This is a genomic window from Paenibacillus sp. FSL K6-1318 (genome assembly GCF_037976905.1).
In the GTDB taxonomy this organism is placed as follows: domain Bacteria; phylum Bacillota; class Bacilli; order Paenibacillales; family Paenibacillaceae; genus Paenibacillus; species Paenibacillus amylolyticus_A.
Map to the genome: position 1 here is coordinate 6,140,257 of NZ_CP150270.1, position 230,686 is coordinate 6,370,942.

Here is a 230,686-nt window from a genome sequence, read left to right on the forward strand (position 1 = left end):
AGGATGGTGGTTGTGTGGGGGAGACAATGCTTCATATTCAGATCAGAGACATGCTAAAACGTCCCGTATTTCGCAAGGCGGAAGTTCTGGCTAGTGATCGCGCGCTGGAGCGGTATGTTCGCTGGGTTCATATCATGGAGGTTCCTGAGGTAGGGGACTTGCTCAATGGCGGGGAATTGGTACTTACGACAGGCATTGGCTGGCAGGAAGGTGAGCAGCACGGCCTGTCTTTTTTGCGTCAGTTAATTGCACGTGGGGCTGCCGGACTCTGTATGGAACTGGGGGATCACACCAAATCGCAGCTCGGTGCGATGAAAGAAATTGCAGTCGCCGCGGATTTCCCGCTGATCTGGTTCCACGAACAAGTCCGTTATATCGATATTACGCAAGACTTGCACTTCACCTTGATTCGCAGTCATCAGCGGATGATTGCCGAACTCGATAGTCTCACCACCTCCTTTAACCAACTTCTTCTGAATGGAGATGGCGTACAACCTCTGCTTCGATTATTGTCACGTACAACCGGATGTGCCGTGGCGTTATATCCACTTGAAGGGGAAGCAAGCACCGTTCCCTACTGCCCTCCAGAGGAGCTGGAGACTCGACGGCAGGATTGGTTTTTACAGCGAGGACAGCCGGCGGAGGAGCATATTACAGCGTTAAAAGCATACACGGAGAGCGCATTGGATGTGATCAGCATGCCTGTTCAGGCGTTGGACTACACCTTTGCCGACCTTGTGCTGATGCATCAAAAGCTGCGAGATCACGATTCAAGCATACCGATCAAACCTTCGGATGAATTCATCATTCAGGCACTGGAACGTTGCGCGGCGGCGATTGCCCAGGACTGGATGCGAACCAAGTACATGGAAGAGAAACGTCGCTACAAAGAAGATATGTGGGTCATTGACTGGCTTAACGGACACCACTCCACGAAGGAAATTCATGAATATGTATCTGCCGTTAATCCCCTTCTCGCAACGAGCAAAGCCACCATTATCTTATTTGACAGCAACCCCGCATACACAGACAGCCTCAGACTTCAGAAATTATTGATCCAACGCAACATCGTCGCCCGTTCCGTGTTCGCTCGGGAGAACTTCACCCTCTACAGTACAGTTCTGAACCACCAGATCATTCTTATCATACTCGACCCACTGCCTGGATCTCAGCGCAAAAGCAGTCTATGGCGCTGCATCGAACAGCTGCAGCAGCACGAGCAGGAACAGACCCATCGCCTCTTCTCAGGCCTGTTCGGTATCGGTCCTAGCTGCGCGGACCTCTCCCGTCTTAAGGATAGCCTGGATTCCGCGAAGGAGACACTGCGAATTCAGAAGGACATCGGCGAGATGCAGCAGCCCTTTTACAGTAACCTTCATTGTTATCGCATCATTGCCAGCATGAAACAAAGCGGTAATCTGGATGATTTTATCGAAGAATATCTGGGGCCACTCATTCGTTACGATGTGGAGAAAGGAGGTCAGCTGCTGCGTACCCTCAAGCAATATTTGGTCCTGTGCTGCTCCAAGCAAGAGACGGCCACCGCTCTATACATCGTTAGACAGACGCTTTATCACCGTTTGGACAAAATCGAAGCCCTTCTGGGAGAAGACTACATCCTCCCCGAGAAAAGGGTTGCGATCGAACTTGCCATCTACGCCTATGAATATGTTCATGGTCCAATCGCGTGAAGAGCTGGGCATGGTCTAAGCGCCCCGCTGCTCCTGAAGCTGACGAATCAGAATATGACTGAACCACTTCCGTCCAGACGCCGTGCCCACGTATTGCTCTTGTTTCTCTTCGGGAAGATCCGGGTGCCCCCATATGACGTGAGCACCCTCCAGATGTTCCCGTACCGCATAGATCCGATACCCCTGTGCAACCATTCGCTCTATGGCGTTCCTCTCCGCTTCGAACACATCATGATCCGACATCAGCTTCTCCCTCCATTCACTGCGGTCACGGGCTGCCTCAACGGTATAGTTATACCCTCATCGTATTTGTCACGCTTCACATACTGCCCCGCCCCTGCCAATCCGGCAAATTGCCGATCACGAATAACATACTCCCCTCGGCACAACACCGTCACTGGACATCCCTGTACCTGCATACCTTCAAATGCGCTGTAATCCACGTTCATATGATGCGTTTCTGCTGAAATCACCCTGTTTACAGATGGATCAAAAATAACAATATCCGCATCTGTCCCGACAGCCAGAGTACCTTTCTGCGGAAATAATCCAAATAACTTGCTCGCTCTTGTCGAACAAAGATCGACCCACTGATTGAGTGTGATCCTTCCTTTGACTACACCTTCCGAATATAGAATGCTGAGGCGATCTTCGATGACAGGCCCCCCGTTCGGAATTTTGCTGAAATCATCCTTGCCCAGGTCCTTCTGCCCTTTGAAATTAAATGAGCAATGATCGGAGCCAATTGTCTGCAACTGACCACTTTTCAATGCGTTCCAGAGCACTTCCTGATGGGCTGATTCCCGCAGCGGTGGTGACCAGACATACTTTGCACCCTCGAAGTTTGGCTGATCCATGATCGATTGATCCAACGTCAAATACTGAGGACAGGTCTCCCCCCAGATCCGATAGCCCATTTCACGCATGCGCGCAATCTGCTCCACCGCTTCCGCACAGGTCACATGTACGACATACAGCTGTGAATCCGCAAGCGCAGCCAACCGGGCCGCCCTGCCTGTTGCTTCTCCCTCCAGCATGGATGGACGAGTCAATGCATGATGAATTGGCTCCGTGCGCCCTTCGGCGAGCGCCTGTCGAACCAGCAGGTCAATGACATCCCCGTTCTCGGCATGAACCATAACGAGTGCGCCGTACTCTTTTGCCTTTTGCAACGTCTGGAAGAGAATCCCGTCATCGGCCTGAAACTGGTTTTTATACGCCATGAACACCTTGAAGGATGACACACCCTCTTCTTCAATGATCTGCGGCAGCTCTTCCAGCACCTGATCATTCATCTCGCCGATCATGAGATGGAAACCATAGTCGATGGCGGCTTTCCCCTCCGCTTTGGCATGCCACTCCTGGAGGGATTCGATCAATGGACGGCCTTTTTGTGTCAGGCAGAAATCAATGATCGTCGTTGTACCGCCAAAGGCTGCTGCTGTCGTTCCCGTCGCAAAATCATCCGCCGTTACGGTTCCACCGAATGGCATATCCAGATGGGTATGTGGATCGATCCCGCCCGGAATGACATAACAGCCGGAAGCGTCCACAATCTCCGTTCGTTCATCAGGCACCAGTCCGATGCCAATCTGTGTGATTTTACCCTTTTCGATCAAAATATCTGCTTCAAAGGTATCTGACGCTGTGACCAAAACACCGTTACGAATCAATTTGCGGGTACTCATGATATCGCCTCCTTGGTTGATTGATCTCTAACCGATTGCAGCATCGCAATTGCAGACTGACGTTCATTCCAGGTTACAGGTTCCTGCTCTGGTACAAGTTCAACCATCTCAATTGCCCCATCCACCGGGCAAACGATCGAACACAGATTGCAGCCAACACAGTCTTCTTCCACCACTTCCAGATAGGAGCCGGACGGGTCGGTCAACATATCAATACATTGATGCGAGGTGTCCTCACAAGCAATATGGCATTTGTTGCAATTGATGCAGACATCGCGGTTGATGCGGGCGACGACTTTGTAGTTCAGATCGAGATTGCCCCAATCCGAATAACGCGGAACGGTCTGACCTACCAGTTCTGCAACGCTGCTAAGACCCTTTTCATCCAGATAATCATTCAGCCCATCAATCATGTCCTCCACAATGCGAAATCCATGATGCATGGCTGCGGTACATACTTGGACCCCTGTAGCGCCCATGAGCAGAAACTCTGCGGTATCCCGCCAGTCGGATATGCCACCAATCCCTGAGATCGGTACACCAACTTCAGGATTACGGGCACACTCGGCAACCATGTTCAGTGCAATGGGCTTCACTGCTGGGCCACAGTATCCACCGTGTGCTCCTTTGCCGCCCACATGCGGCACGGTATTCCACGAATCCAGATCCACACCCGCGAGAGAGTTAATGGTATTGATCAAGGAGATCGCATCCGCGCCACCTCGTACAGCTGCCCGGGCTGTCGCCGTAATATCCGTGATATTCGGCGTGAGCTTCACAATCACCGGTGTGGTCGCCACTTCCTTCACCCACATCGTCTGTAGTTCGACCAGGTCCGGCTGCTGACCAGAGGCAGCTCCCATACCACGTTCGGCCATGCCATGCGGGCAGCCAAAGTTCAGCTCCAGGCCATCGACGCCGACGGCCTCCACCTTTTTGACAATCTCATGCCACTTCTCTCGCGTAGGTTCCACCATGAGTGAAGCGACAACCGCACGATCCGGGAAGCGTTTCTTGGTCTCGGCAATCTCCCGCAGGTTCACTTCCAACGGACGATCGGATATCAATTCAATATTGTTAAAACCCGCCACCCGTTGCCCACCAAAATGGACCGCCGCGAAACGGGAGGATGTATTGATAATGGGCTCACCCAGCGTCTTCCATACCGCCCCACCCCAGCCCGCCTCGAACGCACGCTGAACCTGATATCCCGTATTGGTCGGTGGTGCAGAAGCCAGCCAGAATGGATTGGGTGATCGAATACCTGCCAGATTAATGGATAAGTCAGCCATAACGATCCCTCCTTGGTGTTGTTTGAACTTACTATATAAGTTGAACTAAAGATTATTTACACTGACACTACGATGACAGAATAACCTTCCAATCGCTGTTATCCCCAGATTTTTTTGATTCCCTTTTCCGAAAGGGAAAATCCGGGGATAAAGGCTAGCCTATGCTTCCGATGCAGCTTTCCTTCAGAAAGCTTTTAGCTCCGTTTCTTCAGGTTCCTTCTGTCCTCTCCGTTATCGTGTAAATGATTAGTTCAACTTATATAGTTACACTGGAATATTTGGTCATGCTCAGGATCTCTGCGTAGTAATGGTGTTTTTGGATAACACCTAAATTCTCACGAACCGTAGACCTCTTATTCCGTCCCTATGCGGTGAATTCAAAATCTTACGAATCGTAGCAGCCTTATTTAGCTGTATCAGCTCATTTCGGCTTCATTTCAACGATTTTTATCAAAATAAGACGTGTGAGATTCGTTAGATTTTCTAATCCTCCATAATTGCCACGATAAGGTGTGTAGGGTTCGTTAGCGTGTCAGGGACACCACACCAGACCTCTCGCTCGGATCTACACCTTCAACACTCTAGCAGTCCCTTGCGCCCTCCCACCCGCGCCTCTCCTTCCACGCTTTCCGTGCACTCTCCACTTTTCTTTGTCTCCCTCACAACTCACGCCGTCTCTTCCACCTGTCCAGGCAACGCCTTCATGACTGCCGCAGCAGCAAGCTTACCCTGCTGTGCAGCCGAGACAACCATCGCCTCACCCTGGCCCTGACCAAAAATAACATCTCCTGCCGCATAGATCTGAGGATGCGAGGTACGATACGTATGAGGTTCAATCTCAACGACACCCCAGTGGTGACGCAGCCCAAACGCTTCGATTAATGGTAATAGCCGATGCTGCCCAATCGCCCGGATGACCGTATCACATTCAATCATGAACTCCGATCCCTCCACAGGCACGGGCAACGCACGCCCACCACCAGGCGGAGTAATCAGCTCCATTTTCACGCATTCCACAGCTTGAACCCGACCGTTCTCGTCTCCAATAATACGCTGCGGCATCGTAAACCAGCGGAACTCCACACCCTCCTGCTTGGCAAACGTATATTCAAACGCATACGCCGTCATCTGGCTTTCCCCACGCCGATATAACATCTGCACCCGCTCGGCACCAAGACGTACTGAACAGGTTGCTGCATCTACCGCCGTATTACCCGCGCCAATAACGGCGACCTTCAGACCATTTAACGCAGGCGGAACACCCTGCTTGGTAGACTCCACCAGTTCAATGGCATCATAGACACCTTCGAGTGTCTCCCCTTCAATGCCCAGCATAGGTACTGAACCCATGCCACAGGCCAGAATGACCGCTTCATGTTGCTCCAGCAACTGCGTAGCAGGAATATCCACACCGATGCGCACTCCATAACGGATCTGTACACCAAGCGCCTCCACCTGCTCCACTTCCCATAGCGCAACCGATTCGGGCAAACGGAAAGCTACGATGCCATACGTATTCAGCCCGCCGCCTTTGGGTTTGGCTTCATAGATCGTCACCTCATACCCTGCACGCCCCAGTTCACGTGCCGCCGACAATCCCGCAGGCCCGGCTCCCACAACAGCGACGGTTCTCCCATTGGCAGGCGCTGCCTGGAATAACGGCTCATTCTTCGCCCGTGCCCAATCGGTGGCGTAACGCTGCAAGTCACCGATGCGAATCGGCTTCGACGATTCGTTCAGCACACATGCGCCTTCACACAATTCCTCTGTGGGACAGACACGTGCACAGCTGGCTCCAACCGGGTTCGCATCCATGATGGTGCGGGCCGAACCTTTCAGGTGCCCTGTGGATATTTTGCTAATAAAAGAAGGGATGTTGATGTCGGTTGGACAGGCCTTGATACAAGGTGCATCGTAACAGTACAGACAGCGGTTTGATTCCTCCATCGCTTCCTTGCCTGTCATGGCGGGTTTCATCTCGGCAAAACGACTCTCCCACCCATAATCGGATAACGTTGTTCCTGAGCTGTTCATCAATGTCATGCACCTCCTGAAGTTTGATCGGGCTAGTTTCCAGCTATTTTCACAGACTAACCAGATGTTCGTACGTTTCCGGCCTGCGATCGCGGTAGAACTGCCACACATTACGCACCTCACGAATCATCTCCGTATCCATCTCGCCAATAACGACCTCATCCTGATCCCTGCTGCCTATCGCTACCATCCTGCCTCGCGGGTCGACCAGGTACGACTGTCCATAAAACTCACCCATATTCCACGGCGCTTCTACACCGACCCGGTTGATGGCTGCAACATAATAGCCGTTAGCTACCGCATGAGCAGGCTGTTCCAGTTTCCACAGATATTCCGACGTACCCGCAACCGTAGCGGACGGATTGAATACAATCTCTGCCCCCGCGAGCCCGAGCAATCGAGCCCCTTCCGGAAAATGACGATCATAACAGATGTACACGCCGACTCTGGCGTAGGCCGTATCAAATACCGGGAACCCAAGGTTACCTGGTTTGAAATAGTACTTTTCCCAAAACCCATTCGTACCCTCACCTGCTTCCACATGCGGGATATGATGTTTGCGATATTTGCCCAGATACGTACCATCTGCATCAATGACAGCTGCCGTATTGTAATACGAAGCAATCCCCTCCACCTCGTACACAGGTAAAATAATCACCACCGCAAGCTCCTTCGCCAGCTCCTGAAACCGTCTGGTCGTCGGTCCTTCCGGTACCGATTCAGCGGATGCATACCATTTGGGGCTTTGCTCTGTACAAAAGTACGGCCCATAGAATACTTCCTGTAACCCAATGATTTTGGCCCCTCTTGCAGCAGCTTCACGAACCAGCGCAATGTGCTTCTGAACCGCAGCCTCTTTGTGCACCTCAACGGGAGCCGAACCTTCAATCTCATGAGAAGCCTGGATTAATCCGATGCTGATTTTGCCCATAACGTCACAACGCCTCCTCTGGTAAAATGGTTACTGGGTTCATTCCACTGCACATCCTCCGAATGGTGCGATACAACACTTCCGTGCCGAGTCCAATATCCTCCGGGGAGGAATATTCGCTGGGATGATGACTGATACCGTCCTTGCTACGGACAAAGATCATGCCATAATCACACACAAGCGAAAGGGCCAACGCATCATGGAATGGACCACTCATCAGTTCTGGCAAAGTAACCCCGATCTCTTCCGCGGATGAACGAATCACCGACATGATTGGCTCTGCACAATACCGCGGCTCACTATTCGTATCCTCTGTCAGCGAGTAAGTTAGACCATATCGGAAACTCACGTCATCCAACATGTTCATCAATCGGGCTTCAAGTCGGTTCCTACGCTCCATCTCCATGTCTCGCAAGTCCACCGTGAAGCTGACTTCCTCCGGGATGATGTTACGCGAGTCTGGAAACACCCTCAGACTTCCCACCGTACCTACGGTTGGAGCTTCCGGATCTTCTCTCACCATATCATCAAAAGCCGCAATGACTTTGGCGCTACCTACCAAAGCATCATGCCGCATCCCCATCGGAACGGAGCCCGCATGACCGGCCATGCCTTTCATCGTCACCGTAAGCCACAGCGGGCCCGAGATGCCCGTCACCAGACCTACAGGTGCATTCAACGCTTCCAGCACCGGCCCCTGTTCAATGTGCAACTCCAGATAACTGCCTATGGAACCTGGCGGGTAGGTCGCCTCTTCAAAATCCGAAGGAGAACAGCCGAAGGCTTCCAGCGCCTCCCGACGAGTCACTCCGTTTTTATCCTGCCGCTCCAGTTCGCCCTCTTCCAACTGACCGGTTATGCCACGCGAGCCGAACAGGCCTTTGTTAAAACGGGAACCCTCTTCATCGCAAAAGGCAACTACCTCAATCGGCATAAGAGGCTGAATGCCATTTTCGATCAGGCATTGCACCGCTTCGAGCGCGCCTAGCACACCAATTGCTCCATCATAGCGACCGCCATACGGCTGAGAGTCGATGTGGGAACCAATCATGAGGATCGGCAGGGCCTGATCCGCCCCTTCCAGACGACCAATCAGATTGCCGAAGGCATCAAGTCGTGTCGTCAGACCGGCACTTTCCATCCAGAGACGAACCTGTATGATGCCGTCCATATCTTCCGGGGTCAGGGCAAGTCGGCATACACCCGTCTCTGCGATTCGTCCAATGCGTGACAACTGCTCAATTCGCTCATTCAGCCGAAGCTGATTAATGAGTTTGCCTGTTGTGGTCTGCATCCTGCCTCGCCTCCTTTTGTGTTATCTATCCATGGCAACTACCCTGCGTCCAGACTACGTAGCGCAATGAGCAGACTTCCAGCGATCAGATCCAACTCCTCCTCGGTGGTGACAAACGGTGGGGAGATCGTCAAAATGTTTGCAAACCCCGGCACGGTATCGCCGTTCTTGCCAATCAGAATGCCGTCCCTTTTACAACTAGCGAGTACCTTCATTACTTTATCCGCCTCTGCAGGAGACCCGTCTGCTTCAATCAACTCCACCCCACAGGCGAATCCGAATGAACGGATATCCCCCACAATGGACAGCTCCAGCAAAGGTTCTAGCTTCTCACGAAGCAGGTATCCCAGTTCCTCCGCCCGGCTGACCAGATTCTCTCGTTCCAGAATCTCCAGATTCGCCAGTGCCACCCGGCAGGATACGGGATTGCCGCCAAAGGTATTCACATGGCGAAAATGGGCATCCGGGCCGGGTTCCCGGAACGTCTCATACAGATCGGCTCGCACCGCCGTTGCCGATAATGGCGAATAGGCACTGGTCATGCCTTTTGCCATCGTCACAATATCAGGCTGTACGCCATAGTTCTGATGACCAAACTTCTGCCCAGAGCGGCCAAAACCACAGATGACCTCATCGACAATGAGCAACACCCCATAGCGCTGACAGATCTCTTGCACGGTACGCATGTAATCTGGCGGGGGCACAATCATGCCGCCTCCTGTGATCACTGGCTCCATAATTACTGCGGCAACCGTCTCAGGACCTTCCCAGCGAATCACCTCTTCATAGATGGTTGCACATTCGAGTCCGCATCCATCCTTGTTTCGTCCAAACGGACAGCGGTAGCAATACGGTGGTGGAACATGAGAGAAACCTACGCCGAGCGGCTCGTATTTGATCTTGCGGGCCGCTTGCCCGGTGGCGCCCAGCGCGCCCATGGAGTTGCCGTGATAGGCACGGTGACGGGAGATGAATTTGTGCCGAGTAGGCTCACCATTCTGATGGTGGTATTGACGGGCTATTTTGAAAGCCACCTCATTCGCATCTGAACCTGAGTTGGAGAAGAATATTCGATACTCCCCCTCCAGCCAGTCATTCAGCTTCTCCGCCAGCAAAATCGCCGGTTCGTGACTCTGCGTCATCGGTACATAAGCGAGTGCTTTCATCTGTTCATAGGCACTTCTCGCAATCTCCTCACGGCCATGCCCCACATTCACACACCAGAGCCCCGACATCGCATCCAGATAACGCGTACCATCCTGATCGGTGATCCAACTGCCCTCCCCGCTCACTGCAATCATCGGATGATCGTTATGAGGCGAGATGTGATGCCACACGTATTTGCGATCTTTCTCCAGCCATTCTTCCTTCGTACCGCCAAGCGGCTGCGGCTGCTGATCCACAGAACTCATTCGTCATCCTCCTCTCTTTAAGCTGGACCTACAGACTTTACACTCACCCACTCCGATTGCAGTACCATCTTCCGATCGCTGTTATCCCCAGATTTTCTAGATTCATTTTTTCCTTAAGGAAAAATCCGGGGATAAAGGCGCACGCTTCGCTTCTTCAGATTGGTCCTGCACTCTTCGTTCTCGTGTAAATGCTTGTTCCACGCTTATTTCACCGCGTCTTCAAAAATGCTTTTCTCCAGCGCTTCATCCAAGTTGGCGGCTTTTTTGATTAGGCCATAGTTCAGTGCAATATCTGCAGTTCGGGCAAATGACTCATCCACAAAGCTACCGACTTGCTGCTCCGTAAACCCTTCCGGGCGAATCAGCTTCGCAATCTCTTCCAGCATCGTTACCTGATGCTCACGAGTGGTACTGCCATCCGTCACATTACTCATCACGATATCCACCGTCTCATCCTGTTGATCAATGGCGTAATTCCAGCCTTTCAGAATGGCACGAGTCACTTTGACCGCAAGCTCACGGTTGCTGTCCACCCAATCCTTCTTGGCAATCAACGTATCCTCCAGCATGCCAACACCGGCATCTTCAATGTTGAACACATCCAGATCGGACTCTTTCGTTCCACTTTCCAGTACAACGTGATATTCGTTATAGATCGTCGCCGTAGCTACATCCACCTGATCATTGAAAAACTGATCCATCGTGAACCCCTGCTTCACCAGTTCAATGTCCTTCTTCGGATCCAGGCCATTCTTCTCCATGAAAGCGAGCACCTGAAACTGCTGACTGCCGAACCAGGTACTAACCTTCTTGCCTTTCATCTGAGCCGGATCAGTAATACCCAGGGACTTCTTGGCGATCAAGCGATAGCTACTTTTCTGTGAGATCTGGGCGAGCGAGACGAGTGGCAGACCGTTATCCCGGCTGACCAGCAGACTATCTACTCCTGTGATTCCCACATCGGCCGCGCCATTGACCACCTGCTGCTCAATCACGATATCCGGACCACCCGGAATAATCTCGGCATCAATGCCTTCATCTGCAAAAAAACCTTTTTCCTTCGCTGCATAAATCCCGGCAAACTGTGCCTGCGGCACCCATTTCAGCTGAATTTTCACTTTGGTTAACGGTTGATCCGCCTCTCCTGACCCTCCACTCGTAGCGACAGGCTCAGCCGCCGGCTCGGACTTCGTAGAACATGCGCTCAGCATCGTAACAACCAACAGGACCAACACCAGCAAACCCGGCTTCAACGTTTTGTACATGTACAGAACAACCCCCTGTTTATATACGATTTTTCAATCAGGTATTACGATCTATGGATGGTTGATACCCGGATGTACGTTATTGATCTGTACGTGCACGATTCCACGGAATGAGTCGCTTTTCTGCCAAGACAACTGCTTCATACAACACAATACCGAGCGCAGCGGCGATGACAATACAGGACCAGGCCAAGGGCATGTTCGCCAATCGAATCTGATCCGAGAGCAAGTACCCCAGCCCCTGGGAGGCGATGAAAAATTCACCCACAATGGCCCCAATAATACTGGTCGACATGTTGATCTTCAGACCGGCGAAGAGGGAAGGCAGGGCATGAGGCAGTCTCAGCTTCCAAAAAAACTGCATCCTGCTCGCGGCAAGGCCACTCAGCAGATCACTGTATTGCGGCTGAATGGAAGTCAGCCCTTTGAACAGGCTGACAGCCATCGCTGCCATCGTAATCACCGTGACGACAGCAATACGGGACCAGATCCCGTCACCGAACCAATTGTTCATAATCGGGGCAAGGGCCACAATCGGAACGGCGTTCAGTGCCGACAAAACCGTAACTGCCGCCCTGCCGCTTGTTGGGAAGAATGATGCGCCCGCTGCCGCCAGAGCACCCAACAGGGAGCCGAGCAAGAAACCACCCAGCATTTCGGTCCCGCTGTACATCGCGTATCGAAAGAGCATATTGGCATTTTCCTGAATGGATGCCGCAATCGCGGAAGGCACAGGGAGTTGGTAGCTTTCCAGCGAGAATATCCAATGAAACAACCTGAGCTGCCAGAGGGCGAGAAACACCACACCCGCCCCCCAAGGAAGCATGCTCAGTGCAATCGAGCGCCCGCGAAAGCCGGTGCCCGGTTTGGCCTTTCCGGCTTGTCCCCGTTGTCCATGGATTTCCGATCCGGGAGCAGCTGCCATCTGTGAACCCGTGAGGGTCGTAGCTGTACCAGTTACAGCAGCAATCGTCACACCTTCATCACTTTTCCGGCTCAACACTCTACCGTCACTCATGTGGCACGGCCTCCTTTGGCCCTGAATTCAGGCTGCCAGGGGGTCAGCCAACGTTCAGCCAGGCTGATGACCAGATATGAGATCAGGCCAATGCCAATGCTAAGCATGATGGTGGCCCAGAACATGCCAACTTGGGCATGACCGTAATATAACGAACTGACCATCAGGACGCCGAGTCCATCGGGGGCCCCCATCAATTCCACAACGATGGAAGAAGTCACCGCCAGCGGAGCAGCTATTTTCATACCGGAAAATAGTCCCGGTAGTGCTGAAGGCAGTAGACATTTGATATAACGCGCAGTCAGTGAAGCTCCACAGGAACGCATAAGCTCCAGATGCTCTGGTGCTGCACTTTTCAATCCTTTCAACGTATGGATGATGATCGGGAAGAAGGTGACATAAGCGGCCATAACAATTCGGGCCCACTCTGCATTGTGAATAATGCCGTACACAATTGGTGCGAGACCAATGACCGGAACCATCTGTGAAGACACTACATATGGCGATAACGTGCGCTCCAGCCAGACGGCACCGCTCATGAGTAGAGCCAGACCCAGACCCAGCATCGTTCCCCCCGCAAAACCAATGGCTGCATTGCCAAACGTGACAGCCCCCTGCTCTGCCAGCGTACCCGAGTACCGAAAGAGCGCTCCAAGGACATCGTGCAGATAAGGAAGGCGGGATGCCGCCTGTTGAGGTGACAGGAACAATTGGAGCATCCAGGCGGCTGCTTCCCACAGTACCAATACCGCTATAATCCAGATGACAACCCAGGAACGATAACCCGGTTTAAAGAATCGCAGGGACATGAGATTCATCACGCTCCTCGTAGAAGCAATTGCGGATGGTCGTAATCATGTGGTAGAAAGCTTCCGTTTCTCTCAGTTCACTATGACGTTCGGAAGGCAGGTTGACGGAATGAATGGAATGCACCTGTCCCGGATGCGCCGAGAGCACAATGATTCGGTCGGACAGAAATACAGCTTCGGGGATGCTATGTGTGACAAAGAGGAAGGTCTTGCCTGTCGAGCGCTTGATCTCAAGCAGCTCCAATTGAAGCTTTTCTTTGGTGAATTCGTCTAGAGCCGAAAAGGGTTCATCCATGGGCAGCAATGGCGGATCCAGCGCAAGGGCACGTGCAATGGATACCCGTTGCTGCATCCCTCCACTGAGCTGCCATGGATAATGGTTGGCGAAGCGGGTTAGCCCTACCATTTCAAGCAGTTCCCCGCTAATGCGTCTGCACTCCTTCCGGCGGGTACCGAGTAGCTCCAAGGGCAATTCCACATTGTGACGCACGGTGCGCCAATCGAACAAGGCGGGTGTCTGGAAGACGATGCCGAACTGCCGCTGTAGCCGAGCACGCTCAGGCTCTTGGCCTGCAATACGAACGGTGCCTGAGGTGGGCTGAAGCAGATCACCTACCAGCCGGAGCAAGGTCGACTTGCCACAGCCGGAAGGGCCCAGCAGAGAGACAAACTCATTAGACTGGATCTGGAATGTAACATCCGACAAGGCAGTGACTTGTTGTGACCCTGTGCCAAAGGCAACGGACACATGATCAACATCAATATGGCAGGCTTCGGGGACTGTAGCTGAGGATATGGAGGACATGGGCATTCTCCTTTGTGGGAAGTTGTTTTCATTGCACACCAAGGCTGAATGGGAGGTTTATATACACGAACGTAACAGGTTTTGCTTGTTAGATAATACTATATCGCTTTGAGCGAGGATTACATTATACAGTTTGTTTTGAGTATGGGCCTGTTCATGTTACATAATGTAAAATGAGATGGATTCTCAGAGACATACATGTGAGTTATATTGATATATATCTAACATTAAGCTCACCTAACAACAAACGCACGATCATTTGTATTTATTGAATAAATATTCGGAAAATATGACATATGCCCTCGTATTCTTGTTCGTTTTCTTGTATAAAGATTGAATAGATAGGCTGGAATCCTCTGTCCTATATCGCTTTGAAAACCACATAAATAGGTCTATCCAAAGATCAGTAGAACAAAGCTTTCTAATCCAGAAATCGGGGTGGTCATGATGTTTGATTGGCTGGGATGGAGAAAAGGATTGCCGCTGTGGCGATCGTATCGGTTGAACGCACATATAAAGGAAGATGTGGAACAGATTTTTGAGGGGATTGCCGAAACGAGACGGCAGCTCATGATGGACTGGGCAGATGAACAATGGAATCACCTGGATCGCTTGCTTCATCAAATACAGTCCGTCCGACCACAAGATGTACTGCCAGGTTCATCTCATATAAGTAAACTAGAAACATGGTTTCAATCCAGTTATATTCGAGCCGTTGATAGTACGGAGCTATTTATGCTGAACGAACAGAATCAGGTGGTATTCTCTACATATAAGAAACATATTGGACAGATCTATGCAGATTACGAAGCTTTGATTGGACCAGGATTGAATTACTCCCGCGCAGATATTCATGGGAAAAAGTGTTTGTATGGCCCTTATTCCGATCCACTGACGTTGGATATTGGACCACGCTCGTCCGCTTTTCACGATGATGTCACCTTGCTGTTTATCAACCCCATTCTACAGGAAGGTCGATATGTTGGTTCATTATGCAGCCGTGTTCCCGGGGATGTCCTGGGTGACCTGATTCAACGTGAATCAGGCCATATCTATCCCGATTCCGGTGACAACTATCTCTTTATGGCTGAGTCGAAATTACGGCCCCATCTGCAGCCCGGCACCGCATTGTCCCGAAGCCGCTTCGAGGACCGTACTTTTACACATGGGGAAAATTTGAAAGATGGTGTCACCACCGAATGGGGTATCGTTTCCGTTAAGGAGCATACTGAGCTGGAGCTCATATTCACCGATCCATCGACCGGCCAGCTACACCCCGGAGTAGCGAACACCATTCAGAATGGCTCTAATCTGTTCGTTGCCTTTCCCGGCTACTCGGATTACCGCCATATCTCTGTCATTGGCAAAGGCATCACCTTTCAGTTGCCACACTGTCCTGATCGTTGGGGCATGATGTGTGAGGGGGATCTGGAGGAAGTATACCGGATACGGAGCATCGGCTGGCGTCAGTTCAAGCAGCACAGTCTCTTCACGCTCTTGTCAGGCGTTGCAGGAGCGGCCCTTGTCTATGCCCTTACTGGCAGTGGATGGAGTGCGGCAGCAATGGCGGCTTTTAATGTGCTGTTTGGATTCTTCACTGCATTGCAGCTGCATCGCAGCCACTATCGACGGGTTCATGATGACTTGCGCCGCATCAGCCGATTTATTCGAATCAACGCTGAAGGCAAAGGTGATCTGACTCAGCGCCTGAACACGTCTGATTTTGCCCAAGACGAATCAGGTGAACTGGCGAAGTGGATCAATAACATGATTGATTCTCTGGAAGGCATTATGCTGAAGGTACAACTTGCCACGGTAGACGTTATGGACAACCAGTACCAGATGCGAACCTCTACAGAGACAACCCAGGGTACGACTGAGCGTGTGAACTACAAGCTTGGTTCGATGATTCAGGCCATTCGCACCCAACTGGAAGATCTCGATCAGGCCAAGATCGCTGCCGATCACATGCGCATAACATTGCAACAACTGGAGACCTCTGCTACCGAACAGATCAGCGTGGCTCAGCAGGAAGTGGAACGAATCGGCGACAAAATGACCCAAATCTCAGGAGCGGTGTCCGATACCAACCGTACCATCCTGTCCTTCATGGACACGATGAAAGAGATTTACCGTGCACTGGCTGTCATTGATGAAATTTCAGCTCAGACCAACCTGCTCGCTCTGAATGCTACCATTGAAGCTGCACGCGTGGGCGAACATGGCCAAGGGTTCTCGGTCGTGGCGGGTGAAATCCGTAAGCTGGCCGACTTATCCCGCTCTTCCACTGAAAATATCCATCAGATTCTGGACCGAATCTCAACTGCAGCAGGAGCAGCGTCCCAATTAATCACAGAGGGAGATCAGGTGCTGGCTGAAGGAACGACACTGGTTCAGGCCGCTTCGCAACTTCTGCAAAATGCTACCGCTGAAGAACCTGAGCGCACGCAAGTCGTGGATCAGGTGGTCATGCTGATGGAGAATATTGCTGCAATCAGCCATCAAAATCGGGCGACTTCCGCTGAGGTAGAAGCAGAGATGATGGAGCTGATCCGTGATATGTTGCAGGTTCAGCATTCTTCGCATAACGTAGAAGCCATTACGGTCTTCCTGCAACAACTCGTGGGACAATTCCATCTGAATCACCCTGCCAAAAATGCTGTCATCTGACGTCATCGTTGACGCGGATTGGAGAAATAGCTAAAATTTGATGCAACTGTTCCTTTTGAAATTGTCGTATCATTTATAATAGAAGATTTCCAATCTGAACCGATGAAAGGGTGGTCTGCATGGAACTGCTTCAGGATTCATTTGGCCGGATACATGACTACATCCGTATTTCTGTTACGGACCGCTGTAATTTACGCTGTGTGTACTGCATGCCTGCAGAGGGTATGGAGTTTGCTCCACATGATGAGATTATGAGCTACGAAGAAATAGCACAGGTGCTGAAGGTACTTGCCCCGATGGGCATGCGCAAAGTCCGACTCACCGGGGGTGAACCGTTGGTACGCAAGGATCTTCACAAGCTCGTCAGCATGATCTCGGCAATTGACGGGATTGACGATATTGCCCTGACTACCAACGCTCTTCTGCTGGACAAACAAGCTCAGGCGTTGAAAGATGCTGGGTTGAACCGGATTAACATCAGTCTGGATTCCCTGCGTGCTGATCGCTTCTCCATGATTACCCGCGGCGGAGATGTGAACAAAGTTCTGAGAGGTATTGAAGCTGCAACTGCCGCTGGCCTTGCTCCGATCAAACTGAATGTTGTGCTGATGAAGGGTATCAATGATGATGAGATCAAGGATTTTATTGCAATGACGATAGATCAACCTCTTCATGTGCGTTTCATTGAATATATGCCGATTGGACAGGCTTCGGATTCATGGCGCAAATCTTATTTGCCGCTGGAAGCCGTGACAGATGTATGTGCTGAAGCGGGCTGGGCGGTTGAGAATACAACAGGTCCTGCGGGGAATGGCCCCTCACGCAATATGAAAATTGTAGGCTCCGAAGGCACTTTCGGATTGATTCATCCCGTGAGCGATCACTTCTGTGACAATTGCAATCGACTTCGGCTGACCGCTGACGGACATATCAAAGCCTGCCTGTACTGGTCGGATGAGTATAATGTTCGCCGCTTCGTGGATGATCCTAATGCCATGGCTGGGCTTTTCCTCAAAGCGCTGGGTACGAAACCAAAGAACCATGAGATGGCTCTGGCTCTGGAACAAAAAATGCAATCCCACACGCCGACGGTACGGCGCATGTCCCAGATTGGCGGATAGCAACAGCACGCAATATAACTCAACAGCGTATTTCTGGGTACGGATATATGTCTGTACTGTCAGGATCATCCCTGCACACAACGGATGAGGTAATACTGGCGCGATGAACCCTTACGTAAATCAGCATTCATAACGTGAAGTGGAGCGCGTCACAAGGAATAGGTGAATACCAAAAGCAGACAAGAACACCATGTTCTCGTCTGCTTTTTCGTTATTTTTTCATATTTTTCTGAAAATTATCAATTCTGCTGTTTCATTTGTTAAAAATGAAAGTAATATACGTTATGCCCTTGTTGGGTCTTCAAGATTCTCATAATTCTGACGATGTATATACAATACATCTAGATGATATGCACACATAGGAGATGACCATATTGAACATTGTTGAAGCACTCGTTGCAGCAAGCCCGTATTTTAAAATTATGCTGAAAGAACACGATATCATGATTGCAGTAACCGATACCGAGAAGTTCTGGTATTATGTTCCGAGCAACGAGCTTGATCTGGGCATCAAAGCAGGAGATATCATCTCGCCTGATGACCCTACACTCCGCCGAGCCCTGATACATGGCGAGACTTCAGCCAATCGCATTGATGCCAAATTCTATGGTACATCCATTGTTTCGGCAGCTACTCCACTTCGGGATGAGCAAGGAAATATCGCGGGCGCACTTGCCATCGGCTTCTCCCTTCAGAATGAGGAAAAACTGGAGCACTTCACCGAGCTGATCGGCGGAATCAGCGGCAGACTGACCGATATGGTACAGACGGTAGCTGCTCAATCTGAGCAATTGACGGCCTCCTCCACGCAGATTTTGGACAATACGCGCATGGCTGTGCAGAACTCAGGCGAGGTGAACAAGGTCGCCGCATTCATTCGCGAAATCTCAGAACAAACCAATCTGCTCGGCCTGAATGCGGCCATCGAAGCAGCACGAGCGGGTGAAGCAGGCGCAGGGTTCAGCGTCGTTGCATCCGAAGTGCGTAAACTTTCTACAGGTACCAAAGAAGCTACGGTGAATATCGAACGTTCCTTAAAGGATGTCCAGCATTCCATCCAACAGATGGAGCAGGAAATCACATCGATCTCACAGTCGAGCAACCAACAGGCTGTAATGGTAACCGAGTTCAGCGAGGTTATTGATCAGTTGAACAGCGTAAGCCGTGATCTGAAAGTGTTTATTGAATCCATGCTGCTGAAGGCAGAATAGATCCGATTACGATGACCTTAACTCAAATGACCAACCATATATAAGTGATGCAATACCGATACAATATCGAGCACTACATGTTCCCAACTCAATAACCAGATCAGCAAGCTATGCTGATCACCAAATTCAGCACTCATATTGAACTCCCCGCGCGATTACGTCACGGGGAGTTTTTTTATTTTGAGATGAGCCATATCACGGTCCTTCTAGGAATAAATGAGCTTCCACAGCATCATACATGCCAGCCCGACCATGACCACAGCGGACAACCGATTAAACACCAGACTAATGCGTCCAGTACGATCCGTTCTGCCAATTAACCTGCCCGCACCTGCAAGTCCCATGAACCATATCCACGATACAGCTGCGGCTGTCAGGGCAAAATACGTGCGCTCCACCCCTTCATACTGAAGTGAACTGGTGCCAATCACGGCAACCGTGTCCAGCAGAGCATGGGGATTGAGTAAAGATACCGATGCGGCGAACGCAATCTGTCGCCCTGCTGACATTACCGTCTGCGAACCTTCCACGGATTCGGACGACCTCCAAATACTCCATGCCATATAGAGCAGAAACAGGCTTCCCACTGCATACAACACATTCGCCAGAACTGGCCATTGCAGCAAAATGAGCGACACCCCTCCGACGGCTGCCCCGATCAACAACGTATCACTGACCCCTGCCGTTATTACAGCAGGTAGGGCATCAATATAACGCCTTTGTCTCATGCCTTGGTTAAAAATAAATACATTCTGCACACCCAGTGGCAAGATCAGGCCAAACGCCAGAACCACTGCGTGAATAACAACCTCCATCATTCTTCCCCCTCATCTCTGTATTCCATATTAGGGGAGATCATCCCTGACGTAACCAACCACTTGGATGGCATCAGACCCAACCAAATGATATAGTGTTCGTTACAAAGACAAACGGAGGTGATTCTGCCAGTTATGGAACGTTCTGATTCTCGGCTAAACATGGGGTGGAAGCCGAATCCTTCTCTCGACTTGCCCTTGTATCGCCAGATTGAAGCCTATGTTCGGCAGAAAATCACAACGGGCGAATGGTCAGCAGGCTACCGTCTCCCCTCACAGCGAATATGGGCTGAGTCCATGGGGGTGAACCGCAGTACATTGGTCACTGCCCTGGATAACCTGGCTGCCGCGGGTCTGATTGAGGGCAGACATGGCGGGGGAACATTTATCTCCGGCTCTGGTTGGCATGGCATGGCCCACGGAGCCATGCCCAACTGGAACGAAGCCATCGAGGAGGGCTGGTATTATCCCAACCTGCCCGAGATCCAGCAGATTAATCAGGCTGAATTCCGGCCTGGCATCATACGTCTTGGTACAGGGGAGCTTGCCCCGGAGCTGATGCCTCAGGATGCTTTTAACGACATTCTGTATGCCCTGTCCCATCGTTCTCGTACGCTCAACTACCTGGAACCTCAAGGAAGCATGGAGCTTCGTGAGGCTTTATCCGTCCATTTGCAGACGACTGGCATTCAGGCCTCTCCAGATTCCATACTGATCGTATCCGGCTCTCTTCAGGCACTGCACTTGATTTCGGTCGGACTGCTCCCTCGCGGATCAGCGGTTCTGCTGGAAAAACCATCGTATCTCTATTCGATTCACGCCTTTCAATCGGTAGGGTTGAAAATGAGTGGCATCCCGATGGATGACGAAGGATTGCATATTGCACGTCTGGAGGACGCGGCACAGCATGTAAAAGATCAGGATCACATCTCGCTTCTCTATACGATCCCGAGCTTTCACAATCCCACTGGCTCTGTCATGAGTGATCACCGCCGGGAAGAACTGATGAGCACCGCTCGGACATTAGGCACCTCCATACTGGAGGATGCTGCCTACAGTGATCTGTGGCTGGATAATCCTCCTCCGTCATCGCTGAAGGTGCGTGATCAGGAAGGACGGGTGCTGCATATGGGCACCCTGTCAAAGGCAGTCAGTCCCGGTCTGCGCCTCGGATGGCTGGTTGGGCCAGAACCGGTTATACGCCGACTTGCAGATATCAAGATGCAGACCGATTATGGTACCAGTTCGCTCGCCCAAGAAGCTGCTGCCCTATGGTTCGCCGAAGGACATCACGCAGGACACATGGATCGCCTTCGCCCTGAACTTCGCAAACGAAGAGACTTCATGCTGGATCTGTTACAACAGCACTTTCATGACATTGCGGAGTGGGAAATACCCGCTGGCGGGTTTTACATCTGGCTGCAATTCACTGTCTCTCCGCTCTCTATCCGCCAATTGTTCCATACCTGTCTGGAGCAAAATGTACTTATCCACCCGGGCTATCTGTATGACCGGCTGGATGCGAGTCACATTCGCCTCTCATACGCGTATGCTTCACCTGATGAGATGGAGCGTGGACTACAATGCTTGGCAGAGGCTGTCCACAGGCTCATGGATTCTGGCTCCTGACTTCGAATGTTGGTTCCTGAGTTCATAACGCTAATAGCCTTGACCTGAAAGGACCATGTCCTTCAGATCAAGGCTATTAGCTTAATTTTCGTAAGTGTATTCGAATACCAAAAGCGAATAGCTACCGGTGATGTTACGGGATTCCCTCGAATGTTCTACCCCTTTACAGCACCCTCCGCAATACCTTCCATAATGAACTTCTGGAAGAAAGCATAGATCAAGATAACCGGAATCGCAGTCAGTACCAGGGATGACAGAATCAACGGCCATTCCTTGTTGTATTCCCCAAACAGCATGTTCGTGGACAGAATCAGCGTATAACGATTCACATCGGTCAGCATGAGCAGTGGCAACAAGAAGTCATTCCAGATCCACAGGAAGTCCAGAATCGCGATGGTGACTGTGATCGGAAGCAAGAGCGGGAAAATAATCTGAAAGAACGTCTGGAACTCATTACATCCGTCAATCTGGGCTGACTCCTCCAACTCACGCGGAATGGACTTCACAAACCCGTGATAGAGGAAGATTGCCATGTTCACACCAAGCCCGATATAGATCAGGGCCAATCCGTACGTGCTTCCTTGTACACCCATGCCTTTGGCAACCCGTGTCAGCGGAATCATGATCGAGTGGAACGGCACCAGCATGGATGCGACAAACAGGAAGAAGATCAGATTGCTCAACCGGCCGGAGGTACGTGACAGCTTGTACCCCGCAAGTGAGGCACAGAAGACAATTCCCCCGATCCCCAGAAAGGATACAATTGCCGAGTTCATCGAACTGCCCAACAGATTGATTTTGTTAAACGCGTCCGAATAATTCTCCCAGTGCAACGTTGTTGGCAGCGCGATAAAGGATTGGAACATCTCACCTTGTGTTTTGAAAGAGTTCACCACCGCCATGTAGATCGGCAGCATGGCCACGAGAGAGCCCAGAATCAGCAGCAGTCGAATCAGATAGCTGTTCAGTCGTTGCATCCTCATGCTTCCACCTCTTTCTTCTTCATGACGGTGATCTGGATGAGTGTAAAGATGAGTACGATGATGAACAACACAACCGATTTGGCACTGGCATAGCCGTATCTGAAGTTGTTGGAGAACGCTTCTTCATAGATATTCATCGTGATCACCTGCGTGGCCCGGCCCGGTCCACCACCAGTCAGTCCATACACCACTTCGAACACTTTGAATGCTCCGTTCAGCGTCAGGAAGAAACAGATGGTCACGGCATGAGTAATCATCGGCAACACCACATTGCGCAGCACCTGGAATGCGTTGGCCCCATCAATGACAGCCGCTTCCTTGAGACTTTTCGGCACACCCTGGAGAGCAGCCAGATAGATGATCATCATATACCCCACACCGTTCCAGAGCGATACGATCAGAATGGAGTAAAATGAAAACTTCGGATCACCCAGCCATTGCTGGTCGAGGAACGAAAAAGCCAGTTTCTCTGCGAGCTGTGGCAGCACCTGAGAGAAGATGAAGGTCCACATGAAAGCACTGATGATCGTACTAATCATGTTAGGCATGAAGAACAGGGTCCGGAAGAGCCCTTTGCTGCGCGTCCGTGACTCAATTAATACGGCGAGCAGCAAGGCAATTCCATTTTGCAGAATCAGCATAAATATTACATATTTCATCGTGAACCACAGAGAGTTCAGAAAGTCGGGATCTTCTTTGAACAATTCCACGAAGTTGCCCAGACCGATAAAGCTGTAATCCCGATTGAGTCCGTTCCAATCCGTCAGGCTATAGAACATGCCACTAAACGTAGGGTACAGCAGGAAAATCGCATAGATGACAAAGGCAGGTGCAGTGAACGCGAGCAGTGACAGATACTTCTTGAACACATTCGTAGCCATTGGTTCTCCCCCTTTTCACTCGAAGCGGATGATCGTAAACGAGGGAACGAAGAACGTTCTGCCTGCTGTATCATCTGCTTGGAGACTGGGACGAAATAAAGTACCACTTAATTTGTTGACAACACTCTCAAACCCTTGAGAGTTGCCAACAAAAGCGGATACTCTATTCCTCACAGCTCCTTACTTGTTGACTTTGTTGTAGGATTTCCACGCCTTGTCGAGCGCATCGATAACCTGTTGTTGATTTAATTGCCCAGAGTAGTAGCCTTGCAACGCTTTTCCTGACTCGTCTTTCACCGCTTGAGGGATGGATGGGTCCTGATAGGCTTTACCTTCACTCACATATTTCTGGGCGTCATCTACCCATGGGAAGCTCTTGAAGTCATGGATCTTGGCAACCGGATTGAACTTGAGTGCTTCATAGAATGCACTTGAATCCTTGTCATCGAGAATGTAGTTCACGAAATCGAGTGCCACTTCTTTGTTCTTGCTAGATGACGATACTGCCAGTGAAGTAGAGGTACTCAGATTGATTTTGGTATCATCCGGATTGTCATTGATCGGCATTGGTGCTACACCGAAGTTCAAGTCCGGGTTGGACTTCAGAATGGTTTCGGCAAACCATGGTCCCTGAATCCACATTGCGGCGCTTCCTGAAGCAAAGGCTGCTGAACCATCATCTCCGCCCACTTCCAGTGCTTTATCCGTTCCATTCGCATTGACCAGATCGAAGATATCAAACAATGCTTTCATATCCGAGAAGGAACCCTGATCCTGATTCATCTTGTCGACAAAGTCTTTGTGCTCCGACTGAGTCAATGCACCCACAGTGAGTGGCAGGAATAATTGCGGAATCCAGGATTCTTTGTAGGACAGTTCAAACGGTGTGATGTTGGCTGCTTTGAGTTTCTCCACGACCGCTTTCATTTCCGTTAAAGTCGTCGGTATTTCAAGCCCCTGCTCTTCGAAAATATCTTTATTGTACAGATAGCCCCAAGATAACGTTTCCAATGGAACAGCCACGACTTTGCCCTCCGCATCCGTTACGGAAGGTTTGACTGAATCCAGCAACTTATCTACAAAAGGTTGGCCCGACAGATCTTCCAGATAACCAGCTTTGCTGAATGGTGGAATCTCGTTGACCGCATGCAGAGCGAACACATCCGGTGCATCATTGGAGGCGAGTCGTGTCTTCAGAATCTGAGGTGCATTGTCCGCTGGCGGCATCTCCAGTTGCACGTTCACCTCAATGTTTTTCTCTGCTTTCTCCTTGGCTTTGAACTGTTCTATATATTTATCGTAATGTTCTTTCAGCCGAGGTTGTGCAACGAATACTTTGAGTGATACCGTGCTGCCTGACGCCGATTCCTCCTGCCCATTGTCCGTTCCTGCATTGGAGCCGCAACCTGCGAGCAGAACACTGGCCAGTACCGCACTTGCTACGCTTTTCCATACTTTCATCTCTTATGACCTCCCGGTGTGTAACTGGTTTGTCTTTCATAGGCTCATTATATATCAGAAAATGAAAGCGCTTCATTGGACAAAATTAGACTCGTGTATTGGATTATTTTAAACCTTAATCCTGCCGCAAATGCTCTCTCGAACGACTCATTCCGTGCTACTGCTTGATATACGAGGTTGTCCCTTCCGCATCTCCCCCGGTGAAACTCCGAAATGCTTCTTGAATACCCGATAGAAGTAGGACACATCCTCATAACCCGCCATCTCGGCAATATGCTTGAACGGAATCTGTTCATCCATCACCCATTCCTTCGCTCGCGTCATACGTAACTGGACAACATAGTCGGTCACATTCACCTCATACTCTTTCTTGAATACCTTGCTGAGATATTCCTTACTGACAAAAAAGATCTGGGCGAGCTGCTCCAGCGTAATCATCTCCATGCAGTGTTGCTCAATGTATTGCTTCACCTCGTCTAGGTTCAGCTTGTTCTTGAATTTACGCTGTGCAATCAGCTGCTCCAAAGCCTGGTAGTACGGCGCAGATATCCAATCGATTGTGGATTCGATGGAAGCCAGCGCTGTCGAAGGAGGTAGCGCCGTTGCCACTGGGCGCTCGTACAAGCCATTGGATACGCACAGTTCATCCAACAACGCCTGTAGTTCATAGGCTACACGCCCAAGTTGCCGGGGCCTATGAATCTCGCATCGTTCCAGCTTCTGCTGCAATTGCAGGAACCATTCCCTCAGACTCTGAACGTTCAGGTCATTAAACCGCAAGCGAGCCTGCTGCTGAAACAAAGAGAAATCACCAGCGAACGCAGAGGGGTATGATTCCCATGATTCAGGTGCTGATTCAACCTTTTCCAACTCTTTTGCACATTTGGCCAATACACCATTCAGTTCATCCGGATTCACCGGTTTGAGCAGATAATCAGCAGCCCGATGCCGGATCGCATGTTTCGCATAATTGAAGTCGTCATATCCGCTCACCACGATCACCCTGATCTGTGGGTATTGTCCGCTCAGCGTCTGTAGCAGCTCCACACCGTCTGTGCCTGGCATGCGCATGTCCGTAATGATAATGTGAGGCTGATGCTGCTTGACCAGCTGTATGGCCTGCTCGCCATCCTCTGCCTCACCTGCAACAGTCATGCCGAGTTCATCCCAATCCCCGAGGTTGCGTAAAATATCCCGGTTCCACGGTTCGTCATCCACCAACAGCACTCTGTACAGCTCCTTATTCACAAGGCTTCGCCTCCTGTATTGCAGGGAATACGTACTGTAACGCTCGTCCCCTGTCCGTATTCACTTTCCATGCTCATCCCGTATTCAGGTCCAAAATGCATCACCATTCGTGAGGCCGCATTAACTAGCCCAATACTTGTACCCGAACTCCACACCCGATCTGCCTCCCAGGTAAGCCGCTCCAGTCTGGACTGCATCTCCGCTAGTTTCTCAGCATCCATACCCACGCCGTTATCATGAATTCGAATGGTTACATCTGTAGGTTCACAGACGACCTCAATGCCCAGTTTCCACTCGCCCTGCTTCTTCTCCAATCCATGTAAAAATGCATTCTCCACAATCGGTTGCAGAGACAACTTGGGAATATAACACGCCCGAAGTTCCCCGGTAATCTCGAGGGTATATTCGAGCCTGCCTCCAAAACGCTGCTTCTGAATCAGCATATAATGCTCCAGTTGGTCCAGCTCAGACTGTAGGGGCACAAGTCCATCCGGTGCTCGCACAATATAACGAAACATCTCGCTCAAGGCACGAATGACGTTGTAACTGTCTGCCGGTTTTTGCGAGTAGACCATGCCACCAATCATCTGCAACGTGTTTTGCAGGAAATGCGGATGGATCTGGGATTGCAGTGCTTTGAGCTCAGCCGTCTGCTTCTCCAGATTCATGAGGTAGTTGTCCCGAATATGTTCCCGAATACGACTAGCCATGCCGTGCAAGTTTTTCTCCAGCAGACCAATCTCATCTACCCGGCCGCTTCGTACCACTTCCCTGTCCTTGATCAGCTGGATACCCTTCATGGAATTCGCCAGTCTGACAATGGGCTTCGATGTACGCCAGGCCACGAACCCAGCTATTCCCACAGAGATGACGGTTGACAGGCCACCCACAACTAATCCATATTTCATCGTTTCCAAGGCACTTTCGTTAATGACATGGGCAGGTACAATCTTGATCACACGTAGTCCTGACGGCTCAATGGAATGAAAGAATACATATTCCTTGGCTGTACGGATAAACCCCGAACTGTCTTTCGTGCCTGCCAATTTCTCCAGTGCTTCAGCAGACGGCTGAATCTCTTGATTTGGCTGATAGACCGGACTTCCTGTGTTGTCCGCAATGTATACCGCATAGTCTCCCCGGCTATCCAGCAGCTCCAGGGTCTGGTTGAACTCAGCCCACTTGACCTCCAGACTGATAGCCCCAATCTGTGCCTGATCCTCGAAGCGGTTCATGCTGCGGGTCATATGAAACTTTTGTGGATCGTCCGGATCATTGATAATCGTAAAATCTTTATGTTGTGCAAAAAGTTCATGATATCCTTCCGGTATTTCCGATACCGCCTTGATGCGAGAATCCATGGAGTTGAAGGTGAACAGGGTGTCCAATTCCTTCAGGTAAAGCTCAACGCCAAATACATAATTGCCAGCGGAATAGTATACACTGTTGAGCATATTGAAAACGGCCTTCTGCTCATCGAATCGACTGGCTGCCGGCGCTTCCTGATTCAACGCCAGATATTGATGCAATTCGTCACTGATCTGAATGGAATAGATAATATTGTTCATACGGGCGAACTGTTCACCCAGATAGATGGAGGCCCAGTTCATATTGGCTCGGTTGGTCTCCATAATCTCTTCTTCCATGGAAGAGCGGGTATTCTCGGCTGCCATGGCGGTCATGGCAATGACGGGCAGCACGGCCAATAGCGTCATGGTCAGAATTAATTTATTGCGAATGCTGCGTTTGAAAGGATCTGTCAGCTTCCGATAACATTCGGTAAACACAGCGCATCCACTCCTGAGCTAAAATAGACAAACGCCCCAGCATGGAAGCCGAGGGCGCTTTGGTCTTTATATTCGTTTGGAAATGTTACAACTAATACTATTTACACGGACACTTCGATGGCAGAACAACCTTCGATCGCTGTTATCCCCAGATTTTTTCTGATTCCCTTTTTGAAAAGGGAAAATCTGGGGATAAAGGCGCACGCTTCGCTTCGTTAGGTTATTTCTGTCATCTCCGTTTTTTGTAAATTTATAGTTCAACATCCATTGCCTACTCTATTATTTCCTATTATTGTTCAATAATCCGTATGCCCCATGGCTCCAGTTCGATCTTCTCTCCCGCAGCAATCGGGGTTCCTGCCAGAAGTTCAGTTCCTTCCCCATAAGCATTCACGAAGGATGTGGCCTCATCTGCATAATTGAAATAGTAGCGAATCGTGTTCCCTTGGTCGTTCACACCTGTCTTCACAATGATAGGAAAAGCCAGCTCCTGATCAGCTCCCCATACGCCCGCTTCCTTCATGACACGTTCCAATACCTTACGGATCACCGTAGAACTGGTATAACAGCCGACATAGGTTGCTTTGCCTTTTCCATAGGCATTCTGGGTAATTGCCGCATATTCACCCCAATGTGCATGATCATACCAAGCGAGTACCTCAGCCGTTGTCGGTGTAATTAGTTCCATCCAGGTGTGAACCTGGTTTTGCTCCTCACCAACCTCGAATGGATCATCGCGCAGCGAGACATGTTTTGGCTCTACAAAAAGGTTATAGCTGATCCCGCATGCCTCACTGATCAGGCCGGGCTGGCGAGTAGAGCGTACCTTGATATGCTCATTCGCAAATCCGCTTTTGAACGAGTAGACGATATGTCCGCCATCCTGTACGAATTGATTTAATTTTTCCAGCAATGCATCCGAAGCAGCATACAGAGCAGGTACAACGAGCACATCATATTCCGCATAACTCTCAACCGATGGGTCGATGAGGTCACAGCCAATGTTCATCTTGTACAATTCATCGTACATCCAGCGCACCACGTCATTGTAGTTCTTGTCACTTGTGAAGTTAAAACCAAACCACTTAATTGATGTCAGGGCCTCATTGCTGAACAGCACCGCCACCCGATTCGTTTTCTTCAGATTCACAAGCTTTGGACTGAGGCGGGCAAAATCCCTGCCAATCGTCTTCGCTTCGTTGTACACCGGATTCGGTTCAAAGTCATGACTGAGCAATCCTTTCCAGTACGTCTCAAACGAATTGTGCAACGAATGCCAGTGCCAGTAGGCAACCATATTCGCTCCTGATGCCAGATGACTGAATGCCTGCAAACGCAGCTGTCCCGGATAGGGAACCCAATGCCAGAACGCCTGCGCTTCGGTCTCCAGTACAAGATAATTCGATTGTTTGGTGGAACGCGCCACATCCCCGCCGAATGAAATCTCAATGCCGGTCAGATCATCCTGGGAAGGATGGTAGATGTCCACACTGGTGATGTCAAAAGGTTTCGATGCGGCAAAATGGTCCACATCCCCTTGAATACCGTACGAATATCCACGCCAGTCGAAGTCGAAATTCTGGGTAACAAACTGTCCTTCCTGTTTGTATTCATTCACGATTCCCACTTGCCAAGCCAAAAAGTGGGTTACCAGCTGGCGCTGGAACTTGGCAAATTCAGCACCCAGACTGCCGTTGATCGTTCCTACAACAGACGGGAAGTCCTCCCAGCTATTGATCCGATTGCTCCAGTAGTCGAGGCCAAATTCCTTGTTAAGCTCATCCAGGGAGCTGAATTTGTTACGCATGTATTTGACGAATTGCAGTTGTACATTATCTCCTGCGGTGTTGTAATGCTTCGTCTCGTTATCTGTCTGATAACCGATTACTGCTGGATGTGTGCTCACTCGAGAGATCAGCTTGCGGATGATCCGCTCGGCATAGAATAGATAGGTTGGGTGTGTAATATCCATGATCTGTCTTGCGCCGTATTTGCCAGGTCCCTGTGAGGTGGTAGCCAGCACGTCCGGATGTTCCTTCACCATCCATGTAGGAACAGCATACGTTGGTGTCCCTACGATGACCTGAATCCCTGCCTCATGCATGGCATCCAGCACACGATCCACGGAAGAGAAGTCAAATACGCCATTTTGCGGTTCATGGGTACTCCAGGTTGATTCTGCAATGCGGACCACGTTGATCCCTGCATCCTTCATCATCTGAATGTCCTTGTCCAATCTTTCGTAAGGCATATATTCATCATAGTAGGCTACGCCATATAATAATTTGTCCATGATTTAATCTCCTTTTTAGGTGGAAAATATAATGATCCTGACGTGTGCACGAGTTGACATATTCCAATCCACAATGGTAGCGTTTACATTATTATCGGTTAAAGAACTTGGATTGTTCAGTAACCCCTTCAAACGCTGATACGCGCCATGGATTATCCATGCTCGCGTTAAACTGATTATAATGAAGTATACTAAGGGTGCCGATTGTACAAGGCGAGTTGTTTTTACCCTTTTCCGAGGTGAATGTTATGGATATCCGATCACAGCTCCGAGAAATGCCTCACCATACGCTGGCTCACTGGCTGCCTATTATCGACTGTAACATCAAATTCTATGGCGCGCACAGCCAACAAGTTCCATATGGATGGGCGATGCCGGAGGAATCACATCCGGGCTTTGAGATTATGTTGATTATCGAAGGCACACAAGAAAGCGTGATTCATGGTTATACCTATACCGTAGAGGAAGGTTCCATTCTTCTCATTCCTCCCGGGTTCAAGCATACGAATCAATGTGTATCCACGGAAGGCATGACTTATTTTAGCGCTCATTTTAATGTGGATGATCCGGTCTTCACTCTGAAGCTGATGTCACAGCATAGCCAAATCTACGCAGCAGGTACGATAGATAACAGGAAGATGCGCGTTGTGCTGGAGAGCTGGATGGGCATGATTAACGTATCTGAGGCCTATACATCCACCGACAAAATGATCATGCAGGCACGCATGTTTGAACTGTTCGCCCTGTTGTCCCAAGCCGCTGATAACCAACCGGAGGCCACTTCTTCCGTTGCTGCTTCACACACGCCAGCCCCTACAGCCATGCATTATGCAGGAGCCATAGCCGAGGCGATCAAGCAGGCCTTCTATGCCCAGCTTCGAACCAAGGAAGACAGTGTATCCACGGTCAAAGTAGAGCATATTATCTCCTCGTTTGGCATAAGCCCGGGATATGGTTTGCAGGTTTTTCGCAAAGTGTATGGGCGATCGCCCAGGGCTTACCTGTCCAGTTTGAAGTTGCAGGAGGCCAAAGTGCTGATTGAACAGCCAGAGCTGTCGCTTGGTGAAATTGCGTGGAAGCTCGGTTACACCCACCTGTCTCATTTCAGCAGACAATTCAAACGTTGGACGGGCCAAAGCCCGCTTCAATATCGCAATCATCATGCAGATGCATCTGGCGATCCTGTATCTTACAGATCTGAATCGAGTCCAGAATCTTGATTGCGGATACGTTCGTAGTCTTCTGGCGTGTTCATATTACTCAATTGCATCGCAACTTGATGAACGCCCGCTCTCTCAAGCTCTTCGGCTTCGACATAGCGGCAACCGATCTCTTCAAGCCATCGCATGACTCGAAGATGATCCTGCATCAGGCGCTGCTCCAGATCAGGGAGCACTTGCCTGTGATACACACCTGCAAGCGGATGGACACGCCCATCCACGCGTGGAACGATAGCAGAATAAGAATCATGTGACTCCGCCAGCTTTTTTATCCCATCAAAGAAGGACGTTTGCAGGAGCGGCATATCGCAGGCGCAGACCAGATTCCATTCCGTACCGGAAGCCTCCAAGGCCGCGTGAAGACCCGCGAGCGGTCCCTTCCCCGGATAGTGATCCTGGACGCAGTCGTAGCCCATTTCGCCGTAGGTTGTCACGTTGGGTCCAGCAGCCACGATGATACGGGATACTGCGGGTCTCATGGCTTTTGTGACATGTTGCAGTATAACGGAACCGTTCAGTTCCAGCATGGCCTTGTTGGTTCCCATGCGACTGGATAAACCTCCTGCCAATATGATGCCTGTCCATTCCCTCACGCTCATGATGTATTGCTCCCTTCTGGTAACGATGTAGGCTTGTTATATCAATCGATCAACATTTTCTATAGATTGAATCCCCTTTCAACAAATGATACATTGAACAATATGCATTTGAAAGGAATGGCTTAATTGGACAGACCTGTACCTTCAAGAGGCAATCCCTCATTGGTTTCTCTGAAACTATATAACTTTTTCATATATGGCGCCATTTCTATCTTCGCCGGATTCCTGCAGCTCTACCTGCAGGAGATCGGTATGACCAAACTGGAGATTGGCAGTCTGATGGCGATTGGACCCTTCGTATCCTTGTTCGCCAATCCGTTCTGGGGCTTCTGGAGCGATAAATCTCGCAATATTCGTATCATCCTGATGATTATGATGGGAGGCACATTTGTGCTCGCCCAGGGTGTGTTCTATGCGCCCAGTTATACGTGGATCTATGTAGCCATGATATTCTTTTATTTTTTTCAAAGTCCATTATTCGCCCAAACGAACAGTCTGATTCTCGGATATATCGATGGTACAAGCCAGAAATTTGGGGCATTCCGGCTCTGGGGTTCTCTCGGTTGGGCGCTGACTGCTGTCGCTGCCGGACCGCTCATTGACCGTTTTGGCATCGGCAGTGTATCCATTATATTTGCGTGCATGATTGCCGCAGCCTTTGTATTGTCCGTATTTCTGCCCAGACAGCCCATCGCTTCGGATACACCCGTGGTTACTTTCCGCCGGTTTGGCAAAGTCATGTTCAATCCGTATTTTATGACATTTATCGGCCTGGGTGTACTCGTCTCGGTGCCCAATGCGATGAACAGTACATTTATGTCGCTATATATTGTAGAAATGGGTGGCGACAAACAGATGGTCGGCTGGGCCATCTTCACCTCATCCATTCTCGAAGTCGGTGTATTCCTGCTGCTCGACCGCTTGCTCAAACGCAAAATGAGCATGCTCCTGGCATCGCTCATCCTGATCAGCCTGCTGTTTGCACTGCGCTGGCAGCTCATGGCACTAGCTACCAATCCGATGGAGATTGTATTCATTCAGCTGATGCACTCCATTACGTTCGGTGGGTACTTCTATGTAGGCACACAGCTGACCATGCTGTTCATCCCAAGACCTTATCGTTCCTCCGGTCAAGCGGTCTACACGATGGCCTGGGGCGGTCTCTCCGGGGTGATTGCCGGTCTGTTTGGGGGCTGGTTGTTCCAGAGCTTCGGTGCGGAGATCATGTATAGCATCGGCGTATTCTTCTCGCTCATCGGCGCTGTTGGATTCGGTATCATGTGGTTATCGAATCGCCGCAACGGCTATCAGCCGGTTGTGTTGACGGAGATGGGTAATATGGATGAGGACAGATAGTCTTTTGTTAGAAAAATTGAAAGATTGATTTACACAAGAGCACTACGATGACAGAAGAATCTTTCGATCGCTGTTATCCCCGGATTTTTTGATTCCCTTTTCAAAGGGTAAAATCCAGGGATAAGCGTATGCTTCCGATGTAGCTTTCTTTCAGAAAGCTTTTAGGCGAACGCTCCGCTTCTTCAGGTTATTTCTGTCCTCTCCGTTATCGTGTGAATTAACGTTCAAACATGCAAACAAAAGATTATGGATAGTAGTAAAGAAGAACAGAGAAAGGGGCGCTCTCGACTTAATGCCCCTCACCTTGCACAGTTCCAGACCGAACTGTACCCACTAAAACTTAATAGTGGCAAGATACATTAGTAGCTCCTAGTTCGTACTCCGATCCAGTCCTCCCTGTATCTCAAACTAACTTTACAACAGGCAATATAACTTATCCCGAGCTTTCGGTTCTTATAACTCTCCTCACTTTCATTTATAATCCCTTTTCTCTCAACACAGCACTGCTTTTAATTCTAACGAACCTTAGACGCCTTATTTGCAGCAATTTCACGATATGCTAAAGCTAAGGAACCTCAGCCACCTTATTTTGCATAAAAGAAGTTAAAAACCCCAAAAAGACAGGCCAAGCGAGGAAATAAGGTGTCTACGACTCGTTACGTTGCTGGAATGCCGAAATACACTTAAATAGCGTGCCCTCGGTTCGTTAGATTTTTACTACATGCGCACATGTATGCTTCAGCTCATGTTCATGTTCATGTTCATGTTCATGTTCATGTTCATGTTCATGTTCATGCAAAATTGTATTACTACGTCTAAAACTGGACCTGGCTAGATCCAGAAAAACAAAAGGGCATCCTTCGTCATGATCATGACGAAGGATGCCCTTCATTTAACTTTTAACTTGGCTGCTTACCACTGGTGAACAGACCTTAACTTTTTCCTGCGGCCTTATGCCTTCGGCAGTTGGAATGAGCTTTTTAGGGATACGACCCGGTTAAATACTGGGCGTCCTGGCTCGGAGTGTTTCGGATCTACACTAAAGTAACCGTGACGGAAGAATTGGAATTTATCCTGAGCATTCGCTTCTTTCATCTCTTGTTCCACAAACCCGTTAACAATCTCAAGGGAGTTCGGGTTCAATTGATCCAGGAACGTTTTCTCCGGTTGCTCTTCCACAACCTCAGATTCAGCCCCAGCTACTGCCACTTCCACCTCTGCTTCCGGTGCTTCATCCAAGATCAAAGGCTCATACAGACGGAATTCAGCAGGTACTGCTTGAGTCGCTTCTACCCAGTGGATCGTTCCTTTTACTTTACGGCCAGTGAAGCCACTGCCGCTCTTTGTTTCTACATCGTAGGTACAATGAATCTCGGTCACATTACCTTCTGCATCCTTGATTACATCGTTACATTTGATGAAGTATGCATGTTTCAGACGAACTTCGTTGCCAGGGAACAAACGGAAGTATTTGTTCGGTGGATTTTCCATGAAATCGTCTTGTTCAATATAAATCTCACGGGAGAACGGAATTTGGCGATTGCCCATCTCTGGGTTCTCCACATTATTCTCTGCTTCAAGCCATTCCACTTCCCCTTCAGGGTAGTTGGTAATGACCACTTTGAGCGGGTGCAGGACAGCCATCGTGCGCGGAGCTTTCAGTTTCAAGTCTTCACGTACAAAGTGCTCCAGCGTTTGCAGGTCGATAACCCCTTGGCTCTTCGAAATGCCTGTCTCAAATACGAAATCACGAATGGCTTCCGGTGTATATCCCCGGCGGCGCAGACCCGAAATTGTCGGCATACGTGGATCATCCCATCCATCCACATGGCCTTCGTCCACGAGCAGTTTCAGTTTCCGCTTACTTGTCACCATCTGGGACAGGTTCAGGCGGCCGAATTCGTATTGACGTGGTTGGCTCTCCATCTCACATTCCGCAATAACCCAATCATAGAACGGGCGTTGATCCTCGAACTCCAGGGAGCAGAGGGAATGCGTTACACCTTCAATTGCATCTTCAAGCGGGTGAGCAAAGGCGTACATCGGATAGATACACCATTTGTCGCCGGTGTTATGATGGTGTGCATGTGAAATCCGGTAAATAACCGGATCGCGCAGGTTGATATTCGGTGCAGACATATCGATTTTGGCGCGCAGCACTTTCTCCCCGTTCTTGAATTCGCCTGCACGCATGCGTGTGAACAGGTCGAGATTCTCTTCCACCGAACGATCACGGTACGGGCTGTTCTTGCCCGGCTCCGTCAGCGTTCCGCGCATTTCACGGATTTCGTCGGCGCTTTGGTCGTCGATGTAGGCTTTTCCTTTTTCAATCAACAAGACAGCACGCTTGTACATCTCATCAAAATAATCCGAGGCAAAACGTTTCTCGTTCCACTCGTATCCGAGCCATTTCACGTCTTCCTGGATGGATTGAACGTACTCTACATCTTCCTTGACCGGGTTCGTGTCATCAAAGCGCAGATTCGTTTTGCCGCCAAATTCGCCGCCCAGCGTAAAGTTAATCCAGATCGCCTTGGCATGGCCGATATGCAGATAACCGTTCGGTTCCGGAGGAAAACGGGTAATAACTTCCTGGACTTTCCCTGACCGGAGATCTTCGGTAATAATATTTTTGATAAAGTTAGGTGGGGTTGTACGATTGTCCACAGGTATCAAACCTTTCATGAATTGATTGGAGCTTTCGGGAATTGCAGCAATTCCGGCTATAATTCCTTTATAACGAAGTCATTTCCTGAAAAAAACTGTTTTCTTGGAAAGTTTCGTACGCGTTTCATTTAAATATACCTTTAACGGGGGAGGAGTTCAATAAAGAACGGCACCAAAGTCAGGATCAGCCGTGCATAAATAGGCCCAAAACCATTTTGACGGGTTCGCTCGAATCATGTAGCATGATAGTAAAAGTACGTGTTCAAAAAGTCTGGTTTTCAGTACCAAGAAGATGGAATGAAGCTAGAAATGGAGTAGCGGAGCGTAGGAAAACTACGTGAGCAACGGACATTTCGGCTGAATTTCAACTTCGATGCTGATGATGCCGTAAGGCATTATTCGTAATCAAAAGCGGACTTTTTGAACAACCCCTAAAAACAAATTAAAGGGAGGGTTTCCCATTCCAATGAACTCGCTTAAACTGACCAAAGAACAGCAGGATGAAGCCATTCGCACCATCCAGTCGTATTTTGAAGAGGAACGTGGCGAAGAACTGGGTGATCTGGCCGCTTGGGGTGTCCTCGACCTGTTCATGACACAGCTCGCTCCCTACATATATAATCAGGCACTCCGTGATGCACGCACAACGGTTAATCAACGCATGGCCTCGATGGAAGAAGACCTGTTTGCACTGGAGCAAAAGTTGCCCAAGACTTCCCGTTAATCCACTACAAATAAACCTACACTATACAAAGAAAGAAGGTTGCATTCATGTTTACCTATTCATTGGATGAATATACCGAACTCCGGCCACTGGCCATGGAACACACCAAACCGCTGTTCGAACTGACGGATCGTTCGCGGGATCAACTGAGACATTGGTTGCCGTGGGTGGATCATGTGACAGAAGTGGAACACACCTCGAACTTCATTACCAACGCGTTAAAACAAGGTGCTGAGAATGGCGGCTTCACCGCCGGAGTATGGTTAAAAGGGGATCTTGCCGGCGTCATCGGATTCCACGAGATTAACTGGACCAACCGCTCGGTGAGCATCGGATACTGGCTTGGAAAAGGCTTTGAGGGTCAAGGCTTGATGACAAGCGCTTGTCGCGTTCTGGTAGACTATGCATTGGTGACCCTGGATCTGAATCGCGTCGAGATTCGCTCGGCAACGAACAATAAACGGAGTCGCGCTATCCCTGAAAGACTCGGATTTGTTCTCGAAGGTGTCATTCGTCAGGCAGAGAAGCTACCTAAAGGATACGTGAACCATGCAGTATACGGCATGCTTCAGCATGAATGGGAACTTTTGCGCTAATTCGCTTACATAATGAATCGGGAGTGATCTCTCCCAACATAATGGATCAACACGAATACCCTCGATCTCCACGTAATGTGGTGACAGAGGGTATTTATGTTATTGTATCCATAACTTTTAGAGGGCTCGGACCATGCCACCATCCACGATCAGCGAGGTTCCCGTAATGTACGTATTGGCCCCGGATAACAGGAATACCACAGCTTTGGCGAACTCCTCCGGTTGACCATAACGTCCGAGTGGAATCTCTTTACGGAATTGGTCAGAGACCTCTTCCTCACTGATTCCATTCTGCGCTGCCCGTGCTGCATCCAGCTCACGAATGCGGTCAGTTGCAATACGTCCTGGTGCCACCGTGTTGATCAAAATTCCGTATGGAGCGAGCTCCTGGGATAACGTCTTCGCCAATCCAAACACGCCGGTACGGAACGTGTTGGACAGCACCAGACCTGGAATGGGCTGCTTCACCGAAGTTGAAGCGATATTCACAATGTGGCCTCCGCTTTCTTTCATATAAGGAAGAGCACCACGAATCAGCCTTACGTAACTGAGTACATTTAATTCAAATGCCCGTTCCCAATCTTCATCCGTCAGTGACTCAAATGAACCCGATGGCGGGCCACCCGAATTGTTCACGAGAATATCAATCTGTCCGAACAACTCCACTGTCTTGTGAATCAGAGCCTCAATATCTTCCTTGCGTGTCACATCAGTTGCACAATATTCCACACGTCCGCCACCACCAAGCGCCAGAAGCTCCTGCTTCACTGCTGCGAGCTTTTCTTCACTCCGGCTAGCGAGCATGACGTCAGCGCCTTCTGCTGCCAATTGAGCGGCTACCGCCTTGCCCAGCCCTCGACTGGAAGCCAGCACCAGTGCTTTTTTACCCCGAAGTCCCATGTCCATCGTTGTTCCTCCTCCTCAGCTACGTTTCTATTTGGTCTGGATAAAATAACCCATAAGAATATCGTCCACATACTTGCCTCCGATATAAAACTCGGACACCAGCCTGCCTTCCGTCACAAATCCACACTGTGTATAAAACGTTATGGCTCCCGGATTGCTGGAGAGCACGCGCAGCCTGAGCTTGCGAACGCCTTGTTCGATCGCATGCTGCTTGATGGCATCCATCAACGCTGTGGCAATGCCACAACGCCGATCATGAGGGTGAACTGCAATATGAATCTCGTAGACATGACGATTGACCGGCATACCTGTGGCTGGCTGAAAGCCCACATAACCACATACCCGCTCTCCCTGCACCGCAATCAATTGGCTGCCTGGCGGACAATGCTGCAGATATTGCTGTCTGGAGCGCCATTGCATCGGTGCAGGAGAGGTGTATTTGTCCCATACCAAGGTGTCCAACTCCATTAGCTGAGCTGCATCTTTAATCTCGGATGGACGAATCGTAAATGTATGGCTGGTAAGCATAATGATTCAACCTTTCGTGCTATAGTCGACAACGCTGTACGTTACAACGTCGAGAGAGTTTAGAAAATTAAGATTGTTAAGAAACTTAGAATATATCGTTCGTTCGCTTCACTGATAAAAATCCTTTGATCTATATATTGTAGCATAGCCTCAGCTTTGACTAAAATTCCACTCGATCTTGAACCTTTTCGCAAAATGAGATAAACACTTAACCTTGCCGTAACGTCATGGTTTATACTGGTTCGATAAGGAGGGGATGCATGATGAATATCAAAGAGGCAGCAAGCAGGCTTGGGATATCGGCGAGAGCCATTCGTTTTTATGAGGAAAAAGGATTAATTCTACCCGCCAAACAGTCCAATAACGGGTATCGTACCTATACCGAGAATGATATCTGGCGGCTTCAGACCATTGCTGCGCTGCGTGAGATTGGCATGTCCCTGCAAGATATTACACACGCGCTCGGAGAGATTGATCAGGGGAACCAGCAGCGGCTGGAAGAATATCTGGAGCTGCAACAGGCCGTCATGTATGCCCAGTGGATTGAGTTAAAACGTATGATGGATACAACCCAGCGCATGATTGACCTGAATCGTCAGGACGGTCCGCTGGATGTCAGCCATCTGCACGACCTTGCAGACAGTGCGCGTCGCCTGCGTGAAGCACGTCAGAACTGGCATGATCGGTGGAACTATGACACACAGGCAGCTATCCATGATCAGCGAGTGCAGGCGGCAGACAGCGTCAGTACTGGACAATTCGTTTCAGAGGAAAGGCTTCCTTCGGATGGAGCCTTTCACATAAGCGATGAGCATGAAGTTTCACATCCACACCATAATGCAGGTCATTCCACGCCGAGCAAATCCAAGGATACGGTACAGTCTTCCTTTTATCTGTATCACAACTATGACGAAGCGCTCGAACAGACAGCTCATTGGATCTCTCCCGCCCTTGGCGAGAAAGGACTCGATATTGGTACAGGCACAGGTAATCTGGCTGGGAAACTGCTACAGCATGGCGCAGACATGACTGCAATCGACCAATCCCGGGAGATGCTGCGTAGATGTCGCACCAAATATCCCGAGATGCATGTGAAGCTTGGTAATTTTCTGGCGCTGCCTTTTACCGATCATTCTTTCGACTTTGTTGTGTCTAGCTTTGCTTTCCATCATCTGAGTCCAGATCAGCAACTATTGGCATTACAGGAGATGCAGCGGGTTTTAACCTTACGCGGACGTATCGGTTTAACCGATCTGATGTTTGTCGATGCTGCTCACCGCGAGGCGTATGTCCGTGAAGCTGAGCTATCAGGAAACGAAGAACAGCTGCGCGCCTTGCGCGACCGTCACTTCCCTCTGCTGGGTGAGCTATGCGGCTGGCTAGAGCAACAGGGCTACGTAACCAAGCATGTGCGGCATAATGAGCTGTTGCATACGTTGCTGGCGGTTCCACTGCGGTAATCGATCGTGAGCATATGCCAAAAAGGCCATCCCGCCTTTAATTAAAGGAGGATGACCTTGGTATACATCATGCTATCAAATTACATATAAATATCAACAACCGTGCGCTCAGTCGCACTGCGTGCTTGTCTGAACTCATCCAGTGAGATGCAAACCCCGCCCTGACGGTAACGGTTCGCTGTACGCTCGGTACGAATATCCTTACCATTCACCGCTACACGGCTCACAGCACCTTCGTTCAAGTGATAGATGAACGTTACCGGCTCACCCGCATACTCGAATTCGAATTGCATGCCATTCAACTCAGCTGGCAATACCGGGTCAATGACCAGATCACCGCCCTCTTGACGAATGCCAAGCGCGTTGGAGATCAGCTGGTTCATGTAGATTCCAGGGCCGCTGGAGTAGATTCTCCATCCGCCTTTCACCTGTACGGTCCCTTTACGAAGCTGGTCAAAATGCTCCTGTGCCTCGTAACGTGTATTGAACTTACCGTCCGAACTACTGAAGTACGAGTTCGCTTGGCGAATCTCCGCGTTAGGCACAACTTCGCCGATACCAACCGGGTTGATCATCGCGAGACCATTCCACACCTGATCTGTCTTGCCGAGCTTCGCCATCGCTTCCACGTAACGAATATGGGCGTGTACATATTGCAAACCAATCTCACGTCCGAAGTTGGATGCCTGCTCTGCACGTTTGAAGTGTGTGCTTACACCGCCAGCATATTGAGCCGGGCGATTCATCAGACGCACACCATCCGGGCACAGGAACTGCTCACGGATCAGGGCATAATGCGATTCTGCTTGCTCCGCATTCAGCAACTCACCGATCATACTGCGCGTCATTGGCAACAGGCGATATTGAATGCCTGTCTCTGTGTCCGTTGGATGAAGCATCAGCTTCGCTTGGTCGGCTTCTTCCATGTATACAAAGCCTGGAATCACATCTGTGCCCAGCATATAACGGTTGAAGTCCTCACGGATGCCTTGAGCCAGCACGTCCAGCTCTTTTGCAAAGTCTGCATCCTTGTATTTCAGCGCTTGCGAGAGCACGTTTACGGACTGATACGTCAATGCCACCGTCCAACTGCTCACCATGTATTGCTTGAGCTGTGCATTGGCTGGTTGGAGCGTATCATCCCAGTCACCATCGCCGTAAGAAGACAGGAACGTATCGTGCAGGAAGTGCGAACGGATATATTCGATCTCTTTTTTCGCATGATCCAGTACAGTTGCCGTCTCTTCCGTGAACCCGAAGCTATGCTTGACGGTGTAAGGTACTTTCTCATCCAGGATCGCATAGTCGCGAGTCGCTGTCAGGTAGTCCGCCAATACTTTCAGCGGCCATACGATGATATCGCCATGACTTTCTTCCTGTTGAATCGCAAAGTATTTATCAAACATGAACCATTGCGGCCAGTTGCCATCATCTTCGTATTGGTGAGTGTACACCATTTTGATAATGTCGCGAACTTGCTCATATTTTTGCGTTGCCATAAAGTACTCTACCGGACCTTGGCATACATCCCGTGTACCCCAAGCTGCGCCGCCGTACTGCTCCAAACCGTGAGGCACGGAGTAGTGAACCAGCATGTTGTGGGTGTACCACCAAGCCAGCGCATTTACTTTGAACAGATCCTCCGCACTTTGACCTTCTCCACGGGACAAACGGAACCCGTTCATCACACCTGCGAAGAACTCGCGGTATGCCTGCACTTCCTCTTCAAACGTAAGGCTTGAGCCTGCTACCACTCCGCTATCCGCTTGACCTTCCAATACTCCTTGTACCTTCAGCGTCCATTCAGCACTCGCTTCAAGACTAAGCGTTACCAGAGATGCGGAACCACTACGGATACCACTTGCCAGCAACGTTTCGTCCCCTACATTCACAGCTGCACCATCCACCGACATTCGGTATTGCAGATCTGGGTACGTTCCTGCACTAATCGCTTGTGGATCAGCCTTGAAGATCAAAGTATCGCCATCCTGCGTCATATGCAGCGGATACTCGTATTCATTCACATTCATCGTAATCTGGTTCGTTACCAGGTAACGGTATGCTGTGCCACTTGTGGAGCGTACGTTCATACTTACTTCTGTAGTATGTGCCCCTGTATAGTTGGTCACGATGATCGTATCGGATTCGGTTTTGTAGATCCAACGAACATAGTTGAAGCCAATCTCGAACAGGGAAGGCATCGTCAGCAGACGATATTGTCCGTCCATTTCCACATAAATGCGTTGTCCCGCCGTCTTCGGTACGTTCAATGCATTGCGGGCATTACTGATCATTTTATTAAAATTGGTGTTACCAATAACGAGCTGTGAGTTGAAAATACCGTACATATACGATGTCGTCGTAATAACCTGTGCTCCAAGTTGCACGTTGCCGCCACTCATCAGAATGTGACCGTGCGGACGCTCCACGAGCATTTCTTTCGCTTTTAGAACGATATGCTCATAGCTGCCTGTGAAGAAGGATAACAGCTCCTCACCGCTATGCTCTTCCTGATGACGATCAGGGAACAGATCCTGAATCTCATCTTGTGTCAGATCAAGCGTAACCAGTGGCTCACCCAGGAAGGAGGACAGTTTCACCTGTTCCAACGTGTCGCCGTTTTCCACAGTCAGAGCCTGTACTTCATTCCATGCTGCGATAACTTCATCTCCGTATTCCAGTGCAGAGATTCCTTCGGCATGATTAGGCTTCGCCAGGCCATAAAAGACCACCTGAGCTTCTCCGTTCAGATTCAGCAGTTCGGATTGCAATGCCGTGTAGGCAAATTCATACTGATACGTCTCATTCGCCAACGTTGGGCGATTCAAGCTCTCTGGGTGATTGGTTTCCTTGTACGACAGACCGAAGAATTGGAATCCGTCTGTGGAGTAACCGATTGCTTTCGTCAGGGAACCTTGTTGCATATATGGAAATGCACCGCCCTGAGGCTGGTTTTGACGAGAACAAACGACATAACCTTTAGCATCATCTTCAAATACCGTGTGGTCAATATATTGTGACAGATAAGCTTCATTGCTCCGTACCGCACCTGGATCAGCCAAACCTACATCCTGTCCGTATACTACATCTACGTTATGTTGTTGTCCTGTAAGTTTCACATCCCAGAACCAGACACCTTGCGGTGTAGCCGTAAATACGACCTGATAACCAATGCCTTGTTCACTGCCTTCGAGCTGGACTGTGCCTTCCCAGATCAATTGGTTGCTGGACTGCGCTTTGCTTGTAATCACCTTGCTATTCGAACGTACACCGAGCAGCGGGAACGAGCTGATGTTCTCTCCCTCATGTACACGCAGGTACAGGTTATTTAGAGATCCATCAATCTGGTTACTTAGCAACTGGTTCAACATCGTTGTACCGGATGTAGCCTGGTACAGGTCTCCACTGTTCAAAAAGGTAAAGGATAACTCCCCGGCACTCAACCGGATCGGTTCATTAATCATCGTTGTCATTAGGTTCACTCCTTGATTTAGTATACAATCGAAACGTTTCGATAAATCTGAAAAAGAATAGGGGCCTCTTCAAACCGGCCTTTTACAGCCCGTCCGGACGATAACCCCATCATTGAACTTTTACTTCAGCATGCAGGCAGTTCTTTGTTGTTCAGACTCGGTCTAAACCGAACGTACAGAGCTGCGCTCGATCATATTAATCGTTAACGTATACGATGGATCTACCGCTTCGCCATTGAGCATCTGGAATAACAGATGTCCTGCAAGCGACCCGGCTTCATGCTTCGGTTGGCGTATCGTTGTCAGCGGTGGACGAACATATTCGGACAACTGAATATCATCAAATCCGATTACGGAAATGTCATTCGGCACCGATATGCCACGCTCTTCCAATGCTTTCAGGCCGCCAATCGCCATCTCATCATTACCGTAAAATACAGCTGAGGGGAGCTCACCCTGCATGATCATCATCTTGGTTGCACTGTATCCGCCCTCACGTACAAAGTTACCGTTCAGACGCCATTTGGACTTTTCTTCAAGTCCCGCTTCCCGCATCGCTCGCAGATACCCTTGGTAACGCAGCGCATTATCATACGAGTTGGCTGGACCGCTGATATAAGCAATCTTCTGATGTCCTGCCTGAATCAGGTGGCTGGTAGCGAGGTAACCACCTTGCTCTCCATCCACCAGCACGTTGACCAGATGGTCACTCGATAACTGACGATCCATCACGATGATCGGAAAGCGATGACCAGCAGATTCCACCAGAATATCATCTTGGATGTTATGTGCCAGCACGATGGCTCCGTCTACTCTTTTTTCTCGCAAGAATCGCACTGCCGTTGAATCCCGTCCACCCATGGAGCTGCACGCAATCAGGTCATATCCGTTCGCGAGAGCTACATCCTGTACACTACGGATCAACTCCGAGTAATACGGGCCCGACAAGTCCGTCAGGATCAAAGCGATCGTGTTCGTCCGGCTCCGCTTCAGGTCCATGGCAAAGCCGTTCTTGCGGTAATTCAATTCTCGTGCTGCCTCAAGCACTTTAGCCTTGGTCTTGGCACTAACCTTGCTATCCCCGCTCAGCGCATAGGAAGCAGTCGAGAGTGCTACACCTGCCAGCTTTGCCACATCCTTGATCGTTGCCATTCCACGTTCGCTCCTTCTAAACTAAAACAAATTCTAAGGTTATCTACATTTTATACGGTACATGGTTAGAACAACCACTAAATCCTGCACAATTGTTTATTAATTTTGTACATATCAATGCGATAGATATCAATCGAAACGTTTCGAGGTGTTCTCAAAAAAAATCCTTGTCTCCATCCTTATGGCACCACGGTTGAATGCATCCCGTTCACTGCATACATAAATGATAGTTATGACGCGTCTTCCAATCTGGCACCTAGTGAGCAGTTCATACCCTAACACAATGAAACTGGCTGTAAACGTCAGATTGAAACGTTTCGACATTATCATTATAGTCGGTGTTGATAGCGATTTCAACCACTTTATCCATTTTCCACAGAAAAAGTTGAATTGTTCAATCTGTCCATCCACGTTACTTCGTTTATAGTATATACTGCATAATAATCGAGATTTGAGAATTACGCCAGTACACCAAGGGCATGAGATGAAAGATGCCCCTGCTGACTTATGTAAGGAGACAGTTATCCAATGAATATATCCAAGCCCATTTGTCATAAAAAATCGCTGTCCCGCCCCGTTTCCTTGCAGAAGATTCAGTCATTCCCTGATGCCATGTTCAAGCTGCGCCATCTGGTGCAACTTCACGACCGTGAGGCGTTCTCCCGCACAAATGAGATGTGGAGTACTCTTCATGTACTATACGTCATTACTGCTGGCCAGGCCAGGCTGATCAGTGCAGAGGGTAAACTGACATTAAATGCGGGATCCGCAGTGGTTCGGCAAGCCGGAAGCCTGCTTCAGCACGAGAACAAGCGAGGCTCCCTGTCGCCAATACAGGGCATTGCTATTGCTTTCGATTACATTGAAAATGAACAGCTGTTCTGGCCGTTCGGCATACCAACTCCCATTGCGAGTCGTACCCTCACGGATAGGGCAGTAGAGCTGGTTCAAGCCAGTTCGAAGGGCCATGATTCCAGTCCATTCAGGCCACATATGCTCTTCTATGAATTACTGGATATTTTGCGCGATCATGTGGCCCACTCTGCCCATGAAGATCACTCCTGGCTCGATGCCGTGCTTAGACATATCCATCAGATGTATACCCATCCGCTGACCCGCGAGCAATTGGCACGCGATGCGAATGTGAGTCCTGAACATTTTTCACGGGAGTTCAAGAAACATACAGGTCTTACGTTTGTTGAATATGTGACCCGTCTCAGAATCAGGATGGCTCAGGAACATCTGTTGTTCTCGAACCCTACCCTACAGGAAATTGCACAACTGACAGGCTACAGGGACACCTTCTATCTGAGCCGCAAATTCAAACAAATGGTTGGATCGGCACCAACGTACTACCGGAAAATGCCCAAGAAGATTGTATCTTTGACTTACAATTATACGGCCTCACTACTGGCACTGGGCCACACTCCCCACATGGGCGCGGTAGCCAGCTGGATGGAAGAACAACGTGGTGAACATAGTCATGAACAATTTGAGCAGCATTCCGAATATGAGCTGGTTAAACAGATAGATCTGATTGCAAACGCTCAGCCCGATGTCATTGTCGGCTATGCACCGCATCCCGCTTCCGATGAGCTACGTCTGATCGCACCGACCATTCTGATGCCATTTGAGGAACTCGATTGGCAGGAGCAGCTTCTTCATTTGGGCCGAATCACAGGGCTTGAGTCCAATGCACAGACGTTGTTAAATCGATATCATCAACTTGAGCAAGAGGCCAATCATACATTGGATCAATGGATGGAAGGGACTCGAGGGTCCGCCGTTTGCATGTTTATGATTGGAGAGGACGGCGCATATATCTATGGTCACGGCTGGGGCAGAGCTTCTCATGTGCTATATCAATCGCTGGGCTTCACCCCACCGTCACGGATGGAGCAGGATGGGCAGTTACTCACGGGGTACGTTCATGTTCCATTGTCTGAGATTCACTTGTATGCCGCAGATCACATGTTTGTCGCCTACCCTGAGGAACCTGCCGAACGAGAAATGCTGGATGACTTGCTGAATCAGGAATCTTGGGGCACCCTCTCTGCCGTTCGTGAAGGACGCGTATACGAGATTGATGCCGACATGTTCTATGGATTCGATCCCTTGTCCGTTATGGAGCAGTTACAGCATATCATGCGCCACCTCACATCATAATTGTCCATGCAGTAGTGATCATAGTTGTCCATGTACAAATATCACATCTTCCTCTATGTTATTAATGAGAATAATAATCATTATTGATTATACACAGGGGGAACAAGAATATGTTTGCTGCAAAAAAACGCTTTTCCGGCTTGCTGCTTATGCTCGCCATCATTATGATTCTGGCTGCTTGTAGCAGCGGAACAGGCTCGACTGCCACTGAACAGACATCGGCAGCGGGAACCGAAACGACGACAGCCTCTTCCGAGACGAACACAGACACGTCATCCGGTTCAGACAATTCGAATGCTACACGAATCTACAAGTCATTAAGCGGGGATGTTGAAATTCCGGCTGAACCGAAACGGATCGTTACAGATATGTACGTAAGTGATCTCCTTGCACTGGGTGTGAAACCCGTTGGTGCTGTTCAATACTATTTGGAAAACCCGTTCTATGCAGATCAGGTGGAGGGCATCGAAAGTATCGGTGATCGGGCGGCAGTATCCATGGAGAAGGTCATTGCCATGAACCCGGATCTGATCATTACCTACTCCGACCAGGCCAGCGAGATTGAGAGTTATCAAAAAATCGCGCCTACCGTAGTCATCCCTTATGGTACATTCACCAATGTATATGACGAAATCCGGGGATTCGGAGAGCTGATGAACAAATCCGAAGAGGCCGAAGCTTGGCTGAAAACATACGATGAACGGATTGAAGCCGCTCGTGCTAAGGTGCAAACCGTCATCAAACCGGAGGAAACCTTCTCCATCCTTGAAGTATCCGACAAGAGTTATTATGGATATGGAGACAACTTTGGTCGAGGAGGACAGGCGGTATACCGCGCTTTGGGACTTGCTCCACTCGAAATTACCAAAAAAGAACTGATGGGTGATACCCAATGGAAAGAGATTTCGCGTGAAGTCGTTGGTGATTATGCAGGGGATCATATCTTCTTGACCGTTGGGGAGAACACTAAAAATTACCAAGGTGATTCCATCTGGCAATCCCTGCCGGCTGTGAAAAACAATCAGGTGTACGAATTGCTGGAAGACCGTTACTGGTACTTCGACCCGATTGCAATTCAAGGTCAGGCTGAAGAATTCGCCGATATGATCGTAGAACGTGCAGAGCAAAACCGCAAGTAACATAAGCATGAATACAGGTGTCCGGATAGGCTGATCTGCCTGCTCGGGCATTTGTGTCATATCAAGGAGGACTTACATATGCTTCGCCGTTTTATGTCTTATTATCGTCCTTACAAAAGGCTCTTTATATTGGACTTTTCCTGTGCCATCGCCGCCGCGCTGCTGGAGCTGGCCTTTCCACTCGCAGTTAACCGCGTAGTCGATCAACTGCTTCCGGCTGGCAATTGGTCCATGATCTTGGCAGCATGTGTGGGATTGCTCGGCATCTACCTGCTCAGTTCCTTTTTCCATTATGCCGTCACCTATTGGGGCCACAAGCTCGGCATTAACATTGAATCCGATATGCGGCGTGAACTGTTCCAGCGTGTACAGAAGCAGTCCTTCCGCTTCTTCGATAACAATAAGACCGGGCATCTGGTCTCCCGCATGACCAACGACCTGATGGATATCGGTGAGATTGCGCATCACGGACCCGAAGACCTGTTCATTGCCCTCATGACACTCGCCGGAGCTTTCGGTATCATGCTGGGGATCAACTGGCAACTCGCTGTGATGACGTTTATCATTGTGCCGCTGATGATCTACCTGTCGCTATATTTCAGCCGCAAAATGTCCAAGGCGTTCAAGCGCATGTTTGCGGATATCGCCGATTATAATGCACGGGTCGAGAACAATGTGAGCGGCATCCGTGTGGTACAGGCTTTTGCCAACGAGAAACATGAAGTAGGACGTTTCGTTGAGAACAACGAACGTTTCCGGCTTACGAAACTAATCACCTACCGTATTATGGCCTGGAACTCTTCACTCAGTTTTATCCTGATGAAATTTGTATCGCTGTTTGTGTTGGTGTGCGGAACCTGGTTTGTTATTCAAGGCAGTATGACTTACGGGGAGTTCATCGCTTTTGTAATGCTGTCCAATGTATTCCTTGGACCAATTGAGAAGATTAACTCTGTCATCGAGACATATCCCAAAGGCATCGCCGGATTCAGACGTTACCTGGAGTTGCTTGAGGCTGTACCTGATGTAGAAGATACACCACAGGCGAAACCCATTCCGGATGTGAAAGGCGATATTGCCTTCCATAACGTTACCTTTTCTTATGGAGAACACAAACCTACGCTGTCTCAGGTCAATCTGGATATCCAGGCAGGCCAGACGGTTGCTCTGGTTGGACCTTCGGGCGGAGGTAAAACGACGTTATGTAGCCTGATCCCACGTTTCTACGATGTGGATGCGGGACATATCTCCATCGATGGCATTCCGGTGAAGAACATGACGCTGGAATCACTGCGCTCCCATATCGGGATTGTGCAGCAAGATATTTTCCTGTTTGACGGAACGATTCGTGAAAATATTGCATACGGCAAACTGAATGCTTCCGATGAAGAAATCTGGCAAGCCATTCGCCGGGCCCAACTGGAAGAGCTGGTACAATCCCAGCCGGATGGACTCGATACCATGATTGGTGAACGTGGCGTGAAATTGTCTGGCGGACAGAAGCAACGTCTATCCATCGCAAGAATGATCCTGAAAAACCCGCCAATCCTTATTCTGGATGAAGCCACCTCCGCACTCGATACAGAGACAGAAGCTGCTATTCAACTGGCCTTGTCCGAGCTGGCGCAGGGACGTACGACATTGGTCATTGCCCATCGACTGGCGACCATCAGACACGCCGATCGTATCGTGGTGGTGGAGAACGGCAGTGTCGCTGAGCAAGGAAGTCACGAAGAACTGCTAGCACGCAAAGGCTCGTACAGCCGACTGCATCAAGCCCAGTTTGGGTAAATACAACGACAAAACAACCTTCCCTCAGAACTAGAGGTGAAGGTTGTTTTATTCATTTCAGGTATCCTTTTGATTTCCAGAATCGCTTCGCAAATGATTCAGCAGCGTACGGCAGCTCCCCATTCAGTAAATCCTCATTTGCTTGAATGAGCACTTGGCGTCCACGTTCGAGCAATTGAACGGCATGTAGTAATTGAGAGCCGCCTATATAATGAAGTTCAAGCAACACCGGTTCTTCTTCCTCACCCTCGTCCTTCTGAGCCGAGTATTCGATCAACACACTTTCCGTGCCGTCCTCATGTTGGTGCAGGGTATAATAGTATTTCTCCACCTGCGTCTCCCCTTGAGTATCCTTATACTCTCTTCCAATACGTAGCATAGCTGGCTGGGGAACACCATCACTCAGCTGACCTGCTTGTCGAAATGCATAATACAAGTCTCCAATCCACAGCCCATGCCGGTCGTCATCATAATAATCGTCATATGGCTCCACGATCGGCAAAGCTAATAAATCACGGATCAGTTGATGCGAAATTAAGGAACGGGCATACTGATAATTCGATACAGACTGCAACAAGGTGCTCCATCCTTGCTCGCTTAACTGCTGAATATCAGCAGGTGAGTTCTCCGAAAATACGTTCCATTCCGAATTCTCATTGTGCAGATAACGATATGCACCTGAGATCATCCAGACAGGTTTACCCGGTTGTAGGATATGTTTATCAGGAGAGTTGGAACCTTGATTTGATGGCTCCATCTTAAGCAACAATGCACAGTCATGATCATCCTGAAAATAAAGACTGCGGAAATACCCCTCCGTGTGCTCATCTCCATAGACCGATACTCGGCAAAATTGCTCGTTCAACCAAAATTCATAGCTGTTGAGTAACTCATCCTCCTCTCTTACAGGCAACAAAGATGGATGAGTAAGACGCTCTATGTTCTCAGCGGTAATACGATGATCTTCGAACCAATCCGGCACATCTGGCTCTGATTCATCAGCGTGAATGTAATTTTGGTTGATTACAGGTCGTCCTTGCTGCAGCCTCTTTAACATTTCTTCTCGCCAAGGAAACGGCTCTGTATCTTCATCAATCACACATTCAGGAACCAATAACGCCAACATGTCAAAGCCCCGCCATGGTCCGAGATCCTCCCATTCTTCAAGCTGACGCTTCACATTACGCTGTCCTTGAACCTGAATCATATATTGCTCGGTACTTACCAGCAATCCACCTTCTACATTCCCTCTCACCGTCAATTCTCCATGGTTATAATCCCCCCAGAACATATCCTCCACATAGAGATTACCTGTAATATATATTTCCTGCCCACCCACGATCATATAGGGCGTTATGAGATTCCCAAGTACAACCAGATTTGAACTGGCCGCGTCGGAACTTGTATTTCCAATATAACGATCCACTGTCAGATTTCCTTCAACCAAGATCAAAAAAGGTCCTTCATCCAACAACAGTTCACTGATACGAAGGTCACCAGAATGTAACCATACTTCCTCGGCTTCAAATTCACCGTTGTGCGCTTCATTCTGTGTGTACATCCAACTTTCCTGAGGCAACTTCGTTTTGATATCAGCAAAAGACACCTTGTGACCTATCTGATGTATGGACATGTCCTGACACTCCTCATCCATTAATATATGGATAGAATCTATCTAATCTACAGATAGGACGACTACCCATTTTCATTATACTAGAGGAAATATACACCATTCCATAACAAAAACCCTCACCCGAGTAGAATGAAGGTTGAGCTTGTGAACGACAACAGCCCCAAGCCCATTATATACATATATGATCTAGTCCATTCTTATAACTGCCCACCCAGAATGGCATTCGCCCGCTCACGGAATTCCTTAGCCGCCTGCTCAGGCGTAATTTTGCCAAACAACAGGAGATCATACAACTCACGTAGCACCGCAGTGGCCTCAGGTGCACCTACAGGATCAGGCGGGTCCATCTGGCTGCTGTTATCGGCAACCCAATCAATATAGTCAAACACCTGCGCCAGTTCCGGCTCAACCATCAGCTTCATACGCTCTTTGACACTGGATGAGACGGGCACACCCCGCTCCCCTTTGAGCAGCAGATTGGCATCCAAATCATTCACGAAAAAGCTGATGAACTTGGCAGCCTCCTCCTTATGTCTGGAATTGCCCGCCATGGAGAAAAACATACCTGGCTTCAAGAACAATCCATCCTGGCTGTTTGGCCCAGGCATCGGTGAGATGGTTAAGGGTTTGCCATAACGCTGAGCGGTGCTGATAAATTGGTTGGAATACCCCCAGCTAAACAAAGCCTCTCCCAGATAAAACGGGTCGTTATCAGGCTGGCCAATATCTGAGGTCCAAATATCCGGTGCAAAAATAAGCTTCTTCTCTGCGAGCTGCTGCATCCTACCAAAGTATTCAATAAACAGCCCATCATCCTCATACCCCAACCTCTTGCCATCCTCCGCGTACAGCTTGGAACCATACTGTCTCAAGTAATACGCAAAAAACTGTTCGGGCGTAAAATAGGTTCCCAGATAAATGCCTTTCCCCAGCAATTGCTCGCCCATCCGGTCAAAATCCGCCCATGTCCACGTATCCGTTGGCAATTCAATATCATTAGCCTTCAACACTTCCGGATCATAGATGCTGAGCATGGCGTTTACCCCCAAACTGAGGCCATAGGTTTTTCCATTCAGGCTTCCACTTTCCAGCTGTTCCTTCTCAATATCCGTCGTGTCGATGAGCCCACTCTGCATGTACGGCGTCATGTCCTCCAACAGTTGTAACGAACTGTATTGGGACAGATAGGAGATGTCCATCTGAATAATGTCGGGCAACGCATTGCCTGCCGCATGTGGGGCAAGTTTTCTCCAATACTCGTTGAAACTGCTATATTCGTATTCAATGTTCACATGTGGATTCAACTTCTCATACAGGTCGATAACGGCTATCGTTGCATTGTTGCGGAACTCCCCACCCCACCAAGCGATGCGCAGCGTAATCGGCTCTTCGTCCACAATCATACCTGGTCTTTGATTCAGCTGGTTCACGCAGCCAGGAAGAGTCAGCATAAGGCAGATCATGCCTATGGTTCGCAATAATCTTCTCACAGCCTCTCCTCCTTACCTGGTGATGGGGGTGGCAGCAATACCGTTACTCTCGTTCCAAGCCCTGGCTTGCTCTCCAGCAGTACATCATATTCTTCGCCAAAAGCCAGACGCACCCGCTCCCTGATATTCAGCAGGCCAATGCCTGTTCCTCTGGTTTTCACTTCTCCGCGAAGCACTTGCTCCACATATTCGGGCTCCATACCGGGACCGTGATCCTCCACGATAAGGGCCAGCTTGCCACCTGATATCTCGGCAGACACTCGAATGAGACATGATCCAACCTGTGGTTCCAATCCGTATTGAATGGCATTTTCCAGCAGGGGCTGTAGGGTCAATTTGGGAATGGCACACCCCAGATAGTCAGCGGTCACATGCAAGCGGAAATCCAGTCGCTGCCGGAACCTGTAGGTTTGAATGGTGATGTAATGATTGACGATCTCCAGCTCTTCGGCAATGGTAATGATATTTTGCTTGAAGCTGATGGAGGAACGTAGCAAATATCCGAGTGATAGCACCATACTGGAGATTTGCTCCTGCCTGTTCTTTTTGGCGAGCCAATGGATTGAATCCAGCGCATTATACAGAAAGTGAGGATTGATCTGCGCCTGAAGTGCCTTGAACTCGGTTTCCTTAATGACCAGCTGGCTTGCATAATTTTCTTTGATCAATGTATTAATATGTGTAATCATCAGTCGATACGTACGCTGTAGTAACCCCAGTTCATCCATGTGCTGGTGTGTGGGAATGGTCAGATTGGCATCTATGTTCTCCAGATCTCCATACTGCACTTCTTTCATCTGACTGATGAGCTGCCTGATCGGCCTCGTCAGACTGCGTGCGAACACCATACCAAGCGCGAGAACAACCAGAATGGCGATAAGATAAACGACGATCAGTATATTTTTCAACCATATAATACGTTCAAAAATTTCATCATAAGAGGCCATATTGTAATAAACCCAGCCGGTATAAGAGGATTTCTTCTGGGAAAGAAATATCTCCCTGCCATCCAGATTTTTGATCTCATATCCCCCACTGCCTGGAAGTGGATTCAGTCCGACGGACACCGCTTCCGGAAGCTGGCGATAAGGATAGACCACATCACTGCCTGCTTTTAAAATAATGTCACTGTCCTGGCTATCAATGCCCGCATACTCCTCAACGAGTCGCTCGATATTAATACGCAGAAACAGTATGCCTACCGGTTCCAGAGTCATCGGTTCGTAGGCTCGCACTTGACGCACCATAACCAGCATCGGGTCATCATCATCCGGGTATAACCAGCGCACTGCACCATTGGCCTGCTCCGCAGCCTCAATCATCCGATCATATTTTTCCGGGGATACGGTTAGTGTTTCGCCGTACTTATTCACTCTTCCCCTCGAATCAATCAGATGAACGGACTGCACATATCGTGCAGCCCCACTAATATGCTCCCATAGCCGGTCTGTGATCTTCTTCCGTTCAATAAAGCTTGAATATGCGCTATCGTCATCCAGCAAGGACTTCAAGGCCCTTTGAATTTGAGTATCGGAGATCATGTTTAATGATAACGCTTCCAACTTCTGAAGTTCAACATCCACTGTAGACGAGGAAAGGTTCAGCAGTCGGGACGACTTATCAAACAGCTGTTTGTCATACACCGAGTACGTATAGTACAAGGACCCAAACGCGAGGATGATGATAAACGCCATCATGAACATAATCATCAGAAACATTTTCATTTTGATGCTCAGTTTGCGGTAGGCTGTCATGACCAAAGCGCTCCTTTGAACCACGTGATACTACTAGGTATATCACATGCAGGAAGGTTTTCCCAAAGTTTTAGCGCTCGATTTCTCACGTATTATTTGGACTGATATCGATCATAGGCCGCCTGATGAACCTCAATCGCCCGGTCAATGCCCATGCTCTTGATCGTTTCGGCCATGGTGTCAAATTCGGTGATTGGCTTCTGTCCGCTAATGATCGCAGTCATTGTCTCATTCAAGTACGTATTCACCTGGCTCATAATGGATGTACTTGTGCTTACCTCATCTGTTGACAAACGAATTGGCGGGAGTGTTAATGCCGAGCTTGCTTTCATCCATTCCGCATTCGCCGCACGCTGTCCATCGTCAAATAATAATGCATCCAGATAACGGCTATCCTGATTGATCGGACCGTCCATAATGGATAAGGCATAGGAAGCCAGTGCCTGGTCATACGTCAGACCGTTCGGATTATCAATGATGGTATCTGTGAATTTGACACCTTCCCCGTCACGAACATAACTGTCATTTTCGATACCAAAGTTGAACAGATCACTACCCTCTTCGCTATAGTTGTAGTCCATCCACTGAACAATATATTTCAGTTTGTCTTCGTCTGCAGAAGCCGTAATGGCCTCACCATAAGTCAACACTTTGGCATCCAGATTAAATGTCGCATACGAAGTTCCATCCTGAGATACAGGCCATGGTACGCCGGTTACATTAAAGTTCGGGTCCGTATCTCTCATCAGATTGAAGTATTTCCCCATGCCACTGAATACACCACCCTGATATGCGCCTGCGAGATTGCTGGTGACCTTATAGTCGAATGCTTTTCCGTCATTCGTCATGATCTCGGGATCAATCAGCCCTTCCTTGTACCACTTGGCCATGGTCTCCAAGAAATCACGGTAGCCCGGCTGAATCGGTCCGAATTCCACCTTGTCCCCATTCATCTGGAAGCCACCAATTACGCCAAAAGCCGCTGCAAAATCATGGAGCTTGGTCAGGTTACCCGGACCCCAGTTTCCGGTGAAAGGAAGCTCATCAGCCTTACCGTTGCCGTTCGGGTCCTGTTCCTTGAATGCCTTAAGCACCGTATACCACTCATCAATGTTGGTCGGTACTTTGAGATTTAATTTATCTAGCCAATCCTGGCGCATAATTAAACCGGAAGTGGCATTCAGCTTCAGTGCATCCAGCTTCAGCAGCGGGAACATATAGATCGTTCCATCATCGAGTGCAATCTGCTTCTTCACATCCGGATCGGATTCAATAATCCGCTTCAAGTTCGGTGCATAACTGTCGATCAATTCATTTAACCGGATGATCCGGCCGTCCTTGATCATTTTTTCCGGTCCGCCAACGGCATCCGCCCAGTTATAATAAATGACATCCGGCAGCTCCTTCGTGGAGATCAGCAGATTGAACTGGTCCCGCTGTTGTCCAAGCGGAGGATGCGTGAACTTCACTTTGATACCTGTCAGCTTCTCCTTTTCCTTATAAGCCGCCATATCGCCAAAATTGTTCAAGGAAGCTGTCAGTTTGGCATCATTGGCGCGCCAGTAATCAATGGTAAATGGCTCACTTGTAATCGGTAGCGGTATCTCGGTCAATGCCTGAACCGCAGGTTCTGTCCCCTCTGCTGGTTCTGCATTTCCTGGCTCCTTATCACCCGTACAGCCTGCCAGTAAAGAAATGGTTAGTAACGATGACAACAGGATGGACCCCATTCTTTTTTTCACGCAATTCGCCTCCATAGGATACATTTTTTATTGTTTCACAGCACCGATTAGAGCGCCCTGAACAAAATAACGTTGGATGAACGGATATACCAGCATAATCGGCAGCGTGGAGATAATGATGGTTGCATATTTGATGTTCTCCCCAATGGCAAAGCCGGTATCGGCGCCCGCGCCCATGGCCTCTGTACTGCTGCTGATCAGAATATCACGCATAATAATCTGGATCGGATATAGTTCCTGACTGCGCAGGTAGAGCATCGGTCCGACATAATCATTCCAATGGTCAACCGCATAATACAGCATCATGACCGCCAGGATCGGTTTCGACAAAGGCAGTACAATCCGGAAAAGAATCAGAAAGTCATTGGCACCATCAAGCTTCGCCGATTCGATCAGACTGATCGGAATGCCTTCAAAGTTTGTTTTCATAATGAGGAAATAGAATGTACTGATGGCACCCGGAATAATAAGCGCGAAACGGGTATCCACCATGCCCAGATTCTGAATCAGCAGAAAAGTCGGAATCATACCCCCGCCGAAGAACATCGTGAACGTAATTAATTTCATCAGCGTTTTTCTGCCCATCAGATCACTACGTGATAACCCATAGGCAGCCAGCGAAGTCATGAGCAGATTGATGGCGGTACCCACCACAACATAGAACAAGGTGTTCATATATCCCGTGTAGATGCGAGTATCCTGAAATACTGACTTGTACGCTCCCAGCTGGAAGCCTTCAGGAATGAGCATGAGTGACCGGGAACGCAGCATCTGATCCGGATCACTGATTGAAGAATTGAACACGTACAGCATCGGGTAAAAACATAAAATCATGATCACCACGAGCAGCAGTGTATTGAATACATCAAAAAGTCGTTCCCCTATAGACTGTTTCATCGCTTCACCTTCCAATTACCAGAGACTGGTTGAGTTAAGCTTTCTGCTGATCGCGTTCGCGATAATGAGCAGCGCGAAATTAATGACGCCGTTAAATAGTCCGATGGCGGTTGAATACGTATAGTTCCCCTCCAAAATACCCGATCGATAGACAAAGGTGGATATGACATCGGATGTCTCATAGGTCGGTGCCGTTTGCATTAGCAATATTTTCTGAAAATCAGCGTTCATCACTGCCCCCATGCGCAGAATTAACATGATCACAATGGTTGGCATGATGCCCGGCAATGTAATGTGAAGCAGCTGTCTCCAGCGGCCTGCGCCGTCAATTTTGGAAGCCTCATACAACTGCGGATCAATTCCACTAAGCGCTGCCAAAAAGATAATGGAGGCCCACCCTGCCCCCTGCCATATGTTGGACAGAATATACATCGGACGGAACATATCCTTTTCCGCCAAGAACATAATCGGCTGCAGATCGAAAAAGTCACGAATGACATTAAACAACCCACCGTCCAAAGATGAGAACGTTTTCAACATTCCGACCACGACAACAACCGAGATGAAATGGGGCATGTAACTGATCGTCTGCACCGTGCTTCTGAACCACTTTTTCCGTACTTCATTCAGTAACAGGGCCAGAATAATTGGAGCCGGGAAACCAAACACAATACTGTAAAAACTCAAAATTAGTGTGTTTTTAATCAGTCGCCAGAAATAATAACTTTCAAAAAACATGGTGAAATTGTCAAACCCGACCCATTCGCCTGCCAATATTCCTTTGACCGGGCTGTAGGATTCCTGAAATGCCATCAGCAGCCCGTACATCGGCCCATAGCTGAAGATCAGATAATAGGCTACAACAGGAACGAGCATCAGATACACGTATCCGTTGCGGACAAGCTCCTTTTTCACCGAACTCCATTTGCCAGCTGGCTTCAAACGCCCAGGTTCGATCCCCCGGCTTCGATTCAGCTCCATCCACTCAACCTCCACTCGATGTTCATTACTTAACATGACACTTCTAATGATAGAATCGAGCGCCTTTTCTTCCCATGCTCATTTCCGATAAATGGATGTTCAAAACCGAGTTCCGTCCGACAAAAAAAGACCCTGCTGCCGATGAATGGCATACAGGGCACGATCACAGATTAGATGTAGATCGGATATACAGGTTGCTATCTATATAAATCGAGCTAAAGAATATTTACACTTGCCACTCCGATGACAGAACAACCCTCTGATCGCTGTTATCCCCAGATTTTTATGAATCCCTTTTATAAAGGGAAAATCCGGGGATAACATATGCTTACGATGTAGCTTTCTTTTAGAAAGCTTTTAGGCGAACGCTCCGCTTCTTCGTGTTATTTCTGTCCTCTCCGTTTTCGTGTAAATGTTTAGTTCAATGCTGTATAAGAGACAGCAACGCTGTCCTAGGGAACTTTTTTATACTCGGAAGGAGAGAATCCGGTGTATTTCTTGAACATTTTGCTGAAATACGGCCAGTTGGCACCAAAGCCTGTCTGTTCTGCAAGCGAGGATACGGTGCAGTTCCCGTCCTGCTCCAGAAGCTCCAATGCTTTACGGATGCGGTAACTTAACACATAGTTCGTAAATTTCTCACCGGTTTCTTTTTTGAACATTTTGCCGATGTAGTCTGGATTCATGTATATTTCCCCGGCGATGGACTGGAGTGTCAGTGTCTCGTCCCTGTAGCGCTTCTCCACGATCTGCTTCACACTGCCCACCATCTGCGATTGTCTGGAGCGGTGTTGTTCGTAGCGGCGTAGCGTGATTTCCTTGGCGACGGCAAGCAGAAACTGTTGAAAAGAATGTAAGGTGCTGGATTCAATCATGCCTGGCAACTGGTCCATATACCTTTTCATCTCGGTAGAGCCGCTGAGCCGAATGATTTCCATAAACATCTGAATGAGATAGGACTTCGTTTGGGATATATCGTATCGTAAGTCAGCGAGCTGCTGAAACATCCGGTTCAGTTCTGTTCCGACTTCCTGCCAGTGTCCAGCCTTAATTGCAGTAGCCATCCGCTCTGGATCATATTCGAATTCGGGAAGAGTGCGCTCCCCGGGAGAGTACACATCTCGCTCCATAATGAGACTGCCCTCACCGAGGTAAAAGCGGTAATTGAGATACACCAGCGTCTGCATGTACAATTGTCGTGCCTGTGGAAGATCCCCTGGTTCGCTCAGCGCAATCGTGAGATCATCATGATAATATCGGGTAAATGTGGCGCGAATCTCATCGATATTATGGAACAACTGTGTTTCAGACAACTTGTCCTCCATCATCAATAACACATGCCCACCAACCGTGGTACTTAAGATCGGATTATGAAAAATATCCTCGGCAATGTTCTTCACCGCGAACAAGTGCAAATACTCATGATCCCCCTCAATCTCTACCAACAGCAATCGCACACGTTGATCCTGAAATTGTACATCGAACAATTCCTCGAAATATTTCCATTCCTTGAGGCCGTAAGTTCTGTTGGTGACCAGCTCTTTCAGAAAATATTCCTTGGCATGCGGCAGTACACGCTCCAGATTATATTGGATCGACTGCACAAAACACTCCTGATCGGTCAACTCCCGCTTCTCACTGACCAATTCACTAATAGCCTGTACAAGATGCTCTTCACTACAGGGCTTGAGCAAATAGTGCTTTACCCCATAATGCATAGCCGTCTTCGCATATTCAAACTCCGTAAAACCCGTGAGCATGATAAACGAGATATCCTGATACTTCTCCGCCACAGCTTCAACCAGCTGTAATCCATCCATGCCCGGCATGCGAATGTCCGAGATAATGATATCCGGACGTTGCCGCTCGATCGAAGCAAGCGCTTCCAATCCATCTTGAGCGATGCCGATCAGTTCTGTTCCTAATCGAGACCAGTTCACGACGCTGGAGATCCCGTCCGAGATCATAAATTCATCATCGACCAACAAAACCTTGTACATCGTATGCACCCTCCTGCCTTTAACCAGTTCATTCTATTATATGAGCATTATGCACAAATAGAGGGAAGAACGTTGAATGACATGGAATTGAAGCATAACAAGTCTGATTTCTGAACAATCCTGTCTCATCTCATCGGGAAAATCATTCGTATGTCACCGGCTATTGGAGCGGGTCCTTGCAAAGATAAAAAAACTCCCCCACTACAGGGGGAAGGATAAGGTTGCTTCATATCAATTATCATCAGGGTACGGGAAGATTATTATGTCATTACAACATTACGTATCCAATCCATACTCCTTCAATTCACGATTGCGGTTCAACACTGCGTGCAGCACAAAACCAAGTACCGCAATAGCCGCTGTGCCTGTTGCCAGCCATGCTACAGGAATAAGTCCCTGTTTGTCATACATGACCCCCATCGCATAGGGCCCGATAACCCGTCCAACCGCACCGATTCCACCCGATATCCCGATGTAAAAAGGTGCCGCCCTGCCCGCATGCTCAGAAATAAATGCAGGCGTTGCAGGGGAGATCAACATCTCCCCAAACGTGGCAAGTACCATTGCAAGCACCATGCCTGGATAGCTGTACATGGTAATCATGACAATGTAGGCCATGCCATAGAATACCGCACTCGCGGTCATCTGGGCAGTGGAGGTACGGGCCATGGTCCGTTTCACCCAGCTGGTAAAGGGTTGGCCCACAAAGATCAGCACCCCGTTCAGGGTCCAGAGCAGACCGTACATTCTTTTTTCCATACCCTCAGAAATGATATACGGGGACACACCTGTGTTCCAGATGGAGTTGCCGAATAACAGGAAGAGCACACCCAAGCTCATAAACAGATATAATCGGGTATTACCCAGCAATGCCCAGACGCCCGGCCCATCGGGGACGGTTTTGCGTTTCGTCAGATGTACTTCCCCCTGATCCGGTTCAACCCGTGATAGATAATACCAGAAGAAAATCGCAAATCCGGCCGAGGTCACCCCGTTCAGAACAAAGCTGAGGTGATAGGAAAAGTCAGCCAGAAAACCACTCAGCGCCGTACCAATCGCCACCCCGATATTGTTCGCTACATAGATAATATTGAACAATTCCCCGCGTCGCTCCGCAAACCGGAAGCCAATAAAAGCCTGAATCGCTGGCAGCGACAATGAACTGAACAGGCCGATCCAACCCATGGCACATATAAATACGACCCAATACGCACTAATCCAAGGCAACGCGAACAAACCTAATGCGTTAAGCGCCAATGAACCAATGATCAGCTTCTTCACGCCCACCCGATGATACAACGAACCGCCAAGCAATTGTCCGAAGATGCCGCCCAGGGACTGAATGAGGATCACAAAACCTGCGTTTGCCATCGTTCGTCCAAGCTCATCAAACACATACATGGTGGTCAGCGGCCACATCAAGGCACTGCCGGTTGCGTTAACCAGACTTGCTAATAAAAATATTCTGACTTCTTTTGGATAGTTATCCAGCCATCTCATCATCGTTAATTCATTCTCCTTAATACGCTACAGAACGTGTTACCATGCCAAAAAAAGCCTTTGCCCTGACGGCATAACCAGCCAGAGCGAAGGCCTTTGGAAGTGTTACTTTTTATTGCTCTTTAGATCCTGATACATTTTGTTCTTTGTTTATCTTACCTCAAAAAAATCACGCTGCAAGCACACTCATTGACGCTTCACTTCAACAGTGGCCGAGAAGAAGGTCGCCCCGTTACCCATGTCCGACAATCGATTGGAAGTGAGTGAATTCGCCCGCTGCTTCTTCCCGTCACCATCCCACCATAAGCCTTGGCTGATGACGGTTCCCGGCAACATAGCCTCACTTACCTTGGCGGTAAGTTCGATACGTCCACGATCATTCCATACCACTACTGCATCTCCATCCTCCACGTTTCTGCGGGCAGCATCCTCCGGGTGCATCTGCAATAGAGGCATCTTTTCCAAACGTTGATGTTTGGCTGAATTACCAAAGGTGGAGTTCAGGAAATTATGGTTTGGCGGTGACAGGAACATCAACGGATACGTATCGGCAGGTCCAGCCGGATTCTCCCCATCATATCCTTCAACCAAAGCACTATAAGTAGGGAGCGGTGGAAGACCTCTCTGTTCCATTGTCTCTGAGTACAATTCAATTTTGCCTGAAGGCGTGGGCAGCTGATCCAGAAATGCAGCATGTGGCGTCATATCCAGCTTCACGAATCGGTGCTGCTTCAGTCCCTCCAACGTGACTCCATTCATGTAGGGGTTGCCTGTGTCCTGGAGAGCGTACTCAATCATCTGTTCCGGCGTTTCTCCGAAGATTGCAGGATCGTACCCCATAGCCTGCCCAAGCAGTGAGAACAGTTCCACATTGCTCTTGCTCTCCCCAATCGGTGCAATTACCGGCTCTTGCAGATGAACGTACTGATGCCAATAAGAGGTGTACAGGTCCGTCGCTTCAAAGGAAGATGTGGCTGGCAATACGATATCTGCATATTTCGCCGTATCCGTGATGAACAGATCATGCACAACCGTGAACAGATCCTCCCGTGCAAAACCTCGCTCCACCCGCTCGGTATCCGGTGCCACCACCAGTGGATTGCTGCAGTAGACCATCATGGCCCGGATCGGCTGCTCTGCTTCCAGCAACGCTTCACCAATCCGGTTCATATTCACCACTCGCGGCTCCCGATTCTGCCGCAGCTCCGGACGTTCCAGCGCGTCGCTATTCGTGCTCGCATAGCCGTTAGTACGAACGGCACCGCCGCCTTGCTTCAGCCATTGCCCTGTGATGGCAGGCAGACATGCAACGCTGCGCACGTTCATGCCCCCATTATCATGATGCTGGAGGCCATTGCCGATGTGAATATGAGCTGCCTGTGCGTTGCCGTATAGTTCGGCCAGCTCCACAATGGTTTCCTCCGGCACGCCAGTAATGCGTGCAACACGTTCAGGGGTGTAACTGCGGACATGATCACGCAGTGCCTCATGTCCCACCGTATATTTTTGCATAAACGCTTCATCCGTCAGTCCCCGTTCGAACAGCACATGCATCAATCCTAGCGCCAGTGCGCTGTCCGTGCCCGGATACAAAGGAATAAACCAGTCGCCCCACTGGGCGGTACGATTACGATGAACGTCGATTACGACGATCTTGGCGCCTTTCTTGCGGGCTTTCTCCGCCAAAACAACCTGGTGCATATTCGTACTAACGATATTCCCGCCCCATACCAGGATGAGATCCGCATGCTCCGTATCTTCCGGCACCGTTCCATGGTTGGCGCCCATCGTATATTTCCAGCCGGTATTCCCGGCCGCATTACAGATCGTCTGCTCCAGTACACTCGCACCAAGCGCATTGAAGAAACGTCGGTCCATGCCGTCTACGCCGAGAATGCCCATGTTACCGTAAAAGCTGTAGGGCAGGATGCTCTCCGGGCCGTAAGTCTCGGACAATGCAGTGAATTTGGTCGTAATCTCGCGAATTGCTTCATCCCAACTGATTCGTTCGAACTTACCTTGCCCTTTGGCTCCTACACGTTTCATCGGATATTGTAGACGCTCAGGGTGATACACCCGCTCGGTCATATTTCTGACTTTATTACAAATGGCACCCTTGGTGATCGGATGATCCGGATTGCCTGCCACCTTCACAATTTTACCGTTCTCTTTATGTAACAACAGACCACAAGTGTCCGGACAATCGAGCGGGCATACCGCTGCAAATACCCCATTCTCCTGATCGATCATCGTATGGCTCCCCCTCTTTAAAAAAACTATCCCTATATCATATCTTCTTCGAGGTTATCACGTAAAGAGAACAGTATATTTTCGCCTAATAATAACCGCTATAGCAGCTTTAAATTATTTTCAAAAAATGTTTTATCGTTTGATTCAACTTCAGAATTCAGGGGTAAATTAAAAACAAGGCATTAGGCTAGTGTTTCCCCACTTCCTCCTCATGCCATATCATGGACCACTCCCGAAATTCGCCATGAACAGGTTTCGTTCCCCCGAACCTTGTCATGGCGAATTTATTTTGCATTAAACTCCAATAAGGTTCCCATACAAAAAACGATCCCGCCCTGCTACATCACAGCATATTCGCCATGAACCGAGCAAGATCAGAATCGTCTTCACTTCTACTATAAGGTGTATATACCGCGCTGTACCCGCTACGCCTGTTTGCTCCACATTCCTCTGGCCTCCGTCTCCACAGGTTCGATCGATGTTGCTACCTCTGGTTTCACTTTCGGCTCAGCTTGACGCAGGTACACCACCCAATAGGCTGCAGCTACAAACAGAGCACCACCTGTCAGATTCCCGAGCCATACTGGAATGAAATTCATCACGTATTGTCCCCACGAATAATACCCTTCGAAGATTGCTGCAGGGATGAGAAACATATTGGCTACAACGTGCTGGAATCCAATGGCCACAAATGCCATCGTTGGAAACCAAATGCCCAGTACCTTGCCACTCATCGTATCTGATGCATAAGATAACCACACCGCCAGCGCAACCAGCCAGTTACAGCCGATACCGGAGATAAAAGCCTGCAGGAAGCCGTCATGCAGCTTATGCCCAGCCATATCCACCACTTTCGCCAGATATACACCCTCTCCGGTCAGACCAAGCACATGTCCAAACGCGTACGCAACAAATAAAGCTCCAACAAAGTTGCCAATCGTCACTAAGGTTAGATTTTTCAACATGCTACCTGCGGATAATTTCCGTGCAATCGTCGCGAGTGGAACAGCCATCATATTTCCCGTCAGCAACTCGCCACCACCGATGAGTACCATGATCAATCCCACTGGGAACACCGCTGCTCCAATCAGATTAACCAGACTCCCCCACTCTGCCGGAGCAGACGCAATCACCCGAATATCCAGTAGAAAACCCAGCGCGATAAAAGCCCCTGCCAGAAAACTGAGCACCAGTACAGAAGACACCGGATATTGAGCCTTTTTCATACCTGTTTGCGTCGTATATTGTGCAACCTCAAGAGGTGTTTTTGCTGCCATATCATTCATCCTCTCCTTCATTGTTCATCGTTTGGGAAAACAACCTAAAACACTTAACTTTGCGCTTAAACCCTATCACAATTGTATCTCGGTACCACGTAAAACTTTGTGCAAATTATCACAATCTCATTTATAAAAATCGTTATTAAATTTGTCATTCAATGACTATGACAGCAAGAGATATGCGCATGTTACTATGTACCTCCATACAAATATCAAAAAGACTGACGATATGTTCGCCAGTCTTTTTGCATCTTATGAGTCAGATGTTTATATATTTATCTACTTTGATTCCTAGCCGTGCTATTGAGTCACCTATCCTGTTTGGTTATACTCTCTGTTTAAGCATATTCTGCTTCCTTACACCATTGCTGGTGCTTTTACTTCTATTGGAGGCAGTGCTTGCAGACCCGCCGTGTTCAGGAAGTTCCACGGTTTGTTGTAATGTGGCTGGAAGAAGAAGTCGATGAAGGCCAGCTCATCTACGGTCATGTTGTTTTGGATGCATACCGAGATCGTATTAATCGATTGGGTCAGATCCACCTGAGACATCACCTGTGCTCCGACGATCCGACGAGTTGCCTGCTCATATACCACTTTAAGCAACAGTTTTTCAGCCGTTGGCATGAATTCCGGACGGTAGCTGTCTTCCAGTACGACAGATTCCACAATCAGACCTTCTTCAGCAGCAGACATTTCCGTCATGCCTGTACCCGCGATATTTTGCTCATAAATTTTGATACCCGATGTTCCTTGCGTACCCATATACGGTGTCGTAGGACGTACCAGGTTGCGAGCTACCAGTGTACCCATCCGCACAGCGTTGGTCGCCAGTGGAATGTACGCTGCTTTACCTGTCGGGTTGTAATGAATAGCACAGCTGTCACCCGCAGCGAAGACGTCTTTTTGACTGGTTTGCATATATTTATCCACGACGATTGCACCGTTCGGCAGCATATCCACTTGGCCTTTGAGCAGCTCTGTATTTGGACGGAAACCAATGCACAGAATAACCAGATCGGTTTCAAACTCCCCTTTGGACGTGATTACCTTGGTCACTTTGCCATTCTCTCCAGTAAATTTCTGTACCGTTTGACCGAGAGCCAGCTTGATACCACGTCCAGTCAGCGTATCTTCGATTGCATCGGTGAATTCAGGGTCCAGGTATTTGTTCAAAATCCGGTCCACACTGTCGATCAGGGTAACTTCCTTGCCGTTCATCTGGAACGCCTCAACCAGTTCAACGCCGATATATCCTGCACCCACAACGGTAACGCGTTTGGCATCTTTGGCTTTTTCAATAATCGTGTTGGAGTGATTGTAGTTTTTGCAAAGTAAAATATTGTCCATCTCAATGCCTTCAAGCTTCGGAACGACAGGCCATGAACCCGTTGTCACGATCAGTTTATCAAACGTATCTTCAAATTCTTCCCCGGTTTGCAGGTTTTTAGCCCGAAGGGTATGACCCTTGGCATCAACTGCTGTAACTTCATGAAGCATCTTGGTTACAACGCCGAGATCTGCCAATTGATTAGGCGAAGAATAGAACAAACCGTCAGCGTCTTTCACAACTCCACCTACGTAGAGCGCAATGCCACAAGATAGGAAGGAGATATTGTCATTGCGCTCATACACCGTGATGGTAGCATCCGGGTACAATTTGGCGGTGTTTACGATGGCTGCGGTCCCTGCGTGTGTACATCCGATAACTGCGATTTTCATTAAAAGTTCCTCCTCGAAATATATAAATGAGTTTTGAATATAAGGTTGTTTTAGTTGTGAAATATTTCACTTCTTAATCGATACTGTATATGTGATTTATTTCACTTTATACACTCATTATAATGTGATCTTTTTCACATTGCAATAGGTTGAGCAAAAAAAGTTTGTTGAAAGAGGGGATTCCCATGTATTCAAGCCTTTCTTCCCTTCATTTTATTGATTTCATTTTCCCCGGATTCGAGTCAATTTATGCTATGCAAAGGCTTCCGCGTTCCCTGTATGGACGCATAAAGTTAGAAGCGTGCCCTGCATTCATGTTTTACTTGTACAAAAAATAAATGGCTTCAATTTTAATTACAGGGTTGATTTTTAAAATGGTAAGCGCTTACAATAATATCAATCCTTTAAATGGATTTTATGTAAATTAAACACCAAATCTCATTTCATTCAGGAGGCGTTCATTTGAAGAAACGTTCAATGCCTGTCGTATTCCGCATGGTTCCCGTTACGCTTGCCATCACTATGATGACAACTGGATTATCCATCCCCTCTGCTGCTGCATCTGTCGATTCTCCACCCGTTACGATTAAAACGGAGGTTCTGTCCTCCAAACTCCCAGCAGGTGCCGATGTGTCTTCACTGCTTCAAAAGTTCAGGGATGTCAGTCATTTTGCAACTGGCGATCTGGTCAAAGATACGGCCTATGCCCTAAATATCGTTTCGTGGCAAATGCCGCACGGTGGATTTTACAAAGACATGGAAGAGCAATATGCAGCCCCTTGGGATGGTGTAACAGCACGATCAGGCTGGAAAGATCCAAATGGCATTGAACTTGGTACGTTTGATAATGATGCGACAACTTCCGAAATCCGCTTCCTGGCAGACATGTATGAGAAAACAGGCAATCTGGCCTTTAAGAACAGTGTTCGTAAAGCCGTAGACTTTATCTTGGTCTCCCAATATTCATCCGGGGGATGGCCTCAGGTCTATCCCAAACGCAGTAATTACTCCGACGCGGTGACTTACAACGACAATGCCATGGTGCAAACAATGGTTTTGCTAGATGATATGGTTGAGCGAAGAAGTGGGTTTAACAACGATATATTGACCACCAATGACCGCAGCAAGCTCAAGAAAGCTCTGGACAAAGGAATTGATTATACACTGAAAGCACAAATTATCAATGATGGTTTGCCCACCGTTTGGGGTGCACAGCATGATCCTGCGACCTACGCTCCTGTGCCGGGCAGAGCGTATGAACTAGCCTCCAAGTCGGGATCAGAGTCGGTGGCGATTACTGCTTTTCTCATGTCCAGGCCCCAGACTCCCGAGATTGAACGAGCTGCGATAGGGGCTCTGCGTTGGTTCGATACGGTGCGAGAGAATGGCACCAAGTATAACCGGCAAGGACCCGTGTATTTTGAACCGGATGCGGGGAGTGTGATCTGGTACCGTTTCTATAACGTGGAAGAAGATGTGCCTTTCTACGCGGATCGGGATGGAATGAAGTATATGAACATTCTGGACATCAGTGAGGAACGCAGACACGGCTACTCTTGGGCCGGAAGCTATGCTCGTAACCTGCTTAAGCTGGCCTCTGATCAAGGCTATTACACGCTAAGCAAGCCCTTGCCTTGATCTTGGAACCTCTACCTACTGATAGCTAAAGCCACGTCGTATACGAAGTCACTTAAAAAAAGCCTATCCTCGTTTATGCAAGGATAGGCTTCTCAACGTTCATGTATTAACCGAGCAATTTCTCGATATCTGCAATCATGGTCTCCGGGGATTCTTTCGGTTCAACACGACCTACCACTTCACCTTCACGGTTAACAAGGAACTTGGTAAAGTTCCATTGGATGTCGCTTGTTTCGCCTACGCCAGGTTGTTGCTCCTTCAGGTATTGGAATAGAGGATGTGTTTCCTCACCATTCACATCTACCTTGGCGAACACCGGAAAATTCACACCATAGTTAATCTGGCAAAATGATTCGGCTTCCTCACTTGTACCTGGCTCCTGCCCTCCAAACTGGTTACAAGGGAAACCCAGTACAACCAAGCCTTGATCGCGATAACGATCGTAGAGCTTTTGCAATTCACCGTATTGCGGGGTCAGTCCACACTTGCTGGCTGTATTGGCAATGACCAATACCTTACCTTGATACAGATCCAGTGAGACTTCCTGGTTCGCGGTAGTTACCGCCTGATATGAATATACGGACATGACTGATTCCTCCCATGACATATGTTGGTTTGGACTGTTGCGAGCACGTTGGCATAACCAATGAACCTACAGCCTGTCTTATTATTATAAACCTGATCGGATGCGATTACCAAATTTCGGATCTACCCATATCCCTTTGCTCCCGACTCACTTCAACCTGACTTGGCAGCCACAATCGCATCGTACCGCTCTTGCCGCTCGGCCTTGGTCAGTTTGGGACAGCTGTAACAGTAGTTCTGACCACCGTACACCTGATAGTGCAGGCAGCATGTCGGCTTCATTAGCATGGTCTCTCCCGGTTGATGGGGATTAGCAATCTCGACCGGTTTGAAGGACAGCATATTCTTGCGCAACCCAAGAATCTCCGGTGGCAAGGAGATGACATGCTCATATCCCTGAATTACAGCTTCTCGTTCCGATTCCGTAATGTCCATCTTTACCACCGTCGTCTTGAACCATCTCAGGATGGATGCAAGCTGTGCCCACATCTGTCCCGTGTTTGCTTCTCCGGCAAGGGCCACCCCTTCAATTAATGGGCGCAGTTGTTCACCGTAATATGCTGTAAGCAACTCATTCCGCCAGTGGGATGCATCTTCAACACCGTTGATGACTGATCCAGGATGGGCATGCTCGGTTGCATCTACAAGTTGAAAATGGGGTACAGGACGCCCTTCCTGAACCTCCAACTGCAATTGGATATTCTCCAGCGAAATATTCAGCGACGCATCACACATAGACGTCATGTAATGAATACCGAGCACCAAACCGCGAACAGAGTGCATGAAATATACAGCAGCAGAGCGAAGAGAATCTGCACGCAGGTGCTTATTATAGGCTTCGAGCATAAGCTTTGCGTTCTCCGGATGTCTTAACAATATCAAAGGCATGCCAAAAACCGGTTCGTTAACCGGACCGGTCGTTATACGTCCATATTGCTCTAACCACGTGTAGTTGATTGCTCCCATTGGTTGCAAACCTCCCATGAATGCGAATGAGCCGCGTGCATTATGCACAGCGGCTTCATTCTATAATGTAAGGACCACGTATGGCCCATTTGGTTAACTTCCTGTCGCTTGACGAGCACGTTGCTCTGTCCGTCCGCCCGCATGAACCATCGCGCTGTTCATGACCATCTGATCTGGCGTTTTCGATTGCTGACGCTCACCTGCAAGAGCGTATGGCAAGCAAAGCGGCACACCAGAGCGCGGATCAGTTACGATATCTGCTTCGATGTTAAATACTTCACGAAGTACATCCGTGTTCATAACTTCCACGGGTGAACCATGTGCAATGGCTTTACCTTTTTTGATACCAATCATGTGATGAGCATAACGGGAAGCATGATTCAGGTCATGCACAACCATAACAATGGTACGGTTGGCTGTGGCATTCAGCTGCTCCAGCAATTGCAGTACTTCCAGCTGGTGAGCCATATCCAGGAACGTTGTCGGCTCGTCCAGGAAAAGGATGTCCGTTTCTTGAGCAAGTGCCATGGCAATCCAGGCACGTTGACGCTGTCCACCGGACAGTTGATCGATCGGACGATCATGGAATTCCGTCATGGCTGTTACTTCAATAGCCCATTCAATCATGCGTTTATCTTCAGGACGCATGGAACCAAATCCTTTTTGATAAGGAAAACGTCCGTAGGATACCAGTTCAGTAACGGTAAGTCCTTCAGGGGCTGTCGGGTTCTGTGGCAAAATCGCAAGCTGCTTGGCAACTTCACGCGTAGACTGCTTATGGATGGACTTCCCGTCGAGCAATACACTACCTGCTTTTGGAGCCATAATACGTGCCATCGTTTTCAGGATGGTTGACTTCCCTGAACCATTGGCTCCAACAAGTGCTGTAATTTTTCCTTGGGGGATCTGAATATTCAGATCCTCTACAATTAGTCTTTCCTCATAAGCGATATCCAGCTTGGTCGTCTCCAGACGAAACATGCGATCATCCCTCTCTCATTTATCCCGGTTATGTAATCCGGCTATCGACAACGAAAACGAAATTGTAATTCTGAGTATTTCCGGCGCAAAAATCTTATACACTAAAGATACTGATAATCATTATCATTTGTCAACATAAAAAACCAAATCTTCTGCTTTTTTCGAGCTTTATTCGGTCTTTTTGAAGCAGAGATCTTGCTCTTTTTCCGATTACATATGAGAGCTTTTCTCATTCATTCCGCGCACTTCACCACTTCTGACATTCTTTCGAGCTCTTGAATCGCAAATTTTGTGTCCGAATTGTGAATGACTGATTTATTTTCATGTCATGGCTGTATCCGCCATTTGAAATAAAAAAGATGACCTTGAAATTCAAGTTCAAGGTCATCTCACATACGCTCGTTTAATAAAGTATGAAGTCAGCATATTTCAACATTTGGTCAAAGGGCACTCAATGAATCTATGCATCACGCTCACATAATATGATTTACAGCTTAATCAGGCTGCGGCATCAATTGGATTACCGTCATCCCGCCCTGAGTGCTCTGCACACTGGCAATGCTCTCGGCATCAATATCCGCTGGAAGAACAATCTGCAATCCATACGGATAGAGGCGATCCACCTCTCCAATAGACATCTGTGAAGAAGTCGTCGCATCCGCATCCTGTTCATTGGATACAGATGTATCAGGCGATGCCGTACCTGTAGCTTGGTCTGCAGCGGTGCCTTGATCCGTGTCTCCACTCGCAGCATTGGATGATGCATTCGTCCCTGTATCCGTTGTTGCATCGGTGGCAGGATCTGAAGTGGCATCACCCGATGTGGCTGGATCTGCCTGCTGATCGCCATCCTCCGTCTGCTCTGTGTTCCCCGCGTTTCCCGCTGAGGAACCATCCGTGCTTCCTTCGGAAGTACTTCCTGAACCATTATCGGAGGGTTCTTGGAAATCAGGCTCTTCATTCCGATTAAAGCTCTCCCACTTACCTGTAGCATCCAACTCCTGCGTGCTGCCATCTTTCATCGTCAGTTGCAGCGAGCCTTGCTCAAACTCAGTGCTTCCCGTTTCATTCCTGAAACGGATCACCAGTTGAGCAGCGGATTCCGTACCCTCCTGTTCAGTCGCAGGAATCATATAAGCAATCTGCTCCGCGAGCTGTACCTCAGGTTCAGCCGGAATGCCAGGCTCCTCGGTAGATGGTGGGGACGCCGCTGGCGGCTCCTCGGAATTATTCATCCATGCATATGTACCGCCAGCAATACCAAGAACCAGGATCAAGAGAATTAAACCAAACAGGTTTTTCCTTTTACCCGTTAACATCCGCACCAGTGGGGATGACAATTCTGTCTTGGCACGGTCATAGACCGGCTTCATTGTCTTGCTCGTTCTCGCATAATACGGTTTGAAAGCCGACTTCGACTTGAAAGCTTCACGGTCATGGGCTTTGAAGTACGCCACGATCGCATCCGCATATCCTTTATGCGCATTGGAACCCCGGACAAACATTCGATGATCTCCTGACCATTCGAAGAATGGATACAGCCCTTCCGCACGACTTGCATTGGTGCGGATGAATTCAATCAGGCCAGGATAATCCAACCGATTGCTGCCGCTTCCTCCCCGATAGAAGGCCATCGGCAAAGCTTCATATGCCGCGATCCCCGGATGAGCCTGCAGCTCTCCGGCAAGCCAGCGACGCGTCCAGCGTTGAAGTTCATTGCGTTCTGCCAGGGAAAGTGCTTCCAATGCCTCTTCTTCATTCCCCTCGCCACTAAGCCATGCTCTCGCAGCCAGCATCATGTTCGTTCGAGCAGATACATCAGAGCCCTGACGTGCTGCCCAATCCCGAACTTCATTGCCATGCTGCAAAATATCAATGCTTAACAGCTGTTCACGGTTAACCCGTTCCAGATCCAGATCCTGAATCATAAACAGGTTAATGACATAAGCGAGCTTGTCTGCAAGGCGGGTTAACTCCTCCTGATATGCCGGATCTTGACTGGCAGACGGAGATCCCCCTTTTCGATTAGGGCGGACTGTAGCTTCAGATTGCCCAATTCGTGCCGTAATGCCTGTATCATAAGTATCTTCCACAGACACCACCCTATCGAGCACACTAACCCGCTGGAGCGCTTCATTCGCAGACTGTACCGGATTAGGTGCAGAACATAACCGTTCACGCAGCTCATTGGCTGTCCGCTCCTGCAAGAAGCTGTAGTGGATCGCAGATGGATGGGACGTAACCCATCTTCGGATCACTTCCACGACGCCAGCTGCCGATTCGGTGCGTTTCAGCTGATTGTCCAGATAAGGCTCGAACAACAGCTTGGTGAGCGATTCATTGGCCAGCACTTTATCAAAGAAAGCTCGATTCAGTTGTGGATCTCGATCCAGCACAGCATACAATTCCTGTACAGCACGCATCCGCTTCTGAGCACGGGCATTATTTACACCGTAGATGAAATAGTCAACAATCCAGGATTGCACCACGGGCGCGGCAACACTGAAATATTCTCCAATACGAGCAGCGACGTCTTCTTCGGGTACGTTCTCGCGTTTCACACTGTCCAGTTCTCGGCTGAGTAAGGTCAGGAACAATTCGTTCAGACGTGAACGTTGCCGCGATCCACCTTCCGGCTTCAGATAGGTCAACAAACCACTCAGGACATGGCTTTTGTTATCCAGATACAGGTCTTCCATGCCTTGTTCAAGACCATAGAACACCGCAAGTTCGCCGTAAGCTTCAATGGAAAGATCCCTTCCAGGCTCCATGCCAGATAGCATTTCATCGGCAAACGTATAGAACGCATCCGCCGCAGCAGGTTCCTGCAATAAGGCCCAAGCGAATTCCGCATAAGGTAACTTCGCCACAGATGCATCCGCATGCGTCACTCTGCCGGATACCAGATCAAAGGTGAAATCCTTCTCCGTATTCCGATCTTTCGGACGCAACGTACCCCGCTCTACAAACTGAACGTGAATGCCTTTCTTGGCCTGCGGCTCCTTGGCAAACGTCATGAATCCCAGCTGCCGCCGGAATGCGTATGGTAAAGCCGTGTACAGCAAACGTAGCAATCCTTTGGCCCCTGCGGTGACTTCCTCTGCGGGAAGGTCCAGCGCAATATATACTTTTCTGCGTGTCGCTACAGACTGCATTACGGCGTAGAGCAAACGCTTGAAAAGCACTTCGTTCATTTTCAAGGCGCTTAGCACTTGGGTTGGTGATGAATCAGGACCACTTCCCGGTGAGATGGGCAATTCAGCAAGCGCCGGCAGGACTGTACCTTGTTCGATGTCATAGGACGTGGCGAACACAGCATCCAGCCAGCCGCCTTGCTTCATTTGATCTTCCGAGCGTTCGGGAGACAAGACGTAATTATGAGCGAAAAAGGCGCTGCGCAGCCCGGTGAAATCCGCCGACTGGTACACATTTTGCCCAAGGATCGTCTCTCCACTCTCCAGATGAAGCAGGTGAATGGAAGCCGGAAACTTCGTCTCGTCCTTCTCGCTACGGCCTATTAGCTCCGCTGGAGCGTCATAGACACAGTAGGGGTGAAGCACTTTTTTGATAAAAGAAGGGTCCAGTCCCGGCGATGCCGCAACCGTATCGAACCCCTCTGTTGTGCGAAACACCCCGCGCCGCTCTCGGGTATACAACTGTTGTTCAATGGGCGGGGTTACGGAAGAACGCATCATCCCACTCTCCCCTCAATGTACTTCAACTTGTACAACAGCCATAGGAAGGGTTCATCCACGCGAATCGGGCTAACCACACCCTGCAATTTCATATCCACTGGATTGCTGCCCAGCGCAGATACTGCGAAATAGGCTGTATCCTTGAAGTACACATCCATCGTGCCCTTGAACGGACGGTCCACCTTCTCGATAAAACGCCGGATCTCCCCGTCGATATTCTCGAACTCGGTTAAGTCAAACCAATCGCGGTGTACCATGTTGCGGAACACGTTACTATTCGATTTGATATAATCCCCCTCTTCATCCTTGAGGGAATGCAGCATGTCGCTTTTCGTGAGCACAACAGCTGTTGGAATATTGGTCTTGGCTTTGTCCTGGTACGCGATAAAATCTCCGAACATCGTCAGCACCACATCGCGCGGCTCATCGTATCGTGGTGTCCACTCTCCCGGCTCGTTGCCGAGGTTAATGCGGATTTTGTCCCGAATCGAACGAATCTGAAGCGGGTCCACCATGAACAGGATACCTGCCGAGTTCTTGATGTGCTGCCCGTGAAGTCCGAGATAATCCTGCTCCACCATACCTTCACCCGCAACGTCAAAGAACACCAAGGTCAACGGCGCTTTATCTTCGTCCTTGAACACAAACTGGAAGATAAACGGTTCTTGCAACTTCTCCTTCTGCGTCGAATCCAGCAGATCGCCCCGTTCAAACAATGGTTCTTCATAATCCGCACGGAACCGTCGGCTAATCTCCGCATTCAGTGGCATGCAAGCCGCGTCAAAATGATCCGCTGTATAATGCTGCAATGTATGAATTAATGAAGTCATGTAGACGGATTTACCCACCTGGGACGCACCAATAATGGAAATGATGTTGCTCGGTGCTTTACCTGCCGTAACAGGCAGCTCGTTATGACATTGCGGACACAACCGGCGGCGTGTAACGACACCGTACCGATCGTTCAGACCCATCACGATGTTATCAGAATAAATCCGATGTTCCTCTGGTACATCATGCGGAGCCAATACGGCCTCCATATCAAATACCGTGTCGAGTCCGAACCTTTCACGATACCGATTCAGCTTCGCATCTTCCCCGAGTGCATAGTCCTCATCATCATCACGATGATGGGCAGCGCGGAACACGACCTCTTCCGGTGAAAACTTACTGAAACAATAAGGGCATACAATATCGTAAAACAGCGGACGTTCCTCCGGCTGTTGTCTCTTCAAAAACCGACTAAAAAAGCTCATAGCCACTCCCCTCCCCTGATCAGTTAGACTAAGGTGATTACACTTGCACTACGATGACAGAGTAACCTTCCAATCGCTAGTGCAACTATCTAGTCTGATATAAGCCGATAGGCGGCTCCATATTTCGGTCCGTCTGTGAAGAATAACCGCACATAATCATCCTTGGCGACTTCCACGGGCGGCATCTCATTTCTTCCGGGAGCAAAATCACTCACAAAAGGATACACCGTACCATCTTCCTTATTCAGCGGAACCCCTCCCTGCTTGCGAACATAACAGAGTGCTTCCTTCGGAACAGGCACTTCCGCTGTGACGGTGATCAATACACTTTTCCGTTTCTGAAAAAAACCGCTCTTGTAGCGAATGGAAAAGCGGATGTCCGCCTTCCCTGCGCTTGCAATCACCATGTTGTCCTCGTCTCGTTGACGGATCAGCACAGGTCCATCTTCCTGCATCTGACACACATAAACCGTGTACTTGATGGCACCAAAACCCGTGATCCGATCCGTGTATCCATTGCTCGCCTTATATTCCTCTCTCGTGTACAGCTTCAGCTTGCCCTGTGCAGGCTGTTCTCCGGTACGATCATCGCTCATCATATCCAGCTCCAGGCGTTCCACATACACAGCTTCTACCCGTTCTGGCCAGAGCCAGCGAAGTGTACAACGTCCTTCGTCCACCGCAAGTGTCAGTTTTCGAATCAAGGGTGTCGAAGGGTCTGCATCCGTAAACCGCATTTCCATTGACCTCCCGACGTTAGAATCCTTTGCTGCGTGTATCTCTTGGTCTCTGACCGAACCCTTCAGCTGAAGAAGTTCCGCCCCCAGCTTCACGACGACCTCGGCTCTTCCGCGGCGTGTTCTCCTTAATCGGAACAATCCAGGAGAACAGGGTCAGTACGCCAGACAAAATGAGCATCGCACCAAGTCGTACGAATGTATCACCCACGTTCGAACCGTCGAGTCCCCACTCAAGCAGAAGCCCTGCCAGTAGACCCGATACGGCACCACCAATACCAAAGCTGAGGGCGAGATGACGGTTATCAAACACGAGTCCGAGTGATACACCCAGCGCCACGCCAATCAGTAACACGGCTGCTACACGGAAAATCGCCAGATAAACGCTATGCTCCATCATGCCTGTACGCTCCGTTACCAGCGTCCGTTCATCAATCGTATCGTAGATCTGCTGGAATGCCAGATTCAGACCACCGGAATCCGGTACATCATAGTACATGCCACCCGTTTGCTGAGCAATATTACGCAGCAGATCCGTACCTGATGGGTCCACCAGGCTTAGGCCGACCGTATTGATCGATATCTGTTCATTGGTATATTGGGACAAAATATCGGCCGTATCCGCTTCACTGAAGCCATCGGATAACAAGATGACAACTGTACCGCGTTTCGGGTCCTGTTTGCCCTGAATCTGTTCCATGCCTTCCCGCAGCACGGCATCAAAATTGGTGCCGCCTGAAGTCGTGACAATGCCATCGATTTTGCCATAAACCTCATTCTTGGTCGCGTCACTATCCAGCGCAATAAACGGCTGCAACAACTGCGGTTGGTCATCAAATGTAATGACAGCTACCTGTTTGTCACTCTCCATTTGACTGATCAGTGTCTTGGCTGCTTCAAAGCGTCCGTTATCCGGATCTGTCTCGCTCATGCTGCCCGAGTTGTCGATCATTAGTACGATGTCCTTGACTTGCTTCACACCGCCTGGATTGATCTGATACAACAATTGCAGGGCGAGTCCAACAACAAACAACAGAGCGAGTGTTGCCGGAACAAGCAGTTTCCACGACAGTCCCAGATACCGGAGCTTCCATGAAGCGCCATTCAGCTTGGGTGAGATCATCTCTGCGATCAAACAGAACAATCCAACGCTCAGCGCCAGTACGCCAAAGTATAATCCCATCAGCAACAGACGCGGCATTTCCCCAAGCCATTGTCGCAGCATGATTTCTCCTGCCGCAAAGCCCACTGCCCCGCCAATCAGGCTGAACAGGACCAGGAGAAGATTGATTTTTCGCTGCATGTCTACATGCATCCTTTCCATACCAGCCGTAAACAGGCTGAGTTAATACAAGATTGGTGCTGGGTGTAGGACACCGCCAGACGTCTTAACGGATGGGTGACAACTTCTCCACCAGACCTGCGGGGTGAAATTCATAGCCATTTTCCGTATATGAGTCGTAATATACCTTACCGTTCCGATACACCATGAGATCCTCCAGATGGAAACCTCCCATCAGATTGAGCTTCTCTACACCACTACTGCGTTCTTCGTACACCACACCCAACTTGTAGATGCGAGACGTCTCTTCGGCATGTGCCGCGTAGTCCATGAAAGCACTATGATGGTCACCAAAGAAATACTTCTCTTCATACCGATGTTCCTGCGTATAATCGAATACCCGTATCCGAACGACCGCCTGATCCTCCAGCGTGTGGTATAACCTGCGGAACAGATCATCCCGGGTCAAAACGTCCTTGTCTCCGTAGGCAATCGTTACATTGGCCCGCTGCAACAGCTCTTCTTCAAATGGCAATCGCAATGGCTCGGCCGTAAGCAGCAACGAGTGACATACCTCCATCAGACGTTTCAGCAGACGGTCATCGCCTTCCGTTGCGAGCCGGTTCATGTCGCCCATGTAACGGTCCTCAAACCATACATCACGTCCGCGCTTGGCTTCCAAGTCAGTGATGAGCTCTTCCGTCACTTTGCCGTAGTACTCCATCACGTTCTGCCCGATGTATTCATCCGCAGCGGCGATACTTTGGACAGCCGTTTCTCGCAGTGTGCGTTCCAGCGCTTCAAGTGCTGCTGTGACGTGACGACTGAAACGGTGAAGCTCTTCCATCTCCGTATCGTAGATACGGAGCAGCTGTAACTCATTTTCCAATCGCAATAATTCCACTTTCGGTACATACACCCGCTCCAGCATACAGTCAATCAGATTGCGTACATTCTGTTTATCACGGAACAACGCTCGTTTGAATGACTGATCTTCCACTCGCTCTTGCTGACGTTGCTCCAGCAGAGCACGTGCGGATTCAAGCTGCATCGATTTATCCCGAATCAGTGCGAGCAGCGCTTCACGTACACTGCCAGGATCACTGTCACTCCAGGCCGCCCACTGGAAGTAGCCAACCTCTGAATGCTCCGCTCGGGACTGTTCAGCCTGACGGCGCAGAGAGCCGCCAGAGCTACGCTCACGCACACGTTCCTCCACAAGACGAACGACGTTATCGCGGAAGTACGCCTCGGCTCCTTGTCCGAACAACGCTCTCTCCGCTTCACGCAGCGAGAGCGGCTTGAGATCGGAGAAACCAACGTTATGCGTCATGATGCCACTCATGCCACTAACCAGATCTTCATCGGGGAGCAGACCTTCGACTTTGCGTTCCACAGAGACCGCATCGAGTCCGAAGAAAGCGAGCTTGTCCTTGATACTCCAGTCCGGCTCCTGCCGCATGCGTGCGAGCAGATACCGATACAGGTGGTATAAAACCGCCAGTGCAATTGGCTTGTTTGGCCGCCTGATCTCGGCAAAACCCGCGCTTGCATAACCATGCTGATCAGAGGTGGTACGAATATTGTTTTTAAAAGATGTATTGTTGTACGTGTTCGCTCCCGTACTTGAAACGCTACCCGAGTGATCCGTATCCTGCTTCCGGTTCTTCAGCAGGCAGATCCGGCAGATGATCTCGGCATTTTCGATCCAGCCACCAGGAACGCCGGTTCCACGCTCATTTTTGTCAGACAACAGGTATACCAGATCAAACAACGGCGAAGCGGGATGTGCGACGGGAATGGAGATCCCATCCTCCGTCACCAGCAGTTTACCGCTGAACGTGTAGTCCAGCGACTGCATATAATCCAGTTCCCGCAGAAAAGCGAGGCCTGCTGCGCTGGCATATCCGAAGGAGTCCACCTGTTCCATCTCGCTGACCAATACATGCAGATCTGTCTGCACCGACTTGAAGGCTTGGGCCAAAATGGTCTCCGTCAGCTTGGTGAGCTCTGGCAATAATACATTCAACGGATCATCCGCTCTGGTTACCACCGTAACGTAAATCCGATCAAATGACGAGTACAACCGTCCATATTCGGCAATTCGGTTACTGACCCGCCGAAGCGTACGATTCAGGTCAAATAGCGCCTGATCGGATTCGTGGAAACTGCGGTGCACATCCTTACGCCGCGTTTTGGACGGTCGCTCCGTCTGCCCAGCGGACAGAGGCAAGCGGTGACGAGTCACCTGCCCATCGTTGGACGAGCCACCATTCCTCGTTTCAACCAGACGTGATTCCTGATCTTCTGTCCCGATCTGAACGTAGACCACACCATCTCCGTTATCCCATTTCAGCCGATTGATCTCCTGCACGGCAGACACGGCAGGTGCAACCAGATCACCTACGAAAAGGAACAAAGCCGGGTAATGGATACTGCTGCGTCCATCACCCAGGCTGCCTTGACGCTCCTGCTCTATTGCATACTGTGCTGCATACTTCTCCAGATCGCGCTTCAGGGTATTGTTCGAATTGAACTCCATCCCGGTCATCATCTTACTTCAGCCTTCTGCGAATGTCGTTCAGCTTGGACGACATCGTTCTGTAGAACTGATAGATGTCTTCTCCGTTAGCCAGTTCTACCCGCTCGTATTCGAGACGATCACGCGATTCCATGAACAGTGCCGCCAGATCATCCAGCTTTGTCAGCAGTGGGGTGATATCCTCAGAAGCTGTAAGATCGTTATCGCGGCGGGAGGCTTTGCGCAGCAATGTACTGCGATCCTTCTCCGCCAGACCGCGGAAGTTGCCAAACACTTCATACTCGGCAAAGTTACGGCTCTTCATCAGGTTCGCGAACGGCTCCCATGCGTCTTCTTCCGGGTCACGGTCGTAGACGTAGAGCGCACCTTTTTTGACGATGGTGTCGGTATATAACGCTTCGATGAAGCGGTCATACCATTGCTCCTCGTCCTGGTACTGGGCAAGAATGCCTTCGAGTTCGGCGACTTTGGCCGAGATGGCATTCATCTTCGCCAGTTCCTCACGTACGCGCGCGATCAGCTGCGGGGAGCGTACCAGGTTTTCTTTGGCCATATCTTCATTAATACTGCCGAAAATATCCTTAACGCCTACACGCGGCAACCCTTCAGATTGCAGACGCTTCAGCTCGATCACGGCCCGCTTCACTTCGCCGAGGTTCGGTGTAGTGGACGTCAGACGCATGTCGTAGGCTCCCAGTTTGGCAGACAAATCAAATGCTTCTGTCGTCACAATCGCATACCGGTTGCTTGTATTCTCATCAATGGATTTGGCTGTCACGATGTTGTATCCGAGCGCCTGCTCGAATTCATTACGAACACGAGCGTTATATTGCTTCACGCGGGCGTTCTCGTACACATCTCCCCATGATTTCTCTGGAATCGGAGACGGCAGATAGGTCCAGTTGTTTTTCTCCGTTTGCACCAAGTGACGACCAATGCCTTCTTTGTCCAAAATGGTACGTTCATAACTTTCCTCATATACCTTGAGCGGTGTATACACAAAGAGCGGTACGCCGTTACGGGTATTCAGCCAGAAAATCCGGTTACGTACTTCACTTTCCTTGACGGTAAAATGAGATTTGCCCACCGCATTGTTCTGATAATTGCGAATCCCTTTCAGAATGCCTGGCGCCTGTGCCGGTACCGATACAAATCCCCATGAAGGGAAATGCAGACTGCCTGTACTGTTGCTCAGATTGAACACCGGAACGGCTTCATCATCCAGCTTGCCGGCAATGAAACGTTCCACGAATTTCTCGACCGACTCATCCTTACCGTATTTGATCACCAGGAAATCTTCCATGGAACGAGTAATCAGATCACCAAATTTCTCACTCAGGAAGTCGGAGATGGAGCTGACGATATCAATCTCGTTCTCTTTCACCCATTGGCTGGAGTTTTCCAGCAATTCACGAGAGAAGTCACGAATCAGATCATCCGTATCGCGCTTGTCCAGTAGTCCATCCACCACACTGACGATATCCGGTACACTTACGACGTTCCAGTAATATGTTTTGTTGCCTTTGTGATCGGCTTGTTCTTCGCCACGTGTCAGCAGGTCACCATTCTTGGCGAATATCGAGCTGAGGGCGTTGAGCGTTTCGGTAAATACGTTATAAATGCGGCTGTTCTCCTGGTTCAGCAACTCATACAGATCTTCATAGAACTCGATCATCTGATCGTTGCGTTCCACGTCAGCGTGCAGCCAGTACTCATGAATTTTTGCTTCAATATAAGCATTCTTTTTCTTCTCTTTGGAGACAAAAGCACTCTTTGCATCGCCCAGCTTCTCTTCGGACTGCTCCTGAGCTGCTTCAATATCACGCGGAATGCGGAAGGCATTCTCACGCAACGTTTCGATGTACGACTGAATCATTTTCAGTACACAGAAACCTTTTTCCGTATAAATCAGACGGGAGACATAGAACGGACCTTGTTCGGGGTGCAAAAACATACGCCGGATCTGTTCGGTGAACTGGCCGGCAATCTCACCCGGCAGCTGTTTCTTCGCCTTGATGTATTCTTCACGGGCACGAGCCAGGAAGTTCTGTTCCAGCTCGGTATCCATATTCACAACCTGTGATTTCACCACATTGCCATAGGACAGACGCTCACTGTTCTGATAACCAGGCAGCGGCTCAGGCACACGTGCTTCAAAGGACTTGACCACACTTTCGAGATCAATGCCCAGCTTGCGGGCAAACTTCTCGGTATCCTCCTGGTTCGGTGCTTTGGAGAACATGGTGTTCATTTTGTCGAACATCCGGTAAGCCAGATACGTGGTCATCTCTTCAATCGGCAGTACAGCCGAAGAGGCACCGATGATGTTGTAATCATAGTTAGCCGGGTACACCTTGTTCATCTGTGCAATGTTAGTGCGAATGTTGCTGATATAGTCATGGATCGCGAACTCCTCACCCGACTGCTTCTCCTCACTTGCCATGAAATTGGTAATGTTCTCGGCCGTGACGTTCATGCAGTAATCGTAGGCGTTCTCCAGCAATTTGCCTTCGGTATTCGTTGCAGAGATCAGGTGACACAGGTTAAATGGCGGCAGTGGTGAGTTGACCGTTAAAATATTGCCGTACTTCTGTGTGAATCGCTCACCGCGGCTATCCACGTTCATCCAGTAATCCAGCTCTTTGAGCGCTGCATATCCGTTCTTACGAATGTATTCACGCGTGTGCTCGCTCAAGCTTTTGTTGGACAGGTTCACGTCTGGCGTGAACAGATATCCCAGCGTATTCACGCGGTCAATCCCGGCAGAGCCGTGATCCCGTTCGATAATGCCTCGCACGATATAGGAAATATCGAGGAAGCAACCACTGCCAGTACCGCCGGACAGACCTGTCAACAGGAACACCATCAGTTTTTTGTTGGTGCCTACGGATAGGGTTTTGATCTTTTTGTCGATGGCCTGAACGACCTGATTAATCTTCGTGAACAGGAGCAGACGTCCAGCCTGACGCACCCCTGCGGCGCCGTTCATGCCGTCCGTGATGCTCAGTTCGGGAGACAGCCAGTCCGTAATGTACGGCTCCAGCACGCTGCGGTTTTGAAGAAGTCCGCCAATCTCGGCATTGGACAGCAATACGAATTCATTGATTGGATCAAGTCCGATCCCTTTATACTTTTTGGCACGATCCTGTTCGTTCGTCTCAAAAGCCAGAAACTCCACATTATCCGGCTTGTCCATTTTTTTCTTGGATACCGGATCCTGTGGCAGCTTGAAACGACGGTTGATCTGATATTTGAGACGCAACAGTGCGTCAATTCCCGTTCCTCCCAGACCAATAATCAGAATGGGGTTATCAATCGTATCGACTCTGATTTTCTCACTGACAATACCTCCGCCAAGTGATACATCCAGTTGCTGAATATGTTCTCTAACAATCGGTTTCATTCGTTGTCCTCCCTTGGATTAAACCAAATACTCGATCAAAATTGTTTTGTCCGCCTGTTGCAGCGGGATGCTCAGTCGGTCACCGTTCTTCAGTTCAACGCCTGAGCTTGCATCGACTGCACGACCGGATTTCTCCAGCGTACCGCCCGCGGTGTTACGGATTATAATTCGATCCCCATTGCTGGGCGTAAATACATATTTTTCGGTTTCCTTCAGCTCAGGGTCCAGTTGCAACAACTGATGCAGATGGAATCTGCCCCGGAAGGATACCAGCTTTTTATATTGCGGATATGACTTGTCTCCTGTGTTCTCATCACGAATCTCCACGACCATTTGGCCTACAAATCCCCGGTTTTTGCGTTTCAGCCAGCCCATCAGGAACCAGGCACCAACACCTACCACAATCAGGGCTATAACACCCAAGATGACAGGCAACCAAGGAAACGGCTTGTCCTGTTCACCACCTGAGGTTGTCGGTTGAGATCCACTTCCGGCTGCTCCGCTCGCATTAATCGTGATTGGCGCACTTTCACGGTAGAAGCTGTCTTCTTCCGCACGGATGATCAACTCATAATTATGATTGTCCGGTACTTCAAACGTTCCGGCAAAACCAGAACCTGTGTTTTCCAGCGGTTGTTCCTCGCTTTTACCTGTATCTACATCTTTCACAACCAGCGTGGCCTTCATATCTGTATACAGATCATTATCCTGAAGTGGCTGACCGCCATTCTCCAGTTTGGCTGCAAGATCAACCTTGTCCCCTTTCGTATAGGACTTGGTCTTAATTGGGTCCACAACGAGCTGAAGATCATAGTTGAACAACAGGTTGATATCGATGCTGTCTTTTGGAGCCCCTTTTACCCGAAGTTTCCAGTCTCCCTCTTGGGGTTTCAACAGCTTCACGAGCGAATAACTCTTCGACGTCGAGAGCTTGGCTGCATCCGAGTTCAGGTCCACGGCTTGCCCGGAAGGGTCTGTCAATTGTACTTCCACCGGCTTCGAGGACATAATCGAGATGTTCGCTTCCAGTACACTGTCATTCGGCACGTTCACGGTAACTTCCTGATAACTGCCGTTTCCTGTTACAGAGGGCAGCTTCACCACGTTCAGTTTGGCATGATCGGCGAAGATTTCACTCAGAATCTGTGGCAGATCATCCGGCGTATCGGTAATGAATGACTTGCCTCCGGTCTGCTGCGCCAGGTCTGCGAGTGCATCCTTATTCAGCTTGCCATCCGCGTTCAGTCCAATCGTATATACCGGAATACCCTGATCCTGTGCTTCCTTCACGGCTTTTGCGAGATCAGCGTCGGATTGTGCCTGTGTACGGCCTTTGGTTTTGTTAAAGTCATTGTTACCATCCGCCAGTAGCACGATCATCGGTGAGTGGGATGGGTCTGCACCATGATTCAGTATGTTCACGGCTTCGGCGACACCAACTGAGACATCGGTATATGGCCCCCGGCCGAGCTGATCAATAAAATCCTTCAGGCTGCTCTTGTCCGCATCGGACTGAATCTCCAGCATAGCCTTTTCCCGCTCCACCTGATCGGTATAAGCGACAATCCCTACCTTGTCCCCCTGGACTGGCAGCATATCAATAAACATTTTCATGGCTTCATTACTGATCTTGTCACGGTCACTTGTATTCATCGAGTTACTTACATCGGCTACAAGTACCGCATCGATTCCGCTCGTCTGTGCCTGAGCCGCTGCAGCTTGTGGCAGCAACGCTTGAGGCAGCAGTAGCGTTAGAATTGCCAGCAGAACCATCGTTCCACTGAGCCAGCGTATTTTGCGTGTCCGCAGCATTGGGTGTACTCCTTCACGTTTGAGATTAAAATGGGAATAGTTTATTATAGGCGTCAAGCCTTAAGGAAATCTTAACAGTCTACTAATAAATTCTGAAAAGCACCCCTATCTTGAGTTACAGTTTTGTAATGACTGACAAAAATCGACGATTTCACGTCTGCAACTGGAACAAAAGTACCAACTATGGAAATATGATATAGTTATTGCCAGCAAACTGCAATATAACAGCGCTTGTTTACCAAGCTATAGAAGGGAACGGATTATGGTTACATACGGATGCCTCGCCATATTGTTTCTTTTTGTCATCATAAAGGGTTTTGCACTCCAGCTTCATCGGCGGAAACCGGTCTCCCGCGAAGACACGGATCGTACTCTCTACACTATTCTGAATGGTGAGCGTGATTGAGCATGAGTACTAAACTAGTTGTATCCATACGACCATTTCATCGAACGACCTATGCTTATGAAAAGTTGCAAGTCTGCTCCCGTTGTGGACAGTATACCTGCCTGTGGGAAGATGAGTGCACGGCCTGTGGCCGAGGTACCCTGAACTCCGTTCAGGAGAAAGCGACTTCCCGTGTAAAACGCCGGATTGCACGCGACCTGTTCATTACGATTTTGTTCGGTGCAGCGGCTACCTATTTCGGCGAGACCATAGATCAGACCATGGCGGCAGCCAGTGTTTCCCTGCTGCTTCTGGCCTTACTGATCTTCATGCAGAAACGTTCGTTCGAGGTAGAGCAGCAGCGCGAGTTGAAGCGCACGTTGCAACAGGATGAGGAACTCATCCGCCAGGGCATCAACCGCAACTGGGCTCTGGTCGCCGAAGCCCGAAAGCAGGATGAAGCACTTGCCTATGAGATGCTCCGCGAGATCGGCTCACTCGTCTACAATGACCGGATTCGACTGCAACAGGTTGCATTGTTGCAATCCTTTGTCCTGCGCAGTGATATGGACCTTCAGCTCAAGCCCTTGCTGCTACACAGTTTCGAGCGGCTGCTCGCTGAATATATCGGTGAGATTGCACGGCTTAAGCCGGATTTGATCCGTGAAGATGCGATTCGTTATATCGCGACCTATGAAGTGAACATTTTACAGCTCCACAACGGAATTCAGATTCTTACAGCCGTTGCTGCTGCTGCCGTGCGCAAGAGCAAATATATTGAGTTATTCCCTAGTCTTATTACCCGCTACGCCCGCTTTATGCCCAAAGATCGATTCATGAGACTTTATCACACGATTGAACGCTATCCGAGCAAGGCACGCGGGGGACTGGCAGAGTCGGTAGGCCGGGTGTATAACGAGAAATATCGGGATCAATACGCAGATGTTCATGTGTAGGGATGATAAATCGAGATAGAAAAACGTAATTTAGTGCAAACTCACTCCGTGTATATAGACGAATGCAATTTCATCCACCCCTGCATGCGCATCAGCACCACAGATCGAAGGTTATGCTTCTAATGATATAAGAAATGATCCAAAAACACCCCATCCTTAGGTCTAGGATGAGGTGTTTTGAAGTTTATGGCAGTTTGCCACGTACTATGCGAAGTACACGGACAGAAAAGAAAAACTAGATGGGGAATATCTAAATGGCATCTTCCATGGATCAAGCAGGCGCGCAAACAGACACTCGCAGGTGACAAAAACAATAAGCGGAAATGATCATCTGTCCTGGTGAAAAAGGGCCGCGACGTGGTTCCGTCGCGACCCTTGATCTGAGGGTTCGGTACATGTGTACCCGAACCCTCTCATATGTGCCATGCCAATCTCTGTGGCATGGCACAGTGCCTGCGCAATTGCGGCTACATCGCCGCTTGCGCCAAAAGCTTTACCGTCCGCGACGAGAATCGCGACGGTCACCCTTCGCCGGTCCGCGTCCTGCGGATTCCGGACGGCGAGAGCCTTCGCTGCTGCGCCCGGAGCTGCGCTTGTCGGCGCTACGGCCTGCCCAGCCGCTGCTAGCTGCACCGCGTCCGCCTTGGCCCGCTGCACCGCGACTGCTGTCGCTGCTGCGTGCAGAACCACGGCCTGCGCTGCGCTCGTCGCCACTGCGACCTGCACCGCGGCCACCTTGACCGGCTGCACCACGACTGCTGTCGCTGCTGCGGCCACCGCTACGACCACCACTGCGGCCGCCTTCGCCACCGCGGGAACCACGCCCCCCACGTCCGCCATCTCTGCGATCGTTACGGCCTGCACCGCGACGGGCACTGCCTGTTCCGGAAGAGCGTCCGCCTGAACGTTCGTCATCACCCTGACTGTTGATGGAACGTCTAGCTGCTCCAGTTGAAGCAATTGGACCTTCGCTCGTCCACTGGATACGGGACAACTTCTGGTCGATCCCTTGTTCAATACGTGCAAGCTCCGGTCTGTCGTGCTCTGTTGCAAACGTTACAGCAAGACCTGTACCGCCTGCACGGCCCGTACGACCGATCCGGTGAATATAACTTTCCGCATCATGCGGCATATCGTAGTTAAATACATGCGTTACGCCTTCAACATCAAGTCCACGTGCAGCTACATCTGTAGCAACGAGCACTTGCAGTTTGGCATCACGGAACGCTTTCATTACGTTCTCACGCTTGGATTGGGACAGATCTCCATGAAGTTCATCACTTGCATAACCTGCTTCACGCAGATCTTGGTTCAGCTTGGATGCACGACGCTTGGTCCGGCAGAAAATGATCGCCAAGTATGGACGATACGTATCAATCATGCCACGAAGTGCTTCTAATTTACCGCGATCCGTACATTCCAGCACTTGCTGACGAATCTGTTTGATCGGAATAACAGATTGGGAAGATACTTTTACATCTTCCGGATCTTTCATGTAGGTCTTCGCCAGGTTGCGAATACCCTTCGGCATCGTTGCTGAGAACAGCATTGTCTGACGTTTATGTGGCAGCTCGCTAAGAATCGTCTCCACATCGTCCAGGAAGCCCATGTGCAGCATTTGGTCGGCTTCATCCAGCACCAGTTTTTTCACATTATCAAGCTTCAACGTGCCCCGACGCAGGTGATCCAGGAGACGCCCTGGTGTACCAATAACGATCTGGGTGCCGTTCTGCAATTTACGCAGCTGCTTGTCCACATCCTGCCCACCGTATACGGCAAGTACATGCAGTTTATCGTCGTTTGCCGTGAGCTTCTTCGCTTCTTCCGTAATTTGCAGCGCAAGCTCACGCGTAGGCGCGATAATCAGCGCTTGCGGGGAGCGGTCGGATACGTTAATTTTCTGAATAATCGGCAGCAAAAAAGCCAGCGTTTTACCTGTGCCTGTCTGTGCCTCAGCAATAATATCACGTCCACCCAGCAGTACCGGAATCGAACGCTCCTGTACCGGAGTCGGCACGGCGATGCCCTGATGTTTCAGGATCTCGCACCATTCCGGGCGAATGCCCAGTTGTTCAAAGTTTGCCAATCGTTACACCTCTGTATATTCATTTAGATAAGTCCATTTCATAATGACCTTAGTATCAGTATCTGCCATCAAGACTAGTTTTCCTTATATCAATCATGATTATGAAATGAATTTTTTAAAAAGCAATCCACTCGTTGCTCTTCTTCTCCATACCCTGTAGTTTACACGTTAGTCAAGCAAAACAAAAGGGGATACAGCGTTACACCCCCAACTTGTAGCACAAAATTCCAAGATCAGCGTGACTTGTATCGACCAAGTGAGTTTGAGGTTGGTTATACGGCCGCTTCAATATCAATCTCATAGCCATAATAAGCTGTACACACCACATCCTCTAATAAAACAACGACGCCCTCTCCCCATTTTAGATTAGGGAACAAGTGCGCCGCTGATTAAAAAGTATCTTTTTATATTGTCTACTTCATAGGGATGTCTAATATCTGCTCAGTTTGAGGTTTCATCTTGTCTGCGTAACCACATTACGACTTGCACCTTCGTCCAACCAAGTTACGAGCCGTGTCCTCCGGCTGTGGCATATCCACTTCGTTCAAGAATGCGAGTGCTCTCTTCGTTCAACCCGCGCAGGTGCACGGTTTTGCCAAGCTTCGCGTATTTGAATTTCACTTTGCCAATAGCCACAACCGCGGTATTATCCCAGATATGTGACCTTCCGAAATCAATCGTGATCTCCTTCGGATCAGCCTCTGCATCGAACTCATCCACAAAGCGGGACGAAGAACCGAAGAAGAATGGTCCGTGAATCCGGTATACCTTCTGCCCTTGCTCCTGGCTCGCCTGTACGCGGATCTTGGTCTGTTTCCAGCCAAAATGTAGCACACTGAGCACAACGCCGACCATGACCCCGATCGACAGATCGTGAGTATAGACCACAATCGCCACCGTCACGATCATGACAAAGGCTTCCGCCCGCGGTACGCGAGCAATATTTTTGATGGAGCTCCAGTCGAATGTTCCGATACACACCATAAACATCACACCGACGAGCGCACCCATCGGCACCTGTTTCACCACACCGCTAAACAGCAGCAACAGGATCGCGAGAAACGCACCCGCAGTAAATGTCGATAATCTTCCACGTCCGCCAGACTTCACATTAATGACCGACTGCCCGATCATCGCACAGCCGCCCATACCGCCAAACAAGCCGTTCACGAAATTTGCGATCCCCTGACCACGCACTTCACGGTTCTTGCTGCTCTTGGTCTCGGTCATCTCATCCACGATGGTTGCGGTCAGCAGGGATTCCAGCAAACCAACCAGTGCCATGGTGAATGAATAAGGCAGCAGAATCATCAGCGTGTCCCAAGTCCATGCAATATTCGGCAAATGGAACATCGGCAGAGTACTCGTTATATTCCCCATGTCACCGACTGTTCTTACGTCGAGATGAAACACCAAGGTAATAATCGTCATCACGATGATTGCAATGAGTGGAGCTGGAACGCCTTTGAAAAACCGTGGCAAAATATAAACGATCGCCAGCGTGCCCGCTACCATCGCATACATGATCCAGTTTGCTCCCGTGAAGTGGGTTAACTGCGCCATAAAGATCAGTATAGCCAGTGCATTCACGAATCCGGTCAGTACCGAATGAGGCACAAACGTAATAAACCGTCCAACCTTAAATATGCCCAGTAGAAACTGGATAATGCCCGTCAATATAGTCGCTGCAAAAAGATATTCCACGCCATAATCCTTGACGAGTCCAACCATCAGTACCGCCATGGCACCGGTTGCCGCCGAGATCATACCTGGTCTTCCACCAGCAATCGAGATCACAATCGCAATCGTAATCGAAGCGTACAATCCGACCATCGGATCGACACCGGCAATGATGGAGAAAGCAATGGCTTCCGGAATTAACGCCAGCGCTACCGTAATGCCTGCCAGCACGTCTCCCCGAATGTTGCCAAACCATTGTTGTTTTAAAGTATTCATATGTTCTTTGCCGTTCCTCCTACGTGTATTCCTTATAATGGACAATCCTACTGAAGAGTAACGGAAGCCGTTCACACTAACCAACTACCCAGGACAGCACAAAACAACGGATTTCTCTCCGTATCATTCGCCTATGCTCTTGCCTGAGCTGCATCATTCTTCGCCATCCGTATAACCTTGACGGGTTAATGAGCGCTCACGTCGTTTCCGTTCCAGTGTGTACCGCTGGTGTTCCATTACTGCCTCAGTTGTCTTACTCGTGCGACATCAGGAGCTGATCCTGATGCCAATAGGTTTTTCCCTCTCAGAAAAACCGGGTCCGTTAATGTACTGACCTATTATTATAGTCACTGGACTGGATATGTACTAATACAATTAAGGCGAAAAAACTGAACCTTATCTCCTATTATCTTAATCTTTCTATAATTTACTCACCCATGCTCTATTCAAAACAAATAATCTCACTGCCGCAAAAGGGTAGCGACGTATCAAACGCATTTTCACGCCATCAAGCCCATAGCAATTCATACTTCACTACCTCTTACTTAACCGGATGATCCGGATCTTTGGCGCTTCACATATCTCTGCATGGGTATCTAGGCTCTAGTTTCTGGTCTGCCTGCCTCTCCTGATCCAATACGGTAGCAGATAGAACATAGCGACAATGCCCGTGGCTATCAGACTGACCCAAATCGCATTTAGGGTTAGGGTCTGTGTCACCAGATAATATGCAAGAATCCCGGTTAAAAACGTTAGAACAAGGTTACTGACCATCTTTTTCAAAGTACCCCACCCTTTCATCTCTATAGAGTTATGCAAAATAATACAAAAAACAACCCGCAAAGATCCTTTTGAAGAAAGTCTCTTTACGGGTCTTGTTGTTATGCTAGAATCTTCCCGATTTGAATATCGAATAGAGTAGGAAAGCCACCATCAGAATCGCTACCAGGAAACCAATCTCAATGACCGGAATATCCCACAGCATTGTGGATTGATGACTGATCGACGAACCGATAATCAGCCCCACCATGATGATACAAAAGGCAAGTAACACAATACTAAAGGACAGTCGGTTACTAATCTGGTCCATTCTGCGCATGAGTGCATCCAGTTCAGGGACACTGATCTCCAGCCTCAGCTTGCCTTTGCTAATAATGGATGATAACTGCCTTAACTGCCCTGGCAAACCAATGACACTCTCGGCCATATCAGCCGCACTGCGGAACAACCGATTCTTGATTCTTCCGGCGCTAAAACGTTCCTTGATCAGTTTCCGCCCAAAAGGCTCGGCCATATCTACAATGCTCAGGGAAGGATCGAGATGTTCGATTACACCTTCCATCGTCAGCAACGATTTACCGAGCAGAAGAATATCCGCAGGCATGACAACCCGGTGCCTCTGGGCTACGCCGAACAAATCATTTAACGCCTGACCCACACTAATCTTGGAAAAGGGAATATCGTAATATTTGGTACGCAACTTGTCCAAATCCACATGAAGCCCACGCAGATCCATGTCATCAGGCATCATGCCGAGCTTCTCAATTGCCCGGATCATACTGTCCGTATCTTTGCGCATTAACCCAATAATAAGCGAAGCGAGCTGTTGTTTCATCTCATCACTCAGACTGCCCACCATACCGAAGTCTATAAAAGCAAGACGGCCATCCTTCAATACCATCAGGTTGCCTGGATGTGGGTCAGCGTGAAAGAATCCCTGGATAAAGATCTGGTTTAATAAGGAATCTACCAACCGCTCTGCAATATTGTTCAGATCATGGCCTCGTCTGACCAGCTCTTCACGATCATTAAGTTTGATACCTTCGATATATTCCATAGTGAGCACACGAGACGAAGTCTGATCCCAGTAAATGGTCGGGATTTTGACCTTGTTATCCTGTTGATATTGCTGTGCAATCTTTTCCGTATTGCGTCCTTCGACCGTGTAATCCAGCTCGGCCATCAGTGCCTGAGCATATTCTTCGACCATTTGCGGAATCTGATATTGCTTCACCCAGTCCCAGCGCTTCTCAGCCATGGCTGTCAGCTCACGCAAAATATCCAGGTCACGCTGCACAATACGCGATATGCCCGGCCGCTGAATCTTGATGGCTACCGACTCACCGCTTCGAAGTTTGCCCAGATGCACCTGTCCAATGCTGGCCGCAGCTACAGGGGTATCCTCGAACCGGGAAAAGATCTCCTCCAGCGGTGTATCCAATTCCTGTTCCAAAATACCCCGTGCCGTCTCGGAAGAGAACGGCGGGACTTGGTCCTGCAACTTCACCAGCTCGCGAATGACAGACTCAGGCAATAGATCTGCCCTTGTGCTTGCGAGTTGCCCCAGCTTAACGAAAGCTGGCCCCAGCTCCTGCAGCACAAGCCTGATGCGTTCACTCAACGTTTTGGTGGTGTGTGCTTCACGCGACATCCACCGTCTGGGCAGAGCCAGCAGCTGGAACAAGCCCAGCTCCTCGACCATATAACCGAAGCCATGACGCACTAGCGCCATGGCAATTTCACGGTATCTGCCGACATGTTTGATTCGCACTGCCATCTACTCGATCTCGTTTCCTTTGAGAGGAGGAGGAACTTCAAGTGGAGCCGGGGATTCATCAGGTTGAAGCTGTGGTGAGTGGCCCAGTTCGGCAAGTTTTTTCTCCAGGACGGCAACGCGCTGTTCCAGACTGGTTACATCACTTTCGGATGCCACACCAGCTTCCTGAAGCACTCGTTTAACCTGTTCCTGAATCACCCGTTTGAGCTGACCTTGCTCTTCATCGCCCCGTTCCAGCAGGCGTTCAACCAAAGCTTTGGATTCACCGGGCGCAAGTTCCCCGCGCTTGACCAAATCATCCACGGTTTTCTCAATTTTCTCTTTGCTTACGACAGTAAGACCAAGCCCTAACGAGATCGCCTTTTTGAACAAATCGCTCATTTTTGTCATCCTCCTCTTCGTTGATCTCTATATTATACCCCTTATACTCCACATGCAAAAATGTCAGACGTAACGTGCAGCCCATTTGCCTGCTTGCAGGAGTAATTGACGGTACGTCTCGTGCGCAAAAGACGGCACATGGTGACCCGGCATAAGATAAACAATCCGGCCAACACCATATCGATGTGCCCAAACCGCGGGCTTCGGTCCTTCTTCAGACTGATATTCCAACAATACCTTCGTTTCGGCAAAAGAGCCAAATTCGAACTGATATGCTTCTTCCTCCATCGTAAAACTGGTAATGCCCTCCGTCACCGGATGGTTTTCCTCCGTTACGGTGAATTCAAGTGGTGCATAAGCCGGATGATGCAGGAACTTGGCACCGATCATCTGTTTGAGTTCATAACGATTTTGGAGCGAAATGCCGTTATGTATAATGACCAGTCCACCTCCATTACTTACATAGGACAACAAACCTGCTGTCTGCTGTGGAGAGACTTTACCCTTCCAATCGTCCATGTATGAGATACATACATCAAACCCGGTTATATTTTCTTGCAGTAGCATATTCCGATTCTCACTGCACTGCACAGTCATAGTATCATGGAAAATTCGGCTAATCTCCGCATCCACCCCCTGAAGCGGGTGCCAATCCGGATGTGTATAATCGCCAAGTAGTAATGCTTTTTTACGATGATCCATTCAATCAATCTCCTTTCTTGTTCACCTCACTGTATAAAACCAACTACCAGGGAAGCGTGTCTCCCTTGTAGTCCACATATGCGGGCTGATCTCCTTTAAACTGTTCATGGCGGTCGATAAGTACTGCGATATGCTGTGCAGATTGCTCGGGCGTGAGATCTGCAGAAGCATCCAATTCTCCCCGCATATAACTCTGTACCCAACCAGGATGCACAAGCATCACTTGTCCGCCTTCATCCTTCAGACCATTGTGCACAAGACGGGCCTGCATGTTCAAAGCAGCTTTGGACATACAATAGGCATACCAGCCATCCCGACTGCATTGCTCTATACTTCCAGCCTCGGAAGAGATATCAACAATCAGCTTGACCTGTCCTTGAAGAAGGAGGGGTAACAGGGAATGAGTCACACGCAGTGTACCTAAGGTGTTCACATTAAATACTTCAGCCATCTCCGCCATATTCAACGGCCCGCGGATATGATCCGTAATACTTCCTAGTATAGCCGCATTATTGATCAGCATATCCAGATGATTCGTATCCAGCTTCAATGTCTCCGTGAACAGAGCTACCGACAGGTCGTCCGCGATATCCAACTCGATCGCACGCAGATGGTCAGGATACCCTTCTGCAAGCACACGAATTCCTTCGGAATCCTCCACGTCCAGACCCGCCGCATACACGAGATAACCTCTCTTGAGCATCTGTGCCGTCAAAGCCAATCCCAAACCCCGGGCAGCTCCAGTTACACATACGGTTCTCATCACGATGTCCCTCCCTCGCATAATGATTCTGTCTTTAACTCATTCCACATATTCATCTGAAAACCTTTAATTGATCCTGGGGATCACCAACTTCACGACCAAAGTCTCAGGAGGCAAAAGCGAGATTAGAGCCATTTTGCTTATTGAATTCAGCTATCTCTATGAGCTATAAATAGCTGCTATTATCTCTGCATATATCGCTCCTGCCGATAGGCTAGACAATGCTCCACCCATCTTTGAGCGGCTGCCGGGTAAGAGCCCAGATGAACGTGCGTATACCCCGCCACAATGTTGCCAGCGGCATACCCTTCTTGCTTCAAGCCACGCAACCCCTTGGTCTCATACGCATAAGGGATCGTTTCTTCTTCACGATAGGTCATCGTGGAATAATGAAATTCATGACCCCGAAGCACCTCACCCTTTTTCAGCAAAAAGGAATCCTGAACACTACTAGCTTCACGATAGCCAAGCGCAGCGCGCTTCTTCTGCATCTGCACCTGTGCGGGGATAATACCCGCCATATCGAAGGTGATGCCCTCACGGTCGGTCAACGTTTCTCCGAGCACCATGTAACCTCCACACTCGGCAAATAAAGGCATGTTGGATTGTGCCGCCTGTCGAATTCCTTCCAAGAACCCTTGGTTACCAGCAATCTCTGCTGCAAATTCCTCGGGAAACCCACCGCCCAAATAGACGCCATCCACATCAGTTGGAATACCTTCGCCAGCGAGCGGACTGAAGTATTGTAATCGAGCCCCGGCCGCTTCGAGCAATTCCAGATTATCGGGATAATAGAAATTAAATGCCGCATCGCGCGCAACGGCAATGACAGGCTGTACCGCATATGATACATGTCGATTATTAACGTTGATCACTGAATTGGAAAGTGGATCGTAATTTGGGCCTGATTCAGCATCAGCAGGATCAGTACGGGCAATAGTCGTAGGACTCACTTCTTCTTCTTTTTCTGCATTCAAAGGTGGGGCACTTTCTGCCAGCTCCAGCAGAAGATCCAGATCGGTGCCTTCCATTAATACATCGGCAGCCCGCTGAAATAATGGTTCCAATTCACCGCGCTCGATGGCAGGCACCAGTCCCAGATGTCTCTCCGGGATGGACATGTCTTCGTCCCGCTTCAGCCAGCCGACCACCGGAATGCCGCACATTTGCTCAATGGCTTTTTTCACAATGGTATAGTGCCCCGCACTTCCACAACGGTTGACGATCACTCCGGCCATATTTAATTCAGGCTCCAACTGTTGAAAACCAAGAACAATTGCGGCCGCACTGCGAGCCATGCTGCGTACATCCACGACCAGGATCACAGGGGTCTGCGTGACCAGAGCAATCTCTGCAGTCGAGCCTGTATTGCTGAGCGGATCTTTGCCATCGTAGAGGCCCATAACGCCTTCGATAATGGAAATATCATGTCCCGCCGATGCTTTCTCGAACGTATGCCTCACGTATTCAGGCGATGTCATCCATGCATCCAGATTACGGGACAGTCTGCCCGTAACAGCGGTATGGTATGTCGGATCAATATAATCCGGGCCGCATTTGAACCCTTGTACACTCAATCCACGCTGAGCGAGTGCTCTCATCAACCCCAAGGTTACTGTCGTTTTCCCTGCACCACTTCCGGTGCCTGCGATGATCAGTCGGGGTCTGGCGTTACGATCTGAAATGTTCATTGTCATTTCCACCTTTACGTCTTTTCTTCTATATAACAAAAGCTTCTGATCGAAGCACTATCAAGGGTGTACATTCGTGTTTTAGTTGTTGCTCTTCTTGCGATTATCGAATTCTTCAGCTCCGCTGAAAACGTATAAATTCTATAATCTAAACAAAACCGCATCATATAGCGATGCGGTTAAGATTAATGCATACTCTTTATTCAGAATTGAATGAAATCCTTGCAACGGAGATCGTCAGATTGCCGCTCTTTTTCTTCTCAAGCAGCCAATGATCGGCTCCCGAGGAGAGCAACGCCGCAGGTTCACTTACACCATATGCTCCGGTATATTTGAACACCGTCTCAGAAGGATTCGCTAGCTTCACCGTATTCAGCTCCGCAGGGGTGTAGGTCACCAGTTCCCAGCCGTATTTGGCGCAGAGGGCCAACAGGCCTTCTTCATCTTTTTTCAGATCAATCGTGGCAATGTTGCGCACGCTCTTCACGGAAAGAGATAACTCCTCCAAGGCAGTGAGGACTTCCTGCTCCAATTCGTCTACGGATGTGCCGCGATTGCACCCCATACCGAGTACGAGGCTTTTCGGGCGATACAGTACGCCATTCGTGAGAAAACGCTCCTCTTCCTCTGCCGAAAGCAGACGGTCACTGACGACTAGTGCAGCGTTGAACGGGAATGATGCTGTTTCCTCCAGGCTGCTGAAGACACGGATATGATCTGGCACAGGTTTGTTATATCTCCACCAGTTCCGCTCCCCCGTCTCTTGAATGAGAGCTACTGGCTCTTCGTTGACAACAGCCGCACTGACAGGTGTTGCTTTGTCGAAGCTATCCACGATCCAACCCAACTCCCGGCCGAACATGTCCACCGGAATGGTACCTTGCACGTCTGAAGCCGTTGTGATCACCGCACGTGCGCCGAGCACTTCAGCGACCTGACGTGTCAACTCATTGGCACCGCCTAGATGACCAGACAGCACACTGATCACATTTTCGCCGCGGTCATCAATGACCAGCACGGCGGGATCAACTTTTTTGTCCACCAGAATCGGAGCAATCATCCGCACAACCGCACCCAAAGAGATGAATAGAATAATTCCGTTATATCGCTTGAACAAGTCAGGCAAAATCAGCTTTACCGAGCCTTCGAACAGCTCGTAGCCCAACTGCTCTTCATCCCCGCGTTCAAACTTGCTCATATAATACACGTCCGTGCCCTGGAACTGCCCCGCCAGATTACGCACCATCTCCACACCATGTTTCGTAATGGCAACAGCTGCAAATGGATTACTCACCGGACTTCACTCCCTTGCGATAGCCATGGGTGAAGGATTTGTCGTACAGCTTGGAACGGTGAGCATCCCGGTTCACGAGATCCGGATCAAGCGCCCAGCCTGCCAAAATCATCGCATGCATTGTAATGCCTGCGGCACGCAGATCCGCTGCCAGATTGGCAAGCGTGGTCCGTACAATCTTTTGATCAGGCCAAGTCGCCCGCTGCACAACGGCCACCGGTGTATCTTCGCTCCAGCCTGCGGCGAGGAATTCAACCACGACTTTTTTCGCCAAAGTTGCACTCAGGAAGAGCGCCACCGTACAGTGATGGGATGCCAGATCACGCAGTTTCTCCCGTTCAGGTACAGGTGTACGACCTTCTGCACGCGTCAGAATTACGGTCTGCGTCAGTTCTGGTACGGTAAGTTCAGCACCCAGCGCAGCTGCCGAAGCAAAGACCGAACTCACACCCGGAATGATCTCATATTCCACGCCCTGCTGTTTCAGCAGTACCATTTGTTCCAGAATTGCGCCGTACATCGCCGGATCACCAGTATGTACACGAGCTACGCTGCGACCCGCACGAGTCGCTTCACACATCAGCTCGACCTGACGTTCCAAGTCCATGCCAGAGCTTTGCAGCACTTCTGCTTCAGGCTTCGCAGTTGCGATCAGTTCGTCATTCACGAGGGAATCCGTATACAGCACCAGATCCGCACTTCTCAAAATGTTCGAACCCTTCACCGTAATCAGTTCCGGGTCTCCCGGGCCTGCACCTACGATATAGACTTTTGCTTCCAATGTCTTCATTTGCTCACCACCATCAGGCTCAGATATTCCAGCTCCTGCCCTTTCAGTTCACGGGCATCGCGCCAGACGAGTTCATATGGAGAAGTGACTTTGGTAACAACCGAAGCTTTGCCGCCGAGTCCCATCTCATCCAGTAATTCAAGCATCGGGTCAAGCACCTTTGCCACTTTGATAAATACAATCGTATCGTGATGCTCAATCGCCTGCCGCATCGCTTCTTTATCTGCCGTAGCCGGAATAATGCCCACCTGTTCGTCTCCGTCTGCCAGATGGATATCCAATGCTGCCGCTGCACCCAGTACAGAAGAGATGCCTGGAATCGAACTAATGGGCACTTCAGGATGCAACTCTCTCATTAACCGTGCCAAATGAATAAATGTGCTGTACAGGTTTGGGTCACCCTCGGTTACAAAGGCCACATCCTTGCCTTCCTTGAGCGCACCCCAGCATGCTTCAACGGTCTTGCCCCACTCGCGTTCGAGCACAACCGGGTCCTTCGTCATCGGGAAAATCAGGCCGAGCATCTCTTTCTCTTCCGGGTTCACATACAGTTCCACGATCTCGTGGGCGTACGATTTACCGCCTTTGCGCTTTTTCGGGTAAGCAACCACGGGACATTCCCGGATCATCCGGTACGCCTTCACGGTAATCAGCTCCGGGTCACCCGGCCCGACACCCACGCCATACAGCGTACCTACTGCTGCCGTACTCATGTTGTTTTCCCCCTTGTCCTGTCCTTGAAAAGTCATTCTGCCGCTCCAGCTTCCGCTTCCTCTGTTACTCCATGCTGTCCTGTGATCACGTAAATCGGATTCAATCCGTCAAAACGGGTCATGCTCAGGATCGGCTTGCTGCGCGCCGTCTGAAGTAACGTCACCGATGGGTCCAGGCCTGCTTCGCGCATGGCCTTCATGCTGTCATGCAGCGTCTCGATGGTCGCTGCATTCACCACGATGCGTCCCTCCGGGCGCAGCCGGGACGCACACAAGGCGATCAGCTGCGCGAGTTCGCCGCCGCTGCCGCCAATGAACACCGCATCCGGATTCGGTAGTTCGTCCAGCCCTGCTGGTGCTTTGGCATGAAGGACGGTAAAGTCTGTCCGGAATTTGATCCGATTGGCCTCGATGTTCACGAGGTCACCTTCATTTTTTTCGATGGCGAAGACTTGTCCCTGCGGCGCGAGCCGCGTGCATTCTACCGCCACCGAGCCGGAGCCAGCGCCGATATCCCACACAATGCTGTCCACGCCAAGTCGCAGTTCAGCCAAGCTGAATGCGCGGACCTCGCGCTTGGTGATCAGGCCTTTCTCCGGTTTACGCTGATGGAATTCCTCGTCGGCAAAACCGAATCCTCGGCGCGGCGCCGGTGCATCCTTGCGGCGCAGCAAAATCACGACGTTCAGCGGGCTGCATTCTGCTGCCGCCAGCTCGCCCAAGGTGTAATGGCGGGCACGTTCATCTGCCCCGCCCAGGTTCTCGGCAACGTAGGCATCATACTCGGTCATGCCGAACTGTTGCAGATAAGCCCCGATCGCAGCGGGGCTGTTGTGCTCGTCCGTGAGCAGCGCAATTTTGGCTTTGCCATCAATGCGCTGTGCGAGGCCCTTGAGCGGGCGTCCGTGCACGCTTTCGAGCACGGCATCGTGCCAGCTCTCGCCAAGCTGGGCAAATGCCAGCTGCAGCGAACTGAGATTAGGCCGGATCTCCAGTTGATCCGGGCCGATTTTGCGCGCTAAATACCCGGCGATGCCGTAGAACAGCGGGTCTCCCGAGGCAAGCACAACAACGTTGTGTGTGGCCTGCAACGCTTTTATTTTCACAACCAGATCGCTTAAACCGCTCTTGATTGCTAACTTCTCACCCGCAAATGCCGGGAAATATTGCAGCTGGCGCTCTCCGCCCACAAGTACATCTGCCTCCTGAATGAGATTCAGGCTATCCGTTGTCAATCCTGCCGCGCCTTCTTCACCCACGCCGATAATGCGGATTTTACGATTCTTTGCTCCAGTTGCTGTCTTCGAGTTCACTGATTTCCGCCCTCCCCAGTTCCATTCCTTTCATCGTTACCAATACCACTTCCACCGTTATGCCGCCTCCCGCATGTTCCAAACAGTGCTGGCAAGCATATGTACATAACTTTTCAAAATAGGGCAAGTACCCGGCCTCAGTCATCATATCTGCCACCTGAGTCGCCGTGTTGGCTTCCTCGATCGCTTGCGCCAGTTCATCTCCGGCTCCGGTCTCGCGGGCCACGGACGCAAGAAATCCAAAATCCACCGGCGCACTCTTGGAGTGCACCATCATGACGCCTTGAGCCACTTTGGCAAATTTGCCGGGCATCCCGACCAGACTAATGCGTTTCATGCCCAGTCGTTTACCATGTTTGATCGCAAAGCCGACAAAGTCTCCCATTTGGATAAAGGCTTCCTCTGGCAGCTCGGGCATCATTTTCATCGCGTATTTCTCACTACTGCCGCCCGTTGTCAGCACAATATGCTCACAGCCGGATGCCTGAGCAACGGAAATAGCTTGCACCACACTCGCTCGGTAGGCAGAGGTGGAGAACGGAACGACCACGCCGCGTGTACCTAAAATGGAGATGCCGCCCAGAATGCCGAGCCGGGAATTCAGTGTCTTCTTGGCGATTTCTTCGCCATCCGGGACGCTGATCACAACCCGCACCCCTCTGGCTGTGCCATGTTCGGCAAGCACCTGAGTGACGGCCTCGGTAATCATGCGGCGCGGAACGGGATTAATTGCCGCTTCGCCTACAGGCACAGGCAGTCCAGGCTTCGTGACCCGGCCTACGCCGATGCCTCCGTCCAGCTCCATACCCGGCTCGTCCCGCCAGGACACATGTGCGATGATCTTGGCCCGATGCGTGGCATCCGGGTCATCCCCGGCGTCTTTGATCGTGGCACAGGTCGCTACGCCTTCGGTCAGTTCCTGCTCGATCAGTTCGAACGAGTGGTCAAAGCCCGCGGGCAATGAAACCACGGCTTGTGCCGGCGTAACACCTGTTAACAGGAGCTGCGTCGCTCCCTTGGCAACGGCTGTGGCGCATGCTCCTGTGGTGAAGCCGGAGCGCATTGGTTTATCGGGGTCTGGTGTATTGCCGCCTTTCATGGGTTTTGAACCTCCCGTCCTTTAGTTAGCTAGTTTAAATGAGGTGGCATTACGCTGCGTACGTGGGTGGCTTTTGGCGCTTGGGTGGTCGCTCCGGAGACAAAGGCGAGTGTATGCTTCCGAAGTAGCTTTCTTGCAGAAAGCTTTTAGCTCCGCTTCTTCAGAATCGATTCCGTCCCCTTCGCTGCTACCTGCTTCTGCATCCACTTGGCACAGTGCGAAATGCCACCTCTTGGGCTGAATAATGCCCTGAGGTTTATTTGGGTAACTGATCATTCCATGCCAGTAGGACTTGGCATGGAATGTAGTTACTTGGTTTGTGTTTGAGCGTGTGTTATTCATTTTTGCTAGTTGGTGATATTTGAGGATTGACCACCTTATGACGGTGAACCAAGCTTACCCATTAAATACGTTTCAGTCATGTGAACATGAAGGTATGCCTTTTTGATGACATCGACCCTTTAACGAACCGAGGAAACGTTATTTGGGCCAAATTCCACTAACGAAAATTGTAACGAATCGTAGTGACGTTATTTCATTAAACAGACGTTGTTTTCACCACTTTTTGGCGTATTTCACCAGAATAGCGTTACTCAGGTTCGTTAAAATATGAAACGGATGATAATCCGTAATATAAGGCCTGTGAGGTTCGTCAAAGTCCGTTAAGATCGTTAAAAATCGTTAAAATTCGTTAACGCTCGTTTGCATCACGATTGCCTCTACTGACCTGTGGCGTTTACCTAAAAACGACTATGCCTTTACAGCCATCAGGGAGATAGCGTTCAGGGCGGCTACGACGATGGTACTTCCTCCTTTGCGGCCGATGTTGGTGATAAACGGGATGTCGAGCTTACGCAGCTCGTCTTTGGATTCTGCTGCGGATACGAATCCGACCGGCATACCGATGATCAGGCCTGGTTTGGCTTCACCTTCTTTGACCAGACGGATCAGTTCCAGCAGTGCTGTGGGTGCGTTACCAATGGCGTAGATTCCGCCTTCGTACAATTGGTTTGCTTTGCGCGTCGAGATGATTGCCCGCGTTGTGTTCAAGCGTTTGGCTTCCTCCATCACGTCGGGGTCGGAAATATGTACGTGCACATCTCCGCCAAAACCGCGAATACGATCCTTGCTTACGCCAGCTTGGATCATCTGTACATCAGCGATGACGGATTGGCCGGCGCGAAGTGCTGCAATCCCTGCTTGAATGGCATCCGGGTGGAACACCATGCTACGGCCCAGTTCGAAGTCAGCCGAGGCGTGAATGACACGCTGTACCACGGGATATTGCTCAGCTGTGAAAGGATGCTCACCCAGTTCCTCTGTGATCATCTCAAAGCTTTTGCCTTCAATCTCCTGTGGTTGTACGGTCAACGGTTTAAATTCCGTTTTGAAATCCATGTGCATTTCACTCCTTCAAGTAGTGGTGTCATTCAAAAAATTCATTATTCAAATTAAGACTATTAGGGCGTTCTACTGCACCAATACGCGCTTCAACTCGTCCAGTACACCTTCAAAATGATCAAACACTGTTCCAAATTCAGCCTCGGGGCGTGAAATCAGCACAACATGAATGCCCAGCTCCAGTGCAGACTGGATTTTCTCATCCACTGCTCCGGTCTTACCGCTCTCCTTCGTGACCATTACGGTCGTCGCATAGTGCTTGTACAAGGCTTCATTCATTTCGCGGGAAAAAGGTCCCTGCATCGCAATTATATTGCGCTGTTCCACGCCAAGCTCACCGCATTTCTCCATATTGTCGAGACGCGGGAGCATGCGGGCTACGAGACGAATGTCCGGATCACCGAGCAGGTGCTTGGTGAAGATCTGTAACGTTTTGCTACCTGTCGTCAGCATGACCGAGCCCTTGAGTTCTTTGGCCTTGAGTGCCGCTTCATCGTAGGAAGGTACGACATGCAGCAACGCATGATCATCGTACGCCAGACCCGTACGCTCATAACGAATGTATGGAATGCCCGCCTGCTTGGCTGCTTCCATCGCATTGGCATGGGCTTCTTCGGCAAACGGATGACTTGCATCCACGATGGCACGGCTACCTTTTTCACGCACCAGTTCCACCATGGCTTCCACGGTCAAACGGCCTGTCCGAACAGGTAATCCGGCTTCTGTCAGGCTATTCGCCGCACTGTCGGTTACAACAGAAGTCAGCACGTCTGTACCTTGCTGATGGATCTGTAGAGCCAGTTCCCGTGCATCACTTGTACCACACAACATGAAGATCATGGACGATTCACCTGCTCTGAAGTTGCTGCAACCTCAGCCTGATCGGGAGAAGCATCTTCTTGTGCATTTCCTTCATGCTCGTGATGCGTATGATGCAACTCTCCATCATGATCATGATGATAATCGAGTGATGCTTCACGATCGACGGCAGTCTGTTTATGCTCATGATCGTGGTCATGATCATGCGAGTGGTCATCATGTGCATGTACGTGCTGATGGTCATGCTCGTCATGATGATGCGAGTGATCATGATCGGAATGATCGTGATGGTGCGCATGGGTGTGTTCATGATGGTGATCGTGACTATGCTTGTGATCGTGATGATGGTGATCATGGTCGTGGTCGTGATCATGGTGATGATCGTGGTCATGCCCATGGTCGTGATCATGATGGTGATGATGGTGTTTGGCTGCTTCAAGTCTGAATTGGCAGTTGTCACAGTTGGCTGTTACACGTCCGTATAACCCCTCATGGGCCCGCTCCAGTACGAGTTCAACCAGCTTCGGGTGAAATCCAAAATATCCGCCAACCTCAACCTGAATATCTGGATGTGCTGCTGCAAATTCCGCGGTCATTTCATCAATGCGCTTGATCAGTACACCTGTGAACAGGAAATAAGGCATAATGATGATTTTCTTCGCACCCAGCAAGAGACAGCGCTCTAATCCATCCGGGAATGAGGGCTGAGTTACGCCAATAAAGCTGCTTTCCGTCCACTTGTACGGCAGTTTCTCCCATAACATCCGAGTCATTTTGAAAAAGTCACTGTTGGCATCCGGGTCACTGCTTCCCCGTCCAAGTACCAGTACTGCGGTCTCTTCATCCGTCACCGGAGCAGGTGGAGCCGCTACCGCTGTTCCGCCTTGGGATGCCACAAGTACAGGTTGAGCTTCTTGCAGACGGGTCTGCATGATTTGAACGACTTTCTCATGAACACCGATGGGACGACCATATACAAATTCCACCTGCGGATAACGTGCCTTGGCACGGTCAATAGCGTTAGGAATATCAATCTTGGCATGACCGGCAGCAAACAAAATGATCGGCACCAACACGACACGTGTTGCTCCTCGATCCACACAAGCGGTAACACCTTCCGCAATACTTGGTCTCGTTAACTCCAGAAAACAGGTCTCTACTAACGTATTCTCCGGCGCCTTCGCCGCTACCTCATTTGCAAATTCCTTCAGTTCCCGGTTCCCCTCAGGATCACGACTCCCGTGTCCCACCAACAATATTGCATCCATCTTTTGCTATTCCTCCTCCGCCTGACCCGTAGATCAGACTGTTCATATTCATTCGCCAATCCAGTTCATCCGGCAAAAACTACGCCAAACCAATCATTCATCCACGCGCTACATTACTCGTAATAATCCATCCATCTATGTCAGCTGAGATCCAGCGAATATTGCGAAATATTAGATACGTCCTGACTAGCTGCACCATCACGTTTCCCCGAAGGAGGCGATTCAGTCAAAGACTTAATCAAGGCTTATTCAGGAATGAGTACGGAATTAGTCACCACATATCGGGTTTACTTCCACCGTGACCGGTGCGTCCACATGACGGAAGCCCTGAATCACACCGACTCGTTTGAAGAATTTGTGGAATCGCTCGTTCGGATGGCCTTTTTCCTTGTAATCGGCTACAATGCGTTCCACAATCCCACCAATCTGGTCACCCGGAATTCCCTCCGCCACGGGCTGGGCAGGGTGAGCATTACGTCCGAACTTCTTGCCGCCGAGGAACAGGTCATATGCACCTTTGCGATACACGATACCGATATCCTCCAGCACTGCCCCGTAACATGCCATACCACAGCCATTCAGCGCCACACTCGTTTCTTTGGGTGCACCCAGTCCGCCAATCACGGCTTGTAAATGGTTAGCCATCGGTACAGCATCGTCCTTCTCCATGTTGCAGAAGTCACAGGCCTTCACCTTGATGACATCGCCGATCGGCACAACGATAAAATTCGCTGCACGCAGCTCTTCAACCAACGAGTCCGGTTCAAACGTCGGCACTCTCAAAATAATCTGGTGCTCCGGCGTGTACTCCAGCTCACCGTCTTCACTTGCGCACTGCGCCAGCAGCGCCATCTGGGCTGCGGTGAATTTTTTGTTGCCCACGCCGGGCGAGACGCCAACTTCGAACAGCGGCGCCTTGCGCCCAGGCTCGGGCGCAGTGCGTACCGCTGTTGCGGTCGCGGCCTGCGGTGCACTTGCCGCTCCGCTCGGCGCTGCTGCATCTAGCCAGCGGCTCGCCGATTCGCCCGCGAGCGCACCGCCTGCCGCGAGCCGCGTCAGCGCCTCGGCGGCGAGCGCAGCTGCCCCGGCGCGTGGCGCTTCGGCGACTCGGCCCGGAGCGGCCTCTGCCGCAACGGGCGCAGGTCGCTCGCCGGCAAGCACGGCGGTGCCGCCAGCGCTGCTCGCCGGGCTTGCCGCAGGCATAGCGGCAGCAGCCCCGGCGCCAGCGGGCGGCTGCCCTTGCGGGGCCGTGCCCGCTCCGGCGCTTGCGCCACGCAGGGCTGGCTCCGCCTGTGGCTGCGCGGCCGCTGCATCGCTGGCCACGCTCTCGCCCGCTGCCTCGCCGGAGGCGGCAGCGCGGGCTTCCCTTGCGCCGAGCGACCATGGCTCGGCTTCCGTGCGCAGTCGCTCATGAGGTCTGAGCGACTGTTCCGCGGTGTTCAGCGTGTATTTCCGCTGATACCCACGCGGTGTGACCATGAGTCCTTCGTACATCATGGTCGAGGAGTTGCCGATAATCACCGTCGTCAGCATGCCGATATCATGATTCAGCATATCCTCCAGAGTGGTCATGACAACGTCCTGACGCTCACGATAAGCGCTTTTCACCAGACCAACCGGGGTCTGTGGATCACGATAACGCAGGATCATTTCCTGCGTCTCCACGATCTGCCGTGTACGCCGTCCACTGCGTGGATTGTACAGAGCAATGACAAAATCAGCTGACGCTGCGGCTTCGACCCTGCGGATAATCGTCTCCCACGGTGTAAGGTGGTCACTAAGGCTGATCGTACATGCATCATGCATGACGGGGGCACCCAGCAGTGAAGCACAAGACTGAATGGCCGATACGCCCGGAATAACTTCCACGGCGACACCGGTATCCGGCTTCCAGCCTTGCTCCATCAGCACCTCGTACACCAGACCTGCCATGCCATATACACCTGCGTCACCACTGGAGATTACGGCAACAACTTTACCCATCTCCGCCTGTCGGACCGCCTCTTGTGCACGGCTTACTTCCTCCGTCATGCCCGTGCGTACAATCGCTTGCCCGTTCAATAGAGGTCGGATAAGATCCACATAAGTGTTGTATCCGATAATAACCTCGCTCTCCTGAAGTGCCTCGAGTGCCCGCTTCGTGATATGTTCCATCGCTCCCGGACCGAACCCGATAATCAGCAGCTTGCCTTGACCTTGCATTGCTTCTCCTCCTCCATCACACTTGTCGTACGGATTAAACAGTGAAGAAGGGCGGCAATGCCGACCTTCTCCCCAAACTGTACTGCATGTTCAATTCGTCAGCTCCGTTGACTCAGAGCATCGAACCTAGCTCTTATAAACTACCTGTATGATCAAACTGATCTATTCCTCAACCTTTAACTTCCCAACACAAAACTAAAGATCATAGGGATATAACTTTCATGTAAAAAACAAAAAAATCCCATCCTTATAACGGATGGGATACGCATGTACGTACACTCAAGAACACAGTCCCAGACTCCCGGAGGGTAATCCTGTGACTATGTGGCCAAGGGGGCCAGCCGGGCGAACCGCTTGTTCGCCCAATTCCTGATTCTTCGTACACCATTCCTTTCCGCGAAGGGTTCGGTGACACATGCAAGGTAGGTCTCCTGGCTTTGGATCATCAGCTTCCTTTTCTGTCTTCCCCGGCTTTTTGCGAGTGACTTGGATCAAAAAGGGCTTCACCATTACAGTGGCGGGACCGCTCGGGACTTTCACCCGATTCCCTGTTACCTCTTGCTGCACGCAAGAGCACCTTGCTTGTTTTCATTCAATATTGTTTTCATAATAACACCGCTCAGGAAATAATGTCCATGCTTATGATACTTGTCCAATCTTCTATTTTCAGACAAAACAGAAAAAAGTCCTGATCCAGAAATCGGATCAGAACCAGGAGTAACATATACATATACGATTCGTTTTAAATCATCCAACTACCTTAGGATTGAATGCACGTTAATACACATTGATCAACTGTTATTGCAGGCCACGGATCTTGTCCATATGACCCGCCGCAAAGTAACGTCCGAGTTCAACGATGAGTGCGCCCATCTTCTCTTCCTCTGGAATGACCAGCGCCTCAATGCCCTCTTCACGCATGGAGTTTGCTGTGACTTTCCCTACAGAGGCAGGGATTACACCTTGTCTGAAGGCTGCGAGCATCGGTTCAAGCTTGTCCTGCGATGCCGCATATTCGGTCAGAAATCGGACCTGAGGTCCACTCGTGAAGGCAACTGCATCAACCTCACGCTGTATAATCTCATTCAAAAGTTGTTCCAGCTCTGCCACTTCCGGCGGTACATGGCGATAAGGGAGCACTTGACGAACGATCGCCCCTTGTTCTTCCAACCAGGCTACAAGCTTGGGAGCTGTCTCCCCATGAAGCTGCAACATGACCTTTTTACCCTTAAGATCATGGGATGCAAACTCACGAATGAGCCCGTCCGTACTACCATCATCATCCCGTACCAGCGGCGTTAACTTGCGCTTTCTGAGTGCATTTACTGTCTTGTACCCTCTGGCTGCAATCGGCGATTCCGACAATGCATCCAGTAATTTTCCCGCCACTTCCATATCCTCGGCCATCTCAAACAACGCGTCCAATCCCATGCCCGTGGTCAATACCGCCCAGTCCGGCGGGTCCGAGATCCAGGATACCAGCCCGTCCCTGATATTCCGGTCATCCAGAAATACCGTTCCCTGTGCCGGTCGCACAAGCGGGATTCCACCCATTTTTTCAACCAGTAAGGACATTTCTTTCGATTTTCGTGGTCCTGTCAATGCTACACGTACACCTGCCAAATGTTGAGCCATTCATGTTCCCCCCGTTAGTTCAGCCGAATGTTCATCTCAGTCTGACTACAGTATACAGGGTACTTCTGTGAAGGGAAACTGCACTTCCCCTCTTTTTGCCCGTTCATCTATAACGATTTTTGATGGAATGTATCAGGAAGGCTGGAGTTCTCCACCGTGAGAATCCTTCCGTCCTTTCTCCACGTCCTTCATGGAATCTTTCGATTCTTGTGCCTTCTTTTTGCGAGGACGAAGGAATAGAAACAGCACGAGAGGGAACAGCACTTCAAATACAATGGCGATCCATGTCCATTCCCGAGTAAATCGATAGAGCTGAATTGCGTTTCTGAAAAACCAGAAGGCACAGACAAAACCCACCAGCGCGACTGGACCTGTCATGACCTTTCCCGATACGTTCGGGATCATTCGCTTCAATCCCCAGCAGACAAAATACAGATCAAATGCAATTTTCGTAATCATGGTAGGCAAGGTTGCCGCTGCCAGCGCCAGGTCAAACCGGTCCAGAAAGTCACTGATTTGCAACTGCCTTGCCAGTTCATACGAAGGGTATACCAGTCTGGAGGCGATCGGCACACCAATCGACGTGATGGTTTCCACCATGATCAGCATCATCAGCAATCCGGAAATAATCATCCCCCAGAACACAGGCTTGAAGCGAAAATCACTGCCCTTGACGACGAAAGGCAATGCGATCATCTCGCCATAAAAAGAAAATATGTACCAGCTCCCTTTACCCACACCCGCCGGATCGACATGAAAGTAGGGCATCAGATTATCCATATTCACTTGCTGAATCAGCATGAAAGGCACAATTACAGAATTCAACAGGAACAGGGTAACATACAGTTCTGCCATCCCGATCAACGAGCCCAGCCCACCTCTGACGATAAATACCGCCATAATCATAAGTGACAATACCACAATTGAGATCGGTGTCGTCTCCAGCAAGGTTATGCTGACGTAATCACCAATTAATCGGATATCTCTTGCAAATACGAAGAAAAAAAACAGAATGTACATGACGCCTGCGAGTCTTCCCAACAAGGGGAACCTGTCAGCTAACGCTTCAAACAGATCCTGGTTGGGAAATCTCCGCTGAACCCGGCTGATCATCCACATGGATACAATCATCACCAAAACAACTGGTACATACGAGAGGTAAGCGTGCTGTTCCGCATAAAAGATGGCCTGTGCATGGGGTTGAATCAACGTGCCCGTAATACTGAGCAGCAGCACAAGCAGCACGATCTGTCGATGAGTCACACTCTGATTCATACCGTGCCTCCTTTCCATCATTTATTATTTAATCTGTACTCCGCACCATCCTTAGTCTGCATCTATGGTAACGGTAAGAATCGCTGAATAACATGGCTGATCCATACCGCTACAAAAAAGGTTTTGCTCAAATGGGTTATATATAACCAAATGCCTGTTCCCAGTGCAATCAGCCCATAGGATAACCAGCGATTAATAACTGCCGCCTGCTTCAGATGTCTGAAATCCATCACAATAACCACGATGACCATACCCAGATAGGTGAACAAAAGTGGTTTAATCATGTACGATATCCTCCTCAACCACACCGATCGGTTTATTGACTACCCCTACATTTTCAATAATGACATGGGGATTAACGTTCACCTCAACATCAGGATAGATATCATCCCATCGATCCTTCATTTTGTCCCACTCTTTAGGTAAGTGCTGATGGATCGACCGACCGATCCCAAGAATATCGGCATGATATTTTTGCTGAATTAATCGAACTCCTTCAACGATATCCTCTTTTATTTTTTTGTGGATCGCGTCATTTAGTTTCAGTATCTCTTTCTCACGCAGATCACCGTAATTCGATTCGTTATCTACTACGACTCCTTTGGCGTACAATTGAATGGTCACGGTAACCTTGTCATCCTTGACAGTGGGGCGCAGTGAAGAGTTGTTCTCGTTCAGCTTGATGAATATATCTCCTTCTCCGCGTGGAGACTTGACCATAACTTCCGGCGAATTGGCTTCCCCCATAGCGAGGATCAGAGCATCGGCGGGGGCCTTGTCAATCATGCCAACCAGCTTGTCTTTCTTGAACACCGCCAATCCATCCAGCTTGATATTTGTTTTGGCATCCTTCCAATCTTTTGGAACATTTTCCACTTTCGAAGCAACCGGCAGGAATGGATCCACGCCATCACTAAGAATGGCATCGATAAACGTTTTGAGTGAACGTGGATTCCGCATATTTAGAAAGCACAGCTCTCTCACCATCTCGGATGGGAATTTTTCTATAGGTGCATCCGTATCCATCACGGCGTATGCCTCACCTTTTGTAACGACTGGCAATGCTGAAAAGCGGTTAAGCGGGTAACGTGTAAACAAATCGAGCATGGAGGCCACGCCGTCCCGGGCAAGTTCTTCCCCAATGAGCATGGTACGGCGGTGCGCATAATAAATCCTGCGAGATAGCGCTTTTTGGCCCTCAAGTGTGGTCCCTCGCAGCGTCTTCGCCGTGTTGGACAACATGAACCATGATTTGTCCCCGCTTGTACCTCCCCCGCCTCCCGTACTGCCAGAAGCACCGGATTGACCGGGAAGCGCAATCTGCAGACTGGATCTGTAGTTCTCCCCTTCCTTATCAATGGCAATTCCGATCACAAAGGCAACATCATTAATCTCCTTACGATCCCAGCATCCTGCTATGAAAAGGGTACATAGCAGCAACATCAATACGGCGCGAATTTTTCGAATAAGAAACATGTGTTCACCATCCTTCCTCAGCTTCAGGCGAACCATTGATCTTTTCATTCATCCGTTTCTGGTTATCCTGGACCGTAGAAGGACGATTAATCATTTTCCACCACGGCACACGAATGAGAATATCTTTGGTATCTGTTTTGCTGTACGGGCTAAGACCTGACAGATATGGCACACCAAACGAAGTCATCTGTGTCAGATGCACCGAGATCAGGACCAAACCGATCACAATACCATACAGTCCGAGCATGCCCGCCAGTAACATGATAGGAAATCGCAGCAAACGCACCGTAATCGCAAAGTTAAACCGCGGAATCGTAAAGGAAGCTATACCTGTCATCGATACAATAATAACCATCGGCGCCGATACAATCCCCGCCTGAACTGCGGCCTGTCCGATCACGAGGGCACCGAGGATACTGACGGCCTGACCCACCGTTTTAGGTAACCTGACCCCGGCTTCCCGGAGGGCTTCGAACGATAGCTCCATGATGAGGGCTTCCACCAGAGCCGGGAAAGGGATGGCTTCCCGAGCACCGGCAATACTCAGAATCAGCGTGGTAGGTAACATATCCTGATGAAAAGTCGTGATCGAGATATACAAGGCGGGTAGGAATAGAGCGATAGCTACGAATAAAAAACGGATCCAGCGTACCAGATTACTGATGAAGAATCGTTCATAGTAGTCCTCGCTGGCCTGAAGCATCTGCCACATCGTGACTGGAGCAATCAACGCAAAGGGAGTACCGTCTACCATAATGGCAAACCGCCCTTCCAACAGGTTGCCTGCTACCGTATCCGGACGCTCGGAATAGTGCATTTGCGGGAATGGCGAATACGGGTGGTCCTCAATCAATTCCTCGATATAACCTGTCTCCAAAATGCCGTCGATACTTATTTTTTCCAGACGTTTCTTCACGTCCCGTATCAACTTCGGATCAGCAATATCTTCCATATAGGTCAGAACGATATCCGTCTTGGTTTCTGTACCAAGGGTCATACTAACCATCTTGAGTGAGGGGGTTTTCAGCTTAAACCGCAATAAAGCCGTGTTCACGCGCAGCGTTTCGGTAAATCCCTCTCGCGGTCCCCGAATTACGGATTCCGTCTGAGGTTCCTCCACACCGCGTCTGACGCCGCCTTTTACGTTGAACATCCAGGCTTCGCTACTGCCATCGACCACCAGAAGAGCCGAGGATGCCAGTACCCCTTCTGTCGCAGCAGCCCAGGTTTCAACACGCTTCACTTGGGTCAGCTCAACGGTTGTATCATCCAGCGGAACATCAGGTTTATCTGTACGCTGCTGCACCAGCCCTCGGATAATCGGACGCAGCATATGCTCCTGGATATCGGCCGAGTTCACAATGCCTTCAATATAGACCAGAAGTCCTTTGACTTCTGGCGTAATCATAACGTTGCGGAAAACCACATCAGAACAATCGGAGAAGATTTCCTTTACCGCCTGAATCTGAGTTTCATGTATTGTACTGATCGGCTGCCGAATAAAAGGCGGGGACGGCAGTCCCAGAGGGATATGTTTTTTTTCTTTTCGTTCGGGTTGTCGGGACTTGTCTTTCCCAGATGTTTTGTCTGCCATATGCCGCCCCTCCGTTCTTATTTTTATACAAGGTAGCTTGTGCCAGACAGCTGGGAATTATGTGGTCTATTTTTGCAAAATTACGAATGAGTTCTCTAAATCCAGACAGCAAAAAGGCCCCTGTATTTAACAGAGACCTCCTTAACTATTCCAAAACCTGTTCAACCTATATTTCAGACACGGCCTAGTTAATCGGCAAAATAATCTTCAGGGACATAACGAATCTCCGACTTCGCATAAATGCTCAGCGTGTGACGCTCCCTGTCGTACTCTACCCGCTCACCCTCTACGTAGTACCAGTGCTTCAAAAGGGGCTGATCCTTGCGTTGAACGAAACGAAATACATTCAGTTCCTGTCTAAGCTCCATAACTTGTTCCACAGTCTGCTCGTCCAGACCCGTAACGGTAAAAATAAAACCTGTGCCCTCCTGTTGGAAGCGATAGGAAAGCGCGTCTGTTTTACTATTTGCCAGTCCTCGTCCAGTCACCGCATGTTTAACCATAAACCATTCCTGTTGCGCCATAAGTGCATATCCTCCTTCATCTTGGAGTTCACTCCATCAGCCATTTACGGCAGATCAATAATCATATAGAACGTATCTTCGTTTGCTTGCAGCTCTATTGAATCCCGCTGTTCCACACGAGCCGTGTCTCCTTCATTCAACAGGTGCTCTCCATTCAATCCCAGCTTGCCTTCAATGGAGAAAATGTACATCCGGCGGCCCGTATCCTGATTAAAGGTTAATGTCTCGTCTTTGGTCAAACGTCCAAGGTAGATCGTCATATCCTGATGAATGGTCGCAACTCTTGGACCCCCATCTGGCGATACAATAGGTACAAGCTTACCTGCCAGTGCTGCTGGATCAAATGATGTGGTCTCGTAGGAGGGTTGCAACCCTTTCGTATGCGGCATGAACCAGAGCTGGAGCAAACGTACCTCTTCGGTATCGGATGCATTATGCTCGGTATGAATCATGCCACTGCCAGCTGACATTCGCTGAATACCGCCAAATGCAGTAACGGCCACGTTGCCCAGGTTATCCTCATGTCGTAGCTTACCGTTCAGTACGATGGATACAATCTCCATGTCACTATGTGGGTGAGCCCCAAAACCGCGACCTGGAGCAATCACATCGTCGTTCGCTACCCGCATCGGTCCAAACGCCGTATTCTCCGGGTCCTGGTATTCTCCAAAGGAAAAGCTGTGACTGCCACGGAGCCAGCCTCGATCAAAGCTGGAGCGGGCATCGGATGGAATGACGTTAATCATAAAATGCATCCTCCTCATCTTAATTTGATGTATTTAACTTCAAATTTATATTCTTATTTTTCTTTAGTAACATACTTATTCTCATTGTATCAGAACAGAGGCATGACGTCCAAACAAGGTGAAACGGCTGTCACCGTCCTCTAGCGACTCAGCGTGTTTCATTCCGAAGAACTATAGAGAAGGATGGCGAAATAATATACTTCCATATATTAAAAAAAAAGCTCTCTACCGATCAGCCCGGTTCGCAAATACATTTCCCGAACCGGCCTGGTCAATAAAGAGCCTCGTTGCAGAACTCATCCTGCAATTCAATATTTTTTTAAGCGATCGTTAGTCAGTTCAAGCACTCACATTCTGGCGAGCGTTCCCCTGTCTGGAGAAAAGATGATCTACAGCCAGGAAGCGGCTTCCTGTGAAGAGCAGTGTCAGGGAACCCGCCAGCAGCAGGTAATCGAACTCGGTACCACTCATGAACGGCTCACCCACTTTGGCTGTAAGCAGAACGCCACCCATAACGATGACAAACAGGGCAGCAAACACACGTGTTCCCAGACCCAGAATCATCGCCGCACCACCCACCAACTCAATGATGGCTACAACCGATGCAAGGAATCCGGGAATACCGATACTTTCGAAGAAACCTACCGTACCGCTGATTCCACCCTCAAATTTACTCCAGCCGTGCAATACAAAGATCAAACCGATCATAATCCTTGAGAAAAGTAATCCTATCTCTACACTTTTGTTATTCATGTTCATCTTCCTCCCTAGTATTATATTCAACCTCACATTTAGCCAAGTTGATTTATCCAATGGACCAAACAAACAAGATAGACAGCAACAGGAAAACGGTAGCCGACATCAGAACAGCATAGCGTGGCAATCTCAGCGTTACGTCCTTTTCCGGGTCAAGCAGACGTGAAATCCGCACATTTACGGATGTGTCTGCAAATGAAGATTGAACGGTCAGTTCTTTGGCTCCCCAAGGCTCAGGACAAGCCCGGAGCAGCTTGAGCAAAGCACTGCCAATGCCTGCCACATTGCCTGTACGCTCGATGGCCTCATTGTCCGCCAGAATCTCTCTCACGATATTGTAATGTTTCGAAGTATGCTTCAATACGGGAATATAAGGCATCATGATTGCAAATACCGATAACAGCGTCGTCTTCAGTGGGTCACGGTGCCACAGATGATGAACTTCGTGGTACACAACTGCGGTCTCCTCTTCAGCATCCAGCATCGTCAGAAGTCCTGTGGAGAGTACGATACAAGGTCTCCATAGACCAATTGTGAATGCAACCGGCGACGGCTTGTCCACCACAATGAATCCGGGCTGACCGAGATGGTGATACCTGGACTCCATCTCGCGGGATAATACACGAACCTCCATGGAGCGAAGTTTACGCACAGCTGCTCTCGTTTTCATCATACGAACCGTTAGCAACCAGCCTGTTCCGGCAAATGTCAGCAAGACCAGTGCCAGCAGGAAATGCCCAACGGATAACCAGCCCAGACGACTCATCCAATGATTGCAGAGCCAGAGCAGATTAAACGGGATATCCCAGCCAAAAATTTTGTACATCGCGTACATGAACATCTGCATGAACACGAGTAACGGAATGCCAAACCCGACGGTAAACAACAACTTCGAGCGGGCCTTCCACATCTTAATCGCTATCCTTTTTCCACTGTTTGATCTTCTGTTCCAGGCGTTCAATCAGACCCGCATCTGCTTCATCCAGCGCATCCAGCATATGATTCAATGCCAACGCTCCGAATTCATCCACCAACTCATGTGACAGTTCCTTGGATTGGTCGTTCATAAACTCCTCCTTGCTCTGTACCGGTTGGTACATAGATGTTCTGCCCTTTTGTGTCTTGCCAAGCAGTCCTTTGTCCACGAGCCGGTTCATTACGGTCATGACTGTATTAAAATTGACGTCTTTGTCTTGTTCAAGTGCGGTCTGCACTTCACGGATGCTGCTGCCAGGACGAGCCCATAGAATGTCCATAATCTTGGCTTCCAGCGGACCGAAAAATCGGTTGAGCCCACGCTCACCCACTTTGAAATTGTGTATTCTCATTTTCTGACACCCCTCACACTACCCATTGTAGTGCCATCATATGAGAAGTCAACCTTTATGTCAGCTATTTTATGTAAATGATTTGTAAATTTGTTTTCCATTTCAGCAAAAAAAGCGAAAGACCGAGGAGTTCCGCACGTTCACGGTTCTGCCCGGTCTTCACCGAATATCAATCAATATTATGTTGTGCAAACAGGGTCATACTGCGTTTTATTTTCCATCCTGTGAAGGCATATGTGCAGAAATATCCACACCAAGTCCATGAGCCAAACGTCCACCAAGCTGTCCATCCGCCCGGAAGAAGTGGCAGAGGGCACGCATTTGAATATCTACAGATACACCCTTGAGGTCATTGATCAGGTTATCCAACAGATGCTGCTGCTCTACAGGGGTAAATGAACGGAAAAGCTCCCCTGCCTGCGTATAATCATCCGTTTTCTCGATTTTCTCGCGTGTAACGTGCCCTTGCAACGGAACCTGACTATCCCGGTATGCCGGATCTTCCTGTGGGCTGTTTCCGGAACTGTTGGGTTCATAGTTCACCGGAGAGGGGTCCTGATTCACATTCATGAGTCCATCACGCTGATGATTACGAACAGGTGCGTACGGGCAATTCACCGGAATTTGCAAATAGTTCGTACCAAGCCGGTGACGCTGTGTATCCGGATAAGAGAATAAGCGTCCTTGCAGCAATTTGTCTTCGGAAGGCTCAATTCCAGGTACCAATGCACTAGGAGAAAAGGCCGCCTGCTCCACTTCAGCAAAGAAATTCTGCGGATTCCGATTCAGCGTCATGGTGCCCACCGTATGGAATGGCAATACATCTTCAGGCCACGTTTTGGTTGGGTCGAGCGGATCAAAAGCAAAATCATCCATCTGATCAGGCTTCAATAGCTGTATCTGAAGCTTCCACTTCGGGTATTGCCCGTTCTTGATATGTTCATGCAGGTCTCGGGTAGCATGGTTAAAGTCCTGTCCCTGAACTTCGGCAACTTCCTGACGAGAGAAGCCTCGAACCCCTTGTGCAGACTCCCACTTATATTTTACATAGTGGACCTGCCCCTGTGCATTAATCCATTTGAAAGCATGTACGCCGAATCCATCCATCTCCCGATAACTCGCTGGTGTGCCCAGATCAGAGAACAACCATGTCATCATATGCGTTGACTCCGGTGAGAGGGTCATAAAGTCCCAATATCGCGCCGGTTCCTGAATATTCGTATCCGGAGCTGGCTTCAGGGAGTGAACCATGTCGGGGAACTTCATGGCATCACGAATGAAGAACACTGGCAGATGGTTGCCGACGAGATCATAGTTGCCTTCCCGTGTGTAGAATTTAACGGCAAATCCACGCGGATCTCGTGCAGTCTCTGGTGATCCCGTACCGTGAATAACGGTTGAGAAACGAACCAGCACATCTGTCTCCGTACCCGGATCTTGCAGGAAATCTGCTGTTGTATACTCCTTCATGCTCTGCTCCAGCGTGAATACACCATGAGCACCTGCTCCTCTTGCATGTACCACCCGTTCTGGAATACGCTCACGGTCAAAGTGGGCAATTTTCTCAATGAGATGGTAGTCTTCAAGCAGTGTCGGCCCTCTTCTGCCTGCTGTACGGGAGTTCTGATTGTCACCTACGGGTGCGCCCTGATTGGTTGTCATACGTTCTGTCATCATGTCGTCCTCCTCTAATGGGTTTCACGGCTGCTATATATCTACTATTAAAATCATATTCGGCGTCGAATTAAATATACATTTAGACTTGATCTAACTGTTAAATTGATTCTAACATGTCCCGCTCTGCTCTTGCATGAGGTTCACATGAGTTTAAGATGAGATTCTTACACCCTTCATGAATGAAGCATGAATATATATTTAAGGAAATGATTCAGATCTGCCTATCTATTAGGTAGTACCCGAAAAAGCGTGAAGTGAACGATAAAATTAGACAAAAAAAAGCGGACTAATCCGCCAGGCGGTAGCCCACTCCTCTTACTGTTACGATATATTGCGGCGAAGACGCGTTATCGCCCAATTTTTTGCGCAAGCTTTTAATATGAACATCGACCACATTACTTCCACCGGTAAAGTCCGTCTCCCAGATATCACTGAGCATTTCCTCACGGGAAATGACTGCACCTTTGGCATCGATCAGCTTAAGCAACAGGTCATATTCGGTCTTGGTCAAGTGAATGCGGTTATTATCGCGCTGTACACTCATGCGTTCACGATCGAGCCACAGATCCTTGAATCCGATACGTTGCCCTTCCTCAGGTAAAAATCCACGTTTGGGCAGAGCAGGACTATTGCCAATCATACGCTGTACCCGGTAAAGAGCTTCCTGCGGACGTGCAGGCCACACCAGCAATTCCTCCTGAAGCATCGGTCCACTCGCGCTGCCGATCATCTTCTCACCGACCAGATACAGACAAGGCGTTGTATGTTCTGCCTCACGGTTCAATCGGCTACTGATCCCAGCGAATGCATCGATGGTTCCAGCAACAGACAGATCATAGATCAGCAGATCGAAGACAAGACGCTCATGCAGATCCGGTTCCCAACGATGAAAGACCAGCACATCGAAGCAGCTATCCGTCAAGGCCTTTACCAGTTCATGTACCTGCCCCGGCATCGGGCTAATTAGAATAACACGCCGTGTAACAGGACAATTGTCCACAAGAGGTGCTGAATCGGACAAGGCTGGTTTAACCCGCAGGGGTAAACGACGGCCAGGCAGCTTTATTTTTACTTGATCCGTTTGTTTCTGCATTCCCCGCAGACACCTCCAAAGACCACATGAGCATGGTCGATTGCATATCCGGTTTCTTCAGCTACCTGTTTCATCCATTGTGGAGGAACCTCCGTCATCACCTCGTCCACTCTGCCGCACACTTCACACATAATGTGCTGATGATCATCCATGCGGGCATCGTACCGGCTTGCTGTCTCCCCGAGCTTAAGCTCCCGGATCAATTCTTTGTCCGTCAGATAACGAAGAGAATTATATACCGTACCATAGGCCAGATTATATCCTTGTTCTACAAGTCGATTCATAACATCAGCAGCTGTCGGGTGATCCTCTGAATGGCGCACCACATCATATACCGCTTGCCGTTGTATCGTCAGATTTAAAGTTCTCACAACCATTTCTCCTTTATTATTGATGCATTTTATATGAAATCAGACGCTGATCTTCTGCTTACTATAGTTTTCCCTTAAAAGAAGGAATGAATTTTGATTTAGATTAAGTATAAATCTCATTGTATAATGAAGTCAATATCCACGCCAACAACCCGGATATGGAATTAAAAACGTCTTTCCCAGCAATCCCCTCAGTAATTTGGGATAATATGGTTCGCTACAGCATCATTTTTCAGATAAAATGTAGGGATGTGCGTAAAAAGGGGGACTGTCGGTTGTTTAGCACTTTTTTCATCAATATCTGTGTCATGATTACGTTTATGTATGTGTCCGGAATCATCGCCAAGTTCTATAGTATCCGATTGCCTTTTCCCTCGTTACGTGTTCAGTTGATCGGCGGCTTATTATTCGGCATATACGGCACAGTACTCATGAACTATTCCTTCCCTCTGAACGAGAGTACGATTGTCGATCTACGGCATCTGGCTATCGTCACCGCAGCGGTATATCTGGGAGGACTGGCTTCGGTCATTACGGGACTCGTTATCTCGATCCTTCGTATTCTGATGTTTGGCATATCTTCCTCTGCCATTGATGCAGGATTTGTCATGACGCTGATTGGACTATCCGGTGTATATTTCGCCTATGCTTCCTGGTCCAGACTGACCAAAATTATTACGATGAATCTGCTAGGCATAACGTTAATATTTATCATCCTTATGCTGAACACGGACAGCATGAATTCATTAATGAAGGTATATCCGTTACAGATGACCATTTCTTTTGTCGGTGGAATCTTTATCTATTTCATCGCAGAATTTATTAATAAATCGAATGAAATGTTATTTCTTCTGGAGAGAAGAGCATCTACCGACCATCTTACCAACCTGAGCAATCGACGACAGTTCGAAAAATCACTTCAATCGGAGCTTCAGCATGCGCGGGAGTACCAACAAAAGCTGTCCTTGCTGGCCATCGACATTGACCGATTCAAAAAAGTAAACGACACCTTCGGTCATTCCGCCGGTGATGCGGTTCTGAAGCAACTCGGACAACTGCTCGTTGAACATGCGCGTTCCACCGATATCGTGTCACGAAACGGTGGTGAAGAATTCGCCATTCTCTTGCTCGATTGTGGACAACGTCAGGCCATGGCTATCGCTGAATCGATCCGCCAAGGGGTAGAGAGATATCAATTTGCCCTGCCTGACGGGCACACGATACGTCTAACCATTTCCATTGGTGTAGCTGTGTATCCGGATCATTGCGATGATCATGATGATAACGACTTCTTCGAACAAGCCGACCGTGCTTTATATGAAGCCAAGAACACAGGGCGCAACCGCGTGTGTGCCTTACCACTTCGTTCTCTGTCTCTTACGCTTTAAAGCCTGTTATCACCTAATCATGTTCCACTTCACAAAAAGGGATGTCTCGTTCGCCATTCTGGCGTATGGGACATCCCTTTGCTTATGGATTATTTTATATCATCCGAGCTTGTGTGCTGACAGGAGATTAAGCAAGGATGCCCTCAATTTCCTCGATAATGGCAGCATCCAGCTTCACGCCAGATGCAGCCGCATTCTCTTTTACCTGCTCGGGACGACTCGCCCCTACAAGTGCACTGGATACATTGTTCTGGCGCAGAATCCAGGCCAAGGCCAGTTGGCCAACCTTCAGATCTAGCTTGTCCGCCACTTCAATCAGTTGACGAACTTTCCCAATGCGATCCGCATTGATTTTCCCTTCATCCCAGCCCAGTTTGGCCGCACGGCTATTCTCCGGAATATCGGAAACGGACGTATATTTCCCGGTCAATAGACCTTGAGCAAGCGGGGAGTATACGACTTGTCCGATACCTTTACGCTCACCCAGCGGAATAATTTCATTTTCAATATATCGGTCGAACATGTTGTAAACTGGCTGATTGACCACGATATGATCCAGGAGCAGACGATCTGCTGTACCCAAAGCAGCTTCCATCTGAGCCGCAGTCCACTGGCTGACGCCAACATACAACACTTTGCCCTGACGTACCAGATCATCGAGCGCGCGGAGTGTTTCTTCAATCGGTGTTTCTGTATGATAACGATGGCAATAATAGATATCCACATATTCAACGCCTAAGCGCTTCAAGCTGGCTTCACATTGCTCCTTGATATGTTTGCGAGACAGGCCCTGGTCATTCGGACCATCACCCATTTTGCCAAATACTTTGGTTGCAAGTACATAGGAGTCACGGGAGTACGCTTTGAGCGTCTGCCCCAGCAGTTCTTCTGCTGCACCCCGTTCGTATACATTGGCTGTATCAAAAAAGTTAATACCTTCATCGAATGCAGTTTCAATTGATTTAACCGCATTTTCACGTTCCACATACCCTCCGTACGTCAGCCAGCTTCCCAGGCTGATCTCGCTTACTTTCAGTCCGCTTCCACCTAATCTGCGATAATCCATTGATTGCATATCCTCCTCTATTGGTTATAAAGATGAAGTTCACATTCTATTGTAACGTAACCAGCTCGGAATAAAAGGGCTTTGGCTCAGAAAATGGAAAATTCAAAGAAGCGCACCCATAACAGGTGCGCCAAATTAAGAAATTCATATTCGTCTGTCTGCGCAATTAAGGCAGCGTAATACTTAATGCGTTCAACAGATCCGCCTGTCTGACCGGCTTCGTTAGAACAGCATCAAAGGTTTCGGCTTCATGCAAGGCAATATGCATGCCATAGGGAACCAGAGCAACGACGGGCAGATTCTCCAGCCGCTGTTTCAGTTCATGTACAAAATCGACTGCGCCACCTTCCAGTAATCCCATATCCACAACGGCCACATCCGGCTTGAAGCCTTCCTTGATCCAATCATGCGCTACGGTCGAACCGGAGGTCATATGCACATCCATCTCCCATCTGCGCATCAGGGAAGAAACGCCTTGCAGAATATCAGGGTCTTTGGCAAGCAATACCTTTCTGCCTTTTAACCGCTGCTGAACACTTGCCAGCTGTGGCAACTCCCAGTACCTGCGTAATGGAAGGCTAATCTGAAATTCCGTCTCATTCTCCATCATACGATCCACCTGAATACGGCCATGCATGAGAATGGCAAGATTCTGACTTACCGCCAGACCCAGATTGCTTCCGATCAGTTTTTGGATATCCGATAACATCTGGCCCGTGTACTTCACCTTGAGCACAAGTGTACCGGTCTCCTCAGTCTCTTCTCCGTTCACCACTGCCGTGATCAGAACCGACCCTTCACGCGTTGAATCCATAGCATACTGAATCACATGTGCAAGCAGCTGACCAATCTTGACTTCATCACCAACGAACACTTGCGACACATTCAGTTCGAGATTTAATCCCAACTCAATGTTCTTGCCCGCTGCAATCCCCGCATAGAGATAGACGGTATTCTCAATGGTGCCGACCAGATCGAACGGATCATCATGTATAACGGTTTTACCTGCCTCATTAATATTGAAATTCATCATATTATTGAGCAAGGAGAGCAGGATATTGCCGCTCGTCTCAATCATATTCACATATTCCGACTGCTCCTCAGACATATCCGGAGTACGCATCAGATCCGTCAGTCCAAGGATGCCGTTCAACGGATTGCGAATCTCGTGACTCATCAGCTTTAGCATCTGCGCTTTGGTCATGGCCTCCGATTCGGCCCGTTCCTTCTCTGCCTGGAGCTGCTCTTGCATTTGTTCCGAATCACTCAGTTTCCGCTCCTGTACATGCAGCGTGCTCTCCAGATCGACAACATAACCCAGGAATACAGCCATCGCATTCAGTGTCTTCATGTCGGTTTCGCTGATCACGTAATCAGGATTATCCATCAGACAAATAGTACCGAATGTTTCACCGGATCTTCGCATGATGGGCACCCCCACGAAGAAACGATTCCCGAGCCCACTCGTGACATCCATAGATCGTGTCATCGGATGTTCACATGTATTCTGGATGGTAAGAACACTGCCCTTATCTCTTAATACCAGACTGCAATATGATTCGTTAAATGAAAGTACACTGCCTTTAACGATTAACTCTTCCGTACGGTTAAAGGCCTCCAAAATGACATTCGTTACCCCGTCATTCGTGGCAACGAAGATGGTATTGACCTTCAATATACCGCTTAATACGTCTACGATATGGGCCGCAGCTTCCTTTATATCTTCATAGAAGCCTCTCGTAATGCCTTCTGCCGTCCCCATGATTCACCCCTCTTATCTTAGCTGCACTTTCAAATCTGTATATCAGAATGTTTAATCACGTACAGGGGTCATCAAAAATCCGAATAGCTGTCACAATCTATACTTATATGATTAACACCGTAGAAGTATAAGAGAATCATACTCCCTGCCCATAGCCCATTTTTGGACAAAAGCAGGTCTTAAACGGATGGCTTAATAACCGAAAAGTCATGTCAAAGCTCCTTTTCGTATTGATCAAAACCCATCTTGTCCGACTTCGGATATTATACTTGCAGAATAACTAGAAATTATACGCTTCCGCTCAGACTTTGGGAACCTTTATCCGCAGCAATTAAAGGAAAGTCCACTTTGTCCAGTACGCTGTGTGATCATTATCACACCAAAAAAACCACATATAGTTTATAAATGGATAATACGAATCTACATATAGTGTTATGTGGAAATTGAATGATATCCGAAATCATTTTAGGAGGAACCTTACATGAACATGCTTGAGTATGCCACTCCACCGGCATCCGATCTATTATCCGACCTGGGACGACGAATTATTGGCGCAGAAGACGCCGATACGCTGAGGGAAAATGCCAATCTGAACGGAGACTCCTTCAGCGGCAAGATGAGCAGGCTCGGTTCGGAGACCGCCAAGTGGCATGCTCTGCGTCATGTATTGCCGGAAGAGCTTGCTCAAGCTGTGGAGAACGGGGATCTGTATGTACACGATCTGGATCAGTATGCACTCGGAACGACCAACTGTATCTTTATCCCGTTTGACCGTCTCCTTGCTGCGGGTTTCAACACAGGTAACGGATCGGTTCGCACACCTCAGACGATCATGTCTGCCATGGCTCTGGTTGCGATCATCTTCCAATCCCAGCAGAACAGTCAATATGGCGGTGTATCCGCCAATAAGATTGACTGGGATCTGGCCCCTTATGTACAGCGATCGTTCCGCAAACATTACCGCAAAGGGCAACGCCTCTTTGGTGAGAATGTCCTGCTTGAGGATGAACAGCTTCATCTGGACAGCATCGAAGCGAAGAATCAATGTCCGCGGGCATATGCCTTCGCCTATGAAGAGACTGAATTGGAGACAGGACAAGCTGCTGAATCGCTGATTCATAACCTGAATACGATGAGCAGTCGGGCAGGTGGACAGATTCCTTTCACTTCACTGAACTATGGATTATGCACATCAGCAGAAGGTCGGCTGGTATCACGCTCATTGCTGGAAGCGACGATCCGTGGTCTGGGCAACGGGGAGACACCTGTGTTCCCCCAACATATTTTCCAATGCAAACAGGGGATTAATCAAGCTCAAGGCGAGCCGAACTATGACTTATTCCGTCTCGCAGTCACCTGTTCATCCCGGCGGATGTATCCCAACTTTGTCAATGTGGATGCCTCCTTCAACCTGCCCTTCTATCATCCGGAGGATCCGGATACAATCATCGCAACCATGGGATGCCGCACACGTACACTGGCTGACCGGTTTGGGCGCAATCGTCAGAGTGGTAAGGGGAATCTGTCATTCAATACCATTAACCTGGTCAAGCTCGGCATCCGGTTTGGCATCTGCCAGGGCAGTAGGGCCGTTGCCGATCGGGCAGGTTTCTACACCGCCCTCGAATCCGTGATGCATAATGCTGCTGACGGTCTGTTGCACCGCTACCGCATCCAGACTGTGCAGCCTGCCAAGGCATCGGACTTCATGATGCGGGAAGGTGTATGGGAAGGTGGCGAACAGCTCGCTCCGAATGAGCCTGTTGCCGATCTGCTGAAACACGGTACATTATCCCTTGGTTTCATCGGTCTCGCTGAATGTATGACAGCTCTCTATGGGCGCCATCATGGACAGGACCCTCATGTGCATCGGGAAGCACTGAATATTATTCGCACCATGAGAGAGTTCTGTGACCGGATGAGCGAGCAGCATAACCTGAATATTACCCTGTTTGCCACACCTGCTGAAGGATTGTCCGGCAAATTCACGAAGATCGACAGAGCACGCTATGGCATCATTCCTGGAGTTAATGATCGGGAGTATTATACGAATTCATTCCATATTCCGGTCTACCACACTCTTCCAGCATATCGGAAGATTGAACTGGAGGCTCCGTTCCACACGTTATGTAATGCGGGTGCAATCTCCTATGTGGAGCTTGATGGAAATGTTCGAGCCAACACCGCAGCTTTTCTGCGGATCGTACAGTATGCACTGGCACAAGATATCGGTTATTTCTCCATTAACCATCCGATTGATCGCTGCCCTGCATGTGGTTATGAAGGGGTCATCGGGGATGTATGCCCAGGTTGTGAAGTCCATGAGGACCATGTGCACTTCCAGCGGTTACGCCGCGTAACCGGCTATCTGACCGGGGATTACAAAGTACGCTTCAATGCTGCGAAACAAGCCGAAGTACGGGATCGGGTGAAGCACCGGTGAATCTGTATGGATACATCCCGGAATCGGTGAATGAAGGGACAGGCCTGCGTGCCGTGTTGTTCATCAGCGGATGCCGTCACGCCTGTCCGGGCTGCTTCAGTCCGGATTCGTGGAGCTTTCGAGCGGGTGAACCCTTTACAGAGGAGCGGCAGCAGCAGATTCTGTATGAAGTGACGAACCATCCGTTGCTGGATGGCGTTACGTTGTGTGGTGGTGATCCCTTTTTCTCAGCAGCAGAATGTACGTCCTGGGTCCAGCAGCTTCGGGCTGCACGTCCTGATATGACGGTATGGGCCTACACAGGGTTCGAATATGAAGAGCTGGTCACCGACCCTGTGAGAGCAGAGCTTGCCCGATTGTGCGACGTTATTATCGATGGGCGATATGTTGAAGCAGAACGTGATGTCTCCCTGCCCTTCCGCGGCAGTCGGAATCAGCGTTTGATTGATGTACCTGGCACAATGGCAAGTCACACCATTGTGACGCACAAACTCATATGAGGCAGTATATTAACCAAACCATGGCGAAGCGAGTACAACCGCTGTAATGAACAGCAATTGAAGCATCAGACGTGGGAAAACTGGCCACACAGCTTTGCCGCCTATTGTTAACTTCTCACGGGCCGCATGGACATTAGCCGGGAACATGACAATGAGCATGAGCAGCAACCCTGTAGAGGCAATCCATGCAACACCAGGTATAAGTAAACCAACTGCGCCTACGATCTCCAGGATTCCAGTCCACGTGACGATTTTCTCCTTGTGAACTAATCCACGAGGAACCATCTGAACCAAATCGGATCTGCGTTTGCCCCAGTGTGCGGATGCGGTCAACAAAAACATGACGACAACCGCACCTTGCAACGCAGGATGCCAATGATTAAACATCGGAACTCCAAGCCAGCCGATCCCGCGAAGTATCATAAAAGTTGTGCATAATGCAATAAGTGGTGCCATTTCTTATCCTCCTTCATCATCTTTACTATAAAAAGATCCGTATCAGTCTTGTTGCTTAAGCATGGTAGACATGAAGTTAGCTATATCTGTAGAGTTCAAGTGTGACCTTCCGCTTGTATGCATTGAGGTGCGTACCCGCAGTCCCATGGAGAGCAGTACAAAAAGTTCTCCCATCTGCTCTGCATTAATCGAGCTATCTATCACACCATGTTTGATTCCCAACTCAATCCACTGCATCGAATAGTTGACCGACCTATCGTGAAATTGCTGTAGTGCTTCGGACACCTGAGGTTCGTCCTCTTTGCCCAGCAAATAAAGCAAGACCTTATTGGTCATTGACCCCTGCTCCTCCAGACCGACTAAATTCGCAGCGATAATCTGCATCGGACCTTCAAACGTCTTGATATCTGCTTCCGCAATGGTAGACAGAACGGCAGAGTGCACCGTCTCCAGATGCTCCATCAGAACCCAGATAAATATTTCGTCCTTGCTTCTAACGTAATGAAAAATCGCCCCTTTGGACAATCCCGAGCGTTCCATAATCTCTTTTAAGGTAATCGCATGGCAGGCTTTCTCTTGTAACAGTTCCTTGGTAGCTCCCAATAACTGAGCCGTTGTATGTTTCCGTCTGTCTTCATTCTTCAAGTACGTTTCCTCCCTTGTTTACCCTCTACTCTTTATAAGAATTATACAAACCGACTATCGGTTTGTAAATAAGAAAGGTAATAAACGATCTTTAATTGGTTCCCGGACGTTTTCCCGCATAATCGTAGCATTCGTAAAGACCTTCTTTAAAGAAATAAGTTTTATCCATTCTCTCTACTTTCTTCTCTATTGCATGACGATATATTATATAGGTAGATAGTAATTTAGCATTTAAAATTTAACCGTTTACATAAGGTAACTAGGGAGGATTAACCTTTTATATGAATATTGTTCAAGCATTAATTACATGTATGCCTTTCTTTCGAGACACCATCCGCCAGGACGTAACCCTGTCCATTATTGATCACGAGAAATTCCTATATTTCTCAGCAGGTGAATCGTTAAAACAACTGAATTATCAACCCGGAGACCCGCTGTTGGATGGAAATCGAAATTTTGCAGATCTGAACGGCGGTACAGTCAAAAGATTCGATCACTACTCGAAGGATATATTCGGTGTTCCTTTTGACGTTGCATTTATTCCCATTAAAAATGAACAAGGTGAAGTCATCGCCCTGTTTAATCTGCTCTACAGCATGGATGACCAGGATCAGCTGCAACAGCTCATGGATGCTACCGAAAATTTGACCAACCAGTTAATTGACAGTGTACAGCATGTAGCCGCACACTCCGAGGAACTCAGTGCCACAACCGAAGAGATCCGGAACAACTCCAAACAAGCTGTGCAGAAATCAGGCAATGTCACTCAAGTCGCCAGCTTCATTCGTGAAATCTCCGAACAAACCAATTTGCTCGGCTTAAATGCAGCTATTGAAGCAGCTCGTGTGGGCGAAGCAGGTGCAGGTTTCGGCGTTGTCGCCAAAGAAATTCGCAAACTGTCTGTCGATACCAAGGAAGCGACGGCCCGTATTGAGGATTCTCTTCTGTCGGTTCGGCAATCCATTCAGGGCATGGAGAATGAACTTGGCGAGATCACTGCAAGCTCCCAAGAGCAGGCTGAACTCGTAAACAATTTTATGAGCACGATTGAGCAGTTGAATGAAACCAACAAACAATTGAAGCAATTTGTGCAAAAAATGATTACGTTTGACGGAAAATAAAAATACGTTTAATGGTTACCAAAAAACAAACTAAGCCTCCGAATACATTCGGAGGCTTTTTCATTAGCTATTCAACTTAGCGAATCTCGAAGTGGCTGATGCGTACACCTGCGGACAGCACAATATATACATCCTGTACACCTGCTGCACCCGTGAGTTCTGCCTTAACGGTAGACCACTGCTGGGCTTCGCCTTGTGCCAGTTCCACACGTCCTGATAGCGTACCCTCCGGTGAACCGAGTCGCACTTCCAACACAGCACCTGCTTGTTCTGCGGAGACACGAGCTTCAATTGCTACTGCCCCACTACCCAGATCAGCATCCTTAAAGGCAATCCATCCTTGCTCTCCAATTACGCGGACAGCACTTCCGCCCTCTTTGCTCTCATCTAGGTCAACACCCAGGTAAGCATCATAATTCTCAGCACGGGTAGCTACGCCCAGATTACGAGCAGGGATCGTCTCTCCTTCTACCGTCAGGTCTGCAACCAGCTGAACATCAGAGGATGACTTAGCAACCATGATGGAGTAAGTTCCAGTTTCCACGACATACCGATCACGAGTTACATCCCAGATTGCCAGTTCCTGAACAGGCAAGGTGAAGCTGACTTTCACTGTAGCTCCAGCTTCGATATGAAGACGACGGAATCCTTTTAACGTTTTGAGTGGACGTTTCACCCGGGATTTGCCTGCACGAACATACAACTGTACTACTTCGTCGCTAGCCATTGAACCGGTATTAGTCACATCCACAGTTACCGTAACGTTGCCCTCTGTACCCACTTGAGTTGGGCTAATTTCCAAATTGCTGTATTTAAACGTTGCATACGTCAGACCATGTCCAAACGGATACAATACATTACCTTCAAAATATTGATACGTGCGACCGGATTGAATAATATCGTAATCTTTGATGTCGGTCAGTTGATCTGCCGATTGTACCCATGTCATGTTCAAACGGCCTGCTGGCGCATAGTCGCCATACAATACGTCAGCCACTGCGTTACCCAGTTCCTGTCCTGCGTGTGAAGTATACAATACCGCCGGGATGTTCTCCTGAACCCAATTCGATGTGAACGGATAACTACCCACGATGACAACTACCGTGTTCGGGTTCGCGGCATAGACCGCCTCAACCAGACGTTGCTGGGATTCGGCCAGATCCAGACTTGGACGGTCAATTTCCTCTTTACCATTTACAAGCGGATTATTACCAACAAACACAATTGCCGTTTCCGCAGCCTTGGCAGCTGCTACCGCTTCCTCCAGTCCATTCACAATCACATCCTGCTTGAATGTCTCTGTAGCACCGAAAGACTTCAGTTCTTCGGACACTGCGAATGCATCGTTTCCACCATTAGGTGCAGTCACCGTTTTGCCATTCCAAGTGGTCAGACCTACACTTCCGTCCTGTTGTGGCAACAGATGGAATACTTCCTTCACGAACCAGCCGTACACTTCATCTGCGGAAGCCGTTACGGTCTCCTCATCTGTGGTCAGATATTTGCCGTTGCTTTCGGCCTGCAAGGTATAACTTCCGAAGCCCCAGTCGGACACCATAAACGTCTCTGCTTCTCCGGAAGCAATAACAGGTGATTTCTCACCATCCGCCAGTCCAATCTTCTTCCCATTGGCTACAGAAGTTAACGTAATGCGGTCATTACCATCCTTGAACGCCACTTTGTCGCTGCCTACTTTGCCACGGATCGCCTCAAGTGGGGATACGTTATACGGCATGGTGCCTGCATACCAGTCACGATAGACCGTTCCGCCCAATTGACCAATCACAGCCACTTTCCCTGCTTTTGTTTTGTCCAGCGGGAGCGTGCCTTTGTCGTTTTTGAGCAACACTACTTGTTCTCTCGCGGCTCTGAGGGACAATTCTTTTGCTTTCTCCGTCATCATGGACTCTTCACCAATAGCAGCGTACGGGTTGCCTTCTCCCGGATCGAACTCACCCAGGCGGAAACGCACACGGAACGTATTGAACAACGCCTTATCGATGTCATCCATCGTGAGTGTACCTTGTTCCAATCCTTCACGCAGTGCCTGTTTGGACAGATCAGCATCATCGGTGATGCTATCAATTCCCGCTTTAACAGACTCTACCGTACCTGGTGTGTGGGAATCATAGTATTTATGATCATTCTTGATGCCCATGACGTCGCCTGCATCACTGACAACGAAACCATCCATGCCCCATTCACCTTTGACAATCTCGTTCACAAAAGGATGCAACAACGCTGGCGTACCATTAATGGAGTTGTACGCAGTCATCATGGACTGTGCGCCGCCTTCCTTAAATGGCTTCTCGAACGCTTTCAGATAATATTCACGCATGTTGCGCGGATCAATGCTGGACGAACCGCTTCCGCGATCCACTTCATTATTATTCGCAAGGAAATGCTTCAAGGTAGCGACCGCTTTGTAATACTTCGGATGGTCGCCCTGAATTCCTTTGACCAATGCTGTCGTTAGCTCTGCTGTCAGTTCCGGATCTTCACCATACGCCTCTTCATTCCGTCCCCAGCGCGGGTCACGTTCCATATCCACTGTAGGTGCCCACAGCGTAAGGCCGTTCACTGCCGGATTGCGTTTATAAAATACACGTGCCTCGTCTCCGAGAACGGAGCCAATCTCCTTCATCAGATCTGCATCCCACGTGCATGCCAGCCCCACTGGTTGTGGGAAAGATGTTGCTTCTCCGAGCCAGGCCAAGCCGTGTGCCGCTTCTGTTCCGTGTTTGTATGCAGGTACACCCAAGCGATCTACTGCTGGCTGATATTGCAGCATGGATTCAATTTTTTCATCTTCAGTCAAGCGGGATACAAGATCTTTCACGCGTAAGTCTAACTCTAGTGCTGTATCTTGAAACGGATATTTCGTTTGGTTGGTCGTCATATGGAATCTCCTTTGGTTATCGGTAGTTAATTAAAATGATAGCGAATACATATCTCAAGAAAAAACGGGGGTTAATTCGGATAGAATCTTTCTTCCAATGGATAAATTAATCCTTTTATAATCAATGTTTACAGGTGTAAAACTCTATTTTTAATCCAAAACCTAAAACGATTTCGGTAATCCTATCATAAAGCATGTTTAGCAAAAAAAACAGAGGTGCTGCGCAGGAAATTGTGAACATCCCCCCTGCAAAATCTGAACAGCACCGTTTTTTCCTGGCATAGTCTGGCAATCATGAATAAGAGTACAACGACGTGCGCTGAACAACATCCCATTCAATAGATTGAAGATGATCAAGGAGGAAGAAAAATGAGTGACAATCAGCAGCCCCAGACGGGTCTGCCCCCCGTCCCGGAATCACTGTGGCGTGCGACGCATGAATTCGATGCTTATCCAAAACTAACCGAAGATATCACTGCTGATGTAGCGATTATTGGTGCCGGTATTGCCGGGATTACTACAGCCTATCTGCTCGCACAGACGGGTATGCGTGTGGTCGTGCTGGAGGCTGGAAAAGTGCTGGATGGCACGACCGGTCATACCACCGCCAAGGTATCCGCACAGCACGGCGTCATATTTGATGAAATTATGCATCACTTCGGACAAGAACAAGCCCGGATGTATTATGAAGGCAATGCCGATGCTGCGAAGTGGATGCGCAATCTGGTGAAGGAAAAACAGATTGATTGCCAGTGGGCAGAGGAAGATGCCTACGTCTATATTCAATCAGAGGAAAACCTCAAAAAACTGGAGATCGAGCTGACCGCCTATGGCAAACTCCATATTCCTGGTGAGTGGGTCGATCCTCTCCCTATTCCAGTCCCAGCCAGAGCAGGCATTCGCATGCCGGGTCAGGCACGCTTTGATCCGCTGGCCTATCTTCACTACCTGCTCGATTCCGCTGTGAAACACGGGGTGCAGATCTACGAGCATACGACAGTTATCGATGTAGAGGAAGACGCTTCACTGCATGTACGAACCTATGGAGATGGCCCATCCGTAACAGCGGAACATGTGGTCGTAGCTTCTCATTTTCCCGTCTATGACCCCGGATTTTATTTCACGCGGTTACACGCAGAACGATCCTACGCCGTATTAGTCGAACCGGAAGAACCGTATGCGGGTGGCATGTACATTTCGGACGATACACCGTACCGCTCCCTGCGTACCGTCTTACATGACGGAAAGGAACTTATCCTCTTCGGCGGCGAAAATCACAAAACCGGACAAGGCATCTGCACCTTCGGTCATTATGAACGCCTGGAGCAGTTCGCAGCGGAGACATTTGGCATTCGCAACATTCCTTTTCGCTGGTCAGCCCAGGATCTGATCTCCATTGACAAGGTGCCTTACATTGGACCGATTACCGGAAGACATGAACGTGTCTATGTGGCGACCGGGTTTGCCAAATGGGGGATGACGACTGGCACGATGGCAGGACACATTCTCGCGGATCGTATCACCGGTCGTGACAATCCACATGCTGCTATATTCGATCCAGCTAGATTCAAGGCTGATCCTGGCATGAAGCATTTTATTGTGGAGAATGTGAATGTAGCCAAGGAATTAATCTCCGGTAAAGTAGGCATTGTGCACAAAAACGTTAGTGATATTGGCGAAGATGAAGGAGCTGTCGTTCGTCATAACGGCAAACGTGCTGGCGCCTACAAGGATACCAGTGGCAAGCTGTTTCTTGTGGATACAACGTGCACCCATCTGGGGTGCGAAGTAGAATGGAACGAGGGCGAGCGCTCATGGGATTGCCCATGCCATGGTTCCCGCTTCGATTATGCAGGCCACGTCATTGAGGGCCCTGCTGTGGAGGACCTTAAAGTTCTCGATGCACAAGAGTAACCTACATTTGGCGATTAACCTGTAACCCGCAGAACCAAAAGTTCATCTCACAGACCGGACCGGAATCCGTCTCCAGACGGAAGTAACCGATCCGGTTTTTGCGTATGCTGAATTATAGTTATACAGACGGCTTCAGCTCCGCATCAGCATCAAACGAATAGATTATCGATCAATCGTGATACGGAACTATTTTAAAGTCACTACCTTGCATTAAACAGTACCGGATGCTATGATGACTGCACTACTACTGAACAATATACACTAGCGATAAACGAAGCTACGAAGGAGGAACCTGTGTGAATGTGAACATCCAGTTCAAAAAAGGAGTATTGGAGCTGTGCGTCCTGGTATTAATTAACCGCCAGGATCGTTATGGCTACGAACTGGCTCAGGCGGTCTCCAAACATATCGAAGTTGCTGAAGGTGCACTGTATCCCTTGCTTCGCCGACTTGTGAATGACGGTTACTGCACCACTTACCTGCAAGAATCAACTGAAGGACCGCCGCGCAAGTATTACCGACTGTCCGATACAGGTCGCATCTACATGACGGCACTGACTACAGAGTGGAATGATTTTGTGCGCAATGTCGCAAATCTGATTGAGGAAGGAACTCCTAATGAATAGACAACAATTTATGCAGGCCATGGAAGTTCATCTACGGCCGATGGACCAACAGGAACGGGCGGAATTGCTCTCGGACTATGATCAACATTTCGAGCTTGGACTACGAGAAGGCAGACTGGAAGAAGAGATTGCTCGGGAACTCGGACAGCCGGAAGAGATCGCCAAGGAAGCACTGGGTGATCGATATGACGTACATACGCCGGGTTCAGATGCGTTCTATGCACCGACGTATCGCGAAATGCGGTCACCCAGAAACAGCACCAGAGCCACTCGCAACTTCTTCACAGCCATCGGCCTGTTATTCCTGAATCTGATTCTTGGCATTCCTCTTGGTCTCATGATGTGGTCGGTATGGCTTGTTATTGCCAGCCTTTCCTTGCTGGTATTGGCTCCTGTGGCAGCGGTTGTGGATTTCGTATTCCTGAGCCAACTCGATAAAGCAGAAATCTTCGTTGCGATTGGCGCATTCGGTTTCGGCATTTGTTTTGCCATTGCATCCAAGTACGTTTTTAAAGCCTTCAAAATCGTCACTCTTCAATATATTAGATGGAATAAAAACACGATGAAAGGGGATGTTTCTGCATGAGTACCAAGAAATGGCTTGCGCTCGCCGTGATATGTATCGGAATAGGTTTACTCGGGACATCCATCTATGGCGTTCAGTTCGGGGATGAACGGGAGCATTACTCCAAGCGATGGGATTTCAAAGCAGATGAATTGCAGAACATGATTATGAATGCTAATTTTAGTGCGGATATTGAATTTGTCGTAAGCCCGGATTCGAATGGTTATATCGAAGTGGATGGCAAATGGGACCCTGCCGTAGTCAAAAGCTTCGAACAAGCCACTTTATCCAACGGTACATTCCAACTGTCTCAGACAGAGCGTGAACGATTGCAATTTTTCACCTTGTATTGGAATGATCGAGACTCCACAATAACCGTCGCTCTGCCTGAAGGACACCAGTTAAATGAGGTTAAGCTGGACTCCTCTTCAAGTGACTGGGATCTAACCGATCTGAGTGCCAATCAGCTTGAGCTGAATAACACCTCAGGTTCCATTCGTCTGGAAAACATCAAGGCGTCCAAGATTGAATTGGCTCTAACTTCGGGTGATATTACTGCTTCCATGATTGATGGAGACATGACCGTGAAACAGACATCCGGAAGCTTCACTGCTGATCAGGTAGTTGGTCAAGTAAACAGTAAGATTAAATCAGGAGATATTGAGATCACTGAATTAAACGGCGCAGCCGATGTTCAATTCACTTCGGGTAGCATTCATATTGAACAGTCCCATTCCGCCCCGATTAATGCGTCTGGAACATCAGGAGATATTTTCATTCAAGCTGCACCTGATTTCGACGGAATTTATGATGCTAAGGCTACTTCCGGAAGTGTAGATGTGCCTGAATCGCCAATGGTGAGCCGGGAAGTGATCAAGGCCCGTACTTCTTCTGGCAGCATCGAGATTACCAAATAGTGATGAAGCCAATTTCCGAACTGTGGGTAATAATAGTATAATTGAGTGCTAGGACGTGTCTCAAAACTCGCTGAAGTGCATCTTTTACCGCCTTTTCGCCCCATGCTGCGTCACTTTCCCTTGACGTGCCCCGGCACGCCTGCAGAAAACTTCCTTGCTTGGAACGAAAATTCAGCAAAATCTGCTTCCTTCGGAGTTTTTAGACACGCCCTAGTCCATTTCTAAGGAGGAATTACCCACATGGAACTTAAAAATAAAACAGCTATCATCACAGGTGCCGGAAAAGGTATCGGCCGTGCCATCGCTGAAGCACTTGCCAAGGAAGGTGTGCACATTGGACTCATTGCACGTACCGCTTCGGATCTTCAGGCTCTTCAACAATCACTTAGTCAAGAATACGGCGTGAAGGTAACCAGTGCTGTAGCAGACATCTCGGATCGCACACAGGCGGAAGCCGCTGTAGCAGCTATTGAGATGGAACTCGGTGCAGTGGATATCCTGATCAACAATGCAGGTATCGCAAGCTTCGGCACATTGCTGGATATGGACCCAGAAGAGTGGGAACGCATCCTGAATGTCAACGTTATGGGTACATATTACGTTACACGCGCTGTCCTTCCAAGCATGATCAAGGAAAGTAGCGGTAGCATCATCAATATTGCTTCCACTGCAGGTGAGCGCGGATTCGCTACAGGTTCAGCTTACTGCGCATCCAAGTTTGCACTACTCGGCATGACCGAATCCCTGATGCAGGAAGTGCGTAAGTCCAACATTCGTGTAACGGCGCTGACACCAAGCACAGTCAATACGGAGCTTGCGACCAATGCCGGACTGAAAATTGGCGACGAAGATCGCATGATGCAGGCGGAAGATGTAGCTGAACTTGCACTCGCAACGCTCAAACTATCGGACCGTGTCTTCGTTAAAGCAGCAGGCATCTGGACGACCAATCCGCAATAAACAGAGTCTCACTCTGTCTTTTCTAACGAACCTCTCTCACCTTATTGTTCATTAGAAATATAAAAGGACGTTTCCCATTGTACATGTATGCATGTTCGCATGTTCATGACTTGGGAGCCGTCCTTTTTTCTTCTATAAATGATCCAAACCCAACTCTTTGGACACAGCGATGAGCACCACCGCAGGTTCCTCACCGATGTTGGTCACTTCATGGGGCACAACTGCATTCCAGGTAAACGAATCCCCCGCTTCAAGAATTTCCACATCTTCGCATTGCTCCGCACGAATCTTGCCCTGCAACACCAGATGACTTTCCTCCCCGGCATGTTTGCTAACCCCGGTCGATGCGCCTGGCGGTAACTCCACAATAGACATGCGCATTGCACCTTTAGCGGTAAGCTGCTGCACTTTAATCTGTCCACTTCCAGCCGTCGTTTCCTTGCGCTCGTTCTTACGCACCACGTTCATCCGTTGCTCCGGTGTCAGCAGCAGATAGGGAAGTGGAACTTCCAGATAATCCGCAATACTTTCAAGTGTAGCGATGGAGGGTGATGTTTTGTTATTTTCCACGTTGCTGATAAAACCTTTGGACAACCCCGTGCCCTCGCACATCTGCATGATCGTAATCTGTTTCTGTTTGCGGATCGTACGAATAGCCAAGCCGATATCCATATCGCGTCCCTCCCCTTTTATTGATTTTCGAACACTAGACGTACGCTTCGCTTCTTCAGGTTATCTATTCGGCACTTGCCTCAACAAATATAATCCGGTTGCCAAACGGATCCGTCACGGTCATCTCCCTTGAATTCCACGGTGTCTCCTCGATACCGGGCCTCGCATGTTTGTACTCTTTCTGACGAAGTGCACCATGGAATGTATCCAAGTTATCCGTTTCTACGCGCAAGGCAGCTCCAGGTGTACAATCTCCATGATGTTCAGACAGATGAATCACGATGGAATCGAGCGAAACCTGCATATATAAGGGCATATCTTGCTCAAATCGATGTTCCCAATCCAATTGGAAACCCAGGTATTCAAGGTAGAACTCTCTAGCTTTATTTTCATCAAATATTCTCAAAATAGGCACGATACGCTTTAACATCCTGATCACGTCCTCGGGAATAAGATATGAACCACGCACAGCGTCACTTCTTTTAAAACTATTCAGGGTTTCTTATAAACAACATATATTCATCATACAAAAAAAGTATTGACCCTACAATGAAACCATGATAAATTTTGTTCATAAATAAGAATATTTATTTCATATTAGTGAACTTTTATTGTAACTTTATTATCAGAACGATAGTTGTAACTCAATCCTCATCAGGTGGTGTTTTCAATGAATTCTCCTTATATACATGAAGTTCGATTACCGTCTCAATACAATCCAGATCAACGTTACCCTGTCATTTTCGCCTTACATGGCATGGGATCGGATGAGCAGGATATGCTTCGTTTAATGGAGCCCCTGCAGTCTGATTTTATTATCGTCGCTATCCGTGGACCTATCGTTCAGGGTGGAGGTTATGCATATTTTCAGATCAAAAGCATTGGAAATCCCATCCGTGAATTGTATGATGCCTCCGTGCTGGGACTGCAACAGTTGATTGTTGATCTGTCCGCCAAATATGCGATTGATCCCACGCGGCGTTATATCGCCGGATTCAGCCAGGGGGCCATTATGGCAATGACTCTATCGCTGGTGATGGGAGATGCGATTAAAGGCATTGTAGCGATGAGTGGATACATCCCGCAATTTGTGAAAGACGAGTACAAGCTGCAACCTGATTCGGAGCTGTCTGTGTTCATCTCACATGGAGATCAAGACCATCTATTCCCGTTACAACTGGGCGATGATAACGCCGATTTCTTCCGTCAACACACCAATCACGTCACATATGTTCCTTACAACGGTGGGCACCAAGTGACCCCCGATCTATATCAACAATTCCAACAATGGCTTCGGACGGATGCAAATCTGACTACCGAAGACCCGAAAGGACTGAATTCATAATGATGCCATCTCTGTTTATTGCTCACGGTGCCCCATCACTGGCACTGGAGGAGAATGTGTACACCGAATTTTTGCAGAAACTTGGACAGGAACTGCCGAAACCCAAAGCAATCGTGTTATTCTCTGCTCACTGGGAATCCACAACTCAGCTTGTATCCTCGGTAGCCAACTATGAGACCATTTATGATTTCGGCGGTTTCCAGCCCGAGCTGTATCAGATTAAATACCCGGCTCAAGGACATGCAGAGACTACAGCCGAGGTGGAGCGTCTATTCGCAGAAGCCGGGATTCCGGTACAGACCGATGACGTTCGTGGACTGGATCACGGGGCTTGGGTCGTTCTACGCCTGCTCTACCCAGATGCGGATATTCCAGTGATTTCCTTGTCCGTGAATCGCTATCTGACAGGTGAGCAGCAATATCAGGTCGGACAGGCGCTCGCTTCCTTACGTGAGCAAGACATTCTCGTGATTGGTAGCGGCGGAACCGTCCATAATCTACGTCGATTGAACTGGGAAAGTAATGGCGTTGACCCGTGGGCATCAGAGTTCGACAACTGGCTGCATGACAAGCTGGTGAGTTGGGATACGGAGTCTCTCTTCTCCTATGATAAACTGGCACCTTCAGCTCAAGCCGCCGTGCCTACACCGGAGCATTTTGTACCGCTGTTGCTCGCCATGGGTGCGGGAGATCAGAACAAACAGGCATCGCTCCTGTTCAAAGCCTATCAGTATGGCAACCTCAGTCTGTCATGCTGGAAGTTTGATTAAAGAGGACTATATAAAAGGTTAGTACTACTTATATAGTAGATAAAAAATAAGCGTGGGTTACAGGGATCACTCCTGTTGCTCACGCTTTATTTGTTGTTACCGCCTATAAATAATGAGACCATTGTAGTACGTAAGCAAGGACTCCGGATTCTTGTATGCCTTTTCGGATTATAACTATAATATGAGGTGCAATCAGTCACAGACTGCTCGCATAATACTCACCCTATTATCTGAATAGTTCATATGGAGGGGAACTGGATGTCAGAACAACGTATATATGAATTGATGGATGAACTGGATGTTTTGCTGGAGGAAAAGGTACAGGATGAGGAAAACCGGGAGCTCTTGGAGGCTTATCGCGAGTTTGATGGCGTGATGGATGAGCAGCTTGACGCATTCGAGCGTGAGCACGGTATTCAATTACCTGCTGATTTTCGTGCATTCTATACACGTAAAAATGGGAGTGGTTATGGCTTTCACGTCTTGTACCCAAGCCTTGAGGAAGGACGGGAATCCGAACCATTCTACCTGTTATCCCTGGAAAAGATTCAAAAGGAACAGTCCACGCTGGTGGAGAACCGCATGGATGATTATTTTACCGAAGAAGAGATCGGAGAACTTGATCCCCGAATCAAACCCTACCTTTTCCAGAAAAAATGGGTTACGTTTGGCATGCTCGGAGGTGGATCACTGTATCTGATGTTCGACTTTGATCCGACAGAGCAAGGAACGGTTGGGCAGATTATTATGTACGTGCATGATCCGGATTTCGTATATTATGTCGCTGGGACGTTTACGGAGCTTTTGGAACAATCCAACCGGAACTTACGTGCCCTGGAGGCCATTGAGTACTGAAGAAGTCTAGCGTGTCCAAGTTAGAATCAGCCTACTCCCTACGGATCACTTGAATAGCATGATGATATGACCTTTTTTGCATAATGCTGGGATATGTCAAAGCGGTTATAATAACATTTAGTGGAAATGCACAACCTATGTAGATGAGGACTACCTTTTCTACACACCACATTGATCTGGGAGGAACATACGAAGTGGCTGAACAACCAAAGTCTGAGAGCTTTATGTCTCTCGTCAAAAAAGGAAACACATCCTCCGCCGTAGCGATGGCAGGTAATGCTGTACTTGCTGTGTGCAAGGGAGGAGCCTTCCTATTCAGTGGCAGTGGCGCCATGTTCGCTTCGGCGATGCATTCACTCGCTGATGCCATTAATCAAGGGTTTGTCTTTGTCGGAAGTGTGTTGTCCGAGAAAAAACCTACACGCCGCTTCCCGACCGGATTCGGACGGGTCATTAACATTTTCTGCATGATCGCCGTTATTGTCGTGACGATTATGGCCTATGAGACCATTCATGAGGGGATTCACCTGCTCCAACATCCTGCCGGTCATTCCGGGGGTCTCTGGATTAACATCGGTGTGCTCGTCTTGAACATTCTGATCGACGGGGCCATTCTGATCAAAGCCATGAAGGAAATTCTCAAAGAAGCACGCGCACCCAAAGCCGCCGGATTTGCCTTGGTCCCTGCTGCCATCAAAAATGTTGGCCGTGCTGCGCCACCAACCCGTCTCGTATTCTACGAAGATGTTGTCGCTGTACTTGGTGCCCTGCTTGCATTGATCTCTGTCGTGGTCATTGCCTTGACCAATTTTGCATTGCTCGACGGCATTGTAACAACGATTATTGGATGTCTGATGATCGCGGTAGCCTTCCGTGTCGGTTATGATAATATGATCGGATTGATCGGGGTAGCGGCTCCGCAGGATATTGAGGACAAAGTGTCCCAGACTATTCTCGCAGACACGCACGTTGCGGATATTCAGATGATGCGTATCATTCAGGAAGGCCGTTATTATCATGTCGAAGGTCTGATTGAGTTGACCAAAGGACTCAGCCTTGCCGATGCGGATGACATCAAGTTCCGTATTCAGGAGAAACTGATGACAAACCCCGACATCGCCGACGCTGCCATCTCCATCATTGAGGATGACGGTGTGAACAGCTGGGGCAAGAAACATTCGGATGTGGTGAAATAACGAGTTTCTCTTTTGATAAAAAGAAAAACAGAACCCACTCTTCAACAGGGTGGGTTTTTAGCATGTTCAACTACACACTCATCTAGGGAGTATCGTTTCTCAAATTTACGTACCTAGACTTTGGTCTAGGTTCACTTTAACTCCAAAGACGGAGGATAGACTTTTCCAGTTCATGGTATGCTGTGAGTAACGAAAGTATTGCTCTACATACAACCGTTCGGAAATTGATGTTTTATTGAGAAGGAGAGATATTATGGCTAAACGTACGATCCTTGCGCCTGTTCTCATTTTGCTGGGCGTGTACCTGATTCTGAACCAGGGAGGTTCTCTCGGTCCGGGTACGATCTTTGCGACCTTCTGGCCCACGTTATTCGTGATTCCACTCGGACTGTTCTTCCACTGGCTGTACTTCTCCATGATTGGCAGAGGGGTTGGACTTCTGGTTCCCGGTGGCTTGTTGCTCACTGTCGGTATTGTCTGTCAGATCGCCATGCTGTTTAACAACTGGGGTACGATGTGGCCGGGCTTCATTCTGGCTGTAGCTGTTGGTTTGTTTGAATTGTATTGGTTCGGTGGTCGGAACAAATGGTTGCTGATCCCCATCAACATTCTAACGGTGATATCGTTGCTATTCTTCGCTGTGATGTCGATTGGTACGATGCTGAGCAGCTTGAGCTTTATTCAACCGTTCGTGGCGATTGTGCTGATTATGGGTGGGGCTTGGATCATGGTAGGTCGCAAAAAGCGCATGTAGTGGCAATTATATAAGATGAACAGGGTGCGATTAACTGAGTCACTGCGGTGACAGAACAACTTCGGATCGCTGTTATCCCCGGATTTTTTTGAATCCCATCTAGCAATGGGAAAATCCGTTGATAAAGGCGAACGCTTCGCTTCCTTCGTTTGTTCTGTCCCTCCGTTAACGTTTGATCTTTAATGTTCATCTTATATGGCACTTCAAGCGCTATTGCTCTGAAGCAGGTAATAAAAAAGGGTTGCTGCTTGTCATTCAATTGAAATGACGAGCAGCAACCCTTTTTGTCTTTTTTTCAGAATCTAACGAACTGTGCACATGTTATTGGCGGTTATTTGCTGTGCATTTTAAACTCCAGGAACAGGTCGTTATAATGCGAGAGCATTTTTTTGCCCAGATTATCGTAGACCTCCAGCTTACCTGTCAGTGTCTCGTCCGGATAGAAACGTTCATCCTCGGAGATGTCCTCTGGCAGCAGCTTCAGCGCCTCGGCGTTTGGTGTGGAATACCCCACATACTCCGCATTACGAGCAGCATGATCCGGGTCCAGCATGAAGTTGATAAACTGGTGTGCCCCTTCAATATTACTCGCTGTCTTCGGAATAACCATGTTATCAAACCAGAGGTTTGAGCCTTCTTCCGGCACCATGTAATCCAACTTGTCGTTCTCATCCATAATCTCGGATGCATCCCCGGACCACACAAGTCCAACCGCAGCTTCCTCGTTCGCAAGCAGCATCTTGATCTCGTCCCCGACAATCGCTCTGACGTTCGGCGTCAGGGTAGACAGCTTTTTCAGAGCCTCTTGCAGGTGGTCTTCGTTGGTATCATTCAGGGAATAGCCGAGACTGTTCAATCCCATCCCAATGACTTCACGTGCACCGTCAAGGAGCAAGATTTGGTTTTTCAGACGCGGGTCCCACAGGTCATTCCAGCTATCAAACGTCAACCCATCCACCAGTTCCGGATTGTACACAACCCCCACCGTTCCCCAGAAATAAGGGATGGAGTACTTGTTGCCTTCATCAAAGGACAAGTCCATAAACCGTGGATCAATGTTGTCCAGATGGGTTAATTTGCTATGATCGAGTGGAACGAGCAGGTCTTCTTCTTTCATTTTGCTAATCGCATATTCGGAAGGAATCGCCACATCAAATGTGGTCCCTCCCTGCTCAATCTTGGTCAACATCGCTTCATTGGAGTCAAATGTCTGATAAATAACCTTAATACCGGTCTCATCCTCAAACTCCTTGAGCAGATCCGGGTCGATATAATCTCCCCAGTTATAGATGGTCAGCGTGTTACCGCCAGAATACCCCTGACTCTTATTCAGATACGAAGCCAGGATCATCAGGGCAAACGCGGCCACAAAAACAAGCGCAAATGTCCGTACCAGTTGCTTCATGGTCGCAGCCCCTTCCCTCCAGGTGGAATCCGCGTTGCACGGCGATTAATGAAGTAATATCCAACCACCAGCAACACCGTCAGCAGGAACAATAGGGTGGACAGAGCATTGATGGACAACGAAACGCCCTGCCTTGCTCTCGAGTATATCTCTACAGAGAGTGTAGAGTACCCATTACCCGTGACGAAGAATGTTACTGCAAAATCATCGAGCGAGTACGTCAATGCCATGAAGAATCCGGCAAAAATACCCGGTTTCACGTATGGCAGCACCACACGCGTCAGAATCTGCCATGAACCAGCGCCCAGATCGCGCGCCGCATCCATCAGTGTAGGGCTCATCTCCTGCAGCTTCGGCAACACCATGATGACAACGATCGGTACACTGAACGCAATATGAGACAGCAAAACCGAAGTGAAACCCAGTTTGATACCAATCATGGTGAACAGAATCAGGAATGACGCACCAATGATAACATCCGGACTAACGATGAGCACGTTATTGAGTGACAGCAACGTATTCTTGGTCCGTTTACGACGCACATGGTAGATCGCCAGTGCTCCTGCTACACCAAGGATCGTCGAGATCGCCGATGACAGGAGCGCAATGATAAATGTATTCAGCACTATGATGAGCAGCCGTGTATCGGCGAACACCTCTCTGTACCATTCGAGTGTGAATCCTTCGAAGCTGCGCATATGGCCGCCACTATTGAAGGAGTAGAAGATCAGATACGCAATCGGTGCGTACAATATGGCGAATACAACGGCTAGATAGACGTTAGACAGCTTTCCGTTTCTTCCCATTACGCACCTCCTTCTTGCCTGATCCAGTCAGGAACATAATAATCGCCATCGCAATAATCAGAAAGACGGCAATCGTCGAACCCATTCCCCAGTCCTGGGTGACGAGAAAATGCTGTTCAATTGCTGTTCCCAGCGTAATTACACGGTTTCCCGCAATGAGGCGGGTAATCATGAACAGAGACAGCGCAGGAATAAATACAGCCTGACATCCTGATTTCACCCCGCTAATGGTCAGCGGAAAGATAACCCGGCGGAACGTCAGCCAAGATGAGGCTCCCAGATCCCGCGCCGCGTAGATCAACGATGGATTCATCTCTTCCAGCGCATTGAAGATCGGCAGGATCATGAATGGAATGAAGATATACACCGAGACAAAGATAAAGCTGAAATCGGTGAACAAAATCTGCTGTGTGCCAATACCCACGACTTCAAGCAGGGAGTTGGTCAGACCATACGTTCCAAACAGGCCGATGAAGGCGTACGCTTTTAACAAAAGATTGATCCAGCTTGGCAGAATGATCAGCAGCAACCACAGCTGCTTGTGCTTCGTCCGGGTCAGCATATACGCCGTTGGATACGAGATCAGCAGCGAGAACGCCGTAATCAGAAATGCATACCAGAACGAACTGAGCGTCATCTGCAAGTACACCGGCGTAAAGAAGCGGGCGTAGTTGCCAAACGTGAAGTTACCCTCCACATCGAAGAATGAATAATAGATGACCAGCAGAACCGGCGCCACAACAAACAACACCATCCATAGTACATATGGAATCAGATACGCATTGCGTGTGCTGGCCTTAGTCTGCATGAGCGGCCTCTTGATAGGCTTCGAGTCGTTTGTCGAACTCTTCTTCGGTCTCGTTAAAGCGCATAACGTGTACAGCTTCCGGGTCAAAATAGAGCCCTATCCGCGCGCCGACAACAGCTTTCTTGGTTGAATGAACAAGCCACTCATTGCCCGCATCGTCGTACGTGGATATTTCGTAATGCACTCCGCGGAATAACTGGGAGTCCACATTGACCTTCAGCTTACCTTGTTCTTCGGTTGTAATCTCAAGATCCTCTGGACGAATGACAATCTCTACCGGCTCGTCCGGCTGGAGACCCTGATCGACACACTCGTGCTGTGCGCCAGCGAATTCCACCACAAAGTCCTGCTTCATTTTGCCCGATACAATGTTCGATTCTCCGATAAAGTCTGCAACAAAACGGTTAATCGGCTCATCATAGATATCATTCGGTGTACCACTCTGTTGAATCACGCCGCCATTCAGGACAAAGATCTCGTCGGACATCGCCAAGGCCTCTTCCTGATCATGCGTAACAAAGATAAACGTGATGCCCAGTCGCTGTTGCAGCTCTCGTAATTCATACTGCATTTCGGTCCGCAGCTTCAGATCGAGTGCTGAGAGCGGCTCGTCCAGCAGCAGAATTTCAGGTTCGTTCACAATGGCGCGTGCAATCGCAACACGTTGTCGTTGTCCGCCGGACATTTCGCCGATTTCACGGTTTTCGTAACCGGATAGATTGACAAATTTGAGGGCTTCCAACACTTTGCTGCGAATTTCAGCCGTTTTCATCTTTTTGATCCGCAAACCAAAAGCTACGTTCTCAAATACATTCAAATGTGGAAATAACGCGTAATCCTGAAATACGGTATTCACCTGCCGCTGGTGGGCAGGCACCCGGTTGATAAGCGCACCATTAAAATAAATACTGCCCTGTGTCGGCTCCGCAAAACCGGCAATCAGCCGCAATATCGTTGTTTTCCCGCAGCCCGATGGGCCAAGAAGCGTATAAAATTTACCCCGCTCAATCTCAAAGCTGACTGCCTTCAATACGGCTTCATCCTGATCGTATTGCTGAGTCACCGCTTCGAAGCGGATAATCGGTTGTTGTTCTGACATGCCTCACATCGCCCCCTTATACTTGAGGTACCTCTTAAATCTGTACACTTTCGTTCATGCATCCTTATAGATAACCCATCTATTATATATGATTCAGGTATATCCGCAATGGTTTTGATGTAAACGCCCCGTGTGATTTCTTCTTATTTTCATAAATTCTGCATACATTACGGGTATATGTCGATATCTACGCATTCCTGTGGGAAATGAAGCACGTTTAGGATTCCATTTTATGTGTGAGAGGAGTCTTGGCTCTTGGATATTCGTCGTAACTTGCCTTTGCTGATGACGATTTGTTTCCTAAGTCAGATGGGCGGATTCATGATCCTGCCTCTGTTTCCTTTGTTTATTGAAGAATTCGGCCTGTCCGGCTGGATGATGGGGGTTATTTTCGCACTCTTTTATGTGGGTAAAGTCCTTGGGGGTATTCCAGCAGCGGCAATTTATAAAAAGCTCGGAGGGAAAAAGGCGCTCATCCTGATGCTGTTACTGCTCGCGGTCTGTATGGGTGGCTTCGCTTTGTCTTCTACGGCCGTATTATTTGGTCTGCTCCGGTTGCTGCAAGGGCTGGCTTCCACCGGTCTTACCGTGGTCGTGCGTTCCATCATCGGGGATGGGGGTAATGTAGACAACCGCGGCCTATACAATGGATATATCAGCAGCAGTGAAGGTGGCGGCATGGTGCTCGGTCCGGTCATAAGTGGCTGGCTGGCGCTGCACTGGCCACTGTCGGTTCCTTTTTTGCTCGTCACGGTATGTTGCCTGATGGCCGTGGTCGCTGCGATGGGGATGAAGACGACACAAGAACCTCTGGACAACTCAACACACTCGGTGCTGCACACGGATGTTGTTGAAGACTTCACTACAAATGACTCCCATCCGCATACTACTATGACTGCACCTCCTCTACCTTCAACAACATCTGATGCACTGCATACGCAAGGTACGTCTATCTCCCAATCCAATCAAGCTCCCGACTCAACAACGATTAGCCCAACTACAGAGCTTACCCAGCGTCAACAGCTTCTCGGCTACGGTACGGTACATTTTCTGGAGATGAGCGCCTATGCGGTGTTTCTCACCTACTTCGCACTGTATGCGGCTCACATCATGCATTGGGACCCCTTTGCCACCAGTCTCGCTTTCACCGTATCCGGCATTTCTACGCTTGCCGCTGCCCCCTTTGTTGGTTATCTCTCTGACCGGATGGGGGATCGTCTGTTGCTTTGTATGCTCGGCATGTTCCTGATTGGAATCGAAGTCGTTGTATTTCTAAACACGTCCTCCCATCTATGGGTCTACGTTGGCATGCTGATTGGCGGGGTTGGCGGTGCATGTTATATGGATTCATTCTTTGCTCATATTGGTGATCACATACCAGACGAGAGCCGAAGTTCCGTTATAGGCAAAATTGTCTCTGCTGCCGAAATCGGCTCCATCGTGTCTCCACTGGTTGCAGCGCTACTTATGGAAGTTGGCTCGCTGTACTCCGTGTTTGTGTTCAATCTGGTGCTGATTGCCGCTGCCATTGTAGTTCAGGCCGTGATGCGCAGCCGGTTCCGATTGAAAGAGGGTTAACTCATCATTTGATAAAAAAGGATCACAAAAAATAACCCGTCTGCACAATTTAATGTGCAAACGGGCATTTCATTGGTGTATCCCCGGCCTGTGGCTGGGGATTCTCTACCTGTGCATTCTGCTGCTCGCTGCTTCGCGGCTCTACGGCAGATGCCACGCCATCTTTCAGAGTATACGCCTGATCCTGACGGAAAAAGTTCGGCTTCACGATCTCATTACGATAGGAGCTGTGGAAAATATGTGTAGTTGCCGGAGACACTGGAGGAATCAGCCACACCCAATCTCCGGTCAGTTCACGCCCAGCCTTCTCTTCCCGCTGTTCAAACATAGCAAATTGCGCTGCCGCCGTGTGGTGATCCACAATGCTCACGCCTGCTTTTTTGAACGAATGCAGCACAGCCACATTTAACTCGACCAACGCTCGATCCTTCCACAATGTCGTTTCACTCGACGTATTCAATCCAAACGCTTCCGCCACCGCAGGCAGCTTGTTATACCGGAACGTATCCGCCAGATTACGGGCGCCGATCTCGGTACCCATATACCAACCATTGAACGGTGCTGCTGGATAAGATATACCGCCAATCTCCAGTCGCATATCGGCAATCATCGGCACACCATACCAGCGCATGCCAAGTTCGGCTATCTCCGGTCGCTCCGGGTGTTCGATACGAACTTCCACAATCTCTTCTTCGGGTATAACATACCACTCTGGGGCTTGTCCTTGCGCCTGAATAATGAGCGGTAACACATCATATGAGCTACCTGCCCCCTGCCAGCCAAGGGACATCGCCGCCTTGGTCAGTTCCACGGAAGCAGGGTCTCCAATAATGCCTTGCTCCGTCTCATATCCTGCATAACGAATGAGCTGATGATTCCAGAGGCGTACCGGAGTTCCGTTTGGCCCATCTGGTGGAAGGATGGTAATCATCGGGATTACTTTGCCACCGTTGGATGCCACATGAATATGATTCAGCACAGCTTCCGCTGCCGTTCCTGCCGTATCAGCGTGACGGGCGTCCACGATCCGAAGTTTATCCCAGAACAGCCGCCCGATACAGCGGTTGCTGTTCCGCCATGCCATTTTACAACCCTGCTCCAATTCCTCTGTGGTATGCACATAGGTACCCGTTACTTCGATCTCGCCCATAACGGCAGCAAGCCGGGCCTGTGCGTCTTCACGCGAATGGCCCAGCTCTTCATAACATGTATATATAAACCGTTCAGCTTCTTCCTGCAATTGTTCCAGGTCTGACCGCATCGTTCATTCCACCATTCTGTACATCTTGAATGCCATCATTATACGGCAAGCGCACCGGATTTGTAAGCGAACGGACACTTTGTTCACGGACTCTACATATCGTTGTCAGGATGTAGGGTGACTTTGCTTATTTGCCTAGAAATGCGTTTAACATCCAGACCTCTTTATCCAGTGCAGCAGTGAATCCAATCAGCATATCTTCCGTAGCATTATCTTCCGCTTCTCCTGCTTCGTGAATGCCTTGACGAATCACTTCCTCCATCGTGCGCAGATCAGCAATCACCGACTCCACCATACGCTCAGCAGACAGCTGTCCTTGTGCCTCTTCAATCGGAGACAGACGTAGCTGTTCAGTCATTGTAGCCACCGGACGTCCACCAATAGCAAGCAAACGTTCTGCAACTTCGTCCATATTCGCCGTAGCCAAGTTGTACAGTTCTTCGAATTTGGCGTGCAGTGTGAAGAAATGAGGTCCTTGGACATACCAGTGGAAGTTATGCAGTTTCGTGTACAGTACGGACCAGCCCGCGATCTGACGGTTCAGAACATCTTGAAGTGCTGTGGCGTTGTTAGCAAAAGTGTTGTTTCTAGTTTGGATTGTGCTCATGGAATTTATCCCCTCTCGAATATAAAAATAGAATTTGAATTTTATGATGGATTGCTTCGGTTCGCTTCTTTTAATTTAGACTTAATCTAAATCTTGTTTTAATTATAACACCGCATATACGGTTTGGGAAGGCTTTTGCACTGTCTTGTAAATGAAGATTCCATGAAGCTGAGCTTCATAGAAACGTTGGCACAAACAACTAACAAAATGATGAATGTATGCAAACTGTTCCTAAACCATTGGAGCTATGATAGACTCATCTGATCGGATTATCCATAAATTAGTGGAATAGTATGATACCCATCATAAGGATAGTTATCATTGTAGGAAGTTAACTTAGTCACTATTGCGGAGGTAAACATGAGGATATTTCAATTTAAACAAGAGTCAGGGAAAAAGATAACCAAATTTGATTCTAATTTCGTAATGTCACGTATTACGCAGACCAACAAAGCAGCTCATATCGGATGTATGCATTTAGCTGAAGGTGGAGTAGTAGGTTATCACCAAGCTGTGGTTCCTCAACTCCTTTTGATCGTAAGCGGAGAGGGCTGGGTAAGAGGTGAAGCAAATGAATATATCAAAGTGCATTGTGGCGAGGCCGTACTCTGGGATAAACATGAATGGCACGAGACCAAAACAGAAGCTGGACTCATGGCAATTGTAATTGAAAGCGAAGAGTTAGACGCCTCATTAATGATGCCTTTATAGAAGGTATAATATAAAAAAGCAGACCTGCACCTAAGACGGTAACAGGACTGCTCCTTTAAACATAAATCTCCTTAAGCTTGAACGCACTCAAAAGTCAGAATACGACTGATCTCTTCATAGCTGGATGCTACAAAATGAGGTTGATGATCGGATTCCGGCAGCGCCTCCCGATGGTTGAACCAGATGACTGTCCAGCCTGCATCGACTGCACCTACCACATCATTACGCCACGAGTCTCCGATGTAATAGCTGGAACGGGCATCTGTCCCGGACTGCTTACTCACATATTCGAACAATCTGCGATCCGGCTTCGCATAACCAGTCATACCGGAGATGAAGACCAGATGCTCGTCCACGAGACTGAGCACATCAAGTGCTTCAAGCTTGCGGCGCTGATGCTCTCCTTCTCCATTAGTGATCAGACCAACGGTATGACCTTCTACCTGAAGCCTTCTGATCAGCTCATACGCTCCTTCAAAAGGTACAATCTCGAACTGTCTGCTCAGATACTGAGCTTGCAGTTCTTCTGCCTGTCCCGATTGTAGGGGAAGCTCAAATTCCTCCATCGTCAACTCAAACCTCCGACGGCGCATTCGCTCTACTGCATCCGGTTCTGGTACAGCGGATAGACCTTCTTGTGCAGACAGCCAGTCACTGTAATAGCGAAAACGGTGATAGGCCTCAGCATAAGGGAAATCATCCGGCAGGCCGAGAACATCCTGCAACGCGCCACGGAGCGGCTGCAAGTGATCATATAACGTATCATCTACATCGAAAAATATCGTTTTAGCTACATTTTTTATATTCATAATTGTTACTGATCCTCCTGCTCCTGTCTCAAGCATGCTCTTCTTACTACTATATATGTAATCCTATGCCTCGTCCAAAAGGGATTTGTTGCGTGATCACTTCTACTTCAGAACAGTGCCCATAATAACGCTTAGACCAGAATTGATCGGACGGCTTTATATGTTAAAATAAGGATGATTAGATCTGAGGTGATGACGATGTTCAACCCAAAATTCTTCTTCTATTAGTTGTGCTCAAGGCACTGGCTACTCAAGCCAAAATCTAGCCCGGTACAACGGGGATGAAGATGTTCACACAGGAAGAGATTCAATCATGGGAAAATGAAACAGCTTTTGCACAGAGACACAACAAGAAGTTCATTGATCCAAGAAAAGTAAAGCTGAAAGATCACCGTAAAGGAATCAAGAGCACGCATTACAACAAAGAATGTAAATCTGCTCGTAAACATGATTATCGTCTGTATAGAACCAAAATGAAGCGTCTCATGTACCAGGAGCAATATGATCTTCTGCACAACTATAAACGAACGAGCGGTTGGCTAACTTGGTAAACTGGAGTTAGAAGAGTAGTCCTTACATAACATTACTGCGCTACATCAAAATCAGTAGCCTTTTAAGTTAAGAAGGACTTCTTTTTTCAATCAATTACATACCGTTTCATTCGTTACTGACAGTTAGAATATATCGAGGAGGCCTTTATTCATGTGGAAAGAGCATCTTCATAGCATTTCGAAGGAGTATACGTTCAGTCCCCCTGCATCTGGAGATGACATTGCAAAGGTGGAAGACTCCTTACAGGTTACGCTCCCTCGTGAATTAAAAGAAATATTGCTCGAAACCAATGGAGTCAGAGCTATTTACGATTTGGGACTTATCTGGTCAGTAGATCGAATCAAAAATGAAAACAAACACTATCGTGACGACCATTTTCAAGAATATTATATGCCATTTGATAATTTGATTTTCTTCGGGGAAAGCGGGATTGGGGATTTATTTGCTTTTCCTGTGACAGGGGATGGAACGTGTAGAGATGACGTGTTTGTGTGGAATCATGAAAATGACAGCCGAAAATGGGTCGCACCTTCAGTGTCCAAATATTTGGAGTGGACTTTAGAAGGCAAAATAAAAATTTAATTTACGGACTAACGGACCCTAATCTACGATGAATAATTAGATAATTTTGTATTTCCATTTAATGAATATTATATTAATGAACACATTACAAATGAATAAAAGGTGGAATGAACTTATGAGTACATCAGAAAAGAAATGTCATGATTGCGGAGGAACATCTTTCGTAGAAGCATCGGATTACATCAACCTTCGTCCATTGGATAAGAAAATGACTCTCGGTGTGGAAAAAATGTACACGGTTTGTCTGGATTGCGGCGAAGTTGTTTCCATTAAAGTGAAGAACCCAGAGAAGTTGCTAAAATAATAATTCCAACAAGCACAGACAAAAACACCCTAGCTCACAATTGTGAAATAGGGTGTTTTTTCACGACGTATGTGTCTTCAGTCTATACAATCAACGATACAACCTTACCTGCATTCACATCAATCAGGCCATGGTCCGTGATCTTCAGCGCGGGACTTACCGCAAGAGAGTGTGTGCTAATAGACATGATCGGGTTGTAATGTACATATCCAAGAGACAACATCGCTGCTCTCAATTCCTTCACTTGATGGGACACCACGGCCAGTGGTTCTTCCGTCAAAATGCCACCTACGGGAAGTTCCAGATGGGACAGCACCTTGCCGTCTTCCACCACACAGAAGCCACCCTGGCTCGAAATCACTGTGTTAGCTGCCAATATCATATCTTCACGATTACGTCCTACAACCAGCAGGTTGTGATTGTCGTGTGAATATGTCGTTGCAATGGCGCCACGTTTGATGGTGTCTCCACCGATCAGACCATGTGCACGATTGCCGTTCACGCCATAACGTTCAAAGGTCGCGATCTGCGCATATCCGCTTTCTTCCCATAGCAATTCGCCATCCGCAGACTGAACCGGTGCAATATGCTCTTCCACAAAAGTAGAACCATCCTTCACCATCATGACACGGCATTGGTACTCACCTTCACCAGCGAGATCAACACCTGCTCCACTTACTTTCGGATCTGACAACTGAATTGCAAAATCTGCTACGCCCAGCTTCTCCAACTGCACACTCTTATAGAAGTGAGGTGGAAATTGCCCGGTTACTCGTTCTTGCTTATACGGTTCGGAATTGTCATAAGCTTTGCGGCCGTTTTTGTACACCTGATCAATCGAAAGCTCTTCCAGGTTGGATAGCAACACATAATCGGCCACTTTGCCTGGGGCCACGCTGCCACGATCGGTCATTTTCATCCGGGAAGCAGGAGTAGATGTTGCTGCATAGACCGCATCTTCCGGACGCATCCCCATCTGAATTGCTTTACGTACGATATGATCCAGATGACCATGCTCCACCAGTGAATCCGGCATTACATCATCTGTTACGAAGCAGAAATGCTGCGCCACATCATGTTGAATCAGGTACTCCATGACTTCCGGTGTCATTGATTTCTCCTGAATTTCAATAAACATACCTGCGGCAATCCGCGCCTGTAATCCCTCAATGCTCTGATGGGTATGGTCGGAATCAATACCTGCGTAGATCAGTCGATGCAGATCGAGTCCAAGCAGTTTCGGTGTATGACCTTCGATCACCAGATCAGGATAGTTTTTGCGAATATGCTGTAAAATCTGGTTGGTCTTGCACTCTGGATCACGGATGACATCGACATAGTTCATGATCTCGCCCAGACAGATGATCTCGCCAGTCGCGAGCAACACATCCATATCTTCAATCTCAATCGAACCACCTGTTGTCTCCATCGGGGTTGCCGGAACCGAACTCGGGATCGCATAGAACATATCCACGGTCGTCTCCCGACTCGCAGCCATCATCTCCTGCACACCCTCCAGCCCGAACACATTTGCCATCTCATGAGGTTCAGCTACAATGGACGTTACTCCACAGCCAATGAGACCATGAGAGAAGGTTTCCGGTGTCACCATTGTACTTTCGATATGCAGATGGATATCGATCAAACCAGGAATCATGTATCTTCCCCGCGCATCAATGACCTCGTCTGCCTGAATCATCTCAGGCCCACCGGGTCCAACATATAGGAATCTGCCGTCGAGTACAGCGACGTTGTTCATTTCAAACCGTTTATAATAACTGTTATACACATGTACATTCACAATCAGTTGATCTGCACGCATGGGGCATAATCTCCTTCTTCACAAGCATTTCACCGCGATGCGAACCGGACAATGAACCTGCACTTTATTCTGCTGTACTGCACATGACTGCGCACCACTGCCCTCGTCCGGAATCATCGCATGAGTTGCCTTCTTTACTGCTCTTATTTCCTCAAGCTACTCCCTACATTCACAACTACTCTACCAATACAAGCTTGTCCTGTGGGAAAATCAGGCTAACACGCTGCCCACTAAGGTACGGTGTTTCCATCTCCTGATTTGCTGTAAAATCACCGAGTTCCGTCTCGATTACATACTGATAACTGCGTCCCAGATATGTGCTGACTTTGATAATGCCCGGCAAGGCGTTCACCACATCCGCAGAGGTATCTCCACTAACGATCAGATCATCCGGGCGAATCGCGCCTTTACGTGCACCAGGACGTGCTGTTCCAGGATGGGCTGTTGCTGTAAACGTGCGTCCACCTGCGGTCAGTGTAATCATTTCACCTGCATCAGTACGCTCAGCGAATTCAATGAAATTATGGAACCCGATGAATCGTGCTACAAACTCCGTTGCCGGATATTTGAAAATCGTTTCTGGGCGGTCGAGCTGCTCAACCACGCCTTTGTTCATAATCGCTACCTGATCCGAGATCGAGAAGCACTCTTCCTGGTCATGAGAGACATACAGCGTTGTAATGCCCAGCTCTTGCTGAATACGGCGAATCTCCACCCGCATGTTGAGGCGCAAGTTGGCATCCAGGTTACTGAGCGGTTCGTCGAACAAGAGCAGGTCAGGTTCAATGACCAATGCGCGGGCAATCGCCACACGCTGACGCTGTCCACCGGACAGTTCTTGTGGAAAACGTTTCTCAAATCCATTCAGGTTAACAACTTCCAGGATTCGCATCACACGGGAAGAGATATCCTTGTCTTTTACCTTACGCATCCGCAGGCCAAAGGCCACGTTGTCATAGACAGACAGATGCGGAAATAACGCATAACTCTGAAATACAAATCCGAAGTTCCGCTTGTTCGCCGGAACCTTCGTATAATCCTTGCCGCCGAACATAAACTTGCCCTGTGATGCTTCCAGAAATCCGGCGATGAGGCGCAGCGTAGTTGTTTTGCCGCAACCGCTCGGTCCGAGCAGGGAGAGCAGTTTACCTTTTTCCAGCTCCAACTGAAAATCCTTCAGGATTGTCTGCTTATCGTATGCCACGGATACGTGGTCTAATGTCAGCAATGCCATAGCGTTCTGCGCCTCCAATTAACGTTTAGTAAAGTATGAAAATCCGCCCATGATCCGTTCGATCACGAACATTAAGAGTCCGGTCAGTACCATCAATAGCACGGAAATCGCTGCAATCGTTGGGTCAAAATAATTCTCCACATACGTCAGCATCTGGATCGGTAATGTGCTTACCCCTGGTCCGGTCATAAACACCGAGATGTCCACGTTGTTGAAGGACTCCAAGAAGGCAATCAGCACCGCGGCGATAATTCCTGAGCGGATGTTAGGAAGCACGATTGTGAAGAACGTTCTTACCCGTCCCGCACCAAGACTCAGCGCAGCTTCTTCCACTGCAAAGTCAAAGCTCGACAGACTCGACGCGATAACTCGAATGATAAATGGAAGCATGATAATCGTATGACCAATCAACAATCCGAGGTACATCGGCAGATGGTAGATTACGATCAGGTATTTCATCAATGTAAAACCAAGCACAATTCCCGGGATCAGTACCGGGGACAGGAACAGTGCGTTCAGCACGGACTTGCCTTTGAAATCGTACCGACTAAGTGCATACGCAGCCGGAACTCCGAGCACCAGTGCCAACAGGTTCCCCAACAGGGAAATGATGATGGACGTCTGGAATGTGCGGAGGAAACCGCCTGTGTTGAAAATATTCTCATACCAGCGGAGGGAGAACCCTTCCGGCGGAAATTTGAGTACCGTTCCCGGTTCAAACGAAGTGACCGATATGATCAGAAGCGGGCCCAGCAGAAAGATAAAGACCAGCAGACTGAACAGGCCCAGCCCGATATGTTTCTCCCGCATATGTCTACCCCTTCGGATTTAAAGTTTTGGCCATTTTGTTCATGACACCGACGACGACAAATGTAATCACAATCATAATCGCGGCAACAACCGAGGCCAGATACCAGTCGTTGAGGGTCATGGCGTTCTGATACAGGAACGTAGCAATTACACGCTGCTTGCCTCCAAGGAGGGCAGGTGTGGTATACGCCGTTAGGCTTCCGACAAAGACAAGCACAGCTCCGATCACAAGTCCTGGCACAGCCAGTGGGAACACGACCCGGCGGAATGCCGTAATGCGCGATGCCCCCAGACTTTGTGCTGCTTTGAGCAGGTCACCGTCTATGTTCTCAAGCACGCCCACCAGAGAGATAATCATCAGTGGCAGGAACAGGTGCGTCAGACCGATCATCATGGCTGCCGGCGTGTACAGAATGTCCAGTGGCTTGTCCACGATACCCAGACCAACAAGGGTGTTATTGATCAGCCCTTTGCGTCCAAGAATGATCATCCAGCTAAACGAGCGCACGACCGGGCTCGTCAGCAGTGGGAAGATCGCCAGTGCCAGCAAAATGCCTTTGCGGCGCGGCGCTTTCTGCGAAATATAATAAGCTGTCGGGAATCCGAGCACCACACAGACGATGGTGGTGACCACGCTGACTTGCAGCGTCGTAAGCAATATTTTCAAAAAGTATGGGTCTCTGAAAAAATGCATGTATCCTTCAAACGTGAAGGAGTTTTCTTGGAAAAACGTTGACCCGATCGTCAGGACAATCGGAATGATCATAAATGCCGCCAAAAACACGAATCCCGGCAGCAATAGCCAGTAGATTACTGATTTCTTCATCGCGATACTCCTGACTTGTAAATTTAATTCGAGATTGATACTTGAGTACTCCGATTGCAGTACCGTCCTTCGATCCCTGTTATCCCCCGATTTATTGATTCATTTTCATAGGTGAAAATCGGGGGATAAAGGGGAACGCTTCGCTTCTCCAGATCGGTTCTGCACTCTCCGCAATCGTATAAATATCTAATTGGGGCAGAGCAACTACGCGTTTAACACGTTGATAAACAGTTCAAGGAATGCTTCTGCGTCAACGGTTTCGCAGACGAGGGTGTTGGGCTGCTCGCCCAGACGGTTTTGGAAGTCGCATACCATCTGGCCATCGCACAGGCGGCTGGCGGTTTCGACATCGACGTAATACGATTTGCGTCCTACCAGTTCCGGGGCAAGGGCTACGCCCACGGCTAGTGGATCATGTAAAGCGCAAGCGCGGACGCCGTTCATTTGTTCATAACGGTTGATGTAAATCTCCGTGCTCTGAGCCACGTACGCGCGCAGTGCAGGATCAGTGAGACGCTCAATCGTTGCTTCATTCAGCAATGTTTGACGCGTCACATCCAGTCCAACTTGAGTAAGCTTCTCGATGCCTGCATGCAGTACGATGCGTGCGGCCTCTGGATCAGCGTATGTGTTGTACTCGGCGGTTGGTGTAATGTTGCCATGTCCGCGAACTACGCCGCCCATGAAGATGACTTCCTTCAATAAAGAAGGTAGTTCAGGACACTTCATCAGCGCGAGTGCCAGGTTCGTCAAGGGTGCGGTCATGATTAAGGTCAGCTCGCCTGGATACAACTTGGCTTGCTCCACGATAAAGTCTGGCGCAAAACCCTCCTCGGCTTTCTTAGATACGGCCGGATCAGGCAGTGCACCGCCCAATCCGTCTTGTCCATGTACCCGGTGTTCATAATGAGACTTGCGAGTGAGTGGTCCAGCTGCTCCGGCAATCACTGGGATCTCAGGTGCACCCGCGAGTTCAAGAATTTTGCATGTATTCTCTGTTGCCTGCTGGAGTGATACGTTCCCACAGACCGTGGTGATGCCGAGGATGTCCAGCTTCCGGCTTTTGACCGCCAGCAAAATCGCCAGTGCATCGTCAATCCCCGTGTCCACGTCCAGAATGATGCGATTCAGCGCTTCACTCATCCGTTCTCAACTCCTATGCGGTGATATGGTTGCTTGCTGCAATTGATATAAGTTCAACATGTTGATCAAAGATAACTCTTTAGTCGGTTACTTGTTTTTATTGTGCAATCTCACGGTTCCAGCGATCTGTCCAACCTTTAACTTGTTGATTCACGAATTCCATATCCAACTTGTTCAGCTTCTCCACAACGTCAGCGCCATATGTTACGCCTTCTGCTTCTTCAGCAGTCAGTTCAACCTTGGTGTTTACTGGGGAATCGACTTTAGCTTTGGCAGATTTCGCTTGTACATCCTGACTCAGCTGCCAGTTGATGAACTCTTCAGCAAGCTCTTTGTTTTTGCTGCCTTTTACGACATTGATCGTGTTCATCACGGCATATGCACCTTCGCTAGGTGTAACAAATTTCGCATTAGGAATAGCTGCTTTCAGATCTTTGAAATACATTTCCATGATCGGTCCGCCTGCAATCTCTTCCTGGGAGAACATGTTCACGAACTCGGACGTTTGGCTGTAGAATTTCACCACATTGCCGCTCAGTTTTTTCAGTTCAGTAAATGCTGCATCTTCATTAAACGTATCATTTCCGGCTACACGGGAAGCTGCATCCACAACCATTGGGCCAGCTGTTGCCGTAATATTCGGGATAGTCAGGTTACCTTCGAACGCTGGGTCCCACAGGTCACTCCATGAAGTCACTTCTTTGGAAACGAGGTCCGGGTTATACGCGATACCGAGCTGTCCAACTGTGTAGGCCGGGCCATAATCTTCACCAAGTGGTGCTTTGGCAATATCATAAATGTCATTTACATTTGGAATTTTGGAGCGATCGATTTTCTCAAACAGACCTTCATCAATACCTTGTTGTGCATAGTAGTCAGACAGGTAGATGACATCGACATTCGATGTACCCTGACGGATTTTGTTCAAACGTTCAGCGTTATTGCCGACTTCGAGCACGATGTCTACATTATGTTCTTTTTCAAAAGGACCAAATACCGATTCATTGAAGAAATCTTCCGAGAATCCCCAAGTGGAGATAACCAATTTGGTAGCTGCTGTTCCCCCACTGCCTGATCCGCCTGTTGCATCCTCTGTGCTGCTGCCACAACCTGCAAGTAATACTGATGTCATTGCCACTGCTGCCAAACCGCTAATCCACTTTTTCATCATGATCCTGATTCCCCCTGATATATGTGATGTGTATGAAAAAACAAAAAGAAAAGTGCTCTTGTATAAACAAGAACACTTTTCTTCGTAAACAAAGGAAAGCGACACCCGCTGCCGGTACATCATCGGTTTCTGCTTCAGAATCAATCCGAAGACAGACGCCATCATATGAAATTGTACGGAACCTGATCATGAATCCGGGCCATAACCTCCGTATACATCAACAAGAATCAATCCTGCCGATCCATTCTTAGGCCTGTTCCAGAATCACATTCGTGATCGCCCACTGGGTGGACGCATCATAATCCCGCAATATAGCTTCAATTGGCAAACCCATGTGTTGCTCGAGCTTCTCCCGGAATTTCTTCTTATATAAGACAGACATGCGGAAGTCCACTTCCAGCTTTAAGCCGGGGGCCTCCCCTTCCAGGGCGTCAGAGCGCGGTGAACGTCGGTGCTTCGCGTAGAAGGTCACAATATTCTGGTCAATGGTCACTCTCAGGAGAGTGGTGCCAAATCCGAACAGTTCCTTCGAGATTTCGTTATAATACTGGCACATCTTCTTCTTGCTCTCATTGCTGTCCAGTAGTTCCATGAACTCACCCACATCTCTTACTACCGTACATTCGACGTGTTAACACGATTGATTATACATAAATATACGATCATAGGCAACCCAAAAGATATAGTTAACATGAGAATAACACATAAAAGCGAACGATGAGACATTATCCGCCGAAAACAATTCGTCTTATACTACAGTAAATTTACATTAATATGCCTGCATGTCATTCCTATACTATTGTTGCTCCTAAACCCCATTTTAATACACAGCATTCGAGGCTTCGTTTCAACTTTCTCTCTGTAGGGGTATTAATTCCTGCGAAACATAGACAAACTTCGTCATCAACCGTTAAAATGAGACACAATGTTTACCTGTTTTTATTTTCTAGAAATTGGAGGCTTAACCCATGAAATGTCCAGTATGTAATCATGAAAATGGAGATGCCCATTTTTGTGAGAGGTGCGGCTCTAATCTAACGCAAACAACCTCTTCGCCCACTCCTGTACCGAACCCGGAATCTGCCGCTGCTTCCGAACCCGAATACACCCGTTGGTCCAGTACGCAAGCCACATCTTCACAGGCACCCGTTCCATCCAACACACCATCTGGCTCTACTCAGAAGCAACAGACAACAGAATCAACAGGCACCAATGACCATGCTTCTGCAGGAGACAATAGCTCCAATCAGTGGAATAATATCGTGCAGAATGAGAAAGTTCAGCAAGCCAAAGAAGTAAGCAAACAGTATCTATCCTATTTCCTCAGTGTATTGGCCCGTCCTTATCAGACGATGAAAACCGTTGGTGACCAGCATTCATTAAACGGATGGCTAACGATGGCGCTGATTGCAGTCCTATCTTCTACATACTTCTTAATTACCTTTAGCCGTATAGGCATGGATGGCTTGTTCATTGGTGGATTTATCCGGCCGCTGTTGTTCACTGCCATTATCCTGATTGCTTCGATTGCACTGATGTACGCTATTCTGAAGATTGAAAAAATAACATTCCGTCCCAAAACACTGGTTGCCCAGTTCGGTACATTGCTTGTTCCTGCTGTCGTATCCCTTGTTCTGGCGAATCTGTTTATTATCATCTCGTATTCCATCGCGATCTCATTGCTTGCTGTCTCGTATATCATTATCTTTGTCGCTCTGAACTCGGTGCTACTCCAATATCCACTGAATCGTACCAAAGCAGCCATCGACAGTATGTACAGCGTGCTGATCGCCAATGTGGTCGTGTTCTTTATTGTGTATCAATTGTTGGGTGAAATTATTATTGGACTGATCGGCCTGATGCTTTCACCGTTTGGACGTCTGTAAACTATATCAGTTGGAATAAAGCTATTCTGTCCTCTACGTTTCGTGTAAATGGTTATTTCAATAAATATAAATCTTACTGACTCTTTAGATTCATACTAGGCTTTCCCTGCTCGCGCAGGGAAGGTCTTTTTTAGGTTTTCTATGGCAGCGTTGCGCCGAGCATGTATCATACACTATAATGTGTAGTGCAACAGGTATGTTCTTATTTACGTAATAAACCAATCCAGCAACTCCCGTTACGTAATGTGAAGATTCTTCGTTGCCATTAACACTACACCATGTAGTGTGTTGATCACTCATTTTACACAGAAAGAAGATGAACTCTCTATGGACATGACTCATATGAATCATATGCAAATGGAGCACGAGGCAGGCACATCCTATCTTTGGCTCATCGTAGGTGCAATCGTGTTGCTGTTCTCCATCGCCGCCTATATCTGGGCATCACGCACACACGGTAAAATCCTGAGCCACATGAAAAAGAAGGAACGGGCGGACATCCAGAAAAAAAGTCGCTCCCTTCGGCTGACTGCACATGCTTTGATGGCTGTGTCGATTATTACGTTTGGTCTGTTCTTCCTACAGGGTGCAGGGAAAACATATAATGTAGCCGATCTGGACGCCAATGCAACAATCGATGTGACTGACGATAAATACTATGGGGCAGACCATACAGAGGACCCGATCCAGTATGAGATGAAGATTCCGACATCAGGACCGCATAATCCGCATGATATCAAATTTGGATTTTACACCGACTTCCCGGGTTATAATTACCTTGTTCACAATCTGGAGCACGGGGATATCATCATCTATTATCGTGAGAACGCAAGCGAAGATTTGAAAGAGCATTTGAAATACCTCGCTAAATTCCGTGAAGCGGGGGCAGGTATACTCGCCGTACCAAACAAGGATATTCCCGAAGGCAGTGAAGTCGTCGTGACTGCATGGACCAAAACGATGAAGCTTGACCAATTCGACGATGCCAAAGTCGGTACTTTTATCAATAAATATATTAATCAGGGACCTGAAAAGATTCCTGCCTCCATTCGCCAGGGCGGCGGAACGATGTAACAACCTATAGTATCAAACCTAATTAGCTCCCGGATCAAATTGACTCGGGAGCTAATTCTTTATCGCCCCGATGCCGATATTTCAAGTAGAAAAGTGAAGATTGGAAATACAATACATACGAACCAAAAAAGAACGATCAGCACCAAAGTAAAGAGACAAAGAGACGATTCATCCAACAGATCAAGGGGGAACACTTTTACCAATGAACAGTTTGTTTATGCGGATCTTTTTATTTTTTTCCTGTCTGATGCTGGCCGCGGGTGCGGTTCTTGGCATTACGATGTACCGTTCATCGGCTCAACTGGTCGAGCAATCGATGGGGATGCAGGCACAGGCTGTAGCTGAACGGGCAGCACAGTCCATCGACACCTCCCTGTATGCGCCACTAAGCACGGGACAAGACGAAACGGACTATTATGGTACATTACGCGAACAGCTTAGCCAGCTTCGCGAGGCCAATGGGTTGAAGTATCTGTACACACTTGGTACACGCGAAGAAAACGGAACAGCTACGTATTTCTATGTTGTGGATGGGGCCGCTGCCGATGTGGCAGAGGATGATTTCTCGCCATACGGTTCTCCTGAAGAGAACCATTATGAAGGCATGTTGCAGGCTTTTGAGCAAAATGAACCTGTACGAGGTGATCTGACCCAGGATGAATACGGGGCAACCATTACAGCTTATGTACCTATCCATGGAGCCAATGGGGAACTACTTGGTCTGGTTGGTGCTGACTTGGACTCCACTGCGGTCTATGAACTGATGTCTCGCAACCGTATGACCATGATCTGGACAGCGCTGGCGATTGTGCTGCTCAGTGTCTTGTTGGTGTATGTTTTCGCCCACTACTTGACCCGTCCATTGGTGAAACTCAAGAAATTGATTACCGAAGTGGGAAAAGGCGACCTGACTGTCAACGTCGAACTTGGACGAAAGGACGAGGTCGGACAGCTCGCTTCCGAATTCAAACATCTGGTCACAGGTACCCGTGATGTCATGACCGGTATCCGTCAAAGCTCCGATTCTCTGCTACAGGCTGCAGAAGGTGTATCCAAACATTCACAGGCAACTGCCGAAGCTAGTCAGCGTATTGCCGAGCATACCAATCATACGGCCAGTGGAGCTGCTGAACAGGTGGCCCGTGCAGGCGAAGTTACGGTAGCGATGGAAGAGATTACGCGCAGCATGCAGCACATTGCGAATTCTTCTTCTATGGTCGCGGATGTCTCACAGGAAACGACCAATAACGCAGTACAAGGTCAAGCCAACATCAACACAGCGATGGACAGTATGGACAAAATTCACCAGGCGAATGTACAGATGGTAGCCTCCACCTCCCAGCTAGAGCAGTACTCTGATAAAATTGAGTCAGTGGCACATCTAATGAAAGGCATCGCTTCACAGACCAATCTGCTCGCACTTAATGCGAGTATTGAAGCGGCTCGTGCGGGAGAGTATGGTAGCGGGTTTGCAGTGGTTGCCTCAGAGGTTCGCAAGCTTGCGGGGGAATCAGAGCAATCGTCCCAGCATGTAACCGAACTAATTGCCGAGATGACACGCCAGACTGCCTTGTTGTCGGAACATATGTCAGCCAGTACAACAGCTGTACAGTCCGGTCTCACTGTCGTTCAGGAGGCAGGCCGTTCGTTCACATCCATTCATACCGGGATTGAGACAATCAACGAACGTCTGCATGAAGTATCCGCAGCATCCGAGCAGCTGTCTGCCAGTGCAGAAGAAGTGTCCGCTTCCGTGGAGGACATGGAGCATATCTCGCGGGAATCCTCTTCGAGTATCCAGAAGGTGTCACATGCTACCGGAAGCCAGCTGCAATCCATGGATGAGATGAGTGCATCCGCAGAATCCCTACGGGTATTGTCCAGTGAGCTGAACGGATTGATTAGTCGATTTAAAATATAGCGGGCAGCTTAGAATGCTATATAGATTGAACTAAAGAATATTCACACTTGCCACTTCGATGACAGAACAACCTTCCGATCGCTGTTATTCTCAGATTTTTTGATTCAATTTTACAATGGTGAAAATCTGAGGATAAAGGCGAAGTACATGCTTACGAAGTAGCTTTCTTGCAGAAAGCTTTTAGCTTCGCTTCTTCAGGTTATTTCTGCCCTCTACGTTCTCGTGTAAAATAATTAGTTCAATCTATAAAATCAGCCCACAACAAAAAAAGCCGCATGGCAGGGACGGAATCATGGGGTCAATCCCATTTCCGGACACTGCCTGCGGCTTTATTTTTGTTGTACCTTTACAGATGGCAAGCCTTAAGGCTGCCTAAATTAGTAGCGCTGCGGAGCAGCTTTTTTACCCAAATCCGTCATGTACGTAAAGAACGCTTCCGGATCGGTATCATACACCAGTTGTACTGGACGTCCGTCTGCTTGCTCCACCGTGCGGCCCTGGCTAGGACCATCCGGGATGACAATACAGTTTACAGTTTTCTTCTTCACGATGTCCTCACGTCCAACGGAAGCCGTTGTCAGCACATCCCACAGATAGTATGTGGAATTCGTCTCACTGTACACCAGTGGCGGACAACCTGCGTAACAGTTACCCAAGAAGTCAACGCCTTCAAAGCGACGCTCTGCTGCCCAGCGGTTACGAACGGCTGGAGTCAGAGGTACTTTGTTTGTGCTTTCCAGTGCAACCAGATCGATCTGGATACCGCTCTGCCATACACGGTAAGCGGCTTCCGGATCCCAGAATACGTTCCATTCAGCTGTGCCGTCATGCTCAGGCTCTTCTACGTTACCACGCTCGAATGTTCCGCCCATCCATACCAGCTTGTCGATTTTCTCTTCAATGTCTGGTGCTTCGTCCAGTGCACGCGCAAGGTCCGTCAGTGGGCCTGTGAACAGAAGCAACGTTTTGCCTTCGGTATTGCGCACTTTCTCGATCAGATGCTGGTGTGCCGGAACAGCAGAAAGTGGCGCTTCCATTTTGCCGGATTCGTTCAGTACAGGAAGTGCATCTACATAGAAGGAGTGCAGTCTCCACGCCGCAGGAAATGGATTTTTCCCTCTGGAGTTGGATTTGGATACCTCTACGGAATATGTACCGAAACGATCGATGATTTTACGGCTGGCATCTGTTGCTGGCTCCAGATATCCGTCTGCCGGAATAACCGATACCCCGGTTACATGTACATTGTCCATTTGCAGAAGCATGAACAGCGATACGAGGTCATCCACGCCGCCGTCATGGTTAAAATACACATTAAGTTGGTTCGTCATGCTTGCTTTCATCCTTCCCCTGGTTGTCCCATTGTTGTTGATTCATCCGTCTGCCCTAAGCCGACGCTTCCTCTATTATGTCCCAAAACCCTTGGCTACGTAAACCTTCCCCATACAAAGAAAACAAGGATCACGCCTCATCCTGCGGATATTTTACAGTTCCACCATTCCATCTCAGGAGGACATACCGTTCTACTCTCATTGCTATAAAAATAAAGAAATGGACAGCGGGCTTGAAGCCCCGCCGTCCATCTCACCCAATCCATGCATTACATGGACTGGTTCTGTTTCTCTTCATTCTTCTCTGCAATTGGAACATACTTGCCCGGCCAGAAAGCCCATTTGCCCAGCAATGTTGTGATCGCTGGCACCATGAACGGACGAACCAGGAAGGTATCCAACATCACACCAACAGCTGTGATAATACCAAACTGCACCAACACCTGAATTGGCAGTGTAGCAAGTACCGCAAATGTTCCTGCCAAGATCAGACCTGCAGATGTAATAACCGAGCTTGTCTCGCCAACACCTTCTCTGATCGCTTGACGAAGCGGCATCGTTTTACGTTTCTGCCAGATGCTAGAGATCATGAAGATGTTGTAGTCTTCACCCAGTGCCACGAGGAATACGAAGGAATACAGCGGAATCGCTCCCTGAATGGCATCTGCGCCAAGTCCGTAGTGAATGATGATCCAACCCAGACCCAGTGCAGAGAAATACGACAGAACGACCGTTGCAATCAGATACGCCGTGGCCACAACGGAACGCAAGTATAATAGTAACAACAAAGTAATCATGCCGATGACCACTGGAATAATGATCTTGGCATCCCGTTCTCCAGCCACTTCAATGTCATACTGTTCAGCCGTCTGACCATCGAGCCAGACATTACTGTCCGCATTGGTTACTCCGGCATCTTGAAGCGCCTGTTCCGCAGTAGCTCGCAGATCCGGGATATGCTGCATTGCCTCCATGGAATATGGATTCAGATTGAACTCCACATCAAAGGCGGTAATGTTGGCATTCTCGGCACCCTGCTGAGCATCGCCTACTTTGCTAATGTAATCCAGTGATTCGAGACGTTGCTTCAGATCAGTTTCTTTGCCTTCGGCATCAACGATCACTTTGACTGGAGCCAGCTCACCTTGGGAGAATTGTTCGCCAATGACGGTGAAACCTTCGCGGGAAGGTACATCCTCCGGGAATGAAGACAACAGATCATAGGTGAATTTCACCTGAGTAGAGAACGCCGCCAGTCCTCCCAGCAATACCAACGTAATTGCAAGAACGGTCCATGGCTTCGTTACTACAATACGGCCAATCCAGCTTTCCTTCACTTTGCGCGGGGCAGGAGCCGGTTTGCCTTTTTTCTTCGCACGTTCGACTTCCATCTCATGTGTACGCGGTACGAACGGGTAGAATGAACCCCGACCGAAGATTGCGAGAAGCGCCGGAACCAGCGTCAGACTTGCAATAAACATGATGAAGATGGACAGACTGAATGGTACGGCAAAGCGATGATATGCACCATATTCAGCCAGCAACAGCACCAGTAGTGCTGCAACGACCGTGAATCCACTCATGGCAATGGCGCCGGAAGATCCGGTGATTGCCTGGAAGATGGCTTTCTTTTTGTCCGGCTCATGATAGAGAATTTGGCGGTATCTGGAGATCATGAACAGGCAGTAATCCGTTCCTGCTCCGAATAACAATACGGTCATGATCGAGATCGACTGTGCATCCACCGTAATCCAGCCCTGATCCGCCATGAATCCGAGAATGGGGCTTGTCACCATATATGCGAATCCAACGGCAATGATCGGGATAATCGCCAGTACCGGCGAGCGATAGATCAACAACAGCAGGACTAATACCAGTACAACCGTAGCGATTAGCAAGGATACATCGGCGGAAGAGAACAGTCCGCTTGCGTCAATGGATATCCCTACTGGCCCTGTCACACGGGCAACCAATGTATTGGTATCATCTATAGCTACATCGAACGGGTTCGCCCCGAAGATGTCTTGTGTTTTTTGCTCAAGTGCTTCAATACCTTCCTTCAATTGTTCCGAATCGGCACCCTCATTGAAGAAAAGTGGCATAACCAAGGTGCTTCCGTCTTCCGAAAGCTGGCCTTTCAATGCCTGTGGTGGCAATTGATAAAGTGGCACAACGGACTGCTGTTGTTCTACCGGATCTTGATCCAGTCGCTCCGTTAATGCCTGAATGTTCTGAATCTGCTCATCCGTCAGACCGCCGGCTTGACGCCATACGATCAGCGCGGGCAATCCTTCACCGCCGGGAAATTCCTTCTCAGCAAGTGCAGCTGCCTGAACCGATGGTTTGGATTCACCCAGATCCTGTGCGTTATTGGTTTCACGATCACCTACAGCAGGCCATACCATACCAAGCACAACAGCGATAATGATCCATACTAACAGCGTAATCCATTTGCTTCGTTTGCCAGCAACCCAGCGGCCATAACCCGAACCTTCCTGCATTGTCTCTTCATCTCCCTATATTGTTTCTATGAGGCCCTATTTTTGTGATGTTATAGAAATGAACCACGGGTCATAGTATAATCGAGTTAATTATATATACCGGAAGGTTAATTATGCAATCGTTATTTTTGTGAACACGTCTGACAAGCAATTAAATACGTAAAGAGGTATGTACCCATGAGCAAAAAAACAAACATTCCCCGGTCACCGGGCAGACCCAAAACGGGTGCGGATCAAGCATCTGTGCAATCCAACATATTGATGACTGCTTCACGTCTGTTTATGGAGTACGGGTATGAACCTGTCTCTCTCCAACAGATTGCTTCCTTATGCAATGTAACCAAAGCATCGATCTATTATCACTTCTCCAGCAAAGCCGATCTGTTCACCGTTGCCATAACCCGCATGATGGCGATGGGCATGCAGCAGACTTCGCTACGCCTGGATGAACCTGGTACGTTGCAAGAGCGGCTGATCAAGGTTGCGGAAGCGAAGATGCAGCACTCCCATATTGAAACGGAGACCATGATGCGAGAAGCGGAGAAACATCTGAACACAGAGCAACTCGCCCAGATTCGGGAAGCCGAGGTGCGCATTTTTGAAGTGCTTGCAACCCACTTCCAGCAGGAGATGGACAATGGTTATTTGCGTGTCGGGAACCCCATGCTGCTTGCCCATGCTTTTACGTCACTGCTCATGCTCGCGAACCGCGAAGATGTGCGTAACATGAATGGCGGCAGCATTGAGGAACTTGCACAGGAACTGGTAGCCCTGTTTCTGGATGGAGCGGTTAAGCGTAACTAATAATCGCCCCAGACTCTAGCCAATGCGGCAATACCCGGGTCAATGCGTTCCGGTTCTATTCCGGCAAAACCGATAATGAACTCTCTTTTGCTGTCTGCCGGTTCGCTCCCGTTCGCCCACAAATATTCCGTTGAACTGATCTGTATCCCTGCCTCTATCGCTATGGTTACCAATTCTTTGGCTGACTGTTTGGTCGCCATTCGCAATACCAGATGGAATCCAGAATGTTGGCCCCTTATTTCAACCCGATCTCCAAAATGCATCTGAATGGCCTGAACGATCAGGTCATGCTTTCGTTTGTAGACATTACGCATTTTACGAATATGCTTGCCCAGTTCACCTTCACGCATGAACATCTCCAATGTCCGTTGATGGAGCCGGGAAGCTGATTGCTCGAATAGAATAGTCTTATACATTTCGCGAAAATCATCCATTAATTCTCTCGGAAGTACCATGTAATGGATACAAAGAGCAGGTGCGAGCACCTGCGAGAAACCACCCATATAGATCACGCGACTTCCCTCACGTAGACCTTGCATGGAAGGGATTGGCCGTCCATAATACCGGAACTCCCCATCGTAATCATCCTCGATAACGTATGCCTCTGTTCGTTCCGCCCAATCCAGCAATGCCAATCTGCGGGTAATCGGCATGGTCATACCTAAAGGAAATTGGTGAGAGGGTGACACACCTGCCAATTTTACTCCGGCCTGTTCCAGCTCCGTCAAGTTTAAGCCATCAGAATCCAGAGAGATTGGGACAACCTGATAACCATAATTTCGGAATGTGCCGGGTAGTAGTCGGTATCCAGGATTCTCTACACCAATGGATTGCTGCGATCCTCCCTTTTGAAGCAGGGTCTGTGCTAAAAGGGACATCAGCAGATGCTGTTCAGCGCCCACAACAATCTGCTCGGGAGAACAGCTGACTCCCCTGAACTGCGCAAGATAGACAGCAATCTCACATCGTAGCCCCCATTCTCCCTGAGGGTCTCCATAGAACAATAGCTCCTTCGCTTCTTCCCGCCAGATTCGATTAACATATTGGTGCCATTTGGCAATTGGAAACAGGCTGAAATCATTGCGTGACATATGAAAATCATATTGAACCGCTCTGGTAGGGTGTATGGTCTGATGATCTGACCCAGTCGTCCAATTCTTGGGGGGCTGTTCGACTGTCTGTGTATCTGTTTTCTCGATTTGCATGCCATGGTAGCTGTCTACCATGGCACGAACACGATAGCCACGACGTGGCTGGCTGTATATGTATCCTTCAGCGATCAATTGTTGATAGGCCCATTCCACCGGAGTGGTGCTTATCCCAAGCATCTCCGCAAGCTTTCGCACCGAAGGCAATCGGCTATGCTCAACCCATTCCCCGTGAATGATCTCCCTTTTGATATGATCCGAGAGCTGTACATATATTGGCGCACTATCGTTCTCATCCAGCTTCGGCAATTGAATCATGCTACTGCACCTCATCTGTCCTGTGAAATTTATTTAAACTGTATATTTGGAAGTATACAGTATTGGGATATACTCGTGTCATCATCAATATGTAACGCCAACTTTAAGAGGCAGGACACTCTCAGTCTGTCACACGCTTGAACCCATAGGAGGAAACAACTTATGTCACATTCAAAACCATCCCCACGTATCCCCCGTCTACTGGAAACAAAGCGCATATATCTGCGTCCTTTCGAGATTACAGATGTGGATGCTTATTTCCCCAGCCTGTTTGATGCCGAGATGCGCAGGATGACGGGTACACAGAACAGTTTTACACGCACTCAGGTTGAACGTTACGTTGAGAATGCAGCACAGGATGACTCCAGACTGATGCTACTGATTGCTTTGCAGGAAAATGACCAGATCATCGGAGATGTCGTCCTGATGGACATGCATGCCAAAAATCGCAGTGCACACATCCGGGTTGCCATCGATCAGGCGGAGCAGCAAGGAAAAGGCTATGGTAGCGAGGCGTTGCTGCTTATGCTGGACTACGGCTTCGGCATCTGTAACTTGCATCGAATCGAGCTTGAGGTGTACGCCTTCAACGAGCGAGCCATTCGCACGTACGAGAAGCTTGGATTCCAGCGCGAGGGTGTGAAGCGAGATGTCTTGTTCTACAATCATCAATACCATGATGCGATTCAGATGAGCATGTTGGAGGATGAGTTTAGACAACGTCATATGAAAGATCAGACAGGGAATGATTGAGTTTCCGATCAGTCAAAATCAAACCAAAAAACCGGGGGATTTAATAACCCTCCCCGGTTAGAAACTTCAGATGACCCGTCAGCACCGACAGCTCGGCGGGTGTCTTCATATATAATTCGCCATCCGTATCGGCTGACATCGGCGCATCTGTCTTCACTTTTAGCGTAGATGCCTTGAAGTATGAAATGCTCTCACTCTGGGGTTGCCAATCTCCCTCCGGTTTGTGTGATAGTATCTCTCGCAGCAGCGGGATGCCTGTCTCATGAATAATGAGCACGTCCAGTTCGCCATCCTGCAACGCATCCGGTGCAAAGGGCAGGGCATTTGTTCCCAAAAAACGGCCGTTGGCTGCATAGATCATCACAGCTTCGCCTTCCATCTCTTTCCCATCCGCCTCCAGTTGGTATCGAAACGGCTCTGTATGACTAATTGTCTGCAACGTGCTGATAAAATAACTGAGCTTACCCAGTGCGCCTTTCAGATTCTCGTTAATATTCTGCGATGCATCACTGATTAAGCCAATACCGAAAAAGTTTGTGAACACCCGATCATTAGCTCGTCCAACATCAATGGATACCACCCGACCTGCCAGCATTTCTTGTGCCGCTGTCTCTGCATCCGGTGAAATGCCGAGCGAACGGGCAAAGTCATTACAGGTGCCTCCAGGCAATACACCAATCAACGGAGGATGTTGCAGATCAGCCAGTCCATTCACGCATTCATGTACCGTGCCATCCCCACCCAGGATAAATACCACATCGAATTGTTCCCCGCGTTCACGACACAGCTTCTCTCCCTCACCCGGTTCATCCGTGCGCACAATGACGAGTTCGTGAACAGCAGGAGCCAGCACACCAGCCACCATACCCACTGTATTCTCACGATTAGCCTTGCCCGAATGATGATGATGAATTAACAACGCTTTGTTAAACTCCATCCTTCTCTTCCTCCATTCCAATGCTTGTTGCCCTTTACCCACAAAGGTTGAAGCCGTAAACAAGCCCTGCGCTACTCGCTCATCATGATCCAGAATAGTTTTCCCAATCAGGTATGCATCCTAATCGGCATTCATTCGTAATAGTATGCATGAGAGAAAAGGTTTCTCCACACCTTATGTCATAAGGTTGCAAATTTTGCTGGTGAGAACCCATTCAAAATGAGTCAAAACGGTTATATCTATACCATATACGAATGGAGGGATTCCCTATGATTCCGGCAACGTTGGAACAATTGGAGCAAGTTCGCAAGGAATGCCGTACCATGGTTCGCAAAAGAGCTACCGCTTCCGCAGGTACAACACTCGTTCCACTGCCCGGTACAGACGTACTGGCTGATGTGGGGATGCTGATGCAGCTGTTGCCTGCCATTAACAATAAATTCGGATTATCGCAAAAACAGCTGGACGGTATGGACCCCGAGACCAAATCCATGATCTATGGATTCGTGATGTCCATCGGAAGCAAAGTCATCGGTCGTATGATTACCAAGGAATTGGTGGTACAGGTTCTAAAAAGAGTCGGCGTACGCGTAGCCACCAAATCGGTCGCCAAATTTGTCCCCTTTGCAGGACAAGGATTGGCTGCCGCACTCAGCTTTACGGCCATGCGCTATGTGGGTAACAAACATGTCGATGACTGTTATGAAGTCGTCAAACGCATGATTGAGCAGCGCGAATTGATCCCGGGTGAACCCGCTCCGTCTGCACTGGAGGAAGTGAATAGCGACGACGCGAAAGTAGAAGTGAAGTCGATCTCTAGCAACGGGGCAGATGAACCTGCGAAAGAGTCTAAGGATCAGTAAATAATTAATTCATATCTCAGCATCAATCCTCTGAAGATACGACAAAATAGCCGGGAACCCCTACTAGGGTGCTCCCGGCTATTCTTTTTAATTACATCTGTAATCAGATTGCCTGTGGTTGTTGCTCCGCAAACTGGCTGTTATACAGATCCGCATAGAAGCCCTGACTTGCCATCAATTCTTCATGATTGCCCTGTTCAATCACGTTACCATGATCCATAACCAGGATCAGATCGGCGCCGCGGATGGTAGACAAACGGTGTGCAATGACAAAGCTTGTGCGATCTTTCATCAGATCATTCATCGCTTTCTGGATAAATACTTCGGTCCGTGTATCCACGCTACTCGTCGCTTCATCCAGAATGAGAATGGCTGGGTTCGCCAGAATTGCTCTTGCAATCGTCAGCAACTGTTTCTGCCCTTGAGAGATGTTCGATGCCTCTTCATTCAGCACTGTGTCATAACCATCAGGCAATGTACGAATAAAGTGATCCGCATGTGCCGCAACGGCTGCCTTGACGACTTCCTCTTCCGTAGAACCTTCTCGACCATAGGCGATGTTGTCCCGAATCGTTCCGTTGAACAACCAGGTATCCTGAAGCACCATGCCAAACAGGCTGCGCAGCTTGCCACGTTCCATGTCCTCGATATTGGCACCATCAATCGTAATCTGACCATCCTGGATTTCGTAGAAACGCATTAACAGGTTGATCAGGGTGGTTTTACCGGCTCCCGTTGGTCCAACAATGGCTACCGTCTGTCCCGGTTTCACATCAATGTTCATGTTATGAATGAGCAGTTCATTTTCTTTATATCCAAAATTAACACCTTGGAACGTAACCGCACCTTTAGGCTGTTGTAATTGCATGGGTTGTTTGGACTCTGGAACTTCTTCCTCTTCATCCAGCAACTCGAATACACGTTCCGCCGAAGCAATCGTCGATTGAATAATATTGGAGATATTCGCAATCTGGTTAATCGGTTGTGTGAATTGACGGGAGTACTGTGTAAAGGCCAGAATATCCCCGATGGAGATAGAACCGCGTGTAACGAAGATCCCACCGACCACACAGATCAGTACATAACCCAGGTTACCGACAAAACTCATGAGCGGCATAATAATACCGGAGATAAACTGAGCTTTCCAGCCGGATTCATACAGCTCTTCATTGACCTTCTCGAATTGCTGTACCGACTGTTCTTCGCGTCCAAATGCTTTGACGACCTTGTGCCCCGTGTACATCTCTTCGACATGACCATTCAGTTCCCCAAGGGATTTCTGTTGACCTGCAAAGTGTTTTTGCGAACGAGATGCAACCAGCATGACAACAACCACACTGAGTGGCAGCGTCAAAATCGTGATCAAGGTCATCCATGGACTAATCGTCAGCATCATGATAATTACGCCGACAATCGTTACGATAGACGTGATGAACTGTGCCAAACTTTGCTGAAGTGTATTACTGATATTGTCCACATCATTCGTGGCACGGCTAAGCGTCTCCCCAGTCGTGCGGGAGTCAAAATATTTCAAAGGAAGACGTCCGACTTTCGCACTGATCTGCTCACGCATGTCATACACAACACGCTGGGCCACACCGGCCATCAGGTATTGCTGAACATACATAAATGCAGCACTGAACAGATAGAGTCCACCAAGCAGGTATAATACTTTCATCAATGCAGGAAAATCAATCCCCGCCCCCTGTACACCTTGAAGGATGGCAATGGCACCTTGGCTGAGAATATCTGTTCCTTCGGCCATGATCTTTGGACTGATGATGCTGAATACGGTACTCAGAATGGCTGCGACCAGCACACCCAATAGACGAGAGCTATGGGGCTTGAGATACCGAATCAAGCGCCGCAATGTACCTTTGAAATCTTTCGCTTTCTCAGCGAGAGGTCGCATGCCCATTCCGGGACCAGGACCCGGCCCACCAGGGGGACGAGGCGACTTGCGTTCTGTACGTTCACTCATGCGATCTCCTCCTCTGTCAGCTGGGAGGATACAATCTCGCGATACACTTCATTGTGCTCCAGCAGCTCTTTATGTGTTCCTGAACCGACAATTCGGCCCTCATCCATCACTAGAATGCGATCGGCATCCATTACTGTACTTACGCGCTGGGCTACAATCAGCACAGCCGCTTCTGTCGTTTCGGACTTCAGCGCAGCACGAAGTTTAGCATCCGTTTTGAAATCGAGAGCAGAGAAACTGTCATCAAAGATATAGACTTCCGGACGGCGAACAAGTGCGCGAGCGATGGACAGACGTTGCTTTTGTCCACCAGACACGTTGTTACCGCCTTGTGCGATAAGGCTGTCATATCCGTCTTTCATCTCCGTAATGAAGTTCTCTGCCTGAGCCGTACGGGCTGCATGAACAACTTCATCCATTGTGGCATCGTCTTTCCCGTGACGGATATTCTCCGTAATCGTACCCGTGAAGAGGACTGCCTTCTGCGGTACAAAGCCAATTTTGGCACGTAGATTCTCCTGCCGAAGCTCACGCACATCCGTACCATTTACCCGAACACTACCTTCAGTGACATCGTAGAATCGTGGTATAAGACTGAGCAATGTTGATTTCCCTGAACCCGTACCGCCAATAATGGCTGTCGTCTCACCTGAGCGAGCTGTGAAGGAAATACCAGACAAAGCTGCATTCTCTGCACCCGGATAACGGAAGGTTACATTATCGAACTCAATCATACCCTGCATGGATTTCATGCCACTCGGCTGCTCGGGATCACTAAGATCCGGCTGCATATCAAGCACTTCGTTGATCCGCTCTGCCGATGCCGAAGCTCTTGGAATCATGACAAAGATCATGGAAACCATAATCAGTGAAAACATAATCTGCATCGCATATTGAATGAAGGCAATCAGTGAACCGATGTTCATATTGCCGCTGTCGATCCGCAAACCACCAAAATAAAGGATCGCAATCATCGAAAAGTTCATAACCAGCATCATTACAGGCATGATGGTCGCCATGAGCACATTGACCTTGATCGAAGCGTCCCGCAGTTCCGTGTTGGCCCCATTGAAGCGTACACGCTCATGCTTACCGCGGTTAAAGGAACGAACAACCCGAATCCCTGTTAATTGCTCCCGCAGCACCAGGTTGAGTCGGTCCAGCTTTTTCTGAATGGTTTTGAACAAAGGTAAACCCTTGGCACCAATCAAAGCAATGGCTCCACCCAGTACAGGAAGCACAACCAGGAAGATCGTAGATAATTTGGCGTCCTGAGATACCGCCATGAAGATACCCCCGATACACATGAGCGGAGCCATAATCATCATGCGCAGCATCATCGTAAGTACGTTCTGTACCTGCGTAATATCATTCGTCGTACGCGTAATCAGTGAAGCAGTACCCATCTTATCGAACTCCTGGAGAGAGAAGTTCTCCACATGGCGGAACACTCGGCTGCGCAGTTGTTTGGCAAATCCACCCGCTGTGCGGGATGAGAGGTAACTGGCAATTACCGAACATGCTGTTCCGCCAATCGCAATAACCAGCATCCACCCACCAATCTGCCAGATATACGGGATATCTCCCTTAATAATGCCGTCATTCACGATATCCGCCATTAGTGTAGGCAGGTACAATTCAGCAAGCGACTGTAACAGTACCAAAACCAGAATGAAGATAATCGGAATTCGGTATGGCTTCAGCATGCGAAACAGTTTCATCATGGCGTATCATCTCCTTGTGTCGAATCATCTTTTTCCAGGGAAGGCAATGTATCAAAAAAGGTGTACACCTTGGTTAACAACTCGGCCAATTGAAGGCTATCGTCCTCACCCAGATGCGCAACCAACTTGTTGAATATTTGCATGCGCTCTTCGTGAGCAGCCCGAATAATAGCACGGCCTGCTTCGGTAATCGTAATGCGCACTGCACGTCGATCCTCCGGGTCCATGGTCCGTTCGACCAACCCTTCGTCCTCAAGACCTCGAATCACCGGTGTAATGGTCGGTGATTTCACTCGTAGCAAGGCGCTGATTTCCGAGACTTTCATCCCGGGATGATTGGATTGGATCGTGTCATTGAAATCAGGCGGGTTATCCTGCCAATTCAACCGCTCTCCCGGATGCATCCCGTGGAGCAAACAACCGAGCACCATAATTTCATTGTGATTGCGCCCATGAGGTTTATGTTGCCTCCATTTGCCTTTATTAAACTGCATGATGGAGTACAAAAGCTTCTGAGCGACCGGATCTATACCAGTCATAATGGGTTCCTCCTTCTTTCTTTATCATTCCATAGACATCCAACATCATAGGACATCTATTAAATAGCATCACAATTAAATAGATGTACAATTAATTAGGTATACTAAGTATATTCTCGAAAGAAGCCAATGTCAAACATCTAAAAATAACCAATATAACCCCATAACAAGAGCTTATATGCGCTTGTTATGGGGGTTGTCATTTTGCCGTCATTGGAGCTCGTTATCCTTATTATGTGCAATGCCCTGAATCCAAATTACAAAAAAAAGCTCCCATTCTATACTCCGGTGGATGAAGACCCGGATATAGAATGGGAGCTTTTTATTACGATGGAAAAGAAGAAACAAGATAGCTCTGTTATTGTATAACTTGCGTGATTAGGTGCACTTGTTGAGCATCAAGATTGTGAAACTGAGACCGTTTTAAGCACTGAGGCAAACGGGAAATATTCTTTCGCATTGTTGTAAGCAATGCCCTGTACGATCTGTCCGAGCAGCTCCATATCCTGCGGTGCCTCGCCCTGTTCAGCCCATTCACCAATGAGATTGCAGACCAGCCGACGGAAATATTCATGCCGTGTGTAGGACAGGAAGCTGCGTGAATCGGTCAGCATGCCGACAAATCGGCTGAGCAGACCAACATTCGCCAGTGCTTTCATCTGAGCGAGCATGCCGTCCTTTGTATCATTGAACCACCAGGCCGCACCAAGCTGGACTTTGCCAGGAATGCCCCCGCCTTGGAAGCTGCCAATAATCGCAGCGAGCACTTCATTATCCCTTGGATTCAAGGAATACAAAATCGTTTTGGGCAAAGCCTGCTGCTGCTCCAACGCATCGAGCAATCCAATCATCGCTGACGACAACGGTGTATCATTCACCGCATCATAACCGGTATCCGGCCCAAGCTTAGCCAACATGCGCGTGTTGTTGTTGCGGGCTGCATTAATATGGAACTGCATCACCCAGCCCCGCTCTGCATACAGTTTGCCGAGGAACGTCAGTGTTACCGTCTTGTATTTGTCCTCTTCCTCACGAGTGACCTTCTGACCTGCAAGTGCCTTTGCAAAAATCACACCTGCTTCTTCTCGTGTAGCCACACCGTAAGGGACATAATCGAGTGCATGGTCAGAGACTCTGCCGCCTACGGAATGGAAGAATTCCACACGGGACTCCAGCGCAGTAAGGAAGGATTCATAATCTGAAATCGCGGTGCCGGATGCCTGTGACAGCTTGCCCACCCATTCGGTGAAGGTATCGCGGTTCAACTCCAGCCCTTTATCCGGACGGAAGGATGGCAATACGGCTGTATCAAAACCTTCGATCTCCTGAATCTTCAGATGATACTCCAGAGAATCGGTAGGATCATCGGTTGTGCATACAACAGTGACATTGGATTTGGTAATCATATCACGTGCACCGAATCCGTCACTGTTCAGTTTGGCATTTACTTTTTCCCAGATGGCCGGTGCGCTTGTCTCATTAAGAACTTCGTAGACACCGAAGTATCGCTGTAATTCCAGATGAGACCACGCGTACAGCGGATTACCAATCATCATGGGTACCGTTTTGGCGTAAGCCAGAAAACGATCGTAATCGGTCACTCCTTCCCCGCCAGTTACATATTGCTCTTCAATTCCGTTCGCGCGCATGAGCCGCCATTTGTAGTGATCACCGTATAACCAGGCCTCTGTAAGATTGCCAAAGGTTTTGTTCTCGTAGATCTCCTGAGGACTGAGGTGGCAATGATAGTCAATAATCGGCATGTCTTTGGCATAATCCTCATATAACTTGACCGCCGTTTCATTGTGCAGCAAAAATTGTTCATCCAGAAAAGATTTCATTCGCCTCGCACGCTCCCTTTAGGTGAGTTTACGTTCATATGGGTTCACTTCCCATCTTTACGCTACACTGTTTGCCATCAAAGTTCAATATAAAATGATAGCGTTATCAAAAAAGGTTGATTTAGGCATATATTCGCGAACAAGGTATACTGAATTTAACGCAAGGATGCTGATCTGAAGATCACACAAGGAGATGAAATTGAATGAAAATTACTTTTCTCGGCACAGGAGATATGTTCAGCGTGGAACAGCATCACAATAGTATGCTGGCTGAATTCGGAGAGACGCATCTGGTCATTGATTTTCCAGAATCGAATGCAAAAGCGCTTAAGGAATATGGATTCGCCATGACCGATATTCACAATGTGTTCATTACCCACCTGCATGAGGATCATATTAATGGTGTTCAGATGCTGGGTTATTACGCACAGATCGTAGGCGACCGCAAACCCCGTCTGTTCATCCACGAACAATTGGTAGATCCGCTCTGGAACATTCTATCCCCCGGCATGCGCTATACAACGGATGGTGAACGTACCATGAGCGATTACTACGATGTCGTTCCACTGCCAGACGGAGGCACATTTGAACTGGGCGGCGTGACGTTTGAGACGTTTCGGACGCAGCATGTTCCCGGTATGGTCAGCAATGGGCTACTCGCCAAGCCTTACTTCTATTACAGTGCAGACAGTACACTCGACCAGGAACGGGTGGAGCAGATCGCCGCTGATGTGCAGCTGATTTTCCATGAATGCCATATGCATGATCTGGTGATCAAATCCCATACTTCATTAAAGGATCTGGAGCAGTTACCCGCCGAAGTGAGACGGAAAACCGTACTGATGCATTATCATGATGAATACGCGGATGCGGACAACCGGAAACAATTCAACCGCGAGCATGATCTACGGATGGTTGGTACGTTGGAATCATTTGAGTTGGAGTAGGTAAACGGAAAGAGGGTATCGGATACTATCGTATTCGATCTATATTCTAATGGAGGTCATTGCTATGGAATATCGAATTGAACAAGGTTACTTTCTGATATACTCTCCTGCAAGAAGCACCAGTAGTGGAGACATCATGGTGGTTAAATTACTGGAAAGACCCTTTAAGGATAGAGTTGAATTCCTCATTAACAGCAAAAACTATGAGTGTACTACACACCATGAATACTTAAACTTTGAGCCAACTTCTCATCATAAACCTGAGAAGCCTGGAGCATTTTCAATGGAACGAAGTGAGTTCAATCGAATGTGGGATACGATGAATCAGTATTTTGAAAAGTAATAACCTTACTATCTTAAATAGATAACCGGCAGCGTCTACTCAGATTCCTCATACGGAACTGGCGGATGCTGCCTTTCTATTAATCTAATCTCTCTCCAATGACTTCATATACTCAATCGTCCTTGGAGACGGCTCGGCCTGAACATGAAAATAATCTTCCGTTCGCTGATCATTTGGGCCATAGGAAATTTTGATATACATATCTGCATAACGCTGGAGGATATTGCTGTCGATCTCCGCCTTTGGCTTCAAGACGTAACTTCTGCTCAAACTCAATCCAAGCGGTTCCTTGTCAGACTCTAAACTAATCTCGTGTGTATTGCTCACATTGGAATGAAATAACTCTCCAGCATTTATTCGATTTATCATGTTGGGATCGAGGGTGAAGGACTGAATGACATTAACCATGGACACCCGAGCCTCATTCACCAAAATCTCATAATTAATCCGATCAACTCCGGATTCATGACTCACATCCACCGTTGCAGTCAAAGTATAATCATCAGGCGAGTTCGTCTGAAAAGACTCAAGGTTCTTCGTAACCCGCTCTTTTAAGTCTCTTCGCTCCGAATTCAACGTATACTCATCAGTTCGCTTCGGTTCACCCGCCGGCCCCTGGTTTGCTCCCAAACTGCAAGCCCCCAGACACATGGCTAATACAAATAGATACACCACCAACGGGAAGAAACGGTTCATCTTTCTTTTGGGGCTCATGCCATCCCTCCTCTTCTCCATCTTCTGCAAAAAATATCGCTTATTACGTTCTCTCATTTTGTTTTCTAACACTCCATAGTTGGATTATTGTACCATGTATTAAGATGTGGAACCGAAGTGTTCCTTTCTCATTTCATGTTTTCACTTGTAGAAGTGATTCGTGTGCCTATGCGGCGAGCCTTAACCCACGTTAAGTTAACGAATCTGAGAGGCCTTATTCGGTTGAAATCCGAGTTACCAGTATTCTAACGAATCTCAAACGCGTTAATCTGGTGATGTTGCTCCTATCCGCGCTATTTCAATCGTTTTTGAGAGTAATAAGGTTACTGAGATTCGTTAGAATTTCAATAACGCTAATTCAGTGGTAATAAGGCGTGTTGAGTTCGTTAGGATGAAGTTTTCCTTATTCATAGAAAAATGCAAAAAAACCACCTGAACACAGGCATGCTTGCTCGCCTGTTCAGGTGGTTCAACGATCTATATACTTTTTTCATAGCGATCGGTATATCTTTTCTTATCATGCCTAGCACTATGCCATTACTCAGCGTCAGCGCAGTCCTCATCCTGCTCCGGAAGAGCCCATACCGAGACGCCTCCACCGCATACATGGAAGGTGGCCCAGCCGTCTTCCTCAATGGTAATCTGATCCTCACAGCTGTGCGTCAGATCTACCCAGGCTTCACCAGCACGATGCTCTCCGATGAACATTCTTTTCTCACCGTCATCCCCGTTGGAGATGACCACCGCACAACCAGAGCCTTCGATTTCCTCTACACCACGACGTACCCAGCCAATCGTATTGGCGTGATCGAAATAATCTTCCTGCTCTCCATACGCCTTGTTGCAACGGGCAGACAGCAGAATGTCCAGAATTTCTTTTTTGCCATCCACAGGTTCAGGTCCACCAATGCCGTAATAATCTCCGTAAAATACAACCGGATAACCATCGCGACGTAATAGCGTCAACGCATAGGCGCTCGGTTTGAACCAGTCTCCAATCCATGATTCCAACGCCTCATGGGGCTGGGAGTCATGATTATCTACAAAGGTTACCGCATGGGTAGGATGGGTCTGAACCAAGGTATCATCAAATATTTTGGACAGATCGAAGTCTCTTCCGGCAAGAGAAGCCTCATGCAACTTGTAGTGAAGAGACACATCGAACAGGTCGATCTGATAGTCTACCGTATCAAGGAACTCACGACACGCATCCAGGTTCGAGTTCCAGAACTCACCTACGATGTAGAAATCCTGACCGCGTTTGCGGATCATCTCTGCTGCGAATTCCTTAATGAATTCATGGTTGATATGCTTGATCGCATCCAGCCGGAAACCACCGCATTGGAGTGTGTCGATCAGCCATTTCCCCCAATCGATCATCTCGCGCCGCACATCCGGGTGGTTATAATCTATATTGGCAAACATCAGATAATCGTAGTTACCAAACTCATCATCGACATTCTGATTCCAGTTCTTGTTCTCACCTGCGATGCGGAATACACCACTCCGTTCTCCCTTGGCATCAAAATCCGTGCCATTGAAATGTTCGGAGTTCCACTTAAAGGAGGAGTATTGATCCCCACGCCCTGGGAATGTAAATTTGGTCCAACCCTCAATTTCGAACGGCTCGGAGATTTCCTTCGTTCGATCATTGGGATCAACCTCAATCACTTTAAACACTTCCGTCTCATCTGCTCCAGCCTTGTGATTCATGACCAGATCCACATAGACGGCGATTCCGTTCTTCTGACACTCGGCAATGGCCTCCACCAGTTCTTGCTTGGTGCCATATTTAGTGCGTACGGTACCCTTTTGATCAAATTCGCCCAGATCGTACAGATCATATACACCATAACCTGTATCTTCTGCAGACACTGCTTTGGTTACGGGAGGTACCCATACCGAGTCAATGCCTTTGGCTTTCAGTTCCGGGGCCATTTCAGCCAGTCGCTTCCAATGATCTCCGTCTGCAGCCAAGTGCCACTCAAAAAACTGCATCATGGTATGATTTCTCTTCATTATAACCGACCTCCTTGATTGCTTTCGAAGCGGACCGCGGAACGGATAGGGTATTCGCCGTTGTTCGTTCGTTGCTAACCAAGTTATAACCCTTTCACCCTACCCTTCAATCATGTACAGGAAAGAAAATCGAAAAATAAATGCTACATGCATCATTTCATCCGTAGTTCATTCATCAAATTCGCTTATAGTCATGCCACTCCTCGGGCAGCAGCGAACGATACGGTTCCTGTGTAAAACGATCATCGACCAACACCAGCACACCCTTGTCTTCCTCCGTCCGAATTAGCCGTCCACCTGCCTGCAGCACTTTGTTCATACCTGGGAAAATATAGGCATAATTGAATCCGTTACGCCCTGTCCGATCATAGTAATCACGAAGCACGTTGTTCTCCAGACCAATCTGCGGGAGCCCCGCACCTACCACAACGACGCCATTCAAGCGATCTCCCGGCAGATCGACACCCTCCGAGAATACGCCACCCATGACGGCAAATACCAATCGTGTACGTTCAGGATTTGGCTGAAATCCATCCAAAAACTGCTCTCGTTCCAATTCGTTCATGCCCTGCTTCTGTATGACCGTATCCGCTTCATTCGGAAGCTGTGTATAGGTTTCATAGATCTCTCGCATATAAGGATAAGAAGGGAAGAACACCATTAGATTACTGCGCGGCCATTCGCTTACCAGCTGTTGCAGCATCTCTGCAATGGGACGCCGTGACTGTTCCCTGTCCTTATAACGCACAGATAAGGGCAGGAGCCTTACATCCAGTTGTTCACGCTGAAATGGCGATGGAATCTGCAACGTATAATCCTCTTCCTCTGCACCCAGCATATCCCGATAATAGCGAAGGGGTGACAATGTGGCCGAAAAATGAATGAGGGAGCGGAATCCTTTGGCCGTCTGACGAAGCAGCACGGAAGGATCGAGACAGAACAACTTCACTCTCACTTCACTTCGAACACACTCTGCATACGTAATAAATCGTTCATCATACAGCTTGGCAATACGCAGGAAATTCTGTGCCGTGAAGTAGGCATCCAGCAGCAGCTGATCCGTCTCAGCATTCCCCGATCCACCTTCCACAAGACATTGCTCCGCAACCATGACAAAAGGCTCCAGCCGTTCAATCAGTTCCTCTGGTGCCTCCTGCTGTATGATCTTTCCTTCTTCGCCACCATTTTTGCGAAGGGTAATCAGATACTTATCAATGGCTCCCGTGTAATCAACAATGGCTTTGGCAGCTGGCACACTGCTGCCCAGCGTCTGGAACTCCCTTTTCACATCCAGAAACACCGCCTTCTCCAACTCAGCGGAAAACATCGTTCGGCCACGATCGACCAGATTATGTGCCTCGTCCACCAATAACACCGTCTTGCGCTTCTGCTCCTCCAACATTCGTTTCAAAGAGATACGTGGATCGAAAATATAGTTATAATCGCAAATGACCGCATCGGCTGCATACGCCGCATCGAGTGAAAACTCAAACGGACACACCCGATGTTTGCGCGCATACTGCTCAATGACCGGACGTGTCATTAATGTCTCATGTTCCAGCATATCCAGCACAGCCCCGTTAATACGGTCATAATATCCTTCACACATGCCGCACTGCCCCGTATCACAAGCTTCCTCTTCCTTAAAACAAATCTTGTCCTTCGCGGTCAGACTGATCACATGCATCTTCAATCCTTCCGATTGCATCCGGGCAAAAGCTTCTTCTGCCGCCACCCGTGTCGTCGTCCTCGCGGTCAGATAGAACAATCGGTTGGCTTCGCCTTCACCAATCGCTTTGACGGTGGGAAACAGCACGGACATCGTTTTACCGATGCCTGTTGGTGCTTTGGCCATCAATCCCTGACCCTCACGAATCGTCTTGTATACGGCACCCGCCAGCTTCCGCTGTCCCTCCCGATATTTGCGAAAAGGAAACGGCAGCTCTTTTACACTGATATCACGCTTTTCTTCATACGCAGCAATCATCTCTGCATATGGCGCATAGCCGGCAATCACTTCTGCCGCAAACTGCTCCAATTCCTGTCGCTCTGCCATTCGGCGGAATCGTCTTTCTTCATGGGTCACCGAATGCACATACGTAAGCTGAACCTGCATCCGCGGTTCATCCTGCTGAACGGCGTACATGTACGCATACATCATAGCCTGCGCCCAGTGTACGGAAAGACCCTCTCCCAGATCATCCAGATTGCCCGCAGTCGATTTGATCTCATCCACCGTTAACTGACCTTCCAACCGGATCAGGCCATCACATCGACCTTCCACCACATAGGTCAGATCGCCATGTTGAATCGCAGCTTCGAGTACGATTTCTTTTAAATCCTCTTCGGTGTACTCCTTCTGTACGCGTTGATGGATTCGAGTTCCCTCCTGCATCGAGGCATTGGTCCGGAACCCTGGACGTATGCTGCCACTGCGGTACACATACTCCACCAAAGGTCTAACCGATATCCGAATTGTTGTTGTCATACGATCACCCGTTCTGTTTGTAGTGACTATACTTTATCATGAAAAGACGTACTCAAACCAGTTGATCCGCCGATTGGACTCGCACAATCCCATATGCTATGTTGAAGTAGAATGTATTTAAATAAGGAGGCAGCTTCTATGTATATCTATTTGGTTCCTTCACCGATTCCGGATGCACTTGCTGCATACCCGCATCTAACTTTGCGAAGCGAAGAACAGGTACGCCTGGCTATTGAATCCGCAGAACGTCTGATGAATATTGAGTCTGATGATAAAGTAGCCGCATATGAAGCTTTCGATGCCGCAGGCTCCTGGACTGGCGGAGGTTTTGCTGTTCTCAACAATATCCCTGTCACAGAGGATGGTCGTAACAATTTCGAAGAACGGTTCAAGAACCGTGCCCGCAAGGTAGAAGACGAGCCCGGCTTTGTCGGTATTCGTGTGCTTCGTCCACTCAAGGATGACACGTATGTTGTACTTACACTCTGGCAGTCCGAGGAACATTTCAAAGGCTGGCAGGAATCCCAAGCCTATAGTCACGCTCACCGTAACCGCAGTACAAGTGAAGGCCTAACCGCACAGAAGCCCACCATGTTCCCCAGACCTTCTTACGTCACAACGTACACCATAGAATAACGAATCGGGTACGAATTGGCTTCCCTTGTAGAAACCGCGCCCGCCACACCTCTTCCAACATGGGAGAGGTTTTTTGTTGTCGATTGATGGCGGCTTTCATTTTTTGACACGGACATGCTGAGATAGGATAATACTTGTTAAATGAAACTTCGGAAGGGAAGGCGGTACCTTGGCACGCAATTCACTCACCCGGTTTCTAAGCGGACCGTTTATATTCTTCACCATCATCATGATGATCAAAAGCTCACTGGCCTGGATTGTTATCTTCGATGACATTCCTGTCTGGAAGCCATTGCTGACCGAATTGCCGCTCATCTGGATCGGCTTCTGTCTAATTGAGTGGTTTGCTGCCAAACGGCGGATGTGGATATACCTTGCCGTGAATCTGCTGCTTTCGGGTATTTTCTTTGCAGCCATCATGTACTACAAATACTATGGCGTAATCGTTAACTATCACGCGCTGGCACAGGTCAATCAAGTGACCTCGGTCAAGAGCAGCATGTTCTCTTTGCTTGACCCCTATTATTTGTTTATTTTTGCAGATGTTCTGATCATTGGAGGGATACTCGTTCGTCGTCGGATTAAGCTCGGGAGTACAGAACGCCCGAACCGCATTCCGCTTGAACGACGTGCCAGAAGACGGGTTGCTTCGGTCATTCTCACCCTGTCCATGATCCTGTGCATGCTCAACATCTATCCCAATCGGGCGAGCATGAGTGAGATTACACAAGCAGAACAGATGGGGATCCTTGGTTACGAGGCATATACCATCTTGGATCGTCCCGATGAACTTGTACCCTTCGCTGACATTGATCAGGCTGATATCGACCAGCTGAAGCAAACGACTGAACTTCCTGCGATTGTCGAGCAGGGTGCAGCGAGCGGACGTAACGTTATTGTGCTCCAGTTGGAATCGTTTCAGAACTTCCTGATTGGATTAGAGGTAGATGGACAGGAGATCACGCCTAATCTGAATCAATTGGCTAGAGAAAGCCTGTATTTTCCGAACTTCTATCAGCAAGTGGGACAGGGAAATACATCGGATGCAGAATTTGTTGTAAATACATCGTTCTACACCCCGCCGAACGGGGCAGCAACGACTGTATATGCGGATAAAGCTCTGCCAAGTCTACCTAAGCTGTTGTCAGCAAACGGGTATCACACAGCCACATTCCATACGAATGATGTTCATTTCTGGAATCGGGATCAGCTATACAAGGCACTTGGGTTCGACCAGTATTATGATATCAATTATTTCGGCACACAGGACTCTATCGCCTTTTCGGCCTCGGATGAGGTTCTGTATTCCAAAACACTGGATAAGCTGGAATCCATGCAGTCTTCGGGTGATCCCTTCTATGCTCATATCATCTCCATGTCAGCCCACCACCCGTACACGCTGCCTGAAAACAAGGTGAAGCTGACGCTGCCTGAGCGTTACAAGGATACGTTGCCCGGTGATTATCTGATATCCCAGCATTATGCAGATCAGGCTGTTGGACAGTTAATTGCGGGATTGAAAGAACGAGGTTTATGGGAAAATAGCCTGCTCGTCTTTTACGGGGATCACCTGGGACTTCCCATCTATTCGCTTGATCGGGATGACGAAGTCCTCATGAAAGAGTTATATGGCCGGGAATACACATCAGCAGATATGATTAACATTCCACTCATTATCTCGGCCCCAGGCGTTACTCCGGGTGTACAGCTGGAGCAGATCGGAGGCCAGGTAGACATTCTGCCAACGATTGCCGGATTAACTGGAATATCACTGGAGGACCAATTGCACTTTGGTCAGGATTTACTGCATGAAGGCGGAAATCTGCTACCCGAACGCTACTACCTCCCTTCCGGGTCGGTGCTTAACGATGCTTCTCTCTTCATTCCGGCGAAAGGATACGGGGATGGGACGCATTATTCCCTAGCTGATGCGGGCAGGAAGAATGCGGGGCAACAACAGACAAGTGTTCCTTCAGAAGAGACCCCGAAGATTTCGGGAGATGAGGAATCTCCAACTATCGCCATACCCAATAACAGCAGGCCGTCTTCTTCACGTTTTATAACGAAGGAACAATATGATCGGGCATTGGATCTTGCACACTTGTCCAACAGTTATTTGAGCCAGCTACCAGATCGAAAGGACGTTAAATAAGAACTAATCGTTAAATGTACGGTTAAATAGGCTTCATTAATAATGAACTAATTAATCTAAGGTATATCTTCAAATTCAGGTAAGCTATAAGTTGATAGATATCAGCGTCAAAAAGTCTCTAGGCCAAGTTTGCTGACTCTGGCGAATCGCCAGACCCATTCCTAAGGAACATAACACGTCTTATTTGGCCTTCAAGTCCTCTTTTTAAATTGTAAAGAACATCAGACACGTTATTTCCCAAAAATAGCCGACAAAAACGCTATAAAACACCTTATATTCCAATATAACGTGCCTCAGATTCATTAGCAGTCCATGCTCTGTTCGAACGGCAAGCTTAGCACTCATTTTATATCGAGATCCAATAAATTTGTAAAACCGAAAAAGCCCATTAAACAGAACCGAATCACGGTCTATTTAATGGGCTTTTTATACGTTAAACTGTTGCTCAGAACATCTCAACGCAATTATTCGTGTCAGCCCTGCTCCCGTTTACAACGGCAGTAGCGCAACCGACTTGCGAGCAGTCAATTGCTCCACCATGGCAAGCCATTCCTGTGGTTTGTTTGGCAGCACTGCATAATATCGATTGAGGAAATCAGCCACTAGGCTGGCTGGCAGTTCACCAAGCGACTCATCACCTGGCATGAAGCACAGGTCCAATCCGCCAACCGCTTCACCGTCCCCTTGCCAGGATGGATGAACATATGGGAAGTCCAGACGCTGGTATCCCAGATGAGACAATACTTCTCGACGCACATACGGGTCCATCGGCTTGATGCCGCCAAACTCGTGATCCTGACTCAGATAAGGGTTATAGATTTCGGCAAACATGCCGAACAATTCTTTCCCGTTTGCCGCAGCCAGCTTTTGCAGATCACGCTTGCGGTGATTCGCCAGGAAACTGCCGATCCCCAGTCCTTCGCGCCCAATAATCGTAAAGTCCGTCATGGCTACGTTCCAGTCCTCGTAATAACGGTACTCCGTCGCGCCAACAACTTGTCCTTCATGTACAGCCACGAACACCCGAATACCCGGATCTTCCAACGGTTCTGCCCACAGAGGGAAGTCCAGCACTTCTTCCCGCGGGAAAATCTCCTGCATCAGCTTGTGCATTTGGGCAAACAATGGATCATTAATGGATGTAATACGCGTGAATTCCATGGATTAATGCCTCCTCATTGATGATGTATTTCATTTAACATTTCTTTATCTGAACGGATTCTGCCACTCCATCAGAGCAGCATAGTTGCAGGATTCCTCATCGTCCAGATAGTCCGCCGTCACACCAACCGGCATGCGGCCACAACGAAGCAGGAACGATATGACCGGATCCCGCCTCTCTCCCGCTGCTACCTGATTCAGATATTCCTGCGCAGACAGTTGGTCTGCAACCAGATGATAACCTGGCATTCTACCAGCTCCTAGTAACCGATCTATACCCTGTGCAATCACAAGGTGGTACATCGCCTGCATCATAAGCTGTGCCAGCCCCCATTTGCGGTACTTTGGACGAACACAGAGATCAACAATATATAGCGTGTTCCCACCCGGCTGATGGTTACGAATATAGCCGTCATCCGTTACTTCCGCCCACGTATGATTCGCCGGATGTGCAGGGTCCCACTGCATCCGCAGCGAAGTCATCGATCCGGCCAATTCTCCATCTACTTCAATACAGATGGCGCCCTCTGGATAATGCTGTACATGACTGGTGAGCTGCTCATGACTCCAGAGCAGCTCTTCCGGATAAGGTGGAGGGAAACTCTCTGCCTGAATGCGAACGAGTTCCTCAAAGTCGGCTGCAACATAATTGCGAACCACTGCCTTTACCCTTTTGCCACTTCGCTCCGGGTCGGTGATCAGCATTTCTTTGGTATACATCTTGCCGGATCGCCCCTTTCCACTGACAAATGAATTTCCTGCTCTGTTCCGTTCGGCTATAAAAGTTGCTATTTACTCCCAATCGGTATACAGATCGGTACGGCGGTCACGCCAAGTCGTTACCGATCCACGTTCACGCACCTCATACAATAAGTCCAGATCCAGATCGGCGGTCACAATCATATCGTTGTTAATCTCACCTTCGGCCAGAATGCCACGTGGCGGGAACGGGATATCATTTGGCGTAATAATCGCTGCCTGTCCATAGTTAGCACGCATGAAATCAACGGTTGGCAGGTTGCCCACTGTTCCGGTTAACACAACGTACACCTGATTCTCCACCGCGCGGGCATGACTCGTATAACGCACACGGTAGAATCCGTGACGATCGTCCGTGCAGGAAGGACAGAAGATGACATCAGCGCCTTTGGCTTTGGCCATCCGCACAATTTCAGGGAACTCAATATCGTAACAGGTCAGCATCGCAATACGGCCTTTATCCGTGTCGAACACCTCAAGCCCATCCCCGGGAGCCATATTCCATTCCTGTACTTCGGTTGGTGTGATGTGAATCTTGTCCTGACGCGCGATGCGACCATCCGGGTAGAACATGTGGGCTGTATTATACAGCTTCCCCTCACGTCGAATGACGTGGGTTCCCCCGATAACGTGCATACCGTACTTGGCAGCAAGTGACGTGAACAGTTTTTCATATTGCTCCGTAAAGTTCGGCAGATCCTCAATTGTCAGTGCATTGCCTTGTTCGTCCCCAATGGACATTAATTGCGTTGTGAAAAATTCCGGGAACAGCACAAATTCGGTTCCGTATTCGCTCGCTGTCCGTATGTAATGCTCAGCCTGAGCGGCGAACTGCTCAAACGAGCTGATTGTGTGCAATTGGTATTGTACAGCGGATACCCGCAGTTTCATGTTCGTACACCTCCACCATTATTATGCTTCCATTGTAACAACGATCCGGGGTCAACAAAAGAGTATTTACACTGGGCACTACAATGACAGAACCACCTTCCGATCGCTTCCCTACTCACCCAGCATCGACTGTGTGAAACCAATCCATTCTCTCGTGGCAAATGAAAGATAACGGTCCTTCCGCCAGATCATGCCGAGCTGCCATGGAATCACCGGTTCCACCACGGGTATGATCCGCACGCGCATATGGTCCACTTCACGACAGATCGTCTCCGGTAGTAAGGCTACACCCAGATTGGCGGCAACCATCGCGCTGAGCATATCCCACTGGGAGCTTTCATATACCACCCGGGGCTGGAACCCCGCATGTTGGCATGCCACAATAATCCGGTCATGCAACGCAAAATCTTCCCGAAACAGTACGAATGCATCCTGTTCCAGTTCGCGCAGGGCAACCGATGCTTTACCCGCAAGCGGGTGCGAAGGGTGCACGATCAGATTCAGTTTCTCTTCCACAAAAACAAAGTGATCCACCAGTTCATCCACGGTTGGCAGAACAGCAACACCGATATCCAGTGCACCGCTGATCACATCGGCCTCCACTTTTTTGGCACCGTCCTCGAACAGTTGAATGGTCACCTGGGGGTAGGCTTTATGGAATTCACCGATAATCATCGGAAAGAAGCTGGAACCGATCATTGGCGGAAGGCCAATCCGCAGATGGCCTTTCTTCAAGTTCATCAGATCGTCCAATTCAGACGACAGATTGCGGAACGATTTTTCAATCTCGAGTGCCTGCCGAAAAAACACATGACCCGCGTCCGTTAGCTCAACTTTTTTCCCATAACGATCCAATAACGTGATACCCAATTCCTCTTCAAGACTCTTGACTGTCTTGCTGATGGTGGGCTGGGTGATATACAGAATTTCAGCGGCTTTTGTGAAGCTCTGCTGCCTGGCGACTTCCAGAAAATACTGCAAATGGCGGATATCCATCGCGTGGTTCCCACCTCTCATAGATAAATGGAATAGTAAACATTCTTAATATGCATTTTACTCATGAAAGAATGCCATGTAAAATTTGTGATATCAAGTGAATCATTTTCATTTTCATAATAACTTAAACGATTACGTTGATTATACAAGGAGGGATTGAAGTGAAAAAATGGGGCCTTGGTATTGCACAGGTTGCGCTCTTAATGGTTTTTTCACTGCTCATGGACCTGCTGGCCCGTACTCTCCATCTTCCTGTACCGGGTTCAATCCTCGGTATGGTCGTGCTATTCATTCTGCTTCAGACTCGTGTCGTGAAGCTGCGCTGGATTGAAGTTGGAGCTGCCTGGCTGCTCGGCGAACTACTGTTATTTTTTATCCCGTCAGCCGTTGGCATCATGAACTATATGCCCATGTTGGAGCATGACGGATTGCAAATTTTATTCATCGTACTGCTTAGTACATTCCTGGTCATGTCCTGCACAGGCCTGGTTGCTACACGAATTGCCAAACGAAAGGAGCGTCACACTGGATGATTGGATTCCTCTGCCTGTTGTTAACCGTCGGTATCTATTGGGTTACCAAACGAATGTATCGCAATCTGCCGAAAGTATATCTGTCTCCACTGCTCATTACGCCGCTGCTTGTCGTTGGCATATTGCTCGCAACCGGAACGGATTATACCACCTATAGCAGTGGCGGCAAATGGCTGAGTTTGCTGCTTCAACCGGCCACCGTGGCTTTTGCAGTACCACTCTACACCTTTTTCCATGTACTCAAAAAACATATTTCCGAGATTGTCTTCAGTGTGATGACCGGCTCGGTCGTTGCCGTACTTTCTTCTGCCCTGCTCGCCAAATGGTTACGCCTGGATTCAGGGCTGATTCACAGCCTGATCCCGCGCTCCATTACAACACCCATTGCCATGAACGTATCGGCTACAATCGGTGGCATTCCCGCAGTGACAGCTGTATTTGTTATTATGACAGGCCTGCTCGGGGTGATAATGGGCCCTTCGATCGTTAAGATGCTGCGCATCGATGGGGAGATTGCACGAGGCACACTGTTTGGAACCGGTGCCCATGGCACAGGGACATCCAAGGCGTTTGAACTGAGTTCCCTGACCGGTACCATCTCCAGTATCTCCATGGTGCTCGCCGCATTGTTCACTTTAGCCGTTGCCCCCATCCTTTCCAAACTTATTTTCCCATAATAGATGGAATTATCCCACTTTTTTGAAATATTATTGTTGTATTAAAGCCCTTTCTTCCTTACAATAAGGACAGGTTTTAATTGTGAATATTGCGGGGGAGATGCGATGAAAAGAACCGGAATGAAGAGATCTCTGGACCGTCTTGGACGAATTGTCCTTCCCAAAGAAATGCGGGATACGATGGAAATCCATATCGGCGATCCGCTTGAGTTTTTCATTGAAGGAAAAGAGTTGATTTTAAGAAAGTACAAATCAACATTATGTATTTTTTGCGGTGATGTAGATACGGAAATGTATTTCAAAGAACAATTCATCTGCCGGACTTGTGCAATTCAATTAAAACACCCGGATGACTCTCCCGACTGGTTCGTACCTCAGAACAAACAGGCTCCTGCACCCGTGGAGCGTCCTGCTACCAAATCCGCCTCAGTCTCATCTCCCGCTAGGGAAGAAGGGACCACAGCTGACAACCAAGAATATCCGGACCTGCGGCCGAAGACGGCACGCATGCTGCAACAGATGAAAGAAATTGTTGAACAGAATCCCGGTTTGGCTCAACAGCAAATTGCGGAAAAGCTTGGCATTAGCCAAGGACGCGTCTCTCAATTAAAAAAGTTACTATAATAAGAATGGTATTCGATCATTTATAGTCAGAAGACCTTCCGATCAGGAAGTCCCGCTGCAAGAGAACCCGTTATGTTTCGTGGGTTCTTCTTTTTTTTATTCAATACATTCAAAACATAAAAAAAGATGACCTCTGCTCATCTGCAGCGATCATCTCATAATATAGGTCCAGATCTTCTAATGAATCCCTCGCTTACGCCTGAATCGCGTCCAACTGTCCTTCTTCTTCCTCTTCCAATCTGCGCATGCCCACAACCAGAACAATAATGTTAGCTACCAGCAATACAGCCGGGAACGGAACAGCAGCATATTGTGCATAGATCAGATGACTTCCCACGGCCCCAATCAGAATGAATGTCAGTATGCCAGAAGCCAGGATGCGAGTCCGTGGAATGAGCAGCCCTACTGCACTAAGCAACTCGGCAGCGCCCAGCAGATACATGGTCCATGTTGGATAAGAGAAACTCTCGAATGTCTGAATCATCATGTCTGCTCCACTAATCTTGTTAAACCCTGTCATGACGAATACCCCTGCAAGCACAACCAGAAAAACATAACCCAAAATTTTGTTCATATGTATATCCTCCTATAACGAATTGTATGTTCCTACTATGGGATGATTAAATTTGCGATAAAACGTAAAAAAAAGAATCTATGTAAAAGTTCCCAAAGGTAACTCTGTTTTCATATGGTCAGTCTGATTCACTTTCAAAATAGTACGCGTTCATATTATACGTATTATTTATCACCAACTTACTTTTATGAAGTAAGTATATAATAATAATATAATTTCTTCAAGTAATTTTTCACTGAATGATGTATAATACATACAAAAGGTATGTTACAGTATATTTTGTAGTAACCCTCATTTACTTGGATGTCCTATATTCTTAGAGCGGCAGAAATCATGTCCTTTCATATACAACTGCGAATACACTGCGAAAAAATGATCATGAATTGAGGTGAACACGTTGAAGCTGAAAAAAGTAAAAGCACCAAGTCCCTGTATGATCACTCAGGCCATAGACATTATAGGCAAGAAGTGGGTACTGTTAATCATGTACCAACTGTTGTCCGGACCCAAGCGGTTTACGGAGCTTGAAGCAGAGATGGCGATCAGTGGACGACTTTTATCCGAGCGATTGAAGGAAATGGAGACGGAAGGTATCGTAACCCGGCACATGTTTCCCGAGATACCTCCCCGTGTAGAGTATGAATTAACACCTAAAGGCAGAGCCATTGAACCTGTCATTGATCAGATCTACAGCTGGTCTTCCGACTGGTTGAAACAGCAGAAATCCGAGTAGTTGAATTCCTGCTCCATGACATTACACTCCACACAAACACAAATACGCCTAAATCAGGCTGATCTGCGGATCAGTTCTCGATTCAGGCGTATTTATATTACATTCAACTTTTATTAATGAGAAAGATGCTTTGAAGGCTGAAGTTTTACAGGCAGGCCGGAATCTGCCGATGCCAGCGCCGCCGTCGTAATCTCCTGTGTACGACAGGCATCCGCATAATCGGACAGAATGCGTGAACGGTCTCCCGTACGCAGGGCGTGAATGAACGCTTCATTCTCACGCTCGTATGGATTATGTCCTGCCGGAATTTCCAGACCTGCCATCGCATGTGATGCGGCACTTGGCAGAAGCAAACGTTCCGGCGTCCAATCCCACACGCCTGCATCCGTGTAGAACTGCAGCCCTGCGCCGCCCTCTCCGTCAGGCAACAGACATGTATTGGCGATACTGGCAATCGCTCCACTTTCCAGCTTGAGCGTCACATTTGCCACATCGGCAACAGTGACATGCTCATGCTTCTCATGCATGCTACGCTGAGCTGCTACGGCATATACCTCCGTGACTTCTCCTGCACAATACCGAAGCAAGTCTACAATATGTGTAGTCTGCTCCACGAACTGTCCTCCTGAACCATCCTGACGCCGCCACCAGGCAACCCCTGGCATTCCGCCCATCCAGCGGCCAAGAGCCATGCCGACCGTCTGTTCTTTCATGGCCTGCTGCAATACCTGAGCAGCCTCCTGATAACGGAAATGGTATCCGACAGAGGTTAACAATCCGCTCTTCTGCACCTGATCCAACACCTGACGTGGAACGTCCATTCCAGTACTCAGCGGCTTCTCGACTAGGAATGGAATTCCGCGACGATTCAATTCAGACTCAATCGATCCGTGAGACATCGGGGGCACACAGATATACACCGCATCCAGTTTCTCACCATCCAGCATATGTTCAAGTTCACCGTAACCAACAGCATCATAGACGGAGGCCATAGCCTCTGCCTTTTCCAACGTTGTTCCACAGACACTCGCAACACGAACACCTTCCATTCGTGCGAGAATATCCGCATGTACCTTACTGAACCAGCCTGTTCCAATGATTCCGATCTGTAATGTCATGGATGTAATCCCCTCTCTGTGTTACACGCTTACATGTTCCATTCGACTCTCAGCCTTGAAATCCTGCCTCAGATTTTGCCGGATGCTTCCAACAACAGCTGATCCAGTTCCTGTGCATGCAAGACCGCTTGCTCTTCAGACCAGTTCAAACGCCCGGCCATATAGGAGATCACAGCTGCCTTATAACGGCGGACTTCATCTATACGGAAAAATAAATCGCCTGTTCTTCGTACCAAAAAATCTGATGGAGTTACTGCCATCTCTTCTTCGATCGCATAACAGAGCATCAGCAGCAGCTCCTGTGGCATGCCATGAAGCTCGGCCTTGGTCCGTGGATCAGGCATTCGCTCATACAGTGCCTCCACATTGGAACCATACGTGCGAGTCAGCCGCTCTGCAGCAGGTCGAGCAAGCCCCAGAGCGACGCCATCCTTGATCTTGCGCTCCGCATACGATACGAATCCAGCCGATCCCCCTACGTCACCGCCGGAGATGGGCATCTTCTTCGTTACGCAAGGGCCTATAGAATGTCCATGCTCCTGCTCCATCTGACGCGCGACCAGATCAACGACCATCTCCGCCATTTTGCGGTACCCGGTTAACTTGCCCCCGGCAATCGTAATCAGATTGGAATCAGAGACCCAGACTTCGTCCTTACGTGAAATCTCGGAAGGATTCTTGCCTTCCTCATGGATTAGTGGACGCACCCCCGCCCATCCGGACTCCACATCTTCCGTACCAATCTGTATATCTGGAAACATGCCATTGACTGCATTAAGGACATAATCGCGGTCCGAGTCGGAAATTAGGGGGTGTGCAGGATCTTCCTGATATACGGTGTCGGTCGTTCCTACATAGGTTTTGCCATCACGTGGGACAGCAAACACCATTCGACCATCAGGTGTATCAAAATAAACCGCCTGTCTTAACGGGAATCGTTCACCGTCAAAGACCAAGTGAATACCTTTGGTCATCTGTAGCGTTTTCCCCTGGCGCGAACCATCCAATTCCCGCAGCCCATCCACCCATGGACCTGAAGCATTGATCACCTTGCTTGCTTTGAGTGTATAGGTCTGGCCACTGATCTGATCCATGGCTTCTATACCTGTAATTTTGCCATTCTCCTTCAGGAAACCTGTCGCCTTCACATAGTTCACTGCCTGTGCCCCACGTTTGACAGCTTCTTTCATGACTTCAATGGTAAGCCTGGCATCGTCTGTCCGGTACTCCACATAGAGCCCACCACCCAACAACCCCTGTTTGCGTAGTAAAGGTTCGCTATCTGACACCGCTCCGGCATTCAACATTTGGCGCCGTTCACTGCGCTTCACCCCGGCGAGCCGATCATACACCATCAGTCCAATGGATGTGCTGAAGCGGCCAAACGTACCTGCCGTATAGATCGGTAGCAACATCGGTTCAGGTGTGGTCACATGTGGCCCATTCTCGTACACTACAGCCCGCTCCCGTCCTACCTCCGCAACCATCTTCACTTCATATTGCTTCAAATAACGCAATCCGCCATGGACAAGCTTGGTCGAACGACTGGATGTACCTGCTGCAAAATCCTGCATTTCGACAAGCGCTGTCTTCAATCCACGGGAAGCCGCATCCAATGCAATCCCTGCGCCTGTGATCCCACCGCCAATAATCAATACGTCAAAATGTGCATTCGCCATGCTTTGCAAATATTCGGTTCGGTGTGCTGACGAGAACGTTTCTGCCATCCTTGAACCTCCCATTGATTCCCTTTATGTTTCCGCAAAAAAACAAAAAAAGGACCACGTCATTCGCTCAGCAATTGCTGAGCGGCACGTGGTCCCTCCCGATCTCCAGACATCATTTTTTAACTTGTGCCTTTATCCTATCACAGATTTTTGACGGCGTGAAGTCCTGAAATGACACATTATTCAAAAAAAATTCAAAAAGTTGTTCTGCCAAAGGATGGAATTTCAAATGAATCCACTAACCTTAACATTTTCCTTATAGTGGGTATAAGGTTTTGCTTCTCCAGGAAGAATAACCCTGTAAATTGTGCAGCATTTTCCACCAGTAAATATCATTTATAACATAAGTTTAGCGAAAAAGTACAAATACCCACATCGTGAGGATTGCAGTTCAATTTCATTTCTTTTATTTCAGCATTTTTCATAATTCGAACATCCCGCTCAGGGGATTTATGAAAAATGCTTATTTGAAGGCCATTGCTGCGTTCACTGCACGCTTCCAGCCTGCATACAATTCTGTCCGTTGTTCCTCAGCCATAACAGGCTGGAAGACACGTTCGGTATTTTCATGATCGGTCAATTCATCCGCACTCGTCCAATATCCAACCGCCAATCCTGCCAGATAAGCCGCACCCAATGCCGTCGTTTCATTCACCGTTGGTCGTTCGACAGGAATGCCCAGAATATCACTCTGGAATTGCATGAGGAAATCATTGGCCGCCGCCCCGCCATCGACACGCAGAGCATGCACGAGAATACCCGAGTCGGATTCCATTGCCTCCAATACATCTTTGGTCTGATACGCCAAAGCTTCCAGCGTAGCACGGATGAAGTGCTCCTTCGTCGTGCCTCGGGTCATGCCAAACACCGCACCTTTAACCTCACTATCCCAATAAGGGCTGCCCAGTCCCACAAATGCAGGTACCATATAAACGCCGTCTGTCGAAGGCACGCGTGAGGCGTACTCCTCACTATCTTTTGATGAACGAAGCATCCTTAATCCGTCACGCAGCCACTGAACCGCAGACCCTGCAACAAAAATGCTGCCTTCGAGCGCATATTCAACCTTGCCATTCATCCCCCAGGCAATCGTCGTAATCAGTCCGTGATCGGATTGTACCGGGTTCTCTCCCGTATTCATAAGCATAAAACAACCGGTCCCATATGTATTTTTCATACTGCCCTTGGTGTAACAGCCCTGACCAAACATCGCTGCCTGCTGATCTCCTGCCGCTCCCGCAATCGGAATCCGATGACCGAAGAAATGATAATCTGTCGTATGTGCATACACCTCGGATGAACCTCGCACCTCTGGCAGCATGGCCTTGGGAATGTCGAGGATAGCCAACAATTCGTCATCCCATTGCAGATCATAGATGTTATAGATCAAGGTACGTGAGGCATTGGATATATCCGTGACATGTGTACCCCCGCTCAGTTTCCAGATCAGCCAGCTATCAATCGTGCCAAATAGCAATTCACCCTTCTCGGCCCGCTCCCGGGCACCAGGGACATGATCCAGAATCCACTTGACCTTCGTTCCCGAGAAGTAGGGATCGATCAGTAATCCTGTTTTGCTTCGGAAAAGGTCTCCGAGTCCCTGCATCTTCAATTCTTCACAGATATCTGCGGTCTGTCTGGATTGCCATACCACTGCATTATAGATGGGTCTGCCTGTTTCTTTGTCCCATACCACAACCGTCTCACGTTGATTCGTAATTCCAATTCCGGCAATCTGGACCGGCTTGATCCCGCTCTCTGCCAGACATGAAGCCATCACGGCAAGAATGGAACTCCAGATTTCGTTGGCATTCTGCTCTACCCAGCCCGGTTTGGGGAAGTATTGAGGGAATTCCTGCTGTGCAATGTGCACAATCTCCCCGCCGCGATTAAACAGAATAGCTCGGGAGCTTGTCGTTCCCTGATCCAGAGCCAATATATATTTTTCCATACAGACAACCTCCTGTTGTGGGTTCTTTTTTACGGTGTAAGCGATTTCTCAAAGTGTCGGATCAGATCTGCGTTGGATGTGGTCACTGCCGTAGCCCCTACGCCAAGTGCAAGTTCAACCTCTTCCGGTGAACGGATCAATCCCCCCGCAATAATCGGGATACCGGTGCGCACAGATACTTCCGCAATAATATGCGGAATGACGCCAGGTAGTACCTCAATATAATCAGGTTGGGTTTTGGCCAGCAACAGATAACTTTTCTCCAGTGCATGGGTATCCAGCAGAAAAATACGTTGAATCGCTGTAATGCCCTTCTGCTTCGCCTTCTGAATGACACTTGCTCGTGTTGAGATCAGTCCTGCCGGGCGAATGTGCTGACACAGATACTCTGCGGCATACTCATCGTTTTTCAATCCCTGTACCAGATCTGCATGCAAAAGTATCTTTTTGTCATACCGCCGCGCCTCGTCCATTACACTCTGAAGCTGTGCAATATGAGTTTCCAGCATCACCCCATAGGTATAAGGGCCTTCAATTATCGCTTCAAACTGCTTCATGCTCTTCGCAGCTGGCAACATACGTTGTCCCTCAAATGGCACCTTCGTTCCTCCCGCATTCATCAGATGCCTATATTGTATAATCCGTACTGTGCGAACGGCAAGCCATTCCGTGAATCAGAAAAATCTGAGCGCTACGCCATTATCCATGCAAAAAAAGCCGCTGTATACTTCTCCATGGCGGAGAGTACAACAACGGCTAATCAGCTAATCGTATATGTTCAATGAGTAATGATTAAGCCTGCGCATGCGGAAGCAGCGTCTCTGCCCCAGCCCAGCCATCACTTTCCGCCAAGTGACCAGAACGGTTCACTTTCGTTTGCAGATATTTCTCGTTGAAAGCAGAACGATCTCCCCACAGTGGGACACGTCCGCCCACATTCAATCCTGCTTCCTGCAAAGCAGCCAGCTTCCGTGGGTTGTTCGTGATCAATGTAACCGGTGCGGAGCGAAGTGCACGCAGCACAGCAATCGCATCGTCATAATTACGAGCATCGTCCGTGAATCCGAGCTGCAAGTTCGCATCTACCGTATCCAGACCTTCTTCTTGCAAAATGTACGCCATGGCTTTGCTGAACAGACCGATGCCACGGCCTTCATGGTTCGCAAGATAGAATAGTGCGCCTGCCCCGTGTGCGGCAATCATCTTCATGGATTGCTCCAGTTGGAAGCCGCAGTCACAGCGTTTGCTGCCAAAGATGTCGCCTGTATGACAGATACTGTGCATGCGAATAAGCGCATCCTGTGCTTCGGCAAAGTCGCCATACACCAGGACACTGGATTGCTGGCGCTCTGCCAGTTCAGCAGCAGCAAGAGATTCGATTAACTCCCCGCTCTCCATTGCCTTGTCTGACTTCATCCAGCTGTACCACTGGAATGTCTTGGTCTCCCCATCAAGGTTTACCGGGAGCTTAATTGGTCCCACGAGGTATATGAATTCTTTTCCACTCGGAAAAGTCTGAATTTTGGGGGCAAGCAGTTGAATAATATGTGAATTGATCATTGTCGTTCCTCCTGTTTAGGCCAACTTGTCTGTTGATTGATTCGCATCCAAAGCGAAAATGGATCACTTGGACGTTATATAGTACGTATCTATATTATTCTCATCATCATTAGTTACTTTATGTAAGTTAGTTTAGAATAAAAATTATAATGTGTCAAGTAACTTTTATTTTTAAAGTAACTACCCAATTTATGTTACGCAACCGACACAAATATGTGTTTCATTTCAGGAATATTGGGTATGAGTTTATAAACTGCTCATACACTAATGTTGTAGTCCAAAGCACTTCATGCCTCGAACTTAACGATGAGGGGGTAATGCACATGATCCGCCGGAAAAGAACTTGCTGGACAGCCATACTGATGGTCTGCGTCCTGCTCATAAGCGGATGCTCCATCTGGCCCGGACAGGACGATTCAGCGAACAACAAAAAGGTAACGCTTACATTATGGTACTGGAACCGTTCCATCGATGATAAGTTGATTGCCAGGGCTAAGGAAAAGTTCCCCAACATTGAACTGACAGCTCAGAAAATCGGCGGTGATTTCAAGGCAAAGCTCAAAACAACACTCGCTGCACGCTCAGGTGAACCAGACATTGTGGCATTGAACGACTGGATCATGGAGCTATTCCCCAGTGAGGACCGTTTCTATAATCTGTATGACCTCGGTGCAGGCGATATTGAAGACCAGTATCTGCCGTGGAAATGGAAGCAAGGCGTTACGCCAAGTGGACAGATGATCGGGTTCCCGATGGATACAGGACCGACAGCTCTCTTCTATCGTGAAGATATCTTCAAGGAGGCAGGATTGCCATCTGATCCCGATGACGTTACACGTCAGATTAACAGCTGGGATGCATATGCCGCTGCCGGAGAACAGATCAAGGATAAATTCGGAGGCAAGGTATTTCTGACCGATAACATTGGAAGCGTTTACAACCAAGTGTTGTCGCAAGGAGCTGAACGTTATTTCCGTCCAGATGGTTCATTCATCGGCATGGATTCTGCTCTGGTGCGAACAAGCTGGGATACATCCATAGCTTTCAACGAGAAGGGACTGCTTGCCAATGCAGACGGCTGGACTCCAGGCTGGAACGCAGCGATGAATAATGGTGAGATTGCCTCATTCGTGGGCGCTGTTTGGATGAAGCAAGTGCTTCAGGAAGCCGCTCCGGATACATCGGGGAAATGGCGGGTTGCTCGGGCACCAGGGGGAGATGGCAATAACGGAGGATCATTCCTGTCCATCCTGAAGTCGAGTGAGCATCCTCAGGAAGCCTTTGAACTGGTTCGCTGGCTGCAAAGTCCCGAGAATCAGTTGGAGCAATATCAGACATTGAACCTGTTCCCTTCTGCACCAGGTGTGTTTGATGACCCTGCCATGAAAGAAGAAGAACCTTTCTTCGGCGGACAGGCGACAGGTCCTGTATTTGCCGAATCGGCACAGCAAGTGCCGGATGCTTTTTTTGGCGAAAGATACCCATCCGTACACAACATTATCACCCGGCGGCTGAATGATGTGGCAAAGCAAAATGCCGATCCGCAGCAGGTCTGGACAGATACAGTACACCGCGTCGAGCGGGAATTGCAGCGTTAATCTGAAGAACGTGTGGTTTCGTTATCCGCAAAGGAGGAATTCATATGGCTGTAACTGAACCTCGTCTTACTCCCGATCCCGGTAATACAAGACCTGATCTGGATCGGCAGAAGTCACTGTGGGCCAGAATGTGGGAGCACCGTGCACTCTATGTTGCGATATCGCCGTTTTATATTCTGTTTGCGGTGTTTGGCCTGTTCCCGATCGGGTTCTCACTTTATCTGGCTTTTCATAAGTGGGATGGCATTGGTGTCATGACGTACAACGGACTTAACAATTTTAAATACATGCTGACCGATGCCGAGTTCTGGCAAGCTGTGGGTAACACGTTCATGATCTGGATCTATTCGACGATTCCGATGCTCTTCTTCGCCCTGATTATTGCCTTTCTGCTGCATGCACCCTTTGTGAAGTTCCGTACTCTATTCCGGGTCGGTTATTTCCTGCCGAACGTCACATCCATTGTGGCGGTAGCCATTATCTTCGGTGCTTTATTTGCCAACAATTATGGCTTTCTCAATTATCTGTTGCAGTCGGTCGGGCTACCGGTTGTGGAGTGGCTTAATGCACCATGGGGCATCAAAGTCGCGATTTCCTCCATGGTGGTCTGGCGCTGGACCGGATATAACGCCGTCATCTATCTGGCCGGACTTCAGAGTATCCCGCAGACGTTATACGAAGCAGCCAAGATTGACGGCGCATCAGCGATACAGTCCTTTTTCCGAATTACGATTCCAATGCTGCGCCCAGTGATCCTGTTTACAGTCATTACATCAACGATCGGCGGTATGCAGCTGTTCACCGAGCCACAAGTATTGGTAGGTAATGATGGTGGCGCAGGTGCAGCAGGCATGACGATTGTATTGTACCTCTACCGTGAATCCTTTATTAACAATTACTTCGGATATGGCGCTGCCGTTGGTTGGGGCATGTTCCTCATTATCGCCCTGTTCTCGATTGTGAACTGGAAGCTTGTTCAAGGCAAATCATCCTGATGTGATAAGGGGGAGCGCACATGGCGACCAAACACCTCAAATCGCTGGTGTTGTATACCGGTCTTATCGGGGGCATGCTCATATCCATGTTCCCGTTCTATTGGCTGATTGTAATGTCCACCCGGACAACGTCCGATATCTACAAGTTCCCACCCCAGCTCTGGTTTGGCGGTGAACTATGGAATAATATCACGCGGGTGTTGCAGCAGATTGATTTCTGGGGCGCTTTTCTGAATACGTTGTTTGTGTCGGGCTTAGTCACGATCCTGGTGCTGTTTTTTGACTCACTGGCGGGGTTTGCGTTTGCGAAGTTTGAATTTCCCGGCAAAAAGTGGCTCTTCATCCTGCTGCTCGCGACCATGATGGTACCTTCCCAGCTCTCGCTGGTGCCTTCCTTCGTGCTCATGGCCACGTTCGGCTGGGTCGGTTCCTTCAAAGCCCTCATCATACCGGGCATGGTAAACGCCTTCGGCATTTTCTGGATTCGCCAGTATGCAACAGAGTCGATTCCGAACGATCTACTGGATGCGGGCCGGATCGACGGCTGTAATTTCTTCCGACTTTATTGGAACGTGGCGTTGCCAATTTTGCGACCTGCCTTTGCTTTCCTCGGCGCGTTCACCTTTATCGGCGTATGGAATGATTATCTGTGGCCTTTGATCGTCCTGACGGATGAACGTAAATACACGTTGCAGATTGCGTTGTCTCAATTAAACGGACTGTATAACACAGACTATGCCATGGTCATCGCAGGCACGTTGCTTGCCGTCATCCCACTCATCGTGATGTTCCTGTTCATCAGCCGTCAGTTCATCTCGGATATTGCCGCAGGGGCGGTGAAGGATTAAGATTGTGGCATTTTGATCCATCCCTCAAGTCTGATATTCTTATCTATAGATGAAATAACAGATGCCATATAAGTTGGATGAATAGTGCCACGTGTGCGGAGGGGACAGAAAGGGCCTGAAGAAATGGAATGTTCGCATTTATAACCAAATTTCTCCCTTGAAGAGGGGATCAAAGAAATTTGGGGATAACGGCGATCGGAAGGCTTTCTGTACCCGAAGTGTTAACGTGTAACAGCATTCATTTCACTTATATATTCAAGAAAGAGGGATGACAAAATGGCTTCTTCACCCTATATGATCGGCGTAGATATCGGCACGACCTCCACCAAGGCCGTCTTGTTCGAACAGAACGGAACCATTGTGGCTCAAGGCAGTGCCGATTATCCGCTGCACACCCCCACACCTGCGATTGCGGAGCAGGATGCGGAAGATATTTTCAAAGCAGTCATCGAATCCGTTAAACAGGCCACTTCCAAAGCGGGAGTGAAGCCAGAGGATATCCTGTTTGTATCCTTCAGTTCGGCCATGCACAGCATTCTGCCAGTCGATCAACACGGCAAACCCCTGATGCGGGCCATGACATGGGCAGATAATCGCAGTGCTGAGTGGACCGAAGCACTCAAATCCGAGATGAATGGTCACGAAATCTATCTGAGAACAGGTACACCGATTCATCCGATGTCCCCACTCACCAAGATCATGTGGCTCACTCGCGATCAACCGGAACTGTTCCAACAGACGCACAAATTCATATCCATGAAAGAATATGTTTTCTATAAATTATTCTCTGAATACGTCATCGACCACTCGATGGCCTCAGCGACCGGACTCATGAATCTGGAAAAACTCGACTGGGATGCAGAAGCGCTCCATGTGGCGGGCATTACCCCGGAACATCTGTCCCGATTGGTACCGACCACACATGTGCTGAAACAGGGGTTGCACCCGGAGTACGCCAAGGAGATGGGCATTGCGGTCACCACACCGTTTGTCATCGGTGCCAGTGATGGCGTGCTCTCCAATCTGGGCGTGAACGCCATTGATCCAGGCGTCGTGGCGGTGACCATTGGTACCAGTGGAGCGATTCGTACGGTGGTGGACAAACCGGTGACCGATCCAAAAGGACGCTTCTTCTGTTATGCGCTCACGGAGGATGCCTGGGTCATTGGCGGACCAGTGAACAATGGTGGTGTTATTTTCCGCTGGATTCGGGACGAGTTTGCAGCTTCCGAGGTAGAGACCGCGAAACGACTTGGTATCGATCCGTATGAAGTGCTCACTCGTGTCGCGGAAAATGTACCACCGGGTTCGGAAGGTCTCTTGTTCCATCCATATATGACAGGTGAGCGGGCTCCGCTCTGGAATCCCAATGCACGCGGTTCGTTCTTCGGCCTGACGCTGCATCATAAGAAGGAACATATGATTCGCGCTGCGCTCGAAGGTGTATTGTTCAACCTGTATACGGTTATGTTAGCGATTGAAGAAAAAATCGGTCGTCCGAAGAAAATTCAGGCAACAGGCGGCTTCGCCCGCTCGGAGTTGTGGCGGCAGATGATGGCCGATATTTTTGATCAGGATGTCATCATCCCCGAAAGTATCGAAAGCTCCTGCCTCGGCGCAGCCGTACTGGGCTTATACGCCCTTGGCCGCATCGATTCCCTGAGTGCCGTCTCCGGCATGATCGGATCAACGCATCGGCACCAGCCTGATCCAAATAGTGTCCGCGTCTACCGGGAGCTGCTGCCGATCTTCATCCGCATCTCCCGTAAGTTTGAAGAGGAGTATGCGGATATCGCCGCTTTTCAGAACAAGACGATGCAAGGATAGGACTGGCATGGAATAGCTAACGAATCGTAGACGTCTTATTTGAGGTATATAGCGTGTTTTCAAAATCTAACGAATCTGAGCCACCTTATATCGGCTTATATGGGTAAAAACCTGCACAAGAACTGAACATGCAGCCTATTAACGTGTCTGTGGTTCGTTAGAAAATTACTTTTGCCAAATACCCTCCAATAGCGTGTGTACAGTTCGTTAGAATTAATACGAGTTGCCGTAAGTTAAAGAGACCTACCCCTTCATGGTTACGTCCATGGGGGAATGGCCTCCTTTTTTTATGTTTATGTACACATCATATATGAACTCTATTTAGAATGGACCAAATTTATCTTTCAGCATTCTTGGAGCTTCCCTTTATGTTCTATTAAAGTATCCAGGGGCCGCCACAGCAATCGTCCTAAAATAGAAAAATCTCTTTTCCAGTTCCTGATTCTCTGGCGTAAACTCGGTCAGAAACTCAACTGAATTCAACATTTCTTCGGTCATCACGCTAGGTCTCCACAAAGCCAATTGGATGTCTTTGAAAATAAAAGAAAATCCCAACTCCGCATCGATGTCTCGCATATATGGTGTCTTACTATCTATTAGCTTAACGAGATCATCAGCCTTTGTTCGAAAAACATCAATTTTATCATATGTAAGGACAACATCAGATTCATCAGGTGGATAATCATGTGGATTACTTACTTCAATCAAATAGAGTTTATGTTCCGAATCATACTCCAATTGGTTATAGAGCTGACTAATCTCCGGGGTGATGCGCTCAATGATCCCTTCTACCTCTGATTTACTCATTCCCAATTTAAATGGTCCAATGCCGACCATGGGTGTGACTTCAATAGGTTCCATGACGTTTCTGTTTCCAACTTCGTTCATATAGTTCACTCCTTTTCATGTTCACCAAATATCACAATATAACTTACAGACCTATCTTCTAATCCTACCCTAAAAAGAATGATTGAGCATATGAACATAACAAAACCCCACAGCATGGAAAACTGTGGAGTTAAAATGTGGCTATCTTTTTATTGATTCAGATTTCTGGCTTTTCATTCATAAATTACTGATTATACTTGCTGAACGCATTTTGGTCGGCCTGCACGTTCTCCAGGTACACAATCTGCCCCGCATCATTCACACGCGCGATATCGATGCCTGCTTTGGCATATACCGTTCCGTCCGCCGCTTGTCCGCACACCGCCCAGTTAGTTTGGTAACTGCCGTCAGGCTGTTGCACCCAACCGTCCCACATATGTTTTACGTCTTTATTGTACTCGTAGAAAGCTTTCATGAAACCGTCGAATCCTGTTCGGCTGGTGCCGTTAAGCACAATCTCTGCGTCCGGTGTAAAAAGGGACAATAAATCCTGCATGGCGCGCTCATCTGTACGTGAAGCATCAAATAAACGGAAATAGTTGTTCAACATCGTAGTGGTACTTGTAGTACTCATTTATATTCCTCCTAGAATAAAAAGCCGCTTTCCAATCTTTCAGTTCGAATATTTTCGAACTAACTGAAAAGAAATGTAACACACTTCTTATACTGCCCGCAAGAGTTAGTTCGAAATTTTTCAAACATTGAAAGAGAAAGCCGAATATGCTAACGTCATACATATGAGAACTCCAACGATACCTATGGCTTCGGAATTGAAGCTGACCACGGTCTGCAATGCATTGGGTGATCCGATTCGCATGAAAATTGCACACTGTCTGGCCAGCTCTGGCGAGAAAAACTGTTCCGCCTTCGAAGTAGACCATATTTCCAAATCCACGTTGTCCCATCACATCAAAATTTTACGTGAAGCTGGCGTGATCCAGCCGCGCATTGAAGGTAAACAGCACTTCTATTCCCTACGAAAGGAAGAACTGAACACACGTTTTCCAGGCCTCGTCGACATGATTCTGAATACAACCGAGGAATACGTTCATTAAAGTAAGCAGGTTATAGATTGAACTACCGCATCATCAGGACTGCAATTCCCATATAAGGAGGCTAACCATATGGACAAAAAAGCGGCAAAGATATTGCTGAGCACCTTCTGGGGAGGTGGTGGTTGGAAAACAACCTCTGTACCCTTTTCTGGAGATGAATTTGAATATGCCAAAAGCAAAGGCGTCATGTTCGATCCACTCACGATCACGCATGACGAGATTGTCCAGCGTCTGTACGACATGCATCAGGATGACTCGTTTAAAGAACGGGTGATCTCGGCCTTTTTACACAGTCTGTCCACCAAAAAAGTCTATCTGCGCAGCGCACTATCCAGCTGGGCTTTAACATCGGAGATGCCTTTGCATACCTATGCGGAACGCCCTGCCCTTCACCCTAATACGAGTGCCTGTGGGGATTGTAACTTCCTGCGTTTGCAGTCAGACAAAGATTATTCCGACGTCGACTTAAACGTCCTGAACTTTGAACGGATCAAGTGGGGCGGGGTTCGTCATGGCTGGTTGCTCTACTGCCTGATGGATCTGGAATTACTGCTTCAGGACAACGAAACAAACTATGAAGTAACCCCGGAAGACCAAGCCATCCTGGTCAACCTGCTTGAAGCAGCTCAGACGGAAGACCCCAAAGACAGCGCGCGTTCACTGGAGAAGAAGTGGAAGGACCTCTTCCCTTCTAGCAAACAGGAGCGGGATGCCATGCTGGAGATCTGGGCGGCAGCCGGCATACTGGTTCCTGGAGATAAACCGAGAAAAGGCAAAGGTGGTTCCGGCGATTTCATCTTTGCAGCAACCTGGCAAGGTGATGATGGATATCATGCAGAAGCCGTAAAACATTATTTCGGCTCCTATCTTCCTCACATGCAATAAAACCTGAACTTTTGCTCACCTTTGCGTGCGTCTGGTTACAATAATGACATCGACAGATTTCCTGTTTAACTCGTATAATAAGGGGAAATTGGTAGATGGGAGTGAAACAAGCGAGTTTATGGTATACATACTGGCTTTTATAGTGTCTTTTGCTGTCGTGGTTCTGCTTATTCCGCCGCTTGGTCGACTGGCTCACCGGCTCGATTTTGTGGACAAGCCTCGGGAAGATGTGGAGCGTAAGCTGCACAGGCAACCGATCCCGCTCACGGCGAGTTACGCGATTTTTACTGGATTTTTCCTGACATACATTGCTCTAACGAAAGAAATCACATGGGAAACGGCGGCTCTGGTCGCTGGTGGTATGCTTCTGCTAACGATTGGTACCGTCGACGACTGGTACAAAACGAAAGGCAAAGATTTTCCTGCCCTGCCCAAAATGCTCGTACAGGTCTCTGCGGCAGTGCTCGTATTCGCTTCGGGTATTGCTTTCACCGGATTCGTGAATCCCTTTAACGCGGAATATGTCATGCTTCCGATCTGGCTGCAATTCATTCTCACGATCCTCTGGATCTTCGGGGTGACAACAGTCATCAATTTCTCGGACGGCATGGACGGACTGGCTGGCGGATTATCGGCCATCTCGGCGATCACCTTGTTCATCGTGGCGCTTGCCAAAGGTCAAACGGATTCCGCACTCATGTCGATCATTCTGGTCGGTGTGACCATCGGTTATCTGAAGTACAACAAAGCTCCTGCCAAAGTGTTCATGGGCGATGCAGGCGCTACGTTCCTTGGTTTCATTCTGGCGGTTATCGCTCTGGATGGTGCATTCAAACAAGCGACTATGTTGTCCATCTTCATTCCAATTTTGGCGCTGGGTGTACCGATCTTCGATAACATCTTTGTCGTGATCAAACGCTTCATTCAAGGTAAAGCGATCTACCAGGCCGATGCGAGTCAAGCCCATTATCGACTGCTGCGTGCCGGATTGAATCATAAACAGGTTGTTGCTGTTCTTTATCTGGTTAGTACCTGCCTGTGTCTGTCTTCCATTATTCTGATGCTGGTGGAGATGTAAATATCCGCAACGAAAGCGGTCATATCGGAATGTAAAAAGAGATGAGTCCAAGATTTTCTTGGCTCGTCTCTTTGTTATGTTTTTATGGTTCGGCGCTCACAGACTCCCACTTATCTGGAAGCTACCGGTGGCAACGGTTGCGCCTGTTGCTGCCGACCTGTCCACCCCGGCCGATCGAGTTCAATGAGACGGCGGTATCGCTCTTCCCCAGCCAGCAATTGTTCGTGAGAACCCTGCATGGCAATCTCTCCATTTTCCATAAAAATAAGTTCGTCCATCTGTTCCGCACCAATCAGGTGATGGGTCACCCAGATCATGGTCTTGCCTTGCAAGCTATTAAGAATGGTCCGCATCAACTCGCGTTCCGTCACCGGATCAAGTCCGACCGTCGGTTCATCGAATATCACAACAGGTGTTTCCCGGAGCAGTACCCGGGCCAGAGCGATCCGCTGCCTTTCCCCACCGGAGAAACGCAAGCCCGTCTCCAGCATCGGCGTATCGTATCCTTGCGGTAAAGATTCGATCAGACCGGATAACCCTACTTGTGCGGCCACCTGACGAATCTCCTCATTCGTTGCATGTGGACGACCAATCCTCAAATTATTCGCTACCGTGGTATCGAACAGGTGTGGACTCTGATTCAGCACCGCGATGACATCAGGTACACTTTCACCCAGAGTCTGCACAGGCATATTATTGATTAGAACCTTCCCCGTAGACGGAAGCAATGCCCCCTGAATCAGTTTCAACAAGGTCGATTTTCCGCCGCCGCTTCGTCCAAGGATGGCCAGACGTTTGCCTTGCGGCAGATGAAGGGATACATTCTGTACGGCATAAGTATCATCAGATGCATAGCGGTAACTAACGTGATTGATCTCGATGTCTGCTCTGAGTTTGGGCGGAATGCGAAGACGAATTCGTCTGTCCGGGATATCATTCGCAGATGGTACGGACTCAGGTGGCTGTCCAGCCGATACGTTGCCGTTTTTTAATACAGAGATAAAGTCGCCCGTTCCGTCAACATCATCCGCTCCACTCTGCACCGGAAGATGCTCTTTCCCTTCCAGCTGTTTCAAGCGGTCCAGCGATTCCCGATACTGTGGAAGATGCTCCACAGCATCCCCTACAGGCAGAAGAGTTTCCGTGAGCGGAAACAACACCAGCACAAAAGCAGCAATCATCACGGCAGGCAATTGTCCGATAGAAGCGGCGTTTCCGGCCCAACACGTAACCGATGCCACCAACAGACCAATGACACACTGGGCCATCAGATCACGCCAGCGTGTCCAGCGCCGCAACTTGCGACGAACCGCGTCGATCTGTCCTTCCGCCTCTTCCTGCTGCTGAACAAACTCAGCGGCTCGTCCACTTGCAAGCCAATCTCCCAGCCCAAGCACACCGTCGGTCAGTCGGGTGTACAACGTGCTGTTTTCCTTTTTCAGTCGTACACGCCATTTCCACGTCACTTTCAGCGAGATCGCAGGTAACACGGCAACGAGAAATAACATATACAAGCCCATCCACAGCGCAAATCCCAGATCCACACTGGCAAAGGCAATCACAGCTCCACCGTACATCACGAGTGCGGTAACGGCAGGGAAGACTGTACGCAGATAAATATCCTGCAACCGCTCCACATCATCGGCGAGTGCTCCGAGCACATCTCCGGTCTGCATGCGAGAACGCAGGAACAGGGCCTGCGGCTCCAGAATGCGATATAATTTCACCCGTTGATCGGCCAATACCCGCAGTACGGCATCATGTCCTGCCAATCGCTCGATATATCGAAACACGGCGCGGAATATCCCAAATGCACGTACCCCAACAATAGGTACATACACCATCAAAATATTTTCAGGACGCAGCGCAGACTTGGAGATCAGAAATCCGGAGGTGAACAGCAGCAGTACCGCACACAAGGCAGCGCATGTACCCAGCGCAATGACTGCAATGAATCTCCAGCGATACTGTGCCACATACGGAGCAATCCAGCTATTTTTTTCTTTTCCGTTACGGACGGTCTCCATATGTTCATATCCGGACTTCATTTTATATCGCCTCCATCTGGGCCTGAATCATCTGATAATATACGCCTTGTCGTGCCAGTAATTCCTGATGTGTTCCCGTCTCTGCCACTGTGCCGCCATCCATGACAATAATCCGATCCATATGCGGCATCCAGTGCAGACGATGGGTAGCCAAAAATACAAGTTTGCCTTCAAACAGCGGCAGCATCGTCTGTTTCAACTCATACTCTGTTTCCACATCCAGATGTGCTGTCGGTTCATCGAGCAGCAGGATGTTCCGTTGACTAAGCAAGGCCCTTGCCAGCGCCACCCGTTGCTCCTGCCCACCACTGAGCTGTCTGCCGCCAGCCCCAATGAGCTCATGCAGCCCACCGGATAATGAGGTCAGAAGCTTGGTTAATCCAGCTGCGCTAATGGCCTTCGCCACTTCCGCATCCGATGCCTCCGGCATGTAGAAACGAACGTTGTCGGCCAGACTTCCACTAAAGATATACGGATGCTGTGGGATAGCTGCCGTCTGTCTTCGCCAGGATTCGAGCATATCCGGTGTAATCGACTGTCCGTTGGCTAATACTTGCCCCGATGTAGGCAACTGGAAACCAGCCAATACATCAATCAACGTGGACTTGCCCGCTCCGCTGGCGCCAATAATACCGATTTTGCCGAGACCTGTAATCTGAAATGTAACATCCTTTAGCGAAGAAGGACCTTCATCATCATGCCGTACCTGTACATCCGTTAGTGCCAATCTGCTATTCTCATTCCAGAAGGACACCGAGGAAAAGGAAGAAGCAAGATCAGGAGTAGTAGAAGCAGCATCAAGATGACCCACAGGCGTTTTATCGTTCAACACCACGCGTATGGTCGAAGTGTCGGTTTTCCTTTTCAAAAATAATGATGATGTAGATTCAGCTTTGTCCTCTGCCGTAACCGGATGCGCAACAACATTTGCATAAGCTTCTTTCTGTTTCTGTTCAGCGGCTTTCCCCCGTTCAATCACCTGATTAATGGCTGCTCCGGCTTCCTTACCGTCCAATGTGGCATGATAATCAGCACCGAGCATACGTACAGGCAGGAAATATTCGGGTGCCAGAATCAGTACCGTCAGTGCAGGTCCGAGCAGCATATGTCCCTCCGTCAGACGTAATCCCAGACCAACCGCCACGGAAGCAACGGACAGCATCGTGAAGAAATCGAGTGCAAACGAAGAGAGAAAGGCCATGCGCAGAGTAGACATCGTCGCCTTCCGATACCGCTGACTGACCCGCAGAATCGACCCTTCGTGTGTTTTGCTCTGTCCCAACGTTTTCAGCGTTTCTAGACCCCGCAGGGTATCGACAAAATGGTTAGCAAGTGCTTTGTAGGATCGGAATTGTCCGTCTATCTTCCGCTGCGCAGCAAGACCAATCAGAATCATGAACACGATCAGGATCGGGAGTGTCAGCATAAGAATAACCCCGGACATCAGATCCAGCTTGAACACATACAGCAAAATAACGAAGGGGGTGAACCCCATGCCCAGCATGCGAGGAATAAATAGTTCCAAATACGTCTTGTATTGAGCTGTCCCCTCACGTGCCAGCGTAACCAGATGGCCTGTGCCCTCTGTCTTGGCATAACGCGGCCCGAGCCTGAACCACTGCTCCACCATCTGTCTGCGCAGATCGGTCCCTGTCTTCTCCGCGTATCGTGAAGTCACGAGTTGTAACCAGAAGGATAGGGCATAGCGGGCGGCAAAAGCAGCCAGGAACAGCAGCAGTACAGGATACTGCTCCGTTACGGATGAACCTTCAAACAATGCCGTGATGGCCTGTGCCAGCCATTTGGCTTGCATAATGATCGTCATCGCCTGTAGCAGCACCAGCGCTGAGGCCAGCGCAAGTACCGGCCGGATGCCCGGCAGCTTCATTAGCCCCCGTCCCATATCAGTACTCCAGGTGGTGCTGCTCGTTGAGACGTTTGCGGAAGATATAATAACTCCAGATCTGATAACCGAGAACAAACGGCAGCAGTGTGCAAGCTACAATGGTCATTACTTTCAATGAATACGCACCAGATGCGGCGTTGTATACGGTCAGGTCATACGCCGCTCCAAAGGAACTCACCATCACTCTTGGGAACAGTCCGATAAAGACCGAGGCAAAGGCAATCGCAATCACTGCCCCTGTCATACCGAAAGCCCAGCCTTCACGCTTCTGACGAACGAAGTAGGCCGCAAGTGCAAGCGAGACTGCTCCAAGTACAACCATAATCCAGAGGGCCCAGCCGCGTACGGCGAACACATCAGTCATCATATACGTCATTAACGTGTAAACAGCGAGCAGTGCAGCCAGCGGCAACATCAATTTTTGCGCTGTATTCAAGGCACGCTCTCGGAGTTCGCCAACTGTTCGTAGTGATGCAAACAACAAGCCATGAACCAGACACAGCAACGTTACGCTTAAGCCACCAATCACGGTGTACGGATTAACGATATCGAAAAATCCTGCGCGCAACTGCATCTCCCCATCAATGGGCAGCCCCTTCATGAACGTGGCAAAGACTACGCCAAACAGGAAAGGCAGGAGCGCGCTGGATACCACAATAATGATATCCCATGTTTTGCGCCAGCGCTGCTGTTTCATTTTACTGCGGAATTCGAAGGCAACCCCGCGACCAATCAAGGCGAGTAACACGACCACAAGCGGTAGGTAGAAACCACTGAACATCGTGGCATACCAGTGCGGGAAGGCAGCAAACATCGCTCCCCCTGCTGTAATCAGCCATACTTCGTTGCCATCCCAGAACGGACCGATCGAGTTGATCAGGGTCCGGCGTTCACGGTCTGTTTTGGCGATAATACCTGTAGACATCCCCACACCAAAATCAAAACCTTCCAAAAAGAAGAACCCGACAAACAATACGGCAATCAGCAAAAACCACAACTCACTTAGTGACAACGGAATAACCTCCATCCACGCCGAACGGGTCGGCCGATTCATCGTGATCTTCCGGCTTCTCGACCGCAAACGGTCCTGCTTTGATCTCACGTACGAACAGGTATACCATCACGATTCCGAGAACCGTATAAGCAGCGGTAAAAGCGATGGTCGAGAACAGGATCATTCCTGCGGATACGTTCGGCGAGACCCCGGCTTCGGTTGTCATATAGCCAAATACTGTCCATGGCTGTCTTCCTACCTCGGTCATAATCCAACCTGACGTATTAGCGATAAACGGCAAAGATATGGCAAATACCATCAGACGCATAAACCATTTTCCAGCGATCTCCAGCTTCTTACGCATAGCCAGAAACGTACCGTACAGAGCCAGCACAATCATCAAACCACCCGCTGCGATCATAATGCGGAAACTCCAGAATGTTGTCCGTACCGGCGGGATGTAGTCCCCCGGTCCATACGTCTGTTCATACTCTGCTTGAAGTTCCTTCATGCCTTTGACACTACCGGAGAACTTGCTGTAGGACAGATAACTGAGCAATCCAGGGATTTTGATCTCACCCGTGTTCTCCTGTTTATCCGGATCGATAAAGGCGACCACCGTCCATGGTGCCGGATCTTCTGTCGTCGTCCATGTGCCCTCACTGGCTGCCATCTTCATCGGCTGCGTCTCCACCAGATATTGCGCCTGGAAATGCCCCGAGAAAGCGACGCCGAATGAGGAAACAAGAGCGATAATGATCGCAATATTAAACGATTTGCGGAAGATCTCCACATCCTGCTTCTTCATCAATTTGTAGGCACTGATCCCGGTTACGACAAATGCCCCTGTCATTAATGCCCCAAAGATTGTATGTGGGAACTCCACGAGAAGCTGACCATTCGTGATGAGTGCAAAGAAATCATTCATCTCGGCTCGGCCGTTGTTAATCTCAAACCCGACAGGATGCTGCATAAATGAATTGGCTGCCAGAATCCACAGCGCGGACAGGAATGTACCAACGAACACCAGCCAGATACAGGCCAGATGCACTTTTTTGGACAAACGATCCCACCCGAATATCCACAATCCAATAAATGTAGACTCCATAAAAAACGCCAATAGGGCTTCAATAGCCAGTGGCGCACCAAACACATCCCCGACAAATCGGGAGTACTCTGACCAGTTCATACCGAACTGAAACTCTTGCAGAATACCTGTGACTACCCCGACGGCAAAGTTAATCAGGAACAGTTTGCCCCAGAACTTGGCCATCGTTTTGTAGATCTCCTTACCCTTAACAACGTACAACGTCTCCATAATCGCAACCAACAGTACAAGACCAATGGATAGCGGCACAAAAAAGAAATGGAAAATCGTTGTAAGTGCATATTGGATACGCGATAACATAATCGGATCCATACCGTTACCCCTTCTTTCTGTTCACTTCGCAGTATGCGTATTTGGCATTGAAGCTGCACCTTCGCTGTCTGTCCACCAAATACGTTGATGAACGTATTGTGCCAGATTACCTATTTTATACATGTGAGAATTATCACAATCTACGTGTTTAGAGCAAAAAAAAGTGATCCTGGTCACACAAAAGATAAAAATCAGCCTATTACCACAGCTTGCCAACTTCATGTATTCATGGAAGATACTCATGTTTGGGACGGAATGCCCATATGTTAGTCTCAGGCATAACATGCGAAGTGCCGTGAGGGCTTTACATATGAAGTGAAAGCATGAAGCACATGCAGAGAGAATGAAGCACCATATTTCAGTCAAGGTGAGGTGAACAATTCATGGAAAATCCTGCACCGCTACCGAATTTAGCCCCCGAAGTCAGCCCGGATGAGGCTACTACGGTACAGCCCCCTGTCCGGTATGTTGTCTTCCCTCGCAAAGGAGGCTGGTCATCCTTTCCCTATCCCGATATTGCTGCGCTGCTGTCGATCGAGGGAGATGTCTACTATGTCAGCAGTCTGACGCAAACAGAGGATGTACCTCCGGTCATCACCGTGATCTCCCTTCCTGAAGCCGAGCAGCTATTACTGGAACCACGAACCGTTGCGGTCGTTACCCATCCCTACTGGCTCATGGCTACAGCTTCGCTGGAGCCGGAGCTATGTATTGTCCTGCTCCCTGAGCCAGCTGGAGATGAAGCAGCCTCTCCTTTATGGGAAAGCAGTATCTCCAAACTGGTCGGTATCGCCGATCTGGTGGGTACCTCCTCCGAAACACGATATATGAAGCTGCTTTTCCAAGGTGTACGCGCTATCTGGCTAGGAGGCGAAGACCCTACACCTGCGGGTGCGATGCAAAAGGATGATCTCGAAGTCCCTCTCCGGGACTACGAACTGTTCTTCCTGCATGCGCTACGACAGATCCTCTCAGGCACTCCGGATAGCGTCACCCTGCTTCAATGCAGTGTACGTGCCGACTTCTACCGGCAGCTCCGAGCCAAAGCAGGTGCCCATGAAACGATATCCTTTTTGCTGGCAGCCTATGAGTACTTGCTTGAAGATCCTCGGGCTATCCATTCACTTCAAGAGGCATTCTCCCATGCGGTCTTGAATGGTCGCAGTGACTGTGTAGTCTCCCACTATAGATTCCTGTCTGCCATCCATGCCCGGGCCGGGAAATTGGAAGACGCCCTGCTGGTGTATGGAATCAGTGCAGGCGACGAACAGGAACGACATCATTATGAACAGCTCTGTCGCTGGCTTGAGGCGGGAGAAGATCAACTTGTACGAGCGGAATTACTGCGTATTAACGATGATTACGGAACCGCCTTGCGTATCCTGGACGAACTTGGCGGAGAAACGGCGAGACATTGGAAATTCCGCATTTATCAGGAGACTGGACGTGTGGAAGAGGCACTGGCTCTTGTTCATGCAGTTGATATTCAGGATGATGCCAGTCGCCGGGACTATCAGCAGTTATCCGGAAGTGCGCTGGCTCTGCGAGGGGAGCGACACGGGGCAGTCCGACATTTTCTCGAAACAGCACTGGAGGATGAAGATGCGCTCGCCCGGATTGTCGAGCTGGAGCTGTTGGATTATGCTGTACAGCAATTGCTTGGGGAGGTGCCATGATGCTGGACCCGAAGAAGCGTAGACAACAGGTGAATGGGCCGATGGTGCACAGGGATATCCGAACCGAAACCACTTACACGCCAACTGAAACAGTCGATCGAACAACACATACAGACGCATTGGAAAATGGTGATCACACCCCGGATCATGCACAACCAACGCAGGACATCCGAAGCCAAGTGCATCACTGGGGCGACACACAAGGTCAGGAAGAACAGAGTGCAGCTATAACACAAGAGGAAACAAGTGTATTCAAAGAGCCCTTCTCCATTCGTCGGGTTCGCAAAAGCAAAGGCAACAAGCTGACCGCCATGCTCCAGGTTCGCAATGAACGTGGCCGATACCTTGAAGAGGTACTGCATGATCTGAGTGAATTCGTGGATGAGATCGTGATTGTGGACGATGCCAGCACAGACGGAACACCGGACATATGCAAAGCCTATTCAAAGGTGGTCCGTCTGGAAGTACTGGAGAAACCGCTGTTCGCCGAGGAATGGCGGCTTCGCAACACCTTATGGCAAGCGGCTGCGGGAACATGTCCCGACTGGTTGCTCTCAGTTGATGCGGATGAGCTGTACAGCTCAGAGGCCAAGAAAGCCATACGCACTCTGATTAATCAGGAGTATGCGGACTGGTTTGCATTTCGTTTCTACGATATGTGGGGTGGCCGGACTCACTATCGGGAAGATGATCTTTGGTGTCTGCATAAACGGCATACCGCTTCACTTGTACGGTATATGCCTGGATATCCTTATTTTTATCCACAACAGAATCATCACGTTCCCCGCCTTCCCTTGTCCTGCACCGTATTGCCCGGGGTTAGCACGGAGCTGAAGGTTCAGCATCTCGGCTGGGCCGGTAGCCTGGAGGATCGGGTTCGTAAATATTTGCGCTACAAACGTATTGATCCTAGTGGTGAATGGGGCAATCTTGCACACTACGAGTCGATTCTCGATCCTGAACCTCGGCTGGTTCCTTGGAAGGAGGGACAGTGAAATGGGCGTGGTGAGTATTCTGACGCATAGCTTCACCGATGGATACAACCGGGAATTCGGCCGGGTATTTGGCGGTGGACTGGAGCGCTACATTTTGGATCTGTGCAGTGTCATCCGTGGGCTCGGACACATTCCCGAGGTTCATCAGCTCTCTTATTTTGAAGCGTTTCAGACGCGGACAGAGCAGATTGATGTATTTGGCTATGCGTATGACATGAATGATGTGCCCGAAGCCTTTGACCGGATGGCCGCCGCGGCGCGCGGCCCTGTGATCTATGCGAGCTGTCTGTGGCAACCCATCACCTACAAACCCGGCAGTCTTGGCATCTGTCACGGCATTAACTGGGATCGTCCCGGACTGCCACTGGACACCAAACAACAAGTAGCAGAACACATTCAGCTGGCTCTGGATGGACTTGTGCGCATCGTGTCTGTGGATTCCCATTTCCAGACCTTTTGCCGGGCCGCTTGCACCTATACTGACCCAAGGCAGGTTGTCCTGATTCCCAATGCAGTGGATACGTCCTATTTCACACCAGCACCACCAACGCGGACCTTAAAGCAGGAACAGGAAGACGAATGGCTTGCTGCATGGAAGACCGATCTGGCGAGTCATGAGGAGAAGGCTGATGTAGTTATATCAGGTGTGAAAGCTGCAGAGGGCAAGCGTGGAGCGGGTGGTAATGGAGCAGAAACAGATGTTGAGCATCCGGCTAATGTTCCAGTTACGAGACCCGCCGAAAAGAAGGCTGCTGATACCAAAGTGATCTCTTCTCGTCCAATTCGCATTATATATCCGCGCCGCATCAGCATGGAACGCGGGATTATTCCGATGATGCTGGCAGCAGATAAGCTATTGGGTGCTTTTCCGGATCTGGAGATTGAATTTGCCGGGGAACTGGTCGAAGGCAGTACAGTCGGGAGAGCCTTCCGTTATTGGCATCGTACTCACCCACATGCAGCGAGAATTAACCAGCGCACGTATGATTTCCGGGATATTCGGGAGGCGTACCATCAGGCAGATATCGCCGTGATTCCAACCGTTTTTTCAGAGGGTACCTCCTATGCCTGTCTGGAAGCGATGAGCTGTGGACTTCCGGTAATCGCCTCCAATGTTGGCGGATTGAATGATCTGATTCAGGACGGGTTTAATGGGCTGCTGGTACCTCCTGGTGAGCAGGAACTCACCGCAGCACTGGTTCGTCTTGTACAGGATCGGGCCGAGCGAGAACGACTGGGAATCTATGCGCGCGAGACTGCACTGTCCTATGATCTTGCCAGGTGGCGGAGCCGGTGGAGCACGGTGTTAGAATCTTTTTTGGCAGAGACAGGATTGAAGGAGGGAATTCGGGGATGATGGATACGCCCAAGGCAACGGAATTCATGGAATCAAGATACATTCGGCAAAGTGACCCTAAAACGGACACACTGGTCTTTCCCTTGCATCCGGCATGGTGGAGCCGTCCTTATGAATATGAATGGGCCCGGCGATTTGCACGTCCAGACGACGTCGTCCTTGATGCAGCCTGCGGCATCTCCCATCCGTTCAAATTCTGGCTTGCCGAACACTGCCGCGAGGTTCACGCCTGTGACTGGGATGAACGTATTTTGTCTGAAGAGGCGATAAGACTGGATATTGTTTCTGATTTTGGCGAGCAAGCCGCCCAGGAACTGCCGGAATCAACTCTCGTCCGATTGCACCGTGCAAAGGCTAATCTGGCCCAGCTTCCGTACGAGTCGGGTAAGTTTGATCGGGTGTTCTGTATCTCTGTATTGGAGCATCTGGATACAGGCACAATGCTGCGAGCGTTTCGGGAATTCGCCCGGGTACTGAAGCCAAACGGACAGTTGATCGCCACCTTCGATGTGCCCGAGATGCGGCCTGATTTACTTGAGACAATCATGGCTGTCACCGGATTAACCATTGAAGATAAGCTGAATGTGGAAGAGCCGGACGATGCCATCTGGTCTGATATGTATGGCACGCCGATTCGCTGTTTTCGCGCAGTGATATGCAAAGGTTGAGGGATTGACTCATTGGCAACGGAACAATGTACGGTTCGGGAAATAATCCGATTACCGGCAGCTCCGTTGCTTTTGCACTTTCAGTTGAGGTCCTATTGCGGGAATATGTGGGGGATATATAGGGATTGGGGAACTAAAGATGAAAGACAGATTACAGGTGCACCAGTAGCATGTTGCACTGGTTGGTGTACTCTTTGGCTGAGGCTGCGCCAGGTGCTGTCAGGCGCAGCAGGGTTTGCAGGCCCGGCGGGATTACTGTCGCCGGGCGACCTGTGGCGGCAGGTTGCCGCGCAGTGAGTTGGGCCGATTCGGCCCATTCCCGCGCCAGGTTCTGCCGCCCGGCGAGCAGCGCGAGCGTGCCCGCCAGAAGCGCGTGAGCGGTGCGCTCCGGGGCGGGCACTTCGTCCGCGAGGGGCTGCTGCGCGCCGTCAGGCGTACCGCATAGCGCCAGCAGCCCTTCGCGGACGCTCGCGGGTGCGCGCAGCAGCCCGCAGCGTGCCGCAGGCGGAAGCGCTGCGAGCAACGCCAGCGCACCGCGGGGCGGCAGGGCTTGCAGCAGGCGCAGCCATGCGGCCCAGGCGCCTACGCCAGCGAGCGCTTGCGCGCGGCGAGCACGCCGCGAGGCGCAGGCGCGGCCGGGCCGCGAGGCGTTGGGCCGGGCGTTGCGCCGCCGCTGGGCGGGTCGCCGCGCCGCGCGCCGAGGCGCCGCCCGGCCGTGGCCCCGCGCTGCAGCAACGCCTCAGCGGCGTGGGCCGCCGCGCGGCAGCAACGCCGCATGGCGAGCCGCCGCTCGGGCGTTGCGCCCGCCGGGCTGCTTGCGGCCCAGCGCCCACAGCGCGAGCGCCGCCTCTGGCCCGTGCTGCGCATGCGCCGCCCAGGGCTGCAAAGCCGCCCGAGCCGCGGCGTCCTCGCCCAGCTGGGCCAGCGCAAGCCCGGCAGCCAGCGGCTGTGCCCGCAGCGGGGCAGCAAGCGCTGCCGCATGGCGCAGCAGCCACTCCGGCCGATGCGCAGCCAGCGCGGCCGGGATCAGCGCTTGCCATGCCGCAGGCGGCAAGCTTCCCCGGGCGGCTGCGCTGGCGATGGCATGCGGCCGCCCTGTGGCTGCGGCCAGCAACAACAGCCGTTGCCATGCAGGCAAGCTACCGGGTTGCATGCTCAGCGCCGCCATGTACGAGGCTTCTGCCTCTGCCCAGCGGCAAGCTCGCTCATGTGCCATGCCTTCCAGTGTCAGGCTGCGATAGGTTCCAGCACCAGAGACTGACGTATATCGGTTGGCTGTGGAAGCAGCAGATCTAGCCTGTTTTAACCAATCTAAGGCCACATCCTCTCTCCCTTGATCCAGTACAAGTACAGCACCAAGCTCCAACAAGTCCGGAAAATCCTCATACACGGGCGCCCATGCTTCCACCACAGCAAGTGCCCTCTCCGGGCTACCACTCTCTCGCCAAGCGTAAGCCGTTTTCAGCACCAGATCCGAGTGATATCCGCACTCCGGCGTAAGCTGTGCCAATAATGGATGCAACAATCGGAGTGCTTCATCATACTTCGCTTGCTGGAACCATTCGGCAGCCAGAGCATATAACAACTCCGGTTGGTCGCCCTCCTGATTTAACGCGGAACGAATCAACTGCATATTCCGTGCACCTTTATTTTTGGTAGTAATCACCTGCTCCAGATATCCGTAATGAATAACTTCAAGTCCTGAGTGAACCACACCTTGCGGAACCAGTACCATAATGGATGAAGCGATCTCTTCATGAATTCTGCCCTGAAAGGCAATTCGGGGATCATTTCGGAACAAACGACATACCGCATCCGTCACACGTTCTTCACCGGACACACCCAACAGACTCGTGACCTGTATCCAGTACCCCCATACATCATCCCTGCTCGCCGCTAACAACTGCATGAGTTCTGCCTTCATCTGCGGAGTCTGTACCCATACTTCATCCGCATCAAGCACCAGAATCCACGGTTTCGTAGCAGCAGCCAGCGACAGATTACGGGCTTCACTGAAATCTCCGTTCCATTCTGTACGAATTACAATAGCACCATGGAGGCGGGCAATTTCAGTTGTATCGTCTACCGACCCAGTATCCACGACGATGATCTCATCCACAACATCTCTAACTGCATTCAGACACCGCTGGAGTGGGCCAGCTTCATCCTTCACGATCATGCACAAGCTAATCCCTGTGTCCACATTCATCACCACCCCTCACCAACGGAGTTCTGCCCTATCCAATAGCCCTCTGAATTATCTATACTCCCCCACCTGCTTAATACCGCTCAACTCTCGAACCCATCCGACCCAGGCAGTTCAAGCCGAATATGCTGAACAACAGGCCAACAACGGTGTCGCTGTCCATTCGTACGTTGGGCGAATATCTCCAGATGATGATCCGCAGCACTAACCAATCCCTTCACAAGCCAACTGGTTCCCGCAAGGGTATCCGAAGCCCCAGGGAACGACTCCATTCCATTCTCATTCAAGTTCTCATTCTCTTCCTCTTCCACTCGAACGTTCTCCCGAACAGATGAATCATCTCCCACCAATTGCTGCCGACACATCTGAATCAGACTATGCAATTCCTTCCATCGTCCTGACTGTACACATCCTTCCATCATCAGTCCAAGCGCCTGCCAGCCGTCATACTCTGCTCCCGCAACCGTTACGTCCATGCTGGAGTTCATATCCTTCTTCTTTGCCGCTCTCAGACCAACCGTTCTCCCCGTCTGCACCGTAGATTCTTCATCATTAGTTACTGCTGCACTTACCTGAGAACTACGCTTCAACCACAACGCCAATGGATCGTCTCCGTTAACTTCCTTCCCCTCTATCCATTCCAAACGCTCAAGCCATCGGGCAGACGGCAGTGCGAGCAGTCCTTTTTTCCGCTTCACGGGTTCCAGCTTCAGGCGCGCCTTGTTCCATCTTCCCTGCTGGATGTGGAGCATGGCTTCAGCCACGGACAAACGCTCTCTCATCTCTCCGGAAGGTTGTGAAGATACACTCGATAACAATTCCAGAGCCGCTTCATGACAACGACTTTGCTCCAAAATGCCCAATACTTTGTGTGTAGCCTCTTCCGATCCGAGCGCAAAACGCTCCGTTACCAGCTCTGGGATCTGATGTTCCTGCCCGGAGACTCGCATCATTCGGAATATCCGATAGAGCGGTGGTAACAGACTGGATTTGGCACGCACCGCTTCCACGTAAGCATCCACTGCCCCTTCCAAATCAGCCTTTCCTTCCAGCAATCGGCCTAACGTATACCACGTCTGATAGGTGCCGATGCCTTCTTCCGTATGATATATGGGTGGAGGTGGCCCCATGCGAACCGCTTCACGCAGCGATAATTCTGCCCGATCAGCATCCCCCAACGCGTCTGCACAGACTCCGCGATGATGCATCAGATCCGTGTACTCTGGAAATAGTTCAAGCGCAGCATCAATTCGATCCAATGCCTCCTGCCAGCGATTCAGGTGCTGTAGACAACGAACTTCATATTTGAACAGCAAATGTGCATAACTGGTCACCGCTGGATCGATCCCCATCCGAGCCACACCAAACGTCTCCAAAGCCCGCTCCGCTTCCCCCACACGCAGATATTCTACGCCCAGATTATAGTGATGGAACGGCTGATCTGGCTCTTCCTCCACTGCCTGTTGCAGCAGGCGGACATTGCGGTTCACCTTATCTTTGCGCTCCACAATCGCCGTCTGATATCCGTAATGATGGATGACCATGTCCGTCACATGAAAAGCAGCCTCTGAATTCCTACGACAAATCGCCGCCGCAATCTGCTCATGAATTCGACCTTCGAACCGATGCTCCGGGGCATTGCGAAAGAGACGCAAGACCGGGTTCACGGTAACCCCCTGCTGACCCGTACCTGTATAGTTATGAATGTTTAAAAACAATCCGTCACATCCGCTGACCGTCGTCCAGCTTCTGATCTGCTCTCGCGCAGCCCTATCGAGCGCCTCGTCCGCATCAAGAAAGAGAATCCAGTCGCCGGAAGCCCGCTCCAGGCCAGCATTACGTGCTGCGGCAAAATCATCGCACCACTCAAATGCCACAACCACCGCTCCATATTGCTGTGCAATCTCCGCGCTGCGGTCCGATGAACCGGTGTCCACGACAATTATCTCGTCCACCGCTCCCTGGACACTGGCAAGACAATGAGGCAGTACCTCTTCCTCATCCTTCACGATCATGCATAGGGAAATGCGTTCGGCTCGCAAGCTGATTCCTCCTTTCCTTCGCATGAAAAATCGTACGCCATGGGATACCTTCGGCCGTACGCAGCCTTTGTTCCAGTGCGGCATGTTGTGCCGCGAGTGACCCTGCCGACGGGGAACGAACCAACTCCTGCCGAAGTGTCTCCATTGCTATCCGCAAGTAACATACAGCTGATCCAGCTCGGGCCTGTCGCAGATCAGGTTCCCGCTCCAGAGCCTGCTCGAACAGAGACAGCGCCTGAGCATAATATCCTTTGGCATACAGCGTTTCACCCAGCCAGAATAACCCTTCGGCATCCAGCTCACTCTCGGTCATGCACTGAATCAGGATGTTCGCGGCTATCATGGTATACCCGTGACGATACAGCAGACTTGCAAACTCCCGCCGAACCGTTACTGCCTTTCCTCGATGCTCACGCATCATGATTGCCCGCAGTTCATGCAGTTTCTCAGCAAGCGTAAGCTGTCCAGTCTTTACGGCCTGCTGTACAACCTTTTCTGCTACCATCTGTGCCTGCGGACCCCACTCCATAAGCTTCTGCTCTTCTGACGCAGGTTCCATGCTTCGCGGCTCTTTGGTCAACTGATCCAGCAAACGGTCCATGACCTTCCAAACGGTCTTTTCCTGTGGATGCGTAGTTTCGAAGAATGTATCCGTTAATCGTAATCCATTAGTCCAATAAGCCAGTGCCCAATCCATTCTGTGCTCCGTCGGCAGATTGACTTCATGCATATACCCAACGTTCCAGTGTTCTTCTGCGAGCTGCAATGCCTCCGAAACCCTATCTGCGCACAACATCCAATGTATTCGATCCGCTACATGGATACGGGTAATACGAGCATCTGTATCCAGCATTTTCAATGCCTGCTCATATGCTCCGCAGCCTGCGAGAAAATGAATGACTTTTGCAATATGATCCTCATTCTTCACGGCGTATGGATGGGGTGTTTCACCATGAATCGTGTTGCCGTGATCTGACTTTTCGATCCCTCTGCATCTGGCGAGCAATGTTTCTGCTATGTTCTCATCTGTTTCTCCGGATTGTTGCAGTACATCCGCTAACCCCACCCATGCCGGAGCAAATGCAAACATGCTGTCCAATGCCAGCCCGTACAGATGTGCGGACTCATTCAGGAATCCACGTTTCTGGGCAAGTCTTGCCATCGCGGTATAGGCTCTGTAACTGTCAGAACCGGCTTCCGTTACATATGGCGAATCTAACGTGCTACCACCATCACTTTGTCCATCACTCTCCGGCACCTCCAGGCACTCGGTCGCTCGGGCATAGGATTGATATGCCCGTTCCTCCAAACCTTGCTGCTCTAACGTCTCCCCGTACAACAGGTGCAGATCCGCATAGAAAGGATAACGCTGTCTTTCCATAGCCAGAAGTGCATGCGCCTCGTCGTAACGTTCCGATCCCACAAGGGTCTTCGCATAATCCCTAACCAGTGTAGGGCGATATGGCGCGAGCAGCTCTGTCAGGCATAATGATTCACGGAACGCTTCAATTGCCCGTTCGATCTGACCAAGCTGGCAATATGTCACTGCCAGATTGTACAGGTGAAAGGGCTGTGCAGGATGATCCTGAAGTTCACGCTCAATTAACTTCAAATTACGTTTTGGTTTATGTTCCTTCGCAATCGTGGAAGCCAGATATCCATCATGAATGAGGCATAGCGGGGCCAGCGGTTCAGTCTCGATCAATACGTTTTCTTCATCTGTATATTTCTCGTTCTTATCCCCATCAGCAGCCTCATTCAGGACAAGCTTGCTCGGGCCGCTACGAACCAACTGCTCATGGATGCGTCCCACATATCGATATCCTTGATTAGCACGGAACAGTCTCACCGGTTGGGAGATCATATTCTCTTCTGCCCCTTCACCGTATCGATTTTCTATAGTAATGCGTAATCTTGAAATGCTTTTATGGACTTTGGGCAAATAGTTCAGTAGTTCTTCTAACCCCTGTATGACGTACTCATCCGCATCCAGACATAGGACCCATTCGGTGCCAGCCAGAGGCAAACTGATATTCCGCGCATGGGCAAAATCATCCTCCCAGCGGGCATGCAACACCGTTGCTCCGTATGCTCTGGCGATTTCGGTTGTGCGGTCAGACGAGCCCGTATCAGTGATAAAGTATTCCATGCCAATATGCTTCAAGCTGTTGAGACAGCGGGGCAGATGATGTTCTTCATTTTGCACAATCATATGGATTCCAAGTAAACGGTTCTGCAAACGTAGCCACCTCCAATACAAAAAAAGTACATGAAGTCCACCAAAGGAACTCCATGTACCTATATGACAAATGAATGGGTTATGTGCCTTGTCCATTGAAGAACACATCAATCGTACTTGGTGCACCAACTAGGCTGGAGCGGTAGGATAGACGTGTATATTTGAGAAAACGCTGTGGAACCAATACATCCACTGACCCGGACAAAATGCCCGTTACTGTCGTCACATCCGTGTACCAGTTCGAAC

At 49.1% G+C, this 230,686-nt stretch carries 186 protein-coding genes and 1 riboswitch (1 of these 187 cut by a window edge); of the genes, 59 read left to right on the forward strand and 127 right to left on the reverse strand.

Annotated elements, in window-relative coordinates; genetic code table 11:
• Window positions 1-26 precede the first annotated feature (26 nt).
• The gene (locus tag NYE45_RS27600) at window positions 27-1,691 is read left to right on the forward strand and encodes a PucR family transcriptional regulator (protein ID WP_340014730.1); all 1,665 of its coding nucleotides are present in this window, start codon (window positions 27-29) and stop codon (window positions 1,689-1,691) included.
• 15 nt (window positions 1,692-1,706) lie between these two features.
• Here the strand turns inward: NYE45_RS27600 and NYE45_RS27605 are convergent, their stop codons facing one another.
• The 11 genes from NYE45_RS27605 to NYE45_RS27655 form a co-directional block, all read right to left on the reverse strand.
• The gene (locus NYE45_RS27605; protein WP_340014731.1) at window positions 1,707-1,934 is read right to left on the reverse strand and encodes a hypothetical protein; all 228 of its coding nucleotides are present in this window, start codon (window positions 1,932-1,934) and stop codon (window positions 1,707-1,709) included.
• Entirely contained in the window at window positions 1,934-3,379 is a 1,446-nt protein-coding gene (gene hydA / locus NYE45_RS27610; RefSeq protein WP_340014732.1) for a dihydropyrimidinase, read from the reverse strand. The genes NYE45_RS27605 and hydA overlap by 1 nt, the downstream gene beginning before the upstream one ends.
• Window positions 3,376-4,671: an NAD-dependent dihydropyrimidine dehydrogenase subunit PreA gene (preA, locus tag NYE45_RS27615; RefSeq protein ID WP_062836927.1), complete on the reverse strand. Its 1,296-nt coding sequence runs from the start codon at window positions 4,669-4,671 to the stop codon at window positions 3,376-3,378. Before preA ends, hydA begins: the two co-directional genes overlap by 4 nt.
• 666 nt (window positions 4,672-5,337) lie before the next feature.
• A complete protein-coding gene (locus NYE45_RS27620; RefSeq protein ID WP_340017447.1) occupies window positions 5,338-6,705 on the reverse strand; it encodes an NAD(P)-dependent oxidoreductase in 1,368 nt (455 codons plus the stop codon).
• 49 nt (window positions 6,706-6,754) lie between these two features.
• On the reverse strand, window positions 6,755-7,636 hold the full coding sequence (locus NYE45_RS27625) for a nitrilase-related carbon-nitrogen hydrolase (RefSeq protein ID WP_340014733.1): 882 nt from the start codon (window positions 7,634-7,636) through the stop codon (window positions 6,755-6,757).
• A gap of 4 nt (window positions 7,637-7,640) precedes the next feature.
• The gene (locus NYE45_RS27630; protein ID WP_340014735.1) at window positions 7,641-8,930 is read right to left on the reverse strand and encodes a M20 family metallo-hydrolase; all 1,290 of its coding nucleotides are present in this window, start codon (window positions 8,928-8,930) and stop codon (window positions 7,641-7,643) included.
• A 38-nt stretch (window positions 8,931-8,968) separates the two neighbouring features.
• Window positions 8,969-10,342 carry an aspartate aminotransferase family protein gene (locus NYE45_RS27635; RefSeq protein ID WP_340014737.1) on the reverse strand — a complete coding sequence of 458 codons (1,374 nt, stop codon included), beginning with the start codon at window positions 10,340-10,342 and terminating at the stop codon, window positions 8,969-8,971.
• Between the two features lie 203 nt (window positions 10,343-10,545).
• On the reverse strand, window positions 10,546-11,607 hold the full coding sequence (locus tag NYE45_RS27640; RefSeq protein ID WP_340014738.1) for an ABC transporter substrate-binding protein: 1,062 nt from the start codon (window positions 11,605-11,607) through the stop codon (window positions 10,546-10,548).
• Between the two features lie 79 nt (window positions 11,608-11,686).
• Window positions 11,687-12,625 (reverse strand): ABC transporter permease, encoded by a 939-nt coding sequence (locus NYE45_RS27645; RefSeq protein WP_340014739.1) that lies wholly within the window; start codon window positions 12,623-12,625, stop codon window positions 11,687-11,689.
• Window positions 12,622-13,434, reverse strand: a complete 813-nt coding sequence (locus NYE45_RS27650; protein WP_340014740.1) for an ABC transporter permease subunit — start codon at window positions 13,432-13,434, stop codon at window positions 12,622-12,624. Before NYE45_RS27650 ends, NYE45_RS27645 begins: the two co-directional genes overlap by 4 nt.
• Window positions 13,415-14,239 carry an ABC transporter ATP-binding protein gene (locus NYE45_RS27655; RefSeq protein WP_340014742.1) on the reverse strand — a complete coding sequence of 275 codons (825 nt, stop codon included), beginning with the start codon at window positions 14,237-14,239 and terminating at the stop codon, window positions 13,415-13,417. The genes NYE45_RS27650 and NYE45_RS27655 overlap by 20 nt, the downstream gene beginning before the upstream one ends.
• A gap of 501 nt (window positions 14,240-14,740) precedes the next feature.
• Between NYE45_RS27655 and NYE45_RS27660 the strand changes: the two genes are divergently transcribed.
• The 3 genes from NYE45_RS27660 to NYE45_RS27670 all read left to right on the forward strand — a co-directional run bounded on the left by NYE45_RS27660 (window position 14,741) and on the right by NYE45_RS27670 (window position 19,241).
• Entirely contained in the window at window positions 14,741-16,909 is a 2,169-nt protein-coding gene (locus tag NYE45_RS27660; RefSeq protein ID WP_340014744.1) for a HAMP domain-containing methyl-accepting chemotaxis protein, read from the forward strand.
• Between the two features lie 119 nt (window positions 16,910-17,028).
• Window positions 17,029-18,030 carry a GTP 3',8-cyclase MoaA gene (gene moaA, locus NYE45_RS27665; protein WP_340014745.1) on the forward strand — a complete coding sequence of 334 codons (1,002 nt, stop codon included), beginning with the start codon at window positions 17,029-17,031 and terminating at the stop codon, window positions 18,028-18,030.
• 365 nt (window positions 18,031-18,395) lie between these two features.
• On the forward strand, window positions 18,396-19,241 hold the full coding sequence (locus tag NYE45_RS27670; RefSeq protein WP_340014746.1) for a methyl-accepting chemotaxis protein: 846 nt from the start codon (window positions 18,396-18,398) through the stop codon (window positions 19,239-19,241).
• Between the two features lie 206 nt (window positions 19,242-19,447).
• On the opposite strand, the gene NYE45_RS27675 is transcribed toward NYE45_RS27670, so the two are convergent.
• A complete protein-coding gene (locus NYE45_RS27675) occupies window positions 19,448-20,059 on the reverse strand; it encodes a LysE/ArgO family amino acid transporter (RefSeq protein WP_340014747.1) in 612 nt (203 codons plus the stop codon).
• A gap of 132 nt (window positions 20,060-20,191) precedes the next feature.
• Here NYE45_RS27675 and NYE45_RS27680 point away from each other — a divergent pair, with 132 nt between their 5' ends.
• Window positions 20,192-21,685 (forward strand): PLP-dependent aminotransferase family protein, encoded by a 1,494-nt coding sequence (locus NYE45_RS27680; RefSeq protein WP_340014748.1) that lies wholly within the window; start codon window positions 20,192-20,194, stop codon window positions 21,683-21,685.
• 155 nt (window positions 21,686-21,840) lie between these two features.
• On the opposite strand, the gene NYE45_RS27685 is transcribed toward NYE45_RS27680, so the two are convergent.
• The 6 genes from NYE45_RS27685 to NYE45_RS27710 all read right to left on the reverse strand — a co-directional run bounded on the left by NYE45_RS27685 (window position 21,841) and on the right by NYE45_RS27710 (window position 30,338).
• Window positions 21,841-22,668 (reverse strand): carbohydrate ABC transporter permease, encoded by an 828-nt coding sequence (locus tag NYE45_RS27685; RefSeq protein WP_062836914.1) that lies wholly within the window; start codon window positions 22,666-22,668, stop codon window positions 21,841-21,843.
• Window positions 22,665-23,549, reverse strand: a complete 885-nt coding sequence (locus NYE45_RS27690) for a sugar ABC transporter permease (RefSeq protein WP_017691891.1) — start codon at window positions 23,547-23,549, stop codon at window positions 22,665-22,667. The genes NYE45_RS27685 and NYE45_RS27690 overlap by 4 nt, the downstream gene beginning before the upstream one ends.
• A gap of 180 nt (window positions 23,550-23,729) precedes the next feature.
• Window positions 23,730-25,010, reverse strand: a complete 1,281-nt coding sequence (locus NYE45_RS27695; protein ID WP_340014749.1) for an extracellular solute-binding protein — start codon at window positions 25,008-25,010, stop codon at window positions 23,730-23,732.
• Window positions 25,011-25,157: 147 nt separating this feature from the next.
• Window positions 25,158-26,258: a response regulator gene (locus NYE45_RS27700; RefSeq protein WP_340014750.1), complete on the reverse strand. Its 1,101-nt coding sequence runs from the start codon at window positions 26,256-26,258 to the stop codon at window positions 25,158-25,160.
• On the reverse strand, window positions 26,255-28,045 hold the full coding sequence (locus NYE45_RS27705; protein ID WP_340014751.1) for a sensor histidine kinase: 1,791 nt from the start codon (window positions 28,043-28,045) through the stop codon (window positions 26,255-26,257). The genes NYE45_RS27700 and NYE45_RS27705 overlap by 4 nt, the downstream gene beginning before the upstream one ends.
• A gap of 289 nt (window positions 28,046-28,334) precedes the next feature.
• Window positions 28,335-30,338: a beta-galactosidase gene (locus tag NYE45_RS27710; protein ID WP_340014752.1), complete on the reverse strand. Its 2,004-nt coding sequence runs from the start codon at window positions 30,336-30,338 to the stop codon at window positions 28,335-28,337.
• A 275-nt stretch (window positions 30,339-30,613) separates the two neighbouring features.
• Here NYE45_RS27710 and NYE45_RS27715 point away from each other — a divergent pair, with 275 nt between their 5' ends.
• Complete coding sequence (locus NYE45_RS27715) at window positions 30,614-31,558, forward strand: AraC family transcriptional regulator (protein ID WP_340014753.1); 945 nt, start codon at window positions 30,614-30,616, stop codon at window positions 31,556-31,558.
• On the opposite strand, the gene NYE45_RS27720 is transcribed toward NYE45_RS27715, so the two are convergent.
• Window positions 31,528-32,157 (reverse strand): molybdenum cofactor guanylyltransferase, encoded by a 630-nt coding sequence (locus NYE45_RS27720; RefSeq protein ID WP_340014754.1) that lies wholly within the window; start codon window positions 32,155-32,157, stop codon window positions 31,528-31,530. The genes NYE45_RS27715 and NYE45_RS27720 overlap by 31 nt on opposite strands.
• A 162-nt stretch (window positions 32,158-32,319) precedes the next feature.
• Here NYE45_RS27720 and NYE45_RS27725 point away from each other — a divergent pair, with 162 nt between their 5' ends.
• Window positions 32,320-33,513, forward strand: a complete 1,194-nt coding sequence (locus NYE45_RS27725; RefSeq protein ID WP_340014755.1) for an MFS transporter — start codon at window positions 32,320-32,322, stop codon at window positions 33,511-33,513.
• A 951-nt stretch (window positions 33,514-34,464) separates the two neighbouring features.
• Here NYE45_RS27725 and NYE45_RS27730 read toward each other — a convergent pair.
• Window positions 34,465-36,198 carry a glutamine--tRNA ligase/YqeY domain fusion protein gene (locus NYE45_RS27730; protein WP_340014756.1) on the reverse strand — a complete coding sequence of 578 codons (1,734 nt, stop codon included), beginning with the start codon at window positions 36,196-36,198 and terminating at the stop codon, window positions 34,465-34,467.
• Window positions 36,199-36,646: 448 nt separating this feature from the next.
• Between NYE45_RS27730 and NYE45_RS27735 the strand changes: the two genes are divergently transcribed.
• Together NYE45_RS27735 and NYE45_RS27740 are read left to right on the forward strand one after the other, a co-directional pair.
• Window positions 36,647-36,904 carry a DUF2164 domain-containing protein gene (locus NYE45_RS27735; RefSeq protein WP_091012850.1) on the forward strand — a complete coding sequence of 86 codons (258 nt, stop codon included), beginning with the start codon at window positions 36,647-36,649 and terminating at the stop codon, window positions 36,902-36,904.
• Window positions 36,905-36,951: 47 nt separating this feature from the next.
• Window positions 36,952-37,500, forward strand: coding sequence for a GNAT family protein (locus NYE45_RS27740; protein ID WP_124116580.1), 549 nt, complete (start codon window positions 36,952-36,954; stop codon window positions 37,498-37,500).
• Between the two features lie 117 nt (window positions 37,501-37,617).
• On the opposite strand, the gene NYE45_RS27745 is transcribed toward NYE45_RS27740, so the two are convergent.
• Both NYE45_RS27745 and NYE45_RS27750 read right to left on the reverse strand, forming a co-directional pair.
• Window positions 37,618-38,406 carry an SDR family oxidoreductase gene (locus NYE45_RS27745; protein ID WP_340014757.1) on the reverse strand — a complete coding sequence of 263 codons (789 nt, stop codon included), beginning with the start codon at window positions 38,404-38,406 and terminating at the stop codon, window positions 37,618-37,620.
• A 27-nt stretch (window positions 38,407-38,433) separates the two neighbouring features.
• Window positions 38,434-38,934, reverse strand: coding sequence for a GNAT family N-acetyltransferase (locus NYE45_RS27750; RefSeq protein WP_264932779.1), 501 nt, complete (start codon window positions 38,932-38,934; stop codon window positions 38,434-38,436).
• 263 nt (window positions 38,935-39,197) lie between these two features.
• Here NYE45_RS27750 and NYE45_RS27755 point away from each other — a divergent pair, with 263 nt between their 5' ends.
• Window positions 39,198-40,394: a methyltransferase domain-containing protein gene (locus NYE45_RS27755; protein WP_340014758.1), complete on the forward strand. Its 1,197-nt coding sequence runs from the start codon at window positions 39,198-39,200 to the stop codon at window positions 40,392-40,394.
• An 80-nt stretch (window positions 40,395-40,474) separates the two neighbouring features.
• Here NYE45_RS27755 and NYE45_RS27760 read toward each other — a convergent pair whose 3' ends face one another.
• A complete protein-coding gene (locus NYE45_RS27760; RefSeq protein ID WP_340014759.1) occupies window positions 40,475-43,867 on the reverse strand; it encodes a cellobiose phosphorylase in 3,393 nt (1,130 codons plus the stop codon).
• Window positions 43,868-44,029: 162 nt separating this feature from the next.
• Window positions 44,030-45,019, reverse strand: a complete 990-nt coding sequence (locus NYE45_RS27765) for a LacI family DNA-binding transcriptional regulator (RefSeq protein WP_264932776.1) — start codon at window positions 45,017-45,019, stop codon at window positions 44,030-44,032.
• A gap of 528 nt (window positions 45,020-45,547) precedes the next feature.
• Between NYE45_RS27765 and NYE45_RS27770 the strand changes: the two genes are divergently transcribed.
• The 3 genes from NYE45_RS27770 (at window position 45,548) to NYE45_RS27780 (ending at window position 50,115) form a co-directional block, all read left to right on the forward strand.
• On the forward strand, window positions 45,548-47,185 hold the full coding sequence (locus NYE45_RS27770; RefSeq protein WP_340014760.1) for an AraC family transcriptional regulator: 1,638 nt from the start codon (window positions 45,548-45,550) through the stop codon (window positions 47,183-47,185).
• Window positions 47,186-47,295: 110 nt separating this feature from the next.
• Window positions 47,296-48,324 (forward strand): iron-hydroxamate ABC transporter substrate-binding protein, encoded by a 1,029-nt coding sequence (locus tag NYE45_RS27775; RefSeq protein ID WP_340014761.1) that lies wholly within the window; start codon window positions 47,296-47,298, stop codon window positions 48,322-48,324.
• Between the two features lie 78 nt (window positions 48,325-48,402).
• A complete protein-coding gene (locus NYE45_RS27780; RefSeq protein ID WP_340014762.1) occupies window positions 48,403-50,115 on the forward strand; it encodes an ABC transporter ATP-binding protein in 1,713 nt (570 codons plus the stop codon).
• Window positions 50,116-50,167: 52 nt separating this feature from the next.
• On the opposite strand, the gene NYE45_RS27785 is transcribed toward NYE45_RS27780, so the two are convergent.
• The 11 genes from NYE45_RS27785 to NYE45_RS27835 all read right to left on the reverse strand — a co-directional run bounded on the left by NYE45_RS27785 (window position 50,168) and on the right by NYE45_RS27835 (window position 67,361).
• Window positions 50,168-51,748, reverse strand: coding sequence for a hypothetical protein (locus NYE45_RS27785; RefSeq protein ID WP_340014763.1), 1,581 nt, complete (start codon window positions 51,746-51,748; stop codon window positions 50,168-50,170).
• A 197-nt stretch (window positions 51,749-51,945) separates the two neighbouring features.
• A complete protein-coding gene (locus tag NYE45_RS27790; RefSeq protein WP_340014764.1) occupies window positions 51,946-53,238 on the reverse strand; it encodes an ABC transporter substrate-binding protein in 1,293 nt (430 codons plus the stop codon).
• A complete protein-coding gene (locus tag NYE45_RS27795) occupies window positions 53,235-54,992 on the reverse strand; it encodes a sensor histidine kinase (protein ID WP_340014765.1) in 1,758 nt (585 codons plus the stop codon). Before NYE45_RS27795 ends, NYE45_RS27790 begins: the two co-directional genes overlap by 4 nt.
• 92 nt (window positions 54,993-55,084) lie before the next feature.
• On the reverse strand, window positions 55,085-56,734 hold the full coding sequence (locus NYE45_RS27800) for an ABC transporter substrate-binding protein (RefSeq protein WP_340014766.1): 1,650 nt from the start codon (window positions 56,732-56,734) through the stop codon (window positions 55,085-55,087).
• 27 nt (window positions 56,735-56,761) lie between these two features.
• Window positions 56,762-57,631, reverse strand: a complete 870-nt coding sequence (locus NYE45_RS27805; RefSeq protein WP_036612724.1) for a carbohydrate ABC transporter permease — start codon at window positions 57,629-57,631, stop codon at window positions 56,762-56,764.
• 15 nt (window positions 57,632-57,646) lie between these two features.
• A complete protein-coding gene (locus NYE45_RS27810; protein WP_340014767.1) occupies window positions 57,647-58,612 on the reverse strand; it encodes an ABC transporter permease subunit in 966 nt (321 codons plus the stop codon).
• 452 nt (window positions 58,613-59,064) lie between these two features.
• Window positions 59,065-60,612, reverse strand: coding sequence for a response regulator (locus tag NYE45_RS27815; RefSeq protein WP_340014768.1), 1,548 nt, complete (start codon window positions 60,610-60,612; stop codon window positions 59,065-59,067).
• Window positions 60,613-60,888: 276 nt separating this feature from the next.
• Window positions 60,889-62,112 (reverse strand): MFS transporter, encoded by a 1,224-nt coding sequence (locus tag NYE45_RS27820; RefSeq protein WP_340017448.1) that lies wholly within the window; start codon window positions 62,110-62,112, stop codon window positions 60,889-60,891.
• 186 nt (window positions 62,113-62,298) lie between these two features.
• Window positions 62,299-64,362, reverse strand: a complete 2,064-nt coding sequence (locus NYE45_RS27825) for a molybdopterin oxidoreductase family protein (RefSeq protein WP_340014769.1) — start codon at window positions 64,360-64,362, stop codon at window positions 62,299-62,301.
• A gap of 425 nt (window positions 64,363-64,787) precedes the next feature.
• Entirely contained in the window at window positions 64,788-65,639 is an 852-nt protein-coding gene (locus NYE45_RS27830; protein ID WP_340014770.1) for a formate/nitrite transporter family protein, read from the reverse strand.
• Window positions 65,640-65,999: 360 nt separating this feature from the next.
• Window positions 66,000-67,361 (reverse strand): FAD-dependent oxidoreductase, encoded by a 1,362-nt coding sequence (locus NYE45_RS27835; protein ID WP_340014771.1) that lies wholly within the window; start codon window positions 67,359-67,361, stop codon window positions 66,000-66,002.
• 462 nt (window positions 67,362-67,823) lie between these two features.
• Here NYE45_RS27835 and pelA point away from each other — a divergent pair, with 462 nt between their 5' ends.
• Window positions 67,824-68,999 carry a pectate lyase gene (gene pelA / locus NYE45_RS27840; protein WP_340014772.1) on the forward strand — a complete coding sequence of 392 codons (1,176 nt, stop codon included), beginning with the start codon at window positions 67,824-67,826 and terminating at the stop codon, window positions 68,997-68,999.
• A 106-nt stretch (window positions 69,000-69,105) separates the two neighbouring features.
• On the opposite strand, the gene NYE45_RS27845 is transcribed toward pelA, so the two are convergent.
• From NYE45_RS27845 to NYE45_RS27890, 10 genes are all read right to left on the reverse strand, one after another.
• The gene (locus NYE45_RS27845) at window positions 69,106-69,585 is read right to left on the reverse strand and encodes a glutathione peroxidase (RefSeq protein WP_062836886.1); all 480 of its coding nucleotides are present in this window, start codon (window positions 69,583-69,585) and stop codon (window positions 69,106-69,108) included.
• A 152-nt stretch (window positions 69,586-69,737) separates the two neighbouring features.
• On the reverse strand, window positions 69,738-70,550 hold the full coding sequence (locus NYE45_RS27850) for a (2Fe-2S)-binding protein (protein ID WP_340014773.1): 813 nt from the start codon (window positions 70,548-70,550) through the stop codon (window positions 69,738-69,740).
• 93 nt (window positions 70,551-70,643) lie between these two features.
• The gene (locus tag NYE45_RS27855; RefSeq protein WP_340014774.1) at window positions 70,644-71,531 is read right to left on the reverse strand and encodes an ABC transporter ATP-binding protein; all 888 of its coding nucleotides are present in this window, start codon (window positions 71,529-71,531) and stop codon (window positions 70,644-70,646) included.
• 494 nt (window positions 71,532-72,025) lie between these two features.
• A complete protein-coding gene (locus tag NYE45_RS27860) occupies window positions 72,026-75,226 on the reverse strand; it encodes a hypothetical protein (protein WP_340014775.1) in 3,201 nt (1,066 codons plus the stop codon).
• The gene (locus NYE45_RS27865; RefSeq protein ID WP_024632789.1) at window positions 75,223-76,482 is read right to left on the reverse strand and encodes a hypothetical protein; all 1,260 of its coding nucleotides are present in this window, start codon (window positions 76,480-76,482) and stop codon (window positions 75,223-75,225) included. The genes NYE45_RS27860 and NYE45_RS27865 overlap by 4 nt, the downstream gene beginning before the upstream one ends.
• Before the next feature lie 89 nt (window positions 76,483-76,571).
• Window positions 76,572-77,225, reverse strand: coding sequence for a beta-mannanase (locus tag NYE45_RS27870; RefSeq protein ID WP_340014776.1), 654 nt, complete (start codon window positions 77,223-77,225; stop codon window positions 76,572-76,574).
• Window positions 77,226-77,238: 13 nt separating this feature from the next.
• Window positions 77,239-78,522 (reverse strand): vWA domain-containing protein, encoded by a 1,284-nt coding sequence (locus NYE45_RS27875; RefSeq protein ID WP_340014777.1) that lies wholly within the window; start codon window positions 78,520-78,522, stop codon window positions 77,239-77,241.
• Between the two features lie 85 nt (window positions 78,523-78,607).
• On the reverse strand, window positions 78,608-81,055 hold the full coding sequence (locus tag NYE45_RS27880; protein ID WP_340014778.1) for a transcription initiation factor TFIID: 2,448 nt from the start codon (window positions 81,053-81,055) through the stop codon (window positions 78,608-78,610).
• A gap of 1 nt (window position 81,056) precedes the next feature.
• Window positions 81,057-84,446 carry a tubulin-like doman-containing protein gene (locus NYE45_RS27885; RefSeq protein WP_340014779.1) on the reverse strand — a complete coding sequence of 1,130 codons (3,390 nt, stop codon included), beginning with the start codon at window positions 84,444-84,446 and terminating at the stop codon, window positions 81,057-81,059.
• An 18-nt stretch (window positions 84,447-84,464) separates the two neighbouring features.
• Window positions 84,465-86,258, reverse strand: a complete 1,794-nt coding sequence (locus NYE45_RS27890) for a VWA domain-containing protein (RefSeq protein WP_145149483.1) — start codon at window positions 86,256-86,258, stop codon at window positions 84,465-84,467.
• A 408-nt stretch (window positions 86,259-86,666) separates the two neighbouring features.
• Between NYE45_RS27890 and NYE45_RS27895 the strand changes: the two genes are divergently transcribed.
• The gene (locus tag NYE45_RS27895; protein ID WP_339788286.1) at window positions 86,667-87,599 is read left to right on the forward strand and encodes a hypothetical protein; all 933 of its coding nucleotides are present in this window, start codon (window positions 86,667-86,669) and stop codon (window positions 87,597-87,599) included.
• Between the two features lie 493 nt (window positions 87,600-88,092).
• Here the strand turns inward: NYE45_RS27895 and NYE45_RS27900 are convergent, their stop codons facing one another.
• The 29 genes from NYE45_RS27900 to NYE45_RS28040 all read right to left on the reverse strand — a co-directional run bounded on the left by NYE45_RS27900 (window position 88,093) and on the right by NYE45_RS28040 (window position 121,109).
• On the reverse strand, window positions 88,093-89,685 hold the full coding sequence (locus tag NYE45_RS27900) for a DEAD/DEAH box helicase (protein ID WP_340014780.1): 1,593 nt from the start codon (window positions 89,683-89,685) through the stop codon (window positions 88,093-88,095).
• A gap of 504 nt (window positions 89,686-90,189) precedes the next feature.
• Window positions 90,190-91,641, reverse strand: a complete 1,452-nt coding sequence (locus NYE45_RS27905) for a SulP family inorganic anion transporter (protein ID WP_340014781.1) — start codon at window positions 91,639-91,641, stop codon at window positions 90,190-90,192.
• A gap of 886 nt (window positions 91,642-92,527) precedes the next feature.
• On the reverse strand, window positions 92,528-94,198 hold the full coding sequence (locus NYE45_RS27910; protein ID WP_237177321.1) for an AarF/ABC1/UbiB kinase family protein: 1,671 nt from the start codon (window positions 94,196-94,198) through the stop codon (window positions 92,528-92,530).
• Complete coding sequence (locus NYE45_RS27915) at window positions 94,199-94,579, reverse strand: phasin family protein (protein ID WP_062836874.1); 381 nt, start codon at window positions 94,577-94,579, stop codon at window positions 94,199-94,201. It abuts the gene before it with no gap.
• A gap of 63 nt (window positions 94,580-94,642) precedes the next feature.
• A complete protein-coding gene (locus tag NYE45_RS27920) occupies window positions 94,643-95,281 on the reverse strand; it encodes a ThuA domain-containing protein (RefSeq protein ID WP_340014782.1) in 639 nt (212 codons plus the stop codon).
• A gap of 43 nt (window positions 95,282-95,324) precedes the next feature.
• Complete coding sequence (locus NYE45_RS27925; RefSeq protein WP_062836872.1) at window positions 95,325-96,044, reverse strand: SDR family oxidoreductase; 720 nt, start codon at window positions 96,042-96,044, stop codon at window positions 95,325-95,327.
• A 182-nt stretch (window positions 96,045-96,226) separates the two neighbouring features.
• Window positions 96,227-97,735 (reverse strand): cobyrinate a,c-diamide synthase, encoded by a 1,509-nt coding sequence (locus tag NYE45_RS27930; RefSeq protein WP_340014783.1) that lies wholly within the window; start codon window positions 97,733-97,735, stop codon window positions 96,227-96,229.
• A 199-nt stretch (window positions 97,736-97,934) separates the two neighbouring features.
• Complete coding sequence (locus NYE45_RS27935; RefSeq protein ID WP_340014784.1) at window positions 97,935-99,029, reverse strand: cobalamin biosynthesis protein; 1,095 nt, start codon at window positions 99,027-99,029, stop codon at window positions 97,935-97,937.
• Window positions 99,022-99,819, reverse strand: coding sequence for a precorrin-4 C(11)-methyltransferase (gene cobM / locus NYE45_RS27940; protein ID WP_076332461.1), 798 nt, complete (start codon window positions 99,817-99,819; stop codon window positions 99,022-99,024). Before cobM ends, NYE45_RS27935 begins: the two co-directional genes overlap by 8 nt.
• Entirely contained in the window at window positions 99,816-100,532 is a 717-nt protein-coding gene (cobI, locus tag NYE45_RS27945) for a precorrin-2 C(20)-methyltransferase (RefSeq protein WP_145324591.1), read from the reverse strand. The genes cobM and cobI overlap by 4 nt, the downstream gene beginning before the upstream one ends.
• 32 nt (window positions 100,533-100,564) lie before the next feature.
• Window positions 100,565-101,845, reverse strand: coding sequence for a precorrin-6y C5,15-methyltransferase (decarboxylating) subunit CbiE (gene cbiE, locus NYE45_RS27950; protein WP_340014786.1), 1,281 nt, complete (start codon window positions 101,843-101,845; stop codon window positions 100,565-100,567).
• The gene (locus NYE45_RS27955) at window positions 101,808-102,944 is read right to left on the reverse strand and encodes a cobalt-precorrin-5B (C(1))-methyltransferase (RefSeq protein WP_340014787.1); all 1,137 of its coding nucleotides are present in this window, start codon (window positions 102,942-102,944) and stop codon (window positions 101,808-101,810) included. The genes cbiE and NYE45_RS27955 overlap by 38 nt, the downstream gene beginning before the upstream one ends.
• A gap of 750 nt (window positions 102,945-103,694) precedes the next feature.
• Complete coding sequence (locus tag NYE45_RS27960; protein ID WP_278297837.1) at window positions 103,695-104,342, reverse strand: precorrin-8X methylmutase; 648 nt, start codon at window positions 104,340-104,342, stop codon at window positions 103,695-103,697.
• Window positions 104,343-104,414: 72 nt separating this feature from the next.
• Entirely contained in the window at window positions 104,415-105,185 is a 771-nt protein-coding gene (cobK, locus tag NYE45_RS27965) for a precorrin-6A reductase (protein WP_340014788.1), read from the reverse strand.
• Entirely contained in the window at window positions 105,182-106,432 is a 1,251-nt protein-coding gene (locus NYE45_RS27970) for a sirohydrochlorin chelatase (RefSeq protein ID WP_340014789.1), read from the reverse strand. Before NYE45_RS27970 ends, cobK begins: the two co-directional genes overlap by 4 nt.
• A gap of 267 nt (window positions 106,433-106,699) precedes the next feature.
• Complete coding sequence (gene cobJ, locus NYE45_RS27975) at window positions 106,700-108,634, reverse strand: precorrin-3B C(17)-methyltransferase (protein WP_340014790.1); 1,935 nt, start codon at window positions 108,632-108,634, stop codon at window positions 106,700-106,702.
• A gap of 403 nt (window positions 108,635-109,037) precedes the next feature.
• A riboswitch (cobalamin riboswitch) is annotated at window positions 109,038-109,230 on the reverse strand.
• A 202-nt stretch (window positions 109,231-109,432) separates the two neighbouring features.
• Window positions 109,433-110,269 carry a uroporphyrinogen-III synthase gene (locus NYE45_RS27980; RefSeq protein ID WP_340014791.1) on the reverse strand — a complete coding sequence of 279 codons (837 nt, stop codon included), beginning with the start codon at window positions 110,267-110,269 and terminating at the stop codon, window positions 109,433-109,435.
• Window positions 110,270-110,401: 132 nt separating this feature from the next.
• Window positions 110,402-111,544 carry an endospore germination permease gene (locus NYE45_RS27985; protein ID WP_340014792.1) on the reverse strand — a complete coding sequence of 381 codons (1,143 nt, stop codon included), beginning with the start codon at window positions 111,542-111,544 and terminating at the stop codon, window positions 110,402-110,404.
• A gap of 62 nt (window positions 111,545-111,606) precedes the next feature.
• Window positions 111,607-111,828 carry a hypothetical protein gene (locus NYE45_RS27990; RefSeq protein ID WP_062836859.1) on the reverse strand — a complete coding sequence of 74 codons (222 nt, stop codon included), beginning with the start codon at window positions 111,826-111,828 and terminating at the stop codon, window positions 111,607-111,609.
• Window positions 111,821-113,020, reverse strand: coding sequence for a Ger(x)C family spore germination protein (locus tag NYE45_RS27995; protein ID WP_340014793.1), 1,200 nt, complete (start codon window positions 113,018-113,020; stop codon window positions 111,821-111,823). The genes NYE45_RS27990 and NYE45_RS27995 overlap by 8 nt, the downstream gene beginning before the upstream one ends.
• Before the next feature lie 4 nt (window positions 113,021-113,024).
• On the reverse strand, window positions 113,025-114,614 hold the full coding sequence (locus NYE45_RS28000; protein ID WP_340014794.1) for a spore germination protein: 1,590 nt from the start codon (window positions 114,612-114,614) through the stop codon (window positions 113,025-113,027).
• 188 nt (window positions 114,615-114,802) lie between these two features.
• Window positions 114,803-115,138, reverse strand: coding sequence for a hypothetical protein (locus NYE45_RS28005; RefSeq protein ID WP_340014795.1), 336 nt, complete (start codon window positions 115,136-115,138; stop codon window positions 114,803-114,805).
• Window positions 115,139-115,182: 44 nt separating this feature from the next.
• On the reverse strand, window positions 115,183-115,884 hold the full coding sequence (locus NYE45_RS28010; RefSeq protein WP_340014796.1) for a pirin family protein: 702 nt from the start codon (window positions 115,882-115,884) through the stop codon (window positions 115,183-115,185).
• Between the two features lie 339 nt (window positions 115,885-116,223).
• The gene (locus NYE45_RS28015; protein WP_062836855.1) at window positions 116,224-116,637 is read right to left on the reverse strand and encodes a DoxX family protein; all 414 of its coding nucleotides are present in this window, start codon (window positions 116,635-116,637) and stop codon (window positions 116,224-116,226) included.
• Window positions 116,638-116,689: 52 nt separating this feature from the next.
• Window positions 116,690-117,550 (reverse strand): M56 family metallopeptidase, encoded by an 861-nt coding sequence (locus NYE45_RS28020; protein ID WP_340014797.1) that lies wholly within the window; start codon window positions 117,548-117,550, stop codon window positions 116,690-116,692.
• Between the two features lies 1 nt (window position 117,551).
• Complete coding sequence (locus NYE45_RS28025) at window positions 117,552-117,968, reverse strand: BlaI/MecI/CopY family transcriptional regulator (protein WP_062836853.1); 417 nt, start codon at window positions 117,966-117,968, stop codon at window positions 117,552-117,554.
• Between the two features lie 210 nt (window positions 117,969-118,178).
• Window positions 118,179-119,642, reverse strand: coding sequence for a catalase (locus NYE45_RS28030; protein WP_340014798.1), 1,464 nt, complete (start codon window positions 119,640-119,642; stop codon window positions 118,179-118,181).
• 289 nt (window positions 119,643-119,931) lie between these two features.
• Window positions 119,932-120,738 (reverse strand): winged-helix domain-containing protein, encoded by an 807-nt coding sequence (locus NYE45_RS28035; RefSeq protein ID WP_076332450.1) that lies wholly within the window; start codon window positions 120,736-120,738, stop codon window positions 119,932-119,934.
• Window positions 120,714-121,109, reverse strand: coding sequence for a transcriptional repressor (locus NYE45_RS28040; protein ID WP_340014799.1), 396 nt, complete (start codon window positions 121,107-121,109; stop codon window positions 120,714-120,716). Before NYE45_RS28040 ends, NYE45_RS28035 begins: the two co-directional genes overlap by 25 nt.
• Before the next feature lie 275 nt (window positions 121,110-121,384).
• Here NYE45_RS28040 and NYE45_RS28045 point away from each other — a divergent pair, with 275 nt between their 5' ends.
• Entirely contained in the window at window positions 121,385-122,497 is a 1,113-nt protein-coding gene (locus NYE45_RS28045; protein WP_340014801.1) for a diguanylate cyclase, read from the forward strand.
• 127 nt (window positions 122,498-122,624) lie between these two features.
• On the opposite strand, the gene NYE45_RS28050 is transcribed toward NYE45_RS28045, so the two are convergent.
• On the reverse strand, window positions 122,625-123,563 hold the full coding sequence (locus NYE45_RS28050) for an aldo/keto reductase family protein (protein ID WP_340014802.1): 939 nt from the start codon (window positions 123,561-123,563) through the stop codon (window positions 122,625-122,627).
• Window positions 123,564-123,729: 166 nt separating this feature from the next.
• A complete protein-coding gene (locus NYE45_RS28055) occupies window positions 123,730-125,325 on the reverse strand; it encodes a histidine kinase dimerization/phospho-acceptor domain-containing protein (RefSeq protein ID WP_340014803.1) in 1,596 nt (531 codons plus the stop codon).
• A gap of 481 nt (window positions 125,326-125,806) precedes the next feature.
• On the opposite strand from NYE45_RS28055, the gene NYE45_RS28060 reads away from it, so the two are divergent.
• Together NYE45_RS28060 and nrdG are read left to right on the forward strand one after the other, a co-directional pair.
• Entirely contained in the window at window positions 125,807-127,768 is a 1,962-nt protein-coding gene (locus NYE45_RS28060) for an anaerobic ribonucleoside triphosphate reductase (RefSeq protein ID WP_340014804.1), read from the forward strand.
• The gene (gene nrdG, locus NYE45_RS28065; protein WP_340014805.1) at window positions 127,765-128,268 is read left to right on the forward strand and encodes an anaerobic ribonucleoside-triphosphate reductase activating protein; all 504 of its coding nucleotides are present in this window, start codon (window positions 127,765-127,767) and stop codon (window positions 128,266-128,268) included. Before NYE45_RS28060 ends, nrdG begins: the two co-directional genes overlap by 4 nt.
• A 9-nt stretch (window positions 128,269-128,277) precedes the next feature.
• On the opposite strand, the gene NYE45_RS28070 is transcribed toward nrdG, so the two are convergent.
• Both NYE45_RS28070 and NYE45_RS28075 read right to left on the reverse strand, forming a co-directional pair.
• Window positions 128,278-128,724, reverse strand: a complete 447-nt coding sequence (locus tag NYE45_RS28070) for a DoxX family protein (RefSeq protein ID WP_340014806.1) — start codon at window positions 128,722-128,724, stop codon at window positions 128,278-128,280.
• Between the two features lie 42 nt (window positions 128,725-128,766).
• A complete protein-coding gene (locus NYE45_RS28075; RefSeq protein WP_340014807.1) occupies window positions 128,767-129,369 on the reverse strand; it encodes a TetR/AcrR family transcriptional regulator in 603 nt (200 codons plus the stop codon).
• Window positions 129,370-129,650: 281 nt separating this feature from the next.
• Here NYE45_RS28075 and NYE45_RS28080 point away from each other — a divergent pair, with 281 nt between their 5' ends.
• Complete coding sequence (locus tag NYE45_RS28080; RefSeq protein WP_340014808.1) at window positions 129,651-130,490, forward strand: methyl-accepting chemotaxis protein; 840 nt, start codon at window positions 129,651-129,653, stop codon at window positions 130,488-130,490.
• 76 nt (window positions 130,491-130,566) lie between these two features.
• Here the strand turns inward: NYE45_RS28080 and NYE45_RS28085 are convergent, their stop codons facing one another.
• Entirely contained in the window at window positions 130,567-133,389 is a 2,823-nt protein-coding gene (locus NYE45_RS28085; protein WP_340014809.1) for a glycoside hydrolase family 3 C-terminal domain-containing protein, read from the reverse strand.
• Window positions 133,390-133,758: 369 nt separating this feature from the next.
• Here NYE45_RS28085 and NYE45_RS28090 point away from each other — a divergent pair, with 369 nt between their 5' ends.
• The 5 genes from NYE45_RS28090 to NYE45_RS28110 all read left to right on the forward strand — a co-directional run bounded on the left by NYE45_RS28090 (window position 133,759) and on the right by NYE45_RS28110 (window position 138,371).
• The gene (locus NYE45_RS28090) at window positions 133,759-135,303 is read left to right on the forward strand and encodes an FAD-dependent oxidoreductase (RefSeq protein ID WP_340014810.1); all 1,545 of its coding nucleotides are present in this window, start codon (window positions 133,759-133,761) and stop codon (window positions 135,301-135,303) included.
• A 296-nt stretch (window positions 135,304-135,599) separates the two neighbouring features.
• Window positions 135,600-135,929, forward strand: a complete 330-nt coding sequence (locus NYE45_RS28095) for a PadR family transcriptional regulator (protein WP_062836842.1) — start codon at window positions 135,600-135,602, stop codon at window positions 135,927-135,929.
• A complete protein-coding gene (locus NYE45_RS28100) occupies window positions 135,922-136,515 on the forward strand; it encodes a DUF1700 domain-containing protein (protein ID WP_340014811.1) in 594 nt (197 codons plus the stop codon). Before NYE45_RS28095 ends, NYE45_RS28100 begins: the two co-directional genes overlap by 8 nt.
• Complete coding sequence (locus NYE45_RS28105; protein WP_340014812.1) at window positions 136,512-137,411, forward strand: DUF4097 family beta strand repeat-containing protein; 900 nt, start codon at window positions 136,512-136,514, stop codon at window positions 137,409-137,411. The genes NYE45_RS28100 and NYE45_RS28105 overlap by 4 nt, the downstream gene beginning before the upstream one ends.
• Before the next feature lie 240 nt (window positions 137,412-137,651).
• On the forward strand, window positions 137,652-138,371 hold the full coding sequence (locus NYE45_RS28110; protein ID WP_340014813.1) for a 3-ketoacyl-ACP reductase: 720 nt from the start codon (window positions 137,652-137,654) through the stop codon (window positions 138,369-138,371).
• A gap of 132 nt (window positions 138,372-138,503) precedes the next feature.
• On the opposite strand, the gene NYE45_RS28115 is transcribed toward NYE45_RS28110, so the two are convergent.
• Both NYE45_RS28115 and NYE45_RS28120 read right to left on the reverse strand, forming a co-directional pair.
• On the reverse strand, window positions 138,504-139,043 hold the full coding sequence (locus NYE45_RS28115; protein ID WP_340014814.1) for a cupin domain-containing protein: 540 nt from the start codon (window positions 139,041-139,043) through the stop codon (window positions 138,504-138,506).
• A gap of 64 nt (window positions 139,044-139,107) precedes the next feature.
• Entirely contained in the window at window positions 139,108-139,473 is a 366-nt protein-coding gene (locus tag NYE45_RS28120; RefSeq protein WP_340014815.1) for a glyoxalase superfamily protein, read from the reverse strand.
• A gap of 240 nt (window positions 139,474-139,713) precedes the next feature.
• On the opposite strand from NYE45_RS28120, the gene NYE45_RS28125 reads away from it, so the two are divergent.
• The 5 genes from NYE45_RS28125 to NYE45_RS28145 all read left to right on the forward strand — a co-directional run bounded on the left by NYE45_RS28125 (window position 139,714) and on the right by NYE45_RS28145 (window position 143,963).
• Window positions 139,714-140,388, forward strand: a complete 675-nt coding sequence (locus NYE45_RS28125; RefSeq protein WP_340014816.1) for an alpha/beta hydrolase-fold protein — start codon at window positions 139,714-139,716, stop codon at window positions 140,386-140,388.
• The gene (locus NYE45_RS28130; protein ID WP_340014817.1) at window positions 140,388-141,158 is read left to right on the forward strand and encodes a class III extradiol ring-cleavage dioxygenase; all 771 of its coding nucleotides are present in this window, start codon (window positions 140,388-140,390) and stop codon (window positions 141,156-141,158) included. The genes NYE45_RS28125 and NYE45_RS28130 overlap by 1 nt, the downstream gene beginning before the upstream one ends.
• 258 nt (window positions 141,159-141,416) lie before the next feature.
• A complete protein-coding gene (locus NYE45_RS28135; protein WP_340014818.1) occupies window positions 141,417-142,013 on the forward strand; it encodes an SMI1/KNR4 family protein in 597 nt (198 codons plus the stop codon).
• 194 nt (window positions 142,014-142,207) lie between these two features.
• The gene (locus tag NYE45_RS28140; RefSeq protein WP_139331915.1) at window positions 142,208-143,209 is read left to right on the forward strand and encodes a cation diffusion facilitator family transporter; all 1,002 of its coding nucleotides are present in this window, start codon (window positions 142,208-142,210) and stop codon (window positions 143,207-143,209) included.
• A 253-nt stretch (window positions 143,210-143,462) separates the two neighbouring features.
• Complete coding sequence (locus tag NYE45_RS28145; RefSeq protein ID WP_017691802.1) at window positions 143,463-143,963, forward strand: hypothetical protein; 501 nt, start codon at window positions 143,463-143,465, stop codon at window positions 143,961-143,963.
• Between the two features lie 331 nt (window positions 143,964-144,294).
• On the opposite strand, the gene NYE45_RS28150 is transcribed toward NYE45_RS28145, so the two are convergent.
• The 4 genes from NYE45_RS28150 to NYE45_RS28165 are packed head-to-tail and all read right to left on the reverse strand — an operon-like array spanning window position 144,295 to window position 148,081.
• On the reverse strand, window positions 144,295-145,368 hold the full coding sequence (locus NYE45_RS28150; RefSeq protein ID WP_074092622.1) for an ABC transporter substrate-binding protein: 1,074 nt from the start codon (window positions 145,366-145,368) through the stop codon (window positions 144,295-144,297).
• Complete coding sequence (locus NYE45_RS28155; protein ID WP_062836831.1) at window positions 145,365-146,174, reverse strand: ABC transporter permease; 810 nt, start codon at window positions 146,172-146,174, stop codon at window positions 145,365-145,367. Before NYE45_RS28155 ends, NYE45_RS28150 begins: the two co-directional genes overlap by 4 nt.
• Complete coding sequence (locus tag NYE45_RS28160) at window positions 146,149-146,982, reverse strand: ABC transporter permease (RefSeq protein WP_017691799.1); 834 nt, start codon at window positions 146,980-146,982, stop codon at window positions 146,149-146,151. The genes NYE45_RS28155 and NYE45_RS28160 overlap by 26 nt, the downstream gene beginning before the upstream one ends.
• A complete protein-coding gene (locus NYE45_RS28165) occupies window positions 146,972-148,081 on the reverse strand; it encodes an ABC transporter ATP-binding protein (RefSeq protein ID WP_062836830.1) in 1,110 nt (369 codons plus the stop codon). The genes NYE45_RS28160 and NYE45_RS28165 overlap by 11 nt, the downstream gene beginning before the upstream one ends.
• A gap of 255 nt (window positions 148,082-148,336) precedes the next feature.
• On the opposite strand from NYE45_RS28165, the gene NYE45_RS28170 reads away from it, so the two are divergent.
• Window positions 148,337-149,659, forward strand: coding sequence for an MFS transporter (locus NYE45_RS28170; RefSeq protein ID WP_340014819.1), 1,323 nt, complete (start codon window positions 148,337-148,339; stop codon window positions 149,657-149,659).
• Window positions 149,660-149,708: 49 nt separating this feature from the next.
• On the opposite strand, the gene NYE45_RS28175 is transcribed toward NYE45_RS28170, so the two are convergent.
• On the reverse strand, window positions 149,709-150,920 hold the full coding sequence (locus NYE45_RS28175) for a nitric oxide synthase oxygenase (RefSeq protein WP_340014820.1): 1,212 nt from the start codon (window positions 150,918-150,920) through the stop codon (window positions 149,709-149,711).
• Window positions 150,921-151,047: 127 nt separating this feature from the next.
• Window positions 151,048-151,527: a DNA starvation/stationary phase protection protein gene (locus tag NYE45_RS28180; protein WP_340014821.1), complete on the reverse strand. Its 480-nt coding sequence runs from the start codon at window positions 151,525-151,527 to the stop codon at window positions 151,048-151,050.
• A 360-nt stretch (window positions 151,528-151,887) separates the two neighbouring features.
• Here NYE45_RS28180 and NYE45_RS28185 point away from each other — a divergent pair, with 360 nt between their 5' ends.
• Complete coding sequence (locus NYE45_RS28185; RefSeq protein ID WP_340014822.1) at window positions 151,888-152,238, forward strand: cupin; 351 nt, start codon at window positions 151,888-151,890, stop codon at window positions 152,236-152,238.
• A gap of 71 nt (window positions 152,239-152,309) precedes the next feature.
• Here the strand turns inward: NYE45_RS28185 and NYE45_RS28190 are convergent, their stop codons facing one another.
• Complete coding sequence (locus tag NYE45_RS28190) at window positions 152,310-153,047, reverse strand: HAD family hydrolase (protein ID WP_340014823.1); 738 nt, start codon at window positions 153,045-153,047, stop codon at window positions 152,310-152,312.
• 287 nt (window positions 153,048-153,334) lie between these two features.
• Here NYE45_RS28190 and NYE45_RS28195 point away from each other — a divergent pair, with 287 nt between their 5' ends.
• The 3 genes from NYE45_RS28195 (at window position 153,335) to NYE45_RS28205 (ending at window position 154,485) form a co-directional block, all read left to right on the forward strand.
• The gene (locus NYE45_RS28195) at window positions 153,335-153,598 is read left to right on the forward strand and encodes a hypothetical protein (RefSeq protein WP_260986603.1); all 264 of its coding nucleotides are present in this window, start codon (window positions 153,335-153,337) and stop codon (window positions 153,596-153,598) included.
• A 151-nt stretch (window positions 153,599-153,749) separates the two neighbouring features.
• Window positions 153,750-154,181, forward strand: coding sequence for an SMI1/KNR4 family protein (locus tag NYE45_RS28200; RefSeq protein WP_145149556.1), 432 nt, complete (start codon window positions 153,750-153,752; stop codon window positions 154,179-154,181).
• Window positions 154,182-154,296: 115 nt separating this feature from the next.
• Window positions 154,297-154,485, forward strand: a complete 189-nt coding sequence (locus tag NYE45_RS28205) for a hypothetical protein (RefSeq protein WP_145149558.1) — start codon at window positions 154,297-154,299, stop codon at window positions 154,483-154,485.
• An 82-nt stretch (window positions 154,486-154,567) separates the two neighbouring features.
• On the opposite strand, the gene NYE45_RS28210 is transcribed toward NYE45_RS28205, so the two are convergent.
• From NYE45_RS28210 to NYE45_RS28240, 7 genes are all read right to left on the reverse strand, one after another.
• A complete protein-coding gene (locus NYE45_RS28210; RefSeq protein ID WP_340014824.1) occupies window positions 154,568-156,307 on the reverse strand; it encodes an adenine deaminase C-terminal domain-containing protein in 1,740 nt (579 codons plus the stop codon).
• Window positions 156,308-156,482: 175 nt separating this feature from the next.
• Window positions 156,483-157,541 carry an ABC transporter ATP-binding protein gene (locus NYE45_RS28215; RefSeq protein WP_340014825.1) on the reverse strand — a complete coding sequence of 353 codons (1,059 nt, stop codon included), beginning with the start codon at window positions 157,539-157,541 and terminating at the stop codon, window positions 156,483-156,485.
• Between the two features lie 18 nt (window positions 157,542-157,559).
• Window positions 157,560-158,351: an ABC transporter permease gene (locus tag NYE45_RS28220; RefSeq protein ID WP_062836822.1), complete on the reverse strand. Its 792-nt coding sequence runs from the start codon at window positions 158,349-158,351 to the stop codon at window positions 157,560-157,562.
• A 4-nt stretch (window positions 158,352-158,355) separates the two neighbouring features.
• A complete protein-coding gene (locus tag NYE45_RS28225) occupies window positions 158,356-159,177 on the reverse strand; it encodes an ABC transporter permease (protein ID WP_036612869.1) in 822 nt (273 codons plus the stop codon).
• Window positions 159,178-159,381: 204 nt separating this feature from the next.
• Window positions 159,382-160,308: a nucleoside hydrolase gene (locus NYE45_RS28230; RefSeq protein WP_340017449.1), complete on the reverse strand. Its 927-nt coding sequence runs from the start codon at window positions 160,306-160,308 to the stop codon at window positions 159,382-159,384.
• 109 nt (window positions 160,309-160,417) lie between these two features.
• Window positions 160,418-161,488: an ABC transporter substrate-binding protein gene (locus NYE45_RS28235; protein ID WP_340017450.1), complete on the reverse strand. Its 1,071-nt coding sequence runs from the start codon at window positions 161,486-161,488 to the stop codon at window positions 160,418-160,420.
• Window positions 161,489-161,738: 250 nt separating this feature from the next.
• Window positions 161,739-162,083: a Na-translocating system protein MpsC family protein gene (locus NYE45_RS28240; protein WP_017691786.1), complete on the reverse strand. Its 345-nt coding sequence runs from the start codon at window positions 162,081-162,083 to the stop codon at window positions 161,739-161,741.
• A gap of 376 nt (window positions 162,084-162,459) precedes the next feature.
• Between NYE45_RS28240 and NYE45_RS28245 the strand changes: the two genes are divergently transcribed.
• The 3 genes from NYE45_RS28245 to NYE45_RS28255 all read left to right on the forward strand — a co-directional run bounded on the left by NYE45_RS28245 (window position 162,460) and on the right by NYE45_RS28255 (window position 166,372).
• The gene (locus tag NYE45_RS28245) at window positions 162,460-163,377 is read left to right on the forward strand and encodes a hypothetical protein (protein WP_340014826.1); all 918 of its coding nucleotides are present in this window, start codon (window positions 162,460-162,462) and stop codon (window positions 163,375-163,377) included.
• A gap of 342 nt (window positions 163,378-163,719) precedes the next feature.
• Window positions 163,720-164,451, forward strand: coding sequence for a DUF3105 domain-containing protein (locus NYE45_RS28250; RefSeq protein WP_340014827.1), 732 nt, complete (start codon window positions 163,720-163,722; stop codon window positions 164,449-164,451).
• Between the two features lie 202 nt (window positions 164,452-164,653).
• Window positions 164,654-166,372 (forward strand): methyl-accepting chemotaxis protein, encoded by a 1,719-nt coding sequence (locus NYE45_RS28255; RefSeq protein ID WP_340014828.1) that lies wholly within the window; start codon window positions 164,654-164,656, stop codon window positions 166,370-166,372.
• 377 nt (window positions 166,373-166,749) lie between these two features.
• Here the strand turns inward: NYE45_RS28255 and NYE45_RS28260 are convergent, their stop codons facing one another.
• Window positions 166,750-167,703 carry a nucleoside hydrolase gene (locus tag NYE45_RS28260; protein ID WP_017691781.1) on the reverse strand — a complete coding sequence of 318 codons (954 nt, stop codon included), beginning with the start codon at window positions 167,701-167,703 and terminating at the stop codon, window positions 166,750-166,752.
• A 269-nt stretch (window positions 167,704-167,972) separates the two neighbouring features.
• On the reverse strand, window positions 167,973-170,204 hold the full coding sequence (locus NYE45_RS28265; protein ID WP_340014829.1) for an MMPL family transporter: 2,232 nt from the start codon (window positions 170,202-170,204) through the stop codon (window positions 167,973-167,975).
• A gap of 177 nt (window positions 170,205-170,381) precedes the next feature.
• On the opposite strand from NYE45_RS28265, the gene NYE45_RS28270 reads away from it, so the two are divergent.
• The gene (locus tag NYE45_RS28270) at window positions 170,382-171,008 is read left to right on the forward strand and encodes a TetR/AcrR family transcriptional regulator (protein WP_340014830.1); all 627 of its coding nucleotides are present in this window, start codon (window positions 170,382-170,384) and stop codon (window positions 171,006-171,008) included.
• Here the strand turns inward: NYE45_RS28270 and NYE45_RS28275 are convergent.
• On the reverse strand, window positions 171,005-172,474 hold the full coding sequence (locus NYE45_RS28275) for a PLP-dependent aminotransferase family protein (RefSeq protein ID WP_340014831.1): 1,470 nt from the start codon (window positions 172,472-172,474) through the stop codon (window positions 171,005-171,007). The two genes, NYE45_RS28270 and NYE45_RS28275, sit on opposite strands and share 4 nt — an antisense overlap.
• A 162-nt stretch (window positions 172,475-172,636) precedes the next feature.
• Here NYE45_RS28275 and NYE45_RS28280 point away from each other — a divergent pair, with 162 nt between their 5' ends.
• The gene (locus NYE45_RS28280; RefSeq protein ID WP_340014832.1) at window positions 172,637-173,227 is read left to right on the forward strand and encodes a GNAT family protein; all 591 of its coding nucleotides are present in this window, start codon (window positions 172,637-172,639) and stop codon (window positions 173,225-173,227) included.
• 40 nt (window positions 173,228-173,267) lie between these two features.
• Here the strand turns inward: NYE45_RS28280 and NYE45_RS28285 are convergent, their stop codons facing one another.
• On the reverse strand, window positions 173,268-174,164 hold the full coding sequence (locus tag NYE45_RS28285) for a diacylglycerol kinase family protein (RefSeq protein WP_340014833.1): 897 nt from the start codon (window positions 174,162-174,164) through the stop codon (window positions 173,268-173,270).
• A 269-nt stretch (window positions 174,165-174,433) separates the two neighbouring features.
• On the opposite strand from NYE45_RS28285, the gene NYE45_RS28290 reads away from it, so the two are divergent.
• Window positions 174,434-175,027 (forward strand): hypothetical protein, encoded by a 594-nt coding sequence (locus NYE45_RS28290; RefSeq protein WP_340014834.1) that lies wholly within the window; start codon window positions 174,434-174,436, stop codon window positions 175,025-175,027.
• A 103-nt stretch (window positions 175,028-175,130) separates the two neighbouring features.
• Here NYE45_RS28290 and NYE45_RS28295 read toward each other — a convergent pair whose 3' ends face one another.
• From NYE45_RS28295 to uxaC, 4 genes are all read right to left on the reverse strand, one after another.
• Window positions 175,131-177,008 (reverse strand): ABC transporter ATP-binding protein, encoded by a 1,878-nt coding sequence (locus NYE45_RS28295; protein ID WP_340014835.1) that lies wholly within the window; start codon window positions 177,006-177,008, stop codon window positions 175,131-175,133.
• Window positions 177,005-178,732 carry an ABC transporter ATP-binding protein gene (locus tag NYE45_RS28300; protein ID WP_340014836.1) on the reverse strand — a complete coding sequence of 576 codons (1,728 nt, stop codon included), beginning with the start codon at window positions 178,730-178,732 and terminating at the stop codon, window positions 177,005-177,007. Before NYE45_RS28300 ends, NYE45_RS28295 begins: the two co-directional genes overlap by 4 nt.
• Window positions 178,729-179,271, reverse strand: coding sequence for a MarR family transcriptional regulator (locus NYE45_RS28305; RefSeq protein ID WP_062836811.1), 543 nt, complete (start codon window positions 179,269-179,271; stop codon window positions 178,729-178,731). Before NYE45_RS28305 ends, NYE45_RS28300 begins: the two co-directional genes overlap by 4 nt.
• A 398-nt stretch (window positions 179,272-179,669) precedes the next feature.
• Window positions 179,670-181,112 carry a glucuronate isomerase gene (gene uxaC, locus NYE45_RS28310; protein ID WP_340014837.1) on the reverse strand — a complete coding sequence of 481 codons (1,443 nt, stop codon included), beginning with the start codon at window positions 181,110-181,112 and terminating at the stop codon, window positions 179,670-179,672.
• A 203-nt stretch (window positions 181,113-181,315) separates the two neighbouring features.
• Between uxaC and NYE45_RS28315 the strand changes: the two genes are divergently transcribed.
• Complete coding sequence (locus NYE45_RS28315; RefSeq protein WP_340014838.1) at window positions 181,316-182,059, forward strand: MBL fold metallo-hydrolase; 744 nt, start codon at window positions 181,316-181,318, stop codon at window positions 182,057-182,059.
• 64 nt (window positions 182,060-182,123) lie between these two features.
• Complete coding sequence (locus tag NYE45_RS28320; RefSeq protein ID WP_127548836.1) at window positions 182,124-182,402, forward strand: hypothetical protein; 279 nt, start codon at window positions 182,124-182,126, stop codon at window positions 182,400-182,402.
• Window positions 182,403-182,486: 84 nt separating this feature from the next.
• Here NYE45_RS28320 and NYE45_RS28325 read toward each other — a convergent pair whose 3' ends face one another.
• The 3 genes from NYE45_RS28325 to NYE45_RS28335 form a co-directional block, all read right to left on the reverse strand.
• Window positions 182,487-183,116 (reverse strand): hypothetical protein, encoded by a 630-nt coding sequence (locus NYE45_RS28325; protein ID WP_340014839.1) that lies wholly within the window; start codon window positions 183,114-183,116, stop codon window positions 182,487-182,489.
• Window positions 183,117-183,653: 537 nt separating this feature from the next.
• Window positions 183,654-185,135, reverse strand: a complete 1,482-nt coding sequence (locus NYE45_RS28330) for an alpha-amylase (RefSeq protein WP_340014840.1) — start codon at window positions 185,133-185,135, stop codon at window positions 183,654-183,656.
• A 175-nt stretch (window positions 185,136-185,310) separates the two neighbouring features.
• A complete protein-coding gene (locus NYE45_RS28335) occupies window positions 185,311-187,623 on the reverse strand; it encodes an ATP-dependent DNA helicase (protein ID WP_340014841.1) in 2,313 nt (770 codons plus the stop codon).
• A 138-nt stretch (window positions 187,624-187,761) separates the two neighbouring features.
• Between NYE45_RS28335 and NYE45_RS28340 the strand changes: the two genes are divergently transcribed.
• Both NYE45_RS28340 and NYE45_RS28345 read left to right on the forward strand, forming a co-directional pair.
• A complete protein-coding gene (locus tag NYE45_RS28340; RefSeq protein ID WP_340014842.1) occupies window positions 187,762-188,259 on the forward strand; it encodes an antibiotic biosynthesis monooxygenase in 498 nt (165 codons plus the stop codon).
• Between the two features lie 169 nt (window positions 188,260-188,428).
• Window positions 188,429-190,411: an LTA synthase family protein gene (locus NYE45_RS28345; RefSeq protein ID WP_340014843.1), complete on the forward strand. Its 1,983-nt coding sequence runs from the start codon at window positions 188,429-188,431 to the stop codon at window positions 190,409-190,411.
• Window positions 190,412-190,900: 489 nt separating this feature from the next.
• Here the strand turns inward: NYE45_RS28345 and NYE45_RS28350 are convergent, their stop codons facing one another.
• From NYE45_RS28350 to NYE45_RS28365, 4 genes are all read right to left on the reverse strand, one after another.
• Complete coding sequence (locus NYE45_RS28350) at window positions 190,901-191,572, reverse strand: GNAT family N-acetyltransferase (RefSeq protein WP_340014844.1); 672 nt, start codon at window positions 191,570-191,572, stop codon at window positions 190,901-190,903.
• Window positions 191,573-191,617: 45 nt separating this feature from the next.
• The gene (locus tag NYE45_RS28355) at window positions 191,618-192,292 is read right to left on the reverse strand and encodes a GNAT family N-acetyltransferase (RefSeq protein WP_340014845.1); all 675 of its coding nucleotides are present in this window, start codon (window positions 192,290-192,292) and stop codon (window positions 191,618-191,620) included.
• Between the two features lie 72 nt (window positions 192,293-192,364).
• Window positions 192,365-193,222, reverse strand: coding sequence for a carbon-nitrogen hydrolase family protein (locus NYE45_RS28360; protein ID WP_076209665.1), 858 nt, complete (start codon window positions 193,220-193,222; stop codon window positions 192,365-192,367).
• A 111-nt stretch (window positions 193,223-193,333) separates the two neighbouring features.
• The gene (locus NYE45_RS28365) at window positions 193,334-194,218 is read right to left on the reverse strand and encodes a LysR family transcriptional regulator (RefSeq protein ID WP_340014846.1); all 885 of its coding nucleotides are present in this window, start codon (window positions 194,216-194,218) and stop codon (window positions 193,334-193,336) included.
• Window positions 194,219-194,379: 161 nt separating this feature from the next.
• Between NYE45_RS28365 and NYE45_RS28370 the strand changes: the two genes are divergently transcribed.
• The 3 genes from NYE45_RS28370 (at window position 194,380) to NYE45_RS28380 (ending at window position 196,052) form a co-directional block, all read left to right on the forward strand.
• Window positions 194,380-194,751 (forward strand): CidA/LrgA family holin-like protein, encoded by a 372-nt coding sequence (locus tag NYE45_RS28370; RefSeq protein WP_017691758.1) that lies wholly within the window; start codon window positions 194,380-194,382, stop codon window positions 194,749-194,751.
• Window positions 194,748-195,428 (forward strand): CidB/LrgB family autolysis modulator, encoded by a 681-nt coding sequence (locus tag NYE45_RS28375; protein ID WP_062836798.1) that lies wholly within the window; start codon window positions 194,748-194,750, stop codon window positions 195,426-195,428. Before NYE45_RS28370 ends, NYE45_RS28375 begins: the two co-directional genes overlap by 4 nt.
• Before the next feature lie 105 nt (window positions 195,429-195,533).
• The gene (locus NYE45_RS28380) at window positions 195,534-196,052 is read left to right on the forward strand and encodes an AbrB/MazE/SpoVT family DNA-binding domain-containing protein (RefSeq protein ID WP_340014847.1); all 519 of its coding nucleotides are present in this window, start codon (window positions 195,534-195,536) and stop codon (window positions 196,050-196,052) included.
• 193 nt (window positions 196,053-196,245) lie between these two features.
• Here the strand turns inward: NYE45_RS28380 and NYE45_RS28385 are convergent, their stop codons facing one another.
• The gene (locus NYE45_RS28385) at window positions 196,246-196,626 is read right to left on the reverse strand and encodes a DoxX family protein (RefSeq protein WP_076333762.1); all 381 of its coding nucleotides are present in this window, start codon (window positions 196,624-196,626) and stop codon (window positions 196,246-196,248) included.
• Between the two features lie 433 nt (window positions 196,627-197,059).
• On the opposite strand from NYE45_RS28385, the gene NYE45_RS28390 reads away from it, so the two are divergent.
• Window positions 197,060-197,359 (forward strand): helix-turn-helix domain-containing protein, encoded by a 300-nt coding sequence (locus tag NYE45_RS28390; protein ID WP_026081419.1) that lies wholly within the window; start codon window positions 197,060-197,062, stop codon window positions 197,357-197,359.
• 113 nt (window positions 197,360-197,472) lie between these two features.
• On the opposite strand, the gene NYE45_RS28395 is transcribed toward NYE45_RS28390, so the two are convergent.
• The 5 genes from NYE45_RS28395 to NYE45_RS28415 all read right to left on the reverse strand — a co-directional run bounded on the left by NYE45_RS28395 (window position 197,473) and on the right by NYE45_RS28415 (window position 203,715).
• Window positions 197,473-198,477 (reverse strand): Gfo/Idh/MocA family oxidoreductase, encoded by a 1,005-nt coding sequence (locus tag NYE45_RS28395; RefSeq protein WP_340014848.1) that lies wholly within the window; start codon window positions 198,475-198,477, stop codon window positions 197,473-197,475.
• A 68-nt stretch (window positions 198,478-198,545) separates the two neighbouring features.
• Window positions 198,546-200,204 (reverse strand): FAD-dependent oxidoreductase, encoded by a 1,659-nt coding sequence (locus tag NYE45_RS28400; protein ID WP_340014849.1) that lies wholly within the window; start codon window positions 200,202-200,204, stop codon window positions 198,546-198,548.
• Window positions 200,205-200,667: 463 nt separating this feature from the next.
• Window positions 200,668-202,155 (reverse strand): glycerol kinase GlpK, encoded by a 1,488-nt coding sequence (glpK, locus tag NYE45_RS28405; protein ID WP_340014850.1) that lies wholly within the window; start codon window positions 202,153-202,155, stop codon window positions 200,668-200,670.
• 29 nt (window positions 202,156-202,184) lie between these two features.
• The gene (locus NYE45_RS28410; protein WP_062836792.1) at window positions 202,185-202,754 is read right to left on the reverse strand and encodes a glycerol-3-phosphate responsive antiterminator; all 570 of its coding nucleotides are present in this window, start codon (window positions 202,752-202,754) and stop codon (window positions 202,185-202,187) included.
• Window positions 202,755-202,947: 193 nt separating this feature from the next.
• Window positions 202,948-203,715 (reverse strand): GTP cyclohydrolase II, encoded by a 768-nt coding sequence (locus tag NYE45_RS28415; protein WP_169479918.1) that lies wholly within the window; start codon window positions 203,713-203,715, stop codon window positions 202,948-202,950.
• Window positions 203,716-204,077: 362 nt separating this feature from the next.
• Here NYE45_RS28415 and NYE45_RS28420 point away from each other — a divergent pair, with 362 nt between their 5' ends.
• The 4 genes from NYE45_RS28420 (at window position 204,078) to gntK (ending at window position 208,983) form a co-directional block, all read left to right on the forward strand.
• On the forward strand, window positions 204,078-205,313 hold the full coding sequence (locus NYE45_RS28420) for an extracellular solute-binding protein (RefSeq protein ID WP_340017451.1): 1,236 nt from the start codon (window positions 204,078-204,080) through the stop codon (window positions 205,311-205,313).
• A gap of 116 nt (window positions 205,314-205,429) precedes the next feature.
• A complete protein-coding gene (locus tag NYE45_RS28425; protein WP_139331977.1) occupies window positions 205,430-206,308 on the forward strand; it encodes a sugar ABC transporter permease in 879 nt (292 codons plus the stop codon).
• A gap of 20 nt (window positions 206,309-206,328) precedes the next feature.
• Window positions 206,329-207,156 (forward strand): carbohydrate ABC transporter permease, encoded by an 828-nt coding sequence (locus tag NYE45_RS28430; protein ID WP_036612996.1) that lies wholly within the window; start codon window positions 206,329-206,331, stop codon window positions 207,154-207,156.
• 276 nt (window positions 207,157-207,432) lie between these two features.
• Window positions 207,433-208,983: a gluconokinase gene (gene gntK, locus NYE45_RS28435; protein ID WP_340014851.1), complete on the forward strand. Its 1,551-nt coding sequence runs from the start codon at window positions 207,433-207,435 to the stop codon at window positions 208,981-208,983.
• A 366-nt stretch (window positions 208,984-209,349) separates the two neighbouring features.
• Here gntK and NYE45_RS28440 read toward each other — a convergent pair whose 3' ends face one another.
• Both NYE45_RS28440 and NYE45_RS28445 read right to left on the reverse strand, forming a co-directional pair.
• Window positions 209,350-209,871, reverse strand: coding sequence for a hypothetical protein (locus tag NYE45_RS28440; protein ID WP_340014852.1), 522 nt, complete (start codon window positions 209,869-209,871; stop codon window positions 209,350-209,352).
• Between the two features lie 184 nt (window positions 209,872-210,055).
• Window positions 210,056-210,445: a nuclear transport factor 2 family protein gene (locus NYE45_RS28445; protein ID WP_340014853.1), complete on the reverse strand. Its 390-nt coding sequence runs from the start codon at window positions 210,443-210,445 to the stop codon at window positions 210,056-210,058.
• A gap of 163 nt (window positions 210,446-210,608) precedes the next feature.
• On the opposite strand from NYE45_RS28445, the gene NYE45_RS28450 reads away from it, so the two are divergent.
• The 3 genes from NYE45_RS28450 to NYE45_RS28460 all read left to right on the forward strand — a co-directional run bounded on the left by NYE45_RS28450 (window position 210,609) and on the right by NYE45_RS28460 (window position 212,889).
• Window positions 210,609-210,926: a metalloregulator ArsR/SmtB family transcription factor gene (locus tag NYE45_RS28450; RefSeq protein WP_289390597.1), complete on the forward strand. Its 318-nt coding sequence runs from the start codon at window positions 210,609-210,611 to the stop codon at window positions 210,924-210,926.
• A gap of 69 nt (window positions 210,927-210,995) precedes the next feature.
• Window positions 210,996-211,811, forward strand: coding sequence for a hypothetical protein (locus NYE45_RS28455; RefSeq protein ID WP_340014854.1), 816 nt, complete (start codon window positions 210,996-210,998; stop codon window positions 211,809-211,811).
• 118 nt (window positions 211,812-211,929) lie between these two features.
• Window positions 211,930-212,889 (forward strand): MraY family glycosyltransferase, encoded by a 960-nt coding sequence (locus NYE45_RS28460; RefSeq protein ID WP_062836785.1) that lies wholly within the window; start codon window positions 211,930-211,932, stop codon window positions 212,887-212,889.
• Window positions 212,890-212,999: 110 nt separating this feature from the next.
• On the opposite strand, the gene cydC is transcribed toward NYE45_RS28460, so the two are convergent.
• The 4 genes from cydC to NYE45_RS28480 are packed head-to-tail and all read right to left on the reverse strand — an operon-like array spanning window position 213,000 to window position 219,257.
• Window positions 213,000-214,937, reverse strand: a complete 1,938-nt coding sequence (gene cydC, locus NYE45_RS28465; RefSeq protein ID WP_340014855.1) for a thiol reductant ABC exporter subunit CydC — start codon at window positions 214,935-214,937, stop codon at window positions 213,000-213,002.
• 1 nt (window position 214,938) lies between these two features.
• Window positions 214,939-216,840 (reverse strand): thiol reductant ABC exporter subunit CydD, encoded by a 1,902-nt coding sequence (cydD, locus tag NYE45_RS28470; RefSeq protein ID WP_340014856.1) that lies wholly within the window; start codon window positions 216,838-216,840, stop codon window positions 214,939-214,941.
• Between the two features lies 1 nt (window position 216,841).
• Window positions 216,842-217,897, reverse strand: coding sequence for a cytochrome d ubiquinol oxidase subunit II (gene cydB / locus NYE45_RS28475; RefSeq protein WP_340014857.1), 1,056 nt, complete (start codon window positions 217,895-217,897; stop codon window positions 216,842-216,844).
• Window positions 217,842-219,257 (reverse strand): cytochrome ubiquinol oxidase subunit I, encoded by a 1,416-nt coding sequence (locus NYE45_RS28480; RefSeq protein WP_340014858.1) that lies wholly within the window; start codon window positions 219,255-219,257, stop codon window positions 217,842-217,844. Before NYE45_RS28480 ends, cydB begins: the two co-directional genes overlap by 56 nt.
• A 383-nt stretch (window positions 219,258-219,640) precedes the next feature.
• Here NYE45_RS28480 and NYE45_RS28485 point away from each other — a divergent pair, with 383 nt between their 5' ends.
• From NYE45_RS28485 to NYE45_RS28500, 4 genes are read left to right on the forward strand one after another with little or no spacing between them, the layout of a single operon-like run.
• Window positions 219,641-220,933, forward strand: coding sequence for a hypothetical protein (locus NYE45_RS28485; RefSeq protein ID WP_340014859.1), 1,293 nt, complete (start codon window positions 219,641-219,643; stop codon window positions 220,931-220,933).
• Window positions 220,933-221,928: a glycosyltransferase gene (locus NYE45_RS28490; RefSeq protein WP_340014860.1), complete on the forward strand. Its 996-nt coding sequence runs from the start codon at window positions 220,933-220,935 to the stop codon at window positions 221,926-221,928. The genes NYE45_RS28485 and NYE45_RS28490 overlap by 1 nt, the downstream gene beginning before the upstream one ends.
• A 1-nt stretch (window position 221,929) precedes the next feature.
• Window positions 221,930-223,285, forward strand: coding sequence for a glycosyltransferase family 4 protein (locus NYE45_RS28495; protein ID WP_340014861.1), 1,356 nt, complete (start codon window positions 221,930-221,932; stop codon window positions 223,283-223,285).
• Entirely contained in the window at window positions 223,282-223,953 is a 672-nt protein-coding gene (locus NYE45_RS28500) for a class I SAM-dependent methyltransferase (protein ID WP_340014862.1), read from the forward strand. Before NYE45_RS28495 ends, NYE45_RS28500 begins: the two co-directional genes overlap by 4 nt.
• A 151-nt stretch (window positions 223,954-224,104) precedes the next feature.
• On the opposite strand, the gene NYE45_RS28505 is transcribed toward NYE45_RS28500, so the two are convergent.
• The 5 genes from NYE45_RS28505 to NYE45_RS28525 form a co-directional block, all read right to left on the reverse strand.
• Window positions 224,105-224,476 (reverse strand): hypothetical protein, encoded by a 372-nt coding sequence (locus NYE45_RS28505; protein ID WP_340014863.1) that lies wholly within the window; start codon window positions 224,474-224,476, stop codon window positions 224,105-224,107.
• 216 nt (window positions 224,477-224,692) lie between these two features.
• Window positions 224,693-226,162, reverse strand: a complete 1,470-nt coding sequence (locus tag NYE45_RS28510; protein WP_340014864.1) for a glycosyltransferase — start codon at window positions 226,160-226,162, stop codon at window positions 224,693-224,695.
• Window positions 226,163-226,242: 80 nt separating this feature from the next.
• The gene (locus NYE45_RS28515) at window positions 226,243-228,201 is read right to left on the reverse strand and encodes a glycosyltransferase (protein ID WP_340014865.1); all 1,959 of its coding nucleotides are present in this window, start codon (window positions 228,199-228,201) and stop codon (window positions 226,243-226,245) included.
• Window positions 228,158-230,440 (reverse strand): glycosyltransferase, encoded by a 2,283-nt coding sequence (locus NYE45_RS28520; protein WP_340014867.1) that lies wholly within the window; start codon window positions 230,438-230,440, stop codon window positions 228,158-228,160. The genes NYE45_RS28515 and NYE45_RS28520 overlap by 44 nt, the downstream gene beginning before the upstream one ends.
• Window positions 230,441-230,519: 79 nt before the next feature.
• Window positions 230,520-230,686, reverse strand: the 3' end of a protein-coding gene (locus NYE45_RS28525; RefSeq protein WP_340014868.1) for a DUF6385 domain-containing protein. 1,342 nt of this gene lie beyond the right edge of the window; 167 of the gene's 1,509 nt are visible here — the last part of the coding sequence; its start codon lies off the right edge, out of view; the stop codon is at window positions 230,520-230,522.

What these genes read in the sequence shown, in the direction of transcription:
- NYE45_RS27890 (WP_145149483.1), bottom strand. Translation starts at nt 86,258, where the DNA reads ATGCTGCGGACACGCAAAATACGCTGGCTCAGTGGAACGATGGTTCTG.
- NYE45_RS27915 (WP_062836874.1), bottom strand. Translation starts at nt 94,579, where the DNA reads ATGAGCGATTTGTTCAAAAAGGCGATCTCGTTAGGGCTTGGTCTTACT.
- NYE45_RS28340 (WP_340014842.1), top strand. Translation starts at nt 187,762, where the DNA reads ATGTATATCTATTTGGTTCCTTCACCGATTCCGGATGCACTTGCTGCA.
- NYE45_RS27690 (WP_017691891.1), bottom strand. Translation starts at nt 23,549, where the DNA reads ATGGCTACGAATGTGTTCAAGAAGTATCTGTCACTGCTCGCGTTCACT.
- NYE45_RS28290 (WP_340014834.1), top strand. Translation starts at nt 174,434, where the DNA reads ATGATTCCGGCAACGTTGGAACAATTGGAGCAAGTTCGCAAGGAATGC.
- NYE45_RS28495 (WP_340014861.1), top strand. Translation starts at nt 221,930, where the DNA reads ATGGGCGTGGTGAGTATTCTGACGCATAGCTTCACCGATGGATACAAC.
- NYE45_RS27720 (WP_340014754.1), bottom strand. Translation starts at nt 32,157, where the DNA reads ATGAGCGTGAGGGAATGGACAGGCATCATATTGGCAGGAGGTTTATCC.
- NYE45_RS27635 (WP_340014737.1), bottom strand. Translation starts at nt 10,342, where the DNA reads ATGAGTTCTGTGGATCAGCAGCCGCAGCCGCTTGGCGGTACGAAGGAA.
- cydB (WP_340014857.1), bottom strand. Translation starts at nt 217,897, where the DNA reads ATGAATCGGCCGACCCGTTCGGCGTGGATGGAGGTTATTCCGTTGTCA.
- NYE45_RS28260 (WP_017691781.1), bottom strand. Translation starts at nt 167,703, where the DNA reads ATGACGAACCAACTTAATGTGTATTTTAACCATGACGGCGGCGTGGAT.
- NYE45_RS28460 (WP_062836785.1), top strand. Translation starts at nt 211,930, where the DNA reads ATGGTATACATACTGGCTTTTATAGTGTCTTTTGCTGTCGTGGTTCTG.
- NYE45_RS28455 (WP_340014854.1), top strand. Translation starts at nt 210,996, where the DNA reads ATGGACAAAAAAGCGGCAAAGATATTGCTGAGCACCTTCTGGGGAGGT.
- NYE45_RS27625 (WP_340014733.1), bottom strand. Translation starts at nt 7,636, where the DNA reads ATGGGCAAAATCAGCATCGGATTAATCCAGGCTTCTCATGAGATTGAA.
- moaA (WP_340014745.1), top strand. Translation starts at nt 17,029, where the DNA reads ATGGAACTGCTTCAGGATTCATTTGGCCGGATACATGACTACATCCGT.
- NYE45_RS28190 (WP_340014823.1), bottom strand. Translation starts at nt 153,047, where the DNA reads ATGAATATAAAAAATGTAGCTAAAACGATATTTTTCGATGTAGATGAT.
- NYE45_RS27990 (WP_062836859.1), bottom strand. Translation starts at nt 111,828, where the DNA reads ATGATTAAACCACTTTTGTTCACCTATCTGGGTATGGTCATCGTGGTT.
- NYE45_RS27630 (WP_340014735.1), bottom strand. Translation starts at nt 8,930, where the DNA reads ATGCAGACCACAACAGGCAAACTCATTAATCAGCTTCGGCTGAATGAG.
- NYE45_RS28100 (WP_340014811.1), top strand. Translation starts at nt 135,922, where the DNA reads ATGAATAGACAACAATTTATGCAGGCCATGGAAGTTCATCTACGGCCG.
- NYE45_RS27855 (WP_340014774.1), bottom strand. Translation starts at nt 71,531, where the DNA reads ATGTTTCGTCTGGAGACGACCAAGCTGGATATCGCTTATGAGGAAAGA.
- NYE45_RS27980 (WP_340014791.1), bottom strand. Translation starts at nt 110,269, where the DNA reads ATGGCTCAACATTTGGCAGGTGTACGTGTAGCATTGACAGGACCACGA.
- NYE45_RS28295 (WP_340014835.1), bottom strand. Translation starts at nt 177,008, where the DNA reads ATGAGTGAACGTACAGAACGCAAGTCGCCTCGTCCCCCTGGTGGGCCG.
- NYE45_RS27905 (WP_340014781.1), bottom strand. Translation starts at nt 91,641, where the DNA reads ATGAATACTTTAAAACAACAATGGTTTGGCAACATTCGGGGAGACGTG.
- NYE45_RS27870 (WP_340014776.1), bottom strand. Translation starts at nt 77,225, where the DNA reads ATGGAAATGCGGTTTACGGATGCAGACCCTTCGACACCCTTGATTCGA.
- NYE45_RS27620 (WP_340017447.1), bottom strand. Translation starts at nt 6,705, where the DNA reads ATGAACAGCTCAGGAACAACGTTATCCGATTATGGGTGGGAGAGTCGT.
- NYE45_RS27810 (WP_340014767.1), bottom strand. Translation starts at nt 58,612, where the DNA reads ATGGAGCTGAATCGAAGCCGGGGGATCGAACCTGGGCGTTTGAAGCCA.
- NYE45_RS27675 (WP_340014747.1), bottom strand. Translation starts at nt 20,059, where the DNA reads ATGATGGAGGTTGTTATTCACGCAGTGGTTCTGGCGTTTGGCCTGATC.
- NYE45_RS28135 (WP_340014818.1), top strand. Translation starts at nt 141,417, where the DNA reads ATGTCAGAACAACGTATATATGAATTGATGGATGAACTGGATGTTTTG.
- NYE45_RS27670 (WP_340014746.1), top strand. Translation starts at nt 18,396, where the DNA reads ATGACCATATTGAACATTGTTGAAGCACTCGTTGCAGCAAGCCCGTAT.
- NYE45_RS28110 (WP_340014813.1), top strand. Translation starts at nt 137,652, where the DNA reads ATGGAACTTAAAAATAAAACAGCTATCATCACAGGTGCCGGAAAAGGT.
- NYE45_RS27655 (WP_340014742.1), bottom strand. Translation starts at nt 14,239, where the DNA reads ATGTCCTCCATATCCTCAGCTACAGTCCCCGAAGCCTGCCATATTGAT.
- NYE45_RS27745 (WP_340014757.1), bottom strand. Translation starts at nt 38,406, where the DNA reads ATGGACATGGGACTTCGGGGTAAAAAAGCACTGGTGCTGGCTTCCAGT.
- NYE45_RS28175 (WP_340014820.1), bottom strand. Translation starts at nt 150,920, where the DNA reads ATGCGGTCAGACCTGGAACAATTGCAGGAAGAAGCTGAACGGTTTATA.
- NYE45_RS27970 (WP_340014789.1), bottom strand. Translation starts at nt 106,432, where the DNA reads ATGGATGCAATATTGTTGGTGGGACACGGGAGTCGTGATCCTGAGGGG.
- NYE45_RS28395 (WP_340014848.1), bottom strand. Translation starts at nt 198,477, where the DNA reads ATGACATTACAGATCGGAATCATTGGAACAGGCTGGTTCAGTAAGGTA.
- NYE45_RS27760 (WP_340014759.1), bottom strand. Translation starts at nt 43,867, where the DNA reads ATGACAACGATGATTAATGAACCGATCCGGTTGAGTGCCGGGGAGTTA.
- NYE45_RS28365 (WP_340014846.1), bottom strand. Translation starts at nt 194,218, where the DNA reads ATGGATATCCGCCATTTGCAGTATTTTCTGGAAGTCGCCAGGCAGCAG.
- NYE45_RS27985 (WP_340014792.1), bottom strand. Translation starts at nt 111,544, where the DNA reads ATGAATCAGAGTGTGACTCATCGACAGATCGTGCTGCTTGTGCTGCTG.
- NYE45_RS28130 (WP_340014817.1), top strand. Translation starts at nt 140,388, where the DNA reads ATGATGCCATCTCTGTTTATTGCTCACGGTGCCCCATCACTGGCACTG.
- NYE45_RS28275 (WP_340014831.1), bottom strand. Translation starts at nt 172,474, where the DNA reads ATGATTCAATTGCCGAAGCTGGATGAGAACGATAGTGCGCCAATATAT.
- NYE45_RS28350 (WP_340014844.1), bottom strand. Translation starts at nt 191,572, where the DNA reads ATGGAATTCACGCGTATTACATCCATTAATGATCCATTGTTTGCCCAA.
- NYE45_RS28160 (WP_017691799.1), bottom strand. Translation starts at nt 146,982, where the DNA reads ATGCAGACTAAGGCCAGCACACGCAATGCGTATCTGATTCCATATGTA.
- NYE45_RS28180 (WP_340014821.1), bottom strand. Translation starts at nt 151,527, where the DNA reads ATGAGCACAATCCAAACTAGAAACAACACTTTTGCTAACAACGCCACA.
- NYE45_RS28400 (WP_340014849.1), bottom strand. Translation starts at nt 200,204, where the DNA reads ATGGCAGAAACGTTCTCGTCAGCACACCGAACCGAATATTTGCAAAGC.
- NYE45_RS28265 (WP_340014829.1), bottom strand. Translation starts at nt 170,204, where the DNA reads ATGCAGGAAGGTTCGGGTTATGGCCGCTGGGTTGCTGGCAAACGAAGC.
- NYE45_RS27995 (WP_340014793.1), bottom strand. Translation starts at nt 113,020, where the DNA reads ATGTTTCTTATTCGAAAAATTCGCGCCGTATTGATGTTGCTGCTATGT.
- NYE45_RS27925 (WP_062836872.1), bottom strand. Translation starts at nt 96,044, where the DNA reads ATGAGAACCGTATGTGTAACTGGAGCTGCCCGGGGTTTGGGATTGGCT.
- NYE45_RS28300 (WP_340014836.1), bottom strand. Translation starts at nt 178,732, where the DNA reads ATGATGAAACTGTTTCGCATGCTGAAGCCATACCGAATTCCGATTATC.
- NYE45_RS28105 (WP_340014812.1), top strand. Translation starts at nt 136,512, where the DNA reads ATGAGTACCAAGAAATGGCTTGCGCTCGCCGTGATATGTATCGGAATA.
- NYE45_RS28055 (WP_340014803.1), bottom strand. Translation starts at nt 125,325, where the DNA reads ATGGGGACGGCAGAAGGCATTACGAGAGGCTTCTATGAAGATATAAAG.
- NYE45_RS28440 (WP_340014852.1), bottom strand. Translation starts at nt 209,871, where the DNA reads ATGAACGAAGTTGGAAACAGAAACGTCATGGAACCTATTGAAGTCACA.
- NYE45_RS28020 (WP_340014797.1), bottom strand. Translation starts at nt 117,550, where the DNA reads ATGTGGAAGGCCCGCTCGAAGTTGTTGTTTACCGTCGGGTTTGGCATT.
- NYE45_RS27910 (WP_237177321.1), bottom strand. Translation starts at nt 94,198, where the DNA reads ATGGCAGTGCGAATCAAACATGTCGGCAGATACCGTGAAATTGCCATG.
- NYE45_RS27755 (WP_340014758.1), top strand. Translation starts at nt 39,198, where the DNA reads ATGAATATCAAAGAGGCAGCAAGCAGGCTTGGGATATCGGCGAGAGCC.
- NYE45_RS27605 (WP_340014731.1), bottom strand. Translation starts at nt 1,934, where the DNA reads ATGTCGGATCATGATGTGTTCGAAGCGGAGAGGAACGCCATAGAGCGA.
- NYE45_RS27895 (WP_339788286.1), top strand. Translation starts at nt 86,667, where the DNA reads ATGAGTACTAAACTAGTTGTATCCATACGACCATTTCATCGAACGACC.
- NYE45_RS28450 (WP_289390597.1), top strand. Translation starts at nt 210,609, where the DNA reads ATGAGAACTCCAACGATACCTATGGCTTCGGAATTGAAGCTGACCACG.
- NYE45_RS27710 (WP_340014752.1), bottom strand. Translation starts at nt 30,338, where the DNA reads ATGGACAAATTATTATATGGCGTAGCCTACTATGATGAATATATGCCT.
- NYE45_RS28050 (WP_340014802.1), bottom strand. Translation starts at nt 123,563, where the DNA reads ATGGATTATCGCAGATTAGGTGGAAGCGGACTGAAAGTAAGCGAGATC.
- NYE45_RS28195 (WP_260986603.1), top strand. Translation starts at nt 153,335, where the DNA reads ATGTTCACACAGGAAGAGATTCAATCATGGGAAAATGAAACAGCTTTT.
- NYE45_RS28010 (WP_340014796.1), bottom strand. Translation starts at nt 115,884, where the DNA reads ATGATTAACGTCATTCCATCCGATGCCCGCTCCAGCTTTGATCGAGGC.
- NYE45_RS27885 (WP_340014779.1), bottom strand. Translation starts at nt 84,446, where the DNA reads ATGAAACCGATTGTTAGAGAACATATTCAGCAACTGGATGTATCACTT.
- NYE45_RS28070 (WP_340014806.1), bottom strand. Translation starts at nt 128,724, where the DNA reads ATGGCACCACTTATTGCATTATGCACAACTTTTATGATACTTCGCGGG.
- NYE45_RS27740 (WP_124116580.1), top strand. Translation starts at nt 36,952, where the DNA reads ATGTTTACCTATTCATTGGATGAATATACCGAACTCCGGCCACTGGCC.
- NYE45_RS28210 (WP_340014824.1), bottom strand. Translation starts at nt 156,307, where the DNA reads ATGCGTGCAGATCAACTGATTGTGAATGTACATGTGTATAACAGTTAT.
- NYE45_RS28015 (WP_062836855.1), bottom strand. Translation starts at nt 116,637, where the DNA reads ATGAATAACAAAAGTGTAGAGATAGGATTACTTTTCTCAAGGATTATG.
- cobM (WP_076332461.1), bottom strand. Translation starts at nt 99,819, where the DNA reads ATGAAGACATTGGAAGCAAAAGTCTATATCGTAGGTGCAGGCCCGGGA.
- NYE45_RS28335 (WP_340014841.1), bottom strand. Translation starts at nt 187,623, where the DNA reads ATGACAACAACAATTCGGATATCGGTTAGACCTTTGGTGGAGTATGTG.
- NYE45_RS27735 (WP_091012850.1), top strand. Translation starts at nt 36,647, where the DNA reads ATGAACTCGCTTAAACTGACCAAAGAACAGCAGGATGAAGCCATTCGC.
- cydC (WP_340014855.1), bottom strand. Translation starts at nt 214,937, where the DNA reads ATGAAGTCCGGATATGAACATATGGAGACCGTCCGTAACGGAAAAGAA.
- NYE45_RS27750 (WP_264932779.1), bottom strand. Translation starts at nt 38,934, where the DNA reads ATGCTTACCAGCCATACATTTACGATTCGTCCATCCGAGATTAAAGAT.
- NYE45_RS27795 (WP_340014765.1), bottom strand. Translation starts at nt 54,992, where the DNA reads ATGACAGCCTACCGCAAACTGAGCATCAAAATGAAAATGTTTCTGATG.
- NYE45_RS27955 (WP_340014787.1), bottom strand. Translation starts at nt 102,944, where the DNA reads ATGAAAGGCGGCAATACACCAGACCCCGATAAACCAATGCGCTCCGGC.
- preA (WP_062836927.1), bottom strand. Translation starts at nt 4,671, where the DNA reads ATGGCTGACTTATCCATTAATCTGGCAGGTATTCGATCACCCAATCCA.
- NYE45_RS28150 (WP_074092622.1), bottom strand. Translation starts at nt 145,368, where the DNA reads ATGAAGCAACTGGTACGGACATTTGCGCTTGTTTTTGTGGCCGCGTTT.
- NYE45_RS28380 (WP_340014847.1), top strand. Translation starts at nt 195,534, where the DNA reads ATGAAAAGAACCGGAATGAAGAGATCTCTGGACCGTCTTGGACGAATT.
- NYE45_RS27830 (WP_340014770.1), bottom strand. Translation starts at nt 65,639, where the DNA reads ATGGCAGCAAAAACACCTCTTGAGGTTGCACAATATACGACGCAAACA.
- NYE45_RS27930 (WP_340014783.1), bottom strand. Translation starts at nt 97,735, where the DNA reads ATGAACATTTCAGATCGTAACGCCAGACCCCGACTGATCATCGCAGGC.
- NYE45_RS27645 (WP_340014739.1), bottom strand. Translation starts at nt 12,625, where the DNA reads ATGAGTGACGGTAGAGTGTTGAGCCGGAAAAGTGATGAAGGTGTGACG.
- NYE45_RS28200 (WP_145149556.1), top strand. Translation starts at nt 153,750, where the DNA reads ATGTGGAAAGAGCATCTTCATAGCATTTCGAAGGAGTATACGTTCAGT.
- NYE45_RS27680 (WP_340014748.1), top strand. Translation starts at nt 20,192, where the DNA reads ATGGAACGTTCTGATTCTCGGCTAAACATGGGGTGGAAGCCGAATCCT.
- NYE45_RS28235 (WP_340017450.1), bottom strand. Translation starts at nt 161,488, where the DNA reads ATGAAAAAGTGGATTAGCGGTTTGGCAGCAGTGGCAATGACATCAGTA.
- NYE45_RS28145 (WP_017691802.1), top strand. Translation starts at nt 143,463, where the DNA reads ATGGCTAAACGTACGATCCTTGCGCCTGTTCTCATTTTGCTGGGCGTG.
- NYE45_RS27860 (WP_340014775.1), bottom strand. Translation starts at nt 75,226, where the DNA reads ATGATGCGTTCTTCCGTAACCCCGCCCATTGAACAACAGTTGTATACC.
- NYE45_RS27715 (WP_340014753.1), top strand. Translation starts at nt 30,614, where the DNA reads ATGCCTCACCATACGCTGGCTCACTGGCTGCCTATTATCGACTGTAAC.
- NYE45_RS28115 (WP_340014814.1), bottom strand. Translation starts at nt 139,043, where the DNA reads ATGGATATCGGCTTGGCTATTCGTACGATCCGCAAACAGAAACAGATT.
- NYE45_RS28480 (WP_340014858.1), bottom strand. Translation starts at nt 219,257, where the DNA reads ATGGATCCGATTATGTTATCGCGTATCCAATATGCACTTACAACGATT.
- NYE45_RS28185 (WP_340014822.1), top strand. Translation starts at nt 151,888, where the DNA reads ATGAGGATATTTCAATTTAAACAAGAGTCAGGGAAAAAGATAACCAAA.
- NYE45_RS28220 (WP_062836822.1), bottom strand. Translation starts at nt 158,351, where the DNA reads ATGCGGGAGAAACATATCGGGCTGGGCCTGTTCAGTCTGCTGGTCTTT.
- NYE45_RS28330 (WP_340014840.1), bottom strand. Translation starts at nt 185,135, where the DNA reads ATGAAGAGAAATCATACCATGATGCAGTTTTTTGAGTGGCACTTGGCT.
- NYE45_RS28385 (WP_076333762.1), bottom strand. Translation starts at nt 196,626, where the DNA reads ATGAACAAAATTTTGGGTTATGTTTTTCTGGTTGTGCTTGCAGGGGTA.
- hydA (WP_340014732.1), bottom strand. Translation starts at nt 3,379, where the DNA reads ATGAGTACCCGCAAATTGATTCGTAACGGTGTTTTGGTCACAGCGTCA.
- glpK (WP_340014850.1), bottom strand. Translation starts at nt 202,155, where the DNA reads ATGGAAAAATATATATTGGCTCTGGATCAGGGAACGACAAGCTCCCGA.
- NYE45_RS28500 (WP_340014862.1), top strand. Translation starts at nt 223,282, where the DNA reads ATGATGGATACGCCCAAGGCAACGGAATTCATGGAATCAAGATACATT.
- NYE45_RS28305 (WP_062836811.1), bottom strand. Translation starts at nt 179,271, where the DNA reads ATGACTGGTATAGATCCGGTCGCTCAGAAGCTTTTGTACTCCATCATG.
- NYE45_RS27785 (WP_340014763.1), bottom strand. Translation starts at nt 51,748, where the DNA reads ATGTCCATACATCAGATAGGTCACAAGGTGTCTTTTGCTGATATCAAA.
- NYE45_RS28215 (WP_340014825.1), bottom strand. Translation starts at nt 157,541, where the DNA reads ATGGCATTGCTGACATTAGACCACGTATCCGTGGCATACGATAAGCAG.
- NYE45_RS28245 (WP_340014826.1), top strand. Translation starts at nt 162,460, where the DNA reads ATGAAATGTCCAGTATGTAATCATGAAAATGGAGATGCCCATTTTTGT.
- NYE45_RS28090 (WP_340014810.1), top strand. Translation starts at nt 133,759, where the DNA reads ATGAGTGACAATCAGCAGCCCCAGACGGGTCTGCCCCCCGTCCCGGAA.
- cobI (WP_145324591.1), bottom strand. Translation starts at nt 100,532, where the DNA reads ATGAGTACGGCAGCAGTAGGTACGCTGTATGGCGTGGGTGTCGGGCCG.
- NYE45_RS28445 (WP_340014853.1), bottom strand. Translation starts at nt 210,445, where the DNA reads ATGAGTACTACAAGTACCACTACGATGTTGAACAACTATTTCCGTTTA.
- NYE45_RS27865 (WP_024632789.1), bottom strand. Translation starts at nt 76,482, where the DNA reads ATGAGCTTTTTTAGTCGGTTTTTGAAGAGACAACAGCCGGAGGAACGT.
- NYE45_RS28225 (WP_036612869.1), bottom strand. Translation starts at nt 159,177, where the DNA reads ATGAAGAAATCAGTAATCTACTGGCTATTGCTGCCGGGATTCGTGTTT.
- NYE45_RS28240 (WP_017691786.1), bottom strand. Translation starts at nt 162,083, where the DNA reads ATGGAACTACTGGACAGCAATGAGAGCAAGAAGAAGATGTGCCAGTAT.
- NYE45_RS28420 (WP_340017451.1), top strand. Translation starts at nt 204,078, where the DNA reads ATGGTCTGCGTCCTGCTCATAAGCGGATGCTCCATCTGGCCCGGACAG.
- NYE45_RS28325 (WP_340014839.1), bottom strand. Translation starts at nt 183,116, where the DNA reads ATGAGCCCCAAAAGAAAGATGAACCGTTTCTTCCCGTTGGTGGTGTAT.
- NYE45_RS28485 (WP_340014859.1), top strand. Translation starts at nt 219,641, where the DNA reads ATGGAAAATCCTGCACCGCTACCGAATTTAGCCCCCGAAGTCAGCCCG.
- NYE45_RS27845 (WP_062836886.1), bottom strand. Translation starts at nt 69,585, where the DNA reads ATGTCCGTATATTCATATCAGGCGGTAACTACCGCGAACCAGGAAGTC.
- NYE45_RS27875 (WP_340014777.1), bottom strand. Translation starts at nt 78,522, where the DNA reads ATGCAGCGAAAAATCAATCTTCTCCTGGTCCTGTTCAGCCTGATTGGC.
- NYE45_RS27685 (WP_062836914.1), bottom strand. Translation starts at nt 22,668, where the DNA reads ATGAGGATGCAACGACTGAACAGCTATCTGATTCGACTGCTGCTGATT.
- NYE45_RS28415 (WP_169479918.1), bottom strand. Translation starts at nt 203,715, where the DNA reads ATGATCAATTCACATATTATTCAACTGCTTGCCCCCAAAATTCAGACT.
- uxaC (WP_340014837.1), bottom strand. Translation starts at nt 181,112, where the DNA reads ATGAAATCTTTTCTGGATGAACAATTTTTGCTGCACAATGAAACGGCG.
- NYE45_RS27650 (WP_340014740.1), bottom strand. Translation starts at nt 13,434, where the DNA reads ATGTCCCTGCGATTCTTTAAACCGGGTTATCGTTCCTGGGTTGTCATC.
- NYE45_RS27600 (WP_340014730.1), top strand. Translation starts at nt 27, where the DNA reads ATGCTTCATATTCAGATCAGAGACATGCTAAAACGTCCCGTATTTCGC.
- NYE45_RS27960 (WP_278297837.1), bottom strand. Translation starts at nt 104,342, where the DNA reads ATGGATTTCAAAACGGAATTTAAACCGTTGACCGTACAACCACAGGAG.
- cobK (WP_340014788.1), bottom strand. Translation starts at nt 105,185, where the DNA reads ATGATCTTCATGTTGTGTGGTACAAGTGATGCACGGGAACTGGCTCTA.
- cobJ (WP_340014790.1), bottom strand. Translation starts at nt 108,634, where the DNA reads ATGCAAGGTCAAGGCAAGCTGCTGATTATCGGGTTCGGTCCGGGAGCG.
- NYE45_RS28320 (WP_127548836.1), top strand. Translation starts at nt 182,124, where the DNA reads ATGGAATATCGAATTGAACAAGGTTACTTTCTGATATACTCTCCTGCA.
- NYE45_RS27780 (WP_340014762.1), top strand. Translation starts at nt 48,403, where the DNA reads ATGCTTCGCCGTTTTATGTCTTATTATCGTCCTTACAAAAGGCTCTTT.
- NYE45_RS28085 (WP_340014809.1), bottom strand. Translation starts at nt 133,389, where the DNA reads ATGACGACCAACCAAACGAAATATCCGTTTCAAGATACAGCACTAGAG.
- NYE45_RS28080 (WP_340014808.1), top strand. Translation starts at nt 129,651, where the DNA reads ATGAATATTGTTCAAGCATTAATTACATGTATGCCTTTCTTTCGAGAC.
- NYE45_RS28025 (WP_062836853.1), bottom strand. Translation starts at nt 117,968, where the DNA reads ATGAGAATACACAATTTCAAAGTGGGTGAGCGTGGGCTCAACCGATTT.
- NYE45_RS27765 (WP_264932776.1), bottom strand. Translation starts at nt 45,019, where the DNA reads ATGGCAACGATCAAGGATGTGGCAAAGCTGGCAGGTGTAGCACTCTCG.
- NYE45_RS27825 (WP_340014769.1), bottom strand. Translation starts at nt 64,362, where the DNA reads ATGATCGATCAGGAGAATGGGGTATTTGCAGCGGTATGCCCGCTCGAT.
- gntK (WP_340014851.1), top strand. Translation starts at nt 207,433, where the DNA reads ATGGCTTCTTCACCCTATATGATCGGCGTAGATATCGGCACGACCTCC.
- NYE45_RS28490 (WP_340014860.1), top strand. Translation starts at nt 220,933, where the DNA reads ATGCTGGACCCGAAGAAGCGTAGACAACAGGTGAATGGGCCGATGGTG.
- NYE45_RS28250 (WP_340014827.1), top strand. Translation starts at nt 163,720, where the DNA reads ATGAATCATATGCAAATGGAGCACGAGGCAGGCACATCCTATCTTTGG.
- NYE45_RS28390 (WP_026081419.1), top strand. Translation starts at nt 197,060, where the DNA reads ATGATCACTCAGGCCATAGACATTATAGGCAAGAAGTGGGTACTGTTA.
- cydD (WP_340014856.1), bottom strand. Translation starts at nt 216,840, where the DNA reads ATGGGACGGGGGCTAATGAAGCTGCCGGGCATCCGGCCGGTACTTGCG.
- NYE45_RS27775 (WP_340014761.1), top strand. Translation starts at nt 47,296, where the DNA reads ATGTTTGCTGCAAAAAAACGCTTTTCCGGCTTGCTGCTTATGCTCGCC.
- NYE45_RS28000 (WP_340014794.1), bottom strand. Translation starts at nt 114,614, where the DNA reads ATGGCAGACAAAACATCTGGGAAAGACAAGTCCCGACAACCCGAACGA.
- NYE45_RS28375 (WP_062836798.1), top strand. Translation starts at nt 194,748, where the DNA reads ATGATTGGATTCCTCTGCCTGTTGTTAACCGTCGGTATCTATTGGGTT.
- NYE45_RS28060 (WP_340014804.1), top strand. Translation starts at nt 125,807, where the DNA reads ATGAACATGCTTGAGTATGCCACTCCACCGGCATCCGATCTATTATCC.
- NYE45_RS28165 (WP_062836830.1), bottom strand. Translation starts at nt 148,081, where the DNA reads ATGTCAGAACAACAACCGATTATCCGCTTCGAAGCGGTGACTCAGCAA.
- NYE45_RS28155 (WP_062836831.1), bottom strand. Translation starts at nt 146,174, where the DNA reads ATGGGAAGAAACGGAAAGCTGTCTAACGTCTATCTAGCCGTTGTATTC.
- NYE45_RS27815 (WP_340014768.1), bottom strand. Translation starts at nt 60,612, where the DNA reads ATGTACAAGGTTTTGTTGGTCGATGATGAATTTATGATCTCGGACGGG.
- NYE45_RS28430 (WP_036612996.1), top strand. Translation starts at nt 206,329, where the DNA reads ATGGCGACCAAACACCTCAAATCGCTGGTGTTGTATACCGGTCTTATC.
- NYE45_RS28255 (WP_340014828.1), top strand. Translation starts at nt 164,654, where the DNA reads ATGAACAGTTTGTTTATGCGGATCTTTTTATTTTTTTCCTGTCTGATG.
- NYE45_RS27770 (WP_340014760.1), top strand. Translation starts at nt 45,548, where the DNA reads ATGAATATATCCAAGCCCATTTGTCATAAAAAATCGCTGTCCCGCCCC.
- NYE45_RS28280 (WP_340014832.1), top strand. Translation starts at nt 172,637, where the DNA reads ATGTCACATTCAAAACCATCCCCACGTATCCCCCGTCTACTGGAAACA.
- NYE45_RS27640 (WP_340014738.1), bottom strand. Translation starts at nt 11,607, where the DNA reads ATGTACAAAACGTTGAAGCCGGGTTTGCTGGTGTTGGTCCTGTTGGTT.
- NYE45_RS27850 (WP_340014773.1), bottom strand. Translation starts at nt 70,550, where the DNA reads ATGGGAGCAATCAACTACACGTGGTTAGAGCAATATGGACGTATAACG.
- NYE45_RS28270 (WP_340014830.1), top strand. Translation starts at nt 170,382, where the DNA reads ATGAGCAAAAAAACAAACATTCCCCGGTCACCGGGCAGACCCAAAACG.
- NYE45_RS28125 (WP_340014816.1), top strand. Translation starts at nt 139,714, where the DNA reads ATGAATTCTCCTTATATACATGAAGTTCGATTACCGTCTCAATACAAT.
- NYE45_RS27805 (WP_036612724.1), bottom strand. Translation starts at nt 57,631, where the DNA reads ATGAAACAGTCTATAGGGGAACGACTTTTTGATGTATTCAATACACTG.
- NYE45_RS28005 (WP_340014795.1), bottom strand. Translation starts at nt 115,138, where the DNA reads ATGGCGCAACAGGAATGGTTTATGGTTAAACATGCGGTGACTGGACGA.
- NYE45_RS28510 (WP_340014864.1), bottom strand. Translation starts at nt 226,162, where the DNA reads ATGAATGTGGACACAGGGATTAGCTTGTGCATGATCGTGAAGGATGAA.
- NYE45_RS28035 (WP_076332450.1), bottom strand. Translation starts at nt 120,738, where the DNA reads ATGCAGAAACAAACGGATCAAGTAAAAATAAAGCTGCCTGGCCGTCGT.
- NYE45_RS28285 (WP_340014833.1), bottom strand. Translation starts at nt 174,164, where the DNA reads ATGGAGTTTAACAAAGCGTTGTTAATTCATCATCATCATTCGGGCAAG.
- NYE45_RS28120 (WP_340014815.1), bottom strand. Translation starts at nt 139,473, where the DNA reads ATGTTAAAGCGTATCGTGCCTATTTTGAGAATATTTGATGAAAATAAA.
- NYE45_RS28315 (WP_340014838.1), top strand. Translation starts at nt 181,316, where the DNA reads ATGAAAATTACTTTTCTCGGCACAGGAGATATGTTCAGCGTGGAACAG.
- NYE45_RS27730 (WP_340014756.1), bottom strand. Translation starts at nt 36,198, where the DNA reads ATGAAAGGTTTGATACCTGTGGACAATCGTACAACCCCACCTAACTTT.
- NYE45_RS28355 (WP_340014845.1), bottom strand. Translation starts at nt 192,292, where the DNA reads ATGTATACCAAAGAAATGCTGATCACCGACCCGGAGCGAAGTGGCAAA.
- NYE45_RS28205 (WP_145149558.1), top strand. Translation starts at nt 154,297, where the DNA reads ATGAGTACATCAGAAAAGAAATGTCATGATTGCGGAGGAACATCTTTC.
- NYE45_RS27820 (WP_340017448.1), bottom strand. Translation starts at nt 62,112, where the DNA reads ATGAGATGGCTGGATAACTATCCAAAAGAAGTCAGAATATTTTTATTA.
- NYE45_RS27835 (WP_340014771.1), bottom strand. Translation starts at nt 67,361, where the DNA reads ATGAAAATCGCAGTTATCGGATGTACACACGCAGGGACCGCAGCCATC.
- NYE45_RS28030 (WP_340014798.1), bottom strand. Translation starts at nt 119,642, where the DNA reads ATGACAGAACGTATGACAACCAATCAGGGCGCACCCGTAGGTGACAAT.
- NYE45_RS27920 (WP_340014782.1), bottom strand. Translation starts at nt 95,281, where the DNA reads ATGGATCATCGTAAAAAAGCATTACTACTTGGCGATTATACACATCCG.
- NYE45_RS28360 (WP_076209665.1), bottom strand. Translation starts at nt 193,222, where the DNA reads ATGAAACTGCGGGTATCCGCTGTACAATACCAATTGCACACAATCAGC.
- NYE45_RS27880 (WP_340014778.1), bottom strand. Translation starts at nt 81,055, where the DNA reads ATGATGACCGGGATGGAGTTCAATTCGAACAATACCCTGAAGCGCGAT.
- NYE45_RS27695 (WP_340014749.1), bottom strand. Translation starts at nt 25,010, where the DNA reads ATGAAAGTATGGAAAAGCGTAGCAAGTGCGGTACTGGCCAGTGTTCTG.